The sequence below is a fragment of the Micromonospora sp. NPDC023966 genome, from assembly GCF_040639095.1.
In the GTDB taxonomy this organism is placed as follows: domain Bacteria; phylum Actinomycetota; class Actinomycetes; order Mycobacteriales; family Micromonosporaceae; genus Micromonospora.
Window position 1 is genome coordinate 1 of record NZ_JBEZZJ010000007.1, and the last position, 219,169, is coordinate 219,169.

A 219,169-nucleotide genomic window follows, 5' to 3' on the forward strand; every position below is an offset into this window, starting at 1 on the left:
CAGGTCGAACGCTGGTTCGGCTACCTCACCCAACAGAAGATCCGCCGCGGCGCCCACAAGAGCGTCCAAAGTCTCGAGGCCGACATCCGGGCGTGGATCGCCGACTGGAACAGCAACCCACGCCCGTTCGTCTGGACCAAGACCGCCGACGAGATCCTCGACTCACTCGCCCGATTTTGTAGGCGAATTTCCGGCGCAGAACACTAGCGACCGCGGCGGGCCGCCACCGTCCCCAAGGGTGGGTCGCGGGGCCGGCTTCCGCGCACCGGCCGGGCCCGGCAGGATTGGCACCGGAGATCGGAGACCGACACCGGCGTACCGGAATCGAGTGGCGATGTCGAGACGGACCATCCACGCCGCCGTACGGCGGGTCATGGCGGTGACCGCCGAATACGAACGCACCGGTGACGCGTCTGTCCTCACCGGACCGGAGCTGCCCTACGACGCGGACCTCCTCGCCGCCGCGGCCGGTGACCGGGGCGTCGGCCGGAGCGCCGCGCAGGCGCTGGCCCGGCTCCACTGGTACCGCTACCTCGACCTGCCCGGGCTGGACGGCCTGCGGGAGCGCCGGGCGGCCGTCGCGTTGTTCCGGCAGGGGTGCCGCAGCGACCCGGACGGGGTGCCGGAGCTGATCCGGGACGAATACCGGGAGACCGGCCGGTCCGGAGAGCCACGCCTGTCCGAGGTCCTGCTCAGCCAGCAGCAGACCGATCGGGTCGCGGGACTCCGGCAGCGGCACCGGGCCGGTTCCGGGAAGGCCCTGCGGATGCTCGTCACGCTCTATCAGGAGTGGCTGCCGTACCTGTCCCGTGAGCGCGACGAGGCGGCCGACATGCTCCGTGCCGCGCTCCTCACCGACCTCGCCGAGGTGTTGACGACACTGGCCGAGGAGACCGGGGACGGCCGGACCTACGACGAGGCGCTGGACGCCCTGTCCCAGGCCGTGGGGGCCACCTCGACCCGGGACCCGCACCGGCTGCACCGGCTGCTCCGCCGGGCCCGCCTGTTCGAACGCTACTTCGACCGGGGCGCCGGCCCGCGGGCGCTCGAACTCGCCGTCGGTGACTACCGCCGAGCGGCGCAGCTCGCCTGGGGGCGCCACCCCACCGACCCGGGGGTGGTGGCGCGGCTCGGCGCGGCGCTGTGCCGGCTGCACGAGGTGCCGGGGCAGGGGTCGGTGGAGCTCCTGCTCGAGGCGACCGCCGCCTGGCGCGACGTGGTGCTGGCCACGCGGCTGGACCGGCCGGCGGCCGCGCCGGCCCTCGAGCGGCTCAACACCGTGGCCAACCTGCTCGCCGACGAGATCGGTCCCGAGCTGGCCAGCGCGATCGTCACCGCGGCCGACCAGCCGGCGGTGCTCGACCGGCTGCTGCGGCGGGCCGAGGAGCTTGCCGACCGGATCGTGGTGGACGCCGCGGCCCCGGCGTTGGCCGAGCAGCACCGGTCGGCCGTCCTGCTGGTCGCCGCGGTGCCCGGCGGCCATCCGGAGCGGCCCCGGGCCCTGCTCCTGCTCGGCGGGGCGGAGCGGCACCGTTGGGAACACGGCGGCGAGCTGGACGGCGCGGTGCGGGCGGCGACCTGGGCCCAGCTCGCCCTGGACGCCGCCGGGCCGGAGCATCCGCTGCGGCGGCCGGCGCTCAATCTGCTGGCCGGCGCAGCCGCCACGGCGGGGATGCACGGGCAGGCCGAAGGGCTGGTCGAGGTGGCCGTCTCCGCCGCGCGTGCGGCGCTGGAGCTGGCCGACGAGCAGCCGGACACCCGTCCCCGGCAGCTCGATGTCCTCGCCGGCGCCCTGACCGCCGCCGGGTGGCTGGCCGAGGATCCGGAGCTGCTGGATGAGGCGGTGCGACACCAGCGGGAGGCCCTGGAGCACACGCCGGCGCGGCACGAGGCGTACCCGCTGCGGCTGATGGGGCTCGCCGACGCGCTGGTCCGCCGGGCGGTGCTGGCGCCCGACGACGTGCTGCTCGCCGAGGCCGTGGAGACCAGCCGTCGCGCCGCCGAGGCGCTGCCCGCCGGCGACTCCCGCCGGGTCGGCTTCCGCTACAACGAGGCGAGCAGCCAGGCCCTCCTTGCGGTGCGCCAGGCCGACGAGGCCGGCCTGCTGGCGGCCGAACACACGTTCCGCGAGGCCCTCGCCCTGCTGGCGCCGGACCACCCGGACCAGCCCCGGATCGGCAGCACGATCGCCGACACCCGCTACCGGCGCTACCTCCTCAGCGGTGACCTCGACGTGCTGGCCGACGCCGTGCGGCTGGCCCGGCAGGCGGTGGCGCAGACCCCGGCCGGGCACCACTGGTGGCCGCTGCGGGCCACGTTGTTCGCCCGGGCCGCGGCCGAGCTGGCCCGGTCCGGCGGCCCGGGCGCCGACCGGGCGAGGACCGAGGCCATCTCCATGTACGCCGCCGTCGCCGCGTCGTCCGGGGTGGACCCGGCGACCCGGATCGACGCGGAACGCCGGCAGGCCGAGCTGGCCCGCGAGGCCGGCGACCCGGCGGCCCGGCTGGCCGCGCTGGAGCGGGCGGTGCGGGAGCTGCCCGCCTCCGTCGACCGGTCGTCGTCCGGGCGGCGCCGGCTCCACGCGGTCGCCACGCTGGGCGGGGTGGCGACCGAGGCCGCCGCCGCCGCGCTCGCAGCGGACGACGCCGAGCGCGCCGTCGAACTCCTGGAACGCGGCCGGGGCCTGCTGTTCCACGAGGCCCTGGGGATCCGTGGCGGCCGGGTGGAGCTGCGCGCGATCGACGCCCGGCTCGCCGCGGAACTCGACCGGATCGACCGGGAGCTGGCGCAGGCGGACGCCTACACACAGGTCCGGAAGTTCAGCATCCAGGTGGAACGCCGGAAGGCGTCCGGCGAGGTGCTGGCCAGCTCCAGCAGGGACTGGGATCCCCGGCCGGTCTGGCTGGCCCGGACCCGGCAGCTCGCCGCCGAGCGGGACCGGGTGGTCGAACGGATCCGCCGGCTGCCCGGGTTCGCCGATTTCCTCCGGCCGCCGTCGATGCCGCTGCTGCGCCGGCGGCTGGCCGGGATGCCGGTGGTCGTCGTCACGATGCACGGCGACCGGGGCGACGCCCTGGTCGTCCCGGCCGACCCGTACCGGCCCGTGCGGCCGGTGCGCCTGCCCGACCTGCGCGCGACCGTGGTCCGGCGGCACGTGGTCCGCTGGTACGCCGCGGTGGCCGAGACGACCGACCCGGCGGTGCCGTTCGACCGGCGCGCCGCCGCCCAGGAGGACCTGCACGGCATCCTGGGCTGGCTGTGGGACGCCGTCGCCGGGCCGGTGCTCGACCTGCTGGCCCCCGGGGACGAGCCGCCGCCGCGGATCTGGTGGTGCCCGGTCGGCCCGCTGGCCCGGCTCCCGCTGCACGCCGCCGGTCACCACCGCGAGCCCGGCCGCCGGCGTACCGTCCTCGACCGTGCGGTGTCGTCCTGGACGCCGACCCTCACCGCCCTGGCCCACGCGGGGGCGGACCGGCCGCGACGGCCGACGGCAGCCACGGCCGCCGTCGTCGGCGTGCCGACCGCGCGGGACCTGCCGGCGCTGTCCCAGGTACGCGCCGAGGTCGAGCAGGTCGCCCGGCTGATCCCCGGCTCCACGATGCTCGCCGGCACCGAGGTGGCGCCCGACGCGGTCGAGGACGCGCTGCGGGACCACCCGATCGCCCACTTCGCCTGTCACGGCGAGGCGGACGCCGGCGGGCCGGCGATGCTGACCGGCGGGCTGCGCCTGGGCGCCGGCGGCACGCTCAGCCCGCACCTGGTGGGCTCCTACCACCTGGAGCGGGCCGAACTGGCCTTCCTGTCCGCGTGCGGCTCCGCGCAGACGCATCCCACGTTCACCGACGAACCGCTGCACCTGGCCGCGGCGTTCCAGCTCGCGGGCTTCCGGGGCGTGATCGGCACGACGTGGCGTACCCCGGACAGCGCGCGGGTCGCCGCGGCGTTCTACGCCGGCCTGACCGACGGCGGCACCCGCCCCCCGGACACCACCGCGGCGGCCCGGGTGCTCACCGAGACGGTACGCGCGGTCCGCGACGAGTTCCCGGCGACGCCGACCCGCTGGGCCGGCCACCTCCACGTCGGACTGAACCGGCCGCTGTGACCGCCTCGACCGCCTCCGTGGTCAGTCCGCGGGCGGCGCCACCGCGCGGCGCAGCTCCCGCTTGAGCACCTTGTGGCTCGGCCCGATCGGCAGCGCGTCGACGTACCGGACCTGGCGCGGGTACTTGTGCCGGCCCAGGTGCTCGCGGGACCAGTCAATCAGCTCCTGCTCACCCGGCAGGCCGGGACCCGCCGGGTCGGGCACCACCACAGCGCAGACCTCCTCGCCGTGCCGCGGGTCGGGCACCCCGATCACCGCCACCTGACCGACCGCTGGGTGCCGGGCCAGGACCTCCTCGACCTCGCGCGGGTAGACGTTGAAGCCGCCCCGGATGATGAGGTCCTTCTTGCGATCCACGATGGTGACGAACCCCTCGGCGTCCTTGTGCCCCAGGTCGCCGCTGCGGAACCAGCCGTCGACCACCGCCTCCGCGGTCGCCTCGGGCCGCCCGAGGTAGCCGGCGAAGACGTTGTGCCCGCGGATGACGATCTCGCCGAGTTCGCCGGTCGGCAGCAGCTCGATCCGATCGTCCAGGTCGGCGCGGGCGATCTCCACCTCGACGCCCCACACCGGGTGCCCGACGGTGCCGGCGCGGGTGCCGAAGTGCGGCTGGTTGGTCGTCGCCGTGGGCGAGGTTTCGGAGAGCCCGTAGCCCTCGAAGATCGTCGTCTGGAAGGCGGCGTTGAACCGTTCCAGCACGGCGACCGGCAGCGACGCCCCGCCGGAGATGCACAGCCGCAGCCGGGGCAGGGTGGTCCGCTCGCGGGCGGCGTCGAGCAGCGCCACGTACATGGTGGGCACGCCGTGGAACACGTCGACCCCCTCGCGCAGCATGAGGTCGATGGCGGCCGGCCCGGTGAACCGGCTCAGCAGCACCAGCGTCGCGCCGAGCCGGAAGGTGCCGTTCATCGCCACGGTCTGACCGAAGCTGTGGAACAGCGGCAGGCAGCCGAGAACCACGTCCGTGTGGCGCGCGTCGTTGGCGTCGAAGACGTTGACGCTGGCGTTCATGACCAGGTTGAGGTGGGTGAGCAGGGCGCCCTTGGGCACGCCGGTGGTGCCGCTGGTGTAGAGCACCACCGCGGTGTCCTCCGCCTGCCGGGTGACGTACGACGGCAGCGACGGCAGCCGCTCGCTCACCTCCTCCAGCCGGGACCCGCCGGCGCCGGCCGGACCGACGGTGACCAGCGGTACGCCCGCCGCCGCGGCGGCCGCGGCGCCCAGGGCGAGCTGCGAGCTGTGGCAGACCAGCAGCTTCGCGCCGCTGTCGCGGAGCACGTGCACCGCCTCGTCCACGGTCAGCAGCAGGTGCACCGGCACCAGCACCGCGCCGGCGGCGAGGGCGCCGTAGTAGACCCGGGGGAAGTCGACCACGTTCGGGGCCAGCAGGGCCACCGCGTCGCCCGGGTCGACGCCCAGTTCCCGCAGCCCGGCGGCGTAGCCGCGCGCCTGCCGCCACAGCTCGGCGTAGCTCACCCGGGTGTCGCCGTCGACCACGGCCACCGTGTCCGGGTGCCGCCGGGCGGCCTCGGCCAGCACCATGGCCAGCGACAGCGCGGTCATCGGACCACGCTCCGGAAGGGACGGCCGGCGGTGTCGCCGGTCGCCGCGGTCGTCTCCTCGATGCAGGCCAAGCTCCTCATGCCGGTTGCCCTCCCGGGTCGGTGTGGTGGTCGGATCAGAAGGCGTTGACGCCGGTGAGCGCGCGCCCGATGAGCAGCTGCTGGATCTGGCTGGTGCCCTCGTAGAGGGTCGTGACGCGGGCGTCCCGCAGGTACTTGCCGGCCGGGAACTCGTCGATGTAGCCGTACCCGCCGAAGACCTGGACGGCGTTGTTGGCCGCGCGGACGGCGGCCTCGCTGGCGAAGAGCTTGGCCATCGAGGCCTCGGTGGCGAACGGCTCGCCGCGGTCGACGAGGTCGGCCACCCGCCACACCAGCAGCCGGGCGGCGGCGGTGTCCACGGCGATGCCGGCGATCAGCTGCTGCACCAGCTGGTGCCCGGCGATGGGCTTGCCGAACTGGGTGCGCTGCCCGGCGTAGCCGACCGCCGCGTCGAGGCAGCCCTGCGCGATGCCGACGCAGCCGGCGGCCACCGACATCCGGCCCTTGGCGAGGGTGGCCAGGGCCAGCCGGAAACCGCCGCCCTCCGGGCCGAGACGCGCCGAGTCGGGCACCCGGACGGCGTCGAACCGGAGTTCCCCGGTGGCCTGCCCGCGCAGGCCGAGCTTGCCGTGGATCTCCCGCCGGGTGAGCCCGGCGGCCCCGGTGGGCACCAGGAACGCGGTGATGCCCCGGTGCCCCGGGCCGCCGGTGCGGGCAAAGACCAGCGCCACGTCGGCGGTGGTGCCGTTGGTGATGAAGGTCTTCGTGCCGGTGATCAGCCAGTCGCCGCCGTCGCGGACCGCCCGGGTGCGCAGCGCGGCCGCGTCCGAGCCACTGTCCGGTTCGGTGAGGGCGAAGCAGCCCAGCGCAGCGCCGGAGCAGAGCCGGGGCAGCCACTCCGCCCGCTGCGGCGCCGACCCGTGCGCGGCGATGGACTTGGCGACCAGCCCGAGCGACACCGAGACGATGCCCCGCACGGCGGAGTCGCCGCGGCCGAGTTCCTCGAGCACCAGGCAGTAGGTGAGGTGGTCGCCGCCGGACCCGCCGTCCTCCCCGGGGACGGTGAGCCCGAGGAAGCCGAGCCGGCCGAGCTTCCCGACGATATCCGGGTCGACCTCCTCCCGCCGGTCCCAGGCCGCCGCGTGCGGCACCACCTCCCGGTCGACGAACTCGGCGGCGAGCCGACGAGCCGCCACCTGCTCGGCGGAGAGCTGAAGGTCCATGCGGCTTAAACTAGCGATGCAAGTTTAAGTCCGTCCAGACCCCGCTTCCGCCGACGGCGGGACGAAGGGCTCACGCGGGCTCGGGCGCGGGCACCTCCCGGAGCCGGCCGTCGTCCAGGCGGAGCCACCGCTGCACGCCGATCTCGGCGAGGAACCGCTCGTCGTGGCTCACCACCACGAACGCGCCCCGGTAGGCGCCCAGCGCGTTCTCCAACTGGCCCGCGCTGACCAGGTCGAGGTTGTTCGTCGGCTCGTCCAGCAGCAGGAGGTGGGGCGCCGGCTGCGCGTACAGGACACAGGCCAGGGTGGCCCGGAGCCGTTCGCCGCCGGAGAGCACGCCGACCGGCAGGTGGGCGCGCGCGCCGCGGAAGAGGAACCGGGCCAGCAGGTTCATCCGCTCGGCCGGCGGCCGGTCCGGGGCGTACGCGGCGAAGTTCTCCGCCACCGTGCGGTCCGGGTCGAGCAGGTCCAGCCGCTGCGAAAGGTACGCGACCCGGCCCTCGCCCCAGCGCACGTCGCCGCCCTCCGGATCGAGGTCGCCGCGGAGCAGCCGGAGCAGGGTGGACTTGCCGGCGCCGTTCGGGCCGGTCAGCGCGATCCGCTCGGGCCCCCGGATGGTCACGTCCACCCCCGCCCCGGCGAAGACTGCCCGGCCGTCGTGGTGGACCTGCATCCGCTCCCCCGCCACGACCGTCCGGCCGGCCGGGACGGTGGTGTCCGGCAGGTCCAGGGTCAGCGTCTGGTCCTCGCGCAGCGCCCGGCTCGCCTCGTCGAGCCGGGACCGGGCCTCGGTGAGCCGGTTGGCGTGCATCTGCCGGGACCGGCCGGCCGACTCCTGGGCGCTGCGCTTGAGCCCACCGGCGACGATCCGGGCCAGGCCGGCGCTGTCGAGGTTGCGGGCGGCGTTGCCGGCCCGCCGCTCGGCCCGCTCGCGGGCCTGCTGCATCTCGCGCTTCTCCCGCTTCACCTCCTGCTCGGCGCCGCGCACGGTGCGCTCGGCCGCCTCCCGGGCCGCCCGGGCGGCCTCCTCGTACGCGGTGAAGTTGCCGCCGAACAGGCGCACCTCCCCGCGGTCGAGTTCGGCGATGCGGTCCATCCGGTCCAGCAGGGCCCGGTCGTGGCTGACCAGCAGCAGGCAGCCGGACCACTCCTCGAGCACCGCGTACAGGCGGTGTCGCGCGTCGAGGTCGAGGTTGTTCGTCGGCTCGTCGAGCAGCAGCACGTCGGGGCGGCGGAGCAGTTGCGCGGCGAGGCCGAGGGAGACCACCTGCCCGCCGCTGAGGGTGTCCAGCCGCCGGTCGAGCGGGACGTCGCCCAGACCGAGCCGGTCGAGTTCGGCCCGGCTGCGCTCCTCCACGTCCCAGTCGTCGCCGACGGTGGTGAAGTGCTCCTCGCGGGCGTCACCGGCCTCGATCGCGTGCAGCGCCCGGAGCACCGGGTCGACACCCAGCACCTGGGCCACGGTCAGCTCGCCGGCCAGCGGCAGGTTCTGCGGGAGGTAGCCGAGCACGCCGTCCACCGTCACGGCGCCGCCGGTGGGGGTGAGATCGCCGGCCATCAGCCGGAGCAGGGTGGTCTTGCCGGCGCCGTTCGGCGCGACCAGGCCGGTGCGGCCGGGCGGCACGGTGAAGGACAGGTCCTGGAAGACCGGGGTGTCGTCCGGCCAGGAAAAGGAGAGGTTGCTGCATACGACACAGGCGTCGGACATCGAAGAGACCTTCAGGGTTGCGCCGGGCAGGGCACGGCCGCCCGGATGACGAGACAGGGATGCGACGAGGTGGGCCGGGATCACCCGGAGATGTCGTCGTCGCCCGTCATGTCTGTCTCCTTCGAGTCGCAGCGCGGTCTCTCGGCGCGCTCCCGCAAGCCTAGCAACTCCGGCGCGGGAACTTGACCGCGATTCACCACCGGCTTAGCTTCATCGATCAGAAAGGTCTCTTAACTAATCTCGCTCCGTCCCTCGTGGGAGTGCCGATGCGACCGTTCCGCCACCGCCGCCTCACCGCCCTGGCCGCCCTGTCGGCCGTGCTGATCACCGCCGCCCCGCCGAGCGCCGCGAGCGCGGCGGACGGCTCGCCCGGCCGGGCCGGATACCACCGGGTCGGCTACTTCACCCAGTGGGGCATCTACGGCCGGGCCTTCCCGGTCAGGAAGCTCGACACCTCCGGGGCGGCGAGCCGCCTCACCCACGTCAACTACGCCTTCGGCAACGTCAGCGAGGACGGACGCTGCTACGTGGACGGCGGGCCGGGCGAGGGGGACGCCTGGGCCGACTACCAGCGCCCCGTCCCGGCGGAGGAGAGCGTCGACGGCATCGCCGACACCTGGGGCGAGCCGCTCAACGGCAACTTCGGCCAGCTGGCCAAGCTGAAGACCCGGCACCCCGACCTCAAGGTGATGATCTCGCTGGGTGGCTGGAGCTGGTCGACGTACTTCTCCAACGCCGCCCGCACCGACGCGTCCCGCCGGGCGTTCGTCGCCTCCTGCATCGACCTCTACCTCAAGGGCAACCTCCCGGTGCTGGACGGCGGCAGCGGCGGCCCGGGCGCGGCCGCCGGCGTCTTCGACGGCATCGACCTGGACTGGGAGTGGCCGAACTGGCCGGGCGAGCCGGGCAACGTGGTCCGCGCCGAGGACCGGGAGAACTTCACGAAGCTGCTGGCCGAATTCCGCCGGCAGCTCGACGCGTACGGCCGGCAGGCCCGGAAGCACTACGTCCTGACCGCGTTCCTGCCGGCCAACCCGGCCACCATGGACGCCGGGTACGAGGGCCGGAAGATCTTCCGGTACCTGGACTTCGCCACGGTGCAGGGGTACGACTTCCACGGTTCCTGGGACCCGGTGACCAACCAGCAGTCGGCGCTGCGCGTGCCGGCGGGCGCGCCGGACAACCCCGACTTCTCCGCCGAGGTGGCGATCGACGGCTGGCTCGCCCGCGGCGCGCCGCGCGGCAAGCTGGTCCTGGGCATCCCCTACTACGGTCGCGGCTGGACCGGCGTGACCGGCGGCGGGAACGGGCTGTTCCAGCCCGCGACCGGGCCCGCACCGGCCACCTTCGAGGCCGGCTACGAGGACTACAAGCAGCTCAAGACCCTGCCGGGCAAGGGCTACGCCGTCCACCGCGACCTGCGCGCGGGGCACGCCTGGCTGTTCGACGGCACGACCTTCTGGACATACGACGATCCGGCGGTCGTGTTCCAGAAGACGCTCTACATCCGGCGGGCCGGCCTGGCCGGGGCGATGGTCTGGTCGCTGGACGGCGACGACGACAACGCCACCCTGACCAGGACGATCAGCGTGGGTCTCGCGACCCGGTAGCCGCACGTCCCCGGCTCCGCCGCCGGCCGTCCCTCGGCCGGCGGCGGTCCGTCGTGCTCGCCCCCGGCGGCTCGGCACGGGGGAGACGGGCCGGCTGCGGCGCGACGGCTGACGAACCGTCGATCGGTTCCGGAACCGGCGGATTCTATTGACACCACCCGATGGCCGGGCCGACCCTGTCTGCCAGAGAGCGCTTTCTCATGCCGGTCGTCGCCGACCGGTGTCCGCCGTCCGGCCCGGCCGCCCACCACCACCCGGCGGCCGGGCACACCTGGCCCACGCCCGGCCCGTGTCACGGCCGCCGCTCCCTCCTGGAGACGTCATGAACGCCCGTCCCGTCCCGGCCGATCTCCCACCTCCCCCGCCCACCCGGCGGCTCCGGCCCGCCGCCGTCCTCGCCCTGGTGACGGCCCTGGTCGCGACCTTCGTCGCCGCCGTGACCGGCACCGCCAGCGCCGCCGATCCGCTGCTCTCCCAGGGCCGGCCGGCCACCGCGTCGTCGGTCCAGAGCGCAGCCTTCCCCGCGTCCGCCGCCGTCGACGGCGACACCGGCACCCGCTGGTCCAGCGCCGCGGCCGACCCCCAGTGGATCCGGGTCGACCTGGGCGCCACCGCCACCGTCAGCCAGGTCGTGCTCCACTGGGAGGCCGCGTACGCCACGGCCTACCAGGTGCAGGTCTCCGCCGACGGCGCGACCTGGTCGACCGTCTACGGCACCACCAGCGGCGACGGCGGCGTCGACACGCTCACCGTCGCCGGCTCCGGGCGCTACGTGCGGGTGTACACCACCGCCCGGGGCACCCCGTACGGCGTGTCGCTGTGGGAGTTCCGGGTGTACGGCACGACCGCCGCCACCGGCTGCGACACCACCGGCAACGCCGCCCTCAACCGCCCGGCCACCGCCTCGTCCACCGAGAACGCCGGCTTCCCCGCCTCCGCCGCCGTCGACGGCAACGCGGGCACCCGCTGGTCCAGCGCCGCCGCCGACCCGCAGTGGATCCGGGTCGACCTCGGCGCCTCCCGCACGATCTGCCGCGTCGACCTCAGCTGGGAGGCGGCGTACGCGACGGCGTACCAGGTCCAGGTCTCCGACGACGGCGCCGCCTGGACCACGATCTACGGCACCACCACCGCGACCGGCGGCAGCCTGCAGCTCACGGTCTCCGGCTCCGGCCGGTACGTCCGGATCCTCGGCACCGCGCGGGCCACCGCCTGGGGCTACTCGCTGTGGGAGTTCGCGGTGCGCACCTCCGGCGGCCCGCCGCCGTCCAGCCCACCGCCGGGCGGGGACGTGCTGCTGTCGTACGGCAAGCCGGGCGTGGCGTCCTCCTACCAGGACGACGGCGCCTGCTGGCAGTGCCTCCCGGCCCGGGCGTTCGACCTGGACCCGGCGTCCCGCTGGGCCACCAGCGCCACCACCGGCTGGGTGGACCCCGGGTGGATCTACGTCGACCTCGGCGCCACCGCGACCATCCACCGGGTGGTCCTCCAGTGGGACCCGGCGCACGCCACCGCCTACCAGATCCAGACCTCGAACGACGCCACCACCTGGACCACCATCTACAGCACCACCACGAGCGCCGGGTTCAAGGAGACCCTGGACGTCACCGGCACAGGCCGCTACGTGCGGATGTACGGCACGGCGCGCAGCAGCGGCTACGGCTACTCGCTGTGGGAGTTCCAGGTGTACGGGACGGGCGGCGCGCCGACCGCTCCCCCGCCCGCACCGCCGGACCCGACCTTCCCGGCCACCCGCCTCGTCTTCGCCGACGAGTTCAACGGCCCGGCGGGCAGCCGTCCCGACCCCGGGAAGTGGACCGTCGACCCGGGCACGGGGCAGAACAACGAGTTGCAGTACTACACCGACAACGCCAACGCCGCCATGAACGGCACCGGGCAGCTCGTCATGGAGGCCCGCCGGGAGTCCGCCGGCGGACGCGCGTACACGTCGCACCGGATGAACACCGCGAACCGGTTCCACGTCCAGTACGGCCGGATCGAGGCCCGGGTCAAGGTGCCCAAGGGCAACGGGTTCTGGCCGGCGTTCTGGATGATGGGCGCCGACTTCCTGACCGGGCGGCCGTGGCCGTACAACGGTGAGATCGACATCATGGAGATCCTCGGCCGGGACACCACCCGCAGCTACACCACGCTGCACGCGCCGGCCTACAACGGCGCGGCCGGCTACGGCCAGGAGCGGGTGTGGGGCGTGGACCTGTCCGCCGACTTCCACGTCTACGCGGTGGAGTGGGACAGCCGGGGCATGCGCTTCTTCGTCGACAGCACCGAGGTCTTCTACGCCAGCAAGGCCACGGTCGAGGCCACCCGCGGCCCGTGGGTGTACGACCACCCGTTCTACCTGATCCTCAATCTGGCCGTCGGCGGCGACTGGCCCGGTCCGCCCGACGCGTCGACACCGTTCCCGGCCCGGATGCTGGTCGACCACGTCCGCGTCTACCAGTGACCGGCGGTGTGCCGGGCGGGCGGTGTCCCGTCCGGCACGCCACCCGCGGTCAGCGCCGAGCCAGCTCCGACTCCAACCGCTGGACGAGCGTCCTGCGGTCCTTGCCGCCGCGCTCACGCCGCAACGCGGCCCGGAGCTGGCGCGTGTCGAGGCCGCGGACGAGCTTGACCGCCTCGGCGACCGGCAGGTCCGACAGCTGTCCGGCCGAGGTGGCCTCCCGGCGGGCGCGCTTGGCCGGTCCCGTGTTGGCCACGAACTGCCGCCCGGACCGGGACGCCTGCCGCTTCTTCGTGTCGGTGTCCCGCCGCTGCTCGTCCGAAAGCTTCTGCCAGGCCCGTTTCGGCAGGTAACGAGCGGTCTCGCCGTTCCGGCGCGCCCGGGTGGAGCCGGACCGGGTCTGCCATTCCTCGGCGCCCCACCGCTGCAGGGACCGCTGCCGCTGATCCCGGGGGCCCTCGAAGCCGCCACCGCGCTTCTTGTACTCGTTGGTGAGCAGCTGCGACTTGCGCGCCGACCACTGCCCCGGCCGGCCGCCCTTGTCGGACGCCTGGATCTCCTCCTTGAGCTGCGCTCTGAGCTCGGGCTCGGTGTACCTGGCCATGGCGCACCGGTTACCCGGGCCGAGGAGCGCCATGCGTCCGAGTCGAGGTGTCCCGCCGAGTGCGACTCCGGACGGACCGTCGCCCGAGCCGGTGGATCCGGCCCACCTCTGCCGTATCGTGCCGGCATGGCGAAACCGGTCTGGGCCGACGGTGAGGCGTACGAGGCGTACGTGGGCCGGTGGAGCCGTCTCGTCGCGCACGACTTCCTGCGGCGGCTGGCGCTCCCGCCGGGCCTGCGCTGGCTCGACGTGGGCTGCGGCACCGGCGCGCTGACCGCGACCGTGCTGGCCGAGGCGGATCCGGCGCACGTCACCGGCGTCGACCCGGCGGCGGGATTCCTGGCCCACGCCCGCGACCGGGTCGACGACCCGCGAGCCGCCTTCGAGATCGGTGACGCCCGCGCGCTGCCGGTGACCGACGGGAGTGTGGACGTCGTGGTCAGCGGGTTGGCGCTCAACTTCGTGCCCGACCCGGCGCGGGCCGTGGCCGAGTTCGCCCGCGTCCTCCGGCCCGGCGGCGTCGCGGCCGCCTACGTCTGGGACTACGCCGAGGGCATGGCCATGATGCGCCACTTCTGGGCGGCGGCCGAGGCGCTCGATCCGGCGACCGCGGAGTGGTCCGAGGGGCGCCGGTTCCCGCTGTGCCGCCCCGAGGCGCTGCGCGCCCTGTGGACGGATGCCGGCTTCGCCGCGGTGGCCGTCGAGCCGGTGGTCGTGCCCACCGTGTTCGCCGACGTCGAGGCGTACTGGACGCCGTTCCTCGGTGGCCAGGGCGCGGCACCGGCGTACGTGGCGTCGCTGACCGAGCCGCGCCGCGCGGCGCTGCGCGACCTGCTCCGCACTCGGCTGCCGGTCGAGGCGGACGGATCCGTCCGGCTCACCGCGCGGGCCTGGGCGGTCCGCGGCACCGCACCGTCGTGATAGCGCCCGCCGTGCGCGGGGACCTGGCCGAGCCGTTCGAGAGGCTGTCCGGTCAGCGGTCCCGGCCGGGATCCGGCGTCCGGGACCGGCGGCCGCGGCGGACGGCGTAGGCCCGGCGCATCTTGACGTAGTTGCCGCACCCGGCCATGGAGCACCACCGCCGCGCCCGGTTGCGGGAGGCGTCGTAGTAGGCCCATCGGCAGGTGTCCCGGTCGCACACCTTGAGCCGGGTCCAGACCTGGTCCTCCGCGCACTGCCGGATCGCCTCGACCAGGGCGGCCAACGCCACGCCCAGAGGGCCGGGCCGGACGGGAACGAGGCGCGGTCCGCGGTCCGCGAGCGTCAGCCGCACGGGCGCCGCGGCCAGCGCCTCGTCGAGGCGGCGCAGCGCGCCGGCGTCGGCGGGGTGACCGGCGTGGCCGAGCAGCACCGCGCGCAGGCCCTCGCGGACCGTGCGGGCCGTGGCGAGGTCCGCCGCGCCCAGCCGGGCACCGGCGGGCACCAGCCCTCGCTCGGCGAGCCAGTCCCGCAGCTCGTCCGGGGTGGTCAGCGACTCCTCGTCGACCTGCGGCTCGAAGGTGTTGACGAAGTCGCGCACCAGCCGCGCGGCGGACGGCACCGGCGCCTCGTCGCTCACCGTCGCCCTCCCTCCGGACCACACCAGCGTAACGCCTTGACCGGTGTAGCTGTCTCTGGGATCGTCCGGTGTGTACACCAGCGAAAGCCGTTGGCCGGTGTCGGGAGGAACCCGCGTGGTTCCGTCGCCGGCTTCCCGGGAGGCGAGAGGACGGATCGTGGCCACCACGCTCAAGGACGTGGCACGGCACGCGCGGGTGTCGGTGAAGACCGTCTCGAACGTCGTCAACGACCACCCGCACGTCAGCGACGACCTGCGCCGCCGCGTGCGAGCGGCCGTCCAGGAGCTCGGCTACCGGCCCAACCTCGCGGCCCGCACCCTGCGCACCGGCCGCACCGGCCTGCTCGCGCTGATCGTTGCCGACGTCGAGACGCCCGGCCTGTGCGGGCTGGCACGGGAGGTCGTCCGCGCGGCGGCGGGCCAGGGCTTCCGGGTCGTCGTCGACCACCTCGGACCCGACACCGAGCGTCCCGCGCCACCGACGCGAGCCGGCGCCCCACCGGGCGTCGACGCCGTCCTGCTCGGCGCGGACGTCGTGCCCCCGGGACTCGTCGACGCCCGGCTCGGCGCCGGCACTCCCCTCGTCCTGCTCGGCGAGAGCCGGGACCCGCGCTGCGACCAGGTCGCCCTCGACGGCGCCGGTGCCGCGGCGGACGCCACCGACCACCTGCTGCGCACGGGCCGACGGCGGATCGCCGCCGTCGGCGCCCGGCCGGCTGAGGCCGACGGACCGCCGGCGCCCCGCACCGCCGGCTACCGGCGGGCATTGCGCCGGGCCGGACTCGACCTACCGGCCGGCTACCTGCGGACCACGGCCCAGCATCGATACGAGGACGGCTACCGGGCCGCCCGATGGCTCTTCGCCCACGAGCAGCGCCCGGACGCCATCCTCTGCTACTCCGACCGGCTCGCCATCGGGGCCCTGCGGGCCGCCGCCGACGCCGGGCTGCGCGTGCCCGCGGACGTCGCGGTGATGGGGATCGGTGACAGCGAGGAAGGGCGCTACTCCCGGCCGATGCTGACCTCCGTCTCCGCCGACCCCGCGTTCCTCGCCCGGGAGGCGGTCGCGCTGGTCACCGCCCGGCTGGACCGCCCGGACGCCGCACCCGCCCGGATCACCGTGCCGCACGCGGTGCTGCCCCGCGAGAGCACTCGCCCGGCCGGTTGATCACCCGCCGCTGGTCCAGGCAGCTGCCCAGCAACGGGACCAGGGACACCCGGGCCCGACCGCCGGGCACGGCGACGATGATCTCGTCGCGCTCCGCCGCGACGCGGGCTCCCGGCAGGCGAGCCGGCAGAGCGTCCTCGACCAGCGCGCGGACGTTGCCCATCAGGTCTACGTTCTGCGACGACGCCACGGTGCATTCATGCCATCGGCCCGCGAACGACCGCGAACCCCGACGCGGGCCGCCGGCTCGAATCGCACCGGCGGCCCCGGCACCGGCCCGCGACGGTCAGAACCCCGTCCGGCCGGCCCCGTACGGGTAGAGCGGGTTGCCGTACGTCGTGGCCGGTGGCTGCCCGGCGTCGATGCTGGCCCGGATCTCGGCCCGCTCGCCAGCGCCGGCCCCCAGGTCGTACGGCAGGTCCCAGGCCTCGACGGCGTCGGCCGGCACGTCGGTGCCGCCGGGCCGCAACACGTCCGCCAGGCTGCGCGGGAGCTGCCACGGCAGCCTGCCGCTCGGCGTGTAGTCGCCGAAGAGCAGCCCGGCCAGCGCCGGACCCATCTCCTCGCCGCCCCGGTAGGTGACGACGATGGCGCTCGCCAGGTCGTGCCACTCGGTGATCACGTACGGCCGGGGCAGGACCAGGGCGACCACCACGGGGATGCCCCGGGCGCGGAAGTCCTGGATCACCTTGAGCTGGTCGGGCGGCAGGTACGGCTGTTCCTTCGGCCAGTTGGTCGCGTGGGTGTAGGAGGTCTCCCCCACCGCCACGATCGCCAGTTTCGGGTTCGGCCCGTCGCCGGAGTAGACGTTCACACCGGCCCGGGCGGCCCGGGTGCGGATCGCGTCGAGCATGGTCTGCGAGCCGTACTCGGCGTGGAAGAAGCTCGTCCAGACGCAGCAGGCGGTGGTGTCGGCCGCGCGGGGGCCGGCCACCACGATGTTGTCCCCGGCGGTCAACCGGATCGGCAGCACCGCGCCGTCGTTCTTCAGCAGCGTCATCGCCTCGCGGGACGCCTGGTTGGCCAGCGCGGCGTACGCCGGCTGGTGGAACCGGTACGGGCCGTTGACCGGGTCGCCGTACGGACTCTCGAAGATCCCCAACTGGAACTTGAGCCGCAGCACCCGCCGGACCGCGTCGTCGATCCGGGCGGCCGGCACGTTGGCGAGGAACGTGGCCATCGAGAAGCCGGCCGCCCCGGGGTCTGCGCCGCCCATGACGTCCGACCCGGCCTTCGCCGCACCGACCCAGGAGCCGGACGGCAGCCAGTCGGTGGTGATCAGGCCCTGGTAGCCGAGGTTCTGCCGCAGGTACGCGAGGATGGGCGCGCTGTCACCCGCGCCCGGGCCGCCGGGATCGAGGTACGAGCTGCCGGCGTACCCCGGCATGATGTTGACGGCGCCCGCCTCCATGGCGGCGCGGAACGGGATCATGTGGTATTTGATCGTCACGCCGTCGTAGACGATCAGCGCCTCGCCGCCGGCGCCCTCACCGGGCCAGTGCTTGACGGTCGCGAGCACGGAGGCGGGATTCAGCTCCGGACCACCCTGGAGACCGGCCACCAGCGCCCGCACCTGGGCCGCGGCGACCTGCGCGTTCTCCCCGTTGCCCTCCTGGATGCGCGGGTAGATCACCTTCGTGCCGACCTCGGCCAACGGCCCCAGGACGCCCCGGGTGCCGACCTCCAACTGCTCCCGCCGCTGCATGTCACCGAGCTTGTAGTCGAGCGCGTAGTCGCGGGCGGCGGCCAGGGCGCTCTGCATGGGATAGGTGGTCTGGTAGCCGTGGATGGTGTCGCCCGCCGAGACGAACGGGATGCCCAGCCGGGTGCCGGACGACGCGAGAAGCTGGTCGTGCAGGTCCTGCGCCTGCGCCGGGCCGAAGTGCCAGCCCGAACGGGGGTAGGCCTGGGCGTTGTAGAACATCTGGTACGCCTTCTCCTCGGCCGTCATCCGGCCGAGCAGGTCGTCGACCCGGGTGTCGACCGGGAGCCGCCAGTTCTCGTAGGGCTCGACGGCGCCGTTCCGGTTGAGGTCCCGGCTGCCGGCGACGATGCCGACGCCGTCGGCGACGGTCTCCAGGGTGGGCAGGTAGACGCTGAAGCGCCTGATGTTGGAGGTGGTCGTGGTGGCGCCGGTCGCGGTGACGTACCACTTGTAGGTCCAGCGGTCGGGCAGGTCCCAGGTCGGTGTGTAGGAGGTGCCGGTCGGTTCGGCGACCTTGGTGTAGAGGTCGAGGAGGTTGCCCGGGGCGGTGAAGTCGTAGTCGGTGCGGCTGATGTTGATCCAGACCTGGTAGCGGGTGGCGCCGGCGACGGCGGCCCAGGTGAGTACGGGCCGGCGGGTGGTGGTGACCATGGCGCCGTCGGCCGGGGCGGTGAGCGCGAACTGGTTGAGCGTGCCGGGCGGCCGGCTGGGACCGGACAGCATCGGCGCCGTGGTGGCCGCCTCGTCGACCGTGCCGTACACCTGGAACTCCCACAGCGAGTACCCGTAGCCGGTGGCCCGGGCGGTGCCGTGGAAGCGCAGGTAGCGGCCACTGCCGGTCACCGCGAGCTGCTCGACGCCGCCGCGGCCGGTGGTGGTGGAGTAGATCGTGGTCCAGGTGGTCCCGTCGGCGGAGGTCTCCAGCCGGTAGCCGGTGGCGTAGGCGGTCTCCCAGTTGAGGACGACCCGGCTGATCGTGGCGACGCCGCCGAAGTCGACGCTCAGCCACTGCGGGTCGCTGAACTGGCTGGACCAGCGGGTGGTCGTCCGGCCGTCGAGCGCGGCGGCGGGCGCGTTGCCGCCCTCCCAGGACGACGCGGCGACCTTCCTGAACTCGGAGATCGGCCGGCCGCCGGGCTGCCCGGGGCCGGTGGTGCCGTAGACCTGGAACTCCCAGAGGGAGTAGCCGTAGCCGGTGGCCCGGCTCGTGCCGTACATGCGTATGTAGCGGCCGGTGCCGGCGACGGCGAGGGTCTGGGTGCCGCCGGTCCCGGTGGTGGTGCTGTACACGGTGGTCCATGGGCCGGCCGGGTCGGTGGCGACCTGGATCTGGAAGGCCCGGGCGTAGGCGGCCTCCCAGGCCAGCTGCACCTGGTCGATCGTCGCGGTGGCGCCGAGGTCGACCTGGAGCCACTGCGGGTCGGCGAAGGCGCTGGACCAGCGCGTACCGGGATCTCCGTCGGTGGCGGCGGAGGCCGGCGTGCCACCCTGCTCCACCGAGGACGCCGTGGTCGGCCGGCCCTGCGAGAGCAGCGGCCCGACGGCGGTCGCCGGTCGCGCGGGGACGGTCAGGTAGGCGGCGAGCAGGACGAGCAGCGCCGCGATCGTGGTGGCCAGCCGGCGCGGCCGGCGGGACGGGGGTGGTGGGGTGCGCATGGCGGCTCCCGTGAACGGGCTGATGGCCGAGAGGGTGAGAGCGCTCGCGAACAGATTCCATCGAGTTGCTTCTATCAGTCAATGAAATGCGGAAAGTCCGGAATCGATCTTCCCGACCCTCGGGACCGGTGTCTTGACAGAAGCGCGGACGGAGACGACTCTCGGCACAGAGAGCGCTCTCCGCCGGACCACACCCCGTAGGAGATGCCATGCACGCCGCCCCACCCCACCACCGGCGCCGGCCGGGCCCCACCGGCCGCCGCCTCCTCACCGCCGTCGCCGCCGTCCTGGCGCTGGTCGCCGGCGGCGCCGTCGCGGCCGCGCCGTTCGCCGCGAGCGCCGCGTCCGCCCTGATCTCCCAGGGTCGGCCCACGACCGCGTCGTCCACCGAGAACGCCAACACGCCGGCGTCCGCCGCCACCGACGGCGACCCGAACACCCGCTGGTCCAGCGCCTTCGCCGATCCCCAGTGGCTCCAGGTCGACCTCGGCGCCACCGCGACGATCGACCAGGTGCAGCTGGCCTGGGAGGCCGCCTACGCCCGGGCCTTCCAGATCCAGGTCGCCACCGACCCGGCCGGCCCATGGACCACCGTGTACAGCACCACCACCGGGACCGGCGGCACCCAGACCCTCGCCGTCGCCGGCACCGGCCGCTACATACGCATGTACGGCACGAGCCGGGCCACCGCCTACGGCTACTCCCTCTGGGAGTTCCAGGTCCACGGCACCACCTCGTCCGCCGGCTGCGCCGGCAATGCCGCGCTCAACCGTCCGGCGGTCGCCTCCTCGGCCGAGAGCGCCACCACGACGGCGTCCGCCGCCGTCGACGGCAACTCCGGCACCCGCTGGTCCAGCGCCTTCGCCGATCCCCAGTGGCTCCGGGTGGACCTCGGCGCAACACAGACCCTCTGCCAGGTCGTCCTCCAGTGGGAGGCGGCCTACGCCCGGGCCTTCCAGGTCCAGGTCTCCGCCGGCCCGGACGGTCCGTGGACCACCGTCTACGCCACCACCACCGGCAGCGGCGGCACCCAGACGCTCGACGTCACCGGCACCGGGCGCTACGTGCGGGTGTACGGCACGGCGCGGGCCACCGCGTACGGCTACTCGCTGTGGGAGTTCGCCGTCCGCACCACGTCCGGCTCCACCCCGCCCCCGACCACCCCGCCGCCCACGGGCGGCTTCTGGGGTGACACGGCCTCGATCCCGCCGGCCCGGAACGTGCTCATGGTGAAGGTCCTCAACCGGACCAACGGCCGCTACCCCGACAGCCAGGTCTACTGGAGCTACAACGGGCAGAGCCACTCGATCGCGGAGCAGCCCTACTTCGACATGCCGGTGAACACCGCGGGCCGGATGTACTTCCACCTGGGATCGCCGACCAGCCAGTACAGCGACTTCATCGAGTTCACCGTCGGGGCGGACCAGTTCAACGGCAACACCACCCGGGTCGACGCGTTCGGCCTGAAGCTGGCGATGCGGTTGCGCGCCCACGACGGGCGGGACGTGGCCGTCGGCGAGACCGAGGCGACGTTCGCCGAGGACCGGTCGGTGACCTTCCAGCGGTTCGGGGACGCCATGCCGGCCGAGTTCAAGCACCTGTCGACCATCGAGGCGCCCTACCGGATCCCGTCGCCGGGCAACACGCCGCAGTTCCGCCCCGGCGGTCAGTACGCCAACTACCTCAGCGGCTACGCGTCCTCGGTGGGGCTGCCGGCCAGCACCTCGGACATCTTCGGCTGCGCCGGGCCGCTCGCCGGCAACCCGGCCGGCTGCGCCGCGCTCAACCGCCACGTCGCGCACCTGCCGTCGGCCCAGTGGTCGGACCCGAGCCTGTTCTACCAGCAGGCGCCGGCCAACTGGTACGCGAAGTTCTGGCACGACCGCGCCATCGGCGGCCGGTCCTACGGCTTCCCGTACGACGACGTCGCCGACCAGTCCTCGTTCGTCTCGGCGGCCGACCCGGAGTGGCTGCTGGTCGCCGTGGGCTGGTGACACCCGCAGCCAGTGCCGTTCCAGGGGCCGGCCGGTCAGCGGCCGGCCGGCCCCCGGGCGGCCGGGTGTGGCCCGCGCGCACCCGGGTAACCGGCGGGCCGAGGGAGGGGGCGTCGTGACGGATGAGGCACCGGACTACTTCCAGCCCGAGCACGGGCTGGTCGTCACCCACCTGCTGATCGTGCGGGACGTGGACCGCTCGCGGGAGTTCTACCGCGCCGTCCTGGGTGCCACCGTGGTGCGGGACCGGCGGCCGGCCGTGCTCCGCCTGCACAACAGCTACCTCGTGCTCAACGACGAGGGCGGCCCGACCGACGACAAGCCGACCGTCACGGCGCGGGCGCCGACCGACCCGGACACGCTCAGCGGGGCGCTCAACATCCGGGTCACCGACGTGTGGGCCGTCTACCAGCTGTGGCGCTCCCGGGGCGGTGAGTTCCTGACGGAACCGAAGGACCACGGGGTGGAGATCCGCTGCTACCTGCGGGATCCCGACGGATACCTGATCGAGCTGGGCCAGGGCACCGGGATCCTGGCGGAGATGGGCCGGCCCATGCCGGCCTGAGCCCCCGGCCGGCGGTCCCGGCAGTGCCGGGTCGTTTGGCCGGCGGCGATCCCGGAAAGAGTGGCGGCATGAGCTGGGCCCGTAGAGCCGTACCCGCCGCCGTCGCCGCTATCGCGGCCCTCGCCGCGCGCGACCTGATCCAGCGCGACCACGCGCTGTTGCGCAACTTCCCCGTCCTCGGCCGCGCCCGGTACCTGCTCGAGTCGATCGGGCCCGAGCTGCGGCAGTACATCGTGGCCGGCAACAACGAGGAGCGGCCGTTCACCCGCGACCAGCGGCGCTGGGTGTACGCCTCGGCGAAGCAGGAGAACAACTACTTCGGGTTCGGCACCGACAACGACATCGAGTACACCCCCGGCTACCCGATCATCAAGCACCGCACCTTCGGGCGGGCCGTGCCGCCGTCCTCCCCCGGCGCCGGGCACGACGTCACCCTTCCCTGCGCGAAGGTGCTCGGCGCCGCCCGGCGGCGGGCGCGCTCGTTCCGCCCGCAGTCGGTGGTGAACATCTCCGGCATGAGCTTCGGCTCGCTCTCCGGCCACGCCGTCGAGGCGCTCAACCGGGGCGCGGCCCTGGCCGGCTGCCTGCAGAACACCGGCGAGGGCGGGCTGTCGCCGTACCACCGCAACGGCGGTGACCTGGTGTTCCAGATCGGCACCGCGTACTTCGGCTGCCGGGACGAGCGCGGCCGGTTCAGCCTCGACCGGCTCAAGGACCTGGTGGCGGGCGCACCGGTGAAGGCGCTGGAGATCAAGCTCAGCCAGGGCGCGAAGCCGAGCCTCGGTGGCCTGCTGCCGGCCGCGAAGGTCTCCGCCGAGATCGCCGCCACCCGCGGCATCCCTCCTGGACGCGACTGCGTCAGCCCGTCGCGGCACGCCGAGTTCTCCGACTGCGACAGCCTGCTGGACTGGGTGGAGCTGCTCGCCGCCGAGACGGGCCTGCCGGTCGGCATCAAGTCCGCCGTCGGCGACCTGGGCTTCTGGGAGGAGCTCACCACCCTGATGTGCGACACCGGCCGCGGCGTGGACTTCGTGACCGTCGACGGCGGCGAGGGCGGCACGGGGGCCGCCCCGCTGATCTTCACCGACTCGGTGTCGCTGCCGTTCCAGCAGGGCTTCTCCCGGGTCTACCGGGTCTTCGCCGAACGGAACCTGCACGAGCAGGTGGTCTTCGTCGGCGCCGGCAAGCTCGGGCTGCCGGACAACGCCGTGGTGGCGTTCGCGCTCGGCGCCGACATGGTGAACGTCGGCCGGGAGGCGATGTTGGCGATCGGCTGCGTCCAGGCGCAGAAGTGCCACACCGACACCTGCCCCACCGGCGTCGCGACCCAGAACCCGTGGCTGGCCAGGGGCCTCGACCCGGCCCGCAAGTCGGTGCGGGCCGCCAACTACATCCGGACGCTGCGGCGCGACCTGGTCAAGGTCGCCGAGGCGTGCGGCGTCGAGCATCCCGGCCTGATCGACACCGGCGCGGTCGAGGTACTCGACGGCCGTACCGCCTCCACCCCGCTGGACCAGGTGTACGGGTACCGCCCCGGATGGGGGTTGCCGTCCGCCGCCGACCGGTCCGAGATCATCCGCCTGATGACCGCCGAGGCGCCGCAGGGCGGCAGCGCGCCGCCCTCCCCGACCGCCGTGGGCTGAGCGCTATCCGTGGCTCACCGTGTCAGTTCCGCGCCGGTCTGCTCGCTCACCAGGTACGCCGCATACCAGTCGGGCCAGTTCGCGTCCGTCTCGCCGATGCGCTTCTCGTGCTCGCCGTGTGCGGCGGCGGCGCGGCGGAGCGCGGCGGCCAGATCGTTGCCGGAGGCGAACGAGGGCGCGGCGGACTCGACGCGCCCGGGTAGCCGGGTGGTGATCTCCTGGAGCAGCCAGGTGTTGCCGTCGGGATCGCTGAACTCGGCGCGCGAGAGATAGCTGCGGCGCTCCGGGTCCATGCCGCTGACCGGGCCGCCCGGGCCGGGGTGGAAGATCTCGCTCACCTCGACGCCGGCGGCGATCACCGCGTTCCGGGCCGCCTCGATGTCGGCGACGATCAGGTACGCCTTGGCCGACCCGGGGGCGGCGGCGGTCAGGGTGGGACCGAACTGGACGGAGCACCCGGAGCCCTGCGGGGTGAACTGGACGATCCCGGGCGGCGTCTTGTCGAGCCGCCAGCCGAGGCGTCCGTAGAACTCCTTCGCGCGGTCGACGTCCGCCACCGGGATGACGACCACCTCGAGCTTCAGGTCGACCTTCCCGCTCGCCGCCACGCTCGCGTCGTCGCGCCGGACATCTGTCGCGCTCATCGCGGCCTCCCTGGGGCTCGGCGGGCGCCACGCGCCTCCCGGCGGGTCTCTCGTCCGCCACGTTACCGCCCCGGCACCGGGGCGCTGCCTCGTTTCCCCGCATCCCCGATCGGGGGTGGGATCGCCGGCGGCGCGCCGCGGCCCGCGGGTGCGAAGGCCGGAAGACTGCCTTGATCCGGCGCGGAACGGGTAGACCGCATGCCCGGGTAGGGGCGTATCGGCGCCCCTCACCGGTCACTGCCGCGGGAGATCGATGTCGGACACGCCGGTGAGATCGGACGAACGGCCGGGTGAGGTCGTCGAGTTGCGGGTGCACGGCCTCTCCGGCGCCAACGCCGAGCAGGTGCTGGACCGGCCGAACGTACGGCAGGTGGCCGGTGACCGCAGCGGCGGCTTCTACCGGCCGCGGGCCGGCTATCCGGACACCAGGGGCGCGGGAGGGGTGCTCCTGGAGGCGTACCGGTGGCGGGATCTTCCCTCGGGCACCGCGGTCCGCACGCTCTCCCTGGTGTTCCTGCTGCCATTCATGCTCTGCAACATGGCGATCTGGATGCACCCGCCGGCGCGCGGACTGGCCGGCACGACCGTCAAGGCGCTCTGCCGGCTGCTCGCGCTGACCCTCACCGCCGTGTACGTGATCGCGGTCGCCGGTGTGACGCTGGACCTGGTCGCGTGGAAGTGCATGGGCTCGCCGCGGTGCCTGAACGACCGGAGCTGGCTGTCCTGGCTCGGCGAACGGCCGGCCGGCCTGCGGCTGGCGGTGCTGGCCCTGGTCCCGGTCGCGGCGGTGGGCCTGGTCTGGCGGTCGAGCAGCCGGCCGGGCTGGACCCGTCCGACGTTCGACGGCCCGGTCACGGCGTCCGGCGAGCACGAACTGACGGCGGTCGGTCAGTGGGACGCCGCTCCGCTGGTCTCCCGGCTGCGGTCGATCCACGTCGCCGCGGCCTTCGCCACGCTGGACGCCGTCCTGCTCGCCGCGCGCTCCGCCGGCGGCCGGGCGTCCGCCGCGACGGCCGTGCTGCTCGTGCTGACCACGGCGGTGCTGACCGCCTGCGTGGTGCTGGTCTGCGCCCATCCGCTGCTCGACCGCACCACGCCGGCCCCGCGCGTCGACCGGAACCTGCGCCGCCTCCGGAACTCGGCCTGCCTGCTGACCGTCGCGGTGGTGGTCGTCGTGGCGGCCGAGCCGGGGCGCTGGGCCGCCGAGACGGGCCTGCCGGGGTACGAGGAGGCCGTCACCCTCCTCTTCGCGACGCAGACCGTCCTCCTGGTCGTCCTCGGGGCCGCGGTGCTGTGGGCGCGTCCCCGGCTGCCGGGCGGGCCGCCCCTGCGTGCCCTCGGCGCCCCGGTGATCGACGCCGTCGCCGTCGGAATGGCGGTGGCGCTCTCCGCCGAACTGGTCTACCGGGTGGCGGACCTGCTGGACCGCGGCGCGCCCACCGGGGCGCAGCCGGGCAGCAGCCCGCCGCTGGCGTACAAGTGGGCGATCTTCGGCTTCTTCCTGGCGGTGACGGTCGCCTCGGTGGCCGGCGCGGTCGTGGCGCTGGCGTCCCGGCCCGCCCGCCGGCGCGCGGCGGCGGACATCCTGGCCCGCGACCACCCCGACGCGCCCCCCGAGGCCGCCGACCGGCTGCGTCAGGTCGGGAAGGTGATCGCGCGGGCCCGCTTCACCGAGTGGCTGACCCCGCTGGCCCTCACCTACGCCGGGCTCGCCGGGCTGGGAATGGCCACCAGCACCCTGGGACTGCTGCGGTGGAACCCCGGGATCGTGATCGAGGGCTGGACGCCGATCCCGGCCGACCTGGTGCACTTCGGCATCGTCCTGGGCAGCTACGTGATCGCCGGGGTGATCCTGGCGCTGATCCTGGGCGGCCTGTTCGCCTACCGGACCGCCGAGTTCCGCCGCTACGTCGGCGTGCTCTGGGACCTGGGCACCTTCTGGCCGCGGGCGGCGCACCCGTTCGCGCCACCCTGTTACGCCGAGCGGGCGGTGCCCGAACTCAGCCGCCGGATCAGCTACCTGACCGGGCAGGGGCAGTCGGTGCTGCTCGCCGGGCACAGCCACGGCTCGGTCCTGCTCGCCGCGACCGTGCTGCAACTGCCGCCGCCGGTCTGCGCGCGGGTGGCGCTGCTGACGTACGGGTCCCCGCTGAACCGGCTGTACGCCCGCTGGTTCCCCGCCTACATCCACGGCGACGTGCTGCACGAGGTCGGTCAGCGGGTCGGCTGGCGCTGGATCAACCTGTGGCGGGACACCGACTCCATCGGCGGGTGGATCTTCTCGCCGCACCGGCCGGGAGAGCCGCCGACGGCCGGCGGGCCGGCGGGGTCGGTGGACCGGCGGCTGCGGGACCCCGGGAACGTGGTCGCGCCGCCCAGCGACACCGTCCCGGCCCCGATCGCCGGGCACCTGCCGGGCGAGTCGGACCCGGGGTTCGGCGACGCCGTCCGCGAACTGGCCGATCGGCTGCGGGGCGCCGGCCCCGCCCCGCCCATCCGCCGGGCACCCTGAACGGCGGCTGCCCAAACCCGACGCATCGGCCCGGCCACCCTCCTAGGCTGGGAGGAGGGCGCGGGACGTCCGCCGTCCTGCCCATCGGGGAGGAGGGCGGGGGTGACCTCGATCCGACGGCGTGCGACGCCGGCCGATCCACTGCCGGGCCGCGAACCGTCCACGCCCGTGCCCAGCGGCGTGTGCCGTGACCTTCCGCCCGAGCTGGGGCCCGACGCGATCGGCGTACTCGAGGGTCGCACCTTCATGTTCTCCGACCCGGCGGGCAACGTGCCGAGGGGATCCATCGGCGGCCTGGTGCACGACGACACGCGCTTCCTCGACCAGTGGGAGCTCACCCTCGGCGACACCGCGCCGCTGGTGCTCTCCTCCGGCACCGTGGACGCGTACTCGGCGGCGTTCTTCCTCGCCAACGCGGGCCTGCCCGACCTGCCGGCCAACCGCGTCGGGATCCGGCGGCAGCGGGTGGTCGGCAACGGCCTGTACGAGCGGATCGAGCTGCGGTACTTCGGGATCGAGCCGGTGTCCCTGCGGCTGCGGCTGACGGTGGGCACCGACTTCGCGGACCTCTTCGAGATCAAGGAGTCCGGCCGGGACCGGGGCCCGGACATCGTCCGGACGCACGCGCGGGACGGGTCGGCCCTGGCGTTCAGCTATCGCAACGGTCACTACAGGGCATCGGTGCGGGTCGAGGCGGACCCGCCGGCCGATCTCGTCGAGGAGGACAGCCTGGTGTGGGAGGTGCGCCTGCGGCGCGGCCAGCGCTGGCGGTGCGAACTGCAGGTGCACCTGCGGTGCGGCGAGGAGGACTACCAGCCGGTCCGGCGCGGATTCGGCGAGACCTTCGACCACGGACCGGAGGATCCCTCGACCCGCTGGGCGGCCGGGAAGCCGCACCTGCACGCCGACATGGAGATGATCGGCAACGTCTACCGCAAGTCGGCGCTCGATCTGGTTTCGATGCGGATCGAGAAGAACATCCGCGGTGAACCCGTGGTGCTCACCGCTGCCGGCCTGCCCTGGTTCCTCACCGTGTTCGGCCGCGACACCCTGCTCACGGCCTACCAGACGATGGTGTGCGGCCCGGACGTCGCTCGGGGCGCGCTCATCGTGCTGGCCGCGCACCAGGCGACGAGCTTCGACGACTTCACCGACCAGGAACCCGGCAAGATCCTCCACGAGTACCGGACCGGGGAACTGACCCAGCTCGGGCTCAAGCCGTACCGGCCCTACTACGGCGGCGCCGACACCACCGCGCTGTGGCTGATCCTGCTGTCCGAGTACTGGCGGTGGAGCCGCGACGACGACCTCGTGTGCCGGCTCCGCCCGAACGCCGACGCCGCCCTCGGGTGGATCGACCACCACGGCGACCTCGACGGCGACGGCTACGTCGAGTACGCCACCCGCTCCCCGCAGGGACTCGGCAACCAGTGCTGGCGGGACTCCCCCGACGGGGTGCAGCACGCCGACGGCACCCTGCCGGTGCTACCGATCGCCACCTGCGAGACGCAGGGCTACACCTACGACGCGAAGCTGCGGATGGCCGAGCTCGCCGAGGGCCCGTGGCGGGACCCGGACCTGGCCCGCCGGCTGCGCACCGAGGCCGCCCGGCTGCGCGAGCAGTTCAACCGGGACTACTGGATCCCCGACCGGGGCGGCTACTACGCCGTGGGCCTCGACGGCGACAAGCGCCGGATCGACTCGATGACCTCGAACATGGGCCACCTGCTGTGGAGCGGGATCGTCCCGGAGGACCGGGCCGGACGCGTCGCCGCCCACCTCATGTCCGAGGAGATGTTCTCCGGCTGGGGCGTACGCACGCTCTCCACGGCCGAAACCGGCTACAACCCCATCGGCTACCACACCGGCACCGTCTGGCCGCACGACAACTCGATCATCGCCGCGGGGCTGGCCCGCTACGGCCATCGGCAGGAGGCGAACCGGATCGCCAAGGCGATGCTGCAGGCGGCGGCCCACTCCGACTACCGCCTGCCCGAGGCGTTGTCCGGCTACGACCGGTCCTTCGGCCCGCGGCCGGTCCCCTACCCGACCGCCTGCAACCCGCAGGCCTGGGCCAGCGGGGCGCCGCTGCTGCTCCTGCGCACGATGCTGGGCCTGCACCCGCAGGGCGAGCGGCTGGTCGCCGAGCCGCACCTCCCCGAGGAGGTCGGACGGATCCAACTGCGCCGCGTCCTGGCCGGTGGCCGACGGTGGGACGTGGAGGCCTTCGGGTCGCACGCCACCGTCACCCCGACCGATGACTCATGACCTCTGGCTCATGACCCCTCCGGGTCGGGCGCCGGGATCGTCGCGCCGGCCGCCAGCAGTCGCTCCGCCAGCGCGCGACAGCGCGTCCGCAGCTCCGGCGGGTCGAGCACCTCGAAGTCGTGCCCCAGCAGGAGCACCTGCATGAGCACGAAGTCGAGGCTGCCGGCGCCGCTGAGCACCTCGCAGCGCCCGCCGTCCCGCGGTCGTACCACGGCCGCCGACGCCGGAATCTGCGCGCGCACCGTGTCGGCGGACGCGTGCACGAGGAAGCGCGCCTGGTGTGGGTAGACCCGGCTCGACACCCCCTCCTGCACGTACGGGGCCGCGTCGGGGGCCGGGCGCGGGCGGAAGCGCCAGGTCCGTGCGGACACCTCGGTCATCCGGTCGACGCGGAAGCTGCGCCAGTCGTCGCGGTCGAGGTCGTAGGCGAGGAGGTACCAGCGCCGGTCGGAGGCGACCAGGCGGTAGGGCTCGACCCGCCGCCGTCGTACCTCGTTCCCGGACGGGTAGTCGAAGCCGGCCTCGACCTCGTCGCGGCAGGCCCGGGCCAGGGTCATGAGCACCTCGGGGTCGACCGCCGGGCGGCCCCCGCCGAAGGACTCCACCGAACCGGAGAGCGCGCGCACGTCGTGCCGCAGCCGGGTGGGCAGCACCCGGTCGAGCTTGGTCAGCGCCCGCAGTGCGGCGTCGCCGGCCCCGGCGACCGCGCCACCCGCGCCGGCGAGCAGCGACACCGCGGTGGCGATCGCCTCCTCGTCGTCGAGCAGCAGCGGGGGCAGCCGCTGCCCCGGACCGAGCTGGTAACCGCCGCCGACGCCCTGGCCGGCGTGCACCGGATAGCCGAGCGCGCGGAGCCGCTCGACGTCGCGCCGGATCGTGCGCGCCGTCACCTCGAGCCGGTCGGCGAGCTCGGGGCCGGTCCAGACCGGGCGCTGCTGGAGCAGCCCGAGCAGGGTGAGCACCCGCTCCGTCGTACCCCGCTCGTCGCCGCCCGCCGCACCCATGCCGCCCAGCCTGCCAGAGATAGCGGACCGATCCTGTCCGCCAGGGGTGCCAGAGTGGGCACATGGACGCGGACGAACTCCGCCTGCTGCGCGACCGCTACCCGCACACGAACACCGCGACGAACGGAGCAACCCGATGAGCCGCCACCTCCAGGTCACCTTCGACGCCCACGACCCGCGGGCGCTGTCGTCCTTCTGGCGCGACGTGCTGGGCTACGTCCACCCCGGCCCGCCCGGAGTCGACCTGCCCGAGGGCGCCGACCCGCTGGCCGCGTGGGACGACTTCCTCGCGCGGGTCGGCGTGCCGGAGGGGCAGCGCAACACGAGGTCGGCGATCGAGGACCCGGACGGGCACGGCCCACGGCTGTTCTTCCAGCAGGTACCGGAGGACAAGGTCGCCAAGAACCGGGTCCACCTCGACGTCCGGGCGGCTCCCGGACTGCGGGGAGACGAGCGCATGGCGGCGCTGGAGGCCGAGTGCGACCGGCTCGTCGCGCTGGGCGCGACGCGGGTACGTCGCCACGAGCCCGAGCCCCCGCTGAGCGCCGGCCACATCGTGCTGACCGACCCCGAAGGCAACGAGTTCTGCCTGGACTGACGCGGCTCAGCCGGCCCGGCCGGCGGCCGGGTCGGCGAGGTTGCCGTAAGTCGGGGCACCGGCCGTCTCGTACGTCAACTGCAGCGTGCCGCTGCCGTGGGTGACCGACTCGGTGAGCCGGAAGGCCGCGGGCACGGTGCCCTGCGCGAACAGCCGCTTGCCGCTGCCGAGCGTCAGCGGGTAGAGCCACAGGTTCAGCCGGTCCACGACGCCGAGCCGCAACAGCGACTGCACCAGGTCGAGGCTGCCGATCACGTGGATCGCGTCGTGGCGGTCCTTGAGCCCGGCCACGCCCTCGGCGAGGTCGCCGCCGAGGAGCGTCGAACCCTCCCATCCCAGCGGCTCGTGCAGCGTGCGGCTCGCCACGTACCGGGGCACCCGGTTGAGCAGGCCGGTGAAGGGGATGTCCGCGGGCGCCGTCGGCCAGTAGCCGGCGAAGATCTCGTAGGTCCGGCGGCCGAGCAGCAGCGCGTCCATGCTCCTGGCCTGCTCGAACATGGCGTCGCCGGACTCGTGGTCCAGCAACGGCGCCTGCCACCCGCCGTGGGTGAAGCCGCCGGCGCGGTCCTCGTCGGGCTGCCCCGGCGCCTGTGCCACACCGTCCAGCGTCACGAACTCGGTCACGACGAGCATGCCCACGGGACTCTTTCCTCTCACTTCGCCATCCGTCCCTGGGCAGACTGCGCCACCGGCCGGAACTCATCGGCCGGTACGACGACGAAATGACCGCTAGGCGGCGGACTGCGGAGTGGCCATCGTTGTGCCGGCCCGCAGGTGTGCCAGGGCGCCGCTCCACGCGGCCACCTGGTCGAGCATCGTGCTCACCGCGCCGACCTGGTGATCGCCGGGCTTGAAGACGCTGAAGTTCTCGAAGTCGGTGAAGAGCGAGAGCGCGACCTGGGCCCGCACGTCCGCCATCTGCAGCTCGGCGACAACCAGGCGGAGGTGCTCCACCGCCCGGGTGCCGCCGACGCTGCCGTAGCTGACGAACCCGGCTGCCTTGTTGTTCCACTCCGAGTAGAGGAAGTCGATGGCGTTCTTCAGCGCCCCGGAGGTGGAGTGGTTGTACTCCGGGGTGACGAAGACGTAGCCGTCGAAGGAGGCGATCTTCTCGGCCCACCGCAGGGTGTGCGGCTGGGTGTACTGCCCGAGCGACGGGGGTGTCATCTCGTCGAGGTGCGGCAGGTCGAAGTCCTTGATGTCGACGAGTTCGTACTCGGCGTCGTCGCGCTTGGCGGCGATCTCGTGGACCCAGCGGGCCACCGTCTCCCCGTTACGCCCCGGACGCGTGCTCCCGATGATGATGCCGATCCTGGTCATTGCCGTCCCTTCCGTCCGTTGGCCCGGCGACAGCGGGCGCGGCCGGCGGGTACCCGGTTGGCACGGTTTCGAACGGACCATCCCCTCGATCAGTGCCAGTCGCTGATCTGCACGTCCCGCGGCGACGGCGCCCCCTCGCCCGTCTCCACCAGCGACTTCAAACTCATCAGGTACGAACCCCACTTGGTGCTGCAGTGGTGCATGAACTCGACCGGCTCCCGCCAGCCCTGGTGCTTTAACAGCACGATCGTGTAGTCGCCGGCCTGGCGCAGGTCCCAGTCGATCGTGGTCCCGATCCACTCCTCCGGGCCGTCCACCACCCGCCACGACACCCGCTCGGACGGCCGCAGCTCCACGACCTCCATGTCGAAGCCACCGGGCAGGAACCGGAACTCGAGGACGCCGCCGACCTCGCCGCTGCCCTTCGTGTCGTCGGTCCACCAGCCGGCGAGGCCCTCGACGGTCGTCAGCGCGTCGTACACCTTCTCCGGCGTCGGGGTCTTGACCCCGACGCGGTGCAGAATGTCCACCATCTCGACTCTCCTCTGTCTCGTTGTCAGTCCTGTCGGGTGCGCTGGATCGCCTCGGCGATCCGCTTGATCCGCCGGAGCCGGGCGTCCCACGCCGCCCCGACCGACGAGAGCTGGGCCACCGCGCGGGCGAGCTGGACGTCGTCCACCCGGTAGCGCTTCTCGCGGCCGGCCGGCAACGCCCGGACCAGGCCGGCCCGGTCCAGGACGCCGAGGTGCTTGGCCACCGCCTGCCGGGTGACCGGCATGTGCTGGCTCAGGCTGGTCGCGGTGCCGTCGCCCTCGACGAGCAGCAGGTCGAGCATCCGGCGGCGGGTCGGGTCCCCGATCGCGGACCAGAGGTCGTCGTCGACCTGGTCGGCCACCGGAGTGCTCATGCCCGCACCTGCAGCGTCGCGGCGTACGGCACCAGCCGCGGCAGGTAGAAGTCCCAGCCGCTGACGTGGTCCCGGTACTGCTGCTCCAGGACGGCGACCTCCCAGCCCATCTCGCGGAAGCCGGTCTCGGTCATCCTGAGCAGCGTCCCGGGGCCCGACGGGGTCAGGTCGAAGGTGACCAGCAGCGAGTTGCCCGCCACCGCGACCTCGCCGGCCGGCTGCGTCCAGCGGAACGAGAACGTGCGCGGCGGTCGCGCGTCGACCACGGTGAACGGCACCACCGTTCCGCCGGCCTCGCGGTCGCCGAAGACGATCTCGCCCGTCGACCCGGGCGTCGGGTCGTAGCGCGCGTCGTCCGGCCACCACTCCTTCAGGTGGTCCGGGCTGCTCACCACCTCGAAGACGATCTCGGGCGACGCCTCGACGTAGATCTCCCGCTCGATGGTCCCGAACTCCATGACATCCTCCTGCAACCTTTGGTTGCAGATGACGGTACCCGGGGAGCCGGTCTCGCGCAACCATCAGTTGCGCTTCGCTGGCCGCACTCCGGGCGCCCGGGGCGGGCTCGTCCCGGATCGGGCCTAGCGGCTGGCCCGCGGGGCCATCGGGGTGAGGCCGAGGTCGGCGAGCGCGGCCGCGCCGCGAGCGGCGTGGTCGCCGCCGGCGAGCATCAGGGTCCGTGCCGCCTGGTAGCGACAGCCGCTGGCCTCGAAGGCGCCGACGGTGGCGAGCAGCCGCTCCCGGTCGTCGTCGAGCAGCGCTCCGGCCCGCTTCACGATGGCGGCGGCGACCGGGTTGCCGGAAACGATGCGCCGGGCCTCGGCCAGGCGCGGGCCGGCGTCGGGGCTTCCGGCGAGCACGGTGGCCTCGGCACGCAGCGCCACGTACCAGTGAAGCCAGATCCAGGTGACCCACTTCCACACGTCGCCGGGCTCGGGCGCCAGCCGCGCCAACGCGTCGCCGGCCTGTCCGTGATGGAGCATGAGCATCGCGTCGAAGACCGCGCCGTAGCCGTAGACGTGCTCGGGCGGGGTGCCGAGCTGTTTCAGCACCCCGTTCCATTCGCGCTGGGCGTCGAGGTCGTCGCGGAGGCCGTGGATCATCGCCACCCCGGCCACCGCCGGACCGAGGACCGACCTGGCGGGGCTGCCGGCCCGTTGCCACGCTTCGAGGAACCGGACGCCGCCGGTGAGCACCTCGTCGACGTTGCCCGCCAGCGCGTCGGCCACCAGCAGCCAGCTCGTGGCCCGATGGCCGACCTCGGCCAGCAACGGATGATCCGCGAGTTGCCGGGCCCACCGGCGGGCGCCCGGCAGGTCGCCCGCGCCGAGGCCGGCCTCGGTCGCCATCCCGAGCGCGTCGAGCAGTTCGTGCGTGCTGGCCGGAGTGTCCGGCGTGGACGCGAGCAGCGCGATCCGGCGGCGCGCAGTGGCCGCGGCGGCGAACGCGTCGCCCGCCCAACTGCGGGCGCCGGTGAGCGAGTCGAGCGCGGCGGACTCGGCGAGCGGGTCGCCGGTGCGGTGAGCGAGCTCCACCGCCCGTTCGGCACGGGCGATCGTCTCCGGAACGGCGTTGTCGGCCGGCCCCTGGGCGGCGCCGAACGCGTCGGTGAGCACGCCCGCCTCGGCCAGCGCCAGCGCGGCCCGGGCGGCCGGGTCGTCGCCGGCCAGCTCGCGCGCCTCGTCGACGAGCGCGACCGCCTCCTCCTCCGACGGGAGGCGCGCGAACTTGCTCCAGAACCGGTACGCGTTGGTGGCGGCGGTCGCCAGGTCGACGGCGGCGCCGGCGGTGTCCCCCGCCCGGCGGGCGGCGGCCGCGGCCGCGCGGTGGAAGCGGTACATGTCGTCGCCCCGCATCCGGCAGCCGGCCACGGCCGCGGCCTGCCGAAGCATCGACGCGGTGGCGGCCGAGTCTTCCGCCAGCGCCGCGGCCTGCTCGTAGCGCAGCTGGGACTCGCCGATCAGGTTCCGGGTGAAGGACAGCTCCGCCAGGTGCCGGGCGAGGCGGTACGCGTCCGCGCGCTGCTCCGGTCGGTCGGCCGCCCACCCCAGAGCGGCGCGGAGGTCGCCCGCCACCCGGTCGAAGCGGGCCCGCCAGTCCGCCCGTACCACCGCCAGGGCGGCGGCCTCGGCCAGGCACCAGCGCAGGTGCCGGGACCGGGCGTCGACCAGCTCGCCGGCCTCGGCGAGCTGCTCCGTCCCGTACTGGCGGATGGTCTCCAGCGCCCGGTACTCGGTGCCGGCGAGGGACGCCGTCACCACGAGCAGGCTCTGCTCGGCGAGCCGGGCCAGCCCGTCGGCGACAACGCCGGCCTCGGACCCGGCAACCTCCGCCGCCGCCTCGACGGTGAACGGCGCCACGAACACCGACAGCCGGCGCAGCAGCGCCCGGTCGGCCGGCTCCAGCAGCGCGTGGCTCCAGTCCAGTGCCGCCCGGACCGAGCGGTGCCGGTCATCGGCGCGGGAACCGCCGGCGAGCATCCGGAGCTGGTCGGACAGGCCGGCGGTGAGGCCGTCCAGCCCGAGCGTGGGCCACCGGGCGGCGGCCAGCTCGATCGCCAGCGCCACCCCGTCCAGTCGCGCGCAGACCGAGGCGATGTGGCCGTGCAGCGCGGGGTCCGGCAGCCGCCCCACCGCCGCCGCGCGATCCAAAAACAGCGCGACGGCGTCCGATTCGCCGTCACCGGCCAACGACAGCGGCGGGACCGGATACACCCGCTCGAACGGCACCATCAGCCGGGCCCGGCTGGTCGCCAGCACCGCCACCCGCGGACACGCCGCGAGCAGTCGCTCGACGAACGGCGCCACCGCGTCCCGCACCTGCTCGCAGTTGTCCAGCACCAGCAGGGCGTGCCGGTCGGCCAGCGCGGCGACCACCGACTCGTCCAGGCCGGAGCCGGGCTGCTCGCCGAGGCCGAGCGCGGCGGCGACCGCGGCCGCGACCACCGAGGTGCCCGGGTCGGTGACCGGGACCAGGTCGACGAACCAGACCCCGTCGGCGTACTCGCCGGCTGCGTCCGCGGCCACTGTCAACGCCAGCCGGGTCTTGCCCACCCCGCCGGGGCCGACGGCGGTCACCTGCCGGTGCGTTTTGATCATCTCGGTCAGCTCGGCCCGCTCCCGCGCCCGGCCGATGAACGAGGTCAGTGGCGTCGGCAGGGCCGGCGCCGGCCGGGACCGGTCGGCGCGAGCCAGCTCGGACGCGCGCCGGGCGAGGGCCCGCCGATCCGGCATCGCCAGCTTGCGCAGCAGCGAGGAGACGTGGCTCTCCACGGTACGCACGGAGATGAACAGCCGCGCCCCGATCTCGGCGTTGCTGAGATGCTCCCCCACCAGGGCCAGCACGTCGGCTTCCCGGGCCGAGATCTCCACCGTCGCCGTCATGGCCACATTCTCGCCCACCCCCGTGCTCCGGATCCGAGGTGGATTCCGTGGTCGGCACCGATGCCGGCCCGGGCATCGCCAGGCGACGCTCAGACACAGGCAGATCGGTCACGGGAAACGGAGCGGAAGAGATGAACCTGGGGTCTGGTGCGCGGTCATGGGTCGGATCGGTCGGCCGGCTGCTGAGACAGCCGGTGCTGCGCCGGCTCCTCCCCGGCATGTTGGTCTCCGCCCTCGGCGACGGCATGAGCATGGTCGCGGTGGCCTGGCTCGCGGTCCAGATCGCCCCGTCGGGCCAGGCCGGCGTCTGGACCGGGCTGGCGGTGGCGGCGTACGCGCTGCCGGCCCCCATCGGCGCGGCGGTGCTCGCCCGGCTGATGCGGCGGCTGCGCGCGTCGCAGCTGGTGGCGGCGGACGCCTCGGTGCGAGCGGTGGCGCTGGGCGCGGTCGCGGTCCTGGCGGTGGCGGGCCTGCTGCACCCGGTGGTGTACGTGGCGTTGCTGGCGGCCTCGTCGCTGCTGCACGCCTGGGGAAGCGCCGGGGCCTACACGCTCGTCGCGGAGTTGCTGCCGGAGGAGGATCGGCTCACCGGCAACGCGCTGCTGTCCACGTTCGCGCAGGCGGCGTTCGTGGTCGGCCCCGCCCTGGCCGGCGGGCTGACCGCGCTGGTCGGCCCGGGCTGGGTGATCGGGGTGGACGCGGCGAGCTTCGCGGTCCTGGCGGCGGCCGGCTGGACGGTCTCCACCCGGTCGGCGGCGGCCGTCGAGGCGGCGCCGGCCGCGCCGGAGACCGGCGGCTGGCGCACCATTCTGGACCGGCCGCGCCTGTTCGGGCTGATCGTGGTCACCTGCGCGTTCTTCTTCCTCTACGGCCCGGTCGAGGTGGCCCTACCGGTCCACGTCGCCCAGGGGCTGCACGGCTCACCCGGTCTGCTGGGGCTGTACTGGACGGTGTTCGGCATCGGGGCCACCGTCGGCGCGCTCGGGGCCGCGGTGCTGCGGCATCGCCCGCCGTGGCCCGTGGTGGTGAGCATCATCGTGGGCTGGGGCGCCGCCCTGCTCCCCCTCGGGCTCACCGATGCCGTCGCGCCCGGGTTGGTCGGCCTCGCCCTCGGCGGTCTGATCTACGGCCCGTTCACCGCCATCTCCACCGCGTTGTTCCAGCACAGCACCCCACCGCAGGCGCTGAGCCGGGTGCTCGCCGCCCGCACCGCGCTGACCACTCCCGCCACCGCGCTGGGCACCCTGCTGGGCGGTCCGGTCGTGGCCGCGGTCGGTGGCCGGCAGACCCTGTTGATCTCCGCCCTGCTCACGATCGCGCTGGGCGCCGCCGTCGCGGCCGCCCTCCGGCTCACCGGGCGTGGCCGGCACCCGGCCCGGACGAACCCGGACCCGGCGCTCGCGGCGGCTCCGGTCGCGGGCGGGAACGCCTGACGCCCGGCCTCACGACGCCTGCCGTCCGTGATCCGTGCCGTGGTCCGTGGGCGGTTCCGTGGTCGCCACGGATGCCCGCCGACGGCGCTGGACGGCATGCTGTGAGCACAGCCGACGGAGCAGTACCCACCGGGTCGCTGCGACCCACGACCACAGGAGTGACCATGACCGACTCTTCCACCCAGGGCATCAAGACCGTGCTGCACCCCGTCTCCGACCTGGCCGCGGCCAAGGCGGTGTACGCCGCGCTGCTCGGCATGGCGCCGCAGACCGACTCGCCCTTCTACGTCGGCTTCGAGGCCGCGGGCCAGCAGATCGGGCTGGTGCCGGCCGGTGGGCCGCAGGGTATGACCGCGCCGGTGGCCTACTGGCACGTGTCGGACATCGAGGCGAAGCTGGCCGAGGTGACCGCCGCGGGCGCCACCGTGAAGGAGGCCGCGCACGACGTCGGCGGCGGCCGCCTGGTGGCCACCTTCACCGACCCGGACGGCAACGTCCTGGGCCTGCTCCAGGACCGATGACTGGGAGCCGCTGTCCCTCGGTCCGGCGGTGCCCGCGAGAACCGCGCGGGCACCGCCGGAAAGTTCTCCCGCCGGCTCGACGGACAGCGGCGGAAGCGCCCCTACGATGCGAGCGTGACTCGCGTCATCCCGGCCCGGAGGCCGTACCCGCTGCTCGCCGCCGCGATCGTCCTTCTGTTGCTCGGCGCGGGTCTGGCCTGGGTCGTCGACGATTCGCTGGGGCTGAGTCACACCCCCGCCGCCGTGCCACGCGAGGACGTCGCCGCCGCGCCGCGGCGGGTCGCCGTACCGGCGCCGCCGCTGGCCTCGGTGGTCGTGCCGGACGAGCCGCGCACCCGCAAGGCCGGGGCCGCCGTCGCCGACGCGCTCGCCGCGCGCGGCCTGCCCCGCCCGGCCGTCACCCCGGCCCCGCGGGGCCCAGCCGCCGGGACCAGGGCCCCGGCGGGCTCGCCCGCACCGGACCTCTCGACGGTGACCACGCTGCGGGCGGGCGTGCTCGCCACCCTGGCCGGGTCGCCGGAGTCGTACCGGCTCAGCGTCCGGGGGACCGAGCTGGCCGTCGAGGGGGGCGACGTCGCGGGCATCGCGGCCGGGCTGTACCGGCTCGCCGACCGGATCCGCTCCGGCACCGAAGCGCTGCCCGCCGCCGAGGCCGGCCGGCTGGTCACCCCGCGGCTCGGCCTGCGGCTGACCGACGCCGGCTCCGTCGGCCGCGAACCCGACCCCGCCGCGTTCGCCGCCGGCGACGACTACAACCTGAACACCGACGTGGTCGGGCCGGCGCTGCTGCCGCGCGCGCCGTGGGTGGACGCCGACGCGGTGGCCCGCATCGGCGCGCAGTTCCGGCAGTTCGTCGACCACTCGGTGGCGCAGGGCTACAACGCCGTCGTGGTCCCCGGCTTCCTGGAGTACGTCACCTTCGCGAAGGTCGGCGACGGGCACGCGGTCTACCCGGCCGGCGACCCGCACGTCGACCGCGCGAAGGCCATGGTCGCGGCGTTCGGCCCGGTCTTCGGCTACGCCGAGGAGATGGGCGTGAAGGTCTTCCTGCTCACCGACATGCTCGCGGTGTCGCCGCCGCTGGAGGCGTACCTGACCAGGACCGTCGGCGGGCTCGACGTGGCCGACCCCCGCCTGTGGGCGGTCTACCGGGCCGGGCTGGCCGAGCTGTTCGAGAGCATGCCCTTCCTGGACGGTTTGATGGTCCGCATCGGCGAGGGCGGCGAGGTGTACGCCGGGGACGGCTGGGACTACTCGTCGAAGCTCGCGGTCACCACGGAGGCGTCCGTACGCGCGATGCTGCGGGCGCTGCTGGACACCGCGGGGCTGGCCGGCAAGGAGGTCATCTTCCGCACCTGGACCGTCGGCGTCGGTGCCGTCGGCGACCTGCACACCAATCCGGAGTCGTACGCGCGGGTGCTGCGCGGGTTCGACGACCCGCACCTCATCGTGTCCACCAAGTACACCCTCGGCGACTTCTACAGCCACCTGCCGCTGAACGCCACCCTGCTGGCCGGTGAGCACCGGCGCATCGTGGAGTTCCAGGCCCGGCGCGAGTTCGAGGCGTTCGGCTCGCTGCCCAACGACCTCGGCCCGCTGCACCGGCAGGCGCTGCGCGCGTTCCTCGCCGCCAATCCGAAGATCGAGGGCGTCTGGAACTGGACCCAGGACGGCGGCCCGCTGCGCGCCGGGCCGATGTCGCTCTACCTGCGGGCCGGGTTCTGGCAGCTGTACGACCTCAACACCTACGCCGTCGCGCGGCTGGCGTGGGACCCGGACGCCGACCCGGCGCAGGTCACGGCGGACTGGGCGTACCGCACGTTCTCCGCCGACCCGGCCACCGTCGCGGCGATCGGGCAGGCCATGGCGCTGTCCCGGCCGGCGGTCACCAAGGGCCTCTACATCGGGCCGTACGCCGACAACTCGGTACGGGCGCTCGGGCTGGAGCCGCCGCCCATGATGTGGATCTTCGAGTGGGACATCCCCACAGGCGACTCCGCCGCGCTGGACAGCATCTACGCGGTGACCGGTGGTCGCGTCGACGCGGCGATCGACGCGGCGATCGACGAGGGCCGGCAGGCCGTCACGCTGGCCCGGCGCATGCGCGACCTGGTCGCCGCCACCGACCCGGCGACCTGGTGCGACGCCGGGCTGCGCGAGCGCTTCACCGACACGCTCGACTACCAGGTGAACCTGTTCGAGACGCTGGCCGCCTACCGGACCATGGTGCTGCGGCACGCGCAGTGGCTGGACACCGGCGCCCGGGCCGCCTACGACGACTGGCGGGCGGCCGAGGCGGCGTACCGGAGTGCGCGGGACGGGCACCGGCAGCGCTACGGCGGCGACCTCGACCTGCCCGCGTACAACTTCACCGCTGCCGACCTCGGGGCGCAGCGCGCCGGCCGGGACCCGGCCATGGCCTGGGCGGCCCGGGCGCTGCTCGCGCTGATCCTTGTAGTGGTGCTGCTCGGCCTGCGCGGGCGGGGGTTCGGTGGCGCCGCCGCGCGGGGTCTGCTGCTCGGCGCGGTCCGGCCGTGGCGGGTCGCCGCGCTCCCGGCGCCTGGGTCCCGGGTGGACCGGATCGTGGTGTGGCTGGTCCCGGCGGTGGTCCTGCTGGCGAGCCGGCTCGTGTTCACCTGGTTCGCGGCTCCCGCGCACCTGCTGGTCACCCTCAGCGGGTGGGCGCTGTTCGCCCTCGTCGTACGCCTCGTCGTCGGCCGGCGGGACCCGTTCCACCTGTGGGCCGTGGTCGGCGGCGTCGCGCTGCTGCGCAGCGTGCTGCTCCTGGTGGCGCTGGCCGGGCGCGGGCCGGGGCGGTACTGGTTCGCCTTCTGGACCGCGCCGACCCTGCGCGCCGCCTACCTCACCGCCGCGTTCGCCGCGTTCTGCTGGCTCTTCGTGGCCACCGCCGTCGTCCTCCGCGACCGGTACCGCCTGCGGCGGCGCAGCGCCGTCGGGCTGACCCTGACCGCTGCGGGTGTCCCGCTCGGACTGCTGGCCGGCCTGGTCGGGGTGATCGGCCTGGAGCGCGCGCTGACGGTGTGGAACGACCAGTTGGCCCTGCTGCCCTGGGGGCTGTCCCGGATCCTCGGCATCACCGTCTACCTGGGCATTCCGGCCGACCTGCCGGTGTACGCCGCGGTCGCCGGAGCCGCCCTGGCGGCCGCCGGGCTGCTGCTGTCGATCGGCCGCGGCCGCCGAGGAACGGAAGCCCTGGACAACTACAGTTAACAACCCTAATAGTTGTGCATCCGTCGATACGTTCGGCCGCCCACCCCTCCGGAGGACCGGATGCACCGCAGCGCCCGTACCCCGTTCCTGGCCGCCCTCGCGGCCCTCGCCACGGCCGCCACCGCCGCGGCGACCGTGGCCCTCGCCAGCCCGGCGCTGGCCGCCGGCCCCACCGCCACCTTCACCAAGACCTCCGACTGGGGCAGCGGCTGGGAGGGCAGATACACCATCACCAACGGCGGCGGCAGCACCATCACCGGCTGGCAGGTGGCCTTCACCCTGCCGGCGGGCACCACCCTCGGCTCGTACTGGGACGCCACGGTCAGCAGCGTGGGCCAGCGGCACACCTTCACGAACCGGTCCTGGAACGGCACGATCGCCCCCGGCGCCTCGGTGTCGTTCGGCTTCCTCGCCACCGGATCCGGCTCGCCGACCGACTGCACCCTCAACGGCGCCCCGTGCGGCGGCGGCACCCCGACCACGCCACCGACGACCACCCCACCGCCCACGACCAGCCCGCCGCCGACGACCGCCCCGCCGACCATGCCACCACCGACGACCCCGTCGCCGACGACCCCGCCGCCGGCGAGCGGGCTGCCGAAGCACGCCCTGATCGGCTACCTGCACGCCAGCTTCGCCAACGGCTCCGGCTATCTGCGGATGGCCGACGTGCCCGCCGACTGGGACGTCATCAACCTCGCCTTCGGTGAGCCCACCTCGGTCACCTCCGGCGACATCCGCTTCCAGCTCTGCCCCGTCACCGAGTGCCCCACCGTCGAGAGCGAGGCGGAGTTCACCGCCGCCGTCCGGGCCAAGCAGCAGCAGGGCAAGAAGGTGCTGCTCTCCATCGGCGGCCAGAACGGGCAGGTGCAGCTGACCACGGCCGCAGCCCGGGACACCTTCGTCCGGTCGGTGTCCGCGATCATCGACCGGTACGGCCTCGACGGCCTGGACATCGACTTCGAGGGTCACTCCCTCTACCTGAACCCGGGCGACACCGACTTCCGCAACCCCACCACCCCGGTGGTCGTCAACCTGATCGCGGCGATCCGAGCCCTCAAGCAGCGCTACGGCGCCGGATTCGTCCTCACGATGGCCCCGGAGACGTTCTTCGTGCAGCTCGGCTACCAGTTCTACGGGCCCGGCCCGTGGGGCGGCCAGGATCCCCGCGCCGGGTCCTACCTGCCCGTGATCCACGCCCTGCGCGACATCCTCACCGTGCTGCACGTACAGGACTACAACTCCGGCCCGATCGTCGGGCTGGACGACCAGTACCACACCATGGGCGGCGCGGACTTCCACATCGCGATGACCGACATGCTGCTCGCCGGGTTCCCGGTCGCCGGAAACACCAGCGCGGTCTTCCCGGCGCTACGCGAGGACCAGGTCGCCTTCGGCACGCCGTCGTCGACCAGCGCGGGCAACGGCTACGTCGCCCCGGCGGGCGTACAACAGGCGGTCACCTGCCTCGTCCGGGGCCAGAACTGCGGCGCGTACACGCCGCTCAGCGGCACCAACCCCGGCTTCCGCGGCCTGATGACGTGGTCGATCAACTGGGACCGGTACTACGGCTGGGAGTTCCGGCTCAACCACGGCCCGTTCCTCAAGGCGCTGCCCTGACCTCGCGCCGACGCCTCCGGGGCCGCACCGGCCGGGCCCCGGGGGCGGGCGCTCCTGTCGGTCAGCGCCGGCCGGATGGCCGGCCGGTCATCCGCTCCGCGAACTGGCGGAGCTTCTGCTGGGTGCCCGGTTTCGCCGCTTCCCGTCGTCCGCGGTCGATCATCTTGCGCCCCTGCGGGCTGTTGAGGAATCCCTTGAGCCGTTGGCCGACCGATGTCATGACCTGTCCCTTCCCGCTCGTCGTGCGGCACTCCGCGGTGCCTCAGCCGGGTGCGGGTGTCACTTCGGCTGGGGCGCAGCCGCTCGCTGCGGGCTTCCACCGCGGTGCCGCCTTCGTGCCGTCCTCTGGTCAGGCCTGGATACCCGGACGCGCCCCGCTTATCTGTGATCGGGGATCGTCAGCCCTTCGGCTCGGGTCGAGCCGCCGGCGGAGCAGCCGCTATTTGACCTTGGGGGTCGATCGGACCACGATGCCGTCGTACTCGGGATGCTTCTCCAGCCAGCCACTCAGGAAGGGGCAGATCGGCACCACGGTCCGCCCCTTCGCGCGCGCGTCATCCATCACCGCGCGGGCCAGGGTCGAACCGACGCCCCGTCCCTCGAACTCCGGGGCCACCTCGGTGTGGGTGTAGGCGATGATGCTTCCGCTCAGCTGATAGGTGACCACACCGGCCGTCGCGCCCGTCTCGTCGCGCGCCTCGAACCGCTCCCGCTCGGGCACGTCCGTCACCGTGAAAACCATCCCGCAATCCAACCACGGTGCGATGAGATCCACCGCTGGAAGTGACCGCGGCGACAGGCCGGTTGCCGAAGTGATCCAGGTCACTCCGAATGAACTTTCACCGGCCGCTCACGTCCGGGACACCCGGATACCTCTCGCGTTCATCAAGGGAGAATGATGCGGTCAGTTCGCAAGATATCGGCGCTGGCACTGCTGGTGCTGGGCGTCTCGGCGGCGGCTCCTGGTGGCCCGCCCGCCGTGGCGCAGCCCCGAGCCGCGAAGCCGGCGACCCCACCCGCGGTCGCGGCCAAGCCCCGGACCGTCACGCTGCTCACCGGCGACACCGTGCACGTCAGCACGGTGAACGGCCGGACGGCGGTCGACGTCGTGCCGGGCAAGGGACGGGAACGGATCCCGTTCCTCACGCACAGCGCCGGCGAGGACGTGCGGGTCATCCCCGGCGACGCCGTCGGCCTGCTCAACCGGGGCAAGCTCGACGAGCGACTCTTCGACATCTCGATGCTGGTCGGTTTCGGCTACGACGACACCCGGGCCACCCTGCCGCTCATCGTCCAGCACGGCAGCGCCGCCACCGCCCGCCTCGCCGGCGGCCGGGTCACCCGGGAGCTCTCCGGGGCGAGCGCGGTCGCGGAGAGCCGCGCGGACGCGGTGTCCTTCTGGAACAACCTCACCTCCAACGGGAACGGCACGGAGCGGCAACTGCGGGCCGGGTTCGACAAGATCTGGCTCGACGGGCTGCGTCAGCCCACCCTCGACGTCAGCGTCCCGCTGACGGGCGCGCCGCAGGCCTGGCAGGCCGGCTGGACGGGCACCGGGGTGAAGGTCGGCGTGATCGACACCGGCGTCGACCAGACCCACCCCGACCTGGCCGGCCGCGTCGCCGCGGCGGAGAACTTCACCGGCGACCCGGACACCCTCGACCGGGTCGGCCACGGCACCCACGTCGCCTCCACCATCGCCGGTAGCGCCGCCGCCTCGCAGGGCCGTTTCAAGGGCATGGCGCCCGGCGCGACCCTCTACAGCGCCAAGGTCTGCACGGAGATCGGCTGCCCGGAGTCGGCGATCGTGGCCGGTATGACCTGGGCGGCGCAGCAGGGCGTCAAGGTCGCCAACATGAGCCTCGGCGGCGCGGACAGCCCGGAGACCGACCCGATCGAGGCGGCCCTGGCCGACCTCACCCACCGCTACGGCGTGCTCTTCGTCGTCGCCGCCGGCAACAGCGGCGAGGCCGGCGAGTCCACGGTGAACTCCCCCGGCAGCGTGACCGAGGCGCTGACCGTGGGTGCCGTGACCAAGACGGGCGAGCTGGCCGGCTTCTCAAGCCGGGGCCCGCGCACGGGCGACGCCGGCATCAAGCCGGACATCACCGCGCCCGGCGTCGGCATCGTCGCCGCCCGCAGCTCGACCTCCGACCTGCAGCCGAACGACGAGAATCCGCAGTACACCGCCCTCAACGGCACCTCGATGGCGACTCCGCACGTGGCCGGCGCAGCGGCGATCCTGACCCAGCAGCACCCGGACTGGGCGCCCGAGCGGATCAAGTCCACGCTGATGGCGGCCGCGAAGCCGAGCGCCACCATCGGTGTCTACGAGCAGGGCGCGGGCTTCCTCGACGTCGCCCGGGCCACCCGGCAGACCGTCACGGCGAGCCCGGTCAGCGTCGCCTTCGAGCGGACCACCACCGCGCAGCAGAGCACGGTCACGTACGCCAACAGCGGCTCCTCCGCCCTCACCCTGGCGGTCTCCCTCGACGCCAAGGACGCCGAGGGCGCCCCGGCGCCGGCCGGCCTGTTCAGCCTCAGCGCCTCCTCGGTGTCGGTCCCGGCCGGCGGCACGGCCACCGTGACCGTCACCGTCCAGGCCGGCGCCGACCTGCCCGACCACTACTTCGGCGGTGAGGTGACCGCCACCGGCGACGGCGTGCAGGTGCAGACCCCGGTCGCGCTCGACATCGCCCGCCACCGGCTGGACCTCAAGCTCGTCGGGCCGGACGGCGGAGCACCCACGTCCGAGCAGGGCTGGGTGACCCTCCTGACCGACCTCGACCGGCAGACCGTCACGGTGTTCGAGAACCCGGCGATCACTTCGTACCGGGTCCGCGCGGGTCGCTACCTGGTCCAGACCTACCTGTTGACCGGCGACCCGTACCTCCCGCACGTCACCTCGCTGATGCGCCCGAGCCTCGACCTGACCACGGACCAGGCGCTCACCATGGACGCCCGCCTGGCGAAGCCGATCGTGGTGACCGTGCCGAACCCGAAGGCCACCGCGGTCCACCAGGAGTTCGGCTGGACGATCCGGACCGAGCAGCCGCAGATCTGGGGCAGCAACGACCCGTTCGGCGTGGTGATGGGCATCCCCCTCGATCAGGTGCGGACCGCCCAGATCGGGGCCGGCAAGACGCCCGGCTTCGTCTCCTACGTCAACGGGATGTGGGGCCAGGTGGCCGAGGACGGCAGCCTGCACAACAGCCCGTACGCCTACCGGGTCTACTTCTACGAGCCGGAGAGGATGATGACCGGGCTGACCCGCAGGCTGCGCGCGGGCGACTTCGCCACGGTCCGCTCGCGGGTCAGCGCCGACGTGGCCGGCGTGCCGGTTTCGCGGACCGCGGTCGCGCACGCGCCCGGCAACTCGCCGGTCTACCGGGACGAGCGCACCATCCCGCCGAGCTTCAGCTACGACGCGCCGGGCACCATCACCGAGTACTACAACCAGGACAAGCAGGCGGTGTGGCAGTCGACCTCGTCGCAGCTGAGGTACACGTACTACGAGTCGGCGTGGACCAGCTTCCGGCCCGGCCGCACGTACGACGTGAAGTGGGCCAACGGCGTGGCCGGGCCGGTCTTCCCGGAGCCGAACTTCGGCCAGCAGTTCGCCACCCGCTACTGGGGTGACCTCATGGGCGGGCCGGGGCCGCTGCACGGCGACGGCACCGGGCACATGGGCTTCCGGCACGTTCGCGGCGGCAGCGTGCAGGTGAACCTCTACCGCGACGGGGTCAAGGTCGGCGACGCGACCCAGGCGCCCTGGGTGTGGGAGGTGCCCGCGGAGAAGGGTGACTACCGGCTGGCCGCGACCTTCCGCAGCGACCCGGAGTTCACCCTGTCGACCGTGGTCGACGCCGAGTGGACCTTCACGTCCGGGCACGTGAGCGACGGCGAGCTGGTGAAGCTGCCCATGACGGCGATCCGCTACAGCCCGGAGCTCGACATCGACAACCGGGCGCCGGCGGGCCGGCTGTTCGCGATCCCGGTCTCGCTCGACCGTCAGGTCGGGGCGGCGCCGGGCCGGACCAGGACCTTGACCGTCGAGGCGTCCTTCGACGACGGCAAGACCTGGCAGCGGCTGACCGTGCAGCGGTCCGGCGAGAAGGCGGTCGCCTGGGTGCACAACCCGGCGGGCGGCGGCTTCGTATCGCTGCGGGCCGCCGCGTCGGACACCAGCGGTAACACGGTCAAGCAGACCATCATCCGCGCCTACCGGTACTGACGGTGGGCCCCGGACGCGGCGCCCGCGGGCGCCGCGTCCGGGTCACCGGTGCCAGAGCAGCCGGTCGCGGATCCGCCGGGCCATGGGCGAGTCCGTCCCGTCCAGCTCGGCCAGGGCCTCGCTCCACGCCTGCCCGGCCAGGGCCGGGTCGCCGTTGGCGGAGTGGAAGTCGCCGATCGAGACCAGCACCTCGGCGGTGTGGTGCGGGGCCCCGGCGGCGCGGAAGGTGTCGATCGCCTGCTGCCAGGTCGCCGTCGCGTGCGGCAGGTCGTCGACCATCGAGTACGTGTGCGCCAGCCAGGCCTGGGTGGTGCCCACCCCGTGCAGGTCGCCGAGGGCGTCGAACTGCCGCCGCGCCTCGACGAACATGCCCAGCGCCTCGTCGTGCCGGCCGAGCCAGCCCTGTGCCCGCGCGATGGTCAGCAGCGCGTTGGTGGCGCCCCGCACGTTGCCCTCGGCGCGAAGGAGCGCCCGCGCGGCCTCGGCGTGCCGGATCGCCTCGAGGTAGCGCCGCTGGGCCAGCCGGATCTCGGCGATGTTGTTCTCCACGTGGCCCTGCTCGGTCCGCCGGCCCAGACGATGGAAGAGCGCCCGGGCGTGCTGCAGGTGCAACAGCCCGCGGTCCAGATCGGCCAGGAAATAGCAGGCGCCGCCCAGGCTGCGGTGCAGCAGGGCCTGGACTGCGGGGTCGTTCCCGGTCGCGGCGAGGCCGGTGCTCACCGTTGCCGCCCACTGCTTGAACTGCGCGGTGTCCTGGAAGTAGTTCTGCAGGGCCAACGCGATCCGCCAGGCCGTGTCCGGACGGCCGCGCTCCTCGGCCCGCGCGACGATGTCGGTCAGCACCCGTTGCTCGGCGGCGAACCAGGCCAGCGCGTCGGCCCGGCCGGTGAAGCCCCGTCCGGTGACCCCGCGCTCGGACGGCTCCGGCTCCGGCAGCGGCACCTGCGGCTGCAGCGGCAGATGCGCCGCGTACGCGCTGAGCTGGTAATAGTCGTAGACCCGCTCAATGGCGGCGGTCCGCTCGGTGTCGTCGTCGAGCTCCTCCCCGAGTTCCGTGGCATAGGCGCGCAGCAGGTCGTGCATCCGCCACCGGCCGCCGCCGGGCTGGACCAGCAGCTGCGCCCCGAGCTCGGCGAGCAGGCCGCGGGCGGCGCGCAGGGACAGGCCGCCCAAAGCGGCCGCCGCTTCCGTGCTCAGCTCCCCGGCCGGGTGCAGGGGCAGCAGCCGGAAGAGCCGGGCCGCCTCGGGAGTCAGGGCCCGGTAGGACCAGGAGAAGATCGCTTCCAGGTCGGCGTGCGCGTCCCCGAAGCCGGCCAGCCGGCCGTCCGCCCCGGCCAGCTCGCCGGCGACGGCGGGCAGGCTGAGCCCGGGCCGGCCGACGCTGCGGGTGGCGACCAGCGCCAGGGCCAGCGGCAGCCGGCCGCACCGCGCGATGATCTCGTCGACGGCGGCCGGGTCGGCGGCCGCCGCCTCGCCGAGCCAGCGGGTGAGCAGCTCGCGGGCCTCGGCGCCGGTCAGCAGGTCGAGGTGCAGCGGGTGGGCGCCGGCCGGGCCGGCCACGCCGGTGATCCGGCGGCGGCTGGTGGCGATGACGAGGCTGTCGCCGGTGCCGGGCAGCAGGTGCCGGATCTGCTCCCAGTCACGGCAGTTGTCGAGAAGGATCAGCATCCGGCGCTCGGCCAGGATGCTGCGGTAGAGACCGGCCTGGGCGTGCAGCTCGGCCGGGATGGCGGCCGGCGCGACTCCGAGGGACCACAGGAAGCCGCGCAGCGCCTCGGCCGGTGTCATCACCGAGTCGCCGGAGCCGAAACCGCGCAGGTCGGCATGCAACTGCCCGTCGGGATAGCGGGCGGCCAGCCGGTGGGCCAGGTGCACCGCGAAGGTGGTCTTCCCGACCCCGGGCATTCCGTCGATGACCAGCGCGGTGGTCCGCGGGTCTGCGGCCAGCAGCTCCTCCGCGGCCGCCACGACGTCGCGGCGGCCGGCGAAGTAGGGGTGGTCGGCCGGCAACTGCGCCGGTGGCTCGCCCCCGGTCGACGGCGACGACCTCGGCTCGGCCGGCGGCCGTGATTCGGCCTCGGCGCCGCCGGGCGGCGCTCCGGACCGGAGGAAGGACGGTGCGACGCCGCGCCGCGACCTGGAGCCGTCGGCCGGGACGTCGTGGTCGAGCAGGCTGTCCCGGGCCGCGCGCAGGTCGCCGCCCGGCTGGATGCCGAGCTCGTCGGCGAGCCGGTGCTCGATCTCGGCATAGGCCGCGAGGGCCTCGGCTCGCCGGCCGTCCGCGGCGAGCGCGAGCAGCAGCCGCGCCTGCAGGGCCTCGTCCAGCGGCTCGGATTCGGCGGCCAGCCGGATCGCGGGCAGCACCGCGTGGACGCACCCGGCCCGCAGGGCGGCGTCGGTGGCCGCCCGGACGGCCGCGAACCGCTCGCCGTCGACCGCGACGAACTCCGGATGGGCCCGGCCGCCGGCCTGCAGCCCCGAGGCGCACCGGTCGCGCCACAGCGCCAGCGCCTCCCGGTAGAGCTCGACGGCCGGCTCGCCGGAGCCGGCACCGGCCTGGGCGACCAGGCGCCGGAACCGCAGCAGGTCGAGCGACTCTCCGTCGAGCCGCAGCCGGTACTCGGCGCCGTCGCGGATCAGCACCGAGCCCACCGCCCGGGTCGGCAGCCCCGGCTCGAAGCGCCGCCGGAGCATTCCGACGTGCCGGTGCACCACGTTGACGGCGCTGGGCGGGGGGTCGGACTCCCAGAGCAGGTCGACGAGCTCGGCGACGCTGACCCCGCCGCCGGCCCGGACGAGCAGCAACGCCAGGATCAGCCGCTGCTGCCGGGTGCCCAGGTCGATCTCGGACCGGCCACGCCAGGCCCGCACCGGGCCGAGAACGGCGAAGGTGAGCGCGCTGGTCATCCTGGTGCGATCCACACGGTGCTGGTTGCCACGATCGCCACAGCATGTCAGGGCCCGCGGCGCGGCGGGCACGCGGTGCGGCTGTGAGCTTCGGCTCAGCGGGCGGCCAGGTCGTCCCTGCTCAGGCCGCCTCGAGGCCGGTGCGCAGGGCGCGCAGCGCATAGTGGGTCCGGGACTTCACCGTGCCGATCGGCACTCCCAGCCGGCCCGCGACCTCTTCCGGTGACCGCCCGACCAGATAGACCTCGGAGAGCAGGCTGCGCTGCGCGGGGCTCAGCCGGCCGAACGCGTGCCGGATGGCGTGCGACGCCAGCGCCGCGCCGGTGGTGTCGTCACCGGCGGGAATCCAGGTCATGTCGACGAGATGGACCTCGGCCGGGCGGCCCCGCCGCCGCCGGACGCCGTCGATGACGAGCCTCCGGGCGACGGTGGAGAGCCACCGGCGGGCGGCATCGGGATCGACCGGCACCGAGTCGAGGTGACGCCAGGCCCGCAGCATCGTCTCCTGGAGCAGATCCTCGGCGGTCTGCCGCTGGCCGCGGGTCAGCACGAGCAGGAGACGCAGCACGGCACGGGCATGGTCCGCGTGCAGCGCGGTCATGCGTTCGGCCGGGCCGGCCGGTGATCCGTCGAGTGCCCGCAGCACGACATCTCCCCCATACGCAGGAGCAACGGTGAATGCGGCACGAGCCTAGGGACGAGCGATGCGAATGGACTGACGCGAAAGTGCGAATCGAGTGCCGTCGCCGACCGCGACCGGTCACGGACGTGACGTGACCGCCGCGAGCAGGCCGGCCAGCCGCCGACCGGTCGGGGTCTGCGCGTACGGGATCAGGGCCTGCGCCTCCTGCCATACCCGCACCGCGGCGTCCTGGTCGCCGGCGGCGGCGAGGGCGTCGCCGAGCAGCGCCAGCACCTCCGCGGCCGGCGCCGACGCCGAGGCCTCCTGGTAGGTGACGGCCGCCTCGCGCCAGCAGTCGACCGCCTTGCCGAGCTCCCGTCGGGCGGAATGCACCCGGCCGAGCACCTCCCACGCCTCGGCGATGCCCAGCCCGTACCGCGCTCCGCGCGACAGCGCCATGGCCTGCTCGGCGCAGCGCACGGCCTCGTCCTCCCGGCCCAGTTCGATGTAGCTCGCGGCCATGATCACCAGGACGTCCGCGAGCAGTTTGTCGTCTCCGGCGGCCCATGGCCCCAGCGCCGCGGAGAGCGCCCGGACGACCTCCTCGTGTCGCCCCTGGGCGCTCAGAATCATCGCCCGGTTGATCCCGGCCCGGGTCATCTCGTCGTACAGGCCGAGCCGGGCGAGCAGCTCGACCGCCTGGTCGAGGTGCCCCACCGCGGTCTCGTGCTCGTGCCGGAAGTAGGCCGCGCCGGCCAGGCTGCGGTGCATCCGGGCCTGTCCGACCAGGTCGCCGCCCGACCGGGCGGCCTCGAGGGCCACCTCGCCGGTCGTCGTCCAGTCGGCCCACCGGCCGCTGAAGTCGAAGAAGTGCTGCATGCCCAGGGCGAGCTGCCAGGCCTCGGTGTGCCGGCCCTGCCGGGCGGCCCGGCCGACCAGCGCGATCAGAACCTGGCGCTCGGCGGTGAACCAGCGCATGGCGTCGCCGTGACCGGCGAAGCGCAGCGGGGTCTCGGCCGGCCCCGGTTCGATCATCGGCTGGTACTCGGAGGTCAGCAGCCGTCGGTGCGCCTGATAGGCGGTTGCCCGGTAGAACTGCAGGCAGCGCAGCTCCGCGGCGGCGCGCTCGGCTGGGCCGTCGTTCTCCTCGCCGAGTTCCGTGGCGTAGGCCAGCAGCAGGTCGTGGGTGCGGTAGCGGCCCGGCAGGTCCTCGCTGACCAGGTGCGCCCGGCTCAGCTCGCCGAGCAGTGCCCGCGAGCTGCGCAGCGAGACGCCGGCCAGGCCCGCCGCCCCGGCGATCGAGATGTCGGGGCCGGGATGGACCGGCAACAGCCGGAAGAGCCGGGCGGCCGGCGCGGAAAGTGCCTGGTAGGACCAGGAGAAGACGGCACGCAGGCCGGTCTGCGGGTCGTCGCCGTCGAAGCCGTCCAGGCTCCCGGGCGCCTGGGCCAGCTCGGCGGCGATCTGCGCCGGTGGTGTCTGCGGCAGGCTCGCCGCGCGGGCGGCCACCACGGCCAGCGCGAGCGGCAGCCGTCCGCAGCTGGCGATGATGGCGTCGATCGCGGCCGGGTCCGTCGCGACGCGGCCGGCGCCGAGCGGCCCCAGGAGCGCCGCGCGCGCCTCGTCGACGCTCGGCAGGCCGACCGGCAACGGGTGGGCGCCGGCCATCGTCAGCAGGGTGCTGAGCCGGCTGCGGCTGGTGACGATCACCAGGCAGCCGGGGCTGCCCGGCAGCAGGTGCCGGATCTGCTCGGCGTCCCGGCAGTTGTCGAGCATGATCAGCAGGCGTCGGCCGGCAAGGCTGCTGCGATACATGCCGGCCTGGGCGTGCAGCTCGGCGGGAATGCTCTCCTGGGGCACCCCGAGCGAGCCGAGGAAGCCGCGCAGCGCCTCGGACGGGCTCATGGCCGGCTCCCGCCCGTCGTATCCGCGCAGGTCGACATAGAGCTGCCCGTCCGGGTAGCCGGCGGCGAACCGGTGGGCGAGGTGGACGGCGAGGGCGGTCTTGCCGACCCCGGGCATGCCGTCGATCGCGAGCACCGCCGGCCCGCCCGGGCGCGCGACCGCCGCGCGGGCCTCGGCGATGAGGTCGTCGCGGCCGCTGAAGAAGGGCAGGTCCGGCGGGAGCTGCGCGGGCCGCGGGAGTGGCGACGGCGACCCGGCACGCGCCGGCCGGGTGCGCTGGTGCAGCAGCCGGTCGTACGCCTCCCGCAGCTCCTCGCCCGGATCGATGCCCAGGTCGTCGGCGAGCCGGCGGCGCACCACCCGGTACATCTCGACGGCTTCCGCCTGGCGGCCGTCGGCGGCGAGCGCCAGCAGCAACCGGCTCTGCAGCGACTCGTCGAGCGGGTGCTGCTCGGCGGCCTGCCGCAACGGCGCCAGCACCGCGCTCAGCCGGCCGCAACGCTCGGCGGCGTCGGCGGCCTCGCGCACGGCCTGGGCGCGTTCGGCCTCCACGGCGAGGAACGCGGGATGCAGGCGGGAGGCCGGTTCCAGGCCCGCGGCACAGCGGCCGCGCCACAGCCGCAGCCCGTCGAGGGAATGTCGCAACGCCGACTCCGGGTCGCCGTCCTGCAGGCTGCGGCTCGCCAGCCGGCTCAGCGACCGGAACTTGAGCAGGTCGAGGGACTCCGCGTCAGCGCACAGCCGATAGCCGGAGAGCTCCCGGAGGATGTGCCGGCCCGTCGACCGGGTGGGCAGGCCGGGCTCGAGCAGCCGCCGGAGCGCCCCGACGTGCCGGTGCACGACGTTCGCGGCGCTGGCCGGGGCCTCCTCGTCCCAGAGCAGGTCGACCAGCTCGGCCAGGGAGACCGGTGAACCGGCCCGGGCCAGCAGCAACGCGAGCACCAGGCGCTGCTGGCGGGCGCCCAGACGCAGCTCGGCGCCGGCGCGGACGACCCTGATCGAGCCGAGCACCGAGAAGCCGATCCTCTCCCCCGCCTCCGCCAGCACAGCGGAAACGGTAACCGGCCGCTCCGCCATCCGGAGCTTCCGGCCGCCGGTCCCGGGGCGGAAGGCCTGGGCGTACGACCTCGTCGAGGACGAAGCGGGGCGGCGTATCCGTCATGCCGCACTCGCCTGAACCACGGCCGCCCGTCGGATTTGTGCGGGTGTTCGGGGCGTCCGATCAGAACGGGGCGCGGGCCGTCCGGTTCGCGAAGGCGGGGTGGCAGGTGCCGGGCCGGCCGCGTCCCGTAACGACCTAACGACCTTGGACGCCTGTCCTTAAGGGGGCCCGCTTCGCCGCCCCCCTGGCGGACGGGACCCTTGACCCGGTCCCGTCCGTACCGGTCTGCGGCAACACGGACAGGAGTACTCGTGGCTGAGGTGCACCAGATTCCGCCCCCACCGGCGCCGGCACCGCGCTCGGCTCGGCAGCGACACGGCGCGCAGCACGAGGGACCCCGCGAGGTGTCGTCACCCGCGCCCGGCACGGGACGAGCGGCGACCTGCCGGCACTGCCAGCAACGGCTGTTCGAGGACCCGCTGTGGGGGTGGATGCACGAAGGCCGTCGATACCTGTGTCAGGACCCGGCAACCGGAGAGTTCCTGTGCCTGCCGGCGACGCCCGCCCAGCCGCCCTCGGATCCGGCGGAAAGCTGAGCCCCTGGTCAGCCGGGCCACAGCTCGCTGCCGCCGCGCGGGCGAGGGTGGCGGTCAGCAGCAGCGCGGGGCCTTCTCCCGCCCGTTGCCGGACACTAGGCTTCGCCGCATGGTGAGGTGGCGGTGGCACCGCGACACGGCGAACATCGCCCTGGTGCTCGCGGTCGGCCTGGTGGCTCTGCTCGGCCTGGTGGTGCAGTCCCGTGGCATCGACACCGCCGCCGAATGGGCGGCACTGCCGGCCGTGCTGGCATCCGCCGGCGCGCTGCACCTGCGCCGCCGCCATCCGGTGGCGGTGGGCGTGGTGGCGCTGGCCGCCGTGGGCGCGTACGGCGCGCTGCTGCACCGGCCCGGGCCGATCATGCTGGTGTTCGTCGTGGCGCTCTACACCGTCGTCGACGAGGGGCACCTCCCGGTCGCCATCGGGCTCGGCCTCGCCTCGGTGGTCGCCTTCGCCGTCGCGGACGGCTATGGCCGGACGGCCGACGGTGGGAACGGGGCGACGCTGCTGCACGCCGGTTGGCTCGTCGCGGTCATCGTCGGTGTGACCCGCAACCGCCGGGCCTACCACGCCGAGGCGCAGGCCCGGGTGCTCGCCGCGGAGCAGGGCAAGGAGGAGGAGGCCCGGCGCCGGGCCACCGAGGAGCGGCTGCGCATCGCCCGCGAGCTGCACGATGTGCTCGGCCACCACCTCTCGCTGATCAACGTGCAGGCCAGCGCCGCGCTGCACCGCCCGGACCCCACCCGGTCCACCCAGGCGCTCACCGCGATCAAACAGACGAGCAAGGAGACGCTGCGTGAGCTGCGTACGACGCTCGGAGTGCTGAGGCGGGAGGGCGAGGCGCCGACCGCGCCGGCGCCGGGCCTGAACCGCCTCTACGAGTTGGTCACGACGGCCGGGCGGTCCGGGCTGGAGATCCGCACCGAGCTGGCCGAGACCCGGCCGCTGCCGCCGGAGGTCGACCTGGCGGCGTACCGGATCGTCCAGGAGGCCCTCACCAACGTGACCCGGCACGCCGGTGCGACCGCCGCGGTGATCCGGGTCCGGCCCGACCGCGACGACGTGCTGGTGGAGGTGGAGGACGACGGCACCGGCGCACCGGGCACGCCCGGCATCGGGATCCTCGGCATGGGCGAGCGGGCCCGGGCGTTGGGCGGTTCGCTGACCACGGGCCCGGGCGCGGACGGCGGCTTCCGGGTGTGCGCCCGCCTCCCGCTGCCGCCCGGCCCGGTGCCGGCGGGAGCGCCGGCGCTGCGATCGGGGCCGGGGGACGCGGCATGATCCGGGTGCTGCTCGCCGACGACCAGACCCTGGTACGCGCCGGGTTCCGGTCCATCCTCGACGGAGAGGACGGCATCGAGGTGGTCGGCGAGGCCGCCGACGGCGCCGAGGCGGCGCGGCTCGCCCGGCGGCTGCGGCCGGACGTCGTCCTCATGGACATCCGGATGCCCGGGCTGGACGGCCTGGCCGCCACCCGGGAGATCGCCGCGAGCTCCGATGTCCGCGTGATCATCCTGACCACCTTCGACCTGGACGACTACGTCTACGGCGCGTTGCGAGCCGGCGCGAGCGGCTTCCTGGTCAAGGACACCGAGCCGGCGGAGCTGATCCACGGGGTGCGGGTGGTGGCGCGCGGTGACGCGTTGATCGCGCCGTCGATCACCCGCCGGCTGATCTCGGAGTTCACCGCCCGGGTCAGGCATCCGGACCCGGGGCCGCGGCTGAGCGCGCTCACCGAACGGGAGCGCGAGGTGATGGCGCTGGTCGCCGCCGGCCTGTCCAACGACGAGATCGCCGCGCGGCTGGTGCTGAGTCCGGCCACCGCGAAGACGCACGTCAGCCGGATCATGACCAAGACCCAGGTCCGTGACCGGGCCCAGTTGGTGATCCTCGCGTACGAGTCCGGACTGACCGTCCCCGGCTGGCTCGCCCGCTCCTGACGAACCACCTCCGGGACTCACCACACGCACTGACCCGGCGCCATGGCCGGGTCAGCGGGGTCGGCCGGGTCAGCCGGTGCGGCGGCAGCGGGCCAAGGTCAGCCCACCGACGTTCGTGCCGATCAGGCCCAGCACCAGGCCCACGATGGCCCCGGCTCGCCCTTGGCCGGTGCCGAAACCCTCGGTCGTCTCGGCCAGATGCAGCACGCTGAGGACCATGCTGGTCAGCCCCAGCACCACGGCCACCATGGCCCCGGCTCGCCCCGAGCCGGAGCCGACACGACCGGCGGAGCGGGCTCGAGCCAGCCCACCGATGACCACGCTGATCAGCCCCAGCAGGGCGAACGCGGTGGCCCCGACTCGCCCGGAGCCGCCGACGCCACCGGCGGCGACCGAGGCGTGCGCGGCCGCCGGTTTGGCGAGTCCGGACCCGATGAGCAGGGCGGGAGCGGCGGCGGCAACCACGTGACGGATGGACATTGAGGATCCCTTCGGTCGCATGACGGGTGCTGGCGGCAGCGTATGCAGCGGTGTGCTCGCGCGTCGTCATGCCGGAGTTGCCGTTGGGCCTACCACCCGGGTTGTCCGCGCTCCGGGCGTCGTACGACCGAGGTTGTCTCCCCGGGTCCGTCGAGCGCCGGCCGGCGGCGTTGCTCGGGCGTCGGCGTACCCACCCTTGTCGGCCTCCCGGACGGCGTGCGATCAGGCCGCGGCGGGCGCGGCCAGAAGCGCGCGCAGCTCCCGTACCGCTGCCCGCCCGGCGCGGTTCGCGCCGACCGTGCTCGCGGACGGCCCGTAGCCGACCAGGTGGATCCGGGGGTCGGCGACCACCCGGGTGCCATCCATGACGATGCCGCCGCGGGGCCCCCGCAGCCGCAGCGGGGCCAGGTGGTCGAGCGCCGGCCGGAAGCCGGTGCACCAGAAGATGATGTCCACGTCCTGCGCCGCGCCGTCGCCCCACCGGACGCCCTCGGGGACGATCCGGTCGAACATCGGGCGGCGTTGGAAAAGACCCCGTTCCCGGGCTTCGAGCAGCTGCGGTGTCCATGCCAGCTCGGTCGCGCTGGCGATGCTTCCCGGGGGCAGGCCGGCGCGTACCCGCGCGTCCACCTTCGCGACCACCTCGCGTCCGTGGTCCGGCGTGAACGGCCCGTCCCGGAACACCGGCGGCCGGCGGGTGACCCAGGTCGTCGTCGCCGCGACGTCGGCGATCTCGACCAGCAGTTGCACGGCCGAGGCTCCGCCCCCGACGACGACCACCCGCTTGCCGGCGAACTCCGCCGGCCCCCGGTAGTGGGCGGTGTGCAGCTGCCGCCCGCGGAACGTCTCCTGTCCGGGGTAGTACGGCACGAACGGCCTGGTCCACGTTCCCGTGGCGTTGATCAGTGCGCTGGTGGTCCAGGTGCCCTTGTCGGATTCGACCAGGAGTCGTCCGTCGGGGGCGTTCCGGACGGCCGTGACGGCGACCGGCCGCTGCACGTCGATGCCGAATTCCCGCTCGAAGGCGGCGAAATAGGCCGGCACCGCGTCCGCGGCGGGTTCGTCCGGCGGCGGCGGCGTGAAATGCAGGCCGGGCAGGTCGAAGATCCCGTGCACGGTCGCCATGCGCAGCGTCGGCCACCGGTGCTGCCAGGCCCCGCCCGGCGCCGGGTCGGCATCCAGGACGACGAAGTCGAGACCCGAGGAGCGCAGGTGGTACGCGCTGGACAGCCCCGCCTGCCCAGCTCCGACAACCACCACATCCGTCTCCGGCACGTGTCGCACAACGTCGGAGGCTCACCCAGGCCTTCCCTCCGGCGATGGATCTCACACCGCCGGGCTGACCGGCTTCAAACGCGACGGGCCCCGGTCGATCCGCTGGTGGATCGACCGGGGCCCGTCGTTGGCAGCCGGGTCAGGCGACGTCGTACCGGTCGAGCTCCATGACCTTCGTCCAGGCCGCGACGAAGTCGGCCACGAACTTCTCGCGCGCGTCCTCGCTGGCGTAGACCTCCGCGAGGGCCCGCAGCTGCGAGTTGGAGCCGAAGATGAGGTCGACCGCGGTGGCGGTCCACTTCACCTCGTCGGTGGCCAGGTCGCGGATCTCGTACACGTGCTCCTCGGACTCCGACGCCTTCCACCGGGTGCCCGGGGAGAGCAGGTTGGCGAAGAAGTCGTTGGTGAGCACGCCGGGCCGATCGGTGAGGACACCGTGCTTCGCGCCCCCGACGTTGGCCCCGAGGGAGCGCAGGCCGCCGATGAGGACGGTCATCTCGGGCGCGGTCAGGCTGAGCATGTAGGCACGGTCGACGAGCAGCACCTCCGGCTGGGTCTTCTCGCCGGGACGCAGGTAGTTGCGGAACCCGTCGGCGCGCGGCTCGAGGACGCGGAACGACTCGACGTCGGTCTGCTCCTGAGTCGCGTCGGTGCGGCCCGGACGGAACGGCACGGTCACCTCGACGCCGGCGTCGCGCGCGGCCTTCTCGACGGCGGCCGAGCCGGCCAGCACGATCAGGTCCGCCAGCGAGATCTGCGCGCCCCCGGCGGAGTTGAACTCCCGCTGGACGCCCTCGAGGGTCGACAGGACCGTCGCGAGCTGCTCGGGCTGGTTGACCTCCCAGCTGCGCTGCGGCTCGAGACGGATCCGCGCGCCGTTGGCGCCGCCGCGCTTGTCGGTGGAGCGGAAGCTGGCGGCGGAGGCCCAGGCGGTCGAGACCAGCTGGGCGGTCGTGAGGCCGGACTCCAGGATCTTCGCCTTGAGGGCGGCGACGTCGGCGTCACCCACGAGCTCGTGCTCGACGGGCGGCACCGGGTCCTGCCACAGCTGCGGCTCGGCGACCCACGGCCCGAGGAAGCGGCTGACCGGACCCATGTCGCGGTGCAGCAGCTTGTACCAGGCCTTCGCGAAGGCCAGCGCGAACTCGTCGGGGTTCTCCAGGAATCGGCGCGAGATCTTCTCGTACGCCGGGTCGACGCGCAGCGACAGGTCGGTCGTCAGCATCGTCGGCTTGTACTTCTTCGACGGGTCGTACGGGTCCGGGATGATCGCCTCGGCGTCCTTGGCGACCCACTGCTTGGCGCCGCCGGGGCTCGTGGTCAGCTCCCACTCGTAGCCGAAGAGGATCTCGAAGAAGCGGTTGCTCCACTGCGTCGGCCGGTCGGTCCAGGTCACCTCGAGACCGCTGGTGATGGTGTCCGGGCCCTTGCCGGTGCCGTGGGTGCTCAGCCAGCCCAGGCCCTGCGCCTCCAGCGGGGCGCCCTCGGGCTCGGGGCCGACGTGGTTGTCGGCGACGGCGGCGCCGTGGGCCTTGCCGAAGGTGTGGCCACCGGCGATGAGGGCGACGGTCTCCTCGTCGTTCATCGCCATCCGGGCGAAGGTCTCGCGGATGAAGTGCGCCGCCGCGAGCGGGTCCGCGTTGCCGCGGGGGCCCTCCGGGTTGACGTAGATGAGGCCCATCTCGGTCGCACCGACGCCGGTCACCATCTCCTTCTCGGAGGCGTAGCGCTCGTCACCGAGCCAGGTGTCCTCCGGACCCCAGAAGATCTCCTCGGGCTCCCAGACGTCCTCGCGGCCGAAGCCGAAGCCGAAGGTCTTGAAGCCCATCGACTCCAGGGCGACGTTGCCGGCGAGCACGAGCAGGTCGGCCCACGAGATCTTCTGGCCGTACTTCTGCTTGACCGGCCAGAGCAGGCGGCGGGCCTTGTCCAGGTTGGCGTTGTCCGGCCAGCTGTTGAGCGGGGCGAACCGCTGACCGCCGTCGCCGGCGCCGCCGCGACCGTCCTCGATCCGGTAGGTGCCGGCGGAGTGCCAGCTCATCCGGATCATCAGGCCGCCGTAGTGCCCGAAGTCGGCCGGCCACCAGTCCTGCGAGGTGGTGAGGGCGGTGACGATGTCCTGCTTGAGGGCCTCGACGTCGAGCTTGGCGAACTCCCTGGCGTAGCTGAAATCCGCACCCAGCGGGTTGCCCTTCGGCGAGTGCGCGTGCAGCACCGACAGGTCGAGCTGGTTGGGCCACCAGTCCCGGTTGGTGCGCGGGCGACCGCCGGTCTTCGGGGTCGGGGAGTCGATCGCCGGGTTCTCGCTCTCGCTGCCGTGCGCGGTCACGGAGTCGTGCGCGACCGGGCAGCCGGCCGCCGCCTTCTTGTCCACGCCCTGCGCGCTGGAGGGCGCGTTGTCCTGGGTGTCGCTCATTTGCTTCCTTCCGAACTGGCGGATCACTGGGAGGTGCGTTCGGTCGCACAGTCGGGGCAGGTGCCCCAGTAGACGACCTCCGCCTCGTCGACCACGAAGCCGTGGTCGTCGGAGGCGGTGAGACAGGGTGCATGGCCGACAGCACAGTCGACGTCGACGATCGCGCCGCAGGAGCGGCACACGACATGGTGGTGGTTGTCCCCCACCCGTGACTCGTACCGGGCGGTCGCCCGGGCCGGCTGGATGCGCCGCACCAGACCGGCGTCGGTGAGCGCACGCAGCACGTCGTACACCGCCTGGTGGGAGACCGTGGGATGATCCGCCCGTACCAGGGCGATCACGGTGTCGGTGTCGGCGTGCGGATGGTCCCGCAGCGCGGCGAGCACCGCCAACCGGGGCCGGGTCACGCGCAACGAGACCGACCGCAGCTGCGCCGCGAAGTCGGACGTCACGGGACCAACATAGTCCACTCTTTTGGAATGAATCAAGTTTTGCCGCGATCTCGATCCGCGGATCTTCGAGGCGGACTGCCGTTGGTCAGCTCCTCGCCGGCGCGGGCCTTCGCCGCCGGGGAAGACCCTCGCTGGTCACACCGTGATAGATGATCATGACGATGATTCCCAGCAGGCCGAACAGCGGGTTCACGATCAGGGCGAGCAGCCCGGTCAGACCGTAGAGAACGAGACCGGTGATCGGGCGGGCCTCCTGCGCGCGAACGTGGTCCGGGTCGATGTGGCCCGCGCGCAGCGCCGGGTGACGGCGTAGATAGCCGAAGAACACCAACCAGGGCGCCGACATCAGCGCCGCAGCGAGCGCGTACATGACGACAGCCACCCTCAGGTCGTCGGTGTCGCCGCCGACGAGCGCCGACGCCAGGACCGCGGTCGGAAACGGGATGATCACCACACCGAAGAGGATCGCGATGTTGATCCAGTTGAGCGCCAGGGTGGTGCCGCGGACGAGCCGTAGCAGGGCGTGGTGATTGAGCCAGAGGACGCCGATGTAGATGAAGGACACCACGAACGCCAGGTAGGACGGGGCTTCCCTGCCAAGCGACGTCAGCAGCTCGCCCTCGTGGTATTCCGGCACCCGCAGGTCCAGCACCAGCAGCGTGATGACGATGGCGAAGACACCGTCGCTGAACGCGGCCAGCCGACCGGTGTCGGGCAGTTGGCGCGCCGGGCCTGTCGGCTGGGCCTCTTCGGGTCCTGCGGGCACGGCCGAACGCTAACAGTGACGGCACGGTGGACGGGTGCGATCAGCGGGGAAAGCCCATCGCCGGAGTGCCGGTGATCTCGATCTCGAAGCGGCGCGGCGAGACCTTCGTCCGTGTCCGCACCGGGGAAGCATGCCCGGAGCGGCCGCACACGCGGGTCGGACCGGCGGCGTAGGCGAGGGTCCCACGCCGGCCGGCCGACCTCGGGGGCTGCCGGTACTCGGCGGCCTCAGCTGCTCCGGGTGAACAGGGCGGCGTACCGGGTGAGGTACAGCGGCCATCCCTCGTCGTGGCCGACGCCGTCGCGGACGGACTGCCAGCCCGGGCCGTGTCGGTCGAGGTGGCGGTGTTCCAGCTCAACCCGGGTGCGTTGCGGGGTTTCGGCGACGAAGCGGACCTCGACCTCGCTGGTGTTGTCCGGGTCGGTCTCCACCTGCCACCGGGGGCTGATGTCCCAGCTGAACACGACCCGGTTCGGCGGTTCGTAGGCGAGCACGCGCGCCCAGCGGCATTCGCTGCCGTCGACACCTCGGTCGTAGATGTGGCCGCCGACCTTGGGTTCGAACACCGTTTCCGCGATCGCCGCACCGAGCAGGTTGTGCTCCGGCGGCTTGAAGTCACCGAACCGCTCGGTGAACACGGTGAACGCCCGTTCCAGCGGCGCCTCGACGACGATCTCCCGGCGGACGGCCGGGGCTGTTGTCTCGGTCATGGGGTCTCCTCATTCGGTTGTTCGACGACGGCCTTGTAGCTGTCCAGCGCGCGGTGCCAGAAGGTGTCCAGCTGGTCCCGGAGCGCGGCCACGGCCACCGGATTGAGCCGGTAGACCCGGCGGGTTCCGGCCGCCTGGTCGGTGACCAGCCCGGCGTCCTTGAGGACCTTGAGGTGCTGGGACACCGCCGGTCGGCTGATCGGCAGTTCGTCGGCGAGTTCGCCGACGGCGCGGGGTCGCTCGGCCAGGCACTCGACGATGGCGCGTCGGGTGGGATCACCCAACGCGTCCCAGCCATCGCCCGTTCGGTAAGTAGCCACGAACGGTAAGCTACCGCTTACGGCTTCCGCGAGTCAAGGCCGCCCGGGCGTCAGCCGCCGGCCCCGTCCAGCGCGGTACGCAGCCGGGCCAGGAACCGGCCGAGCTCCGCCGGGCCGGCCCCGTCCAGCACCCGGCGCATCACCGCCGACCCCACCGCCACGCCGTCGGAGTAGCCGGCGGCCTCCCCCGCCTGCTCCGGGCCGGAGATGCCGAACCCGAGCACCACCGGCAGGTCGGTGGCCTGCCGCAGCGACGCCACCAGGTGGCGGCCGGACTCGCGCAGCTCGGACTGCTCGCCGGTGGTCCCCATGACGCTGACCGCGTACACGAAGCCGCGGCTGCGCTCGGCGATCTCGATCCGGCGTCGCGCCGGGGTGGACGGGGAGGCGAGCAGCACGAGATCGACCTGCGCGTCCTCCGCCGCCGTGGCGACCGGGTCCGCCTCGTCGATCGGCAGGTCTGGCACGATCAGGCCGCGCACCCCGGCATCGGCGAGGGCGCCGCAGAACGCGTCCACACCGTTGCGCAGCACCAGGTTGGCGTAGGTGAACGCGATCAGCGGCACCGGCAGCCCGAGCCGGGACACCTCGTCCAGGATGCGTCCCGCCGTCGCGCCCCGGTTCAGCGCCTGGTACGAGGACTGTTGGACGACCGGGCCGTCCAGGGTCGGATCGGAGAACGGGAGGCCGACCTCGATGGCGTCGGCGCCGGCGTCCACCGCGGCCCGGAGCAGGTCGGTCCAGTCCTCGGTGATCCCGCCGGTCACGTACGGCACGAGCAACTTCCGGCCGGCCGCCCTGGCCGCGCGGCTCCGGGTCTCCAGTGCGTTCACGACAGCTCCATGAGGGTCGACATGTCCTTGTCACCCCGGCCGGAGAGGGTGAGCATCACCGTGGCGGCCGGGGGGATCGTGCCGTCGCCGGCGGCGCGGATCACCCAGGCCACCGCGTGGGCGGACTCCAGCGCGCAGAGGATGCCCTCGGTGCGGGCCAGCCGGTGCGTCGCCGCCAGGACCTCGGCGTCGTCCACGGTCACGTAACTGGCCCGGCCCAGATCCGCCAGGTACGCGTGCTCCGGGCCGACGCCCGGGTAGTCCAGGCCCGGCGCGATCGAGTGGGCCTCGGTGATCTGCCCGTGCGCGTCCTGCAGGACCTTCGACCGGAAACCGTGCAGCACACCGGTGGAGCCGGCGCTGATCGCGGCGCCGCCGGCGGCCTCCACGCCGACCAACCGGGCCGGTGTGTCGACGAAACCCGCGAACGTGCCGGCCGCGTTGGAGCCCCCGCCGACGCAGGCCACGACGAAGTCGGGGGTGCCGGTGCGGAGGGTGGCCGCGCACTGCGTGCGGGCCTCGTCGCCGATCACCCGCTGGAACTCCCGGACCATCCAGGGGTACGGGTGCGGACCCATCGCCGAGCCGAGGCAGTAGTAGGAGTCCTCGACGGCGGTGACCCAGTGGCGCATCGCCTCGCTGCACGCGTCCTTGAGGGTGCGGCTGCCCGAGGTCACCGGGACCACCTCAGCGCCGAGCATCTTCATCCGGAAGACGTTGAGCTGCTGCCGCTCGATGTCCCGCTCGCCCATGAAGACCGTGGTCGCCATGCCGAGCAGGGCGCCCGCCGTGGCGGTCGCCACGCCGTGCTGACCCGCGCCGGTCTCGGCGATCAGCCGGCGCCGGCCCATCCGCCGCGCCAGCAGCGCCTGGCCCAGGACATTGTTGATCTTGTGCGAGCCGGTGTGGGTGAGGTCCTCCCGCTTCAGCAGCAGATTGATCCCCAGCTCCGCGGAAAGCCGCGCCACCGGGGTCAGCGGCGTCGGCCGGCCCACGTAGATCGAGAGCACCTGGTGCAGCTCGGCCCGGAACAACGGGTCGGCCCAGGCCTCGGCGAACGCCCGCTCGACCTCCTCGCAGGCGGGCACGAGCGACTCCGGGACGAAGCGGCCGCCGTACTCGCCGAACCTGCCGAGTCCGACCGGCGGGCGGCTGTCGGCCGCGACGACGGGACGACCGGCGTGCAGGAGCTGGTCCATGGCACTCCTCCTCAGGGTTCTAGAACTGTGCCTGTTATACCAGCCCCTTGGCATGAGTTCTAGAACAGCGTGGAAGTTCTGGCCGACTGTTGAGCCCGCTACACGGTGCGGGGGCCTACGCGGGGGCGTCGTCCCCCATCGCGTAGCTCAGCTGGTGACCGCTGACCTCCCGGGTGTTCACGATCACCACGCTGCTCCCGGCGAGGACGGCGAGGTCGACGACCAGGGTGCGCCGGTTGCCGTCGAGGGTGATCCGCTCACTGCGCATAGCCGGTTGACCCGGGGGCAGGCCGAGCAGCTCGGCGATGTGCGCGGACATCAGGACCGGCGCGACCGTCTCCTCGGCCCGCACCGCCACCGCGTCGGCCCGCTCGGCCAGAACGCCGTAGAGCTCCTGCTTCTCGAAGTCGACGCCCCGGAGCGGCTCGGCGAACGGCTGCGGGATGTAGGACAGCTGGTGGATCAGCGGGGCGCCCCGGATGACGCGGATCCGCTCCAGCCTGAGGACCGAAGTGTCCGCCGGGATCCCGAACCGCACGGCCAGGTCCTCGGGCACGGGGATGATCTCCTGGTCCAGCACCCGGGTCAGCACCTCGATGCCATGCGCGCGCAGGTCGTCGGCCAGGCTGCGCAGGTTTCCCATCGAGTACGGCACGGGCACCGCGCGGACGTACGTGCCCTTGCCGGGAAGCTGCTCCACCACGCCCTGGTCGCACAGCTCGTCCAGCGCCTGGCGCAGCGTCATGAGGCTGACCCCGTACTCGTCACTCAGGTGCCGCTGGCCGGGCAGTGCGTCGCCCGGGGCGAACTCGCCGTTCCTGATCCGCCTGATCAGGTCGTCGCGGATCACCACGTACTTGGGTGTCCTGCCCAGAATGTCGCCCATACGTCGCCCAGCCCTGAGAGTCGGAACGGAGCGGATCGCGCCGCCCACCGGGTGCTTCTTTCGGGTGCCAGCGTATGGCCGCCGGGTGGCCGACCAGAACGGGCCACCGGCCGGGCTAGCGGTGCACGCGCGCCAGAAAGTCGCGCATCGGCGCCACCACGTCGCCGAGGTGGGTCTCCAGCAGCCAGTGACCCCCGTCGAGCAGGTGCAACTCCGCGTCGGGTAGCTCGCCCAGGAACTCGTCGCGGAATCCCCGCTCCGAGACGTTCGGGGCCACCGCCGCCAGGGCCTGCGCGTACGGCTCGGCCCACATCTCCTGGAGCGGCGCGTATTTCGGCCCGTGCTGGTCCGGATAGATGTCGCCGTTCTGGATGACCAGCGCCGCGACCCGCTCCGGCGCGCTCAGCGCCAGGCGCAGCCCGGACTGCGAGCCGTAGTCCTGAAGGTAGATGACGTACCGCTGCAGGCCCGTTCGTCGAGCACATCGCGGTGACGGTCAACGACGACCTCGGTGAACCGGCGACCGGCACGGCTGCCATGGCGCGGCCTACCCGCGCGTCCCGGGGCGAATCCGCGGTCGCGGGCCGGAGGCTCCCCCCTCCGGCCCGCGATCCGAGCCGGTCAGCCGGTCGCGCAGCTCGCGCTGGGGGTGGTGTTGTTGCCGTTCTTGTAGAGCGTGATGCCGAAGTTGTTGCCGTTGCCGTTGGGGCGGGCCGTGAGGGTGCCGCTGGTGCCGCTGATCGAGGCGTTCCAGCTGTTCTGCAGGGTCTGACCGCCGTTCGTGCGGATGGTGACGACCCAGTTGCTGCTACCGCTGACCGAGAAGTTCACGTTGAACCGGTCGCTCCACTCGTCGGCACGGCTGACGCTGACCGTGCAGCCGCCACCGGGCGGCGGGGTGGTGGGCCCGGGCGAGGTGCCACCGCCCACCGTGATGTTGGAGCTTCCGCTGCTCTGGTAACCCTCCGTGGCCAGGATCTGGTAGTCGTGGGTGCCGAGGTTCATTCCATAGCGGGCCCACGCGTCGAAGTGGTTGCCTGCGGTGATGGTGCCGCCCACGCGCTTCGACTGCCGCACGCTCCAGTACTGGTAGAAGGTCCTGGTGCCCTCGATGGAGGGCGCGTTGACCCGCTGGGTGCGGTAGATGTCGTACGTGCCGCCGTCGGTGGTCACGGTGCCCATGAACCCCTGCCCGCCCGGCGGCCGGTAGGTGCCCCAGCTGTCGACGATGTAGTACTCGACGAGCGGGTTCCTCGTCCACCCGTAGAGGGTCAGGTACGCGTTGCCGGACGGGCTGAAGGTGCCGGAGTAGGTGACGGTCCGGCGCGCGCCGGGATTCCAGCCCTTACCGGCGACGAAGTTGTTGACGTTGCTCCACTGGGTGCTGTACTGGCCGCCGCTACCCATGGTCATGGAGACGTTGCCGCTGTCCTTCCAGAAGGAATAGAAGTAGCCGTTGTTGGTCCCGGTCGAATTCGACGTGACGGTCTCGGCGTGGGCAGGGCTGGACAGGACGGCCGTGGCGCCGGCGGTGACCAGGGCGACGGCGCAGGCACGACCGATGAGTGTCCTGAGGCGTCCGCGGCTGCGGGTCCTCGAACGGACAGGGATGTCGTTCATGACTTGCTTCCTCCTCGTGAGCGGTCCGCATCGACGTGAATAGATGGGTCTGGAGGGCGCCAGTATTGAGGTCGGTCGTTCGCGGTGTCAACAACTTCCGGAAACGTTGTGGAAACCTGCCGGCCACAAAGAATCCCGGCAAGGAAGCATTCTGGCTGCTCAAACGGCATGCTTGATGGATTGGAATCCGGGGCGGCAACTCAGTCGTCCGGCACGAGGAGGGTGGTTCGACCCGGTCTCGTCCGACGTTCCGGAGGGATTCCGAAAGTCGCCGCCGAGGCGACGCTCAGCGCAGCGACGACCGGGCCACCGGGAAGTTGAAGTACGTGTCCGGGTACGGCTCGTCGACGTACCGGTAGTGCCACCACTCGCGCGGGTAGTTCTCGAAGCCCTGCGCGGTCATCAGCCGTTTCAGCAACTCCCGGTTGGCGCGGGCCGCGCCCGTGACCCGAGCGTCGGCGGTGTGCGCGCGGGGGTCGAAGCAGTCGAACCCGGTGCCCATGTCGACGGAGCTGTCCGGGAAGCGCCCGCCGGCGGGCGCGGTGCAGGCCATCAGCGGCTGGCCCGGCACGTACGCGGGCTGGTCGGGGGTGGGCACCGGGACCAGGGTCAGGTCGAGGGTGCTCCCCCGGCTGTGCGCGGTCGGAGCGCCGATGTAGCCGTCGGCGAAGAGCCGGCTCTTCGGCTCGTCCGGATAGAACTCCCCCTTCATCCGCTGCTCGCCGGGGAGCTTCGCCCAGGTGACGAAGTCGTCCGCCGCCCGCTGCGGGCGGTAGCAGTCGTACACCTTGAGGCTGCGGCCCTGCGCCAGGGCGGCGGCCTGCACCCGGTGCAGCGCCTCCGCCGCCCGGCGGGTGAGCAGGCAGAGCGGTTCGGGGTAGCCGGCGATCGGGCGGCCCACGAAGTTGTGCGCGGTGGCGTACCGGATGTCGGTGCGGACGGTCGGGTCGACGGTGGCCAGGTCGACGATGTCGGCCGGGGCGTGCGGCTCGCTGGGGCCGGCCGACGGCGCGGGCGCCGAGGTCGGCACCGAGGTCGGCACCGAGGTCGGCGCCGGTGTCGGCGGTGGGCTCGGGGCGGGCTGCTGGCAGGCCGCGGCGAGCGTCGTGGCCAGGGCAGCCACGACGGCGGCCGCGCGCCGACCCGTCCCCACCCTGCTGTGTCTACCAGGCTCGCCGGCCTGCCGGGCCGGCAACCGGTCAGCCGTCGAGCGCGGTACGGAGGAAGTCGAGCGCCGCCGCGTCGTCGTCGATGCCGCCCGCCTCGTGGCCGTTGTACCGCCACACCGTCAGCTCGGCCGGTCCCCGGTAGGCGTTGACCGCGGCGAAGACCGTGGACGGGGGCACGATCTCGTCCATCAGCGCCACCGAGAAGCGGGCCGGCACGGTGGCCCGACGGGCGAACGCGACCCCGTCGACGTAGCCGAGGGTGCGCAGCACCCGCTCCTCCCGGTCCCGGTGCACCGCCAGGTAGTCCCGGATCTCCCGGTACGGGAAGGCGTCGGTGACCGTGACCGCGCGCGGGATGTCGCACAGGAACGGCACGTACGCCACCGCCGCCCGCAGGTCCGGCACCAGGGCCGCGGCGGCCAGCGCGGCCCCGCCGCCCTGACTGTGGCCGAGCACCGCCACCCGGCCCGGGTCGACGGCGGGCAGCCGGCGGGCCGCGTCGACGGCCCGGACCGCGTCGGTGAGGAAGCGGCGGTAGTAGTACCGGCGCGGGTCCTCGACGCCCCGGGTGGTCATCCCGGGGGCCTGCGGGCCGGCCCCGGCGATGTCCGGGGTGTCGCCCCGGCTCCAGCCGGACCCCTGCCCGCGGGTGTCCATCTGCAGGTGGGCGAAGCCCGCGGCGGCCCAGAGCAGGTTCTCCAGCGGGTGGCCGCGACCGCCGCCGTAGCCGACGTACTGCACGATCGTCGGCAGCCGGCCGGCGGCGCCGCGCGGCACGCGCAGCCATGCCTTCACCGGCTGGCCGGCGAAGCCGGGAAACGTCACGTCGAACACGTCCAGGCCGGTCAACGGGGTGTCCAGCGGCGTCACGGCGAGGTCGCCGTCGCACTCGCGGGCCTCGGCGAGGGTGTCGGCCCAGAAGGCGTCGAAGTCGTCCGGTTCGCGCATGGCGCTGCGGTAGGTGCGCAACGCCGCCTCGGGCAGGTCGGTGTACACGGCCGCCTCTCGACTCGTGGGGTGCTCGGGGCCAGTCGGCCGGAAACGGCCTACAGATTTTCCGGAACGGCGCCGCGATCTCTCGGCACGCTAGGACCGCCCGGCGCTGTCGTCAACCCTCGGCCGGTGCGGCAAGATGACCGAGGACGGCCGGGTGAAGGAGACGCGGGTGAACGCGGACGACGAGCGCAGGGTGACCATCACGGTGATCGCGCGGGAGGCCGGTGTCTCGGTGCCGACCGTGTCCCGGGTGCTCAACGGGCGCTCCGATGTCGCCCCGGGCACCCGGGAGCGGGTCGAGGAACTGCTGCGCCACCACGGCTACCGGCGGCGCCGCAGCCGTGCCGCGCACCGCGCGGCCCTGCTCGACCTGGTCTTCCCCGATCTGGACAGCCCGTGGGCGTTGGAGATCGTCCGTGGGGTGGAGGACGTCGGCCACACCGTCGGGGTGGGCACCGTCGTCTCGGCGATCCACCGCGAGTCCACCTCGACCCGGCAGTGGCTGCAGAACCTGCGCGCCCGCGCCTCGGCCGGGGTCATCGTGGTGACCTCCCACCTGACCCCGCCCGTGCACGCCCAGCTGCGCCGGCTCAATGTGCCGGTGGTGGTGGTCGACCCGGCCGGCGCACCCGCGACCGGCGTGCCCACCATCGGCGCCACCAACTGGTCCGGCGGTCTCGCCGCCACCGAGCACCTGCTCGGCCTCGGGCACCGCCGGATCGGTTTCGTGGCCGGCCCCACGCACCTGCTGTGCAGCCGGGCCCGGCTGGACGGCTACCGGGCCGCGCTGGAGGCGGCCGGCGTGCCGCTGGACGACCGGCTGGTGCAGCCCGGCGACTTCTACCACGCCTCCGGCTTCGCCGCGGGCGCCGCCCTGCTGCAGCTCGACGACCCGCCCACCGCGATCTTCGCGGCCAGCGACCAGATGGCCTTCGGCGTCTACGAGGCGGTCCGCCGCCGACGGCTGCGGGTCCCGGACGACGTCAGCGTGGTCGGCTTCGACGACCTGCCCGAAGCCCGGTGGGCGTCCCCGCCGCTGACCACGGTGCGCCAGCCGCTGGTGGAGATGGGGCGGCTCGCCGCCCGTACGGTGCTGCGCCTGGCCCAGGGCGAGGAGATCGAGTCGCCGCGGGTGGAGCTGGCCACCGAACTCGTGGTCCGGGACAGCTCGGCACGCCCCGACTAGCGTCCGCCGCCGCGCTCCAGGCCGGCGGGGGCGGGCTCAGCGCCGGCACGGCCCGTCCACTGAACGGGTGTTGGTCCGCCGGGCGTCCACGGGGACGCCCGGCGGACCGGCCTCACCTGATCTCGGACGTCGTCCAGCGCGGCGAATCGTTGGTGACCGGCACGGTGTCACCGACCAGGGTGGTCAGCGCCTCCGTGTCCCGCCGCGCGCTCGTGCCGATCCAGAGTTCGACGTCGCCGGGCTCCACCACCCGGGTGAGCGTGCGGTCGGAGAAGGCCAGGCGAGTGGTGGGGACCGTCAGCTCGACGGTGACCGACTGGCCCGGCTCCAGGTGGACCCGCCGGTAGCCGAGCAGCTGCGCCACCGGCCGGGTCACCGAGGCCACCGGGTCGCGGCCGTAGAGCTGGACCACGTCGTCGCCGGCGAGCGCGCCGGTGTTCGTCACGCGCACCGTCACGTGCAGCGCCCCGTCGGTCGGTGCCGTGGCCGGCGCGGTGAGGCCGGTGTGCTCGAACGTCGTGTAGGACAGGCCGTGGCCGAACGCCGCCGCCGGCGTCGCCGGCAGGTTGGTCACCTCACTGCCCTCGCCCAGCGTCGGGTGCAGGTACGAGTACGGCTGCGCCCCCGCCGAGCCCGGCAGGCTGACCGGCAGCCGGCCCGACGGGTTGACCCGCCCGGAGAGCACACCCGCGATCGCTCCGGCCCCCTCCTCACCGGGAAAGAACGCCTGCACCACCGCCGCGCAGCGCGACAGTGCCCAGCCGACCGCGTACGGACGGCCCGTGACCAGCACGAGGACGACCGGCGTGCCGGTGGCCAGCACGGCCTCGACGAGCTCGCGCTGGACACCGGGCAGCTCCAGGTCCTCCCGGTCGCAGCCTTCGCCGACCGTGCCGCGCCCGAAGAGGCCGGCGTGGTCACCGACGACCAGCACGGCCACCTCCGCGGCGGATGCCGTGGCGACGGCCTCCGCGAAACCGGAGCGGTCGTCGGTGTCCACCTCGCAGCCACTCGCCCAGGTGACGAGGTCGGCGCCGAACTCGGCGCGGACCGCGTCGAGGACGGTCGACACCTCGATGCCGGTTTCCACGCCCGGATGCTGGACGAGCACGTGGTTGAGGAAGGAGTAGCACCCGAAGAGCGCGGCCTGCCGGTCCGCGTTCGGGCCGATGACCGCCACGCGCCGGCCCGCGGGCAGGGGAAGGACGTCCCGGTTGGCGACCAGGACGACCGACTCCTCGGCGAGGCGGCGGGCGATGGACCGGTGCTCCGGTGGGTCGAGGTCGACCGCCCGGGGCGGCTCGTCGGTGAACGTGGCGTCGAGCAGCCCGAGTTCCAGCTTCTGGCGCAGGACCCGCAGCACCGCCCGGTCGATGAGCGCTTCGTCGAGCTTGCCGGCCTGCGCCCTCTCCCGCAGGGTCAGATAGGCGTCGCCCGTGGGGAGCTCGATGTCGACACCCGCGTCAAGCGCCTGCACGGCCGCCTCCGCGTGGTCGGCCGCGACATGGTGCAGCAGATTCAGGAAGGCGACGCCGTAGTAGTCGGACACCAGCGTGCCGTCGAAGCCCCACCTGTCCCGCAGCACGCCGGTCAGCATCGCCGGATCGGCGGCCACGGGCACGCCGTCGATCTCGGTGTAGGAGTGCATGATGCTGCGGGCGTTCCCGTCGAGAATCGCCATCTCGAACGGAAGGAACAGCACGTCGGCGAGCTCCCGAGGGCCGGCATGCACCGGGGCGAAGTTGCGCCCGGCGCGCGACGCGGAATAGCCGGCGAAGTGCTTCAGCGTGGCGTGCACGCCCTGCGACTGGAGGCCGCGCACGTACGACGTGCCGATGGTGCCGACCAGGTAAGGGTCCTCGGCGATGCACTCGTCGACCCGGCCCCAGCGCGGGTCCCGGATCACGTCGAGTACCGGGGAGAGGCCCTGGTGGATGCCCAGCGCCCGCATCGAGGCACCGATCGCCGCGGCCATCTCGGTGACGAGCTCGGGATCGAACGCGGCGCCCCAGCCCAGCGGGGTGGGGAAGGTGGCCGCCTTCCACGCCGAGAGCCCGGTGAGGCACTCCTCGTGGACGATCGCCGGGATCCCCAGCCTGGTGCCCGTCACCAGGTCCCGCTGGAACTTCCACAGCCAGGCCGCGCGGGCCGCGGCGTCGACCGGGCGGGTGCCGTAGGCCCGGGTGAGATGGCCGAGTCCGTGCCGGGCGAAGTCCTCGAGCTTGACGGCGTCGCCGAACTCGCCCTGCAGGGGTGCGACCGCCTCGCCGTCCTCCTTCTCCCAGAAGCCGACGAGCTGGGCGATCTTCTCCTCGATCGTCATCCGCCCGAGCAGCTCACGTACGCGCGCCTCGCCGGCATGTCCGTCCGGCCGGTCGTGGGCGGGAGCTGCCTGGGCCGGTACCGGCCCGTCCACCACCGCGTGGACCTCAGTCATGCTGTGCCTTTCCTCTGGTTGTGCTTGTACCGCTGCCGCTCAGCCCTTGACCGCGCCCTGCAGGCCACCGACGATCTGCTTCTCGGCGAGCGTGAAGAAGAACAGTGCCGGCAGCATCGCCAGCGACGTGAAGGCGAGGACGCCCGCGGTGTCGGTGGAGAACTGGCTCGAGAAGTTCTGCACCCCGAGCGGAAGGGTGTGCAGGTCGACGTCGCCGAGGACGAGCAGCGGCAGCAGGAACGCGTTCCAACTGGCCACGAACGCGAGGACGCCGACGGTGACGAGCGCGGGCCGCGACAGCGGCAGCGCGATGCGCCAGAGGAAGCCGAGCCGACCTGCGCCGTCGATGGCGGCGGCGTCCTCCAGCTCTCTCGGGATGGCGGACAGGAAGGGCCGCAGGATCACGATCGTCAGCGGCAACTGGAAGGCGACCTGCGGGAGGATCACCGCGTAGTAGGAGTTGACCAGGCCCAGATCCCGCAACATCAGGTAGAGCGGCAGGATCGCCGCCCCGGCCGGGAAGAGCAGGCCGAGGGTGAAGAAGGTGTAGAGCCCCTCACGCCCCCGGAAGCTGTACCGGGCCAGCACGAACGCGGCGGCCATGCCGAGCACCACGACGCCGAGCGTGGTGCCGAGGGCGATCACCCCGCTGTTGAACGCCTGCTGCCAGAACTTGCTCTGCGTCAGCACCCGGGTGTAGTTGTCGAAGACCCACGGGTCGGGCAGGCCGCCCGGGTCCGCGACGATCTGCGGAGTGGTGCGGAAACCGCCGACGATCACGTAGAGAATCGGCGCGATCGACACGGCCGCGACCGCGAGCGCCAGCGCGTATGTCAGCGGGGTGCCCCACGACACCGGCCGGCGCCCGGCGGACGGAGAATGGACGGGGTTCACGGCCATGATCAGTTCGCCCTTCTCGTGATGGCGCCCTCGATGTCCCGACGGAGGATGAAGCGCTGGAACAGCAGCGCCGCGACGAACGAGATGACGAAGAGGATCACGGCCACCGCGTTGCCGTAGCCCCACAGCCGGGCGAAGAACCCGTTGTCCACCATGTACGTCGCCATGGTCCCCGAGGCTCCGAGCGACCGGATCGCGGGCACCGAGGTCACCCAGATCACGTCGAAGACCTGCAGCGAACCGATCATCGACAGGAACATCCAGATCCGGATCGTCGGCCCCAGCAGCGGGAGGGTGACGTGGCGCTGGGTCTGCCACCAGCTCGCGCCGTCGATCGCGGCGGCCTCGGTCAGCTCGTGAGGCACGTTCGACAGGCCGGCGAGCAGGAGGATGATGGCGAAGCCGACGTACTTCCAGGTGAGGACGAACAGCAGCGTCCAGATGACGACGTCGAGGTCGGCGAGCCACGCCTGCACCAGGCTGCCCAGCCCCAGGGACCGCAGCAGCGCGTCGACCGTGCCGCCCTCGGCCAGGATCAGCTTCCACATGATGCCGACGGTGACCTCGGCGAGCACGTAGGGCACGAACGCCAGCAGGCGGAACACGGCGCGCCCGCGGAAGCGGCGGTTGAGCAGCAGGGCGATGCCCAGGGCGACGGGGCCCTGGATCAGCAGCGACCCGAACACGATGATGGCGTTGTTACGCAACGCGTCGAGGAAGATCGGGTCCTGGAAGGCGAGCGTGTAGTTCTTGAAGCCGATGTACTCGGTGGGGGGCCCGACCCCACGCCATCGGTACAGGCTGTAGTAGACCGCGAAGCCCATCGGCACCAGCACGAACATTACGTAGACCACGAGCGCCGGCGTCGTGAGCCCGATGATCTCGTACCACTTACGGCGGGTCTCGGCCCGGCGGGAGGACGAGCGCCCGGCGGGCCGGTGACCCGCCGGCGGCGCGGAGACGCCGCCGGCGGGGAACCGGGTTTGGTCGGTGGAGGTCACTTGCTCGCGGCTGCCTTCATCCCCGCGACGACCTTCTCCGGCGTCCCCTTGCCCGAGAAGATGCCGACGATCCCGTCGTTCATCGCGGTGCCGACGGTGCTGCCGTAGGCGGTGTCCAGCCAGAGCTGCACGTAGCTCGCCTCGGACGTGGCCTGCAGAATGGACTTCAGGGCGGGGTCCTGGATTCCGGCCTCCGCGCCCTTGGTCACGGGCAGGCCGGTTCCGGTCTCGGCGTAGCCCTTCTGCACCTCGGGGCTGACGATGTACTTGAGGAACTCGACGCACTCGGCCGGGGCGTTCTTGGCGCAGGCGAACCCGTCGCCGCCGCCGAGGGCGGCCTTGGGGTCACCGGCGGAACCGGAGATCGCCGGCACGGGGAACCAACCGAGGAACTTGGCGAGCTTCGCCTTGTCCGTGGCGACGTTGTCCAGCGTGCCCCGGTTCCAGTCGCCCATCAGCTCCATCGCGGCCTTGCCGTTGGCGAGCAGACCGTTCGCGCTGGTCGGGTCGTTCTGGCCCGGCGTGGCGATGAAGTTGTTCTGGAACGGCTTGGTGTCGATGAAGGCCTTCAGGTCCTGGCCGGCCTTCACGAAGCACGGGTCGTCGAAGACCTTCTCCTTGGCCGCCTTCTTCAGGGTGTCGACCGAGCAAGCGCGCAGCGCGAAGTTGTACCACCAGTGCGCGGCGGGCCACTTGTCACCGGCGCCCACGGCGATCGGGGTGACGTTGATGGCCTTGAGCTTGGTGACCGCGGCGTTGAGCTCTTCGAAAGTCGTCGGCGGAGCGCTGATGCCCGCCTGAGCGAACATGTCCTTGTTGTACCATATGCCCTCAATGCCCATTCGGAACGGCAGACCGTACTGCTTGCCGTTCACCTGCCAGATCTCGGCCGCGCTGCCGATGTTGGCAACCTCGGTCTTGACCTGGTCGGTGAGGTCCTTGAGGTAGTCGGCCTCGACCTGCTCGACCAGCTCGCCGCCACCCCACGTCATGAAGACGTCCGGCGGGTCGTTGCTCAGCAGCGCGGCGGGGATCCGGGTGCGCTGCAGCTGATTGGTCTCGATCGCCTCGATCTCGATCTTGACGGTCGGGTGGAGCGCGGAGAAGTCCTTGGCGACCTTCTCCCAGTAGGTCTTGCCGGGCCCGTCCTGGGGCGCGTTGTGCCACCAGGTCAGGGTCACCGGGTTCTTGTACAGCTCGCTCTCGCTGGACGCCTCGTCGTCGCCGCCGCTGTTGCAACCAGCGACGACGAGAGCGCTTGTCATAAGCAGTGCCAGGGCGGCACCCGCACGGCGCTTCGTCGCCATCGATGTCTCCTCCGTCAGGCAGTCGCGGTACTCGGCCTGCCGGGGAGTTTTACAGCCGTGAAACATGGTGTCAATCGGTATCGATAACGTTTTCGAGTCGCTCGTGACGGGGTCCACCCGGCGGCTCTATCATCGTCGGGTGGTGTTCCCGGAGCGCGTCAAGATGTCGGATGTGGCACGTACCGCCGGCGTCTCGGTGGCAACCGTATCGAAGGTTGTCAATGGGCGGTATGGCGTGGCCCAGGCGACCGTGGAGCGCGTCCAGCAGGTCATCCACGAGCTGGGCTACGAGGCCAGCCTGGGGGCGCAGAGCCTGCGCAGCCACCGCACGAACGTGCTGGGCATCCTGGTCGCCGAGTTCGAGCCGTTCTCGACCGAACTGCTCAAGGGGGCGTCCCGGGAGGTCGCCGGCAGCGGATACCAGCTGCTGGCCTACTCCAGCGGCGACGGCGAGGGCGCCGCCATAGGCTGGGAACGGCGCTCGCTGGCCCGCCTGTCCGGGACCCTCATCGACGGCGCCGTGATCGTCACGCCGACCGTGATCGAGACCAAGCACGGCTTCCATGTCGTGGCCGTCGACCCCCATACCGGCCCCTCCGGCCTGCCCACCGTCGACTCGGACAACTTCGCCGGCGCCGTGCTCGCCACCAATTACCTGCTGTCGCTCGGCCACCGCCGCATCGGGCACATCAGCGGACGCCCCGACCTCGAGTCGGCGCGCCTGCGCGAGGCGGGCTTCCGCAAGGCCATGGCCGACGCCGACGTGCCGGTGGACGAGAGGATCGTGCGCGTCGGCGGGTTCCGGACCGAGAGCGCCGCCGGTACGGCGGCGGAGCTGCTCGCGCTCCCCGACCGGCCGACGGCGATCTTCGCGGGAAACGACCTCTCGGCGATCTCCACGATGGACGTCGCCCGGAGCATGGGCCTCGCGGTGCCCGACGACCTGTCCGTGATCGGCTTCGACAACGTCCCGGAGTCGGCGCTGGTGAACCCCCCGCTGACGACGATCATGCAACCGCTGCAGCGCATGGGCGCGGAGGCGTTGCGCCTGCTCATCGACCTGATCGCCGGCGTCGAGCGCGACACACACATCCGGCTGCCCACCGAACTGGTCGTCCGGGCCTCGTGCCGCCCCTACCCGTGATGCCGTGGCCGGTCCACCCGTCTTCACTCGCACCGGGTCGGGACGCCGGTGTGAGTCAGGCGACCAGCGGGGCCGCGCTGTCGCGGACGACGAGCTCGGTGGCCAGTTCCACCCGCGGGCTCTCGATCCGCTCGCCTTGGGCCAGGCGCAGGACCGTGCGGGCGGCGAGCAGGCCCATCTTGGCGAGGGGCTGCCGAACGGTGGTCAGCGGCGGGGAGCACCACTGGACATCCGGCAGGTCGTCGAAGCCGACGACGCTGATGTCGTCGGGCACCCGCAGGCCGCGTCGCCGGACGGCTTCGTAGACGCCGAGGGCCATCTGGTCACTGGCGGCGAAGATCGCGGTGGGCGGGTCGGACAGGCGCAGCAGTTGGCTACCGGCGGCGAACCCGGCCTCGTGGTAGAAGTTGCCCCGGTGGATCAGCTCGTCGTCGACGCCGAGGCCGGCGGTCTCCAGCGCCGTCCGGTAGCCGTCGAGGCGCGCCCGGCTGCACATCAGCTGCGGCGGCCCGGCGATGAACCCGATTCGCCGGTGGCCGAGTGCTAGCAGGTACTCGGTCGCGCGCAGACTGCCCACCCAGTTGGTCGCGCCGATGGTGGGCGCCTCCTGCGGGGGCACCCCGGCGGGGTCGACGATGACGACGGGGATGTTGAGACGGCGCAGCTCGGCCTGCAGCGGCGGCTCCAGGGTGGACGTCACGAAGATGACCCCCTCGGTGGAGCGGGTGCGCAGGTTGTCCAGCCACTGCCGGGCCGACGAGCTGCGCCGGTGGATCGCGGAGACCACGGTGCCGATGCCGGCCGCGTGCGCGACGTCCTCGACCCCACGGATGATCTCGACCGCCCAGGGGCTGTCCAGGTCGTTGAAGACCAGGTCGATCAGACCGGAGCTGGCCCGCATGCTCGGCCTGCGCCGGCGGTAACCGTGCCGGGTCAGCAGCTCCTCGACCCGCTGCCGGGTCTGCGGCGCGACGTCGGACCGGCCGTTGACGACCCGCGACACCGTGGGCACCGAGACGCCGGCCAGCCGCGCGATCGCCGCGATGGTGACTTTCCGGGAATCGTCCGAGGTCACCGGTCGCCCTTTCGTCATCGCTCGAGCCCTGGGGGCTTTCGGTCGGATGCCGGTACTTTCGATCGCTTGGGGGCACGTTATGACCCACCGCGTTCCGGGTCAAGGCCCTGCTGTGCCTGGCCGACAGGGCCTTGACCCCGTCCACGGGCGGGCCGACGCCCGGTCTCCGGTGGTTGACGAGGGGGATCGATAATCGTATTGTTCCGGCTCAGTTACCGGAACTTACTCGTAAGTATCGGCACGGCCGCGCTCGAACCATTGTTCCCCGCACCGTCCCTCTGATCGGCGTCCGGCGCGCCACCTGCCGCGCCCCTCGCGCCCTCTCGGTCGACGTCCCGGTCGACCCGTTCGCACCCGGAGGAAAACTCATGAAACTGCGACGATGGATAGCCGTCGGCGCTGTCGCCGTGGCCACCGCCGCCACCCTGAGCGCGCCGGCCACGGCCGGCCGCTCGTACGACCCGGCCGACCAGAGCCTGCGCAACCTGGCGCTGCGCCACGGCCTGGCGATCGGCACGGCCGTCGACATGGCGGCCCTCGACGACCCCGCCGATCCCCAGTACCGCAAGCTGGTCGCCGCGGAGTTCTCCACGGTCACCGCCGAGAACGTGATGAAGTGGGAGAGCCTGGAGCCGACCCGGGGCACCTACAACTGGGCTCCGGCCGACGAGCTCGTCGCCTTCGCCGAGCAGCACGACCAGCGCGTCCGCGGACACGTCCTGGTCTGGCAGAACCAGCTGCCCGGCTGGCTGACCGGCGGCGTGGCCGACGGCTCCATCAGCACCGAGGAACTGCGCGACATCCTGCGCGACCACATCACCAACGTGGTCACCCACTTCAAGGGCAAGATCTGGCAGTGGGACGTGGTCAACGAGGCGGTCAGCGACCCGTGGGACAACCCGTCGACCCTGCACTACAAGGGGTTCTGGGCGCAGCACCTCGGCCCGGGCTACATCGCCGACGCCTTCCGCTGGGCGCGGGCCGCCGACCCGCACGCCCTGTTGTTCTACAACGACTACAACATCGAGGCCTTCGGCTCCGGGAACCCGGCGGACGACAAGACCCAGTTCGTGTACGACATGGCCAAGGACCTGCGGGCCCAGGGCGTACCGATCGACGGCATCGGCAGCCAGGGCCACCTCGGCACCCAGTACGGCAACTACGGCACCCTCCAGGTCGCCGAAGCGCTGCGGAAGTTCGCCGGGCTGGGGCTGGCGACCGCGCTCACCGAGGTCGACGTGCGCAGCCAGTTGACCGAGGGAGTGCGAGCGGGCGACTCCGCCGAGATCAACCCGCGGTTGCAGGCCTCGGCGGCGAACTACAGCGTGCTGCTGCAGGCCTGCCTGGCGGAGCGGCACTGCCTGTCGTTCACCGTCTGGGGCTTCACCGACAAGCACTCCTGGGTGCCCGGCACGTTCAGCAACGAGGGCCTCGCCAACCTCTACGACGAGAACTACCAGCCCAAGCGGGCGTACCAGCTGGTAAAGGGTGACCTGATCTTCACCGGCCCGCCCTACGTGCTGCCGCGCATCCCGCAGCGGCCCCGCCGCTAGGGCACGTCGTGGTGAACGGGGGCCGGTCAGTCGACCGGCCCCCTTTGCGCGTGGCATTGATACATCGGAATGGCTCCGGTACTTTTTCGCAAAGACGCGCTTCGGCGACTCACGGTGGCACGGGAGACGATCCCGGTGCGCGCGGCTTCCGGGCAGCCGCGCAGCGAGCCGACCACCGTGGCGGGCAGTGGTCGAAGCAGCCCTCCTCATCGGTACAGCTATCGAAAGGCTTCCTGATGGACAACGTGCTCGCCCGCGGCAGCGGGAGTTCGACGAGCCGACGGCGGCGGCGTGCCGCGCTGGTGTCGGTGGCGGCCGGGGCGGCGATGATCGCCGCGTCGGTTGCGGTGGCCTCCAGTGCCAGCGCCGGGACCACGCTCGGGTCGGCGGCGGCGGAGCAGGGCCGCTACTTCGGCACGGCGGTGGCCGCGAACAAGCTCTCGGACGCCACGTACGTCGGCATCCTGAACCGCGAGTTCAACATGGTCACCCCCGAGAACGAGATGAAGTGGGACGCCACCGAGCCGTCCCAGGGACAGTTCAACTTCACCAACGCCGACAAGATCGTCAGCCACGCCCAGGCCAACGGCATGCGGGTGCGCGGCCACGCGCTGGCCTGGCACTCCCAGCAGCCGGGCTGGGCGCAGAACCTGTCCGGCACGGCACTGCGGCAGGCGATGGTCAACCACATCACCCAGGTCGCCACCCACTACAAGGGCAAGATCTACGCCTGGGACGTGGTGAACGAGGCGTTCGCCGACAGCGGTGGCGGCCGCCGCGACTCCAACCTCCAGCGCACCGGGAACGACTGGATCGAGGTGGCCTTCCGGACCGCCCGCGCCGCCGACCCGGCCGCCAAGCTCTGCTACAACGACTACAACACCGACAACTGGACCTGGGAAAAGACGCAGGCCGTGTACAACATGGTCAAGGACTTCAAGGCACGTGGCGTGCCGATCGACTGCGTCGGCCTGCAGTCGCACTTCAACAGCGGCTCGCCGTACCCGAGCAACTACCGCACCACCCTGCAGAACTTCGCCGCCCTCGGCGTCGACGTGCAGATCACCGAGCTCGACATCGAGGGCTCCGGCACCACCCAGGCCACCACCTACGGCAACGTCGTCAAGGACTGCCTGGCCGTGTCCCGCTGCACCGGCATCACCGTCTGGGGCATCCGGGACAGCGACTCGTGGCGGTCGAGCGGCACCCCGCTGCTGTTCGACGGCAACGGCAACAAGAAGCCGGCGTACACGGCCGTCCTCGACGCCCTGAACGCCGGCGGCACCACGCCGCCGCCCACGACCGCTCCCCCGACCACGCCGCCGCCCACCACCGCTCCCCCGACGACCCCGCCGCCGACCACGCCGCCGCCGTCGGGCAGCGGCTGCACCGCCTCCCTGACGCTGCAGCAGTGGCAGGGCGGCTTCGTCACCACCGTGCGGGTCACCGCCGGCGGGCGCGCGCTCACCGGGTGGGCCGTGGCACTCACCCTGCCCTCCGGTGCGTCGATCACCAACACCTGGAGCGCTCAGCCCAGCGGCACCAGCGGCGCCGTGAGCTTCCGTAACGTCAGCTACAACGGCCAGCTCGGCGCCGGCGCCACCACCGAGTTCGGCTTCCAGGGTGTCGGCACCGGACCGTCCGGCACCGCCACCTGCACCGCCGGCTGACCGACCGCACCCGGTTCTCCGGCAGCTCGCAGTCCCCTCCGCGAGCTGCCGGAACACATCGGCCCCGTCCCGCCACCGGCGAGGCGGGGCCGATCCAGGGGTACGGCCGCGCCGCACCGGGCCGGACCACCTCGGCGTCCTCCGCCGGTCCCGCCACAGTGGCGGAACGCGCCGAGCGGGCGACCGGGGATCCCGGCCGCCCGCGGAGCAGCACCCAGGTCAGGGGCTGGTGCAGGTGGGCGATGCCGTCGGCTTCGCCGGCTTCGCGCCGTAGACGTATCGCTCCGCCAGCTTCTTGATCTCCGCTCGCCGGCACCGCCACTCCGATTTGGCGGAGATGCGCGTGCCGTCGAACTTCCGGAACGGGTCGGGAAGCTTGGCGTTGGCAGTCGACGAGCCCGGTTCGGGGACCGGGCAGTCCGCACCCTCGTCCTCCACGGGCACGGGGGCCACGAGACTGTCGATGGCGGCCACGGCGATCGGCGTTCTCCCGACCACCGTCACCGCTCCGGTCACCGCGAGCGCCGCCACCGCCAGCGTGGCGACCGTCGAGTGGATCCTTGTCCGGCCCGAGCTGATGATCACCACAGTTCTCCTCCCGACGGCCATGGAGCGACCGGCACCTGATCGATGATCACGGATGTCGTGACACGCCCGGAGTTGAACAGCACACCGACAGACGTCAATATTTTCGGAAACTATCGGAGTCGGGCGGACCTCTCCTTGCCGGAACGGCGGATGTGCCCATCGGGCACGGCCGGACCTTCTCGGCTTGATCTTCGTGCCTCGACAGGTAACTGGCGGGCGGCCAGGACGAACCTCACCCGGAAACCTTTACCTTATGGCATCGAACAGGCCGTTGATTTCCCTTCGTAACCGTTCCCGACAGAAACAGCAGAGCACTGGTCGCCCATCCCGCCCCGCCCCGACTGCGCCCGGCGTTTCCGTTTGCGGCTACGGCCGACCGTGCGGGCACCGACAGCCGGATGAGGCCCGGTTGGAGCACTCCGGGCTGGTTGGGCGCGCCCGCGCCGATCGTGTATGTCCACCGTTGGGAAAGAGCTTCGCGGACGGCACAAGGCGATCGAACCGGCGCGGTCGAGCCGAAGAACGGAATTCTGGCCGGGTCAGGACTACTTTCGGCAACCCGGCCTGTGCGCGCCTCGCGAGCAATTACGGTCCTTTAGCGTGACCGCTATTCGTTTTGCTGCCATTGCGCTCAGCGCCATTCTGGCCACGCCCGGTGTGGCGGCCGGGTCATCGAGGTCGGCGGCGTCCGCGCCGTACGTGCCGTGCCCGGCCGTCAAGCCGCCAGTGCCCCCGCCCGCCGCACCGTCGCCACCACCGGTCGATCCCGCCGACCTGGCCGTCGGCGGCGAGACGCTGGCGACGGCGGGGCTCGCCATTCCCGCGGGTGCGTCAATGGCGCCGGCGGTGACCGCCACCTCGTGGGTCGTGGCCGACCTCGACAGTGGCGCGGTGCTGGGTGGATGCGGTCCGCACGAGCACCGCACACCGGCCAGCGTGCAGAAGATGCTGCTGGCCGCGGCCCTGATGCCCCACCTCGACCCGGCCCAGGTGGTCGAGGTGGCCCGGGCGGATCTGCAGGATCTCGATCCGGCCAGTTCACGAATGGGGGTGGTCGAGGGTGGCCGCTACTCCATCGAGAGTCTGTGGCTGGGGCTTCTCCTCAGATCGGGAAACGACGCGGCCAACGTGCTGGCCCGCGCCGGCGGTGGCACCGCGGGGCGGGAGGGCGGTGTGCGGGCGATGAACGACGAGGCGCGCCGACTGGGCGCGAACCAGACCCACGCCGCGACGCCGTCCGGCCTGGACGGCCCCGGTCAGTACACCAGCGCGTACGACCTGGCGCTGATCGCGCGCGCCACCTACGCCCGCGCCGACTTCCGGCGATACATCGGCACCCGAGTGGCGGAGATACCGGCAGAGCCGGGGACGCCAGGCTTCTCCATCACCCACGACAACACCCTGCTGGACCACTACCCGGGGACGCTCGGCGGGAAGACGGGCTTCACCGACCTGGCCCGACAGACGTACGTGGGGGTGGCCGAACGCAACGGCCGACGGCTCGCCGTGACCCTGCTCGGCGCGGAGACCGCGCCACTGGGAAGCCTGGGCGAGGCGGCGGCCCTGCTGGACTGGGGCTTCGCCCTCCCGCCCGGCGCCTCGGTCGGCCGCCTGGTCACCCCCGACGAGAAGAAGCAGGACCGTCCCATTGCCGAGGTCAGAGGCGAGCGCCACGGTCACGCCGGGGCGGGTTCACCGTTCTCGTTGGCGGCCGTCCTCGGCCTCGGCGCCGTCGTACTGGCCGCCCCGCTCCTGGCGGTGCCCTGGCGACGAAGGGCCGCGCGCCGGGCTGCCAACCCGTAGCCGATGGTGGTTGGCCGGCTCGAGCCGGCTGCTGCCGTCCGACGCGTCACGGTCACGGCTTCCGCGCGCCACCGGTGCGGCTGCCGCTCATCCGACGCCGATCGTCTGCCGCTCGGGCTCGATGACCGCGACGACCCGCTCTTCGCCCCGCGCGTACGGCTGACCGGTGTACTTGATCGCCAGCTGGTCGACGATCGCCCAGGCCACGTCGCCTTCGAGCCATTCGACGACGCGGCCGCGGACGACGACCGGCTGGAACGGGTTGTCGGCTGGGGTCAGCGACAGCGCGACCCGCGGGTCGCGGCGCAGGTTGCGGGCCTTGCGGGAGCGCGGACCGGTGAGGATCACGACGTGGTCGCCGTGCGTGCCGATCCAGACCGGCACGGAGTGGGGTGCGCCGTCGGGCAGGACGCTGGCGAGGTGGGCGATCGAGGTGCCGTCGAGCACGCGGCGCACATCGGGGTCGAGCACGGTGGTCATCTCCTGGCGTGGGTTCCGGATGGGCTTCTGGCGGTGGTTGTCGGCGGGCGACGGGACTCCGCCGGCGACCGGGGTCAGCGCTCGACCTCGTAGTGGAGGTGGGTGACGCCCGGCGCCGGGACGGCGTCGACGAGGCGGAGGCGCACGTGCTCGGGAAGCGACTGGAAGAAGGGCCGGCCGCCGCCGAGCAGGACCGGCACCTGGTGGAGGACCACCTCGTCGACGAGGCCCGCCTTCAACGCCTCGGTCACGACGCCGCCGCCCATGAGGCCGACGTCCTTGTCGCCGGCGGCCTCGCGGGCCGCGGCGACCGCGTCCTCGATGCCGGTGGTGACGAGGGTCTGCCGCTCGGTCATCTCCGGTGTCGGCCGGTGGCTGAGGACGAACAAGCGGGCCGCCGGATGAGGGCTGCCGCCTCCGAAGTGGTCGGAGTCCTCGTAGGTGTTGCGGCCCGCCACGACCGCGCCCAGGCGCCCGGCGAGGGCGTCGAAGACTCGGGCGCTGGGCGCACTCAGCCTGAACCCGTCGAACACCTGGCTGGGCGTGTCCCCGTCGAAGTACCAGTCGAAGAGCATCGTCCCGTCGCCCAGCCCACGCCCGGCGCCGGGCTCGCGGCCGGTGATGTACCCGTCGACCGACACCGCGTGGGCGCTGATGACCTTGCTCATCTCGGCAATCCTTTCTGGGGTTCCTTGAAGAGACGCTGTGACCATAGCAACGTCAGTTCCCTGAGGGAACCCCAATCGCTAGACTGGTTCCATGCAGCGCACGGACTTCAGCAGAATGGCGTGCTCGATCGCGCGCACGCTCGACGTCATCGGGGAGCCGTGGTCCCCACTGGTCCTGCGTGACGTGTGGGTCGGGCTCACCCGCTTCGAGCAGCTCCAGGCCGACCTCGGTATCTCGCGCAAGGTCCTGACCGAGCGGCTGAACCACCTCGTCGACCAGGGCGTGCTCGAGCGCCGCCCCTACGACCGGCGGCCGCGCTACGAGTACGTCCTGACGGAAAAGGGCGCCGAACTGGTCGACCTGCTCATGGTCATGGCCGGCTGGGGGGACAAGTGGCTCGCGGGCGAGGCCGGCCCGCCGGTGCTCTACCGCCACCACGCGTGCGGCGAGATCAGCGGTGTGGACCTACGCTGCACCCGTTGCGGCGAGCCGATGCACGCGAACGACGTCGACCCGCTGCCCGGCCCCGGCGCGACCGTGTGACCGAGACCAGCCCGGTCGTCGTGGAATACCCACGATCGGGCCGCTTCGCAGGCGGTCCGCGTGTCGCGACGGGTCGCCGCGCAGCCCATGTTCACGACGGGGTGCACGCCCGAACTGGGAGGTCGACGGGTCGCCTGACGTCTGGCGGGGCTGTCTCGTCGTACCGGTGTCACCCGCGCAGGAAGGAAACCGATCGTGGAACCCGTGAACGTCGCGATCATCTACTACAGCTCCACCGGCACCATCCATACCCTGGCGCAAGCCGCCGCCGAGGGCGCCGAGAAGGCGGGCGCCAACGTGCGACTCCGCAAGGTGGCCGAAACGGCCCCGCCGGAGGCGGTCGGCGCACGGCCGGAGTGGGATCGACACGTGAAGGAGACCGCCGACGTCGCCGAGGCCGGCCACGACGACCTGGAGTGGGCCGACGCGGTGCTGTTCGGCACGCCCACCCGCTTCGGCAACCCGGCCAGCCAGCTCAGGGCATTCATCGACACCACCGGTCCCCTGTGGTTCCAGGGCAAGCTCGCGGACAAGGTGTACTCGGCGTTCACCGCCTCCAACACCACCCACGGGGGGCAGGAATCCACCCTCCTGGCGCTGGCCAACACGTTCTACCACTGGGGCGGCATCATCGTGCCCCCCGGCTACACCGACGCCGTCCAGTTCCAGTCAGGCAACCCCTACGGCACCTCCCACGTGGTCGGCGACGGCCCGCCCGGTGAGGTGGTCCTGCAGGCGGCCCGCTACCAGGCCCGCCGGGTCGTCGACACCACTGCCTGCCTCAAGGCCGGCCGCGCCGCCTGATCCAGCAGAACAGCGACGGCACCGGTCGCGGCGCCGACGTCCCGAACCCACAGTCCGGACCGGGGCTCGACAACGCGGCGATGATCGATGACCATCTTTATCCATGACCATCCGAGCCACCGACGGCCCGTCGACCGCCGGGAGCGCCGACCCCGGCCAGGTTCCCGCCGCCCCGGACCGCCGCCAATGGACCCGGTGGCGCTGGTTACGCCACGAGTGGACGGGCGCGGTGGTCGGTGGCCTGCTGTTGGCGGTGGTGTTGACCTGGCCCACCATGCGGCATCCGGCGAGCACGGTCCCCGGCGACCTGGGCGATCCGACGTTGCAGGCATGGCAGCTGGCCTGGGCGGGGCACGCTCTGCTGAACCACCCCTTGGGCCTCTGGGACTCGAACACGTTCTACCCCGAGACGTACACGTTCGCCTACAGCGACACCCTCCTCGGGTACGCCCCGATGGGGGCGCTCGGCTCGGGCTTCGAGGCCGCCCTGGTCCGCTACAACGTCATGTACGTGCTGGTGCACGCGTTGGCGTTCGTCGGAGCGTACGCGTTGGTCCGGCAGCTCGGGGCGGGCCGGTGGGGCGGCGCGGTCGCCGGGGTCGCGTGGGCGTACGCCCCGTGGCGTCTGGCGCACGCGGGTCACCTGAACATCCTGTCCAGCGGTGGGATCGCGTTGTCCCTGGCGATGCTGGCCCGCGGTCACGGCTGGTCGTTGCGGCACGGGTACCGGCCGGAGCGACGCCGACCGGGGTGGGCGCTGGCCGGGTGGATCGTCGCCGCCTGGCAGGTCACCCTGGGCTTCGGCATCGGGCTGCCACTGGTGTACTTCCTGCTCGCCGCGGTGCTGGTGGCCGCCGCCGGCTACGGGTGGTCGTGGTGGCGGCGGACGGAGAGAGTCCCGTTCGGCCGTCGGTTGCTGCTGGCGGATCTGGCCGGTGGGCTCGTCTTCGGCGCGGTGACGCTGCTGCTGGGGCTGGTCTACCTGCGGGTCGTCGACCTCAATCCGCAGGCCGTGCGGACCCTGGACTGGACGCAGAGTTTCTCCCCGCCGCTGATCGGCTTCGTCACCGCACCGGCGGACTCCTGGTTGTGGGGTGAGCCGCACGCGGCGGCCCGGGAACAGCTGTCCTGGCCCCCCGAGATGGCGTTGCTGCCCGGGATGGCCCTGATCGGGATGGCCATGGCGGGGCTGTTCGTCTCGGTGTACCCGGTCCGGCGCCGGGTCGCGTTGGGGCTCGGCGTCCTCGGGACGGTGCTGCTGGGCCTCGGCTCCACGCTCGGCGGCGACGGTGACCCCGGCTACCTCACGCTCTCCCGGCACCTGCCCGGATGGGACGCGCTGCGGACGCCGGGCCGGATGATGCACTGGACCAGCCTGCTGCTGGCGGTGCTGGCGGCCGGGCTGGTGACGGCGTTCGCCGAGTCGGCGCGGCCATCGCCCACGCGGAGGTGGACCCGGGTCCTGGTGCCGGCGGCCCTCCTGGTGCCGCTGGCGCTGGTCGCGGTGGAGGGGGTCAACCGGACGCCGCACCCGGTGGCGCCCCGGCCACCGGCGGCCATGCGGGTGGCGGAGGAGCCGATCCTGCTGCTGCCGATCGGCGGCACGAACGACCTGCACTACATGCTGTGGACGACCGACGGGTTCCCCCGGGTGGCGAACGGACTGGCCGGTTTCGAGCCCGTCACCCTGGCGCGGACCCGGGCGGCGGCGGCCTCCTTCCCCGATCCCGGCAGCGTGGCCTACCTGCGCGGCATCGGGGTGCGGTCGGTGGTGGCCCTGCCCGACCGGGCCGCCGGTACGCCGTGGGACGGCATCGCGGCCCGGCCGGTCGACGGACTGGGCATCACCCGGGAGGAACTCGATGGTGTGCTGGTCTACCACCTGTGACCAGGTGGGCGCCGATCCGCCCAGCGCCGGTGGCGGATCCCCGGATACGGGCCGGACGGGGTGACGACGTGCGACTGTCGGTGGTGGTGCCCTGCTTCAACGAGGAAGCCTCGGTGGAGGGGCTGCACCGGGCGGTGACCGCCGCGCTGGCGGACTTGACCGATGTCGACGTCGAGGTGGTGTACGTCGACGACGGGAGCGCGGACGGCACCCTCGTGGCGCTGCGCCGGCTGGCCGCAGGCGACCCGTCGGTGCGCTACACGTCGCTGAGCCGGAACTTCGGCAAGGAGGCGGCGATGCTGGCCGGCCTGGAGCGTGCAACCGGGGACGCCGTGGTCATCATGGACGCCGACCTGCAGCACCCGCCGCGGTTGCTGCCCGACATGGTGGCGCTGTACCGCCAGGGGTTCGACCAGGTGATCGCCCGCCGGGACCGGCACGGTGACCGGTTCCTGCGGATGCTGGCCTCGCGCTCCTTCTACCGGGTGGTCAACTGGTGGATCGACGTACGGCTGCTGGACGGGGCGGGCGACTTCCGGCTGCTGTCCCGGCTCGCGGTGGACGCCGTGCTGGCCATGCCGGAATACAACCGGTTCTCCAAGGGACTGTTCTCCTGGATCGGCTTCCGGACGGTCGTGGTCGCGCACCGCAACGAGACCCGCCAGGCCGGCCGGAGCAGGTGGACGTTCGGCAAGCTCTTCAACTACGCGTTCGACGGTCTCCTGTCGTTCAACAACCGGCCGCTGCGCCTGGCCATCTACGGCGGCCTGTTCCTCACCCTGATCGCGCTCGGATACATGGCCTGGGTGGTCGCCGACGCCGTGGAGAAGGGCATCGACGTTCCCGGCTACACGACCATCATCGTCAGCGTGATCGGTCTCGGCGGGATCCAGATGATGATCCTCGGCGTGATCGGGGAGTACATCGGCCGGATCTACTACGAGACCAAGCGCCGGCCGCACTACCTGGTCCAGGAGACCGAGGATCTGGTCACGGAGAGCGGGCAGGTGCCGCGCGTGCCGGCTCAGCCGGCGGTCCGGCCGGCGGACCGGGTCCGGCAGGGAATGCCGGCCCGGGAGGACTCCTCCCGGCACGACCACCTTCGTCGCGCCGCCGACCGGTCCGTGCGGGGCGACGCGCCGTAGCCGCATCCGACGAGGACGTGGTGGCGCGGCGGTCGTGCCGGGTGGGCGGCCCTCCCCGGCCGCCGACCCGCGCGGGCCGACCTACCGGGCGACCAGCTCCTCGACCTGCGGCACCAGCGGCCGGTGGGCCGGCGCCGGCGTGGTGCGCCGGCCGGACCAGAGCACCCGAGCGACGATCCCCGGCGCGAAGAGCCCCGGCGGCGGCGTCATCAGGTTGGCGACGCTGAGGAAACGCCGCCCGACGACGGGGTGCCGCGCACCGGCGGCGTGCAGCCGGGTGACGTACCCGTTGAGGAAGCGCGTCCGGCGGCTGCGCGGCCCGACCACGGTCGGGTGGCGCAGGTCGGCGCCGACGGCCATGTCCCAGGGCACGTCCACCACCTTCGCGGCCGCGGCGAAGAAGCGGCGCGGCAGGTCCCGCCGGCCCCGGCGGAGGCAGTCACGCAGCACGACCGCCTCCGCCGCGGCCACCGTCATGCCCTGCCCGTACGCGGGATTGAAGCTGCACACCGCATCGGCGACCGCGATGAACCCCTCCGGGAGACGGGCGAGGCGCTCGTAGCGGCGGCGCAGGCTGGTGGGCAGTCGCATCCGTTTCGGCGGGCCGAGCGGCTCGGCCCGGCTCAGCAGCGCGTGCAGCTCCGGCGCGGGCAGCTGCCGGGCGAAGGCGAGGTAGCCCTCGGGGCCGACCGGCGGGGCGTGGTCCGGGCCGACGCCGAGGAGCGTCACCATCCACCGGTCGCCTTCCGCGGAGATGGCCACCCCGCCGTACGGGGCGGCCGGGGACGGGCTGCTGATGACGGCGGCGAAGTTGGCGTCGCCCGGGACACGGCGGTAGTCGCGGGAGACGTACACCGTCCGGGGGTCCACCCGCTCCTCCGCGGGCGGCTGGTAGCCGAGCTCGGCGAGCCAGGTGGGGCCGCGGTTGCCGCGGCCGGTCGCGTCCACGACGAGGTCGGCGTCGTGGCGCTCCTCCCGGCCGCCGCGGGGAAGGACCCGCGCGCCGGTCACCGCGTTGCCGTCGGCGAGCAGCCCCACCGCCTCGCACCGGTCCCGGATCTCCACGTTGGGCAGCGCGCGGACCCGGTCCCGGACGTATGCCTCCAGGGCGCGTCGGCTGACACAGAGCCCCGCCAAACCGGAGGCGACCCGGGGGATCCGGTGGCCGTCGTTGACCCAGAGGCAGTCCCGTTGGATGTCGACGGGGACGGCACCGTGGGCGGTCAGGTCGGCGGTCAGGCCGGGGAACAACTCCTCGAGGATCTGGCGACCGCGGGCGAGCAGGCCGTGCGAGTGCTCGCTCTGCGGCACACCCTTGCGGTCGGCGGCTTCCGCCGGCAGCTCGTCCCGGTCGAAGACGGTCACCGTCGCGTACGACTCGCTGAGCACCCGGGCGACGAGCAGGCCGCCCATGCTGCCGCCGAGGACGATCGCCCGCCCGGTCTGGTTGGTGGTGGACACGGCTGACTCCGTTTCGTTTTCAATGGGTGTCTCCAGTCAGCGGCACGCCGTGTCCGGGAGGGAAGCGAATTGGCGGACGACTAGCTGACAGTGAAGTTCCGGTCAGGAGCGCCGCTCGTTCCGACCCGTCCGCCGATCTCCCGACGGTGGGTGAAACTCCTGGTCAGACCCTGTCTTCGGGCTCGGCCGGTGACGCGGTGACCGACATCTCAGTCGACTAGCGGTCAGTCGTCCCGGGCCGCCGGCTCCGGGCGGACCACGGTGGTCAGGGGCGGGAAAGGATCGCCACGCCTTTCGGTTTCGCCCGGCGCCGGGCAGGATGTGCGGGCCAAGCGTCGTCGAGGTCGAGCGGAGAGAACGTGGGCGCGTCGGGATGGTCGTACAGCGTCGCCTACCAGCCGGACGTGGCCGCCGCGCTGGAACAGTTGCGTCAGGACGCGTACACCCGGGGCGCGTACTACCGGGAGGAGCCCGACCCGCTGTACGCCCTGACCGAGGACGAGTTCCGTGCGCAGCTCGACCCCGCCGATGACGACAGCGGGATCAACGAGTGCCTCCTCGACGACTGGCGCGCCGCCCAGCGGCAACCCAAGCCGATCGACCCGGACACGCTGTTCGCAGCGCAACGCCACTCAGGCACGCACTCCATCATCGACATGGCGAAGGGCGTGTCGGCCGAGCCGGCTCTCTTCACCGTGTCGCCACTGACCGACGAGCAGACGCTCGAGTTCTTCGGAACCCGAATGCCGGCCCCGGATCAGGTCGTTGAGTGGATGAAGACGTTCGACCCGTTCTCAATCCGCGAACGATGGCAGGGCGTATACGTCGTCAGCTACGTCGACGGCCGCCCCGAGCAGATTCACTTCACCGGGTTCTCCGGCGACCGAACGGCGCCGGGATCCGGTGGACTCAGCGGTGCGTGCCGGCGCGTAGCATCTCGATGGTCTTGCTGACGCGCTGCGCCCGGGTGGCCTCCCGCTTGGCCTCGGTGACCCAGCGGACGAACTCCTTCCGATGCGAGGGGGCCAGCGCCTCGAACGCCACCTGCGCTTCGGCGTCGTCGGCCAGAGCGGCGGCCAGGTCCTCAGGCACCTCGACAGCACGCGTCGCCACGTCGGGGGCGATGCCGACCTCGTACGCCGATCCGATGCTGACCCCGGCCTGCTCCCGCGCCGCGCGGGACAACCCGATCAGGTTCTCCCCACCCATCCGAGCCACCCGCAGCGGCAACGTCACCCCGTTGACAGTGACCCGCACCGGGAACGCCCTGCGTCCCTCCCCCACGACGGCTACCTGCTCGTCGGACAGCACGAACGCCCCCGCCGGGCCCCGCTGCTCCAACGTCAACGTCAATGTGAGGGTCTCAACCATGACGCCATCGTAGTCGTCAGGTGTCCGGCGGAATCCTCGCTGATCACCTACGGTCGTGGGAATTTGGTGCGGCGCGGTGGTCCTGGCGCAGCGGGGTGATTTGGAGGGCGGCATCTGAGCCGGCCTGGCGCGGAGCCGGCAACGCCCTTTACGGCGGTGGCCGCGACGCCGATTCCGGCGCCGCGGCCCACCGTCTCCCTGTCGACGGTCTGCTCTGCCTAGCCGGGCAGGCCGCGCAGGACGGTCAGGGTCACGCTGTTGTTCCGGTACGACACCCGGAACAGGTGACCGCCCGCGTTCAGGACGCGGTTCTCGGGCAGGGCGTGGAAGCTGCCGCTGATCGAGCTGCCGCTCATGATGGTCAGCACGGTGCCCGGGGTCAGCCGCCCGCGGACGTCCAGGTCCAGCTCGCCGGCCAGCGCCAGCGCACCAGCGGCCCGGACGCTGGTGTAGTCACCGTCGCCCGAGATGGTCACGGCGAGGCGGCCCGCCCGGCCGATGGTCGCGTCGCCGCCCACGGCCAGGGTGTTGCCGGCGGTGACGGGCACGTCGGTGATCCGCGCCGCCTCGTCCGACGAGAGGCCGGGCTGCAGCACGCCGCCGGTGACGTCGATGCCGCCCGCCACGCTGCCGCTGCCGCCGAGCACGCCGCCGACCACGTCGATCGGGCTGGCGTGCGAGCCGACGATCGACAGCTTGCCGGCTTCGACGGTGCTCGTCCCGTGCCAGGTGTTGGCGCCGGTGAGGAACAGGGTGCCGTCGCCCCGCTTGGTGAGGCTTCCCTCGTAGACGCGGGCGTTGCGGGCCTGCTCGCGGCGGACGCCGATGGCGTAGTCCGACTTGTCGGCGTCGCTCGCGTCGGCGGGCAGCCCGTTCGTCCAGCCCTTGGCGGCCTTGGTGGCCTCCCAGGCGGCCGCCTCCGCGGCGTCCTCCTGCTGCCGCGCCCGGATTGCGACATCGGAGATGTCGTTCGACCAGACGTCGTCCTGCCCCTGCAGGTCGGCCACGAACGGCCCGAGGAACTGGCCCGGGCCCTTCATGGCCTCACGCAGGCTGACCGTGTGCCAGCCGTTGCGGCTGTCGGGAACCTGCACGATCTGGCCCCGGGTGGGGTTCGGCACGGCGCTGCCCGCCGCGTCGTTGATCGTGTTGTTCTGCCGACCGGTGGTGAACATCGTGTAGAGCGCCTGCTCGTTCGTCATGTACGGGAAGCGCTGCATGATCAGTGCGAGCGCCGCCGCCGAGTGCGGTCCGGCCATCGACGTGCCGGACGAGCTGCCGTAGCGGGCCTCCGGCACACCGTTGACCACCGACACGGTCGTGCTGTTGATGCCGTTGCTCGGCGCCGTCACACAGGACCACTTCGCCACACCGCACTGGTTGAACGCCTGCTGGCCGGGGACCAGGATGGAACCGTCCGGGTTGAGCGTCCGCCCGATGGTCGGGTTGATCCCCGACGTCGTGTACCAGCGGCCCTCCAGCTCCGGCATGAAGTACGGCGCGGCGCCTCGCGGCGACGGGTTCACGTAGCCACTGTTGCCGGCGGTGAACTGGATGATAGTGCCGGTGCGCCCGGCCTCGATGGCGCCGTTCAGCCAGCGGACGGTGCTGCCGTTGGCGTCGACGACGCCGTCCGGGGTGGACCAGAGGCGCCAGGCCGTGTTCAAGCCGAAGCCGGCCGGGCTGCCGGGGGGCGTGTCGTACGTGTTGTAGTTCTCGGTGTTGGGCTGGCTGCCCCAGCTGCTGGTGATGATCCTGATGGGCTGGCCGTTCTTCGTCTGGGCCGAGTTCACAGCCCGGTAGACGTTGCCGATGTAGGCGTTGTCCGGCCGCTGCGCGGGGGTCGCGGTCGCCGGCAGGAGACCGTAGAGCACGCCGTCCGTCTTGTGGGTGTTGCCGACGTACACGTTGCTGTTGAACGCGACCCCGTGCATGTTCGCGGCAGGTCCCCCGGGCTGGGTCTGGCCGACGCCGTCGCGGCTTGCGCCGACGGTCCCGCTGACGTGCGTGCCGTGGCTGTCGTTGAACGCGGGGTCGTAGAACCCGGGTGTGGGGCCGGTGTCGCCACCTGCGGCCTCGACCGAGAAGTAGCGGTCCCCGGTCGCGTAGTCCGTGGCGAGGCTGCCGTGCTCCCGGACGTGCCCGGCGAAGACGCCCGAGTCGACGACACCGATGTTCATCCCGGTGCCGGAATATCCGGCGGCGTAGGCGAACTCCGCTCCCATCGACAGCAGGCCGGTGTCCCGGTTGAACTCGGGGGTGCGCCAGCTCGCGGGATCGCCGATTCGGCCGGGATCCCCCTCATAGGATGTGATCGGCGGTGGTGCGGCGACCTCCGCCCGGGCCGGCTGCGCGACGACGCCGAGCACCACTATCGGTGTGAGCGCCGCGGTCAGCCCCGTTTTCATTCGTTTCCCGGTCGACACATTCAGCCCCTTTGCAAGATCGACTTTCGCGGATACTATCCCTCACCCCACATCGGAGCAAGGCGCCGTCGGGCACAATTCCATCTACCTCCCAGGTAATCGCCGGGCAGCCATCCGCTCCTGACGCGTCAGCTCTGCGCGACGCCTCGGGTGGTGCCCCCGAGACCGGATCGAGCCGACGCCGAGCAGGCGGAACCCGCGCAGGACGGCCACCGGCCGGGCGGTCGTCGGCGATAAGGCGGTCAACCGGGGCAATATTGCCTGCCGCGAAATGCCGCGGTGCGCGGCAGAACAATTCTCGCCCGATTTCATTCGGTGCCGATGCCGGGCAGATTCAGTGACACCGTGCCCCCCACCTGCGCAGCGCGTAGAGGCCGGCGCCGCCCAGGAACAGGGCGGCCGTGGCGAGGAACGATCAAACAGATTTGATGTATCCTCCGATTCATGAGTGCTTCCGGGCAAGCCGCCCCCGCGTTCCTGCGGCTGGCCGCTCATCCGTTGCGCTGGCGGCTGCTGACCGAGCTCGCCGGCACCGACCTGCGGGTCCGCGAGCTCGCCACGCTCAGCGGCGAGCCGCAGAACCTCGTCTCCTACCACCTGCGGCTGCTGCGAGACGGCGGTCTGGTCACCGCCACCCGGAGCAGCTTCGACGGCCGCGACAGCTACTACCACCTCGATCTGGACCGCTGCGCCGAAGGGCTCGCCGGCGCCGGCGCCGCCCTGCACCCGGCCCTACGTCCGGGCAGCGGCACGCCGCCGCCGGTCCGCCCGCGGCGGTCGCGCCGCCTCGCCGCGCTGTTCGTCTGCACGGGCAACAGCGGCCGCTCACCGATCGCCGAAGCCCTGCTCCGCCAGCACACGGCGGGACACGTCGAGGCGAGCAGCGCCGGGACCCGGCCGGCGCCACGACTGCATCCCGACGGCGTGCGGGTCCTGCGCGAGCGGTACGCCATCGACCTCGCCGATCAGCGGCCGCGCCACCTGGACACCCTGGCCGGCAGCCGGTTCGACTATGTGATCACCCTGTGCGACCGGGCCCGCGAGGCCTGCCCCGAGTTCCCGCAGCACCCGCGCCGCATCCACTGGAGCATCCCCGACCCCGCGGCGGCCGGCGACAGCGAGCAGGCCGGCTATCGGGCCTTCACCCGCACCGCGGCCGACATCGACACCCGCATCCGCCACCTGCTACCCGTCCTCGAGCAAGGAGGTTCGCGCCATGACCGGAAGCCACGAGTACGCCAGCGTCCGCTACCTGGTTGACGACGTCGGGGCAGCCGCCGACTTCTACACCACCCACCTCGGCTTCCAACTGGGCGCCGACGCCGCACCCGCCTTCGCCGAGGTGTTCCGCGGCCCGCTGCGGCTGCTGCTGTCCGGGCCGGCCAGCTCGGGTGCCCGAGCCACGCCCGAGGAGGCCGCCGCTCCCGGCCGCAACCGCATCCACCTCACCGTCGACGATCTAGCTGCCGAAATCGAGCGACACCGGGCAGCTGGGCTGCCGTTCCGCAGCGAGGTCGTCGCCGGCCCGGGCGGGCAGCAGATCCTGCTGGCCGACCCCGCCGGCAATCTGATCGAACTGTTCCAACCGGCCGGTCAGGCGCCCACTGCGACAGCCGTGCCGTGACCACCGGGTCGCCGGCGCTGCTGATCGTCATCCTCGCCACCTCCGGCGCGGTGTCCGACCTCGCCCGGGCGCCACGTGATCCGTGGCGCCCGGGCGGTCGGACCTGCGATCAGGGCACCATCCAGCTCAGGACCGGGGAGCCCTGGAGCGCGACCAGCACGCACATGAACAGCAGCAGCACGAGGCTCCAGCCGAACACCTTCCGGAAGATCTCCCCCTCTCGGCCGGCCATGCCGACCGCCGCGGCGGCGATCGCCAGGTTCTGCGGGCTGATCATCTTGCCCAGCACTCCGCCGGACGAGTTGGCCGCGGCCAGCAGCAGCGGGTCCAGCCCGGCCCGGGTCGCCGTCTGCACCTGCAACGCGCCGAACAGCGCGTTGGCGGAGGTGTCCGAGCCGGTCACCGCGACGCCGATCCAGCCGAGGATCGCCGACAGGAAGACGAACGCCCCGCCGGCCGCGGCGAGGAACGCGCCGAGGGTGTTGGTCTGGCCGGACTGGTTCATCACGTACGCCAGGGCGAGCACCGCCATCACCGTGACGATCGCGTAGCGCAGCTCGAAATAGGTGCGGCCGTACGCGCGCAGCGCCCGGCCCGCCGGGACCCGCAGCACGAGCGCGGTCAGGATGGCGGCGAGGATCATCAGGGTGCCCGCCGCGGGCAGCCAGTTGAAGGTGAACGTCATCGAGGACAGCGGCTTGCCGTTGCCGCCCAGGATGTCCAGCCCCGGCCAGTTGAACTTCACCGTCCACGGCTCCTTCGCCAGGGCCGTCTTCACCGCGCCGAGGTTGGCGATGGAGAAGATCGCGATGATGATCAGGTAGGGCGCGTACGCCCGGGCGACCTCGACCGGGGTGTCCGCGATCCGCCGACCGCCCGCCGTGACGGCGCGCACCTGGTCGGTGGGCCGCTGCTCCAGGTCGTCGTCGCGGTGCCGGCCGACGAGAGCGGTCTCGTCGATGCGCGGATCACCCGGCGGGGTCTCCCCACCGGAACCGCCCAGTCCGGGGGCGGCGGTGCTGGTCGTATCGGAGCGGGTGCCCGCGGCGGCGCGGACCGCGCCGGGACCGGCCAGCTCCGCGTCGACTGCCCCGCGGGCGGCCGGCACGGCGGCGGCCTCCGGCTCGCGGCCGAGGTCGGCGGGGGTGACCGGGCGCCAGACGCGGACCAGCAGCACCACGGCGGCGGCCGAGACCAGCGCGGCGACGATGTCGGTCAGCGGCACCGAGATGTAGTTCGCCGCGACGAACTGCGCCAGGCCGAAGCTCACCCCGGCGACCAGCGCGGCCGGCCAGGTCTGGCGGATGCCGCGCCGCCCGTCGACCAGGGCCACCAGCATCAGCGGTACGACCACCGCGAGGATCGGGGTCTGCCGGCCGACCATCGCGCCGAGGGTGTCGACGGTGAGCCGGGGATCGGGGTTGGCGCCACTGCTGACGCTGGCCAGCGTGACGATCGGGGTGGCGAGCGCGCCGAAGGCCACCGGCGCGGTGTTGGCCAGCAGCGACACCGAGGCGGCGTGGATCGGGCGGAACCCGAGCGCCATCAGCATCACCACGGTGATCGCCACCGGCGTGCCGAAGCCGGCCAGCGCCTCCAGCAGCGCACCGAAGCAGAACGCGATGATGATCGCCTGGATACGCATGTCCGGGCTGACCCGTTCGAAGGAGCGGCGCAGCACGTCGAAATGCCCGCTCTCGACGGTGAGGTTGTAGACCCAGATCGCGTTGATGACGATCCAGAGGATCGGGAAGAAACCGAAGGCGGCGCCCTCGGTGGCCGAGAGCACGGCCTGCCCGACCGGCATGGCGTAGACGGCGATGGCCACGATCAGGGCGACCGCGAGGGACATCACGCCGGCCAACCAGGCCTTGACCTTCATGACGCCGAGCAGGACGAAGAGGGTGAGCAGGGGTAGGACCGCGAAGATGGCCGAGAGCGCGACGGAGTCACCGACGGGATCGGTGACGACTTTGAACTGGTCGAACATGGGTCACCTCGACGCTATGGGGGACGGGGGTCAGCGGTGACGGTGGATCCCGCCGTCAGGACGGGGTTCGCTGGTGCAGCAACTCCTCGACCCCTCGTCCGCGGATCGAGACGTCGAGGACCTGGGCGGTGTGTGCCAGCGCGATGTCGCCGCCGGCGCGGGTCACCGAGGCGGCGACCTGCATCAGGCAGCCGGGGTTGGCGGTGACGAGCAGCCCCGCCCCGGTGGCCAGTACGGTGCGGGCCTTGCGGTCGCCGAGTTCGGCGGCCGGCCCGGGGTGGAGGATGTTCCAGATGCCCGCCGAGCCGCAGCAGATCTCCGGATCGGCGATCTCCCGCAGCTCCAGCCCGGGGATGTCGCGCAGCAGCCGGCGGGGCTGCGCGCGGACGCCCTGGGCGTGGGCCAGGTGGCAGGCGTCGTGGTAGGCGACCGTCACCGGTAGCGGGTGCCGGGTGGCGACCGGGCCGAGCTCGACCAGCACCTCGGAGAGGTCGCGGACCTTGCCGGCGAAGTCGGCGGCGAGCGCCGCGTACCGGGGGTCGTCGCGCAGCAGGTCCCCGTACTCCTTGAGGGTGGAGCCGCAGCCGGCCGCGTTGACCACGAAATAGTCGATGCCGGCGGCCGCGAATGTGTCCAACATCCGGCGGGCGAAGCGGCGCGCCTCCTCCTCCCGTCCGTTGTGCACGCTCAGCGCCCCGCAGCAGCCCTGCCGGTCGGGCAGGATCACCACCTCGCAGCCCTCGGCGGCGAGCACCCGGGCGGTGGCGGCGTTCACCTCGGGAAAGAAGGCGCCCTGCACGCAGCCGGTGAGCATGCCGACCACGGCCCGCCGGGTGCCGACGGCGGCCACCCGCTGCGGCGGGCGAGCGGCCCGGCCCAGCCGGGGGGCCAGCGACTCCACCGTCGCCAGGGTGGGTGCCAGCCGGCGCAGCAGCCCGCTCCGGCGGACCAGCCGGGGCAGGCCGGTGGCCTGGTAGGCCCGCAGTGGCCCGCGCAGCAGCCGCAGCCGCCTCCGGTACGGGAAGAGCGCGAAGATCGCCGCCCGCAGCGCCCGGTCCCGAGGGCCGCGGCGGTGCCGGCGTTCGACCTGCTGGCGGGTGGCCTCGATGAGCCGGTCGTACTGGACGCCGGAGGGGCAGGCGGTCACGCAGGACATGCAGCCGAGGCAGCGGTCGAAGTGGGTGACCATGGAGTCGGCGAGCGGCTCGCCCTCCAACCCCTGCTTCATCAGGTAGATCCGCCCGCGCGGCGAGTCCATCTCCTCGCCCCAGAGCACGTAGGTCGGGCAGGTGGGCAGGCAGAAGCCGCAGTGCACGCAGTCCGCGACCAGCTCGGCGGACGGCGGGTGGTGCTCGTCGAAGGCGCCGACGCCGGGCGGCTGGGCGGCCGCGCCGAGCACGTCGCGGGGACCGCTGGCCGGCTGGCTCCCGCCGGGTGAGGTGACCGGGGTCGGGCCGGGCTGCTGGGGGATGCTCATCAGATCCCTCCCACGAATCGGCCGGGCGTCAGCCGGGCGTCCGGATCGAAGCGCTGCTTGACCCGGCGCATCAGCTCCAGGCCGTGGACCGGTCCCCACAGGTCGACCCGGTCCCGCACGGGCGCGGGTGCGGTGAGCACCACCGTGTGCCCGCCGACGGCGCCGGTCGTCGCCCGGAGCGCGTCCACCAGGCCCGCGACCCGCTCCGGGTCGGATGCGCCGGGCAGGCCGGCGTAGAGGACACCGACGCCGGCCGAACCGCGCAGCGCCAGCGGCAGGTCGTGCCGGTCGGCCGCCGCGCGGGCATCGCTCAGCAGCCGGGGTACGCCGGAGAGCGCGGCGGTCAGCTTCAGGCCGACGTCCCCGTCCCGCCACGGATGGCGTGCCCAGCCTCCGGGCGGCTGGTCGGCGTCGGTGGCGTCGGCGCCGAGCAGCCGGCGGGCCGCGGCGGCCCGGGCGGCCACCCCGGCCGGCGTGCCCTCCAGCAGCACGGTGACCCTCGCTCGCTCGCCGGCCGGCGCGTCCACCTCCAGCGCGGTGGGTACGAGCTGGGCCGCCCGTACCGTGCCGGCCAGGCGGCCGGCCTCGGCCAGGTCGTCCACGGCGCGGGAGACGTATGCGACGGTGGCGGGCAGCGGGTGCAGCCGGAACGCGCACTCGGTGATCAGCCCCAGCGTGCCGTACGCGCCGGTGACCAGCTTGCCCAGGTCGTAGCCCGCGACGTTCTTGACCACCTTGCCGCCGGCGTGCGCCACCACCCCGTCCGCGCGCACCAGGGTGACCCCGATGAGCAGGTCGCGGACCGTTCCGTAGAGCATCCGGCGCGGGCCGCTGGTGTTGGTGGCGACGGCGCCGCCGACGGTGCCGCCGGGCAGCGGTACGTCGAGGGCGAGCTGCTGCCCGGCGCCGGCCAGGGTGGCCGGCAGCTCGTCGAGGCGGGTGCCGGCCCGGACCACGGTGATCAGGTCGCCGGCGGCGTGCTCGACCACCCCGGTCAGGGCGGTGGTGTCGAGGATCAGGTCGAGTCGACGGGGTGCACTCCCCCAGTCCTGCTTGGTGCCGCCGCCGCGGAACGTGACGGCCAGGTCGAGCGCGGCTGCCGCGCGCAGCAGGGCGGCGGCCTGGCCGGTGTCCCGGGGCGCGGCGACGTAGCGGGCCGCCACCCCGGCGATCGTGTCGTGCTCGCCGGCGGTGCGGACGACCGCGCCGTCGTCGTGCCCAGGGTCGCCGGTCGCGGCCCCGCCCGGCGCGGCGGGGCGCGGCGCCGGGACGTCGCGGGGGCGCACCTCGGCGGCGGCGCGGAGCTGGTCGAGGGTCCGGTCGGCGGGCATCAGAACACCTCCGCCAGGCCGGCCTCCTGCGCCGGGTGGACCCCCTTGTGTCGGCCCGGCACCTCGCCGCAGAGGCGGGGCGTCGGGAAGACCTTGCCGGGGTTGGCCAGCCCGTCCGGGTCGAACGCGCAGCGCAGCAGCTGCATCGTGTCCAGGTCGTCGTCGGTGAACATGCGGGGCATGTACTTCGCCTTGTCCATGCCCACGCCGTGCTCCCCGGTGATCGAGCCACCGTGGGTGATGCAGAGGTCGAGGATCGCGCCGGAGACCTCCTCGGCGCGGACGGTCTCGCCGTCGACGGCGGCGTCGAAGAGGACCAGCGGATGCAGGTTGCCGTCGCCGGCGTGGAAGACGTTCGCCACCCGGATGCCGCGCTCGGCGGAGAGCTCACCGATGCGGCGCAGCACCTCCGACAGGGCGGTCCGCGGAATCACCCCGTCCTGGACGATGTAGTCCGGGCTGATCCGCCCCACGGCGGCGAACGCGGACTTGCGCCCCTTCCAGAACAGCGCCCGCTCGGCATCGTCGGCAGCGATCCGGATCTCGAACGCCCGGTTCTCCCGGCAGAGGCTCTCCACCTGCGCGAACTGGGCGGCGACCTCCGGTTCCGGCCCGTCCAGCTCGACGATCAGCACGGCCCCGGCGCCGGGCGGGTAGCCACAGTGCACCGCCGCCTCGGCCGCCTCGATGGCCAGGGCGTCCATCATCTCCACCGCCGCCGGCACCACCCCGGCCGCGATGATCGCCGAGGTCGCCGCACCGGCCTGGTCGGTCGTCTCGAACGCGGCGAGCAGGGTGCGCACCGACTCGGGCAGCCGGGTCAGCCGGACGGTCACCTCGGTGGCGATGCCGAGGGTGCCCTCGGAGCCGACGAACGCGCCGAGCAGGTCGTAGCCGGGGGCGTCGGGGGCGCGGCCGCCGAGGCGTACCCGGTCGCCGTCCGGGGTGACCAGCTCGACGCCGAGGACGTGGTTGGTGGTGAAGCCGTACTTCAGGCAGTGGGCGCCGCCCGAATTCTCCGCCACGTTGCCCCCGATGGAGCAGATCTGCTGGCTAGACGGGTCCGGCGCGTAGTAGTAGCCGTAGGGGGTGGCGGCCCGGGTGACCGCCAGGTTGATCACGCCGGGCTGCACCACCGCCCGCTCGTCGTCCGGCGCGATCTCCAGGATGTCCCGCATCTGCGAGGCGACCACGAGGACGCCGTCGGCGCGGGGCAGGGCGCCGCCGGAGAGCCCGGTGCCGGAGCCGCGGGCCACGAACGGCGTACCCGCGGCGACGCAGGCCCGCACGACGGCGGCGCACTGTTCCGCGTCGGCCGGGAGCGCCACCAGCGCGGGGATCACCTTGTACTGGGCCAGCCCGTCGCACTCGTAGGTGCGCAGCTGCTGCCGGTCGCTGATCACCCGGTCGGCGCCGATGGCGGCCCGCAGGGCGGCGGCGAGAGCCTCGAGGTCCGTCGTGGTCCTGCTCATCGCCACCTCCACGTCGCGTCGGTCGTCGGTCAGGGCATCCGTTCGTACGCGGGCACGGTCAGGAAGTCGGCGAACTCGTCGGCGACGGCGACCTCCATGAACAGCGCCCGGGCGTCGGCGTAGTCACCGGGAGCACCGGGCAGTTTCCCGATCTCCTCGTCGGCGATCCGTTCGACCAGCTCCCGGGTGACCCGCTCACCGGTGTCGTCGAGGGTGACGTCGTTGTGCAGCCACTGCCACACCTGGCTGCGGGAGATCTCCGCGGTGGCCGCGTCCTCCATGAGGTTGTAGATGGCCACCGCGCCGGAGCCACGCAGCCAGGTGGCCAGGTAATGCACGCCGACGCTGACCGCGTTGCGCAGCCCGCCCTCGGTGTGCTGCCCCGGGGTGGACCGAACGTCGAGCAGCTCGGCGGCGGTCACCCGGACCTCGTCGCGGGTGCGGTCGAGCTGGTTCGGCCGGTCACCGAGGACCTGGTCGAAGACCTCCCGGCAGATCGGCACCAGGTCGGGGTGGGCGACCCAGGAGCCGTCGAACCCGTCGCCCGCCTCCCGCGTCTTGTCGTCGCGGACCTTCGCCAGCGCCATCTCGTTGACCTGCGGGTCGCGGCGGCTGGGGATGAACGCGGCCATCCCGCCGATGGCGTGCGCCCCCCGCCGGTGGCAGGTCCGCACCAGCAGTTCGGTGTACGCGCGCATGAACGGCACCGTCATGGTCACCGAGTTCCGGTCGGGCAGCAGGAAGTCGGCGCCCCGGTTGCGGAACTTCTTGATCACGCTGAACATGTAGTCCCAGCGGCCGGCGTTCAGCCCGGCGGAGTGCTCGCGCAACTCGTAGAGGATCTCGTCCATCTCGAACGCGGCCGGGAACGTCTCGATCAGCACGGTGGCCCGGATGGTGCCGCGCGGGATGCCGAGGCGCTCCTGGGCGAGCAGGAAGACGTCGTTCCACAGTCGCGCCTCGAGGTGGCTCTCCATCTTGGGCAGGTAGAAGTAGGGTCCGGCGCCGCGGTCGAGCTGCCGGCGGGCGCAGTGGAAGAAGTAGAGGCCGGAGTCGACCAGGCTGCCGGAGGTGCGCTCGCCGTCGACAAGGATGTGCTTCTCGGTGAGGTGCCAGCCGCGCGGCCGGACCACGATGGTGGCCAGCTCACCGTCGTGCAGGGCGTACTGCTTGCCGTCCGGCGAGGTGAAGTCGAGCTTACGGTCGATCGCGTCGCGCAGGTTGAGCTGGCCGGAGATGACGTTCTCCCAGAGCGGGGTGTTGGCGTCCTCGTGGTCGGCCAGCCACACCTTCGCCCCGGAGTTGAGCGCGTTGATGGTCATCTTGGCGTCCGTCGGGCCGGTGATCTCCACCCGGCGGTCGACCAGGCCCGGCGCGGGGTCGGCGACCCGCCAGTCGGACTCGCGGATCTCCCGGGTCTCGGGGAGGAAGTCGAACAGCGCGCCTCCGGCGAGATCGGCCTCGCGCTGCTTGCGCCGGTTGAGCAGTTCGCGACGGCGGGCGTCGAAGGCGCGGTGCAGGTCGGCGAGGAAGCTCAACGCCTCGGGGGTGAGGATGTCGTCGTACCGGGGGTGCATCGGCCCGGTGACCTCGATGCCGGCAGGGTTGGCCATCGACTCGCTCCTCACCGTGATATGTGTCGCGATCTATCCGGTGGTGCTCCAGCCGACTGTAGTTCTCGCTGGTCATGGCCGCGAGTTGAGCGACGGCACAGTGGCCGGGAACGGTCGATCCACTGCGGCGAGCGGTGTCTGACCTGCGGCGAACGGCGAACGGTCGGGTCGGGGGCCGCCGACCGGGCACGTGGTCGTGGTCCTGGGCCAACGACTCCCTGTCGCCGGCGGTGCTCGGTGACATCACCGGCGTGGCCCGCTACGGCGAAGAGCGGGTCTTTCCGCTGTTGATCTGGCCGAGCTTCCGCGCCGAGCAAAAGCCGGTGGCGCAGGCCAGGATCGTCGCTGCAGATGTGTTGTACGCCGACGGCCTGTGGCTCGAGCCCGGCGATGAGATGGACCTCCACTTCGCCATTCACAATCTGCGCCGGGTCTGAAGGGCAACCGCAGCAGTGCGGTGGCGGGCGGACGGGAGTCTGAGACCCCTCGGAGCCTGGACCTGTGGAGGACGTCGCGGCAGCTGCGCGCGCGATGCGTCAACGGCTCGATCGGTCTTGGAGGGCGGCGCACCTCTGCGGGAGCTCTGCGTCGGGCTGGCTCATGCCATCCACGATCTCGAGGCACTCGCCCAGTCTGCGAAGCTGGCGATGATCGCACAATCGGAAGGAGGGCCGGCAATGACAACCGACCGACAGGACATCACCCATTTGCAGCGATGCGTAGCGCTGGCCGCAGAAGCTTTGGCGGCGGGCGACGACCCGTTCGGGTCGGTCTTGGTCGGCCCGAGCGGAGTCGTGCTGGCGGAGGCCCGAAACCGGGAGACGTCCTCGGCGGACCCGACGGCGCATCCTGAGCTCGCCCTAGCGCAATGGGCGGCCGGACATCTGCCGCCAGCGGTGCGGGCGACCGCGACCGTCTACACCTCAGGCGAGCACTGCCCGATGTGCGCGGCCGCCCACGCGTGGGTCGGACTTGGCCGCATTGTCTACGCCGCATCGAGCTCGCAGCTCGCCACCTGGCGAGCGGAGTGGGGCTTGCCAGCCGGGCCGGTGGCCGTGCTTCCCGTCACCGCCGTCGCGCCGGCTCTCACGGTTGTCGGCCCGGTCGCTCCACTCGACGAGGAGATGCGGCTCTTGCACGAACGCGCTGCGAATCGGCGAGCCGCACAATAGCCACGCGTCCGGGCTCGCAGCGCCGCCTCGCCACGGTCGAATCCCCGAGGCCGACGCAGGACTGCCGTCAAGAGCGGTCCAACTGCACGTCGACTGCGGCGGCCCAGGGTTGCGCCCGGTGAGCGGTTCCTCCAGAGCACGCTGCTGACCTACCCCGGCGGGCGGCACTCCGCACGGAAGACGAACGCGCCCGGGGGCGCCGGGCGTCCGACCGGACATGGTGGGACAACACCTTCAACTGGGCACGCGTTCAAGCCCACGTGGCTGAAAGCTGGAATGGAGGGTCGACGCGGTCGGCCTGACGCGCGAGTTGGGCCACGACTTACAGGGCCTGACGCACTGCCGACGGGAGAGGGGCCTAGCCCGGCCACCACCTGGTCCGTAGCCTCGGCTGGGCTGTCCGGCTCGGTCCAGAAGGGTCTGCAACCACTGGGATCAGCGCTCTATTCGTCTGCTGCTGCGTCTGGCCGTCCAGGGCCGTTGCTGTCACTCGTTGCTCTGTCACCCTGCTCGACGGCACCCAACTCGGCAACCAGCTCGGTATGGCTTGTCAGGCGAATGCACACCTGCTCAGTCGGTCCGTCGTCACCGGCGAGCGTCGGTGCTAGGCGTCTCCTACCGCCCATCTGTGGCGCCGCAACTCGTCCAACACCTTGCGGGCGCCCATAGCCCAAAAGATCACTGCTTCGTCGTGGCCGTGTGCCACAAACTTGAAGCCATCAGCCAGCACGGGGACGATACGGACGCGGGAGATCGAAACCAGGTTCGTCCGCGTAACTTGGAACTCTCCGAAGATTGAGGAGATCATGATGTCCTGCGCTCCGACGCGGAGCCGGGCGAATGGCCATGTCGCCCTCCGATGGAACTGTGGGCGTCCCCACGTCCCAACTTGTGGGTCGACGTAGACAACGCCGCCGCGAGTTTTGAAGTCCTTCTCAGCCACGCAGCGATCATCGCTGACGAAGACAAGCACCGGCCTCCCGTCCGGCTCACGGCTGAGTCCAGGAACTCGCAGCTTGGGAAGCGGACAGCGAGGGCGACGGATCGTTGCGCAAAACGATTCCGCCCCCGGCCGGAGCCGGGGGCGGGAACGGGTGCCGGTGTGCAGGTCGCCTCTCGGCGAGTGACGCGACGCGGCTCCAGCCGAACGGTATTCCGCGAAGGCAATTTAGGTGAGGCCCGGGGACACTGGACACACCGACACCCTTCTCAACCTACCCCGACCGCCGGTTGTTCCACGCTGTCGGTGACTGCCGCCACTCCCCACTTTCATACCCGGTCGCGCTGCCCGGATGTACGCCGCTGGCCGGCACCCTCGGTGGGGTGCCGGCCAGCGGCGTATTGCACTATCGGCCCGCTGTTCCAGTGCTCGACGAACGCATGCCTGGTCACGGCTTGGCCTGGAAGTGAGCGCCGTCCAGCGCGGCCTGGAGCGACTTCGTGTAGCCGTCGCTGGTCAGCGTCGCCCCGGACACCGCGTCGACCTGCGCGCTCTGCGCGGCGAGCGCCTCCGTGCGCAGCTGCGGCACCGCGTGCTTGTTGATCTCGCGGGAGCGGTTGTTCGTGCTCGGCACCGTCATCGGCGTGATGTCGGTGATCCGGCCGCCGCTGATGTGGGCCTGCACCTGGACGTTCCCCCGCTTGGTCGGCACGACTGGGCCGGCGGCGACGGTGGTGGAACCGGACCGTGCGACGGTGCCCCGTGACGTCGCCGCCGCGCCGGGGCCGGCCTCCACGCCCGGCGCGCTTGCGCCGCCAACGGTCTCGGCCGAGCTGTCGGGTCCGGTCGACGTCCGGTAGCTGAAGAGAAGTACCACCACGGCGATCGTGGCGAAGAACCACATAGTGATCATGCGCATACCCAGAACGCTCTTACGCAGCATCGTGTTCATGACAAAGCTCCATTCGGAGTTGGCGTCACCGCGATGGGGCCAGCGGCAGACGCAAGCACCGTCAGGCGCTCAAAAGATCAAAGGAAAAAGTCTCTGCCCGGTGTCGGCCGCGGGGCGAGGGCCTCTTCGCGGCGCCGGGACCATGTGTAACGACCGGCGGCCCGCCATCATTCCGACCCGGGCCCGGTGCACCAGCCCTGGATGGGGCCAGGTACTCGGTCGTACGGGAGATGTAACGACCCGGGCCCGGCCACGATTCCGCCCCCAGGATGCCGCCGGTCACACCTCGAAACCGGACACCCCCACCCACCCGGGCAGCCACCGGACGACCCGAACCGGACACCCGCACCAGATCCCGCACCTGGCGGTATCCGCGCGCACCGGACACCGCCACATCCGGGACATCGAGTCGATCACGCTCAGCCAGCACCAAGCCGGCCGCACGGGCGGACCCGGACCACCACACCCCCCACCGCAATCGCCGATTCTGCCTGTCTACCGGTTTGGCGGCCTGGTCGCGGCGGTCTCTCGTGGCCTCGGCTGGCCCCTCCTGTCCTCGCCCAATGGCACGCTAATGGCACGGTTGGCGAGACAAATCATCATCTACGCATGCGTGTTGCAGCGGGAGCCGAAGCCCAGCCGTTCGAACTGGCGCTCTTCGCGCTTTTGGTCATCGTCCTTGGCCTCATCTCCGTTCGCCAGGGCTACGTGTACCGGCGGCCTCGGTCCCGAGGCAAGGGGCCCCTCCTCCCTGCCTGGGCTCCGGGGGCTGGTCGCCTCGCCATCCAACGGCAACTCTGCGCGCCGGCTGGGCAACGGCTGCCGTCGGCATCGCTCTGCTACTTCTCGCGGTGTACCGGCAGTTGTCGGCGTAGCTGGAGCTTGGACCCCGGAGCGCCAGTTTGGAAGAGCGCGCTCAACCGACCGCGATGCCCGAAACGCCTGCAGCCGGTCGCCGTCCCGATTGCGTCTCGTGCCCCCCTCGTGACCGCTACGCGCCACGGTTACTGGCCCATGGATGGCCCGTGGTGCTCTTGTAGTCCTCGAACTCCCATAGCCCGATGCGAGCGAGCTTCTCGACAAACCCAGCCTGGCTGGTCGCCTCGACGTTCCCGATCAGCTTGCGTAGCACCGCCTCGACGGCTGTGGTTGAGAACTGTTCCACGAACAGCCAATGGCGCCCTACCAGGAAGGGCTGCCGCCGCAGCAGCTCTGCCAGGGCGGCCGGCGTGCAGGCAGCCACCAAGTACTGCTCTTCGCCTGCCTCCCCGACGGCCCCGACGTACACCTCCACTAGTTGGAAGGCGTTCGAAGGATCGAAGGGTTCCCCTGATTCCACGTCTGGGAAGAGCACCCGCCGGACTTCTGCACGCATTGTGGCAAGTTACCGCCAGCGTTCTAGCGACTCACGCGGTGGGGACTACACCGGCCGTGCTCCCCCACCGGATCGGTCACTGGATCAGCCATGCCGACCGACCGGAGTGATGAGTTGTCGCGCCCGCACCCGTCACACCTAAGACGGGACACGACGAGGCGGAAGGATGACGTGATGAGTGCGGACACGCGGCTGGAGGAGCTGGGCGTGAGCGGTTTGGGCGGGAGCGGCCTGGGCGAGGTCGACGAGCGGGCGTTCTCGGGGCTGGCGGAGCGGTATCGGCGGGAGCTGCACGTGCACTGCTACCGGATGCTCGGGTCGTTCGAGGACGCCGAGGACACCGTGCAGGAGACGTTCCTCCGTGCCTGGCGGCGACGGGAGACCTTCGAGGGGCGGTCGACGTTCCGGGCCTGGCTGTACCGGATCGCCACCAACGCCTGCCTGGACCTGCTCGCCAAGTGTCGCCCGGAGCCTGCTACCGGCGGCGAGGTGCTGTGGCTGCAGCCCTACCCGGACCGGCTGCTCGACGAGCTGCCGGCGGGCGACGCGGACGAGCCGGAGACCGTCGCCGTCGCGCGGGAGACGATCGAGCTGGCGTACATGGTCGCAGTCCAGCACCTCGCGCCGCGCCCGCGGGCCGTGCTGATCCTGCGGGACGTGCTCGGTTGGCCGGCGAAGGACGCCGCGGAGCTCCTCGGCGACTCCGTGAACTCCGTGAACAGCGCGCTGCAGCGGGCCCGCGCCGGCATGCGGGAGCACCTGCCCGCCGAGCGGCAGGACTGGACCGGCGGGCAGGAGGACGCCGGGACGCGCGAGCTGGTGCGCCGCTTCACCGACGCCAGCCTCGCCACCGACATCGACCGGGTCGCCGCACTACTGCGGGACGACGTCCGCTGCTCGATGCCGCCCACGCCGGGCTTGTACGTCGGCCGCGACGCGGTGGTGAACGACTGGGCCGAGAGCGGCTTCGAGGACTTGGAGGGCCTGCGCGCCGTCCCCACCTTCGTGAACCGGCAGCCCGCCGTGGCCTTCTACCTGTGGCGGGAGGGGGAGCGCGCATACCTGCCGCTGACGATCGACGTCCTGCGCGTCACCGGCGGGGCGATCACCGAGATCGTCATCTTCCACGACGACCAGTTCCCGCGGCTCGGGCTGCCGGAGCGCCTGCCGGCGGACGGCACGGAGTAGTCCCGGTGCGGACGCTCGCGCTGGGCGCTGGCGAGCGTTCGGCGGTGGTCGCGGCGGAATGGCGTGACGCATTCGACGTGGTCACCCGCGGGCGGGTGCAGCTGGAGCTGCGCGACGGCCAGTCCGGGTCGGTCCTCGGACGCGCCGCCGGGTTCTGGCTCCGTGGCATCGGCGTCGCGGCCCGCGCAACCCCGGCCGTCGCACGGCGACGATGCGCATCGTCACCCGCAGAGGGCCAGGACCGTCACATGCCGGTCAGCACACCCCGTACGCCACTTGCCGAATGATGGAGGCACGACATGAACAGCGTGAATGACAGCGGGGCCGTCGCGGGCCCGGCATCGGGCCAGTCCAGCCACACCCACCGACTCCGCGGGCTCGCCGTCACCGGCTTCATTGCCACGCTCGCAGCGATGGTGGCCACCACCTTCGCCGCTGCGCTTGCCCAGGTCGTTGGCGTCGACTTCGAGGTCCCCGATGGTGGCGAGACGATCCCGTTGTCCGGGTTCGCCGTGGTGACCGGCTTCTTCTCGGTCGTGGGCATCGTCATTGCCGTCGCTCTTCTCCGTTGGAGCGCTCGCCCCGCCCAGCGATTCGTGTGGACGGCAGTGTCGCTCACCGCGATCTCGTTGGTCCCGCCCCTTCTCTCCGGGGCAAACACCGCCACCATCACCGCCCTCCTCGGGCTACACCTCGTCCCTGCGACGGTGATGATCCCCACCCTGACGCGGAGCCTCCGCACCCGGACCGATTGACGATCCCGCAACGGGAGTTGAGGAGTTCTTCGACGTGGGCCACAGCCGAGCGTTGCCGTGGCAGCGTCGCCGGGAAGCCAGCCGGCTTGGGCAGCCTACGACTGCGTGGACGAAGGCCTCTTCCCCAGCGCGCGAACTGCGGTCGACGACACCGTAGCCAGTTCGGGCTGGGCAGGCAGAAATACCGTGGGGACACCCAGCGACTGGTTCATCGCGGCGAGCTGGTACTCGGTCCGAAGGTCGGTGGTGTTACGCACACCGCGGACGATCACTCCTACTTCATGGCGACGGCAGTAGGTGGAGGTCAACCCGCTCCACGCCGTAACGGTGACGGAGGTCCATTCGACCGGCAGAACGGCCCGAACGGCGGCCGCTCGCTCCTCTTCGTCGGTGCCCGGATGCTTGCTGCTGTTGACCGCGACGAGCACGACCACTTCGTCGAAGAGGTCGCGTGCCCGCTTCACCACATTCAAATGCCCTGGGGTGAAGGGATCAAAGCTGCCGGGGTAGACGGCTCGCACCTGTACGCGACCGGGGGTGCGTGCTATCGAACGTGGCCCTGCCGATGGTTCGAGTGTCACGGCTGCAAGACCCGCTGCGGATCGCGGATGACCTGCTCAGAGGCCAGTGGGGCCCAAGAGGCGAACAGTTCCCGGAGGTAGGTACCGTGCCGGTCCGCCACCGCAGGATCGTGCTCGATGACGGCGTGGGTAAGGCCTGCGGCTTGCACTTCACTGCTGCAGCCGAGCACTAGTCGTTCGCTGACTCGACATAGGTGGGCGTACAGGTTGCCCCCGGGATGCGCGATCTGCTCAGCTCCATGCCGGCGGAGCCAGACCCGCACGCCTTTGTCGGTGCTCATGGCCCGACTGTAGGTATCGGCTGGCGGATTCGCTGGCCCCTGGGTGTGGGCAATATGTCACAGCGCCGTGGATACGACTGGCACTCGCCTGGCTGAGGGTCGGCAAACCCAGCACCTCAACGCCACCTGGTTTCGGTGTTGCGCGTGGCACGAGCATGAGGACGGCCACCGCGTTGATCATCGATGACTTGTGAGGACAACCGAAGATCGTGCGGTGGCGTGGGCCAGGGCGTAGGCCCCGCCGGGTGGCGGGTCATCCCGAACGAGGCCGTGACGCGTGTCGCGCGCCGAATCGTGCGGGCGGAGCCGCGCCGGACCGCCGTGGATCGCCTGGCGAAGCGACAGTCCCAACCAGCCCTCGTTTGCCTCCGCCCAGACAGGGAAGGCCTGCGGCGCGGCCGCAGGCGAGGAGACGTGATGATCGAGGTCTGCCGAACCATCCGCACCCCGCCCGAGCGGATCTTCGCTGTGCTTGCGGATGGGTGGAGCTACGCAAGCTGGGTCGTCGGCGCCGCCCACATACGTGCAGTCGACGACGGCTGGCCCGCAGTGGGTACCCGAGTCCGTCACCGGGTGCGCCCATGGCCGCTGCAGATCGAAGACCAGACAGTGGTACGCGAGATGGAGCCGGACCGACTACTGGAACTCGACGCGCACGCCGGGCCGCTCGGGATCGCTCGTGTCCGCTTGACATTGGAGCCGGTCTCGGCCACCGTCACCCGCGTGCGGATGGGCTGGAGGGCGGCCGCAGGGGTCGCCCGCTTCGTCCCGGAGGCCGTGCTGTCGCTGATGCTGCGCCCGCGTAACTCGGAGACACTGCACCGTGTGGAGGACATCGCCATACACCGACAGCTCCCTGCACCGTAGGTGAGGCCGCTGCACCCAATCACCGCCCTGGCTGGCTTTGACTGCGCGCGGCCGTCGAAGAGCTCCCCGGCGAGGCGAGCCCTCAGGGCATAGCGGACGCCGCCCGATCAGCCGGTGAAGGATTCGGGGCCGGTTGGGGGTCGCCGAGAAGAGTGCCGAGTCGCGCTTATAGCCGAGCCGGTCAGCTGCCGGCTCGGGAGCGATGTCCGGTGCCGATGTTCTCGGCAGGTGAGAACATCGCCGGCTGGCCAGCGCATTGTTGACTCCTTCGGAACCGCCGAACGAGTCCACCGAGCAGGAAGGCTCGACCAAGCGTGGCCCGTGAGATCGGAGCCCGTCAGCCCGAGGCGGCCGGTCGAAGCCCGTACCTTTCGGCCGTCCGCGCCTTGGCCTTGGCGGCCTCCACCTCGCGGTCGCGGGGAGGTGCTTTCGTCACGAGGCTGTCTACGAGGGTCCGGGTGGCCGCCGTGATAGCGCGGACTGCCTCGCCGAACGCCTCCTCGTTGGCCGCTGACGGCCGTGTCGCGCCGCTGATCTTGCGCACGTACTGGAGGGCGGCGGCTTCGATCTCATCGTCGGTCGCAGGCGGTTCGAAGTTGTGGAGCACGCGTATGTTCCTGCACATGCCTCTACCATGCCAGGCCGGGCCGACACGGTAGGTGGGCTACCAGCAACGCCCGCATTGATCCGCGGGCCGCTGGGGCGCTCAGCCGGGCTTTTCGTCGTGTTCGCCCCAGTAAGTTCTGCTTTGCCCCACGGAGCGCATGCCGATCGCGGCCAGAAGGCATGCGGTGGTGACGGCGGCGAGCAGTAGGTGGTAGCCGCCGTGCGGTAGGAGCGTGGCTGCAAGCAGGGGCGCGGCGGCCTTGGCGGTGGTCACGGGGGCGGTGAGTCGTCCGGCGATGGTGGCGTAGGCGGTGGTGCCGTAGCGGTCGGCGAGGAGAGCTGGGGCGGCGAGGCTGGCGATGCCGAAGCCGAGTCCGAATCCGGTGACGGTGATGACGGCGCCCACCCGGCTGCCCGCGGTGAAGGGCATGGCGAGGACAGCGACCGCCTGGATGGCGAAGACCGTGGCGACGATGGTGGTGACCGTCAGCTGGCGTCGGGCGCCGGTGAGGACGAGTCGTCCGGTGACGGACAGGACCCCGAGCAGGCCGGCGACGGTGGCGGCGAAGGTGGCCGGGTGGCCTCGGTTGGTGAGGTAGCCGACGAGGTGGACGCCGATGGTGCTGGTGGCGGCGCCGTGCGCGATGAGGGCGGCGGCGAGGATCCAGGACCCGGGATCGCGCATCGCGGCGCCGGCCGCGGTTCGCCGCAGGGTGTGGTCAGATCGCGCCGCAGGGGTGGGTGATGTGACGTGCGGCGGTGTGCGGATGGTGAGGGCGTGCAGGGGGATGGTCACCGTGCCGTGGATGGCGGCAAGGGTGAGTAGCGCGTCGCGCCAGCCGAGGTGCGCGACCAGCATGCCGGTGAGGGGCATGAAGATGGTGCTGGCGAACCCGGCGACCACGGTGACCGCGAGCAGCGCGGCGGGGCGTCGGGCGGGGGTGAACCAGGAGATGATGACCGCGAATGCGGGTTCGTAGAGGACCATCGCGCCGGTGATGCCGATGCCGATCATGACGGCGTAGAGCTGCCCGATGGTCTGGACCTGGGACCAGGCGATCAGGAGTGCCGTGGCGGTGATCGAGCCGGCGGTCATGAGGGCTCGTCCGCCGCGCCGGTCGAGCCACCTGCCGACCGGGATGGCCATCAGCGCGCCGGCGAGGACGCTGGCGGTCAGCGCTCCGGTGACCGTTGTGGTGGACGCGTCGAGGCTGGCGGCCATCGGGCCGAGCAGGACCGCGTAGGCGTAGTAGAGGGTGCCGTAGCCGATGGTGGAGGTGATGGCGAGGGCGGCGACGATGCGCCACCCGTGGCGCCCGCCGACCTTCGGATCGGCGGGCACCATGGTGGTGGTCATCAGCCGGCGCAGCAGCCGCCGGTCTGGCCGCTGGTCGGGGTGTCGAGGCTGATGAGGTTCAGCGGGGCGGACAGCAGGCCGCCGGAGAGCCGGTGGCCAGACCCTTGCCGGCCGGCTGGGCTGCCGGGGCGGGGCCGCAGCAGCTGTCGGTGCCGGTGGAGTCGGCGGGGTTGCTGTTGCAGACCCCGGTTTCGGGCAGGTCGAGCTGGACGTCGCGGGCGGCGTCCCAGTCGCCCGCGAGTGCGGCGACGACGGAGCGGACCTGCTCGTAGCCGGTGGCCATGAGGAACGTCGGCGCGCGGCCGTAGCTCTTCATGCCGACGGCGTAGTAGCCGGCCTCGGGGTGACCGAGTTCGGCGGCGCCGTGCGGGGGCACCGTGCCGCAGGAGTGCTCGTTCGGGTCGATCAGCGGGGCGAGCGCCCGGGTGGCGCCCATGACCGGGTCGAGGTCCAGGCGCAGCTCGGCGGCGATGGAGTGGTCCGGGCGGAAGCCGGTGGCGGCGACGATCCGGTCGACCACAATCTGCTCGTCGCTGCCGTCGGCGTGCCGGACGACCACGGCGACCCGGCCGTCGGTCGGGGTGAGCGCGTGGACGGAGAAGCCGGTGAGCAGCCGGATGCGGCCGGCGTCGACGTGCTCGTGCAGCCGGGAGCCCAGCGCGCCGCGGGCGGGCAGTGCGTCGGCGTCTCCGCCGCCGTAGGTGCGGGCCGGGCTGGCCGAGCGGATCGCCCAGGTCACCTCGGTGCCCGGCTCGGTGGCGGCCAGCTCGGCCAGGGAGAGCAGGGTGTTGGCGGCGGAGTGGCCGGCGCCGACGACGAGGATGTGCCGGCCGGCGAAGCGGTCCCGGTCGGCGCCGAGCACGTCTGGCAGTGCGTGCTCGAGGAACGCGGCCACGTTCTTCTCGCCGCGGGCGGGCAGGCCGGATGCGCCGAGGACGTTGGGGGTGCCCCAGGTGCCGGATGCGTCGATGACCGCCCGGGCGAGCAGCTCGTCACCGTCGGCGAGGCGGACCAGGAAGGGTGCCCGCTCGCGCCCGGCGCTGCGAAGCCGGTCCAGGCCGAGGCGGCTGATCGCCTCCACTCGTGCGCCGTACCGAAGGTGCGGCTTGAGCTGCGGCAGCTCCGCGAGGGGCTGGAGATAGTCGGCGACCAGCTCCGCGCCGGTGGGCAGGGCGTCGTCGGCCGGGGCGACCCAGCCGGCGTCGTCGAGCAGCCGGCGGGCGGCCGGGTCGACGTTGTAGCGCCACGGGGAGAAGACCCGCACGTGCCCCCACTGCCGCACCGCCGCGCCGGCGGTGTCACCGGCCTCCAGGACAAGGAAGGGCAGGCCACGGTCGTGCAGGTGGGCGGCGGCTGCCAGACCCACCGGGCCCGCGCCGATCACCACGACGGGCAGCTCGTCCAGGACGCTCATCGGAAAACTCCTCTGTGTCGAAAAATGTCGAATCAAGAAAGTGCAGTTGTGTCGGGGCAGGCGGAGCCGAAGAGGCTCAGATGACGGGGCTGCGGCGCTCGAGCAGGACGACGTCGCGCCACCGGCCGTGGTGCCGGCCGACCCGCTCGCGGGTGCCGATGACGCGGAAGCCAACCCTCTGATGCAAGGCGAGACTGGCGGTGTTCTCCGGGAAGACGCCGGACTGGATGGTCCAGATGCCGGCGGCCTCGGTGGAGGCGATGAGGGCGTCCAGCAGCAGTCGGGCCACTCCTCGGCCCTGGGCGGCGGGGTCGACGTAGACCGAGTGCTCGACCACGCCGGCGTAGACGGCCCGGCTCGACGTCGGCGACACCGCCACCCATCCGATCACGATGTCGTCCGCGTCGACGGCCACGAGGCGGTGGTCAGGCAGCTTGACCTCGTCGAATGCCGTCCAGGTCGGCGCGGTGGTCTCGAAGCTGGCGTCGCCGCCGTCGAGGCCGGCCTGGTAGATGGCGAGGACACGATCGGCGTCGTCCGAGGTCATCGGGCGGACGGTGACGTCGACCATCAGCAGGCTCCGATCGGGTTGGGGGCCGGGCGGCCCATGACGACGTCGGCGGCCGACGGGAAGCAGCCCACGCAGGCGTCGTTGATGCGGTAGTGGCGGGCGGTGCCGACCGGCTCGACGAGTACGAACCGCACCTCGGTGAGGATCTTCAGGTGTTGGGAGACGGTGGACTGGGCGAGGCCGACGGCGGTGACGATCTCCCCCACGCTCATCGGCCGGGCGTGCCGGGCCAGGTATTCCACGATCTGCACGCGGGTCGGGTCCGCGAGGGCCCGGAACCACGAGGCGTAGGTCTGCGCGGTGTCCCGGTCGAGGAGGTCGCCCACCACCACTCCTTCTATCGTCTATCGCCGATTGACGATGAAAGCCTAGCAGGTGTCGTCCCGGCGAGGTGGGCGGTGGCGACGACGAGGCGGGCGATCGCGGCCAGGGTCGCAGGGTCGACCTTGTCGGGGGTGTCGGCGGGACTGTGGTAGCCGCCCATCCCGGCGCCGATGCCGACCGCGGCGAGGCCCGCTCCGCCGTAACGGCGGTTGTCCGACGCCACCGGGCCCGCCGCGAGGTGGACGGCGGTGTGCCGGCCGGCCTGGTCGAGAAGCGCCAAAAGGCGGTGCGCGGGGCCGCCGGCCTCGACCGTTGCCGCCCCGTCCAGGCGGCCGGCGCCGTCAACGTTGATGACCAGCGGTGCGGCGCCTTCGGCGCGGAGTTGGGTGGCGTGGTGAGCGGAGCCGAGCGCGCCGACCTCCTCGCCGTCGAGCAGTGCAACGGACAACCCCACACCTGCGGGGAGTCCGGCGGCGAGGATGCGGGCGGTTTCGAGGACCACGGCGACGCCGGTGGCGTTGTCCGAGGCTGCGGGCAGGCGCAGCCCCGGGTGGTCGCCGACGCCGTCGTAGTGGGCCGTCAACAGCAGGTCGCGGCCCCGGGGGCGGGCTGTCGAAGTCGGGCGTGGATGTTCGTGCCGGTGACGTCGTCGCGGCGAAGCGGCGTGGCCCCGTCCAGCCAGCCGTCGCCCGCGGCCGCGGCGACGAGGACGACGTGGTGGGTGTCCGGGTCGAGGGTCAGCACCGGCAGCGGCCCGGGATCCGGCCCGGCGAGCATGGTGAACTGCCAGCCCTCGGCGTCAACCGGACGACGGATCAACAGTCCGGCCGCGCCGTGGGTGTCGCGGTAGGCGTCGAACAGGCTCATCTCGGCCGGCACGACGAGCCACCGCCCGGCCGGGTCGTCCGTGCCGGCGAGGCCGAGCGGGCCGCGGGTGGTGTCGGCGGTGTCGGCGGAGGCGGGGTGGATCGCGACCTGCCGGCCGAACACCAGCTGCTGCGAGCCGTTCCGGTCGCCCCAGGTGACCGCCGGCGCCTCGTACACCTGCGGCACCCCGCGGACCGGAAAATCCTCGGTGCGCACCTCAGCGTCAAGGGCGGTGAGCTGGTCGGCGAGCCAGGCGCGGGCCGCCGCGCCGCCGGGCGAGCCGACGCGTCGACCTGCCAGGGGGTCGGAGGCGAGGGTGGCGATGGTGGCGGTCATCCGGTCGGTGCTGACCTGATCGAGCAGGCCTGCGAGGTCGGTGCGGGTGGTCATGAGCAGCATCCCTGTCCGGTGGCGATCGCCTCGGTCTTGGCCTGGGTCCCGCAGCACGAGTCGGCCTGCTGTGCGGCCTGCCGAGTGCCGCAGCAGGGGTCGCTGCTCGCGGTTTCACCGGCCGGCGGGAGGATCGCGCCGACGCCCTGGGCGGGACTGCCGCAGCAGGCGCCGGAGCCGGTGACCTGCAGGGCGGCGGCGGGGTCGCCGGCGAAACCGCCGACGGTGGGGCTGTTCTCCGACATGTCGAGTCCTCTCCTCAGCGGGGGCTGATCAGCGGGTAGACGGTGGTGCGGGTGCGGTCGTAGCGGCGCTCGGCCCGCTGGGCGGCGGTGGACACCTGGGCGCAGGACTCGCAGAACCGGACACCGGACAGCGGCTTTGGCCCGCGGCGCGGAAAGCCGAACATGGGGAGCCTCATTTCCACGGGACGCCCTGTCTTGACGTCCGTCTAAACAGAGACTTGCACGCTAATTAGAGAGATGTCGACCTAGAGGCATGTCAAAGCAGCAGGCGCCACTCCCCCTCGTCGACCTCAACGCCGACACGCCGTGCTGCCCCCACTGGCGCAGCGCCGGGTCCCGGCCGAGACGGCCGCTGCGCTCGCGCCCGCGTTCAAGGCCCTCGGCGACCCGGTACGGCTGCAGCTGATGTCGATGATCGCTTCCGCCGAGGACGGCGAGGCGTGCGTGTGCGACCTGACGCCGGCGTTCGACCTGACCGGACCGACGATCTCCCACCATCTCAAGACGCTGCGCGAGGCAGGCCTGGTGGACGCCGAGCGGCGAGGCACCTGGGTCTACTACCGAGCCCGGCCGCAGATCCTGCGCCAGCTCGCCGGCCTGCTGTCGATCGAGCCGACGGCCGCGGCGCAGCGGTAGACCACCGCCGCACCGTGCGGCGCCTTGTGCTGTCGCGCAGCCACCCTGTCAATGCCGACTCACACTCGCATCGCTGACCCTACGCCTGCTGGTGTCCTCGCCGGTGCCTCGTGATCCGGTGCCGTTGCTGTCTGTCACTTCATCTGGCGGAACTGCGGATCCCGAACCAGGCCATCGGTCGCAAGGACCACGAAATCAGAGCTCACTTCGCCATCCTCCATCCGAGCGATAGCTGCCGACCTTAAATAAGGTCAACGGTAAGCCGTTCGCTGGACCTGGAATGGGTGCGCAATCGCCAGCCCGTCGAGCACGACACCGACCGAAATCGAAGCCGTCGCCCTCGTCTTGCAAGGCACATTAGGCCAGCACCGTGTCGCCGGCCCAGTCCAGCCGACTGCCAGTGGCACGGCGTTCGGCGTGGCGGCGTCGAACCTGGCCGCGGCGAACATGCCGAGGCAGTGGTCGACCCTGCGCGTCATCTTCGACCCATGGACTGGATGTGATGCAAAGATCGGACCGAGTCAGGTATGCCGCAGGATGGCATGGCGCAGCCCTATCGCCATCGCGACCGCGGCCATCCCACCGCTTTGGGATCGGGCAACTCGCTGTCGCCGAAGGTCTCGTCGATCGCGAGCCCGAACAACTCGTCCTTGTTCTTGACGTACCAGTAGATCGAGGTCGTGGCGGGGTCCCCGAACGGCGGCCCATTTGGGCGGCCCCCTGTCCGGCGACACCTGGCCGCAGCCGTTGCTACGGGTCTTGCTTCCTTTCCGCTTGCTCGGCTGCCGATCGCGCGGCCGTCCGGGCGGTCAGTAGCGGTCGAGGTTCTGGCTGGGTGCCATCACGATGCGCGGAGAGGCGGCCGGATCCAGCCACTCCAGCACCCGGAGCAGGTTGGACTGTGCCAACGAGACGCAGCCGGCGGTACCGCCGCTCCCCGAGACGTGGAGGAAGATGCCGCTGCCGCGGGCCGGGGTGGCTGCCCTCACCGGGATGTTGTAGTTGATGACCGCGAAGTAGTTGTACTGCGGCACGGTCTGCCACAGCGCCTCGCTGTACCCGCCCGGGTCCGTGCCATGCACGAAGCTGTTGTACGTGGGCGAGCTGGGATTCTCGTCCCAGTAGTCGTTGGCCACGAGATGGTGGTAGCTGTACTTAACGCCAGGGCTGGCAAGCACGCCATACATGGTGGAGCCGATGCTGTAGACACCCGTGGGCGTCGTGGGGACGCCCTCCACATGGCTGTCGCTGAATCCCTTGGTGCCGATCCGCGCGCTCATCACCCCGAACTCCGGCCGCCACACGCCGTTCACCTTTTCGAACGTCTCGAGGGACGCGACGCTCGTACCGTAGCCGCTGCTGTAGACGACGATGAGCTGGCGGGTGCTGGCCGGAATAGTGTGTAGCCGCGAGGCGATGTTGCTCGATGCGGCCGGCGTCGCGGCCGTGCTGGTCGAGACGTGCGACGGCGACCGGCTGAGAGACGGCTTCGTGGGCAGGCTCACCGAAGTCGACGGGGACCGGCTCGCCGAAGGCGACGGGGACTGGCTTGCCGAAGGCGATGCGGAGGGACTTGCGGACTCAGTCGGTCCGGGAGCGCCGGTCACCGAGGTATCGACCGGAGCCGACCCGGCGTCCACCGCGCCGTTCCGGCCCGGATCTGCGCAGGACGTCAGTCCGAGCCCGCTAAGCAGCGCCACCGCGACGACACCGAACACAGCCCGCCTGAACGGCGTTCGCATTCCTACTCCTCCAAGATTCTTGATCTCCGCCACCGCCGCAGGGAGCATAGTGCTTCCGATACCCGTGTTGCAGGCCCAGGTCGTCTCGGTTGCTGCCGTGCGGTCCGCACGCCGAGTCCATAGCGCGCAGCGCGACCCTGTTTCGTCCCGAACGCGGCTGCGGTGCACCGCTCGATGCCATCGGCTGTCGTCTCGTGTCTCTCGGCTCGGCTATGCCCCCGCTTGCTGTCGTAACGCCGATCGAGATGGCAGGTTCGTTGCCTCTTTGCTGATTCCGCGAGTGCCGGCGCCTGCAACGCATCGACTCGCGCCTCGCCGACGCCCTGGCCAGTGGCGCGCGCCGGCGATCCCTCCCACAGCGGTTGCGCCGCTCCAACATATTGATGTTGGTTTACTTTACTGCGACTATTAACTTCCTTAACAGTTGACTCCGCCGTCCCGGCCGAGCGCCCGCCACCGACCGGCCAGCCCGCTACGGCCAGACCCGGTGACCAGCCTGCTGCCTCGGCGGATCGTCTCGAATTGAACCCGCTTCCTGCGGAAAGGACCAGGACATGGCGCAACGATTGGCCGGGGTTGCATCCGGCCGGCCCCGCATCCGGTTGGCCGCCGCGTTCGCCGCGGCCACGCTCGCCGTACCCGCGAGCCTGATGGTCGGCATTCCCGCGGCATCCGCGGCCGTCGTGGGGGCCATCATCGGATACGGCGGCAAGTGTGTCGACGTTGCCGCGGCGAACCCGGCCAACGGCACCCAGGTGCAGCTCTACACCTGCAACGGCACTGCGGCACAGCAGTGGACGGTCGCCGACGACGGCACCGTCCGGGCGCTCGGCAAGTGCCTCGACGTCCCCGCTGGCGGCACCGCCAATGGCGACAAGGTGCAGATTTACGACTGCAACGGCACCGGCGCGCAGCAGTGGACGTGGACGTACGCGAGCGGACAACTGACGAATCCGGCCTCCGGCAAGTGCCTCGACGCGACCGGCCCGAGCTCGGCCGACGGCACCCCGCTGCAGATCTGGACCTGCACCGGCGCCGCCAACCAGAGCTGGACTCTGCCCACCGGCGGCGGCACCCCACCCCCATCGGGTGGGTTCACTCACCCCGGCGTACTGGTCAGCCGCGGCCAGCTCGACTTCGTCCGGGCCCGGGTGCAGGCCGGCGCGCAGCCTTGGGCCTCGGCCTACAACCAGATGATGAGCAGCTGGTATGCCAACCTGTCGCGGAACCCGGCGCCCCGCTCGGTCGTCGAGTGCGGCTCCTACTCCAATCCCAACTACGGCTGCACAGACGAGCGCGAGGACGCCATCGCCGCGTACACCGCCGCGCTCGCCTGGTACGTCACCGGTGACGGCCGGTACGCCCAGAAATCGATCCAGATCATGGACGCCTGGTCGGCGACGATCACGTCACACAGCGGCAGCAACGCCCCGTTGCAGACCGGCTGGGCGGGTTCGGTCTGGCCCCGGGCCGCGGAGATCATCCGGTACACGTACGGCAGTTGGCCTAACGTGACCCGGTTCGCCACGATGCTGCGCAACGTCTACCTGCCGATGGTCCGCAACGGCTCCAACAGCAACGGCAACTGGGAGCTGAGCATGATGGAGGCCGCGGTCGGCATCTCGGTCTTCCTGAACGACCAGGCCAGTTACGACGCGGCGGTAACCCGCTACCTTAACCGCACCCACGCCTTCATCTACCTACCCAGTGACGGCGCCCTGCCGTACACGGTGCCGGGCAGTGGGCTGGACACCAGCAGTGAGATCATCAACTACTGGCACGGCCAGTCGACCTTCGTGGCCGGTCTCGCCCAGGAGACCTGCCGCGACTTCACCCACACCGGGTACGGGATCTCCGCCATCTCGCACGTCGCGGAGACCTCCCGTATCCAGGGACGGGACCTGTATCCGCAGGTCGGTGAGCGGTTGCGGCAAGCCCTCGGCTTCCACTCCAAGTACCAGCTCGGCGAGCCGGCACCCTCCTGGCTCTGCGGCGGCAGCCTCAACCGGGGCCTCGGGCCGATCACCGAGGTCGGCTACAACGCGATGGCGAACCGCCTCGGTTTCGCGATGACCAACACTCAGACCCTGACCCTGCAGCAGCGCCCCGCCGGCAGTAACAACCTCTTCGTCGCCTGGGAGACCCTGACCCACGGCGACAACCCGTCCTGACCGTGCCGCCAGGTCCGGCCGCCGTCGAAACCGTCGGCGGCGGCCCGACCCTGCCCTTGCCGAAAACCTCATCCGCCCGGGAGCCGCTGTAAGCGGATCTTGACGGGGTCCCATGATCATCGGTATACGATCCGCCGGCGCGGTGCGGGTCCGCCCGACCGGGTTGAGCTGCGTCCCCACGCGGAACCGGTAGTAGTACTCGCGATCGGGGCGCAGGCCGGTGACCTCGGCGTGCACCGAGTGGGCGAGCTCCGGCGTGGCCGGCTCCGCGCCGGCGCGGACCACCTGCCGGAAATGCTCGTCTTCGGCCACCTGCCATGCCACTGGGACGACCCGCGGCGGCATGCCGCCCGACCCGTCTACAGCGAGCGGGTCCGGTGCCAGCCGGGTCCACAGCACCACACCGTCGGGGAACGGTCGCCGGAGGCGACGCCCAGCGTGAACGGGTTGTCAGCGAAACTGAGGCTAGGTGCGGTCCAGGCCGAGATCGCCTCGGCTTTCGGGCGGCGCCCACTCACGCGATTCGGCCCCGCCTATTCCTGATCTTGAGGGTGACGACGGCGGCGGCTTCGTGGTGCAGCCGTTTGACGAGGCTCTGGTAAGCGTCGCGGGTGATGCGGTTGGCGTCAGCTGAGTGTTGGGAGGAGTTGCGTACCACGAGGCCATGGGTCACGGAAGCGGCCCGGGACCGCGAACGCTCCGACGGCAACCCGTTCAGCTGCGAGGAGCGCCTGCGGTTCCTGGCCATCGGCAGCCTCAGCAGCAGTGCGGCCCGCGCCGGGATGACACGACCGAGCCCGGGGATATCGGGTGGGTACGTCACCAGCCCGGTCGGTAGTTTTGGCGGGTGCCCCCGCAGATTCCGCATCCCGAGCCCGGTGTGCCGGATACGAGGGGGCCGATGCGGTACGTCTGGTGGCTGGTTCGCTGTCAGCCCTGGCGGGTGCTGCGCGGCACCGTGGTCGGCACGGCGTGGATGATCGGGCTGTCGGTCCGGCCGTACCTGGTCTCCCGCGCCGTTGACGACGGGCTGCGCGTGCACGACACCCGAGCCCTGCTGCTATGGGTCGTGGCAATCGTCGTGGCGGGGGTGGGGCTGTCGTACCTGGGCATCATGCGGCACCGCACGATGACCTTCGTCCGGGAGGACGCTACAGCCCGCTCCGCGGCGGTCCTGCTGCGCCAGTTGTCCCGGATCGGCGCGGTGCTGCCGCGCCGGCTCGCCGCGGGGGAGGTCGCCACGGTCGGCGGCTCCGACATCGGCTACACGTCGCAGGTGCTGACGATGACCGGCCCGGGCGTCGGCGCCGTCATCGCGTATGCGGTCATCGCCGTCGTGCTGTGGTCGGTTTCCCCGTTGCTGGCGTTGTACGTGCTGCTGGGCGTGCCGGCGATCGCGCTGATCATCGGACCGTTGCTGCGCCGCCTCGAACGGGCGGAGTCCGTCTACCGGCACCAGCAGGGCGTCCTCACCACCCGGGCCGGTGACATCGTGGCCGGGCTGCGGGTGCTGGCCGGGGTCGGCGGCCGCGGCTTGTTCGCCCGCCGGTACGCTGCCCGCTCGCAGGACCTGCTCGCCGAGGGCTATCGGGTCGGTGCCGTCTACAGCTGGATCGACGCGTTGACGGTCGCCATACCGGGGCTGTTCCTCGCGGCCGTGGTGTGGCTCGCGGCCCGGATGGCGGTCGCTGGCGACATCACGGTCGGGCAGATGGTCGCCGTCTACGGATACGTGGCGACGCTCATCGTGCCGGTCTGGTTCCTGCTCGAGGGAAGCTACGGGGTGATCCGGGGCCGCGTCGCCGCCCGCCGCATCATCGCTCTGCTCAACCTGACCCCGGACCACGTCGGCGGCCCGACCCCGCAGGACGTGGGCGGGCAGGGAAACGTACCCGGTGCCCGCCGGCCGCTGGCCAGGTCCGCGCCGGTACGGCCCGCAGACCTGTACGACCCCGCTTGCGGACTGACCGTGCGCGACGGTCGGCTGATCGGCGTGGCCGCCGACGACCCGGCCGAGGCCATCGCCTTGGCCGACCGGCTCGGACGCTACGTCGTCAGCGACGTGACCTGGGGCGGCGTGCCGCTGACCGGGATCGCACTTGACCAGGTACGCGCCCGGATCCTGGTCGCCGACCACGACTCCTACCTCTTCGCCGGGACCCTACGGAACATCCTGCGTGGCCGGGAGTCGAGCGCCGATGGCCCGGCGGCGGACGGCGACGGCCGCACCCGGGCAGGGATCGGCGACACGCTCGCCCAGAAGGGAGGCGCTGACCACCGGATCACGGCGGCGCTGCGTGTCGCGTCGGCAGAGGACGTCGCCGACGCGCTGCCAGACGGGCTCGGCACCCCGATCGACACCCGGGCCCGCACGCTCTCCGGCGGCCAGCGCCAACGGGTACGGCTGGCCCGGGCGCTGCTCGCCGAACCTGAGGTGCTGATCCTCATCGACCCGACGTCGGCGGTGGACGCGCACACGGAGGCGCGGATCGCCGAGCGGCTGCGCGTCGCGCGGGCCGGGCGGACCACGATCGTGCTCGCTACGTCACCGTTGCTGCTCGGGCACGCCGACACGGTCGCGCATCTGAGCGAGGGTCGGATCGTCGCCACCGGCACGCACGCCGAGCTGCTCGAACAGGACCGGGGCTACCGGCAGTTGGTGGCCCGGGACAGCGACGACCTCGACTTTGAAGACTTCACCGGGCCCAAGGAGGCGTTGCGGTGAGCCGGCTGCCAGTAGCGGACCGTGCCGCCGTCCGTCGGGAGATGCTGGACCTCGTCGGCCGGGACCGGCGCGCGGTGCTGGTCGTGCTGGTGTTGCATGGTGCCGCCGCGATCGCCGGACTCGCCGCGCCGTGGCTGCTCGGCAGGATCGTCGACCAGGTTGCCGCCGGCGCGGGCGTCGCCACCGTGGACCGCTTGGCGGCGGCGATCGGCGGATGCGTTCTGGTGCAGGCGCTGCTCTCCCGGTACGCCCAGTACGCCGGTCACCGGTTCGGGGAGCGGGCGGTTGCCCGGCTGCGCGAGGAGTTCATCCGCAAGACGCTCGGCCTGCCCGTCTCCGTCGTGGAGCGGGCCGGCTCCGGGGACCTCGCCACCCGCAGTTCCGTCGACGTGTCAACCGTCGGGACGACCGTCCGCGACGTCGTGCCCACCATCGTCATCGCGTCGGCGCAGCTGACGCTGCTGTTCGGGGCGATCTTCCTGCTGCACCCGATGCTCGGCCTGGTCGCGCTGGCCGGGCTGCCGCCGATCTGGGCGGCGAGCCGCTGGTACCTGCGGCGGGCCAGCTCCGCCTACCTCGCCGAGGGCGCCGCCACCGCGGAGCTGACCGAGACGCTGACGACCACCGCCGAGGGCGCGCGCACCGTGGAGGCGCTGCGCCTCACCGACGACCGGATCGTCCATGGCGCCGAGCGCATCGCCCGGGTGTGGGCCACCCGACGGGCGACGCTCGCGCTGCGGACAGTGTTCTACACGGTGGTGGAGGCCAGCTATCCGTTGCCGATCGCCGCAGTGCTGCTGGTCGGCGGATTCTTCCTGTCCAAGGGGATGGTCTCTCTCGGTGAAGTGGTCGCCGCCGCGCTCTATCTTCAGCAGGCGATCGAGCCGTTGGACCGAATCCTGCAGTGGACCGAACAGGCGCAGCGCGGCTTCGCGTCATTCGCCCGCGTGCTCGGCGTCGGCCAGGTGCCACCGGAGCCGCCCGGCAAGGCCTCCGCGCCACCCGGGGAGCGGCTCGTCGTGCGCGGCGCCCGATTCTCGTACACCGACGGCCACGAGGTCCTGCACGGCATTGACCTGGAGGTACGGCCTGGCGAGCGGCTGGCCGTCGTCGGCCCGTCGGGCGCCGGGAAGTCCACCCTGGCCCGGCTGCTGGCCGGGATCGACGCACCGCGACACGGCGTGGTCAGCATCGGCGGCTGCCCGGTCACCGACCTGGATCCCGCCGAGCGTCGCCGCCGGATCGCCCTGGTCACCCAGGAACACCACGTCTTCATCGGCTCTGTGCGCGACAACCTCGCCTTCGCCGCGCCGGACGCGTCCGACGAACAGATGCGAGCCGCGCTGGTCGCGGTCGGCGCCGACTGGTACGCCGAGCTGCCCGACGGCCTCGACACGGAACTCGGCGACGGGGCCAGGCAACTCGGGGCGGCCGAGGCGCAGCAGCTCGCGCTGGCCCGGCTGGTGCTCGCCGACCCGCACACGCTGATCCTCGACGAGGCGACAGCGGCGCTCGATCCGACCACCGCCCGGCGCACCGAGCGCGCGCTGGCGGCCGTGCTCACCGGCCGGACCGTCATCGCGATCGCGCACCGGCTCAACACCGCCCACGACGCCGACCGGGTCGCCGTGATGGAGCACGGCCGGATCACCGAACTCGGCAGCCACGACGAACTCGTCCGCGCCGACGGGGCCTACGCCTCCCTCTGGCGCTCCTGGCACAGCTGAAAGGTCCGTGCAGCAACGCCCGGGCCGGCTCGCCGTCGCGCCCTGCTCGCCCGATCTCCTGCAAGCTCCCTCTTCATATCCATTCCTATAGGTAGACACGTCCGAGCCCGCGAACTCATCGGCCGGTGGCTACACCCCCGCTCGGTTTTGATCGTCTCCAGCCGGGACCCTGACCGACCCGGTCAGCCGCGCCTACCGGGACCGCAAGCGCGCCGAAGACAAACGCCGCACGCCGCGCTGATCTGCCTGGACCGCCGCCGCTTACCGCGTGCGAAACAGGACCACCGCCGCAGCGAGAAGACAGCCCAGGTGACAAGTCACGGCGCCGAGGAGAAAGGGGAAGTACCACCACCCGTAGAGGTCGTGGGTGTACTGCCGGTGCGCGAGACCCATCGGCCCGACGAGCGGCGTGCAGAGGACTATCACGATGATCAGCGCGGCAGCGGGAAGCACCATTGCGATGTGCTCGTTGTGGTAGGCCCGCCCCCTGAGTAGGTAGCCCAGCGCCGCAGTGATGAGGGAGAGGACGGTCAGGGCGCACCCGAGCAGGAACGGCAGCACGGACTGGTCACCGGCCTCGCCGGTGAAGGGGAACGCGCGGACCTGCGACACCGCCGAGGCGAAGATCTCGTCCATCCGGGCGACCAGCACTCCGGTCACCACCACCGCTGTCCCGGCCAGGGCGGTTGCCAGCCAGACCAGTCCCAGGCCGACGCGGCGGGCACGATGGGTGGGTTGAGGGGACGCCGGTACGGTGACGGGCACCGATCGACGCTAACAGGCGGTGTGGGGTGCGCGATCACATGCGCTCCGGGTGGACCGCACTTCCCCCGGGCGTTGGTTCGGGCCGATTCCGCTCGGTTACGTGCGGCTGGCGACGAGGTCACCGGCATATGCGTCGATCACCGTCTGCCAGGCGCTCGTGGTGTCGGTGACGGCGGTGACGGCCTGCCGAACCGCGGTGTGGAAGCGCCACAGGTCCACGTCCAGGTGGTCTCGGTTGAGGCGGTAGCGGTCTTCGGTGTGCTCGATGATCGTCAGCCCGCAGGCGGCCCGACGAGCAAGGCGTGCGCCCACGGGCGCATTGACCGCGGTGCGAGATCGTCATCTGACCGAAGATCTGCAACGCTTCCAGCGTGGCTGTCGTGTCGTTGAAGCACTGCCGGCCCCCTGCCGGTGGTCGTGCACCGCCTGCTCGGTTTCCTGCCGGCGGGTGCACCTGGCCGGGGGCGATCGTGGGCCGGTCGGCTTACAGTGTGGGAATGTGGGAGTCTGTCGCGGCGTCGGTGGCTGGCATGATGGGCGCCGTGGCCGCGGCTGCTCCGGTGCCGCCACCGGCCCCTGCGGTGGACGCCACGCCGGTGCTGACGTCGACACCGTTCGGCGCGCTGCCCGAGCAGGGGGTGACCCACACCGTCACGATCTCCGGTAGGGGCACCCTCACGGCGACGCGGGTTACGTTCACCACCACGGCTGATCTCGACGGTGTCATCGCCCAAGCCGAGCCGGGTCGGTGTGCAGCATCCCCTCGTACCGTTGTCTGCGACCTTGGTGACCTGCTTCTGGGTGCCGCCGCGGCGGTGCCGCGGATCACGATCACCGGGCGGATCCGCCCGGGTGTGCCGCCGGGCACGCTGGTCCGCAACCGGGTCAGTGTCACTTCGGTGGAGTCCACCGCGACGGATCCCCAAATCGCCAGCAACGCCTATCTGCTTCCGGGCTCGACGGCCACGGCCACCGCCGCGGCCACAGATCCAGCGTTGGAGTCGCCGGCCGTGGCGAGTGAGGTCCGGCCGCCCGAAGGGTCGCTGCGGGTGTCGGCCGTTGCGGCGGTGATGGTCGGCGCGGTCGCGGCGGGCATTCTGCTGACGCGTCGACGGCTGCGGCGGCGTCACGGCCTGCCGCCCCCCGGCGGGCTGTAACGACCAGGCACCGGGATCCGATGTAGCAGAGGGACGGGAACGGGGCCGACGGCGGGAGTACGTCATGGGCGAACGGTGGTGGAGGCAGGCCACGCTGGCGACCGTCGCCGGGGCGACGCTGATGGTGACATCCTTCTGCCTGGACGCCGGGGCGGCGACCGCCGGGGCACAAAGCTCATCAGCGCAGGGACCCCTGCCGACCCTGCCGCCCCTGCCGAGCCCGTCGCTGACCGTGTCGCTGCCACCGGTTAAACCGCCGAAGGCGACGCTGCCGCCCATCAAGCCGCCGACGGTGAAGCCGCCGCCCGTCCCGTCGGCCACTGCGTCGACCCGACCGCCTGCGCCACCCGCGACTATTCCGCCGACGGCCGGCAAGCTACCGCGGGTGGGCGTCTCGGCTCCGCCCAGCAACGACGGGCCGATCGTAAGCCCCGGATCGGCCCCTGCGCTCATCGCTGGCGACCCCGGCGCCGACTTGTATCCGCAGCCGCCGGTGGACGCCGCCGTCACCCCACAGGCCCGCCAGGTCGCCGCGCTCAGCGACGTCCAGCACCGGATCCAGTACCTGGAAAACATTCTCGCCCGGACCCGCGGTGACCTCACCAGAGTGCAGCGCGAGCCGGACCCAGTGCTGCAACTGCTGACGTCCCTGACCGCCGGCGGGGATGCGGATGCCTCGCCCTTCGCCGTGGCGGACTCTCCGGATGTGGTGGACACCCCCACCGGTCGCGCTGTCGCCCTGTCCGGCGCGATCACCTCCGGCCAGGCCGAACTCATCCGCCGCCGGACGGAGGAGGCGCGGCTTCGGCAAGAGATCAACCGTCGCGTCCGCGCGGTGCCCGCCGTGGCGGCACCGGCCCGCACCGTCGCCACGGTCGGTGAGGGCCGGCTCGGGCGTCCACTATCGGGCCGGCTCACCAGCAAGTACGGCACCCGGCTCGACCCGTACTACCACGTGTGGCAGTTACACCCGGGCGTGGATCTCGCCGCCCCGATTGGTACCCCGATCCTCGCGGCCGCGGACGGCCGTGTGTCGCGCGCCGGCTGGTACGGCGGCTATGGCAACTACACCTGCATCGATCACGGCAGGGCTGACGGGCAGCGCCTGTCCACGTGCTACGGCCATCAGTCCAAACTGATGGTGTCGCCCGGTCAGCGCATCCGCGCCGGCCAGGTCATCGGACTGGTCGGATCGACCGGCGCCTCCACAGGTCCCCACCTGCACTTCGAGGTACGTCTCGGCGGCCGCCCAGTCGACCCTCTACCTTGGATCTGAGCCGCACCATCCCCTGGACGGGACGCGAGGTCGTCGGCCGGGGGCCAGGGCCACCGAAGGAACCCTTGAGGATCTGGCGCGGCGCCTGCCGAGCCAGTGTGCAGTCCTGACGCGCTCGGCCGTTCCGACGAGCGCGAAGGCCACCGCGTCTTCGGAAACACCGACTTGCCGGTGCCGGAGGACCCATCAGCACGGAGACCTCACCAGCCGGCAGGGCAAGGTTGTCGTCCGACCAAATCGGTTGGCCACCGAAGGACTTAGTCAGCCCCTGCACGGCGATTTCGACGACCGCCGACCCCTCTCTCACCTGATTGCTGCCTGACCTCGCGGCGACACGCCCTCACGCAACAACCTTTTTTGGGTCTCCCGTTCCGCGACGCAATGTGGGCTAGGCAAAGAGGCATACGTCTCGATAGCGTGCGGTTAACCTGCCGGTAACAAAGGTGTCGCGCATCCCATGACCACAGCGATCGAGCCAGAGCTCGTCCGCCGGGCCGCCGCGGGCGACCGGGCTGCGGCGGCGGCCCTGCTCGCCGACCTGCGGCCACGGCTCGTCCGCTACTGCCGGGCCCGGCTGGGCCGCATCGGCGGGGTGCACACCACGGCCGACGACGTCGCGCAGGAGGTGTGCCTGGCGGTGCTGAAGGCCCTTCCCCGCTATCGGGAGCAGGGAAGGCCGTTCTCGGCGTTCGTCTTCGCTGTCGCCGCGCACAAGGTTGCCGACGCCCAACGGGCGGCAGTGCGGGGCTCCGCCGTCGCTATCACCGACACCTCACTGGAGCGACCGGACGCCGCGCCGGGGCCGGAGGAACAGGCTGTCGCGACGGATCTGGCCCGTCGGCTCTTTGTGCTGCTGCACCGCCTCCCCGACGTGCAACGGGAGATCATCACGCTGCGGGTGGCGGTCGGTCTCACCGCTGAGGAGGTCGGCGCGATCCTCGGCATGTCGGCACCGGCCGTACGGGTGGCCCAGTCCCGAGCCCTCGCCCGACTCCGTGCCCTTGCCGGCGACGGACACGACGAGGTGGCGGCATGAGTGAGCACTGGCCCGACGGTGGCGAGGAGCCGGACCTCACCACCGTCGCCCACGACGACCTGCTCCTCGACGTGCTCGGAGGAGGCGGCGAATGGCAGGCCGACGCCGATGGCCTGACCGCGATGCTGGCCACCTGGCGCGCCGACCTCACCGCCGACGAGGAACACGCCGACGTGACGGGCACCCATGGCCTCTACGGCCGGACGGACGTCCACCATCCGGTCGACCGGGTTCGGGCCGATACCACCTCCGGGCACCTCCTCGCCTCGGCCCCGTCGCGACCGTTCATGCGGCGGGCCCTGCGGCTGGCCGTCGCTGTGGCCGCAGCCCTCGTGCTGGTGACTGCGCTGGGGGTCGGCAGTCGCAACGCCGGGCCGAACAGTCCGCTCTGGCCGCTGACCAAGGTCCTGCATCCCGAGCGAGCGGAGGTACGCGATACCGAGCGGACCATTGCCCGCGCCCGCGCCGCCGTCGCAGCGCGACGGTTCGAGGCGGCACGGCAATTGATCGATCAGGCCCTGCAGGATCTGACCCGGATCACCGACACGGCCGAGGCCGCCCGCCTGCGCGCGGACATCGACGCCGTCCTGGACAACCTGACCGCTCAGGCCGGTTGCCCCACCTTGCCCCGGTGCGCGATCATCCCGACGCCGTCGCCGGTCGCCTCGACGGCCAGTGGTCCCCACGCAGCCCGCAGCTGGGCGCCGGGAACGATTACCTCGGCGCCGCGTCCGGCCGCACCTGCCCCCTCATCCAGCTTCCGCTCCAGACCCTTGTCGCCGGTGCCCGAGCTTCCCCTGCCGCCGGCGCCGGCCCCATCGGTACTGCTGCCGCTGCCCACCGGAGATCTGCTCGGCTGACCGGCTCCCTGGCATCCCCGATGGGCGCCTCCGACACCACCGGTTGGACTGTCGGTCGTGGCCCGTTTTCCTCTCGCGAGCGGGTCGCAGGCGGGGACCTGGCAGCGGATGCAGCCATGGGTGTCAAGCAGGGGCGGCCCGGGTGTCAGCGGCGGAGGCTGTCGATGTGCCCGTTGGCTTGGAATGTGCCGTTCGTGGCCGGTTGCGACCAGTAAGGGCGGACGGTGCGCTCGGGTTTGCCGATCCGCGCGGCGATGTCCGCTGGGTGTAGATCGGACTGGACTACCCGGGTTGACGCGGCGGGGCGGAACGGACGGCGGTCAGCAACCGCTGGAGATCTGCGTGCCGAAACTGATAGAAGGGCCCGATCGGCGTAGGACGCGGGTGGTGTGACCTGCGCGTTACGAGATCAAGCTGCCCGCCTCGGTCTATCTGCCCTAACCCCGCCTGGCCTGCGGAAATCCGTCTTGGCACTTCTCAGTGTCGGTGGTCGCGGTCCGCCCTCCTAGAACTAAATGAGGACTGATGCAGTGCCGCTGCCGCCATCTGGTCCGTAGATTCCCAAGACCGCTCCGCAGTCGTTCGGCAACGTCCGCGTCGCCCTGGTCGCCGCGCTCTCGGCAACTGGACCGGTCCCGGCTCGTCCGGAGCGGGTCGCCCCGGTGGCTCCCAGGCGTGGCTCCCCGTTAGTAGGCGCTCGTGACGGAGGTCACCGGCCGTCCAGCGACCAGCCCTGTTCCCAAGCCAACCGGCACTGCAGCGGCTTGAATAGCGGTGTGCATGTCAGCAAGGACGGGCGGAGTTGGCGCATCGGCGCCGCTGACGATGTGGACTGGATCGCCGGTCACACCACTGCCGGTATCTCGATCACCACCGCCATCCCGGCCATCTTCGACGCCTACGCCACCACGTACCAGGCCGACGACGTCACCGCCGCCGCCTACGAGCACGCCTTGGTCGATGACCTCAGCACGCACACCGCCGACCAGCCGTGGTGGCTGGCTTACCTCGACACCGGCGCCCACGACGTCGTCTTCCCCCGTGCCCCCAGGGTGTCGCTTTACTGGAACTGGCCGTACGTGCTGGTCGAGGCCGGCCCCGAGCAAGCCCTCACCTGGCGGACCGGTCACATGCGCCACGGCCGCGGGTCGCTACCCGACCTGTTCTTCCCCGCCGACCGATCATGGCTGGTCTCCGCACTCTGGGACGACACCTGGACCTGCGTCGGCGGCCCGGAACCGCTGATCCGCACCCTTCAAGGCGACCCTGTGGCTAACGCCCGCCGGATCCGACCCGACGAAGACGCGCTGCCGCCGGGGCTGACCCGCGAGTGACGTCCAACGCTCAAGCCCATCGCGCCACCACCTCTGCCGGTCAAGCTGTGGACCAGCAGTCTCCTGCCAAGCCTCGCGTGATGCAGGCAAGCCACCGACGCAGGGACACTTCGATATTCAGCTCAGCCGGCGTTCCCCTGTCAGCCTCCAGAGGAAGTAGCCCTTGAGGCAGGCTCTGAATGACCTCGGCGACCGCTGGTGCCCCGCGCCTCGCCGCCATGCGTGGCTGGCTGGGTAGGGTGGGTGGCTGTTGCTGTCCGGCGGGAGGCACACGATGAGCGAGCAACCGTCGAGGCCCACGTTCGGCCTGGACGACTTCGGGCTGGACGACCGGATGCGACTGTTCGGTTACGTCACGGCGGAGAACCGGTTGGCTTACCTGTGGCTGCTGCGGGCCTTCGACTCGGCGCGGTCCAGCTACCACGTCGTGCTGCACACCTCTGACGTGGCCGCGGCGCTGGCAGCGCTGCACGAGGCGAACGCGGACTGCCCGGATTTGGCGCAGGTGGACCTGCCGCGGCTGCTCGACGCCCTGGTGGACTGGGGGGTGCTCGACCGGGGGCAGGACGGTTCCCGGGCCACGACGCTGGCGGAGTACCGCAACCGGCACTCGGTGTACCAGTTCACCGAGGCGGGGTATCGGGCCCACCGGGCGGTGGAGGCGGTGTTGTCGGCGAGCATGGACGACTCGACGCTGTCCCGGCTGGTCTTCGCCGATCTCCTGGCCGACCTGAACGCGCTCGCGGTGGCCAACGAGGCCGGTGACGCCGAGGAGGTGTACCGCAAGTTCGACCGGCTGGACCGGGCGCTGGCCGACATCGCCGAGCGGGCCGCCCGCTTCTACCACATGCTCGGCGACCTGGGACGGACCAACGACGTGCGGCCGGAGGCGTTCCTCGCACACAAGGACGCGCTGCTGGCTCACCTGCGAGACTTCCACGACGAGTTGCAGCGGTACACCCCCCGGCTTCGCGCGGCGGTGCACACGGTGGAGGCGACCGGGCTGGACCGGCTGATCGAGGCGGCCGCCGAGGCAGACGAGCGGCTGTTCCACACCCCGGTGCAGCGGCTGGAGGACTGGCGGCGGCGCTGGGCGGGGCTGCGGTCCTGGCTGGCGCCGCCGGGTCCGGAGCAGCTCAGTGAGGCGGATCGGCTGTCGGACGCCACCATCGCCGCGATCGGTGACGTCCTCGCCCTGTTGCGCCGGGTCACCGAGGCTCGCCGTGGTGGGGTGAGCCGGGAGTCGCAGCTGCGGCACCTGGCCGCGTGGTTCACCCACACCGGCACCCAGGAGGCCGCGCACGCCCTGTTCGACGTCGTGTTCGGCCTCGGCGCTCCTCGCCACATCGGGGTGGCCCACCCGGATCCGGAGGCGATCGCGAGCCGGCTGTCGTGGTGGGAGGCGCCGGCGGTGGAGCTGTCCCGCACCCTGGTGGCCACCGGCCGGGCACCGGGGCAGGGTCGGGGACGGCCGGCCCGGCTGGACCGGGTCGACGACCGTCGGCAGCGGCTGCGCGGCGACCAGCTCGCCCGCGAGCGCCGGTTGGCCGACGCGGCGACGGCGCTGGCCGCCGAGGGGGGCACCGACGGCCGGTTGGACACCTCGCAGACCCAGGTCCTGCTGCGCCTGCTCGACATCGCGCTGGCCGCCCGGATCGGTGGCGCCGCCACGGTGCCGCTGGCAGCCGCCGCGCACGGCGTCCGACTGACCCTCACCCCGACGCCGGGACGGTTCAGCACGGTGCGCACCGCCGAGGGCCGGCTGCATCTGGACGGGTACGCGCTGACGGTGACCACCGCGCAGCACACCGTGGTCCGCCGTCCCGAGCTGGTGCCGGCGTGACCGCGGAACCGGGTGCGCTGCGGCCGGCGGTCCACCGCTTCGCCGTCGACGTCCCGGAGTTGGAGTTGGCGGACTACCAGCGGGCTGTCCGGCTGATCCTGCGTCACCCGCTGATCACGGCGACCTGGCCCGACGAGCGGGCGCTGCCCCGGGTGCGGCGGTTCGCCGCCGCCCTGCGCCGGGATCTCGCCGAGGCGTTCGGGTACCGGCTGGAGCTGCACGGTTCCACGGCCCGGCTGGTACGGGCGAAGGACCAGCTCGACGGCACCCAGCCGGCGGTTTCCCGCACCGGGCGCCCGTTCGACCGGCAGCGCTACGCATACCTGGCGTTGTGCCTGGCGGTGCTGGGCCGGGCCGGGATCCAGATCACCCTCAGCGAGCTGGCCGACTCGGTGGCCGGTGACGCGAACCGGATCACCGGCCTGGGGCTAGATCCGGACCACGGCCCGGATCGGCGTGCGTTCGTGGACGCGGTCGGCTGGTTGGAGGAGCGTGGCATGCTCCGGCTGGCCGACGGCTCCAGCGCCGCCTGGGCCAGCGACCCCGGGGCCGGTGAGGCGCTGTACGACGTCGCGCGGGACGTGGTGTTCGCGCTGTTCCGGCCAACCCGGGTGGTGCAGCACGTCGACTCGGTTTCGGCGCTGCTCGACCGGGCGATGACCAGCAGCGGTAACGCCGAGCGCCGGCAGGCGGCTCAGGCGGCCCGGCGGGCGGTGGTGGAGTCGCCGGTCGTTTACCACTCCGACGTCGATCCGGTGGTCGCCAACCATCTGCGCGGCTCGGCGCTCGCCGCCGACCTGGCCCGGTTGACCGGTCTGCGGGTGGAGCGGCGGGCCGAGGGGGTGCTGGTGGTGGACACCGCCGGGTTCACCGGGGAGCGGTTTCCGGGCACCGGGTCGGTGGCGCAGGCCGCGGTGCTGCTCGCGGTGGAGATGGCCGACCGCGTGACGGACCCCGACGGCCGTCGGGTCAAGCGGCTCGCCCCGCCGGACGTGAACGGTCGGCAGGAGGCGCTGGTGGGTCAGATTGACGCCGGCCTGCCCACAGCCACCCTGGTGCGCCTCGACGACATCGGCCTGAGCGAGGCGTGGACCGCCGGCGACGAGGGCGGCATTGACGAGACCGACGGCGCCGGCCGGTTGCCGTTCGTCACCGACGGTTTCCTGCGTACCGCCGTCGGCGAGATCCTGCAGCGGTACGGGTCGGCGTTCGGGGCCCAGTGGCACGCCGACCCGGACCGGCTGCGCGCCGAGGCGGTGGCGCTGCTGGAACGGTTCGGCGCGGTCACCGCCGTGCCGGGCGGGGTGCTCGTCCGACCGCTGGTCGGCCGTTACCGCCACACCGTCGCCGCAGTCAAGCCCCGCGCCACGACCGAAACCCTCTTCTGACCTCAGGAAAGTGATCGTGATCGAGCATCGTGCCGTCCGCCGGTTCGCCCCGACCCGGGCCGGGATCATCAACCTGTGGGATTACCGCGACGAGGAGTTCTGCTTCGTCGACGGGTGGCTGGTGTTGCGCGGGCTGAACGGCTCCGGCAAGACCAAGGCGCTGGAGGTGCTGTTCCCGTTCGTCCTCGACGGTCGGATCGAACCGCGCCGGCTGAACCCGTTCGCCAGCGAGGACCGGACGATGAAGTCGAACCTGCTCTACCGGGGGCAGGAGGTCACCCACGCGTACGTGTGGATGGAGTTCGGCGACGGCGAGCAGTACGTGACGGTCGGCATCGGGTTGCGGGCGCACCGGCACGTTGACCGGGTGACCCGCTGGCACTTCGTGGTCGACGGCCGGGTGGGGGTGGACTTCTCCCTGCTGGACGCCGACGACCGGCCGCTGAACCGCCGCGACCTGATCGACCGGTTGGGCGCCGACGCGGTGCGGGACTCGGCGGAGGACTACCGGCACCTCGTCGATGCCCGGCTGTTCGGCCTCGGTTCGGCCCGCTACGAGCAGCTGCTGGATCTGGTGCTGACCCTGCGCAAGCCGCAGCTGGCCAAGGACCTCAACCCGGTCGAGTTGTCCCGCACCCTGCAACGGGGGCTGCGTCCGGTCGAGGACCACCTGCTGGTGGAGGCCGCCCGTTCGTTCGACGACATGGAGGCGGTCGCCCGTACCCTCGAAGGGCTGGTGGCGGCGGACGGTGCCACGGCCGGATTCCTGGCGGTCTACTCGACCTACCTGCGCACCCACGCCCGGGCGGCCGCCGACGCCCTGACCACCCGACGCGACGCGGTCGCCACCCGGTCGGCCGCACTGGCCGAGGCGCGCCGCGCGGCCGACGAGGCGGCCGAGGCGGAGTCCGCGGCCGGGACGCGGCTGCGGGCCGTCGAGGGCGAGCCCGGACGGCTCCGCGCCCACCTGGACAGCCTGAAGGCCTCGGCGGCATACCAGTCCCACGAGCAGCTCGCCGACCTGGAACGGCACGTGCACGACCTGGCCGAGGCCGCCGAACGGGCCGGCGAGGCCGTCGCCGCCGAGGAGACGGCGGCGGCCCGGCGGCGTACCGAATGGGAACGGGCGATGGTGGCGACCCGGGACGCCCGGGCGGTGGCCGACCGGCTCGCGGCCGAACTCCTGCTCGACGCCGAGACGGCCGGGATCACCTTGAGCGCCGACGACGCCGCCCCGGACGACCTGGCGGCCCGGATCATCGCACGGGCCGCCGCGCGCCGCGACGACGTGCGTGCCGTCCGCGAACAGGTGGCAGGGCACGACCAGGCCGAACGCGACCACTCCCGGGCCGCCGCCGACGCGGCCGGCGCCACGGCCGCCGCATCCGACGCCGAGCAGGCCGAGCGGAACGCCGAGGACACCGTCAGGCAGGCCCGCGAGCGGCTGCGGGCCCAGCTCGGACAGTGGGCGCAGGGCAACGCCGGGCTGCTGGCCGACGTCGCGGTTCCGGAGCTGACCGCTGCGCTGGCCGCCGCCGTGGACACCACCGGCGAGCCGGGCGCGCAGACCTTGCGGGAGGTGTACGCGCAGGCCACCGCCCCAGCGGTGACCAGGTGGCGAGATCGGCTCGCGGCGCTGGCGGCGCACCGCCCGGCGCTGGCCGACCGGCGCGCCGAGGTGGCCGCCGAACGGGACCGGATCGCCGCCGAGCACGACGACGCCCCGCCCGTCCCGGTGACCCGGCCGGCGACGCGTACCGGCCGACCCGGCGCGCCGCTGTGGCGACTGGTCCGATTCGCCGACCGGGTGAGCGGGGCCGACGCGGCGGCCATCGAGGCGGCCCTGCACGCCGCCGGGCTGCTGGACGCCTGGCTGCACCCGGACCCCGACACCGCGGCGGCCGCACTGGACGGCGACGACCTGGACGGCTACCTGGTGCCGCTCCCGCCGCACCGCCGACCGACCGGAACCACCCTCGCCGACGTGCTGATCCCCGAGGAACAGGACGACGTCCCCACCGGTCGGATCACCGAGGTCCTCGCCTCGGTGGCACTGGCCGACCCGACATCCACGGAGGTGGGCGCCGCGCCGGTGACGGTCGGGGTCGACGGCCGATACGCCCAGGGCGTCACCCTCGGCCGGTTCGCCAAGACCTCCTGCGAGTACATGGGCGCGACCGCCCGGGCATCCCGCCGCACCGCCCGGGTCGCCGAGTGCGATCGGCAGCTGGCGACCGTCGACGCCGACCTCGGCGCGGTGGACCGCGACCGCACCTCTGTCGAGGAGCTGCTGACGGCCGTGGACGCGGCCGCCGCGCAGTTGCCGGCACCCGCACCGGTCCACACCGCGCTGCGGGAGCTGGATCGGGCGGCCGCGACGCTGCGTGCCCGGCAGGAGGCCAGCGCCGCCGCCGCCGCGCGGCTCGACCAGACCCTGGCCGAGCGGGCCGCCGCGGCGGCCGCCCTGCGGCGGACGACGGCGGAGCGGTCGCTGCCGGTGGACCGGCTCGACGACACCGCCGGGGCGGTGGACCGCTTCGAGAAACGGGGCGTACGCCTGGAGAGCGCGCGTCCAGCCGCCGCGCGCGCCGCCGAGCAGGAGGACCAGGCACGGCAGCGGCACGACGAGGCCGTCGACCGGCTCACCGCCGCACAGGACACCGCGCACACAGCCCGCTGCCGGCACCGGGACAAGGCGGAGGCGTACCGGACGCTGCGCGACAGCGTGGGCGCCGACGCGGAACGGGTGCTGACCGACGTGGCTCGGACCGCCGACGCGATCACCGAGGCGGAGGAGACCGTCGAGCAGGCCCGCACCCAGCTCGGTGCTGCCCGGGAACGGCGGGCCGCCGCCCTGACCCGGGTGGAGCTGGGCGAGCAGGCCGTGACCGCCGCTGTCGCCGAGGCGCGGCACGACGCCCAGCGGCTGCGCCCGTACGCCCAGCCGGACCTGCTGGGCCTGCTGCGCTGTCCCACCGACCTGCGCTGGCCGGCGCAGACCCCGGGCGACGAGCTGGATCCGCAGGTGGCGGCGCTGCACGAGGCGATCCTCGCCGCCACCCGGGAGTTGAGCCCCACCGAGACGTCACTCAAGCAGAGCGCCACCCGGCTCACCACGGCGCTGACCGAGCTGCAGGCACAACTGCCCGCAGCCGGCCTGGACCACCGGCCCGAGTGGGACACCGACGACGGGGTGATCGTGGTCCGGGTCGCCGACGAGCAGGGCCTGACCCCGGTCGCCCACTTCGCGGACCGGATCGCCCGGGAGCGCCGCGACCAGGAGCAACTGCTGACCGACTCCGAGCAGCGGGTGTTGGAGGACGCCCTGCTCGGGCAGCTAGCCCGGCAGATCCACCACCGGACCATCGAGGCCCGCGACCTGGTGGCGGCAATGGACAGCCAGATGCGGGCCCGTCGGATGTCCTCCGGGCTCACCGTCGGTGTCGGCTGGCGGCTCGCCGACGACCTCGACGCCGAGCAACGCGACGTCTGCAAGCTGCTCGAACGCGACCCGGCCCGGCTCGGGCCGGCCCAGCTCACCACGATGCGCCGGCATTTCGCCGCCCGGATCAAGACGGCGCGGGCCGCAGCGCCCGAGCGGCCGTACCGGGAGCTGCTCGGTGACGTCCTCGACTACCGGCAGTGGCGAACGTTCGCGTTCACTCTGCACCGGCCCGGTGGCGGCACGGAGGCGCTGACCCGGGCCCGGCACAGCCAGCTCTCCGGCGGCGAGCAGTCGGTCTCCCTGCACCTGCCGCTCTTCGCCGCCGCCAACGCGCTGTTCGGCTCGGCACGGCCGGACGCACCCCGGCTGCTCGGCCTCGACGAGGCGTTCGCCGGCGTGGACGACACCGGCCGAGGGGAACTGATGGCCCTGGCGAAACAGTTCGACCTGGACCTGTTCATGACCGGTTACGACCTCTGGGCCACCCACCCGGCGGTCAGCGGCGCCGCCCACTACGACCTGTCCCACTCCGCCGTGGAACACGCCGTATCCACTGTGCTGCTGGTCTGGGACGGCTCGACCAACATCGCCGACTTCGACGGAACGCTGGCTCGCGCGCTCGGCTCCCCGGAGACCCGCCGCGCCCCGGACGGTCGCAGAGAACCCGACCGGGCCGGCGCCCTGCTCGACGTCGCCGACGAATGACCAGCGGGCGTGACGATCCGCCGCCAGGCCTGGTCGGTCGGGGACGGTTGGCTGGACACGACGCTTCGGCGGAACTGGTCGAGCAACCTGGCTGGCGGCGGTTGCTGGCGGCCGCCCGGCGCAGCCTGGAACGCACCGGCGGCCGCCTCGACGCCATCGTGACGTTGGCCGCCCCCACCGACGACGAACGTATCGTGATCATCGGCATCACCGGCACCCACCGCTCCGCCGCGGCGGCGCGACTCAGCGTCCGACTCACCGAGGTCGACGAGCACCTGCGGGCGGCGCACGGAGTGGGCCTGGCCGACCTGCTCACCGTGACGGCGCCGCTGCGCAACCGGCCGGCCGACCTGAAACGCGAGGCGGTGGCCCGCGACGCCGTCCTCGCCCTGGCCAACGACGGCCGGCACGCCGGCACCGCCTGGTACGCCGAATGGCTCGACAGCTTGCGCCGGGACGGCACCCTGACCCGCGTTGTGCGAACCGGGCTGCCGTTCCAGGACGTCGTCCGCGTCCTGGACGCGCTGCCCGCGGCCGAGGAACCGATGCCGGTCTTCGCCGACCGGGTGCTGGACGACACGAAGGCCCTCACCGAAGGGCCGCTGCGTGGGCTCGTCCTCCGTGCCGTCGCCGCGTGGCAACAGACGGCGCTACCGGCCGACGGCGAGCAGGATCGGGCGTTGTGGGAATCGGTCGGGCTGGTCCCGGACGACCTCGCCAGCCAGGTGCTGGTGCTCAACGTGCCGGCCACCGGCGGCCTGGTCGGGCGGTGGCTGACCGAGGCAGCCCAGGCGGGCGTGCCGATGCGGGTCACCCTGCACCAGCTACGCCTTGCACCGCTGACCATGACCGGCGACGAGGTCCACGTCTGCGAGAACCCCGCCGTGCTACGCGCGGCCACCGCCGCGCTCGGGGCCCAGGCTCCGCCGCTGATCTGCACCGAAGGGGTGCCGTCGGTCGCCGTCCACACGCTGCTACGCGCCGCGTCCAGGGCGGTGATCCGGTGGCGAAACGACTTCGACTGGACCGGCGTACGACTGATGGCAGCGGCTCTCCAGCGGTATCCGAATGCGGTTCCGTGGCGGATGACAGCCGCCGACTACCTGCCGGCGGCGGGCACCGGCACGGCCCTGATCGGAACGCCCACCCGGACCCCGTGGGACGAGTCGCTGGGCGAGTCGATGCGGCGGGCCGGCCGAGCGGTGATGGAGGAACGCCTGCTCGACCAGCTTCTCACCGACCTGCGTGCTGCCGGAGCCAGGTGACGGTCCGGCGGTGGCGACAGCGTTCCGTCGGTTCGCTCGACAGCCGCAGATCGAACACCAAGGATCCGCAAAACGAACATGGAGCTGCCGCAGATCGAAAACGCGCTGGTTGTCATGATGGATGCCCGCACCGCGCCTGATCCCCCGCCGCGCCACCGCGCAGGTCGATGCCGCGCTGGCCGACACCCGCGTCGTGCTGATCAACGGAGCACGACGCCGCCTTCGCGCTCGGCCCCGACCTGCGACACGAGTCGGACGTCTCAGAGCAGAGTGACCGCGTCGCGGCGGCGATGTAGCGGCGGCCGTGCGGCGCACGATCAGAATGGTGCGGGTCCGCGGCCTGCCAACGACACCAACACCTGCGTGGCGAGTAGCTTGCGTATACCGGTGACGGCGACTGTCCCCACCCGATCGTAGGGCAGCTCCAATTGCAGCCCTTGGACTGCGTTGCGAAGGTCTGTCGTGATCTCGTCCGGACGGAACGTGCCGCCCCAGCCGTTGAGTCCTCCGCGCTGGTTGGTACTGAGGGAAGCCATGCCGGAGATGCAGGTGCCGTCGACCAGGATCAGCCTCGCAGGACCCGAGTAGGTCGTCGTCATAGTCATCAACCCTTCAGGATGTAACGCCGTGCACCCCGGGTCCCGGCTGTCTGACAGTCATCAGGAGGTAAGGCGCCGAGTCCGACCATGGTGCTAGAACACGGGGGCAATGCCGAGTTGGCTCCACACCGGGGTGGCCGGCCTTCTGCCGATCAGACGATTTTCGCGATGCCGTGGTACGCGCGTGGAACGCCGAACGGCGGCCCGCTGAACCAGTCGGGCCGCCGCTCACAGAATGTGGATCAAAGCGGGCGGATGTTCTCCGCCTGCGGGCCCTTCTGGCCCTGGGTGATGTCGAACTCCACCTTCTGATTCTCGTCGAGGCTGCGGAAGCCGCTCGCCGAGATCGCGGAGAAGTGGGCGAAGACGTCGGCGCCGCCGCCGTCCGGGCTGATGAAGCCGAAGCCCTTGTCGGCGTTGAACCACTTCACGGTACCTGTAGTCATGTCTGCTCCTTCGCAGGCTGTCAGAGACCGCACTGTGCGGACCCTTACGCCGCCGCGTTGATCACCCGCGTCGAAACGACACGAAAAACGAAAGGCGCCTGGATGGGTTTCAGATGCCCCATCAGGCGCCGGAAAACGTCTACGGAAATCAAAACTGCAACTCGGCTACCGTAGCACATGATCCGTCGTCGATCCCATGGCGGTAAGTGGACCTGGCCGCTCGTCTGCTTGCCACGCCGCGTGACCTGGGCATGCGCACCAATCTGGTCGCCCACCGCCTCGTCCGGCGACCAGCAACGCCATCGTCTGTCTCGTGCCGGGAACCGGCGCATCAACCGGGCCCTGCACATCATGGCCATCGTCCAGCTGCGCTGGGACACCGAAGGCCGCCGCTACTACCGGCGCAGACTGGCTGCGGGCAAGACCCCAATGGAGGCCCTACGGGCACTCAGGCGGCGTCTGTCCGACATCGTCTACCGGCAGATGGTCGCCGACACCAAGCAGCTCGGGACGGGTCCGGGAGGACACGTGGGGGCGACTCTGCAATCCAGCGCGGCCGACCTGAACCCCGAGATCGACACTTCGGAAAAGTCACTTCCCGGGCCCGCCACACCCCAGCCTAGAACACCCCTCTTGATCATCACTTGATGGCATGAAGGAGCGGGGCCTCGCTCCTCGTGGGTCCCGGGCGGGATGCTCGGGGTGCTCACGTCTCACGACGAAGGAGGCCCCTCATGCAGGCAGAGTACGACGGCCGGCAGATCGTGGGTATTGACCTGCATCGCCGCCGGTCGGTGATCGTGCGGATGAGCGAGGCGGGCGAGAAGCTCGAGACGGTGCGGATCGACAACGACCCGGTCGCGCTGGCGCTGGAGATCGCCAAGGCCGGCCCGGACCCGGAGGTGGTCCTGGAAGCGACCTATGGCTGGTACTGGGCGGTGGATGTGCTGACCGCGGCCGGCGCCCAGGTGCATTTGGCGCATCCGTTGGGGTGAAGGGGTTCGCTTACCGTCGGGTGAAGAACGACGCATGCGACGCCGCCGATCTGGCGGATCTGCTGCGGATGGGCAGGTTGCCGGAGGCGTATGTCGCCCCGCCTGCGGTGCGGGAGCTGCGGAAGCTGGTGCGGTATCGGGCCAAGCTGGTGGCCTGGCGCAGCGGGTTGAAGGCGTCGGTGCACGCGGTGTTGGCCAAGCAGGGCGTGCACATCGCGGTGTCGTCTGTTCGGCGTTGGCGGGCGGGAACTGCTTGCCCGGGCGCCGTTGGATGGGACGTATCGGGGTCGGGTGTCCTCGCTGTCCAGGCTGATCGACGCGGTCGATTTCGAGATCGATGCGGTTGCCGGGCCGATCCGGGCCAGGCTCTGCGGGCACCGCGGTTACACGGCGATCCAGGCCATCCCCGGTGTCGGACCGGTCCTGGCGGCGGTGTTCGTCGCCGAGATCGGCGAGGTCGACCGGCTTCCCGGCCCGGCGCAGCTAGCTTCGTGGGCCGGGCTCACTCCTCGGCATCGCGAGTCCGACCTGGTCGTGCACCGAGGACGGATCACCAAGCAGGGCTCGACGTTGGTGCGGTGGGCCGCGGTCGAGGCCGCTCACGGCGTTCCCCACACCGCCGGTTGGCTGACCGGCACCCGCGCCCGCATCGGCGAACGACGCGGACGCAACATCGCCACCGTCGCGGTGGCCCGCAAGCTGCTCACCCTCGTCTACTACGGCCTACGCGACGGGCACATCCGTGCCCTCGCACCGGCCCGAGCGGCGGCGTGAGCAGGTTCGGACGTGACCGGACGCGAGGTCGTTCTGTGTCTGACCCCCGTCGGCCGACGGCGAGGCCGCCCGCTTGATTGACCCCGTCCGGTCACGGTCGCACACCACCATGCCCCCAAACCCGGGCGGGGCGAATGGATGACCGGCAGCCGAACCCCGGCCTGCCCTCCCGACATCCGTCGGAACCTGGCGACGCGACCACACCCCCACAACACCGTCTTCCGGCATCATCACGATGGCCTCCACGGCGCAGGCGCCAAGGCCAAGCCCTACGGGTGGGCCTGCGGCCCAGCCTTGACCCCGACGCCGCACACACGCCTGCCCGAGAACCATTCCGGAAGACGCGCAACACAACGTCAACGGTTCAAACCCCACCCTTGACCGGCCCCGCTCCTTCATGGATGACACAGAGAGGCGCCAGATCCGGATGCAGGTATGCGGCACTAGCTATGGCTCAAGCGACGCAGAACTCGTTGCCTTCCGGGTCCCGCATGACGACGTGCCCGAGGGCGGCGCCATACCACTCCTCGCGGACCACCGTCGCGCCGGCGGTAACCAGCTCGGGCACCTTCTGCCGGATCAGTACGGCACGCTCGGCCATGTCCCACGGTCCTGGACCGGCCACCCGGATGTCGATATGCACACGGTTCTTGGCGGACTTGCCCTCGGGAACCTTCAGGAAACCGATGGCAGGGCCCTGGCCATCCGGGTCGACGATGGACGCGTTGTCGGGCTCGTCGAAACCGGACTCCTTGACGTAACCGAGGGCCAGCGCCCAGAAAGCTGCGATCCGCTGGGGATCGTCGGCATCGCATCCCAAGGTCCACGAGATCGCCACGGCACCAACATACGTGGACTACGACTTGCTGTCATCGGCAGATCCGTGCGTCGGCCGCACCACGTGGTGTAACGCGCTGTGCAGCGAGCGCCGCGAGGCAGAAGAGCGCTCTCCCACTCGCCGCGCCGCTGCACACTTGAGCACCACCGTCCCGGCTTGGCGCACCCCGATCGCCGCGGAGATGATATGGCGCCGCGCTGACATAGCACGCGTCCCGTCAGGACGAGCTGCCCTGAGCCCGCCACCGGAGCCCGTCAAGCAGCTGCCGTAGAGCCGTAGTTGTCGGGGGCGAGGAGTTCGGCGAGGTGGACGCCCTGGCGGCCGGCGAGCTGGTCGGCCTGGGTGCGGCAGGAGAAGCCGTCCGCGAGGTACACGGTGCCCGGCCCGGCATTGCGCAGGGCGGGCAGCAGGGCGTTCTCGGCGACGGCGACGGAGGTGTCGTAATGGCCGGCCTCCATGCCGAAGTTGCCGGCCAGGCCGCAGCACCCGGCCAGCCGGGTCACGGATGCGCCCGCCCGGGCCAGCAGGGCGGCGTCGGCTTCCCAGCCCATGACCGAGTGGTGGTGGCAGTGCGGCTGCGCGACGACCTCGACGCCTGCCAGCGACGGCGGTGTCCAGCTGGGCCCAGGGCCTAGCGGTGCGGGGGCGGTGAGCAGCTCGGCGAGGGTATGGGTGCTGGCTGCGACTATCGGGGCGCGAGGGTCATCCGGGAGGAGGTCGACCATGTCTGAGCGCAGGACGGCGGTGCACGAGGGTTCGACGCCCACGATGGGGATCCCGTCGGCGGCGTAGGGCGCCAGGACGGAGAGCAGGTGGGCCAGTCGCTTCTTCGCCCCGTCGAGCTGGCCGGTGGAGATCCAGGTCAGCCCGCAGCAGGCGTACTCCTCGGGCACGATCACGGTGTACCCCGCCTCCTGCAGCACGCTGGCGGTGGCCCGTGCCCCAGCGGGGTCCAGCGTGTCGGAGAACGTGTCCGCCCACAGCACCACCGGCCGCGGCGGAGAGGACGATGCGGACCCGGCGGCGGGCACCGCGCTATCGTGCATGGCCGCGCGGCCGTGCTTTCTGAACCAGGCGGAGAAGCGTTCCTCGGCGAAGGTGACCATCTGCCGACGGGGGTCCATCCCGCCTGCGGTGAGCACCGACCTCGCGATCGGGCGGATCCTGAGCACTGTGTTGGCCAGCCTGGCCAGGGCCGGGACCTTGGTGACCAGGGAGGACCAGCGGGGCAGCTGGCCGAGGGTGTAGTGGTTGCGCGGGCGTATTTTGCCCGTGTAGGCGCGGTGGAGGACCTCGGACTTGTAGCGAGCCATGTCGGTGCCGGTGGGGCAGTCCGTCGAGCACGCTTTGCATGACAGGCACAGGTCGAGGGATTCGAGCACCGCTGGGGAGTCCCAGGCGGTGACCAGCGAGCCATTGGTCAGTTCCTGCAGCACCCGCGCGCGCCCGCGGGTGACGTCCTTCTCGTCGCGGGTGGCCTGGTAGCTGGGGCACATGAACCCGCCCGCGCCGGAGTTGTCGGCCCGGCACTTGCCCACCCCGGTGCAGCGGTGGACCGCGGTGGTGAAGTCGCCGCCGTCCTCGGCGAATGCGAACCCCCGTAGGGCCGAGGTCGGGCGCGCGGAAGGCCGGCGCAGGTCCGCGTCCAGCGGCCGCGGGTCCACCACGATCCCCGGGTTCAGCGCGTTCTCCGGGTCGAACAGGGCTTTTACCTGGCCGAACAGGCCGATCACCTCAGGGGTGTACATGCGCGTCAGCAGCTCCGAACGAGCCCGCCCGTCTCCGTGCTCGCCGGAGAGTGACCCGCCGTAGGACGCGACGAGGTCCGCGGACGCTTCGAGGAACGCTCGGGAGGGCCCGATCCCGGCCGGCGTCTCCAGCGGTAGGTCCAGGCGCACGTGCACGCACCCGTCCCCGAAGTGCCCGTACAAGAGCCCGTCTACGCCGCGGTCTGCCATCAGGGCGGTGAAGTCGCGTAGGTAGTCCCCCAGCCGATCGGGTGGGACGGCAGCGTCCTCCCAGCCCGGCCACGCCGGTGCCCCGCTCGGGGTCTGCCCGCCCAGGCCCGCGCCGTCGGCCCGGATGCGCCACAGCGCCGTCGCCTCGGCCCCTGCGGGGACGACCCGCACCGCGTCGGTGCCGGCGTCGGCTGCCAGCGCGCGCGCCCGGGCCAGCACGTCGTTGACGCTCTCACCGGCCTCGGCGCCGACTTCCACGAGCAGCCACCCCCCACCGGCGGGCAACTGTGGCACCGCACCCGCTCCGCGATGGCGGCGCACGACGTCGACCAGGCGGGCGTCCATGCCCTCGATCGCCAGGGGCCGGTGGGCCAGAAGCGCGGGTACGACATCGGCGGCCGCCGGCATGTCCGGGTAGCCCAGCGCGACGACGACCGGGGCGGCCGGCGCGGGCACGAGGTTCACCGTGGCCTGCAGGACCGTGACCAGGGTGCCCTCGGTGCCCACGAGCATCTTGGCCAGGTCGCGGCCGTTCTCGGGCAGCAGGTGCTCGAGGGAGTAGCCGGAGACCTGCCGGCCGAAGCGGCCCAGCGTGGTGCGGATCGTCGCCAGGTTCGCGCGCACCAGGACGTCCAGCCCCGCGACCGGGTCCAGCGTGCCTGCGCCGGCGTTGAATCGCCGCCCGACGCCGTCGACGACATCGAGTGAGACGACGTTGTCGGCCGTGCGCCCGTAGGCGAGAGCATGCGGGCCGCACGCGTTGTTCCCGATCATCCCGCCCAGCGTCGCCCGGTTCTGGGTCGATGGGTCCGGGCCGAAGCGAAGCCCGTGGGCAGCGGCCGCGGCCTGCAGGGAGGACATGACAACACCCGGTTGGACCACGGCGGTGCGGGCATCGGGGTCGAGCGCGATGATCCGGTCCATGTACCGGGAGAAGTCCAGCACCATCCCGGTGCCGACCGCGTTGCCCGCCACCGACGTCCCCGCGCCGCGGGCCGTGACCGGCACTCTGAGGCGGCGGGCCACGTCCAGGGCCGCCAGCGTGTCGTCGCTGTCGCGCGGGGCCACCACCACCCGTGGGGACACCCGGTAATTCGAAGCGTCCGTGGAGTACTCGGCCCGGCGGCGTTCGGAGTCGTCGACATCCCCGTCGACTACCTCGCGAAGGGCGGCAACGACGTCACCGCTGAGCCCCGGCGCACGCACCAGCTTCATTCGCGCCCTTCATTCGTCAACATACGGGCCGTGCATCGGGCCGCAGGCAGCGACGACCATCGTCCAGTGCACGGCAAACCCCCGGGAGGCCAGTCATTGCTCATACGCATGATCAATTCGTACATCCGCGCCGCGCCGCGCTAACTCGGAAGCATGCTTGGTTCTGGCTGCTCGTGTCGACCGGACCCGTCGTAACGGGTCCGGTCGACACGAAGGCGTCTGCTGTTTTCTCAGCCCTTGAGCGCGGAGGTGATCCACTCCGACGGGACGATGTCGGCGAAGCCGGGCGTGTTAGGCACCAGGCCGGTCTGCCGGTGGAAGTCCGCCGAGGCGTTGTAGTTGGCCTCAGTGGGTGTCGGGGCGTCCGGGATCTCCTCCTGCAGGACCGGCACGAGTGCCTGTACTGTCTGGGCGTTCATCGTCTTTTGGTATTGCTGGAGCAGTTCGCTGGCCTTCGCCGGGTCGCCGTTGATGGTCTGCTCGGCCTTGGCGATGGCGCGCAGGAATGCGGCGACTGCCTTGCCCTTGCGGTCGATGACGTCCTGGGTGGTGAAGAGGGCACCGTGGATGACGTCCTTGAGGGCAGGGACGTCACCGCGAGCGGGCGAGATGTAGATGCGGCCGACTCCGGTGGCCGCGGCCTCCTGCCCGATCGGCTGGAAGAACGACAGGGCGTCGACTCGGCCGGCCTTCAGCGCACCGATCGCGGCGGACGCGTCGGCGCCGAGGTTGACCAGGGTCGCGTCGGTCTTGGGGTCCAGGTTCGCCTGCTTGAACAGGTAGTTCACCAGCGCCTCGGTGCCACTGCCCGGCCCGGTCATGCCGATCTTCTTGCCGCGTAGGGCCTGGATCCGCTCGGTCAGCGGCGCGGAGTCGCCGGTGCTCGGGATCCCCGGGCCGGCGATGATGTCGACGTAGTAGGCGTCGACGAGGGAGCCGATCACCCGCGCCTCGTTGTTGGTCTTGTACAGGTTGAACGCATCGGTCATCACGCCGCCGGCGATGTCGATGCTGCCGGAGTGGACCGCTGCGGCGAGCTTGGCGCCGGTGCCGAGCCGGGGGCGCTCTCCCAGGGTGAGCCCTTCTGCCTTGAAGTAGCCCTCCTGTTCGGCGACGAACAGCGGGAAGAACGCGACGGAGTCGCTGATCTGCCCGACGTTTAGGCGCATGGCGTCGGCGCCGGTGGCCGGCTCGCTGCTGCCGCCCTTGTTGGCGCAGCCGGCGGCGAGCAGCGCCGCCGAGACGGCGACGATGGCTCCGAGGCGGCGTAGTACAGATGTTCTGTTACGGGACATGGCGGACTCTTTCGACCAGGTGGATGGGTGACGGAACTGCTGCTCGTCTGGGCCGGGCACCGGCTGTCAGACCTCGGTGTCCAGGGGCTTCCAGCGGTTGGCCCGCTTGCCTACGAGGTTGACGACGGCGTTCAGGATGGCGGCGATAACGCTGAGCACGACGAGGGTGGCGAACACCCCGTCGGTGTCGAACTTCGCGGACGAGTCGCTGATCAGGTACCCGAGGCCGCGGTTGGACGCGACGAGCTCACCGATGACCGCGCCGATCAGCGCGTACGGGATGGAGACCCGCAGCCCGGTCAGCAGACCGGTCATCGAGGCGGGCAGGACGACCTTGAAGGCGATGTCCCGGCGGGTGCCGTTCATCAGCCGTACGGCGTCGATCAGCGCTCGGTCCACTTCGTGTACGCCGGCCGCCGTGTTCAGGAAGACCAGGAAGAACACGGTGACGGCGGCGAGCAGCACCTTCATGTCGGTGCCGATGCCAAACCAGACGATGAACAGCGGCGCCAGGGCGACCTTCGGGATGGCGTAGAGCGCCATCAGGAACGGATCCAGGATGTCCCAGACCACCCGGACGGAGGCGATCAGGTAGGCCAGGGCGGCGCCGGACACCGCGCCGACCAGGAAGCCGAGCACGATTTCCTGCACGGTGATCCAGGTGTTCGACCACAGCGTGCCGTCGGCGACCCAGTCGCCGAGCCGGGTGGCGATGCCCTTCGGGCTGCTGACGAACTGCGGGTCGAGGACGGGACCCGACAGTGCCTGCCAGACCACCAGCAGGACGACGAGCAGACCGATGCGCCATCCCCAGATCAGCGTCTTACGGCCGTGCCGCTGGCGCCAGGTGCGCCGGGACGCTTCCCGGAGGGGGCCCGCAGGCCTCGCGGTCGAGCCCACTTCCGGGGTCGTGGTAGCGCTCATCGCGCGCCCTCCTTCAGCGCCGCGGACAGCCGCCGGTGCAGTTCGACGAAGTGTGGATCGACCCGGATGTCGTCCGGGTCGCGCGGCCGGGGCAGGTCCACCGGCTGGTCGAGCAGGATCGTTCCGATCGGCCCGAGTACCACGACGCGGTCGGCGAGGATCAGCGCCTCCTCGATGTCGTGGGTGACGAAGACGACCGTGCGCCCACTGCCGGACCACAGCCGCAGCAGTTCGCCCTGCAGCTCGGTGCGCAGTTGCGCGTCGAGCGCTCCGAACGGCTCGTCGAGCAGCAGCGTCTCCGGGTCGGCGCAGAGCATGCGGGCCAGGCTGGCGCGCCGGCGCATGCCACCGGACAGCTCGCGTGGGTAGTGCCGCTCGAAGCCGGAAAGGCCGACGAGCTTGATCAGTTCGGCGGTGACCGCAGCCCGTTCCTTCTTGCTGTCTCCGCGCAGCTCGCGGGGCATCTCCACGTTGCGGGTGACGTCACGCCACGGCATCAGCGTGTCGTGCTGGGTCAGGTAGCCCACCTGCGTGTTGGGTCCGCGCATGGGCTTGCCGTGGTAGGTGATCTGCCCGCTGGTCGGCGGGGTCAGCCCGGCGAGGAGGTTGAGCAGGGTCGACTTGCCGCAACCGCTGCGCCCCAGCAGCACCACGAATGAGCCCTGCTCGACGGTCAGGTCGACGTCGCGGAGCGCGATCAGTTCCTCGTCGTCCTTGCGGAAGTGCTTGGACAGTCCCTGCACCTCCATGACGGGGGCGGCGCTCATGCCGTCACCGCCGGCGGTGCCGCCGCGACGCGGCGGGTGTTCGTCACTGCCATCACGTGTACCTCGTCCTCGGTGAACCCGGCCTCGATCAGGCGGTCGGCCAGCAGCGCGAGGCCGTCCTCCACGGGGGGGTTGAACGGCTGGCCGAGGTCGGAGGAGAGCAGCGAGTGCTCGGGACCGACCTGGCGGATGTGGTCGAACAGCGTGTCCCAGCTGACCTTTCCGGTGTACGGGGTGGTGAAGCAGCGCTCCATCAGCGCTCCCCGCTCGGCCAGGTGCCGCTGCACCTGCACCGACAGCCGCTGGGAGGTGAACTCCGGGTGGGTGACGATGATGCGCCGCACCCCGAGGTCGGCGGCCGCGTCCACGACGGTGGTGATCTCGTCACCGGACAGGTGCCCGGTCGCCAGCACCATGTCGTGCTTGGCGATCACGCTCAGCACCTCGCGCAGCGCCGGCACGATCGCGCCGTCGGCGTCGACGACGTCGATCGCCGGGGCCATGATGCCCTGCTCGGCCAGGTCGGCCTGCAGTTGCGCCCACATCGGCGGGGTGGCGCCCTCCGGCTCGCAGGCCTGGCACTCCCGCTGATTGGCGCAGTCCACGGTAGGCAGCCAAACAATCCGCGCGCCCTGCCTGCCGGCGATCTCCACCGCCACCGGATTGAGCCCGCCGACCGAGCCGTTCAGGGTCAGTGCGCCGAGCACGTCCACGCCGGGTACGGCGTTACGCACCACTTCCGCCCGCTCGGCAGTCGGCACGTAATGGGATTTCAGTACGAAGCCCGCCAGGCCGACCTCGGCGAACCGGTGCGCCAACGAGACGTCGTCGATGCGCCGGCGCATCACGTCCGGCGCGACGTGGATGTGCGTGTCGTACGCCCCGGTGACGAGTTCACGGGCTCGGGCCGAGGGGGTGGGATGGTCAGTCACGGAGCCTCCAAGGGCATCAGGACATCGCTCCGCGACGTCCGCGTTGCGGTGGCTTATCGAGCTGTGGTGATGTGGAATCGCGATTCAGAAGTGGACGAAGTCGGGTGAGAGCGCGCGGTGTTGGGCCCGGGCGGACGTCATCTCGCGCAGGGTGTCGGCGACGTGGGACAGGTGGTAGCGCATCGCGGCCTCGGCCGCGTCCGCGTTCGCCATCTCGATGGCATCGACGATCCGGGTGTGCTCGGCGAAGGACCGGGCGGACCGTCCGGGAACCAGCACCGTGCGGTACTGAAAGCGCACCATCTGCGCCTTCAGCCCGGCGATGAGCCGAGCAGCCGTCTGATGCCGGGACGCCTCGATGATCTTCGCGTGCAACCGGGCGTTGCCGTCCGAGTACGCCAACAGGTCGCCCGCCTTCAGGCTGACCGACATCTGCGTGAGCGTCTCGCGCATGAACGCGAGCTCTGCCGGCGTGCCATGCAGAGCGGCCTCGCGGGCAGCGAGTGCCTCGAGCGCGCCGCGCGCCTGGGTGATCTCCAGGGCCTCGGCCTCGGTCACCATCCGCACGCGGGCCCCGCGGTTCGGCTCGTGGACCACGAGCCCCTCCTGCTCCAGCCGGGCGAGCATGGTGCGGACGGCGGTGCGGCCCACCCCGAGCGCGACGGCCAGATCGACCTCGACCAGCCGCTCGTTGGGCATCAGCCGCCCCTTGACGATGTCGTCGCGCAGTCGCGCGTACGCCTCATCGGCGGCCATTCGTCCCCGGCCGTCTCGGCCGACGGTGGCCCGCACCGGCTGCGGCGGTGGCACGACGTCCACGGCTGCTCCTTCCATCAGCTCAGCGGCTCCTGGCCTTCAGCGCCGCATCCAGTCGTGGGTAGACCCGGCGGGCGTTGCGCTCGTAGACCTTTTCGCGGTCGCCCGGCGCCAGCTCCAGGGCGTCCACGTACCGGCGGGTGTCATCGAAGTAGTGGCCGGTCTGCGGATCGATCCCCCGGACCGCGCCGACCATCTCCGAGCCGAACAGGATGTTGTCGACGTCGATGACGCTGAAGAGCAGGTCGATGCCGGGCTGGTGGTACACGCAGGTGTCGAAGAAGACGTTGTTCATGACCGACTCGTCCAGTGCGGGCCGGTCGAGCATGTCCGCGAGTCCTCGGAAGCGGCCCCAGTGGTAGGGCACTGCTCCCCCACCGTGCGGGATGACGAACCGCAGGTCTGGGAAGTCTTTGAACAGGTCCGACTGCAGGAACTGCATGAAGGCGGTGGTGTCGGCGTTGAGGTAGTGCGAACCGGTGGCGTGGAAGTTCCTGTTGGTCACCGCCGACACGTGCACCATCGCCGGCACCTGCAGCTCCACCATCGCCTCGTAGAACGGGTACCAGCTGCGGTCGGTCAGCGGCGGGGAGGTCCAGTGGCCGCCACTGGGGTCGGGGTTGAGGTTGCATCCCACGAACCCGAACTCCAGCACGCAGCGCCGCAGCTCCGCTACCGATTGTGAGATGGGGGCTCCGGGCGACTGGGGCAGCTGGCAGACCCCGATGAAGTTGTCCGGGTACAACTCGACCACCCGTGCGATGAGGTCGTTGGAGACCTGCGCCCAGCGGCTGCTGGTGGCCTCGTCACCGATGTGATGGCCCATCGCCGAGGCCCGCGGCGAGAAGATGGTCAGGTCGATCCCGCGCTCGGCCATCAGCCGCAGCTGGCTCCCCTCGACCGTCTCGCGGATCTCGTCATCGGAGATGCCCGGGTAGGCCGGCGGCTCCTCGCCGGCATCGAAGGCCGCCCGCTGCACCTCTCGCCACGACGTGTGCGCCTGTGGCGCGGTCGTGTAGTGGCCATGGCAGTCGATGATCACGTGTTTCCAGGCTCCTCGGGTCGGGCCGGTCGGCAGGACCGGCACCGTTCACGGGCAGGACGACGTGATGCGCCTCGGGGGCCCGTATCACGTCTCGCGCTGGCCGCGCGGTAGCTGTGAGCGTAAACACCACGCAACATTGTCGCAATACCTGTCGAGAGGATTGTCGACAATTTTTTGAGCAGTCTCCACATAGGCCCTATACTCAACCGCGACTGAGGAGGTCCGGATTGGCCAAGACTCCGCGTGAGGGCGCCGTCGCCACGAGGCTGGCGGCCGACGCACTGCGCGCCGCGCTCATGAACGGCGATCTCGCGCCCGGACAGCGGCTGGTGGAGGCAGAACTCGCCGAGTCGTTCAACGTCAGCCGGGCCAGTCTCCGCGCGGCCCTGTTCGACCTGACCGCCGAGGGACTGGTCGAGCGCATCCCGAACCGGGGCGCCCGCGTGCGGGTCGTCTCCGTGGCCGAGGCGGTGGCGATCACCGAGTGCCGCATGGTCCTCGAGGGCCTGTGTGCCGCCAAGGCGGCGGAGCGGGTCACCGACGAGCAGATCGCCGTACTGACCGATCTCGGCGACCGGATGCAGCGTGCGGTGGCGGACGGCGATCCGATGAAGTACTCGGCGCTCAACCGGGAACTCCACCGCCTCGTACGCGAGTACGCGGCGCAGCCGGCGGCCTCGGGGCTGCTCGACCGGCTCAACGGTCAGCTGGTTCGACACCAGTTCCGGCTCGCGCTGCGCGCCGGTCGCCCGCAGGTCTCCCTCCGGGAGCACCTCGCGATCATCGACGCGATCGCACGCCGCGAACCCGCCGACGCGGAGGTCGCCGCGCGGACGCACCTGGCCAGCGTCATCGCGGCGCTGCAGCAGGCCGACGCCGAGTAGAGCCGGGCGGGCCACCATTCGCCTGGCCGTCGTCGGCGGGCTATCGCCCGCCGTTGTCGCGCAGGTCGATGAGCAGGTCACGTGCTGCCGCACTAATCCGCGAGGGAACCCCCAGCTCCTCGAGCTGCTCGGTGGCAGCGGTCATCTCGTCCGCGCGCCGGCGGGCGTGCTGGTGGGTCCCGTCGACCAGCCTGTCGATGGTGCGCTGGTCGAAGCCGGCCAGCTCGGTGCTGATGTTGTCGCGCAGCCAGTCCGCGCAGCCTGCTGCCTCCGCGGCGGCCAGCGCTTCCACCACCGCCGCGGCCAGCCCCTTGTAGAAGACGCTGCGGAGCAGCTTGCGGGAGATGGCCGCGCCCGCAGCCCCCGGCTGGATCGCCACCTGCGCGCCGAAGCCGGACAGGATGGCCGCGTACCGGTCGGCGGCGCCGCCGGACACCAGCATGGGAGTACGCAGCCCCTTGCCGGGTACCGGCGCCATCAGCGCGACGTCGACGACCGGGATGGGCGCCCCGGCCGCCTCCGCCAGCGCCGCCTTGAGACCCGGCGAAGCGGTGTTGAGGTCTGCCCAGATCGTCCCCGGCCGCACCGAAGGCAACGCGTTGAGCAGCGCCTCCATCGCGTCGTGAGAGCTGTTGACACTGAGCACAAGATCGGCGTCGCGCACCGCGTCGGCCTCGTTGACCCGGGGGTCGACGCCGTCGGCCGGCGTCACCTTTGGATCGTAGCCCCGGACGTCGGCGCCGGCGGCCACCAGATCGCGGGCGATCTCCGAGCCGGCCTCCCCCAGCCCGAGGATGGCGATGCGGACGGCCGTGCCGGCCTCGGGGTGAGCAGCTTCGTGCAGCGGGGGCATGCTGTCTCCATATGGTCGATGAACACAGGGATCACGGGTGGGGAGACTCAGGCGCGGGGGAAGGCGGTGCCGTCGAAGAGCTTGCGGGCGGTGCGTACGACGCCTGAGCGGACGACCCGCGGTGGGGAGGCCGCGGCGTCGACTGTCACGTCCACCAGCAGGTGGCCGGTCGGGTGCTCCACGTCGACCTGCGAGCGGTCGGCCGGCCAGTCCGCGGTGAGCTCGTGGCCGACCGCGCCCGGCAACAGCATGCCGGTGACCACGCTGACCGCGGCCAGTACGCCGATCGAGGTGTGCGGCTGTACGGGGATGAACGACCGGGTGCAGACCTGGCCGCCGTCGCGTGCGGCGGCGACCAGCGCCGTCTTCGGTACGGAGGATCGGCTCACGTTCCCGAGCCCCATGAGGGCACCGGCTTTGATACGGAGGGCGTCGATGCGCTCGAGCAGCGCGGCGTCGGCAGCCAACTGCTCGTGCGTCTCATGGCCGGTCAGGCCGAACGACTCGGCCAGCGCCACGACTACCGGCATGCCGTTGTCGACGCAGGTCACGTCGACGCCGTCGATCGAGTCCCGGACGTTGCCGGTCGGCAGCAGGCTGCCCGTCGCTGACCCTGCCGTGTCGGTGAAGGCGAGAACGATCGGCGCCGCGGTGGCCGGAACACCGGCGATCGCAACGTCGCCACGGTACTCGGGGCGCCCACCCGGGGTCGGGAAGGTGGCCACCGCGATGCTGTCGGAGTTGACCATCCGGATCCGCACGCTGGTCTCGTGCGGTCCGGCCGGAACCAGGCCGCGCTCGACGGCGAAGGGCCCTACGCCGGCCAGAATGTTGCCGCAGTTCTGCCGGTCGCTGACCGTCGCGGTGTCGACGCCGAGTTGGAGGAACAGGTAGTCGACGTCCGCGTCCGGGTGCGCCGACCTGCTCACGACGGCGACCTTGCTCGTGAGCGAGGTGCTGCCGCCGAGGCCGTCGATCTGGCGCGGATCGGGGGTGCCCATCAGCCGTAGCAGCAGGTCGTCGCGCGCGGCCGGGTCGGCCGGCAGGTCAGCGGCCTCGAAGTACAGACCACGGGATGTGCCGCCGCGCAGCATGGTGCAGCGCACTCCGGTGTCGTCGTAGTTCACCGCTCGCCCTGGACGTACTCGTCGTAGGAGACGTACTCGATGCCGAAGTCCTTGAGCTTGTCGCGTAGCCCGTAGCGGTCCAGGCCCAGCTGGCCCTGCTCGAAGGCGGCGCGGCTGGCGGCCTCCTTGTCCACGCGGGCCTGGGCGGCGGCCAGCGCCCGGGGCACGTCGGTCCTGGGTACGACCATGACGCCGTCGTCGTCGGCGACGATCACGTCGCCGGGGTGCACGGTCTGTCCTCCGAGGACGATCGGTACGTTCACCGAGCCGGCCGTCGCCTTGACCGAGCCCTGCGCGCTGACCGCCCGCGACCACGCCGGGAAGCCCATCTCCCGCAGCTCCGCGACGTCGCGCACACCGCTGGCGAGCACCACTCCACGGACGCCGCGCTTGGCAAGCGCGGTGGCGAACAACTCACCGAACAGTCCGTCCGTCGAAAGCGAGTTGGTCGCGACCACCAGAACGTCACCGGGACGGCACTGCTCCACCGCGACGTGGATCATCAGGTTGTCGCCGGGCCAGCACAGGGCGGTGACGGCGGTGCCACCGATGCGCGCGCCCGGCCACGCGGGCCGGAACTCGGGGCCCAGGTAACCGACGCGGCCGAGCGCCTCGTGCACGGTGGCGACACCGTACCCGCCGAGATGCTCCGCGTCGCCGACGTCGGCGCGTGGTGGATCGGTGACGACAACAGTCCTCATGCGAGGGTCTCCTTCTCCAGTAGCAACATCAGGCGCTCGTCTCGCTCAGGGCGGCGATCACGCTGCTCAGGTGGGTCCAGGCCGCCGCCTCCGCAGCCTCCGGATCGCGCGCCGTGATCGCCTCCACGACGGCCGTGAGGCCGGCCAGTGAGACCTGCGGCCGCCCGGGCCGCAGCGACAGCCGGAACTGGTGGCGGACGATCTGCGCCTGGAGGCGCTCGATGAGTGCGGCCGCCGTGCGCTGGCGCGCGGCCTGACGAATCAGCTGGTGCAACTCCTGGATGAGCGCTGAATACCGCATCAGTTCACCCGCCTGCACGGCCTCCCGCATCCGCCCGACACTGGCGCACAGTTCGGCTACCTCGGCGTCCGTGGCGTACTGAGCGGCCTTCGCCGCGATCAGGCCCTCAAGCGCCATACGGCACTCGGTGATCGCCACCGCCTCTGCGGTCGAGACCGCCCGCACGCGGGCGCCGCGATTGGGGATCCGCTCGACCAGCCCTTCGGCCACCAGGGCGTCCAGGGCGAGCCGGACGGCGTTGCGGGAGGCACCGAGCAGGCTCACCAGGTCAGCCTCGATCAGCCGCTGGCCCGGGACGAACTCGCCGCTTGCGATCGCTTCGCGCAACCACGCCTGGGCGGCCTGCTGGCCGGCGGCCTCGCCGCTGATGGTCCTCTCCACGGCCCTCCCCCAGCAGATCTTGCGCCGACGCTAAGCGATCGGCAACAGGATTGTCAACATTCCTGTTGGAAAACTGCAACCCGCTGTGCTAGCACCAACGTCGCCCAGCGCGGCCTGGACCGGGCGTCAAAGGTGTGCGATCGGGAGGCATGGTCTTCGCCGAATTCCCCAGCCAGTAGCGCAGCACGTTGCCGCCCTCAATGTGGCAGCGTCAGCCGGTCAGCCGGTCAGCCGGCCAGCATCCCAAACGGGTCGTCGCCCTCGCCGAGGAGGAGCGGCACCTTCGCCGATGCCCTGGGTGAACGCCTGGGTGCCAGCGGCCACGGCGAGGGCGTAGGCGCGGACCAGCCAAGCGCGGTGCGCGGCGAGGTCGCGGCGGCGGATGGCAGTGAACCCGAGCACGATGCTGGCTGCCATCGCCGAACCCACGACGAGCCGGACGGTCCAGAGGAGGTAACCACCGGGTGCGTCGGGGCAGAACAAGGTCATCCACAGCCCGGAACCGGCGACCACCAGACCGGCTCCGATGAGCACGCGGCCGGCACGGCGGTGCCAGGCAGGATGCCCTCCGCGCAGCCGGGCGGGGAACTGGAACGCGCCGCCAACGACGTACACCGCGGCGGCGACCACGTGCAGTACGAGAGGCGTGGGTGAGGCGTCGATCCGTGGGTTCGTGGGCAACAGTTCCGGGCCGCCGGCGACCGCGAGCACCCACAGCGACCCGGCAATCAGCGGGATGGTGGTGAAAGCGACCAGTCCGAGCGGAATCCGCCAGGTCGATCCGTCCCGGGCAGTGTCCTGGGTCATTCCGCACCCGCCGTCGTGACCCGCGGGCTGTGGACCGCGGCGGGCTGCGTGGTGATGTTCCTGCGGGCCGTGCTCACAGCGAGTAGCCGAGGCCGATCATGGCGATGCCGTTGGGGAAGGCCAGCAGCCGGAAGGCGTCGGGCATCACCGAGAGCACGACGGTGACGACTCCACCGATTGCGAGAAGTGCGCTCGCCCAGCGGGCGAGGACCCGTGCCCGGTACAGGGCGGTGCCGAAGATGAGGCCGCCGGTCAGGTAGGTGAGGCCCTGGACCTGGATCGCGGTGCCCAGCGCCCCGATGTCGCCGGTGGGGTGCCGCCGGTGGCCGCGGCGATGACGTCCTTGACGCAGGAGGGATCCGTCCCAGCGATGGCTCGCAGGACGAACGCGGCGACGAAGGAGGTGCTCATGATGAGGAGGTAGCCGGTGGCGAGCAGCAGGTAGCCGATGAGTCCGAGGAGCCCGCTCCGGCGGGTCTGGCTCAGGTACATGCCGTGCCGAGGAGCGCGCAGACCCGGCTACCGCACCGACACGATCGGACGGTATGCCGACGGCCAGTTTTACGCGGCGGTGCACGGCGTCCGCCGCGATGACGATCACGAGCCTGACATGGGCCGGGAACGCAACCGGTGGTATGCCTACCTACATCTCTTCGACGCTAACGGGCGTCACCGCAGATCCGAGATTTCGCTGATCGGCATCGCCCGCCGACACCGCCGCGCTCACGCTGTGAAAGCGGTGTGGGGTGGGCGGACGCCGCAGACCGCACATGGGCGCACGACCACCACGGCCGGCACGATCCTGATCGGCGGGTCCACCGGTCCTCCGGCCGGCAGACGGATGAGGTCGACCACCCCTGCCAGGCGGATTTCGGGCAGGGATTGCCGCCACGCGTTGTGCGCACGATGCCGATACTGCGGCAGGGCACCTACTTCACGTACTGATGGCTGCGGCATCGGCGGCGGGCGAAGAGGTTAGCCGGTCAGCGGCGATTCGCCTCGAGTGCCAGCAGGCCTTGCGCCTGCACGACGGAGACCGACAGGGTCTTGTAGCCGACATCGTCGAAGAGCACGGTCATCCGGTCTTTCTCGTATCCGAGGACCATGCCTGATCCCCATTTAGCGTGCCGCACGGTGCTGTGCAGTGGGTACGGCCCGTTGTCGGGGAGCGTCTCGGAGCTGCCGCCGTGGCAGTTGTCGCAGTGCCCGCAAGGGTGGCTCACCTGCTCACCGAAGTAGCCCAGCAGCGACTGCATCCGGCAGCCCCGGCTCTCGGCGAAGCGCCGCATCATATCGGTGCGGGAACGCTGCCCGGCCTGATAGCGGGCGTACTCCGCCAGCGCCTCCCGAGCCGCCTGATCCGGTAGAGGCGCATACGGATCGGCCCTGAGCTCGCCCCTGGAGCCCGTCGCCACCGCACCGGCCTGCTCGAGCAGGCTGATGTGGCTGGCGATCTTGCGCGGGCTCAGGCCGGTGGCCTTCGCCAGCGCCGTGCGCGTCACCGGGCCGGTGTGCAGGGCGGCGGCGACCGCGCGCAGCTCTTGCAGGTCGGGCGCACCGCCGGTGAAGAAGCGTTGCAGGGCGACGTCCTCGGCGCGGTAGAGCAGCAACGCCCGGGCCGGCTCACCGTCGCGCCCTGCCCGCCCGATCTCCTGCAGGTAGCTGTCCGGTGAGCCAGGCAGCGCCACATGTGCCACCCAGCGGATGTTCTGCTTGTCGATGCCCATGCCGAACGCCGACGTGGCGACCATGATCGGTACCCGGTCGGCGAGGAAGTCCTCGTGGCGGCGCTGACGCACCCCGGCGGCCATGCCCCCGTGGTAGGCCTGCGCGGGATAACCCGCATCGGACAGCCGTTGCGCGAGTTCCTCGGCGCCACGGCGGGTCGGCACATACACGATGCCGGGTGGGTCGGCCTGCTTGAGCAGGGTGAGCAGTTTGCGCCAGCGGTAGTCCTCGCTGGGGCAGTGCATCGCCGCCACAAAAAGATTCGGGCGGTCCAGTCCGGAGAGCACCAGCCGCGGCTTGCGCATGCCGAGCCGCGCGATGATGGCGTCCTGCACCGGCGGCGATGCCGTGGCGGTCAGCGCCACGATAGGCGGGCGGCCGAGGTCACGGATGAGGTGGCCGATCGTCAGGTAGTCGGGGCGGAAATCGTGCCCCCACGACGAGATGCAGTGTGCCTCGTCTACCGCCACCAACGCCGGGCGCAGCGCGCGGACCTCGGCCAGCCGCTGCGGCGAACTGAGCTGCTCCGGCGTGATGAACAGGAACTTCGCGGCACCCGAGCGCAGCTCGGCCAGCGCCGCCTCCTGCTTGCTCGGGCTCTCCGCGGAGCTGATCCGCACCGCCCGCAGCGCCGGATCGCCCCGCTCGTTGAGGTTGGCGATTTGGTCCTGCTGCAATGCCAGCAGCGGTGAGATCACCACCGTCGGGCCGGGCAGCAGCGTGGCGGGAACCTGATACACAGCAGACTTCCCGCCCCCGGTGGGCAGCACGACCAGCGCGTCGCGGCCGGCCAGTAGCGTGCGCATCGCGCGCATCTGGGTGGGGCGCAGCTTCTGCCAGCCGAAGCGCCTACGGGCGGCGCGGCGTAGCCGCACGGAGCGAAGAAGAAAGATCATCACCGGGCATGCTAACCAACCACACACACGGACCTGGGTCATCCCAGGGTCCGTTGTACGTCTCGTCCTCGGCGAGCGTGCCACCTCGCCTGCGTTTGGCGAGGGCATGCGGGCCGCCAGCGGCGAACCGGGTGGCAGCTGCCCATCGCGAGGCGGCACGATAGTCGCTGTGACCGCCTCTGCCCGTCCGCCGCTGGCTGTGCTGGAGGCGGTGCTGGAGCGGTTGACCTATGTCAACGAGGAGACCGGCTACACCGTCGCCCGTGTGGCTACCGACCGGAGCACGATCTGCTGACGGTGGTGGGTGCGCTGTTGGGCGCGCAGCCCGGGGAGAGCTTGCGCCTGTCCGGGCGGTGGTCGTCACATCCGAAGTACGGCCGCCAGTTCGAGGTCGACTCCTACACCACGGTGTTGCCGGCGACGATCCAGGGCATCCAGCGTTATCTCGGCTCGGGTCTGGTCAAGGGCATCGGCCCGGTCTTCGCCGAACGCATTGTGGCTCACTTCGGCTTGGACACGTTGCGGGTGATCGAGGATGAGCCTGCTCGGCTGGTGGAGGTGCCCGGGCTGGGGCCGAAGCGCACGGCGAAGATCACCGCGGCGTGGGAGGAGCAGAAGGCCATCAAGGAGGTGATGGTCTTCCTGCAAGGCGTCGGGGTGTCGACGTCGCTTGCGGTGCGGATCTTCAAGCAGTACGGCGACGCGTCCATCGACGTGGTCATGAAGGAGCCGTATCGGCTGGCCGCGGACGTGTGGGGCGTCGGGTTCAAGACCGCCGACAACCATCGCTCAGGCCGTCGGTATCCCCCACGACAGTGCCCAGCGGGTCATGGCCGGCCTGCAGTACACCCTGTCCGAGGCCACGGACAACGGCCACTGCTATCTGCCGGCTGAGCAGCTCGTCGTCGACGCCGCGAAGGTCCTCGACGTGCCCGGCGACCTCGTGGCCCGTTGCCTCGACGACCTCGCCGCCGACGAGGGCGTCGTCCGCGAGGTCCTACCGGGCTCCGACGGGGAGCCGGTGCAGGCGGTGTACCTGGTGCCGTTCCACCGCGCCGAGCAGTCCCTCGCCGGCTCTCTGTTGCGCCTGCTCAACGACAAGCCCGACCGCCTGCCCCACTTCACGAACGTCGACTGGGGCAAGGCCCTGGCCTGGTTGAAGGCGCGCACCGGCGCCGACCTGGCCCCGGAGCAGGAACCGGCCGTCCGCCTGGCGCTGACGTCGAAGGTGGCGGTGCTGACGGGCGGGCCGGGCTGCGGCAAGAGCTTCACGGTCCGCTCGATCGTTGAGCTCGCCGCCGCCAAGAAGGCCAAGGTCACCCTCGTCGCCCCGACCGGCCGCGCCGCCAAACGCCTGTCCGAGCTCACCGGCCACCCCGCCGCCACCGTGCACCGCCTGCTGCAACTACGTCCCGGCGGGGACGCCTCCTACGACCGGGACAACCCTCTGGACGTGGACCTGCTCGTCGTCGACGAGGCCTCCATGCTCGACCTGATCCTGGCCAACAAGCTCGTCAAAGCCGTCCCACCCGGCGCGCACCTGCTCCTGGTCGGCGACGTCGATCAACTCCCCTCCGTCGGTGCCGGGGAGGTCCTGCGCGACCTGCTCGCCGCCGCAGCTGTGCCGCGGGTGCGGCTGACGCAGATCTTCCGCCAGGCCGCCCAGTCCGGCGTCGTCACCAACGCCCACCGCATCAACGCCGGCCGCCCGCCCCTGCTTCAAGGCCTGTCGGACTTCTACCTGTTCGCCTGCGACGACACCGACGCCACCGCCGCCCTCACCGTCGACGTCGCCTGCGCCCGCATCCCGGCGCGCTTCGGCCTCGATCCGCGCCGGGACGTGCAGGTCCTCACCCCCATGCACCGCGGCCCCGCCGGAGCCGGAGCCCTCAACACGCTGCTGCAGCAGCATCTGACCCCGCACCGCGAAGGGCAGCCGGAGCGGCGGATGGGCGGGCGGGTGTTCCGCATCGGCGACAAGGTCAGCCAGATCCGCAACAACTACGACAAGGGCCAAGCCGGCGTCTTCAACGGCACCCTCGGCATCGTCACCGCCCTCTCCACCGAGGAGCAGACCCTCACGGTGCGCACCGACGAGGACGAGAGGATCGACTACGACTTCGACGAACTCGACGAACTCGCCCACGCCTACGCCATGACCATCCACCGCTCCCAAGGCTCCGAATACCCCGCCGTCGTCATCCCCCTCACCACCAGCGCCTGGATGATGCTGCAACGCAACCTGCTCTACACCGCCGTCACCCGCGCCAAACAACTCGTCGTCCTCGTCGGCTCCCGCCGAGCCCTCGCCGCCGCCGTCCGCACCGTCAGCGCCGGCCGCCGCCACACCGCCCTCGACCACCGACTTACCTGACACCAGCCAGTCGAACGCTTGTACTATGCAGTGGTGGAGGAAGTGGCGGGGCGCTGGTGGAACGCCGTCTGGGGGCGCCTGGGCCGCCGTGACGTGTGGCTGACCCGCGACGTCCGGTGGAAGGTAGTCGCCCGCTCCGGCGGCAGCGAGACGGGCCGGGTGCTGCGGTGGGAGTTCGACACCGAACCCGAGGCCGTCGCCATGGTCCAACGTCTCCTCGCCGCCGACGCCGGCGGCCACTGGCGCAAGCAAGGCGGCGACACCGCATCTCCCCCGCCCCACTGACGGCACAAGGCCCCACCGGCGCCGACACTGTCCGGGACCTCGGTCCTCGTCAACGAGCAACAGCGAGGCTGCCCGTTGAACGGCTGTAGGTCCGGCGGGCGGTCAAAGCCCGCGGCCACTTCCCGAATGAGCAGGCGGCGCTAAAGTGCCTGTATCTCGTGACCCGGTCCCTGGACCCGACCGGAACCGGCAGGACCCGATGGACGATGCGCTGGAAACCCGCGTTGAACGCCTTCGCCATCACCTTCAGCGACCGCTTCCCGGCCGCTGAGACCTACTAGAAGACCGCCGGAAACACCGTTAGCGAGATAGTCCCGGTCGCTGGTCTCAGCCTGGGGCTCGGCGTCGAGGTCGGCGAGGGCTTTGCTCAGGGCGCGTAGCAGGGTGCGGATGCCGTCGGCGTCGCCGAGGGCGTGGCGGGCGTGCATGGCGCGGGTGTAGAGGGCTTCGTTGTAGTTGTCCAGGCCGATGGCTTTGTCGAGCAGGTCGGATGCGGCCTGCGGGTCGCTGTGGATGAGGTCGTCGGCGAGCAGGAGGTGGGCTTCGGTTCCCCAGCGGCGTACGGCTTCGCGGTGCGGTTGAAGCCATTCGTAGTCTTGGCGGTCTGCCAGTGGCGCGGTGTAGAGGTCGCAGGCGGCGGTGAGCAGGTCGCGGGGGCGCCGGCCGGTGGCGATGGTTGCGGTCCGCAGGAGGTCGCGAAGTGTCCAGACGTCGACGTCGACGTCGACGGTGGCCGGGTCGAGTCGGTAGCGTCCAGCAGACTTGATGACGTAGGCCTTCTTTGTGTCTGCGGTGCCGGCGCGGCCGAGGACGTGCCGCAGGTCGCTCACCTACCAGCCGGGAACGCAAACGGTGCGCGCTTCAGTGGATCTCAGCGGGCGCGGTGGGGTTGTGGTTCGTGTCCGAGGGGCGACGGCATCAGGACATCCATGGTCGTCATCAAGGTGATCTGCAACTGGCGCCCCGGTAGCGAGAGCCAACCGACTGGCGATGTCGTTGGATTTCGGTTCGTGTGCCAGGATCGACACAGTCCGTTTCCCAACACGGGCTACGCCTTGCTATGGGCCGCGGAACGTGCCTGTCCGCCCACCACCCTCGTGAGCTTGATGTAGTCGATGACGATCGACCCTGATTTCACGGCCTCAAAGCGGACCGGATGCTGCCCGGCGTCCGCGAAGGTGAGCCGCCCCAGGTTCACCGGGACGTACTGGTTGGCCGTCGAGCTGTTCTGGTCGACCGCCGCCCCTCTCGCGGCGCCGTCCACGTATGCCTGGACCGTCGCCCTCCCGGACGTGTTCGTCTTGTACTGGTACAAGACGTCGTAGGTGCCCGCGACGGGAACATCGACCAGGAACTGGATCCACTCCCCGGCGGGCACCGAGCTGGTCTGCAGGTACGTCCTCCCGTTCGTCGAGGAGGTTGACAGGGTGATGCTGGGGACGCTCCTCACGACGAAGCCGAGCTGCGACTCTCCCTCGATCACCAAGTCAGGTGTGACGACGATCCGGTACTCCACTCGCGTCGTGCCGTCTTCCGCCGTGACGACCAGGGTGTCCCCGGTGTCGAGCGACGCGTCCGCGCTTTTCGGCCTGCCGTCGGGATCGGCGACCGTATACGTCTGGGCGGTGCCGTCCGTCGACTCGATCTGCGTGGTCAGGTCGGCCACCGTGGATCCCAGTACCGTCGTGACGACCCTCGACTGGGTGTCCAAGCCCGTCACGTTCTCGTGCCCGCTCCGCTTGAGCTGGATGGCGATGTTGTGCGGGTCCTTCACGATCGGCGGATAGGCTTGGGCGTCCGGCACCGTCACGTTGGTGAGGTCTTGGAGGGGGGTCAGTTCTTCCCCCCAGGTGCCGTCGTAGAAGGCGGAGTCACGCAGGGTGATGTTGCTGGCGTTTTTCAGTTGGATGACGCTGGGGTTGTTCGTTCCCCTCACGATCGTCAGACCGTCGAGCTCCGCGTTCTTGACGTCGTCGAGCACGAACGCGTAGCGGTCGTCGTTGCTCTCGAAGTTCGTCGTCACGTTCTTGAAGCTCAACCCCTGCACGTGCCTCGCCCAGAACCCGTAGGAGGGCTGCACCCCGAAGTCAGCGACGTTGTACTTGCCCACGCCCAGCTCCGGAGGGCTGATCTGCGAGTCCTCGTAGCTGTTGCCGCCTTTGACCAGCAGGTTCACATTCTCGAACGTGACGTTCTCGACGTAGCCGATGGTGCGACCGTCCGGGAGGGTCGGTCCGCCCTCGCCGACCTTATAGCCGGCGATGATCGGCGTCGCCTTGTTCTGGTTGGTGTAGGGGACCCACCGCTTCGAGGGGTCGCTGTATTGGCTGCCCCCGTAGACCTCTTCGATGTTGACGTCCTTGATGTGAACGTTGCGGACATGGCCGATGTTGACGTTGGTGCTGAGCAACTCGTCCCGCTGCACACCGTTTTCCATGAACTTCGTTCGCTGCGCCTGCCCGCCGATCACCCGGCCACGGTTGGAGATCGAGATGAAGAACGGTGCCCGTGTGCGTCGCATCTGCGCCTGGTGGTGGACCGGCCCGGTCTTACCCGAGTTCAGGTAGATGTTCTCGACGGTCGCGCCGTCGTTCGTGGAGATGGAGAAACCGGCCTTGTTGCCGGCCAGCACATAAATGTTGTCGACGTAGGCGTTTCTGATGTCGTCGGCTGTCTCGCTTCCGATCTGGAAGAGGTTGCAGTTCGTGTCGCCGATGACGTTCCGGACGTAGAAGTCGGTCGCCGGCCTGGTGAACCCTAAGGAGGAGTCGCTACCGGGCTTGACGATGTCGTCGGACGTCCCCTTGGCGTAGATGTTCTTGACGGTGACGTAGCTGCTCTGCATGAAGTCGAAGACGTCCCGGGCCTGGCCGCCCTTGCCCTTGTCGTAGTAGAAGTCGTGCGTGTTGATCTGGTCCGTGCCGGTGGCCAGAAGTGCGAAGTGTCCGGCGTTGTCGACCTTCAGCATGTTGCTGATGTCTGTCTGCTTCGACTCGGTTATGCCGTCCTTGGCCAGGCTCTTGATGTAGTACGGCTGGTCGGTCGTGGGTGAGTCGGTCTCCTCGTACCAGAGGTCCAAGCCGTTGTTGAGCCCGCCGAACTCGACGTTGGTGCTGAGCTTCAGCGTCACCATCTTGTCGGCCCTGAGATCCGGGGCATTGTCCATGACCTTGTCGGTGGTCACGATGTTGCCGTTGCCCGTAATCCGGCCGTTCCCGATGATCTTGACGTTGTCCACCCTCTCACCGAAGAACATGCTGTTCCGGAAGTAGGTGTGGCCGACATCCTGCTTGGTCGTGTAGTTCTCGGGATCCTCGTAGGGCCCCGGGTCGGTCGGCGACGTACCCGAGCGATAGGCCTTGTCGGAGAAGTACAGGGCCTCAGGCGCGTCGGCGCCCTTGATCGCGGAGATGGTCGCGTCCTTGCCGACGTACAGGTAGACGTTGCTGAGCAGATGCACGGTCCGGACGTTGAACGTGCCGTTTTCGAACAGCAACGTCCCGCCGCCGATTTCGTGGAGGTAGCGGATCGCCCGATTGATCGCTTCCGTGTCGTCGGCGAGCCCGTCGCCCTTGGCCCCCATCAGCTTGGCGTTCAGCTTGCCGGTGTAGAACGATGCGACGTTCGACTCGCCGTTGGTCCGACCGCCTCTGACGTCCAGCTTGAAGTTGTACTCGGTGTCCGGTGTCAGGTCCTCGACCTCGACCTCGCCGGTGCGGGAGTCGACCGTGGCCTTGCTCTGCGTCCAGGTTGCGCCCCGGTCCGTCGACTGCAGCAACCTGACGGACGCCGCGTGCTGGGGCGTCGTCCACCGGAATCGCGCCTTCGTGTATGTGTCCGGGGTTTCCCGGTAGGTCAGGCTCTTGTCCAGCACCCTGTGAAGGTCGCTGACGGTCTTGACGACCTGGAGGATGGCCGCGGCTGCCGGGCTCGTCAGTTCCTCGGGCTCCGAGGTGGTGTAGGAGGCTTCGAACGAGTAGCTGCCTTGCTTGACCGAGACGTGCGTGAACCGGATCTGCAGATCGACACCGTTCGACGGCCTGAGGTCGAGCCCGTGGAACGTGATGATCTGACCGCCGTCTTGAAGGCCCTCGATCGTGGCCGTCCCAACCCTCTGGAACCGGTAGCCCGCTCCGACCCTGCCGACCGACTGCGTCGCGAGCCCGGACAGTTTGACCTCTCCCCGACCGATGACGTTGACGGTCGTGTTGTCCATCGTGGCGCGGATTCCCCGTGGCACCTTCACGCGCACGTCGCTGGCGGGACTTCTCATACCGGCTGTGAAGTTCACGACCACGTCGGAAGTGGCATTCGCCGTGATCTCTTTTTGTTGCAGCTCGAGCCGGCCGCGTACGGCGCCCTTGACGATGTCGATTGTGTAGTGGTGTGTCTTGTGTCCTGCGGTCACGGTGAGGACGTCGCCCGGCACGACGCGGTCCGTGGGCCGCTTCTGAGCACCCTGCGAGTCCTCGACCGTGTAGGTCTGGGTGGACCCGTCCTTGGCGGTGATCTCCTTGAGCAGCTGGTCCACCGACTTGACCTCGAGCGTGGTGCGTCCCTGCCCCTCGGGGGTGTCCACCGTGTAAATAAACGTGCCACCGGAAGCCAGGGTGATCGTGTTGCTCGAGATGTCAAGGATGTGGATGCCCTCTGCCGAGGGGACGATGGACACGGAATCTGGGGCAGTGGCGCGGCTGACCGGTGCGGGCACCGCGTCAGGCACCTGCCCGTCTGCGGCAAAGGCGGGTGGGGCGATGGACAGCACCAGCGCTGTCAGAGCGCTTCCCAGGAATGTCGTGCGGCTGGCGTTCGTCACGTTTCGACCTCCACCTTCGATCTGCCCGGCAGCGTCGGCTCGCCGACCGCGAGAAGGAGTCGCACGTGACCGTAGTTCCGCTGCGGGCCCGCAGACCATCAGTTGCCGTGAGTTGCCCTGGCGCTTGCTAAGAGGCCAGAGATGGTGACGCTGCCGTACCTTGCGGCCGGATGGGCGTCGAACGCCCGGATCCGCCGGGAGCAGCCGGTCGGGATGGAGGTCAGGGTCGCGCCCGGAGGTGAGGTCTGCTGGAGATCAGCACTCGACCTCCGCACATCGTGGGCAGTGTTGCGGCAGTCGGCGGCCGCTCACACTCAGTTGCTACCGTGCCGGCGGCGTCCGCTGCGGGTCCGGCCTGGCCTATCCGGTGGTGATTCCGGCCGACGGTCTTGCTGCGGGCCAGGGAGTTCCGCCTAGTCAGCGGGGGGTGCGATCCGGGCCGGGCGCCGTTGACCCGTGGAGGCGCGGACCACCAGGTGGGTCGGAATCGTGACCGGTTTGTCGACCGGCGGCTGGGCGCCGGAGATGAGAGCGAGCAGGCCCTGTACGGCGGTGCGGCCAAGGAGGTGCAGCGGCGCGGCGAGGGTGGTCAAGCCGGGCGTGACCAGGTCGGTACCGAAGATGTTGTCGAACCCCACGACGCTGACGTCCTGCGGCACCCGGAGGCCGACGGTCGAGAGGCCGCGCAGCAGTCCCAGGGCCATCAGGTCGTTGTAGGCGATGACCGCGCTGGTCGGTCGTCGCCAGAAGTCGTCAGCGGCGGCGACGCCGCCGAGCACGGTGGGCGGATACGGGCCGAGACGGTGCAGTCGCAGGCCCAGTTCGACCGTCGCCTCACGTAACGCCCGCCAGCGGATCCCGTCCGACCACGCCGCCTCCGGCCCGGCCAGATAGGTGATGTGGCTGTGACCAAGGCCGGCCAGGTGATCCACGGCCTGCCGCATGCCGCGCCGGTGATCGGTCACCACCGACGGCACACCCGCGACGGCCCGGTTGAGCACGATCAGCGGCCGGAGCTTGGCCGTCATCCGGATCGCGGTGTCGGACATCCGGGTGCTGGCCAGCACGATGCCCTCCACCGTCTGGACGGCCCGGTCCAACGCCTCCCGCTCGAGCTGGTCGGACTCCTGCGCGTCGACGAGCAGGATCGTGTAGCCGGCCCCCATCGCCGCCGCCTGAGCACCACGGATGATCTCGAAGTAGTACGGGTTGGTGATGTCGGAGATGGCCAGCGCGATCATCGAAGAACGCTCGCTGAGCAGCGCGCGGGCGACGGGATTGGTGCGGTAGCCCATCTCCAGCGCGATCCTGCGGATCCGCCCGGCGGTGTCGGCGTTGACCCGGCCCGGGCGGGCGAATGCCCGGGACACCGTCGACGCGGCAACGCCCGCCGCTCGCGCCACATCGTAGATGGTTGGCGCCGCCCGCCCGTCACTGCCGGTCGAAGCTGCCACCGGGCCTCCTCGAGGTTACGGGTCGTTTCCCAACCTAGATCCTGCGAATGCCGACGACTGGGGTTGACCCGCTGTGACGGACAGGGTCGGTGTGTGGTGTCAGGCCACCATACTGCCCGTGATGGGGGCTTCGGCTTGGTTGGCGGCGGGGCTGAGGTAGCCGAGGGTGCAGTGCCGTCGGCGGTAGTAGCAATTCCAGGCAGCTCACCCGCTACAGCACTCGATCATGTACATGGAGTAGGACTCCGGGGCGACGTTGACCAGAGATTTATGGTCGTTACTCGCGAGGACCTCGTGTTGGCGCCACGGTAGCCGAGCAAGCGGTGCGCTCGGCACCGCCGGCCCGATCGTCACGCACGCTGGCCCGGTTCACGCCGTGATGATTACGTGCAGGTTGCGGGGCCCGTGGACGCCCTCGACCCGGTTGAGTTCGATGTCACTGGTGGCGGACGGTCCGCTGATCCACGTCAGGGGCCGGTGCGGGGTGACCCGGGCGAGGGCGTCCGGCACGGTGGCGACGACCTGGCCGATCCGCACCACGCACACGTGCACGTCCGGCAGCAGCGTGATGATCCGGCGGCCCTGGTCCGGGGCCCCGTCGAGCAGGATCGTGCCGGTCTCGGCCACGGCCACCGCCGCCGCGGTCACCACCCCGTCCACAGCGGCGACGCGCCCCGGTGGGAGGTTGTCGTCCGGCACCGCGCTGACGCTGCCCGGTAGCCAGTGCCGGGGCAGGCCGGGTGGCACCACGACCTGCCGGCCGCCGAGCGCCTCGTCGACGACCCGGGCGACGTCGGTGTCGGCGCACCGGTGCACGGTGGCCCGGTAGTCGGTGAGGCGGCCCACGAGCACGTCGACGTCGGCGTCGGCGTCGCCGGCGGGACGGTAATCCCTAGGCACCTCGGTCGGCGCCGGCCGAGGGTCGCCGAGGGCGGCACGCACCCGACCGAGGATGAGGTCCCGTGCGGTCACCGCTGCGCCCACCACTGACGGAAACTCTGCGGCGGCGGCTCCGGCAGGTCGCGGCTGGCCGTCCAGCCGGACAGCGGCGGCGGCAGGCCGCGCCCGCGCGGGCCGGCGAGCCGGCTCAGCCGCGCGGCGCGCTGCCCGGCCGCGTACAGCGCCGGGTGGTCCATGGTGTACGCGGCCGCGGCCATCGCCGCCGCCTCGGAACGGGGGTGGGGCGCCTGGCCGCGCAGGTGCACCAGGATCGACGGAATGTCGATCATGACAGGGCAGGCGTCGTAGCAGGCCCCGCAGAGCGACGAGGCGTACGGCAGGGAGGCGTTGTCGGCGATGCCGGTCAGTTGCGGGGAGAGCACGGCGCCGATCGGCCCCGGATACACCGACCCGTACGCGTGCCCGCCGGTGCGCTCGTACACCGGGCAGACGTTCAGGCAGGCCGAGCAGCGGATGCAATGCAGCGCCTGCCGGCCCACCTCGTCGGCGAGCACCGCGCTGCGCCCGTTGTCCATTAGCACCAGGTGGAACGCCTGCGGGCCGTCGCCGGGGGTGACGCCGGTCCACATCGAGGTGTAGGGGTTCATCCGCTCCCCGGTCGAGGCCCGGGGCAGCAGCTGGAGGAAGACTTCCAGGTCCCGCCAGGTGGGGATGACCTTCTCGATGCCCAGCACGGTGATCAGGGTCTCCGGCAGGGTGAGGCACATCCGCCCGTTGCCTTCGGACTCGACGACCGCGAGCGTGCCGGTCTCGGCCACGGCGAAGTTGGCCCCGGACACGGCCACCCGCGTACTCAGGAACGTCTCCCGCAGGTGCCGGCGGGCGGCGGCGGCCAGGGCCGCCGGCTCGTCCGCGAGCGCCGGGTCGACCCCCGGCATCGCCCGCAGGAAGATCTCCCTGATCTCCGCCCGGTTGCGGTGGATCGCGGGCACCAGAATGTGAGTCGGTCGGTCGTCTCCGAGCTGCACGATCAGCTCGGCCAGGTCGGTCTCGACCGGCTCGATCCCGGCGGCCTCCAGGGCCTCGTTGAGGCCGATCTCCTGCGTGGCCATCGACTTGACCTTCATCACCCGGTCGGCGCCGGCCGCCCGAACCAGGTCGGTGACGACCCGGTTCGCCTCGACCGCGTCGGCCGCCCAGTGCACCGTGCCGCCGGCCCTCGTGACCACAGCTTCCAGCTGCTCCAGCAGCTCGGGCAGGCGGGCCATGGTGTCGGTCTTGATCGCCCGGCCTGCGGCCCGCAACTCCTGCCAGTCCGGCACCTCACCTATCGCGGTCCCCGACTTGCCGCGGATCGTCGTGGTGGCGTGCCGCAGGTTCCGGCGGAGCTGGGCGTCACCCAACGCCCGCCGGGCCGCCGCTGGGAAGGGCTCGTCGCCGCGCAGGTGGCCCACCCCGGGCGGGGCGGTCGCCGGCATGCCCAGGAAGGTGGTCTCACGTCCGGTGGCCTCGGCCGGCCCGCCCGAGGCCGTCACCGGGCCACCCCCGCGACATCCCGGCCGGCACCGCGGGCATCCGCCTCGGTGCTGGCCAGGATTTCCGCCAGATGCACCGTCCGCACCCCCGCCCGCAGCCGGGACAGCCCGCCACCGATGTGCATCAGGCAGGAGGCGTCCCCGGCGGTGCACACGTCCGCCCTCGTGGCCAGCACGTTGCGCATCTTGTCCGCCAACATCGCCGTCGAGGTGTCCGCGTTCTTCAGCGCGAACGTACCCCCGAAGCCGCAGCACTGCTCCGCCTGCGGCAGCTCCACCAACTCCAGACCACGCACCTCGCGCAGCAGCCGCAAGGGCCGGTCCCCGACCCGGATCATGCGCAGTGCGTGACAGGTCGGGTGATACGTCACCCGGTGCGGAAAGTACCCCCCGACATCGATCACCCCCAGCACGTCGACCAGCAGTTCCGACAGCTCATACGTCCGCGCGGCCACCTCCTCCGCCCGGCTCGCCAGCCGCTCACCGCCCGCCCGGCGCGCCACCATCGCGTGCTGATGCCGCACCGACCCGACGCACGAGCCGGACGGCGCCACCACCACGTCGTACGGGGCGAACACCCGCACGTGCCGGCGGACCAGCCGCAAAGCCTCGTCCGGATAGCCGGTGTTGACGTGCATCTGCCCGCAGCACGTCTGATCCTCCGGGAAGACCACCTCGTGGCCCAGGCGCTCCAGCAACCGCACCGTCGCCTTGACCGCCTCCGGAAAGAGAGTGTCGGCGAGGCAGGTCACGAACAGGGCAATCCGCATCCTCAACCAGCCATCCGATCTTCCGCGGCTCGCCAGACCGACTGGTGGCGCTCGCGCAGATGAGCGCGTTCGTGGTTCAGCACCTGGACATCCGCCGGCAGGTCACGGGTGCGGCTGGCCATCAGTTGCGCCGGTGCGCCAGAGCGGGGGGCCGCCCTCTCGCCACGGGGATGCCGGTAGGGGTACGTCCGACGATCGGCACGTTCAGACAATGCGGCCCAGCCATTCCTCGACGCCGGCGATGTGGACCGTCGCCCAGGATCGGGCCAGCTCGGGTTGCCGGGAGGTGATGGCCTCCAGAATCGCGGCGTGCTGTTCGCGGGTCTTATGGACGGCGCCTTCCTGCGTCAGTCCCCGCCAGATGCGGGCGCGGGTGGTCGGGCCGGAGAGGCTGTCGAGCAGCGAGCTGAGCAGTTTGTTGCCCGCGCAGGCCGCAATCTGCCGATGGAACTCCAGGTCGTTGGCGACGAGTTCGTCGATGCTCGGATCCTCGCCGAGCGCGTCGAGGACGTTCCGGAGCTTGCCGAGTTCCTCCTCACTGATCCGCTGCGCGGCGAGCGCGGTGGCGGCCGGCTCGAGAATGCGGCGTACCTCCAGGAACTGCAGGACGGTGTCGTCGCGGTGGAAGTCGACGACGAAGCTCAACGCGTCGAGAAGCATCGCCGGGTCGAGGCTCGTCACGTACGTGCCGTCGCCCTGGCGTACGTCGAGCACCCGGATCAGCGACAGCGCTTTGACCGCCTCGCGCAGGGAGTTGCGGGACAGGCCGAGCCGCTCGGCGAGGTCGGGTTCGCGCGGCAGCCGATCACCGGGGCTCAGTTCGCCCGCGACGATCATCTGCTTGATCTTGCCGATCGCCTCGTCGGTGACCGCCATGCGTTCCTTCACCGTCCCTATCTACCACGAAAACGGGTACGTGCTCAGGGTCCGAGTCGGTAGGTTCGCGCCGCGGTGTCGCCGAACACCGCCGCCCGCTCCTGCGTTGACAGCGCAGGCAACGCCTCGGCCACCGCCGACATCACCGCGCCGTAGTCGGCGGCCAGCCGGCAGACCGGCCAGTCCGAGCCGAACATCAGCCGTTCGGGGCCGAACAGCTCCACGGCCGCGCCGACGAACGGGCGCAGGTCCGCGACCCGCCACCGGTTCCAGTCCGCCTCGGTGACCAGTCCGGAAAGCTTGGCGGTGACGTTCGGCAGCGCCGCGAGTTCCGCGACCGGACCCGCCCATTCGGCCAGGCCGGCCGCGCCGTCGCGGATGCGGGGTTTGCCCAGGTGGTCGAGGACGAAGCTGAGTTCCGGGACGTCCCGGGCGGCCCGGGCCACCGCCGCGAGCTGGTCGACCCGGCCCACGACGTCGATCGCCAGGCCGGCCTCGGCGACGGTACGAAGCCCGCGCCGGACCTGCGGGCGGTCGAGGTATTCCGGGTCCGCCTCGCCCTGCAGTTGCGGCCGGACGCCCACCAGCAGCTCGCCCCCGGGCAGCTGCCGGTAGCGGGCGACGGTGTCGGCGAGCGCGGGGTCTGCCGGGTCGGCCCACGCGACCACGCCGCCGATCGCTGAGGTGCTGCTCCCGTACCGGAGCAGGATGGCCGCCTCCGCGGTGTCGCAGCGTCCGCCCTCCACCAGGATTGTCCGGTCGACGCCGGCGGCGGACAGCTCCGGCTGGAGGTCGGCGGGCGTGAAGGACCGGCGAATCGGGGCCAGCTCCGGCTCGTCGAGCCACCGGTAGCCGTCGTCGATCCGCCACAGGTGGTGGTGCGCGTCGACGATCATGGCGTACCCACCGGACTGGTGGGAACCGGGGCGTCCGGGCGCAGCAGCCCCTCGGCGACCAGCTCCGACCAGAAGTCGGCCGGCGGTGGTGCGGCTGCCTGCAGCGCGGCGTTCCGCCGGACCTGCCCGGGGTCGTGCGCCCCGACCACCACCGCCGCCACTGCGGGGTGTGCGCCGGCGAAGGCGAGCGCCGCCGCTGGCAGCGAGGTCCCGTGCCGGGCGCAGACGGCGGCGATCGCCCGCACCCGGTCGACCATCGGGGGCGGCGCGTCGTGGTAGTCGTAGGGCAGCCCGGTGTGTGGCCGGTCGACGGCGAGCAGGCCGCTGTTGAAGACGCCCGCGTTGAGTACGGAGACGCCGCGCTGCGCGCACCTCGGCAGCAGCGTGTCCAGGGCGGGCTGCTCCAACAGCGTGTACCGGCCGGCGACCATGACGGCGTCGAGTTCGGTCTCTGCGACGAACCGGTGTAGCACCTGCCACTGCATCGACCCGACCCCGATCGCGCCCACAACATCCTGTGCCCGCAGGTCGTGCAGGGCCGGATATGCCTGCTCGAGTGCCTGAACCTGGTGGTCCTCCGGATCGTGGATGAGCACCACGTCGATGCGGTCCAGGCCGAGCCGGTCCAAGCTCGCCTCCAGCGAACGGTGCACCCCGTCGGCGCTGAAGTCCCACACCCGGCGGTGGTCGGCCGGCACGTGGAAGCCCGCCGGGTCACGTCGCGTCGCTCCGGCGGGGTCCGGCACGAGCAGGCGACCCACCTTGGTGCTGACCGTGTACGAGGGCCGCGGCAGGCTGCGCAGCGCGTCGCCGAGCCGGCGCTCGGAGAGCCCGAGCCCGTAGTGGGGTGCGGTGTCGAAGTACCGGATGCCCGATTCCCACGCCGCCGCCACGGTGTCCCCGGCTTCGGCGTCTTTCAGCGCCGTGTAGAGATTGCCGAGTTGGGCGCAGCCGAGACCTTGCGGACTCACGGTCACCTCTGACCGCCCCAGCCTGACCTCCGTCACGGCAGTTCCCAGACGAGGCGCAGCCCCGAGTCGGTGCCGGAGTAGTCGTCCTCGATCTCCAACAACTCCGCCATCCGGGCCTGCCAGGGCACGTTCGCCGGATGATCCCGCAACTCGTGTCGCATCCGCTGGTAGTCCTCGACCTCGACCAGATGGAACAGGTCGCGCCCGTCCCGCCAGATCCGCCACGAGCGCACCCCGGCGGCGCGCAGCGCGCTGTCCAGCTCGGCCGGGATGACCCGGTGCACCGTGTCGTACTCGCCTTCCTTGCCCGGCTTGAGCCGGGTGTGCAGGGCGATCCGTTGCATGGGGCAGCTCCTTTGCTCAGTCAGGACGATCCGCAGCGGGGCGCGGCCGCAGCCCCTGCATGCCGCCGTCGACGGCGAGGACACTGCCGGTGGTCGACCCGGCGAGGGGGCTGGCGAGGTAGGCGATCGCGGCCGCCACCTCGTTCGCGCTGACCAACCGGCCGAGGGGCTGGCGGGCCTGCAACGCGGCCAGCTCTGCCGTCGGGTCCTCGGCCGCCTCCAGCAGCCGGCGCACCCACGGCGTGTCCGCCGTGCCGGGGTTGACGCAGTTGACCCGGATCCCCTCCCGCAGGTGGTCGGCCGCCATCGCCAACGTCAGTGACTGCACCGCTCCCTTGCTGGCGCTGTAGAGCGCCCGATCCGGCAGTCCGGCGGTCGCCGCGATGGAGCAGGTGTTGACGATCGCCGCGTGGGACGACGCGCGCAGGTGCGGCAGTGCGGCGCGGGTCACCCGGACGATCCCGACCACGTTCACGTCGAGCACCCGGTGCCACTCGTCGTCCGGGTTGCTCTCCACCGTGCCGCGGGCTCCGATACCGGCGTTGTTGACCAGTACGTCGACGCCGCCGAGCGCCTCGGCGGCGGCGGCCACGGCCTCGCGCACCGAGGGGTCGTCGGCGACGTCCGCCGCGAAACCGAGCAGCGGCTCGGGCACCGCCTCGGGGCGCAGGTCCAGACAGGCCACGCGGGCGCCGCGCTTCGCCAGCAGAGTCGCCGTCGCCAGCCCGATGCCCGACGCCCCGCCGGTCACCAGGGCCCTCAACCCGGTGAACTCGCCTCGATCACCCATCACCGTTCCACCTCACCATCGGTCCGGTCGTCCTCGTCGCGGGGCCGCCCGCCGCCGCTCCCACTCACCGTCGGACCGGGCGCGCCTGCGGCGGACCACACCGGGCCGTGCGGGAAGACGTACTCGGCCAGCGTCTCCGGCCGCATGGTGGCGCTGAATCCCGGCGCGGTCGGCGCGACGTAGCGGCCGCGCGAAACCACCACTGGATCGACGAAATGTTCGTGCAGGTGGTCGACGTATTCGATGACCCGGTCCTGCATCGAGCCGGACACGGCGACGAAGTCGAACATCGACAGGTGCTGGACCAACTCGCAGAGGCCGACCCCGCCCGCGTGCGGGCACACGGGCACACGGAACTTCGCCGCCAGCAGCAGGATCGCGAGAACCTCGTTGACCCCGGCGACCCGAGCCGCGTCGATCTGCACGTAGGAGATCGCCTCGAGCTGGAGCAGTTGCTTGAAGACGACCCGGTTAGCGATGTGTTCGCCCGTCGCGACGCCGATCGGTGCCACCCCGCGGGCGATCGCGGCGTGCCCGACGACGTCGTCCGGGCTGGTCGGCTCCTCGATCCAGTACGGGTCGAACCGGGCCAGCTCGCGCACCCAGCTGATCGCCTCCGGCACATCCCAGCGCTGGTTGGCGTCTACCGCGATGCGGACATCCGGCCCGCAGGTCTGCCGGGCTATGTCCATCCGCCGGATGTCGTCGGCCAGATCCGCGCCGACCTTCAGCTTGATCTGGGTGAAGCCCTCCGCCACCGCTTCTTTGCACAGGCGGCGCAGCTTGTCGTCGTCGTAGCCCAGCCAGCCGGGCGACGTGGTGTAGGCCGGGAACCCCTCACGCTGCAGCAACTCCTCCCGCTCGGCGCGTCCGGGTTGTGCGGTACGCAGGATCCGCAGCGCCTCGTCGCGGGTCAGGGCGTCGGTGAGATAGCGGAAGTCGATCAGCTCGACGAGTTCCTCCGGGCTCAGCCGGCTCAGCAGCTGCCACAGCGGCAGCCCTTCTCGCTTGGCCCGCAGGTCCCACAGGGCGTTGATCACGGCGGAGATCGCCATGTGCATGACGCCCTTCTCCGGGCCGAGCCAGCGCAGCTGCGAGTCGTGAACGAGCTCGCGCCAGAAGCCGCCGAGGTCGGCCAGGACCGCGTCCACCGACCTGTCGAGCAGGTACGGCCGCAGCGAGGCGATTGCGGCCGCCTGCACCTCGTTGCCGCGGCCGATGGTGAAGGCGAAGCCGTGCCCCTCGTGCCCGTCCACGTCGTCGGTGCGCACCACGAGGTAGGCGGCCGAGTAGTCTGGGTCGGGGTTCATCGCGTCGGAGCCGTCCAACTCGCGCGAGGTCGGGAAGCGGACGTCGAGGACCTCCAGCTCGGTGAAGTTCATGCCTGCCCCACCTGCTGGCGCTGGCGCCCCAGCCCGTCGATCTCCAGCTCGACGACGTCGCCCGCGACCAGGTACGGCTTCGGTTCGGGTTGCCCGAGTGCCACTCCGGCCGGAGTGCCGGTGTTGATCACGTCGCCCGGGTGGAGCACCATGAACTGGCTGAGGTAGCGGATGATCTCCCCCACCGGAAAGACCATGTTGGCGGTTGCGCCGTCCTGCCGCAGGTCACCGTTCACCCACAGCCGCAGCCTCAGGGCCTGCGGGTCGGGCACCTCGTCGGCGGTGACCAGCCATGGTCCGAGTGGGTTGAAGGTCTCGCAGGACTTGCCCTTGTCCCACTGGCCGCCACGCTCGAGCTGGAACTCCCGCTCGGACACGTCGTGGGCTACGGCGTAGCCGGCGACGCAGTCCATCGCCTCCTCGATGCTGGACAGGTAGCGGGCGGTGCGTCCGATGACGACCGCGAGCTCGACCTCCCAATCGGTCTTCGTGCTGCCACGCGGAACAAGAACCGTGTCGTCGGGTCCCACCACGGTGTCCGGGGCCTTTAGGAAGACGACCGGCTCGGTCGGGAGCGGGGCACCGGTCTCGGCGGCGTGGTCCCGGTAGTTCAAGCCGATGCAGACGATCTTGTTGGGTCGCAGCGGTGGTCCGATCCGCAGTCCGTCGGTGGCGAGCACCGGCAACTCGGCCGTCGGGAGTTCCGCCAGCCGCCGGATGCCGTGGGTGGCGAAAAACGATGCGTCCAGGTCGTCGATCAACCCGTTGAGGTCGCGCAGTCGCCCGTCCGCGTCCAGCAGTGCCGGGCGCTCGTGTCCTGGTGCGCCCACCCGCAAGAGCCTCATGCGTCGCCCCCAGAATTCATGTCGCACATCCAATACGTCAGTTCTCGGTCAGCTCACGTCAATGCGCTACGGCGCCCCGGCTACCCCTTGGTGGCGCCTCCGGTCAGGCCCTTGACGAACTGTCGTTGCAGAGCCAGGTAGAAGATGAGCACGGGCAGCGTGGCCAGGAACATCAGCGCGAAGAGGCTGCCGAAATCCGCCTGGTACTGCCCGATGGAGCGGTAGATGCCGGTGGTGATCGTGGTCCCCTGGCTCGGGCCGAGAATGATCAGCGGATTGATGAAGTCGTTCCAGATCCACACGCTGAGGAAGATGACGACGCTCGCGGTCGCGGGGCGCAGCAACGGGAAGACGACCCGCCAGAAGACCTGCATACGACTCGCACCGTCGATGCGCGCCGCCTCTTCGAGTTCGACCGGTACGGCGCGGATGAAGCCCATGAAGACGAAGATGCCGAACGGTACGTAGTAGCCGACGTTGAACAGCACCAGACCCTGCAGTGTCGCCATCAGGTGGGTGAACCGCAGCACGTCGGTGATCGGTATCAGGATCACCTGCGGCGGGATCATGAGCCCGCAGAGCAGGAGCAGGGTCAGTGCCCGGGTCCACCGATTGCGGGTGCGGGCGAGGTAGTGGCCGAGCATCGCGGAGAGCACGATGAGCACCAGCACCGACAGGAGCGTGACGACGATGCTGTTGGTGAGGCTGACCCAGAACAGGCGGTCCGGCCGGGTGAGCACCGCCGTGATGTTGGCCAGGGTGGGCGGCAGCGGAAGCTGGGCGGGTTGCTTGGCGATCAGGTCGCCGTGTTTGAAGACGTTCGCCAGGACGAAGTACAGCGGCACGAAGAAGACCGCGGCGAGCGTGATCGCCACGCCGGGGCGCAGCCACGACGGTTTGCCATGTTTCACAGGTCCACCTCCCGGCGCTGCAGGAACCTCAGCGCGATCGCGGTCACGACCGCGACGATGAGCAACATCAGGATCGCCATGGCGGAGGCGTATCCACCGTGGTTGGCGTCGAAGCCGGTCTGGAGCACGTTGAAGGCGACGGTGGCGGTGGTGCCGGATCCCGGCCCGCCGTTGGTGATCACTTTGATGTAGTCGTATGCCTTGAACGCCGAGATCAGCAGGACGACGGTGTTGACGGTCAGGGCGGGCGCCAGCATCGGCCAGGTGACGGCGCGGAAGCGGCGGACCGGGCCGGCGCCGTCGATCGCCGCTGCCTCCTGCAGCTCGACGGGCACACCCTGGAGGCCGGCGAGGTAGACCACGACGCAGAAGCCGAGCATCTGCCAGCTGATGATCGACGCCACCGAGTACAGGGCGACGGCCGGATCGGAGAGCCAGCCGGGGGGCTGGTCGACCCCGAGGGCCCTCAGCGTCTCGTTGAGCGGTCCTTCGCTGTCCAGCAGGCGCGACCAGATGACGCTCACGACCACGGAGCTCAGGATGACCGGGGTGAAGAAGACGCTGCGCAGGGCGTTGTAGAGCCACCCGTGCCGGTCGAGCAGCAGCGCGACCGCCAGCCCGAGCACGTTCGGCACGATCACCACGATCACGGTGAGGATGGTGGTCACCCGCAGCGCCGTGAGGAACTGGTCGTCGCGCAGCAGCAGCTGGTAGTTCTCCAGTCCCACATACTTCGTCGGCGGGTTGAACGGGTTGTAGTTGGTCAGGCTGTAGCCGAGGCTGACCAGAATCGGTGCCAGGACGAAGCAGGCGTAGATCAGCACCCCCGGCGCGGCGAACGATGCGAAGTGCCCGAGGGCCGGCCCCAACGGGCGTCGTCGCCGGGTTCTTGTCGTCTCCTCCGATGCGGGCCGTGTGGCAGGCCTAGCGACCTGGGCAACCATTGCGCCTACTCCTTCCATTCTTACCGGTCGACCGTCGCCAGCTTCGGTGCGACCGAGGGGGTGTGGAGAGCGAGCGCTCTCCACACCCGGTCGTACGCGTCGCCGGATCAGCCAGCCTTCGACCATTCCGTGTCGAGGAAGGCGGCGGCCTGGGCGGGCGTCTTGCGTCCCGTGATCAGGTCCTGTGCGGCCGCGTCGACCTTGTCGGCCATTCCGGGCAGCAGCCCGTCGTCGGCCGTCTCCCAGCGGAATGCGTGCACGACGGCCTGCTGGGCCTGCGCCTGCTGGTAGAGCTCGTATCCCGCCTTGAACACCGGACCCACGTCCGAGGGCAGCGTGTAGCCCTTGATGGCGGGGAAGAGTCCGTCAGCCTTGACGGACGCGTCGAGTTGCTCCTTGTCTAGCTGGAACGCCAGCGCGAACTTCTTGGCCGCGTCGAGGTTCTTCGCCTTCGCGCTGACGATCATGCCGCCGCCGGTGTAGGCGGGCGCCACGACCTTGCCGTCCTCGGTCGGGAAGTTGAACACGCCGATCTCGAAGCCGGGCTTCTTGGTGTCGGCGTTCGCCGCGAACCAGTTCCCCATCGGATACATCGCACCCTTGCCGTCCAGGAACGCCTGTTCCGTGGCGGCGTAGTCCCGGGAGACGGCCGACTTGTCGAGGTAGCCCTTGGCGGACAGGTCGGCGAACTTGCCGAGCGCCTTCTCGAAGTCGGGGTCGGCGAACTTCGCCTGGTTCGAGCGTCGCTTGGTCAGCCAGTCCGGCGTCTTCGCATACAGGTCCACACTCACGAGGCCGGACAGGATCATCGACGAGGCGAAGCCATCCTTGCCACCGCCGATGACGAACGGCGTTGTTCCCTTCGCCTTGAGCTTCGCCGACGCGTCGAGCAGCTCGGCCCAGGTCTTCGGGGGCGCGGTGACGCCGGCGTCGGCGAACATCTTCTTGTTGTAGTAGATCGGCGGGATGGTCTGGGCGTTGGCCGGCAGCTGGTAGTACTTCCCGTTGATCGGGTTCGCCGTCGGGTAGAGGAAGTCCTTCAGCTCGTCCGGCTGCCATGCGTAGAGGTTTCCCGCCTCGGCGAACCCGGCTGGGGAAACCGCGATCATGACGTCCGGGAACTGGCCCGACTGCAGCAGCTGCTTGGCGTACGCCGTCCGACCGTCCGCGGTCGGGGCCACCAGCTTCTTGACGGTGATGTCCGGATTCTTGTCGGTCACCCGCTTGATCGCGGCATCCCAGTACCCGGGGGTGAGGTTCGGCGTCTCGAAGGTCAGGAAGGTGACCTCCTGCTTGCCGTCCACGATGGACGAGTTGCCACCGACCGTGCAGGCGCTGAGGGCGACGACGGCCGCGAGTGCGGCCGCCACCCGGAATGCTCGGGGCTTGTTCCGCATTGAGCCACCTCTCGTGAGGTCGGACAGTGGTGGGAGTGGCGAAGGTCAACGCCGGAGCGCAGTACATCCGATCTTTGGGCGGAGTGTCAACGCCCGAACCCGGAAAAGGCGGCATCCTCGGCCCGATCGATCGGATGACTACCCGATTCGCGGCATTCCTGGGATTCGAGCGACTTCGCCCGTTTGGACCGAGCCGAATGCCCATCCCGCGGCACCGAGCCATCGACCGCCGGGTCGTACGCTTCCCGGATGCCTGGAGTTGAGTTCGACGCCGCGACCCGGACCTGGCTGCTCTCCACCCCCGATACCGGGTATGCGCTGCGCCTCGGTGATGACGGTATGTTGCGCCACCTCTACTGGGGACCGCGGCTGACGCTGGCCCAGGCGAGCACCGTGCCGGCGCCGCGTCCCGCCACGATGACCCAATTCGAGGGCCAGGTGTACGACATCGAGGAGTTCCCGGTCGAGGGCGGGGCCCGGTTCGGTGTGCCCGCGCTCCAGGTACGGTTCGCCGACGGCACGCGGGGCCTGGAGCTGGCCTTCGCCGGCCAGCAACGCAACGCCGACACGCTGTCGATCCGGCTGGTCGACCGGCACTACCCGTTCGAGGTCGGCCTGCACTACCGCGTGTATCCGGACAGCGACGTCATCGAGCGGTGGACGTCGCTGGCGAATACCGGCGACGTGCCGGTCGAGGTGCTGCGGGCCGACTCGGCGACCTGGCCCGTCCCGGCCCGCGCGGACTACGTCGTACGCCATGTGACCGGCCACTGGGGCGGGGAGAGCCAGGTGGAGCGGGTCGACCTCGCCCGCGGCGAGACGGTGCTGACAAGCCGGCGCGGCACCACCGGCCACCACGCCAACCCCTGGTTCACCATCGACGCCGGCGACGCGAGCGAGGAGCACGGTGAGGTGTTCAGCGGCGCCCTGGCGTGGAGCGGCACGTGGCGGATCACCCTGAGCCGTACCCCGACCGACGTCGTGTCCGTGACCGGTGGGGCCGGCCATGAGGGTGTCTCGTGGCGGTTGGCGCCGAGCGAGCGGCGGGGGACGGCAGTGTTCGCCGGTCTCTACAGCACCGGCGGTTACGGGGCGACCAGCCGGGTCTGGCATCGCTACGTGCGTGGGCACGTTCTGCCGCACCCACGGGAGTTGCGTCCGGTGACCTACAACTCCTGGGAGGCGACCGGGTTCACGGTCGACGAGCCCGGTCAGCGGCGGCTCGCCGCACAGGCGGCCGAGCTGGGAGCGGAGTTGTTCGTGATGGACGACGGCTGGTTCGGCGCCCGGGTCGACGACCGCGCCGGTCTGGGCGACTGGACGGTGAACCGGAACCGATTTCCGAACGGGCTGGCCCCGCTGGCGGCCGAGGTGCACCGGCTGGGAATGAGGTTCGGGATCTGGGTCGAGCCGGAGATGGTGAACCCGGACAGCGATCTGTACCGGGCGCGCCCGGACTGGGTCCTGCACATGCGCAACCGGCGCCGCACCGAGCTGCGCCACCAGTTGGTGCTCAACTTCGCCAGGCCAGATGTGGCGGAGTGGGCGCATGGCTGGCTGGACGAACTCGTCGGCGGCAACGACGTCGACTTCCTGAAGTGGGACATGAACCGACCGTTCACCGAGGCCGGCTGGCCGGACGGCGGTGAGGATCCGGACCGGCTCTGGGTGCGCTACGTCGAGAACCTGTACGCGGTCCTGGACCGCCTTCGCGCCGATCACCCGCACCTGCGGATCCAGACATGTTCGGGCGGCGGCGGCCGGGTTGACCTGGGCATCCTTCGCCGTACGGACGAGGTCTGGCCGTCGGACAACACCGACGCCCGGGACCGGTTGTCGATCCAGCACGGCTATGGCCAGATCTATCCCACGGTCACCATGGCCGCCTGGGTGACTGACGTACCAAACTTTTTGACCGGGCGGGCCGTGCCCCTGCGGTTCCGCTTCCACGTGGCCATGGCCGGCGTGCTGGCCATCGGCGGCAACCTGCCGGAGTGGACCGACGAGGAGCGGGCCGAGGCCCGGCGCCTGGTGGCGCAGTACAAGCGGATCCGACCGGTGGTGCAGCACGGGGACGTCCACCGGCTGCTGCCGCCGTCCGACGGACTGTCCGCGACCCAGTACGTCGCGGTCGACGGCGCCGAATCCGTCGTCTTCTTCTGGCTTCCCGCGCCACGCTTCGGCCGCGAGGCGGCGCCCGGGCGGCTGCGGGGGCTGGACGCGGCCGCCCGATACCGTGACGAGGCGACAGGCGAGGTGCAACACGGCGCCGTGCTGCTGGGCCACGGACTGCGCCCGCAGTTGCCATCCGGGGACTACGCCAGCGCGGTCGTCCACCTCGTCCGCGTCGTCTAGGCAGCCGGCTTCCGCCAGCGGGGACCCGCGCTGGTCATCCGATGAATGACGGTTAGGCCGGCAGTGATCGGATGACTGTTCGTCGCGCCAGCCCGACGGCGGAACAGCCTGGCCACCTCCTATCTTCTGGCGTTATTTGCCTGCGCCGATTGTCGTCGCGCCCTACGGCGGACCAACGGAGGTCTTGACCATCGCCGATGGCAGTTGCAATCATCGGATGTCTTCGTTCGAAACCTCGATGTAACCACTGACCAGACAGACCATCGAGAGGCGATGTCCCCATGAGACTTCGACCGCACGGCGGTATCCGAGCACGATCCGAGCGGGCGTGGAGCAGGTGGCGCCTGTTGGGCGCCGCGCTCGTCCTCGTCCTGACCGCGGGGCTCATCGGCGCCCCCGCCGCCCACGCGGAGGTCCAGCATCCGCGACAACAGTGGATGCGTGAATCCACGGCCGGCCTGTTCCTGCACTGGGGAATGTTCACCGCCCCGGCCCACCGCAACTGCGCGGAGTGGGAGGACGATGTCACCGAGGGCGGCTGGACCCCGGACTACTGGGTGGACGAGGCCCGCAAGCTCGGCGCCTCCTACATCGTCCTGGCCACCTTCCACAGCCGGCTCGGGTACGCCCGCCCCTGGCCGTCGAAGATCCCCGGAAGCTGCGCCACCGAGCGCGACATCCTCGGCGAGCTCATCGAGGCCGGCAAGGCCAAGGGGGTCCGGGTCATCCTCTACATGACCGACGACCCCCAGTGGCACAACGAGCTCGGCGTCGAGACGCTGGACTCGGCGGCCTACTCGGCGTACAAGGGCCAGCAGGTCGACCTGACCACCCGCGACGGGTTCGGCATGTTCAGCTACGACCTGTTCTTCGAGGTGATGGAGAAGTACACCGACCTGGGCGGGTTCTGGATCGACAACGACAACGCCTACTGGGAGCGGAACCACCTCTACGAGCAGATCCGGGAGAAGCGCCCGTCCTGGTTGTTGAGCAACAACAACGAAGACACGCCGATCATGGACACGGTCAGCAATGAGCAGAAGACCGGCATGACCCCGGCCTACGACTACCCGCAGGCCGCCTTCACCCCCATGCCCCGCCTCACCGAGGCTGACTACAAGCTGCCGACGACCGGCTCCTGGTGGTACGACGGCGGCGACCACGCCGTTGACGTCCGGCTCAGCACCGGTCGTTACATCACCAACGCCGGCTCGTCCATGAAGTCCCTGATGGCGGAGACACCGATGGTGAACGGCAAGTTCCCCGCACAGCAGGAGTCGTTCAACAACTTCATGGCCGAGTGGGTGCCGCCGATCCGGTCCTCGCTGGTCGGCACCGAGGGCGGCGGCTACCTGTACGGCGGCATGCAGCCAGGCTTCTGGAACGACGGGGCTCACGGTGTCATCACGGTGGAACCCGGTGCGAAGACCCAGTACGTGCACGTGCTGACCCGGCCGCGGACGGATCAGGTGCGGTTGCGCGACAACGGCTACCGGGTGACCGGAGTGAGTGACCTGAGGACCGGCGAGCGGATGCCGTTCAGCCAGTCCGGCGGGTACCTGACGATCCTCGGCATCGACACCTGGGACACCTACGACACGGTGTTCCAGGTGAGCACGGCCGGCCAGCAGTCCTTCTATCCCCAGTCGATGATCAAGGCTTCCGCGTCCTCCTCCGGCGAGGGTCACCCGGCCGGCGATGTGGTGGACGGAAGCTTCGAGAACTACTGGGACAGCAACGGGCAGCTGCCGGTCTCGCTGACGCTGGACCTCGGCGATACCCGCAAGGCGAGGTACCTCGCGGTGAACCAGCGGGAGTGGTCGCCGACCTACGCCCGGGAGTCGTTCGGCCGGCCGGAGGACTCGGCGCGGATCAAGGACTACCGCGTCTACGTCAGCAAGGACGGTGTGCGCTGGGGGCAGCCGGTACGCAGCGGCGCGATGCCCAGCGCCCGTGGGGTGCAGTTCATCGACATCGGCGACCAGCGCGCCCGATTCGTCAAGCTGGAGGTCCTGAACACCTGGGGCGGCCCCCAGGCGCCGACGTTCTACCGGCAGCTGCGGATCGACGAGGTCAAGGTGGCCTACGACTACCCGGGGGCCGCCGGCGTCCAACTGCCGCTGGAGGCGGAGTCGAACGGCAACCCGCTCAACGGCAAGGCGAAGCGAACGAAGTGCGTCGCCTGCTCCGGTTCGCACCAGGTCGTCGGGCTCGGAGGCGGCACCCGCAACTCGGTTACCTACCGGGGCGTCACCGCACCGGAGGCGGGTACCTACCGACTGCAGATCGACCACACGGGCGCCGGCGCCGGCGCCTCGCTCGCGGTGAGCGTCAACGGCGGGACCGCGGTGGACGTGCCGGTCGCCGCGGACAACCCGGACGTGCCTGTCGCCTCGGCGGTCGCCGTACCGCTGCGGGCCGGCGCCAACACCATCACGGTGTTCAGTTCGGCTGCCAGGGGGCCGGGAATCGATCGGATCTCCGTCGGGCCCCTGCCACCGGCGTCCTCCATGCCGCGGACCACGATGACGGTGGAGCCCGCCGGTGTGCAGTGGGTCGGCCCGGGGCCGCAGTCGCTCACCGTCACGGCGCGGCTGCGGCTCGACGTCGACGACGCACTCGACCAGGTCAGCATGGCTCCAGTGGTTCCCGCCGGCTGGTCGATCACCGGCGGCGCCGCGACGTCGAGGGAGATGCGCCTCGGACAGGTTCTGGAGGGCAGCTGGACCGTCACCTCGCCGGCCGGCCAGGACGTCAGCTCGGCGAAGATCCCCGTGGTGGCGTCGTTCGAGACGCTCGGCAGGCCGAACCAGGTCAGCCGCGACCTGCGGGTGCAACTGCGCCCGGCGGACCGGGTGTTCATGCGGGAGGCGGAGGACTCGGGCAACCAGCTCGGCAGCTCCGGCATCACCAGCTGCTCACCCTGCTCCGGCGGACAGAAGGTGCGCAACATCGGCGGCAGCTCGGATGCCTACGTGCTGTTCGAGAACGTCACCGTCGACACGGCACGCGAGTACACCCTGTTCATCGACTTCACGGTGAACGGTGACCGTTCGTTCTTCGTGACCGTCAACGGCGGTACGCCCATCGAGGTCAAGGTGAGCGGCGTCGGCAACAACACGCCCTACACGACCTCGGTGCCCGTCACCCTTCGCACGGGCGCCAACACCATCAAGATTCACAACGACGAGGACTCCGCACCGGACCTCGACCGGCTGTCGCTGGGCTGACCCTCCCCGCGGCACCCACCCGCCGTCGATGCCCTGCTCGCCAGGTCGTGCGCGAGCAGGGCGTCGACTGAGGCGCTCACCCGCGCCGACCACCGGTCTCCCCACCACATTCGAGGAGGAGTCACCTGTGAAGCACACATCAGATCTATCGGCACCGCGGGCTATCGCCGCCCGCCCGACCCCCCGGATCGCGGCCCTCGCGGTCGCCCTGATCGCCACGCTGCTCGCCGGAACTCTCACGGCGACACCCGCTCGGGCGGACACCGCCCGATGGACCGTCGCGGCGGCCTTCGCACCGGGCGCCCCGAGGGCGGAGGTCATTCACGACAAGGCGGCGGGCAGCATCTCGTTGGCCGTGTCCCGCGGCGGCCGGACCGTACTGGCGCCCAGCACGCTGGGCATCCGCACCGAGGGCGCCGACCTGACCGGCGGACTACGCTTCCTCAGCCGCAGCGACCGCACTGACGTCGAGCAGTACACGACGACCGTCGGCAAGCAGGTGCGGCGGCTGGCGATCTTCCGGGAGGCGCGGTTCCGGTTCGCCGGCGCGGGTGGCGCCCGGGTCGACTTGGTCGTCCGGGCCGCCCGCGACGGGATCGCCTACCGGTACGAACTGCCCGGCGACCACGGATCGGTGCTCGGCGAGGCGTCCGCGTTCACGGTTCCCCCCGACAGCACGGCCTGGCTGGCGAACCACCGCCGGGACTACGAGAACCCCTACGTCCAGACGACCGCCGCCGCCGCGGACGACCGGGAGTATCTCGCCCCGGCGCTGTTCGACGTCGACGGCACCTACCTGATGATCGCCGAGTCCAACCTTGACGGACGGTACTCCGGCGGCAGCCTGGTGCACGACGGCACCGGCACCTACCGGGTGAAGCTGTGGGACCAGAACGTCCTGGTCGACGGGCCGCTGGCGACACCGTGGCGGGTGATGGTCGTCGGCGATCTCGGCACGATCGCCACCTCGACGCTCGTCGACGACCTGGCGCCGCCGTCGCGAATCAGCGACACCTCGTGGATCCGCCCCGGCCAGGTGCTCTGGACCTGGCTCGCCGGCGGGCGGGCGGCTGGGCAGAGCCTCACCAAGCAGATGGGCTACGTCGACTATGCCGCCCAGCGTGGCTGGCCGTACGTCGCCGTCGACGCGGGTTGGTACTTCGACCCGCAGCAGTGGGATGTCACCGACCCGAACTGGCGCACCACCAGCTGGATGCCGGAACTCGTCCGCTACGCGCGGGAGCGCAACGTCGGCATCGTGGTCTGGATCCACTACCGGGACCTCGACACCCCGCAGGAGCGGTCCGAGTGGCTGCCGACGCTGCACGAATGGGGCGTCAAGGGTGTCAAGATCGACTTCATGGACTCCGAGTCGCAGGAGCGGCTGCGGTGGTACGACGAGATCCTGCCCGCGACAGCCGCGAACCAGCTGCTGGTTAATTTCCACGGCTCGAACGTCCCGAAGGGCATCCACCGGGTGTGGCCCCACGTCATGACCATGGAGGGCGTCCACGGCGCCGAGAAGAGCAGCCTCACCACGAGCCACATCACCGCGCTTCCCTTCACCCGTAACGTGGTCGGTTCGATGGACTACACACCGATGGGGTTCCACCGGAACCGGCCGACCTCCGACGCCCACGAGTTGGGGCTGTCGGTCGTCTTCGAGTCCGGCCTGCAGGACCTCGCCGGCACTCCTGAGTCGTACGAGGCGCGGCCGGAGGCGGTGCGCTTCCTCGAACAGGTGCCGACCGTCTGGGACGAGACCAGGCTGCTCGCCGGCCGTCCCGCCGACAGCGCCGTCTTCGCACGCCGCAGCGGAGAGCGCTGGTTCCTGGGCGGGAGTTCCGCCGGCGCCGCCCGGACCCTGGACATACCGCTGAACCTGCCCGCCGGACCGTGGTTGGTGGAGCTGATCACCGACGGGGAGGGCGGGCTCGTGCGCAGCCAGCGGGTCATGCGAGCCGGTGACACGCTGCCCGTCGACGTCGTCGCCGACGGCGGCTTCGCCGGCCTGGCCTGCCGGTGGCAACCGAAGATCACCACCTGCGACCGGCCGTAGCCGTCCGCGTCAGCGTGCGATGCCGGGCCCGCGCGGCCCGGCATCGCACGCGCCTCGTTCGACCGTCCGAGCCAGTCCCTTTTGTCGAGGAGGATGCGATGCGCACACCACCACCAGGCAGTCGGCCGTCGCGGCGGAGCACCATCGGCGCGACCGTCGCCGTGGTCGCGGCACTGCTGCTCGCGCCGCTCGCCGCCCCGGCCCGCGCCGCGGGTCCGGAGACCACGGCCGGGCACGACCAGGGACCCATCACGGTCGCGAGCTCGTCGCCGCAGCTCGCCGACGCCGTCAACTGGGCCATGTCACGCGCACGGCAGCACGTGCAGACCGGCAAGCGCGGCCCGGTGAACGGAAACGGCAGCAACCCCGGCACCGGCGAGGCCGACTACATCCCGTCGTATTGGGCGGGCTACGCCCACCGCACCGCCTTCTACTCACGGGACTTCGTCCACCAGGCCGCGGGCGGCCACCTTCTCGGCCTCGAGGAGGAGAACAAGTCGATGCTCACCGCCTTCGCGGCGAGCGCGAACGAGGCGCGCAAGTGGTATCCGCTCTGGGCTTTGAACTTCGACGGCAGCCCCTACAACGTGGACTACCGCAGCGACACGAACTTTGTGCGCGAGGTGCCCGCGGTCTTCGAACTCGTGCAGGAGGCCGAGGATCAGTACCGCTGGACCGGCGACGCCGACTACCTCGACGACCCCGTGCTCTGGCGGTACTACACCAAGGCCGTCACCGACTTCGTCGCGCTCCACGACACGCAGCTGCCCAACGGCATCGCCGAGGGCACCGGCCGGGGCATCTTCCAGGGCGCCGCGAGCTACAACGAACGTAGCGACCAGGCCGTGATAGAAGCCGGCGACGGGCTCGCCTCCCAGTACCGGGCGTACCTCGCCTACGCGTACCTCGCCCGGGAGAAGGGCGATCTCGCAACGGCGGCGACCTTTGCGCAGAAGGCCGCGGCGCTCGTGCGGTACTTCGAGGATGAGTGGGGCGTCGTCCGGGACGCCTGGGAGTACGTGCGGGGTCGCGGCCCGGCGAACGAGCCGTACGCCGGCTTCGGCCGCGAGAACTCCGTCTTCTACGCGGTCAAGGAGTTCCTCGACGCCAACGACAAACGCACGTGGGACTACCTCGAGTACCTCGACCACATGTACGTCGAGGACCGGCCCCCGAACATCGAGGCGACGACGTACGTGCCCGACGCGCTGTTCAACTACGGCTTCGACGAGCAGGCGTGGACCTGGATGAAGGACATCATCGCCAAGATCCACCTTCCGCACGAGGTGCCCACGCAGGGCACGAACGGCGACTACCCTGAGACGAGCTTCACGCTCGTGTCGCAGACCGTCGAGGGACTCGCCGGGGTCCGGCCCAACGCGCCCGAGCACGCGGTGTTGGTCCGCTCGCACCTGCCCGCGGAGATCGGATGGCTCGACCTCGACCACATCCGTGTGGGCGAGCACGACTTCGGCGTCCGCCACGACGGCACGACGAAGACGGTCGTCAACCACAACGCCGGACCGCAACCGCTCGAGGTCACCGTGCAGTTCCCCGGCGGCTGGCCAAAGCTGAAGGTCGACGGCAAGCCCGTGAAGCCCGAGTACGTGCACGTGAACGGCCGGGCGCTCACCCAGGTCACGCTGACGGTTCCCGTCGGCGCCTCGGTCACCGTCACCACGAGCGGTGACGTGAACCAGAACCGGCACGGCGACCTCATCCTCACCCATCCGCAGGACTACGCGCTGCTCTCGCCGGCCGACGGTGCGACGGGCGTGCCCGCCAAGGGTGTGACCTTCGCGTGGGAGCCCGCGGTCAACGCGCGGGAGTACCGCCTGCGGGTCGCTCGCGACGCCGCGATGACCGACGTCGTCGCCGAGGCCACGGTCACGAAGCCGACCGCGAGGATCGCCTCCCTCGATGCCGGGCGGACCTTCTACTGGGAGGTCACGGCGGTCAACCCGAAGACCGGACAGCAACTCGTGGTCCCCGGCGGGGAGTGGGGGTTCCGCACCATGCCGGCTGCCGTGCCCGAAGCTCCGTCCCCGGTGGCCGCGTACCGCGTCGCTGACGCCGTCGGCGTCGTCTGGACGGCGGCCGAGGGCGCGCTGACGTCGACGGTCTACCGCGCCCCGGCGGGTGGCGACGACTTCACGGCCATCGCGACCGGGCAGACCGGCAGATCCTTCCTGGATCGCGAGGCGGCCGGCGGACCGTACCGGTATCGGGTGACCTCGACGAATGAAATCGGCGAGGGGCCGGGCACGGTCGTCGAGGAGCAGGCGGCGCCCGCCGACGGCCCCGCCGAACACCTCAGCGACCGTGATTGGGTCTCGGCGACGGCCGGGTGGCGGTCGGTGCTGAAGGACCGCGCCGTGTCGGGGAGCCCGATCCGCCTCGCCGGCACCGAGTACGCCAAGGGCATCGGCACCCACGCGAACTCGGAGGTCGTCTACGACCTCGAACCGACGGACACGAGGTTCGTCGCGATCGTCGGCATCGACGACGTGCAGCGCACCTCGCCCAACGCGTCGGTCGTCTTCCAGGTGCTCGCCGACGGCAAGGTCGTGTACGACAGCGGCCTCATGCGCGCGCAGCCGTACTCGCCACCGCAGCGCGTCGAACTCGACATCCTCGGTGTCGAGCGGCTCGTGCTGCGGGTCACGGACGCCGGCAACACGAACAACAGCGACCACGCGGACTGGGCCGACGCCAAGGTTCTCCGCCTCCCGGGGAGCTGATGCGCGTCGCGGGCAGGACGCCGAACCCGCCGGCGGACGTGCCGGCTCGCTGCCCGCCCGCCATTGCAGGGTGGGGTCACTCCGCCAGGTGAGCGACAGCCCCGGAGGTTCTCCGGGGCTGTCGTGTGTTGCTGGCTCGGCGTCGGTGACCTGAGCATTGCTGGCCAGGTCACGCACATTCGCCGCGGCCGGCCGGTCAGAGAGTGACGACGGCGTCCTCGGCGAGGGTGAACAGACCGGCGTCGAAGGGGATCGTCTTGAGTTTCGTGCCCTTCGGCACGTCGAAGTAGACGTTCGCCTTCACCGAGTTGCCCGGGTTGATCTCGTCAAGGAAACCCTTCGCGTCATCGTTGCCATAGATGGCGGCCTCCCCGTCGACGCTGTACTCCCGACCGGACGCGTCCTGCGCGGTGATGGTGCCGTCGGCGTGGAACAGGTGAGAGCTCTTGGTGACGTTCTTGGCCGTCACGCTGACCCGGCAGAAGGCGCCCTGCGCCTTGTGGTTGAAGTAGCTACTGCCGACCTGGGAGATCCCGCACTTCACGCTGTTGACGACGAATGCGAAGTCGCCGCCGCGCACCTTGTCTCCGACGCCGAAGGTCTTCGGCCTGGGCGGGGCCGGCGCCTTGGTCGTCGGCGCCTGGGCCGGCTTGGCGGGCGCCGGGGCCGAGGAGGTCGGCGCAGCCGACGCCGGGGCGGAGGTGCTGGTGGTGACGGCCGGGATGTCGCTGCTGGCGGACACGTCGTTCTTCTTGCCGCTGTCGCTGGTCAGCCCGATCACCATCGACCCGCCGCAGCACAGCACCACGAACGCGGCGACGCCGATGAGGGTCGGGACCAGCCAGGCGGGGCGCTTACGGGCGGCCGGCGCCGGCATGCCAGGCTGCTGCCAGCCGCCGGGCGGCGGCGGGTAGTGGCCGGGCTGCTGCGGGAACTGACCGGCCGGCGGCGGCGGGATCTGGCCCGCGGGAACCTGCGGGAACTGAGCGGTCGGCGGCATCGGCTGCTGGCCGGCGGGCGGCTGATTCTGGGCAGGTTCGTAGGGGTGGTCATTGGTGTGAAGGTCTCCCAAGTCCGGTGTCGCGCTGCCCCGTACTGAGCGCAATACCGCCGACCCCGCCATGTTGTTTGCTGGAGCAACAATCCTCCGGCTGTCCGGCCCTACACGCCGGTTAGCTGCACGAACACCAAATCTAATGATCCGGCCGTCGGCCGTTGAGCCACCCGCCTGCCCACGCTCCGGCCGCGGCGTCCCAGAATGGGTCGGCGTCCTCACCGGAGCGGATTACACGGCCAGACCTACGTCGACGACGGTGGCGTCGGCGGAAGTCCAATCTTTGGTATCCGCGACCGTACCAGCGGGTTCAAGTTGCCGACGGACAACGGTTACTTCACGGCGACCTACAACAAGACGGGCGCCACTGGCGGCGGCTCGACCAACCTCGGAGTCCAGTTCCCGCAGGTGATCCGCGATTTGTCACCATCCGGTAATGCCCGTCGCCGAGACGCCTGCCACCTGTGTCGTGCGGCTCAGGTGCTGGTGCTCAGCTGTTCTGTGGGAAGCCGAGGTTCACTCCACCGTGGGAGGGGTCGAGCCACCGGCTGGTGACCACCTTGGATCTGACGAAAAAGTTGACGCCTTCCGGCCCGTACGCGTGCGCGTCACCGAACAGGGAGTCCTTCCACCCGCCGAAGGAGTAGTAGGAAACCGGGACCGGGATCGGGACGTTCACTCCGACCATGCCGATTTCGATCTCGTTCTGGTAGCGCCGGGCTGCGCCGCCGTCGTTGGTGAAGATGGCGGTGCCGTTGCCGTAGCGGTTGGTGTTGACCACCTCGACGGCGTCGTCGTAGCTGGGCACGCGTAGCACCGAGAGCACCGGTCCGAAGATTTCGTCGGTGTAGATGAACATGTCGGTGTCGACGTGATCGAAGAGGGTCGGCCCGAGCCAGAAGCCGCCTCGCTCACCGTCGATCGGGTGGCTTCGTCCGTCGACCACCAGCTCTGCACCCGCGGCCCGTCCAGCGTCCAGGTACCACAGCACCCGGTCGCGGTGGGCGCCGGTGACCAGCGGTCCCATCTCGCTGTCCGGCCGACGGCCGTCGCCGACTTGAAGCGCGGCGATCCGCTCGCTGATCTTGGCGACCAGGGCGTCGCCGACCGGGTCGACGGCCACGACGACGGAGATGGCCATGCAGCGTTCGCCGGCCGAGCCGAAGCCGGCCGAGACGGCGGCGTCGGCGGCGAGGTCGAGGTCGGCGTCGGGCAGTACGACCATGTGGTTCTTCGCGCCGCCGAGCGCCTGCACCCGCTTGCCGTTGCGGGTGCCGGTCTCGTAGACGTAGCGGGCGATCGGGGTGGAGCCGACGAAGGAGATCGCCTTCACCGCAGGGTGTTCGAGAATACGGTCGACTGCCTCTTTGTCGCCGTGCACGACGTTGAACACGCCGTCCGGTAGCCCGGCCTCGGCGAACAGTTCGGCGAGGAAGTTCGCTGCGGACGGGTCCTTCTCGCTCGGCTTGAGGACCACGCTGTTGCCGCACGCGATCGCGTTCGGCGCGAACCACAGCGGCACCATGGCGGGGAAGTTGAACGGGGTGATCACGCCGACCACGCCGAGCGGCTGCCGGATGGAGTACACGTCGACCTGGGTGGAGGCGTTTTCGCTGAACCCGCCCTTGAGCATCTGGGGGATGCCGCAGGCGAATTCCACGTTCTCCAGCCCGCGTTGGATCTCCCCCGTGGCGTCGGACAGCACCTTGCCGTGCTCGGCGGTGATGATCCTGGCCAGTTCGGGCCGGCGGGCGTTCAGCAGTTCCCGGAAGGCGAACATCACGTTTGACCGCTGGGCGAGAGAAGCCGTACGCCAGCGGGTGAAGGCCTCGCCGGCGGCGGCGACGGCCTGGTCGACGACCGCGGCGGTCGCGAAGTCGACGTGCCCTGCGATCTGTCCGGTGGCGGGGTCGTAGATGTCGCCGGCGCGTTCGGCGACGCCGATCCACGGCTTGCCGCCGATCCAATGGGTGGTCCTCATCGCTGCTGCACCTCCTTGGCCACGGCCTCGATCGACTGGGTGAGGATCTCAAGCGCCTCGTCCGCCTCGGCCCAGGTCAGCGTCATCGGTGGTGCCAGGCGGATGACGTTGCCGTACAGGCCACCCTTGCCGACGAGCAGTCCACGTTCCCGGGATTCCTCGAGCAGTGCGGCGGCGGCCGCCGGGTGGGGCGCGCCGTCGGGTCCGACGAGCTCCATCGCGATCATCAGGCCCTTGCCGCGGACGTCGCCGACCACGGGATGCGCCTGCGCGACCGCACGGAGGCCGTCGAGCAGCCGGGCACCCAGGTCTGCGGCGTTGGCCTGGAGGTCGTGTTCCAGGAGATAGTTGAGCGAGGCCAGAGCGCCGGTGGTGGCGAGCGGATTGCCGCCGAAGGTGGAGATCGAGTTGGCGCCGAGGCAGTCCATGAGGTCCGCCCGGGCGATGACGCCGCCGATCGCCAGGCCGTTGCCCAGGCCTTTGGCGAAGGTGATCGCGTCGGGTACGACGCCGTGCGCCTGGATGCCCCAGAAGTGCTCGCCGGTGCGGCCCCAGCCGGTCTGCACCTCGTCGGAGACGAGGAGGATCCCGTACTCGTCGAGCACGTTCTTGAACTCGCCGAACAGCCCGTCCGGTGGGGTGGCGAAGCCGCCGACGCCCTGGATCGGTTCGACGATCATGCACGCGACGTCACCCGCGGTCGTCGTCTCGATGATCTCGCGCAGGTCGGCGACGCAGGCGCGGATGTAGTCCGCGTCGGACAGGTCCCGGAAGGGGCTGCGGTAGCGGTAGCCGCCGTGCACCCAGCTCACCTTGACGGGGCTGAGCGCGCTGGCCGACCAGCCGCGGATGCCGGTGATGCCGACGGTGGCGAACGCGCGGCCGTGGTAGGAGTTGCGCAGGGCGAGCACCTGCTCGCTGCGCCGGCGCTGGGTGGCGAGCATCAGCGCGGTCTCGTTCGCCTCGGTGCCCGAGTTGGTGAAGAACACCTTGGCGTCCGGAATCCCGGAGAGCTCCGCGATCTTCTCCGCGAGCTCGACCTGCGACTGGATCAGGTAGAGCGTGGAGGAGTGCAGCACGCCGGTGTCGATCTGCGACCGGACCGCGTCGCTGATCTCGGCCACGTCGTAGCCGATCGCGTTGGTGAGGATGCCGGCGAAGAAGTCGAGGTAGGTGCGTCCCTCCCGGTCGGTCACCCGGCGACCGGACGCGCTGGCGAACTCGATCGGCTGTTCGTAGTACAGCGCCAGCCACTTCGGCATCACGGACCGGTGTCTGGTCAGCAGCTCGCGGTGCGCCATCGCGTCCTCCGTGTCTCCGCCGGTAGGCCGAGTGTGGCGGCATTCGTTGTCCAACCGCTATGTGCAACCTGTACCGCTTCGCGGCCGTGGCCATTACGTTGTGTGCAATCCCGGTAGTAGGGAGGCCGCGATGTATCCCTCCGTCGCAGACGCCGTCGCGCTGCCGGTGATCCGGCGCGCGAGGCCGCAGGTGGTGGCCGGGTCGGCCGGGATGCAGGGCCGGGTCCGCTGGGTCCACGTGGCGGAGGTCGCCGACATCGCGCACTTGCTCCGCGGTGGGGAACTGGTACTGACCACCGGTATCGCGCTGCCGGAGGAGCCGGCGGCGCTCACGGGCTACGTGGACGACCTGGCCGCGGTCCACGCGGCGGGACTGGTCATCGAGTTGGTCCGCCGGTGGAACGATCACGTACCCGAGGCGCTCGTGACAGCCGCCGACCGGCACCGACTCCCCCTGATCACGCTCGCGGAAGAGACGCGGTTCGTGTCCGTCACCGAGGCGGTGGTGGCGCTGATCGTCGACGCCCAGCTCGCCGAGCTGCGGGCCGCCGAGCAGGTGCACGAGACGTTCACCTCGCTCACCGTGGCCGGGGCCGAGCCGGCCGAGGTGCTGCGCGAGGTGGCCAGGATCTCCGCGCTGCCCGTCGTGCTGGAGACGCTGGGGCACGAGGTGCTCGCGTACGACGCGGCTGGGCAGGATCCCACCGAGCTGCTCGCGGACTGGCGTCAGCGGTCCCGGTCCGTGGCCGTGCCCGAGCGAACGGCCTACGACGAGGAGGCCGGCTGGTTGGTCACGGTGGTCGGCGCGCAGGGCGCCGACTGGGGACGCCTGGTGCTGCTCTCGCCGGACCCTCCGCCGCACCGGCACATGGTGGTCGCGGAGCGGGCCGCGTCGGCGCTGGCGGTGCATCGCCTCGTGGCACGTGATCGGGAGAGTCTGGAACGGCAGACGCATCGGATGTTGCTCGCGCAACTGCTCGGTCAGGCGGTACCGCCGCCGGATCTGGCCGCCCGGGCGGCCGCGCTGGGCGTCGGCCTCGAACGGCGGCAGCTCGTCGGGGTGGCGATCCGGCCCGGGCACATGACGCCACGCGCGCCTGCGCTGGCCACTCAGGAGGTGCTGCGCGATCTCGCCGAGGTGATCGCGTCGGCCGCGCGGCGGGTGTCAGTGCCCGCCCTGGTGGGCGTCGTGGACGACACGAGCGTACGGGCGCTGTTGTCGCTGCCCGCCCACGCCAGGGTCGACGCGGTCCTCCGTCGGCTGGCCGAGGAGGTACACCGCTCGACAACCGGCCCGGTGCTGGTGGCGGTCGGCACCACCGTGTCACACGCCGCCGAGGTGCGCCGCAGCCTCGGCGAGGCCGCCCACGTCGCGGGGGCGGCCCTCCGCACCCCCGGTGCGCAGCTCTACCACAAGCTGGACAACGTGCGCCTGCGCGGCCTGTTGCACCTGTTGCGTGAGGACGAGCGGGTCCAGGCGTTCGCAGACCGGGAGTTAGGCCCGCTGCTGGCGCGGGACGCCCACCAGCGCAGCCGGCTGGTGGAACTGCTGCGCTGCTACTGCGAGCAGGGCGGGAACAAGTCGGCGGCGGCCGCTGCGGCGCACCTGTCGCGTACGGCCTACTACCAGCAGCTGTCGCGCATTGCGCAGGTGCTCGGGGTGTCGCTGGAGGACCCGGAGTCGGTGCTGTCGCTGTACGTCGCGCTCCTGGTGCACGAACTCGACGCGTAGGACCGCTCGCAGCGCTAATCCACCCACCGTGCTGATTGACAGGTCGGTGCGGGCATGCCGTGGACAGAGTGTGCCCCGATCATGGCAAGCGTGGACACTTTGGCGCTGCCCGTGGCGGGCTCGCGACACCCACCATTCCCAGATAAAGATCGCGCTGAACCGCCCACCAGGAGCGCGTGAGCCGGGTTGGTCGGCCAGTGTTGCGGCACCGTAACAGGAGGTGACCGATGACCGTCGAACCCCTGCCCCCGGCCGAAACCACCGCGGTCGAACCCGGCACGCAGATCACCCATCCGGACGGCCGAGTCGAGTTGCGCGACTTCTCCACGATCGCCGACAGCCGCTACTTCAACGAGGAACTCGCCCCGGTACCGATCGAGAAGCGCACCTGGACCACGTACAACTTCGCGGCGCTGTGGATCGGCATGGCGCACAACATCCCCACCTACCTGCTCGCCGCCGGGCTCATCCAGCTCGGTATGAACTGGGTGCAGGCGTTCCTCACGATCACGCTGGGCAACCTGCTCGTCCTGATCCCGATGCTGTTGAACAGCCACGCGGGCACCAAGTACGGCATTCCGTTCCCGGTCTTCGCCCGCGCGTTCTACGGAGTTCGCGGCGCCAACCTCGCGGCTCTGCTGCGCGCGTTCATCGCGTGCGGCTGGTTCGGCATCCAGACCTGGATCGGCGGTGAGGCGATCTACGCGATCGCCGGGAAACTGCTGGGCTCCTGGTGGGTCGACGCGGCGCGGATCATGGACTACCCGTGGACGCTGTGGGCCTCCTTCTTCCTGTTCTGGGCGATCGAGATGGCGATCATCTGGCGGGGCATGGACACCCTGCGACGCTTCGAAAACTGGGCAGCGCCCTTCGTCATCGTGGTGGCCGTGGCCCTGCTGATCTGGGTCATGGTCGAGGCCGGCGGGCTCGGCCCGATCCTGTCCGAGCCGTCGAAGCTGGGCTGGGGCGCCGACTTCTGGAAGCTGTTCGCACCATCCCTGATGGCGATGATCGCGTTCTGGGCGACCCTGTCGCTGAACATCCCCGACTTCACCCGGTTCGGCGGCAGCCAGCGGCAGCAGGCGTATGGCCAGGTCCTCGGCCTACCCACCACGATGTCGTTCTTCGCCCTCCTGTCGATCATGATCACCTCAGGCACGGCCGTGATCTACGGCGAGGCGATCTGGGACCCCATCCAGCTCGCCGCCAAGTTCGAGAACCCGCTGGTCGTCGCGCTGGGCCTGTTCACGGTCGTGGTCGCGACACTGTCGGTGAACGTCGCTGCGAACACGGTCAGCCCGGCGTACGACTTCTCCAACGCCGCACCCCGACTGGTCAACTTCCGGACCGGAGGGCTGATCACCGGCGTGCTCGGCATCCTGATCCAGCCGTGGCGGCTGGTGCAGGACCCCAACATCTACATCTTCGTGTGGCTCGGGTTCTACGGCGGCCTGCTCGGCGCCGTCGCCGGAGTGCTCATCGCCGGATACTGGGTTCGCAGCCGCACGCGCCTCCAGTTGCCCGCCCTCTACCGTCCCGAGGGCAGGTACTGGTTCTCCGGCGGCTGGAACTGGGCGGCCATCGTCGCCACCGTCGTCGGCGCGGTCCTCGCGGTGGGTGGCGCCTACTCCGCACCAGGCAAGGGGCCGTTCCCCGAGGACGGGTTCATCCCGTGGCTCAAGCCGCTCTACGACTACAGCTGGGTCGCCGGTCTGGTCGGCGCGTTCGTCGCCTACCTGGCGCTGTCGCTGCCGCGCACCGCTCACGCCAAGGAGGAAGACCGATGAGCACCATCATCCGAGCCGGGCTGGTGCAACAGAAGTGGACCGGCGACAAGGAGTCGATGATCGCGAATGCGGTGGAGGCGATCCGCAGCGCCGCGTCGCAGGGCGCACAGGTCGTCTGCCTGCAGGAGTTGTTCTACGGCCCGTACTTCTGCCAGGTCCAGGACGCCGACTACTACTCGTACACCGAGGCGATCCCCGACGGGCCGACGACCGCGCTGATGCGTGAGATCGCCGAGCAGCACGGTGTGGTGCTGATCGTGCCGATGTACGAGCAGGAACAGCCAGGCGTCTACTACAACACGGCGGCGGTGATCGACGCCGACGGCACCTACCTCGGCAAGCACCGCAAGAACCACATCCCGCAGGTGAAAGGGTTCTGGGAGAAGTTCTACTTCCGGCCGGGAAACCTCGGCTATCCGGTGTTCGACACCGCGGTGGGCCGCATCGGCGTCTACATCTGCTACGAACGGCATTTCCCCGAAGGCTGGCGGGCGCTGGGGCTGGCCGGCGCGAAGATTGTCTTCAACCCCTCCGCCACGAGCCGGGGCCTGTCGGAGTACCTCTGGCGCCTCGAGCAGCCGGCCGCCGCGGTCGCCAACGAGTACTACGTCGGCACGATCAACCGGGTCGGCGTGGAACCGTTGGGCGACAACGACTTCTACGGCCAGTCCTACTTCGTGGACCCGCGGGGGCAACTGGTCGGCGACGCCGCGTCGGACACCGAGGAAGAGGTCGTCATCCGCGATCTCGACATGGACCGGCTGGCCGAGGTGCGCGACCTGTGGGCGTTCTACCGCGACCGCCGGCCGGAGACCTACGAATCGCTGGTGACGCCGTGAGCGTCGTCATCCGCAACGGAACAGTCGTCAACGCCACCGGGGAGTACCCGGCGGACGTGCTGGTGGAGGGCGAGCGGATCGCCGCGCTCGCCGCGCCGGACTCGGGTCTGGCCCAGCAGTGGGCGTCCGGCGCCGAGCGGGTGATCGACGCCGCCGGGAAGTACGTGGTGCCGGGCGGCATCGACGGGCACACCCACATGGAGATGCCGTTCGGGGGCACCTTCTCGGCCGACACCTTCGAGAGCGGCACGACCGCGGCGGCCTGGGGCGGCACCACCACGATCATCGACTTCGCCGTGCAGGGCAAGGGAACGTCGCTGCTGTCCGCGCTGGACAAGTGGCACAGCAAGGCCGACGGCAACTGCGCGATCGACTACGGGTTCCACATGATCGTCTCGGACGTCAACGACACGTCGCTCAAAGAGATGGAGGCCTGCATCGACGCGGGCGTGAACACCTTCAAGATGTTCATGGCCTACCCGGGTGTCTTCTACGCCACGGACGGAGAGATCCTGCGGGCGATGCAGAAGGCGCGGGACACCGGATCAATGATCATGATGCACGCCGAGAACGGCATCGCGATCGACCAGCTCGTCGCGCAGGCACTGGCGAGTGGGCGGACCGACCCGGTACAGCACGGGCTGACCCGGCCGCCCGAGCTGGAAGGCGAGGCAACCTCCCGGGCGATCACCCTGGCGAAGGTCACCGGCGCACCGCTGTACATCGTGCACCTGACCGCCGCGCACGCCCTCGACGCGGTCACCCGGGCCCGCGACACCGGGCAGAACGTGTTCGCCGAGACCTGCCCGCAGTACCTGTTCCTGTCGCTGGACGACCTGGCCAGGCCTGACTTCGAGGGCGCGAAGTACGTCGCTTCTCCCCCGCTGCGGCCCAAGGAGCACCAAGCGGAACTGTGGCGTGGCCTGCGCACCAACGACCTGTCGCTGGTGTCCACCGACCACTGCCCCTTCTGCTTCAAGGACCAGAAGCAGCTGGGCCGGGCAGACTTCTCGAAGATCCCCAACGGGATACCGGGCGTCGAGCACCGGATGGACCTGCTCTACCAGGGCGTCGTGAAGGGCGAGATCACCCTGCCGCGCTGGGTCGAGATCAGCTCGACCACACCCGCCCGGATGTTCGGTCTCTACCCACGCAAGGGCGTCATCGCCCCGGGCGCGGACGCGGACATCACGGTGTACGACCCGACGGCCGAGCAGACCATCTCCGCCGGCAGCCACCACATGAACGTGGACTATTCCGCGTACGAGGGCATGCGGCTGACCGGGAAGGTCTCCACCGTGTTGTCTCGCGGCCGGATCGTCGTCGACGACAACGCCTTCCACGGCGCCGCCGGGCACGGCAGGTTCCTGAAGCGCGACCTCAGCCAGTACCTGGTCTGACGAGGAGTTGACCGTGGACTTCGGTGTCGTACTGCAGACCGACCCGCCCGCTCGCGACGTCGTGGCGGGCCTCGCCGCCGCTGAGGACAACGGGTTCCGCTACGGGTGGACGTTCGACTCCTGCGTGCTGTGGCAGGAACCGTTCGTCATTTACTCGCAGGTCCTCGCCGCGACCAAGCACCTGATCGTCGGACCGATGGTGACCAACCCGAGCACCCGCGACTGGTCGGTCACCGCGTCACTCTTCGCCACCCTCAATGACATGTTCGGCAACCGAACCGTCTGCGGAATCGGCCGGGGTGACTCGGCCCGCCGAGTCATCGGCCAACCGCCGGCGAGCCTGGCCACCCTCAGAAGCGCCATGCGTGTGATCAAGGAACTGGCCGAGGGGCGCGCCGTCGAACACCACGGCACGCCGGTGCGCATCCCGTGGGTGCGTGACGGCAAGCTGGAGATCTGGATGGCCGCCTACGGCCCGAAGGCGCTGCGGCTGGTCGGCGAGCAGGCCGACGGCTTCATCCTGCAGACCGCCGACCCGGACATCGCCCGCTGGACGATCGGCACGGTACGCGACGCGGCCAGCGCCGCCGGCCGGGATCCGGACTCGATCACGGTGTGCGTGGCCGCCCCCGCCTACGTGGGTACGAACCTCGTACACCAACGGGATCAGCTGCGCTGGTTCGGCGGCATGGTCGGCAACCACGTGGCCGACCTGGTCGCCCGCTACGGCGACTCCGGCGTGGTGCCGAAGGCGCTGACCGACTACATCACCGGCCGCGAGGGCTACGACTACTCACACCACGGCCGCGCCGGCAATCCGTCCACCGACTTCGTCCCCGACGCCATCGTCGACCGATTCTGCCTGCTCGGCCCCGAGTCGGCCCATGTCGACCGGTTGCAGGAGCTCAAGGAGATCGGGGTGAACAACTTCGCCCTCTACCTCATGCATGACGACAAGGAGAAGACCCTCACCGCGTACGGCAAGAACGTGATCACCCACGTCTAGTGCAGCGCTGGCGATCACCGCCGGAGCGGATGCACGTTCATCGCCGCCGGCGAATGAGATCGGAACGCCGCAGACCGGTCACCGTCGACCGATCGTCGGGTCCGTTCAGGCACACCGGGACCGGTGCGGGCTACGCGGAGGTGGTCATGTACCCAGCGGCGAAGGTTCGCACCGTGCTGGCGGCCGGGACGCTCGGCCTTGCCATGGTCGCCTGCCAGTCCTCGCACGCCCCCGCGCCCGGGCCGTCCGCCCCTGATGGGGCACGCTCAATCCAGTCCGCGCCCGGTGGGTCGGGTAGCGGACGGGCGGCACCGCCGTCCACATCGACCGCGCCGGTACCGTCCGTGCCGGCGCCGACCAGGTCGGCGGGCCTGACCAGGTGGCAACTGGCCGGGCAGCGGATCATCTACTCCTATCCCGGGTTGACACCACCGGCGAGCCTGTTGAGGATCATCCGCGCCGGTGAGGCCGCCGGAGTGATCTTCTTCGGGGAGAACATCGCCGGAACCGCCCAAATCAGCTCGGTGATCGCCCAGTTGCGACGAGCCCAGGCGCAAAGCCCGGTCCACGTGCCGCTGCTGCTCATGGTCGACCAGGAGGGTGGCCTGATCCGGCGGTTGTCGGGGGCGCACGCGCTGTCGGAGAAGCTGATCGGCCAGTCCGCCGATCCAATGGCCGCGGCGGCCGCGGCGGGCACCGGAGCCGGCCGCACCCTCGCCGCGGTGGGCATGAACGTCAACCTCGCCCCGGTTCTCGACGTCTACTCCACTGCGGGCAACTTCATCGACCAGTACCAGCGCTCCTACAGCGCGAACCCCGGCACCGTCGCGCCCCTGGGGCGGGCGTTCATCACCGCCCAGCAGCGCACCGGCGTGGCCGCCACCGCCAAGCACTTCCCCGGACTGGGACAGGCGGCAACGGACCAGAACACCGACAGCCAGCCGATCACCCTGTCCCAGTCGCTGGCCACGTTGCGCGGCACCGACGAGTTCCCGTACTCAGCCGCCGTCGCCAGCGGCGTCGACCTCGTCATGGTGTCCTGGGCCATCTACCCGGCGCTGGACCCGAACCGCCCAGCCGGCCTGTCGCCGACCGTGGTCCGGCAGGAACTCCGCGACCGCATCGGGTTCACCGGGGTGACCGTCACCGACGCCCTGGAAGCCGGTGCGCTGGCTCACTACGGCAGCACCGGCCAGCGCGCGGTCGCCGCCGCGGCCGCCGGCATGGACCTCATCCTGTGCTCCGCCCGTGAGGTCAGCCAGGGCGAAGCAGCCACCGCCGCCCTGGTCAACGCCCAGACCGGAGGCCAGCTCGACTCCGCCGGCTTCATCACCGCGGCGGATCGGGTCGCCGATTTGCGGGCCCGTCTCCAATGACCGTCCAGTGAGGTTTCCCCGGGATGTGGACATCCCGGTCGTGCCGAGCACATCTGACCGGTACGGGCGAACGGGTCCATCCGGGCCGCGGTGTTCCACCACCGCAGCCGGCCGTTGACGTTTGGCTGTTGAAAATTGCCAAGCGTTGCGGTGGAATGGTTGAAATGTTTCACCACCGATCCTCGCGGATGAAGGTGGCATCATGTCAGTCCGCCCACTCCGTCTTCTCGACCCGGCGACGGCCGATGCTCGGCCACGTGCACTTCAGCGCCGTGCGGGCGCGGGCGAATCGGCTGCACTCGGAGACGAGTCTCGCCGCCGAGGACCACAGCCGCCCGGCGTGGATCTGAACGACCGGACGTCCGGCCCACATTCAGCCTTCACTGACATAGATCGATATCATCCGCCGACCCACAACAGTTGTCGTTGTTGTTCCACACCCCTCATGGAGGCAGCGCATGTCAACTCATCGGCACGAGGTCGGTCGGCGCACCTTGTTCAAGGCGGGTCTGGGTACCGGGATCGCGGCGGTCGTCGGCACTGAACTGTTCGCCGCGGCACCAGCGGGTGCCGCGCCCAGCGCCATGTTCCCCTGGATCATCGATTGCGACACATGGGGTGCGCGCCCGCCACGGGGAGCGATTCAGATCACCGGCAACGTCACCAACAAGATCATCCTGCACCACATGGCGTTCCCGAACGTCACGGACTACTCGCGCGACCAGGCGATACGACTGGCGCGGGACTGTCAGAACCTGCACATGGACGTCAACGGCTGGGCGGACACCGGACAGCACTTCACGGTCAGCCGTGGCGGCTACGTGCTGGAGGGTCGCCACCGCAGCCTGCAGACGCTCGACACCGGCGCGCACCAGGTCATCTCCGCACACTGCCCCGGCGAGAACGGGAACGCGATCGGGATCGAGAACGAGGGCACGTACATCACCGAGACGCCGCCTGACGCACTGCTCGACTCGCTGGTGACGTTGTGCGCCGCGGTGTGCCAGCAGTTCCGGCTGCAGCCCTGGGACATCTTCGGCCACGGGGACTTCTACACCACCGAGTGCCCGGGCACCGCCTTCTACCGGCTGTTCCCGATGGTGCGCTCGCGTGTCGCGGCAGCACTCGCTACACAACAGCCGGACATCCCCGCACGCCGGTGGCCCGACATCTGGCGCTTCGTCGACGGCCCGGTTGTGGCAGTCGCGCAGTACCTGCTCGCGGATCTCGGGTACCCGCTGACCCCGAACGGCGAATTCGGCTACGACATGAATGCCGTCGTGGCCGACTTCCAAGCCAACCACGGGATCCGGGTCGACCCGGACGCGACCTTCGACGCGGCCACCTGGGAAGCGCTTGTGCCGGCCCTCGACAAAGACGCCAACGGTCTTCCCGTCAACGCGCTGCAGTACCTGCTCGGCCGCAAGGGGTACGACGACGTCACGATGAGCGGCGAATTCGACCACAGCACCATGAAGGCGGTCCAGGACATGCAGCGCCTCCACGGCCTGGTATCCAATGGGAAGGTCGACGTGGACACGTGGTGCGCGATTGTCGGCGGCTCAGTTCGTTCAGCCTTCCAGTACTGAACACGCTGGCACCTGCACCACCGGGACGACGGAGTGCCGCTGTCGGCGGTGCTCCACGCCCTGATCGGTGTCGGCACCGCACGGCACCTGACCGGCCGGGGAATGGACCGGCTGGGCCGGTGCGCCCTGGACGACCGTCACGCGACCGAGGCGGCCCGACCCGGCCGATCCCGCCCTCGGTGGGCGGGTCGGTGCGGGTGTCGGTGCCGTGTCGGGGCCGTGTCAGGCGGCCGGCGCACGCTGTGAGGCATGACAGATGACCTGGTGATCGAGGCCGAGGGCCTCGTCAAGACCTTCGGGAAGACGAGGGCGCTGCAGGGCGTGGACCTCGCGGTGCCCCGGGGGACGGTGCTCGGGGTGCTCGGCCCCAACGGCGCCGGCAAGACCACCGCCGTACGCATCCTCTCCACGCTCCTGACCCCGGACGGCGGCACCGCCCGGATCAGCGGCTTCGACGTCGTCCGCGATGCCGAGCGGGTCCGGCAGAGCATCGGACTCACCGGCCAGTACGCCTCGGTCGACGAGGACCTGACCGGGCGGCAGAACCTGGAGCTGTTCGGCACCCTGCTGGAGCTGGGGCGCACCGGCTCGCGGCGGCGGGCCGCCGAACTGCTCGACTGGTTCGACCTGACCGCCGCCGCCGACCGGCAGGCCAAGACCTACTCCGGCGGCATGCGGCGACGGCTGGATCTGGCCGCCAGCCTTGTCGGCTCGCCCGACGTGATCTTCCTAGACGAGCCGACGACCGGGCTCGACCCGGCCAAACGTGAGGACATGTGGGAGGTGGTGCGGTCGCTGGTCACCAACGGCTCGACCGTGCTGCTCACCACGCAGTACCTCGAGGAGGCCGACGCGCTCGCGGACGCGATCACGGTGATCGACCACGGGCGGGTCATCGCGTACGACACACCCGAAGGGCTCAAGCGGGTGGTCGGCGGCCAGACCCTCGAGGTCCGGCCGTCCGATCCCGCGCAGCTGTCCCGGATCGCGGCGATCCTGACCGAGGTCGGCTCCGGTGCGCAGGCCGACGAGATCCGCAAGGGCGTACTCGCGGTGCCGGTCGCCGACGACGCGGCCCTGACCGAGAGCGTCGCGCGGTTCGCCGCCGCCGGCATCGCGGTCACCGAACTTTCCCTGCACCTGCCGAGCCTCGACGAGGTGTTCTTCACCCTCACCGGGCGTACGGCATCCGACGACGAGACCACCCACCGCATGGAGGTCGCGGCATGAGCACCCTGGCCGATGCACCACCCAAGACGAACTCCCCGCTGTCGGCGATCGCGGCGAAACCACGACCCTTCCGGCTCGCCCGGCACTCGTTGGCGCTCGCCAAGCGCAGCCTCATCAAGACCTGGCGTACGCCCGAGGCACTCATCGACGTCACCCTGCAGCCGGTGCTGTTCCTCATCATCTTCGTCTACATCTTCGGCGGCGCGGTCGCCGGATCCACGCACGACTACCTGCAGTTCCTGTTGCCCGGAATTCTGGCGCAGACCATCGCCACGGGCGCCATCGCGATCGGCGTCAACCTCAACACCGACATTGCCAAGGGCATCTTCGACCGGTTCCGGTCGCTGCCGGTCCCCCGCTCCGCGCCGCTGGTCGGCGCGGTGCTGGGCGACGTCGTACGGTACGTGGTCGTCACGATCTCGACCCTCGCGATCGGCTACGTGCTCGGTTTCCGGATCGACACCGACCCGCTCCGGGCGCTCGCCGGCTGCCTGCTCGCGGTGCTGTTCGCCCTCTGCCTGAGTTGGCTGCCGGTCCTCGTGGCGATGAAGGTGCGTACCGCGGGCGCCGTGCAGGGCCTGATGTTCGCGTTGATCATGCCGATGAGCTTCGCGTCCAACGTGTTCGTCAGCGCCGACACGCTGCCGGGCTGGATGCAGGCCTTCGTGGACGTCAACCCGATGACCCACCTGGTGGCAGCGGTGCGCGGGCTGTTCCTCGGCACCCCGGTTGGCTCGCACGTGTGGTGGACGCTCGCCTGGTGTGCCGGCTTCGTGGCGGTGTTCATGCCGCTGGCGTTGCGCGCGTACCGCAGGAAGATCTGAATTCAGCCGAGCAGGTCGTCCATCAGCTCGCGGATCCGGGCTGTGGTCGCGGCGACGGGCCGCTCACGCCACGCGGCCAGCAACGGCTCACGCTGCTCCTCGTCACCGAGGGCGGCGTCGAGCCGTTCGCCGTCTCCGGGTGGGAAGAAGGTCATGTCGTGGGCGCCGATCCGGATCCCGAGCGCGGACAGTTCGCGGGCGGCTCCGACGTCACCCCGGTACGCCGCGAGTTCGGCACCGCCCACCGCCAACGCCCCGATCACCGGCAGGTCCCTCGAGGACAGCGCCTCGTCCCGGGCGAGCCTCAGCAACGCGGCCGCGTGGGCGTCGGCATCGTCTCCCGACGCATGCCGCACCTCGGCCACCCGCAGGTGGAGGACCGCCACCGCGACCCGGAGGATGACGCGCGGCTGCGGCGGCGGCCCGGCCCACCCGGCCAGGGTCCGGGTCACCCCGTCGGCGTGAGCGAGTACGTCGTCGTATCGCTCGCGCTGCCAGGCCAGGTGGGCCAGCCCGAGGCGCGCCTGCGCGATTTCCACTTCCTCGGCCTGGTCCGCGGTCGCCGTCTCGCCCAGCCGCCGCTCCGCTTCCGGGTCGCCGGCCAGGGCACGTTGCACGTCCAACCGCACACGGATCGAGCGGGCGTCCTGCGTCGCGCCGATCAGATCCATGTGGTGGACGCTGCGCGCCAGCCAGTCGGCCGAGCGAGTGTCCCCGCCCGGGATGAAGAACTGACCGACGGCGCCCGCCGCCATCGCCATGCCCCAGTGGTCGCCGGCGACCTCGAACTGGCGATACGCCTGCTCGGCGTCGACGATCGACGCCTCGGGCATGCCGCCGTTCTCCCGTATGGCGGCGCGGGCGAACAGGCCGAGTCCCTGCACGTACGGGTCCGGATGCGCGATCATCTCGGCGGCGCCCTTCATGCTCCCGTCCAGGTCCGAGGCGTCGAACGCGGGCACCGCCGACGCGAGCACGGTCTGCCGGGGCGACACCTCGGCGGGCCGCTCGGCGAGGAGCGTCCGTAGCGCCCGTCGGGCGAGCACGGCGAGCCGGGCCTCGCCGCTGATGCCGGCGTTGACGCCGATCAACAGGCAGGTCCAGGCGAGCCGGTCGGCGTCGGGCAGTGGCCGGCGGGCGGCCCGGCCGCGCAGGATCGCCGATGCTCGCCGTCGGTCCGGGTCCTCGACGTGCAGCAGACTTCGCGCCCAACCGGTGACCTCGAGGTGCAGGCCGCGCACCGACCAGAGGTGGAACAACGCGGTGGCGAGGTCGACCGTGGCCGGCTCGTCGTCCAGCCCGAACGCCCAGCGCAGGCCAGCGAGCAGGTTGTCCTGCTCGGCGGCACAGCGGGCGAACGCCTCGATCTGGCCGGGCCCGATGAACCGGTCGGCGAGGGCGACTGCCTGCTCCCGGGCCCAACCGACCAGGCCTGCCATGGCCGGATCTCGGTCGCCGGCCGCGCCCAGGCGGGCTTCGCCGTACTCGCGGACGGTCTCGAGCATCCGGTAGCGGGGCCGGCCGTCTCCCTCGACCAGGGTCAGCAGGGACTGTTCGACGAGCGTCGCCAGACCGCGTCGTACGTCCGGCGTCTGCGCGACCGCGGCGGCGAGGTCCGCGGTGAACGGCGCGGGGATGACCGCGACCCGCTGGAGCAACTCGCGGTCCTCGGGCGCGAGCAGTTCCCGGCTCCAGTCGACCATCGCCCACAGGCTCGCGTGCCGATCCGGCAGGCCCCGCAGCGCATCGTCGAGGAGCGCGAACCGGTCGGTCAGCCCGGCCAGTACGTCGTCGATCGGCATGTGCCGCAGTCGAGCGGCGGCCAGTTCGAGCGCCAGCGGGAGGTTGTCGAGCCGGTGACACAGCGCGAGCGCTCGTGCGGTGTCCCAGGTCGGCACCGCGCCGCCGGCCCGCGCCCGGGATTCGAGCAGCCCGAGCGCGTCGGCGTCCGGCAACGCGGTCAGCCGGTGGACCCGCTCACCGGCCAGGCCCAACGGGGCCCGGCTCGTCGCGAGCACCGTGACCTCCGGCGAGGTCACCGCGACCAGGTCCGCGACGACGGTGGCCACCGTGTCGAGGACGTGCTCGCAGTTGTCCAGCACAACGAGCCCGTCGAGGTCCGGCGCTACGGCGCGTAACCGTTCCTCGGGGCTGAGGACCCGCCGTTCGAGGCCCAGGTTGCCTCCGGTCGTCGAGGTGTCCCCTCCGCCGAGCGCCGCGAGCACCGTGGGCAGCACCTCGTCGGGTGAGCGCAGACCGGCGAGTTCGATCACGCGGACCGTCTGCCCGGCCGTCGCCGCGCGGCGCGCCACCTCGGCGGCCAGCCGGGTCTTGCCGGCGCCGCCGGTGGCCACGATCGTCACCAGAGCCGCCTCGGTGAGCGCCTCGCCCACGGTCTCGACGTCCCGCTCCCGACCGACGAGGGCGGTCACCGGTCGGCGCCATGCGGCGGGCAGGGCGATCCGCGTCGGCTGCCGTGGCGGCGTCGCGACAGCCGGGGTGGTGAGTTCGCCGCGCAGCAGCGCCAGGTGGACCTGTGTGATCACGGACGACGGGTCGGTGCCGTACCGGTCGGCCAGTTCGGCACGAAGCCCGTCGATCACCTCCAGCGCCTCGGCGTCGCGGCCCTGGGCGGCGAGCACGCGAACGAGCAGGGCGGCCGACGGCTCGTCCGGGGGCGTACGTGCGACGAGCCGGCGCAGGTCAGCCTCGTCGAAGGGCCCCGCACCGGTGAGTGCTGCCTCTGCCCGGAGCGCGGTGACGTCCGCGAACAGGCGCGTCTCCTCGGCGGTGACGAGCTCGGGGACCTCGGGGAACAGGGCCCGGGCCTGGTCGGCCGAGCTGCGGGCGGCAGGGACGTCACCGGTCCGGAGCGCGGCACGTCCCCGCTCGGCGAGCGCCCGCGCTTCGACAGCGTCAACGGTGATCTCCTCGGCGGGCAGGCGATATCCCCCCGGACCCGCGATCACCGGCAGCCCGAGCCGGCGTACCCGGGACACGAGCGCTTGGACGGCGCCGATCGCGTCGTCGGGCGGCGTGCCGCCCCACACGGCGTCCACCAGCAGCGTGGTGGAGACCGCCCGCCCACGCGCGTCGACGAGCACGCGGATCACCGTCGCGAGCCGGTCGCCCCGAACCGGCCGGCCGTTGACGGCGAGCGGGCCGAGGATCGTGATGTGCACCGACCCAGCATCCTCCACCGCTACACCGGGCCGCCGATCACCCGCTCGGTCATCGGGAGCCGGGCGGCAGGAAGCCCGCGTAGGGCGGCGGGGTCGCGAGCGGTCGGATCACCAGCGGGTACGGATGTGCCAGCGGGTCCGGTACACCGGTTGCCCCCAGTGTGGGATGAAGGCGATCGCCATCATTCCCACGGTCATGACGGTCGCGACCGCGAGCGGTGGCAGCCCTCGCATCATCGGCGCCGCCAGCGACAGGACGGCCACGCCGATGGGCAGCCGCCACAGCATCGCCCGGAACACCACCAGCGCATACACGCTGCGGCCGGCGAGGAACACCAGCGGACCGGCGGTCACGATGGCCAGCTCGGTGGGGTTGATCTCGCCGACGGGGTCCCTGGCGACCAGGTCACCACCGGCGGCGACCAACACCACACCGGCGACCATGACCAGATGCGCGTACGCCGCGACCAGCGCGATCCGGCCGGGATTGTTGGCCTTGTCGATCCCGGCAGCCAGATAGTCGGCGACGTAGACGGTATAGATCCGCCACATGGTCACGGTCAGGACGAAGAGCAGGATCACCCCCGCCGTCCGCAGGGACACGAACGGGGGGTCACCATATTGCCTTACCCCGACCAGGATGATCTCGCCCAGGGTCACGATGAACATCTGCCGGTAGCGTTCCGCGAGGTGCTCGCCGCCCACCCGGAGTTCCTCGGCGTTCGAACGGCCGAGCCGGGGCAGCGGATAACCGAGGAGGCCGACCGCGAAGTCCGTCGTGATCGCCACCGCCCAGAACATCAGCCGGATCGGGCTGGGCAGGAACGCACCGACCAGCCAGAGCACGCCGGTCAGGCAGAACCAGATCAGCACCCGCGTCGACCGCCTCTGCAGGACGTGACCGCGCAGGGCGGTGGTGAGGATGAGCCCGCGACAGAGGTGCAGGCCCACGTACGCCCCGGCGAAGGCGATCCCGTTGACCCCCTCGAATGCGCTGCCGATGGCCAGCGACATCAGCAGTCCGCCGAACAGCACGGCGAGGACGATCACCTGGACTATCGGCAGTCTGGGGTCGTACCAGTCGGTGGTGTACGCGGTGACCGTCCAGACCCACCAGATCGCGGCGAGCAGGACCAGGGTTTCCAGCGCGTGATTCCAGCCGAGGTTGCCGGTCAGGCGGTCGGTCAGCCGCATGAGTGCGACGATGAGGCCCAGGTCGAAGAGGAGCTCCAGGTAGGAGATCTGGCGGGGAGTCTCCTGGCCACGCAGAACCCACCCCGACCGCGCCCGCGCCACCGCCCCCGCTTCTCCGGACAATCCTGTCCAAGATTCGTACCACGTCCGGAGCAGCAGGTGGGGCGTTGCCGCACAATCCGGGCCGCGACCCGTGCGGTGGACGCAGAAGCCCAATCCGGAACATGATCGATGTTCCGGGCCGAGCCCGCGGACAGGGCCGGACCTACCGCGAGCTCGACGGTGATCGTGCTGCCCTCGCCGAGGCCGGTCCCTCAACGGCCCGAGTGTCGGACTCACCACATCCTCGAACAACTCGACCCGTGGCTCGCCCGAGCCCGGCGTGTCAGTCCACCGGGCGGCCGCGTGACGGATACGGGTGCACGGTGGGATTCACACGTGCAGGGCGGGCCGGTAGATGAGCTCCTGGGTGCGACCGTCGAGTGTCCGGCTCTCCATCAGCTCCAGGTCGAAGTCGGCCGCCCCCGAGAAAACGGGTTCCGTCCCGGTCTGACCGCTGATCACCGGGAAGAGCGTCACCTGGACGCGGTCGACCAGACCGGCGGCCATCAGCGCCCGGTTCAACGACAGGCTGCCGTGCGAGCGCAAGGGCACCTCGGACTCCTCCTTGAGCCGGGCGACGACGTCGACGGCGTCACCGCCCACGAGGGTCGCGTCCGGCCAGTCAAGGGGTCCTTGCAGCGTGCTCGACACCACCGTCGCCGGGAGGCTCCTCATCCGCGTGACCCAGGCGTCACGGACCTCGGACTCCTCGGTGCTCGCGGCCAGCATCCGCGCGAACACCCGGTACGTGCCGGCCCCGAAGACCATGCGCTGCTCCTCGCTGTACAAGGCGAGGCGGTGCTCGAGCAACTCGGGGCCCTGCTTACCCCAGTAGCCGCCCCAGTTGCCGCTGTTGGTGCCGAAGCCATCTAGGCTGGAAAAGACGTCGAAGGTGTAGGTAGCGGTCATGATGCTCCCCTTGCGGGTGTGAGTTCCGTACGACGGGTCTGCAGGTAGGAACGCTCGGTCTCGTTGGTGGCCAGCGCCATGGCCTGGTCGTATGCGGCTCGGGCCTCGGCGTCGCGTCCGAGCCGGGCCAGCAGTTCGGCCCGGGTGGCGGGCAGCCGGTGGTAGCCCGGGAGATCGACGTCCTCCAACGCGGCGAGGGCCACCGCCGGTCCGTGCACCTCGGCGACGGCGACCGCACGGTTGAGCGCGACGATCGCGGTCGGCGCGAGCGCGAGGAGCTGGTCGTAAAGTGCCAGGACCTGCGGCCAGTCGGTGGCGGCGCCGTCGGTGTGCACCGCGCTGATCGCGGCCTGGATCTGGTACGGACCTGGCCGGTTACGCCGCAGGCAACGGCGGACCAGGTCATGGCCCTCCGCGATGAGTGTCCGGTTCCACAATGACCGCTCCTGGTCGGTCAGTAGGACCAGTTCGCCGGTCGGGTCGAGCCGGGCCGGGCGGCGCGCCTCGGTCAGCAGCAGCAGGGCGAGCAGGCCGAGGACCTCCGGCTCGTCGGGCATCAACGCGGCGAGCTCGCGGGCGAGCCGGATCGCCTCGGTGCACAGGTCCGTTCTGATCAGCGGTCCGGCGGTGGACGTGTAGCCCTCGTTGAACATCAGGTAGAGCACGGTGAGCACGGGTGGCAGCCGGTCCGGCAGCTCATGTTCGGCGGGAACCCGGTAAGGGATGCCGGCGTCGCGGATCTTCTTCTTGGCGCGCACGATCCGTTGGGCGACGGTCGCCTCCTGAATCAGGTAGGCCCGTGCGATCTCCGGTACTTCGAGGCCGCCGAGCAGGCGGAGCGTGAGGGCCGTACGCGCGTCAGGAGCGAGGGCCGGGTGGCAGCAGGTGAAGATGAGTCGCAGCTGGTCGTCTTTCACCGGTCCCACCTCCTGGGGCTCGTCCTGTTGGTGCAGCAGGGCCTGGGCGTGCCGGGCCTCGCGGGTCGACTCCCGGCGGAGCCGGTCGACGGCCCGGTTGCGTGCGGTGGTCACGACGGTGGGATGGTGACAGGTCAGGCGGCCAAGCGGCGCGCGACAGCGGGGATCACGATCGCGGCCGCGACCAGGTGGGTGAGCATCAGCAGCACCTTGGTGGCCACCCCGGCGTCGGCGATCACGTCCGGCACCAGCGACAGGACCGTCAGCACCACCGTCGTGCGGACGAACGTCCGCCGCGGACGCCGGGCGAAACGGGACAGTAGCGCGGCGATGACCACGCCGATCAGCGAAAACGAAGCGGTCAGCACGCCGAACCCGGCCACCGGAATCGGGGCGCCGCCCATATCGAGGCTGACCCCTGCCGCGTGGCCGGCGGCGGCGACGGCCATGGTGGCGGCGCTCGCGGCTACCGCGGCGATGACACCGGTCCGGATCATCGCACCGAAGGTCGAGGTGGTGGCGTGGGTCGTGTTCACGGTGGTGGTCATCGTGCCCTCCAGTGGGTGTATGGACCGGCTCGGTACCGGGCTCTCACCAGGACGACGAAAAGGACCAACCCCAATCGACAAGCAAGCCGAATTTTTCGAAGACACTCGCCTCCGGTGTACGCCGAGGCAGTCCCCGCGCACAGCGGACGAGACCGACGATAAGCCGGTGACCCTCTCGGCATCGATCAGCCGCGCGGAGCGCTCGAATCAGCATGCGGGCGCAGCCCGGTAGGAGTCTCATCGACACCGCCGGCAACCGGCCGCTGCGGCTGCTACGGCGCGCGCTCACGCCCCGCGGAACGCTGGTCCTGGTCGGGGGCGAAAACGGCGGCGGTCCCGCTGTTCGGCGGCTTCGACCGAGCGATGCTGCGCGCACCAATGCTGTCGATGGTCCCGCCGGCGGCTGCGCAACCTGATCGCCGAGGTACGCGCCGCCCACACATCGAGTCCGGCGCCGTCACACGGTCCCGGTCCGCGCCGACCTTGCCCGGCAGACATGGCCCATGTTTCCGAGATGTTCCCGGCGCGGTGCGCCTCGGACACGACGAAGGTGCGTCGCTGGATTCTTCCGGCTCAACGGCCTGTTGCGTTGGTACTCAAGATCGTGTCCGAGGGGCGACGACGACAGCATATCCATGGTCGTCATTCGAAAAGAGCTGGCGCTAACACCCTAGACGCCGACATCGCGACGAATGTGGGACGCTCCCGCTTCAACCGCCTCAAGCAGTGCCGCAGCGTCGCCACCCGCTACGACAATACCGCCACGTGGTACGAGGCCACCATCACGATCGCCGCGCTACTGCAGTGGTTGTAACCCTTTGAAGACACCGCTAGGGCGACTCTTCCTCACCGGTCCGCGGTTGCCTCCCGGCCGGCTCGCACGACCCCCTTTCTCCCGGCACCATCCGATCATGGCGCCGTCGTGGGCATGGCACCCTCGGCGAGCTTGAGTCGCGTCCAGATGTTCATGTTGATCACAATGGCCACGATCTCCAGGATCTCGTCCTCCGTGAAGTGCGTGGCCATCCTGTCGTGTGCCTCCTGGACCCGGTTGTTGACGGTGGTGTCGGCGGCTCGGGTCAACGCCTCGGCGTAGGCCAGCGCGGCTCGCTCCTCCTCGGTAAACAGGTGCGTCTCCCACCACGCGGTGAGGGTCTCGACCTTGGACGGCGGGATGTCGGCGGTGCGGGCAGCGGCGTGGTGCACCAGAAGGCAGTAGCTGCAATTGTTGATCTGTGCAACGCGTAACCGCAGAAGCTGGGCCAGGGCCTGTTCCACCTGGAGTGTGGCGGTATGGCCGAAAGCTGCGGCCCCGGCGTTTGCCAGAGCCATGAGTTGTTCGTTTGACGTGGCGTCCAGCCGGACGTTCTGGATCCTGGTATCCAAGAGATGACCTCCTGTAGGTCACAACGACAACACCAGTGGTGGGGACGTCCACGGCGGTGGAGGGCCGTATCGGGATTCCCAGCAGCCTAGATAGGCGGGCGTAGGTCGTGTACCGCGTCTTTCAGGCACGCAAGCGTGACGATCGCGACGGTGTCGAAGCCGGCTCCGGTGTAAGCTTGATCTTTAACCCTCGTGTTGTTTACGTGCTGCGATGGTCAGGTCACGCTTGATGGTTTTGCCGACGTCGTGGTGGGGTGCGGCCCGGC

The 219,169-nt window shown here is 71.4% G+C and carries 174 protein-coding genes and 7 pseudogenes; 72 read left to right on the plus strand and 109 right to left on the minus strand.

The genetic code is table 11. The annotated features are described in order from the left end of the window. Positions 1-207 (plus strand): annotated as a pseudogene (locus AB0F68_RS12675) (IS630 family transposase); the annotation flags it as partial. Positions 208-334: 127 nt separating this feature from the next. Continuing rightward, positions 335-4,102 carry a CHAT domain-containing protein gene (locus tag AB0F68_RS12680; RefSeq protein ID WP_357335989.1) on the plus strand — a complete coding sequence of 1,256 codons (3,768 nt, stop codon included), beginning with the start codon at positions 335-337 and terminating at the stop codon, positions 4,100-4,102. Between the two features lie 21 nt (positions 4,103-4,123). Here the strand turns inward: AB0F68_RS12680 and AB0F68_RS12685 are convergent, their stop codons facing one another. The 3 genes from AB0F68_RS12685 to AB0F68_RS12695 all read right to left on the minus strand — a co-directional run bounded on the left by AB0F68_RS12685 (position 4,124) and on the right by AB0F68_RS12695 (position 8,637). Next, the gene (locus tag AB0F68_RS12685; protein ID WP_357335991.1) at positions 4,124-5,665 is read right to left on the minus strand and encodes a long-chain fatty acid--CoA ligase; all 1,542 of its coding nucleotides are present in this window, start codon (positions 5,663-5,665) and stop codon (positions 4,124-4,126) included. A gap of 115 nt (positions 5,666-5,780) precedes the next feature. Beyond that, entirely contained in the window at positions 5,781-6,929 is a 1,149-nt protein-coding gene (locus tag AB0F68_RS12690; protein WP_357335996.1) for an acyl-CoA dehydrogenase family protein, read from the minus strand. A gap of 70 nt (positions 6,930-6,999) precedes the next feature. Further along, positions 7,000-8,637, minus strand: a complete 1,638-nt coding sequence (locus AB0F68_RS12695) for an ABC-F family ATP-binding cassette domain-containing protein (RefSeq protein WP_357335999.1) — start codon at positions 8,635-8,637, stop codon at positions 7,000-7,002. Between the two features lie 266 nt (positions 8,638-8,903). Between AB0F68_RS12695 and AB0F68_RS12700 the strand changes: the two genes are divergently transcribed. Both AB0F68_RS12700 and AB0F68_RS12705 read left to right on the plus strand, forming a co-directional pair. Further along, a complete protein-coding gene (locus tag AB0F68_RS12700; protein WP_357336001.1) occupies positions 8,904-10,247 on the plus strand; it encodes a glycoside hydrolase family 18 protein in 1,344 nt (447 codons plus the stop codon). A gap of 322 nt (positions 10,248-10,569) precedes the next feature. Then, entirely contained in the window at positions 10,570-12,711 is a 2,142-nt protein-coding gene (locus AB0F68_RS12705; protein WP_357336004.1) for a discoidin domain-containing protein, read from the plus strand. Positions 12,712-12,760: 49 nt separating this feature from the next. Here the strand turns inward: AB0F68_RS12705 and AB0F68_RS12710 are convergent, their stop codons facing one another. After that, entirely contained in the window at positions 12,761-13,312 is a 552-nt protein-coding gene (locus tag AB0F68_RS12710; protein WP_357336006.1) for a DUF5872 domain-containing protein, read from the minus strand. Between the two features lie 126 nt (positions 13,313-13,438). On the opposite strand from AB0F68_RS12710, the gene AB0F68_RS12715 reads away from it, so the two are divergent. Beyond that, positions 13,439-14,233, plus strand: coding sequence for a class I SAM-dependent methyltransferase (locus AB0F68_RS12715; protein ID WP_357336008.1), 795 nt, complete (start codon positions 13,439-13,441; stop codon positions 14,231-14,233). A gap of 52 nt (positions 14,234-14,285) precedes the next feature. Here the strand turns inward: AB0F68_RS12715 and AB0F68_RS12720 are convergent, their stop codons facing one another. After that, a complete protein-coding gene (locus AB0F68_RS12720) occupies positions 14,286-14,870 on the minus strand; it encodes an ABATE domain-containing protein (RefSeq protein WP_357336010.1) in 585 nt (194 codons plus the stop codon). 157 nt (positions 14,871-15,027) lie between these two features. Here AB0F68_RS12720 and AB0F68_RS12725 point away from each other — a divergent pair, with 157 nt between their 5' ends. After that, on the plus strand, positions 15,028-16,038 hold the full coding sequence (locus AB0F68_RS12725; RefSeq protein WP_357336013.1) for a LacI family DNA-binding transcriptional regulator: 1,011 nt from the start codon (positions 15,028-15,030) through the stop codon (positions 16,036-16,038). On the opposite strand, the gene AB0F68_RS12730 is transcribed toward AB0F68_RS12725, so the two are convergent. Both AB0F68_RS12730 and AB0F68_RS12735 read right to left on the minus strand, forming a co-directional pair. Beyond that, positions 15,986-16,201: a hypothetical protein gene (locus tag AB0F68_RS12730; RefSeq protein WP_357336016.1), complete on the minus strand. Its 216-nt coding sequence runs from the start codon at positions 16,199-16,201 to the stop codon at positions 15,986-15,988. The two genes, AB0F68_RS12725 and AB0F68_RS12730, sit on opposite strands and share 53 nt — an antisense overlap. 123 nt (positions 16,202-16,324) lie before the next feature. Next, positions 16,325-19,399, minus strand: coding sequence for a discoidin domain-containing protein (locus AB0F68_RS12735; protein WP_357336024.1), 3,075 nt, complete (start codon positions 19,397-19,399; stop codon positions 16,325-16,327). A 209-nt stretch (positions 19,400-19,608) separates the two neighbouring features. On the opposite strand from AB0F68_RS12735, the gene AB0F68_RS12740 reads away from it, so the two are divergent. The 3 genes from AB0F68_RS12740 (at position 19,609) to AB0F68_RS12750 (ending at position 23,601) form a co-directional block, all read left to right on the plus strand. Next, positions 19,609-21,393: a discoidin domain-containing protein gene (locus AB0F68_RS12740; protein ID WP_357336027.1), complete on the plus strand. Its 1,785-nt coding sequence runs from the start codon at positions 19,609-19,611 to the stop codon at positions 21,391-21,393. A gap of 115 nt (positions 21,394-21,508) precedes the next feature. Beyond that, the gene (locus AB0F68_RS12745; protein ID WP_357336029.1) at positions 21,509-21,958 is read left to right on the plus strand and encodes a VOC family protein; all 450 of its coding nucleotides are present in this window, start codon (positions 21,509-21,511) and stop codon (positions 21,956-21,958) included. 68 nt (positions 21,959-22,026) lie between these two features. Further along, positions 22,027-23,601: an FMN-binding glutamate synthase family protein gene (locus AB0F68_RS12750; RefSeq protein WP_357336032.1), complete on the plus strand. Its 1,575-nt coding sequence runs from the start codon at positions 22,027-22,029 to the stop codon at positions 23,599-23,601. Between the two features lie 14 nt (positions 23,602-23,615). On the opposite strand, the gene AB0F68_RS12755 is transcribed toward AB0F68_RS12750, so the two are convergent. Continuing rightward, entirely contained in the window at positions 23,616-24,245 is a 630-nt protein-coding gene (locus AB0F68_RS12755; protein ID WP_357336033.1) for a VOC family protein, read from the minus strand. A 268-nt stretch (positions 24,246-24,513) separates the two neighbouring features. Here AB0F68_RS12755 and AB0F68_RS12760 point away from each other — a divergent pair, with 268 nt between their 5' ends. Both AB0F68_RS12760 and AB0F68_RS12765 read left to right on the plus strand, forming a co-directional pair. Next, positions 24,514-26,757 (plus strand): hypothetical protein, encoded by a 2,244-nt coding sequence (locus AB0F68_RS12760; protein ID WP_357336041.1) that lies wholly within the window; start codon positions 24,514-24,516, stop codon positions 26,755-26,757. Between the two features lie 102 nt (positions 26,758-26,859). Beyond that, positions 26,860-29,025 carry a glycogen debranching N-terminal domain-containing protein gene (locus tag AB0F68_RS12765; RefSeq protein WP_357336043.1) on the plus strand — a complete coding sequence of 722 codons (2,166 nt, stop codon included), beginning with the start codon at positions 26,860-26,862 and terminating at the stop codon, positions 29,023-29,025. Positions 29,026-29,033: 8 nt separating this feature from the next. Here AB0F68_RS12765 and AB0F68_RS12770 read toward each other — a convergent pair whose 3' ends face one another. Then, positions 29,034-30,029, minus strand: coding sequence for a YafY family protein (locus AB0F68_RS12770; protein WP_357336045.1), 996 nt, complete (start codon positions 30,027-30,029; stop codon positions 29,034-29,036). A gap of 136 nt (positions 30,030-30,165) precedes the next feature. Here AB0F68_RS12770 and AB0F68_RS12775 point away from each other — a divergent pair, with 136 nt between their 5' ends. Next, positions 30,166-30,627, plus strand: coding sequence for a VOC family protein (locus AB0F68_RS12775; RefSeq protein WP_357336047.1), 462 nt, complete (start codon positions 30,166-30,168; stop codon positions 30,625-30,627). A 6-nt stretch (positions 30,628-30,633) separates the two neighbouring features. On the opposite strand, the gene AB0F68_RS12780 is transcribed toward AB0F68_RS12775, so the two are convergent. The 6 genes from AB0F68_RS12780 to AB0F68_RS12805 form a co-directional block, all read right to left on the minus strand. Continuing rightward, positions 30,634-31,260 (minus strand): dihydrofolate reductase family protein, encoded by a 627-nt coding sequence (locus AB0F68_RS12780; protein ID WP_357336476.1) that lies wholly within the window; start codon positions 31,258-31,260, stop codon positions 30,634-30,636. A 96-nt stretch (positions 31,261-31,356) separates the two neighbouring features. Then, positions 31,357-31,947, minus strand: coding sequence for an NAD(P)H-dependent oxidoreductase (locus AB0F68_RS12785; RefSeq protein WP_357336050.1), 591 nt, complete (start codon positions 31,945-31,947; stop codon positions 31,357-31,359). 89 nt (positions 31,948-32,036) lie between these two features. Further along, positions 32,037-32,480, minus strand: coding sequence for an SRPBCC domain-containing protein (locus AB0F68_RS12790; RefSeq protein WP_357336052.1), 444 nt, complete (start codon positions 32,478-32,480; stop codon positions 32,037-32,039). Positions 32,481-32,503: 23 nt separating this feature from the next. Then, positions 32,504-32,854, minus strand: a complete 351-nt coding sequence (locus AB0F68_RS12795) for a metalloregulator ArsR/SmtB family transcription factor (RefSeq protein ID WP_357336054.1) — start codon at positions 32,852-32,854, stop codon at positions 32,504-32,506. Beyond that, positions 32,851-33,312, minus strand: a complete 462-nt coding sequence (locus AB0F68_RS12800) for an SRPBCC family protein (protein ID WP_357336056.1) — start codon at positions 33,310-33,312, stop codon at positions 32,851-32,853. Before AB0F68_RS12800 ends, AB0F68_RS12795 begins: the two co-directional genes overlap by 4 nt. Positions 33,313-33,435: 123 nt before the next feature. Next, the gene (locus AB0F68_RS12805; protein WP_357336058.1) at positions 33,436-36,237 is read right to left on the minus strand and encodes a LuxR C-terminal-related transcriptional regulator; all 2,802 of its coding nucleotides are present in this window, start codon (positions 36,235-36,237) and stop codon (positions 33,436-33,438) included. Positions 36,238-36,368: 131 nt separating this feature from the next. On the opposite strand from AB0F68_RS12805, the gene AB0F68_RS12810 reads away from it, so the two are divergent. The 4 genes from AB0F68_RS12810 (at position 36,369) to AB0F68_RS12825 (ending at position 43,042) form a co-directional block, all read left to right on the plus strand. Continuing rightward, positions 36,369-37,670, plus strand: coding sequence for an MFS transporter (locus tag AB0F68_RS12810; protein WP_357336060.1), 1,302 nt, complete (start codon positions 36,369-36,371; stop codon positions 37,668-37,670). Between the two features lie 164 nt (positions 37,671-37,834). Continuing rightward, complete coding sequence (locus AB0F68_RS12815) at positions 37,835-38,191, plus strand: VOC family protein (RefSeq protein ID WP_357336062.1); 357 nt, start codon at positions 37,835-37,837, stop codon at positions 38,189-38,191. Between the two features lie 114 nt (positions 38,192-38,305). Beyond that, positions 38,306-41,422 (plus strand): hypothetical protein, encoded by a 3,117-nt coding sequence (locus AB0F68_RS12820; RefSeq protein WP_357336064.1) that lies wholly within the window; start codon positions 38,306-38,308, stop codon positions 41,420-41,422. 60 nt (positions 41,423-41,482) lie between these two features. Then, positions 41,483-43,042, plus strand: coding sequence for a cellulose binding domain-containing protein (locus AB0F68_RS12825; protein WP_357336068.1), 1,560 nt, complete (start codon positions 41,483-41,485; stop codon positions 43,040-43,042). A gap of 61 nt (positions 43,043-43,103) precedes the next feature. On the opposite strand, the gene AB0F68_RS12830 is transcribed toward AB0F68_RS12825, so the two are convergent. Together AB0F68_RS12830 and AB0F68_RS12835 are read right to left on the minus strand one after the other, a co-directional pair. After that, entirely contained in the window at positions 43,104-43,262 is a 159-nt protein-coding gene (locus AB0F68_RS12830) for a hypothetical protein (RefSeq protein ID WP_357336070.1), read from the minus strand. A 219-nt stretch (positions 43,263-43,481) separates the two neighbouring features. After that, the gene (locus AB0F68_RS12835) at positions 43,482-43,817 is read right to left on the minus strand and encodes a GNAT family N-acetyltransferase (protein WP_357336072.1); all 336 of its coding nucleotides are present in this window, start codon (positions 43,815-43,817) and stop codon (positions 43,482-43,484) included. Positions 43,818-43,940: 123 nt separating this feature from the next. On the opposite strand from AB0F68_RS12835, the gene AB0F68_RS12840 reads away from it, so the two are divergent. Then, positions 43,941-47,276: a S8 family serine peptidase gene (locus AB0F68_RS12840; protein ID WP_357336074.1), complete on the plus strand. Its 3,336-nt coding sequence runs from the start codon at positions 43,941-43,943 to the stop codon at positions 47,274-47,276. Between the two features lie 42 nt (positions 47,277-47,318). Here the strand turns inward: AB0F68_RS12840 and AB0F68_RS12845 are convergent, their stop codons facing one another. The 3 genes from AB0F68_RS12845 to AB0F68_RS12855 all read right to left on the minus strand — a co-directional run bounded on the left by AB0F68_RS12845 (position 47,319) and on the right by AB0F68_RS12855 (position 53,757). Next, positions 47,319-50,183: a BTAD domain-containing putative transcriptional regulator gene (locus tag AB0F68_RS12845; protein ID WP_357336076.1), complete on the minus strand. Its 2,865-nt coding sequence runs from the start codon at positions 50,181-50,183 to the stop codon at positions 47,319-47,321. A gap of 121 nt (positions 50,184-50,304) precedes the next feature. Then, on the minus strand, positions 50,305-50,829 hold the full coding sequence (locus AB0F68_RS12850) for a sigma-70 family RNA polymerase sigma factor (protein WP_357336079.1): 525 nt from the start codon (positions 50,827-50,829) through the stop codon (positions 50,305-50,307). A gap of 114 nt (positions 50,830-50,943) precedes the next feature. Then, on the minus strand, positions 50,944-53,757 hold the full coding sequence (locus AB0F68_RS12855; protein ID WP_357336081.1) for a BTAD domain-containing putative transcriptional regulator: 2,814 nt from the start codon (positions 53,755-53,757) through the stop codon (positions 50,944-50,946). A gap of 760 nt (positions 53,758-54,517) precedes the next feature. Between AB0F68_RS12855 and AB0F68_RS12860 the strand changes: the two genes are divergently transcribed. Both AB0F68_RS12860 and AB0F68_RS12865 read left to right on the plus strand, forming a co-directional pair. Continuing rightward, on the plus strand, positions 54,518-55,690 hold the full coding sequence (locus AB0F68_RS12860; RefSeq protein ID WP_357336083.1) for a sensor histidine kinase: 1,173 nt from the start codon (positions 54,518-54,520) through the stop codon (positions 55,688-55,690). Further along, entirely contained in the window at positions 55,687-56,349 is a 663-nt protein-coding gene (locus AB0F68_RS12865) for a response regulator transcription factor (RefSeq protein WP_357336085.1), read from the plus strand. Before AB0F68_RS12860 ends, AB0F68_RS12865 begins: the two co-directional genes overlap by 4 nt. 69 nt (positions 56,350-56,418) lie before the next feature. On the opposite strand, the gene AB0F68_RS12870 is transcribed toward AB0F68_RS12865, so the two are convergent. The 14 genes from AB0F68_RS12870 to AB0F68_RS12935 form a co-directional block, all read right to left on the minus strand. Then, positions 56,419-56,829: a DUF6223 family protein gene (locus AB0F68_RS12870; protein ID WP_357336091.1), complete on the minus strand. Its 411-nt coding sequence runs from the start codon at positions 56,827-56,829 to the stop codon at positions 56,419-56,421. Positions 56,830-57,051: 222 nt separating this feature from the next. Beyond that, the gene (locus AB0F68_RS12875; RefSeq protein ID WP_357336093.1) at positions 57,052-58,113 is read right to left on the minus strand and encodes an FAD-dependent oxidoreductase; all 1,062 of its coding nucleotides are present in this window, start codon (positions 58,111-58,113) and stop codon (positions 57,052-57,054) included. 130 nt (positions 58,114-58,243) lie between these two features. Beyond that, on the minus strand, positions 58,244-60,520 hold the full coding sequence (gene katG / locus AB0F68_RS12880) for a catalase/peroxidase HPI (RefSeq protein ID WP_357336096.1): 2,277 nt from the start codon (positions 60,518-60,520) through the stop codon (positions 58,244-58,246). A 23-nt stretch (positions 60,521-60,543) separates the two neighbouring features. Then, positions 60,544-60,972 (minus strand): Fur family transcriptional regulator, encoded by a 429-nt coding sequence (locus tag AB0F68_RS12885; protein WP_357336098.1) that lies wholly within the window; start codon positions 60,970-60,972, stop codon positions 60,544-60,546. Positions 60,973-61,057: 85 nt separating this feature from the next. Continuing rightward, complete coding sequence (locus AB0F68_RS12890) at positions 61,058-61,738, minus strand: TMEM175 family protein (RefSeq protein ID WP_357336103.1); 681 nt, start codon at positions 61,736-61,738, stop codon at positions 61,058-61,060. A 227-nt stretch (positions 61,739-61,965) separates the two neighbouring features. After that, entirely contained in the window at positions 61,966-62,448 is a 483-nt protein-coding gene (locus tag AB0F68_RS12895) for an SRPBCC family protein (RefSeq protein ID WP_357336107.1), read from the minus strand. Then, a complete protein-coding gene (locus AB0F68_RS12900; protein ID WP_357336113.1) occupies positions 62,445-62,768 on the minus strand; it encodes a metalloregulator ArsR/SmtB family transcription factor in 324 nt (107 codons plus the stop codon). The genes AB0F68_RS12895 and AB0F68_RS12900 overlap by 4 nt, the downstream gene beginning before the upstream one ends. 50 nt (positions 62,769-62,818) lie before the next feature. Then, positions 62,819-63,601, minus strand: coding sequence for a tryptophan synthase subunit alpha (gene trpA / locus AB0F68_RS12905; RefSeq protein ID WP_357336115.1), 783 nt, complete (start codon positions 63,599-63,601; stop codon positions 62,819-62,821). Beyond that, positions 63,598-64,800: a tryptophan synthase subunit beta gene (gene trpB, locus AB0F68_RS12910; RefSeq protein WP_357336118.1), complete on the minus strand. Its 1,203-nt coding sequence runs from the start codon at positions 64,798-64,800 to the stop codon at positions 63,598-63,600. Before trpB ends, trpA begins: the two co-directional genes overlap by 4 nt. Positions 64,801-64,915: 115 nt before the next feature. After that, positions 64,916-65,686 (minus strand): GntR family transcriptional regulator, encoded by a 771-nt coding sequence (locus AB0F68_RS12915; RefSeq protein WP_357336120.1) that lies wholly within the window; start codon positions 65,684-65,686, stop codon positions 64,916-64,918. Between the two features lie 115 nt (positions 65,687-65,801). Further along, complete coding sequence (locus AB0F68_RS12920) at positions 65,802-65,999, minus strand: hypothetical protein (protein ID WP_357336122.1); 198 nt, start codon at positions 65,997-65,999, stop codon at positions 65,802-65,804. A gap of 308 nt (positions 66,000-66,307) precedes the next feature. Then, complete coding sequence (locus AB0F68_RS12925) at positions 66,308-67,306, minus strand: glycoside hydrolase family 11 protein (RefSeq protein ID WP_357336125.1); 999 nt, start codon at positions 67,304-67,306, stop codon at positions 66,308-66,310. A gap of 286 nt (positions 67,307-67,592) precedes the next feature. Then, on the minus strand, positions 67,593-68,459 hold the full coding sequence (locus AB0F68_RS12930; protein WP_357336127.1) for a M15 family metallopeptidase: 867 nt from the start codon (positions 68,457-68,459) through the stop codon (positions 67,593-67,595). A 46-nt stretch (positions 68,460-68,505) separates the two neighbouring features. Then, positions 68,506-69,471, minus strand: a complete 966-nt coding sequence (locus AB0F68_RS12935; protein WP_357336129.1) for an acetylxylan esterase — start codon at positions 69,469-69,471, stop codon at positions 68,506-68,508. 169 nt (positions 69,472-69,640) lie between these two features. On the opposite strand from AB0F68_RS12935, the gene AB0F68_RS12940 reads away from it, so the two are divergent. After that, positions 69,641-70,657: a LacI family DNA-binding transcriptional regulator gene (locus tag AB0F68_RS12940; RefSeq protein WP_357336478.1), complete on the plus strand. Its 1,017-nt coding sequence runs from the start codon at positions 69,641-69,643 to the stop codon at positions 70,655-70,657. Between the two features lie 112 nt (positions 70,658-70,769). Here AB0F68_RS12940 and AB0F68_RS12945 read toward each other — a convergent pair whose 3' ends face one another. Genes AB0F68_RS12945 through AB0F68_RS12960 form a run of 4 tightly spaced genes read right to left on the minus strand, consistent with a single transcriptional unit; the run spans position 70,770 to position 76,302 of the window. After that, complete coding sequence (locus AB0F68_RS12945; protein ID WP_357336132.1) at positions 70,770-73,094, minus strand: glycoside hydrolase family 3 N-terminal domain-containing protein; 2,325 nt, start codon at positions 73,092-73,094, stop codon at positions 70,770-70,772. 39 nt (positions 73,095-73,133) lie between these two features. Continuing rightward, a complete protein-coding gene (locus AB0F68_RS12950) occupies positions 73,134-74,000 on the minus strand; it encodes a carbohydrate ABC transporter permease (protein ID WP_357336481.1) in 867 nt (288 codons plus the stop codon). After that, positions 73,997-74,995, minus strand: a complete 999-nt coding sequence (locus AB0F68_RS12955; protein ID WP_357336134.1) for a sugar ABC transporter permease — start codon at positions 74,993-74,995, stop codon at positions 73,997-73,999. Before AB0F68_RS12955 ends, AB0F68_RS12950 begins: the two co-directional genes overlap by 4 nt. After that, positions 74,992-76,302: an extracellular solute-binding protein gene (locus AB0F68_RS12960; RefSeq protein ID WP_357336136.1), complete on the minus strand. Its 1,311-nt coding sequence runs from the start codon at positions 76,300-76,302 to the stop codon at positions 74,992-74,994. The genes AB0F68_RS12955 and AB0F68_RS12960 overlap by 4 nt, the downstream gene beginning before the upstream one ends. A 67-nt stretch (positions 76,303-76,369) precedes the next feature. On the opposite strand from AB0F68_RS12960, the gene AB0F68_RS12965 reads away from it, so the two are divergent. Beyond that, on the plus strand, positions 76,370-77,446 hold the full coding sequence (locus AB0F68_RS12965; protein WP_357336139.1) for a LacI family DNA-binding transcriptional regulator: 1,077 nt from the start codon (positions 76,370-76,372) through the stop codon (positions 77,444-77,446). A gap of 55 nt (positions 77,447-77,501) precedes the next feature. Here the strand turns inward: AB0F68_RS12965 and AB0F68_RS12970 are convergent, their stop codons facing one another. Further along, complete coding sequence (locus AB0F68_RS12970) at positions 77,502-78,521, minus strand: LacI family DNA-binding transcriptional regulator (protein WP_357336142.1); 1,020 nt, start codon at positions 78,519-78,521, stop codon at positions 77,502-77,504. Between the two features lie 368 nt (positions 78,522-78,889). On the opposite strand from AB0F68_RS12970, the gene AB0F68_RS12975 reads away from it, so the two are divergent. Both AB0F68_RS12975 and AB0F68_RS12980 read left to right on the plus strand, forming a co-directional pair. After that, positions 78,890-80,074, plus strand: a complete 1,185-nt coding sequence (locus AB0F68_RS12975) for an endo-1,4-beta-xylanase (RefSeq protein WP_357336144.1) — start codon at positions 78,890-78,892, stop codon at positions 80,072-80,074. A gap of 236 nt (positions 80,075-80,310) precedes the next feature. Continuing rightward, positions 80,311-81,744, plus strand: coding sequence for an endo-1,4-beta-xylanase (locus AB0F68_RS12980; RefSeq protein WP_357336146.1), 1,434 nt, complete (start codon positions 80,311-80,313; stop codon positions 81,742-81,744). Between the two features lie 219 nt (positions 81,745-81,963). On the opposite strand, the gene AB0F68_RS12985 is transcribed toward AB0F68_RS12980, so the two are convergent. Then, entirely contained in the window at positions 81,964-82,329 is a 366-nt protein-coding gene (locus AB0F68_RS12985; protein ID WP_357336148.1) for a hypothetical protein, read from the minus strand. Positions 82,330-82,785: 456 nt separating this feature from the next. On the opposite strand from AB0F68_RS12985, the gene AB0F68_RS12990 reads away from it, so the two are divergent. After that, positions 82,786-84,135, plus strand: a complete 1,350-nt coding sequence (locus AB0F68_RS12990; protein WP_357336150.1) for a D-alanyl-D-alanine carboxypeptidase — start codon at positions 82,786-82,788, stop codon at positions 84,133-84,135. Positions 84,136-84,222: 87 nt separating this feature from the next. Here AB0F68_RS12990 and AB0F68_RS12995 read toward each other — a convergent pair whose 3' ends face one another. After that, complete coding sequence (locus AB0F68_RS12995) at positions 84,223-84,615, minus strand: TIGR03618 family F420-dependent PPOX class oxidoreductase (RefSeq protein ID WP_357336152.1); 393 nt, start codon at positions 84,613-84,615, stop codon at positions 84,223-84,225. A gap of 74 nt (positions 84,616-84,689) precedes the next feature. After that, the gene (locus AB0F68_RS13000; protein WP_357336155.1) at positions 84,690-85,283 is read right to left on the minus strand and encodes a dihydrofolate reductase family protein; all 594 of its coding nucleotides are present in this window, start codon (positions 85,281-85,283) and stop codon (positions 84,690-84,692) included. A 91-nt stretch (positions 85,284-85,374) separates the two neighbouring features. Between AB0F68_RS13000 and AB0F68_RS13005 the strand changes: the two genes are divergently transcribed. The 4 genes from AB0F68_RS13005 to AB0F68_RS13020 all read left to right on the plus strand — a co-directional run bounded on the left by AB0F68_RS13005 (position 85,375) and on the right by AB0F68_RS13020 (position 89,664). Then, positions 85,375-85,827, plus strand: coding sequence for a helix-turn-helix domain-containing protein (locus AB0F68_RS13005; RefSeq protein WP_357336160.1), 453 nt, complete (start codon positions 85,375-85,377; stop codon positions 85,825-85,827). Between the two features lie 192 nt (positions 85,828-86,019). Further along, positions 86,020-86,631 (plus strand): NAD(P)H:quinone oxidoreductase, encoded by a 612-nt coding sequence (wrbA, locus tag AB0F68_RS13010; protein WP_357336483.1) that lies wholly within the window; start codon positions 86,020-86,022, stop codon positions 86,629-86,631. 103 nt (positions 86,632-86,734) lie between these two features. Beyond that, positions 86,735-88,519, plus strand: coding sequence for a hypothetical protein (locus tag AB0F68_RS13015; RefSeq protein ID WP_357336163.1), 1,785 nt, complete (start codon positions 86,735-86,737; stop codon positions 88,517-88,519). A 68-nt stretch (positions 88,520-88,587) separates the two neighbouring features. Continuing rightward, complete coding sequence (locus AB0F68_RS13020) at positions 88,588-89,664, plus strand: glycosyltransferase family 2 protein (RefSeq protein ID WP_357336165.1); 1,077 nt, start codon at positions 88,588-88,590, stop codon at positions 89,662-89,664. 81 nt (positions 89,665-89,745) lie between these two features. Here the strand turns inward: AB0F68_RS13020 and AB0F68_RS13025 are convergent, their stop codons facing one another. Beyond that, positions 89,746-91,125, minus strand: coding sequence for an FAD-binding protein (locus AB0F68_RS13025; RefSeq protein WP_357336167.1), 1,380 nt, complete (start codon positions 91,123-91,125; stop codon positions 89,746-89,748). Positions 91,126-91,484: 359 nt separating this feature from the next. On the opposite strand from AB0F68_RS13025, the gene AB0F68_RS13030 reads away from it, so the two are divergent. Then, positions 91,485-92,078, plus strand: a complete 594-nt coding sequence (locus AB0F68_RS13030) for a hypothetical protein (RefSeq protein WP_357336170.1) — start codon at positions 91,485-91,487, stop codon at positions 92,076-92,078. Here AB0F68_RS13030 and AB0F68_RS13035 read toward each other — a convergent pair. Then, the gene (locus tag AB0F68_RS13035) at positions 92,035-92,496 is read right to left on the minus strand and encodes a YdeI/OmpD-associated family protein (RefSeq protein ID WP_357336172.1); all 462 of its coding nucleotides are present in this window, start codon (positions 92,494-92,496) and stop codon (positions 92,035-92,037) included. The genes AB0F68_RS13030 and AB0F68_RS13035 overlap by 44 nt on opposite strands. Before the next feature lie 218 nt (positions 92,497-92,714). After that, on the minus strand, positions 92,715-94,904 hold the full coding sequence (locus AB0F68_RS13040) for a S8 family serine peptidase (RefSeq protein WP_357336174.1): 2,190 nt from the start codon (positions 94,902-94,904) through the stop codon (positions 92,715-92,717). Positions 94,905-95,366: 462 nt separating this feature from the next. Between AB0F68_RS13040 and AB0F68_RS13045 the strand changes: the two genes are divergently transcribed. Continuing rightward, on the plus strand, positions 95,367-96,182 hold the full coding sequence (locus tag AB0F68_RS13045; RefSeq protein WP_357336180.1) for an ArsR family transcriptional regulator: 816 nt from the start codon (positions 95,367-95,369) through the stop codon (positions 96,180-96,182). Beyond that, on the plus strand, positions 96,139-96,546 hold the full coding sequence (locus tag AB0F68_RS13050) for a VOC family protein (RefSeq protein ID WP_357336185.1): 408 nt from the start codon (positions 96,139-96,141) through the stop codon (positions 96,544-96,546). The genes AB0F68_RS13045 and AB0F68_RS13050 overlap by 44 nt, the downstream gene beginning before the upstream one ends. 109 nt (positions 96,547-96,655) lie before the next feature. Here the strand turns inward: AB0F68_RS13050 and AB0F68_RS13055 are convergent, their stop codons facing one another. From AB0F68_RS13055 to aceB, 5 genes are read right to left on the minus strand one after another with little or no spacing between them, the layout of a single operon-like run. Next, positions 96,656-98,536 (minus strand): L-lactate permease, encoded by a 1,881-nt coding sequence (locus AB0F68_RS13055; RefSeq protein ID WP_357336188.1) that lies wholly within the window; start codon positions 98,534-98,536, stop codon positions 96,656-96,658. A gap of 55 nt (positions 98,537-98,591) precedes the next feature. Continuing rightward, positions 98,592-100,013, minus strand: coding sequence for a heterodisulfide reductase-related iron-sulfur binding cluster (locus AB0F68_RS13060; protein ID WP_357336191.1), 1,422 nt, complete (start codon positions 100,011-100,013; stop codon positions 98,592-98,594). Next, a complete protein-coding gene (locus AB0F68_RS13065) occupies positions 100,013-101,344 on the minus strand; it encodes an FAD-binding oxidoreductase (RefSeq protein ID WP_357336193.1) in 1,332 nt (443 codons plus the stop codon). Before AB0F68_RS13065 ends, AB0F68_RS13060 begins: the two co-directional genes overlap by 1 nt. After that, positions 101,344-102,816, minus strand: coding sequence for an FAD-linked oxidase C-terminal domain-containing protein (locus AB0F68_RS13070; RefSeq protein WP_357336204.1), 1,473 nt, complete (start codon positions 102,814-102,816; stop codon positions 101,344-101,346). Before AB0F68_RS13070 ends, AB0F68_RS13065 begins: the two co-directional genes overlap by 1 nt. A 29-nt stretch (positions 102,817-102,845) precedes the next feature. Next, positions 102,846-104,429: a malate synthase A gene (gene aceB / locus AB0F68_RS13075; protein WP_357336207.1), complete on the minus strand. Its 1,584-nt coding sequence runs from the start codon at positions 104,427-104,429 to the stop codon at positions 102,846-102,848. A 134-nt stretch (positions 104,430-104,563) separates the two neighbouring features. Here aceB and AB0F68_RS13080 point away from each other — a divergent pair, with 134 nt between their 5' ends. Then, positions 104,564-104,866: a DUF6882 domain-containing protein gene (locus AB0F68_RS13080; RefSeq protein WP_357336209.1), complete on the plus strand. Its 303-nt coding sequence runs from the start codon at positions 104,564-104,566 to the stop codon at positions 104,864-104,866. Between the two features lie 240 nt (positions 104,867-105,106). After that, positions 105,107-105,601, plus strand: a complete 495-nt coding sequence (locus tag AB0F68_RS13085) for a nucleoside deaminase (protein ID WP_357336211.1) — start codon at positions 105,107-105,109, stop codon at positions 105,599-105,601. A 1,388-nt stretch (positions 105,602-106,989) separates the two neighbouring features. Here AB0F68_RS13085 and AB0F68_RS13090 read toward each other — a convergent pair. After that, a complete protein-coding gene (locus AB0F68_RS13090) occupies positions 106,990-107,493 on the minus strand; it encodes an FMN-binding protein (protein ID WP_357336214.1) in 504 nt (167 codons plus the stop codon). Between the two features lie 991 nt (positions 107,494-108,484). Next, positions 108,485-108,868 carry an Imm8 family immunity protein gene (locus AB0F68_RS13095; protein WP_357336219.1) on the minus strand — a complete coding sequence of 128 codons (384 nt, stop codon included), beginning with the start codon at positions 108,866-108,868 and terminating at the stop codon, positions 108,485-108,487. A 174-nt stretch (positions 108,869-109,042) separates the two neighbouring features. On the opposite strand from AB0F68_RS13095, the gene AB0F68_RS13100 reads away from it, so the two are divergent. Genes AB0F68_RS13100 through AB0F68_RS13110 form a run of 3 tightly spaced genes read left to right on the plus strand, consistent with a single transcriptional unit; the run spans position 109,043 to position 110,811 of the window. After that, the gene (locus tag AB0F68_RS13100; protein ID WP_357336225.1) at positions 109,043-110,056 is read left to right on the plus strand and encodes an RNA polymerase subunit sigma-70; all 1,014 of its coding nucleotides are present in this window, start codon (positions 109,043-109,045) and stop codon (positions 110,054-110,056) included. Positions 110,057-110,061: 5 nt separating this feature from the next. Further along, the gene (locus tag AB0F68_RS13105; RefSeq protein WP_357336227.1) at positions 110,062-110,343 is read left to right on the plus strand and encodes a hypothetical protein; all 282 of its coding nucleotides are present in this window, start codon (positions 110,062-110,064) and stop codon (positions 110,341-110,343) included. Positions 110,344-110,355: 12 nt separating this feature from the next. Beyond that, the gene (locus AB0F68_RS13110; RefSeq protein ID WP_357336229.1) at positions 110,356-110,811 is read left to right on the plus strand and encodes a DUF6069 family protein; all 456 of its coding nucleotides are present in this window, start codon (positions 110,356-110,358) and stop codon (positions 110,809-110,811) included. 95 nt (positions 110,812-110,906) lie between these two features. Here the strand turns inward: AB0F68_RS13110 and coaD are convergent, their stop codons facing one another. Together coaD and AB0F68_RS13120 are read right to left on the minus strand one after the other, a co-directional pair. Continuing rightward, positions 110,907-111,332, minus strand: coding sequence for a pantetheine-phosphate adenylyltransferase (gene coaD, locus AB0F68_RS13115; protein ID WP_357336231.1), 426 nt, complete (start codon positions 111,330-111,332; stop codon positions 110,907-110,909). A gap of 56 nt (positions 111,333-111,388) precedes the next feature. Continuing rightward, positions 111,389-111,673 (minus strand): DUF6817 domain-containing protein, encoded by a 285-nt coding sequence (locus AB0F68_RS13120; protein ID WP_357336233.1) that lies wholly within the window; start codon positions 111,671-111,673, stop codon positions 111,389-111,391. A 417-nt stretch (positions 111,674-112,090) separates the two neighbouring features. Here AB0F68_RS13120 and AB0F68_RS13125 point away from each other — a divergent pair, with 417 nt between their 5' ends. Next, on the plus strand, positions 112,091-112,540 hold the full coding sequence (locus AB0F68_RS13125) for an SRPBCC family protein (RefSeq protein ID WP_357336235.1): 450 nt from the start codon (positions 112,091-112,093) through the stop codon (positions 112,538-112,540). 337 nt (positions 112,541-112,877) lie between these two features. Here the strand turns inward: AB0F68_RS13125 and AB0F68_RS13130 are convergent, their stop codons facing one another. From AB0F68_RS13130 to AB0F68_RS13170, 9 genes are all read right to left on the minus strand, one after another. After that, on the minus strand, positions 112,878-113,165 hold the full coding sequence (locus AB0F68_RS13130) for a DUF2277 domain-containing protein (RefSeq protein WP_357336237.1): 288 nt from the start codon (positions 113,163-113,165) through the stop codon (positions 112,878-112,880). 81 nt (positions 113,166-113,246) lie between these two features. Then, on the minus strand, positions 113,247-114,503 hold the full coding sequence (locus AB0F68_RS13135; RefSeq protein WP_357336239.1) for an MFS transporter: 1,257 nt from the start codon (positions 114,501-114,503) through the stop codon (positions 113,247-113,249). A 58-nt stretch (positions 114,504-114,561) separates the two neighbouring features. Then, positions 114,562-115,917 (minus strand): FAD-dependent oxidoreductase, encoded by a 1,356-nt coding sequence (locus AB0F68_RS13140; RefSeq protein ID WP_357336242.1) that lies wholly within the window; start codon positions 115,915-115,917, stop codon positions 114,562-114,564. A 76-nt stretch (positions 115,918-115,993) separates the two neighbouring features. Beyond that, positions 115,994-116,488, minus strand: a complete 495-nt coding sequence (locus AB0F68_RS13145) for an N-acetyltransferase family protein (RefSeq protein ID WP_357336245.1) — start codon at positions 116,486-116,488, stop codon at positions 115,994-115,996. Further along, positions 116,488-116,817 (minus strand): metalloregulator ArsR/SmtB family transcription factor, encoded by a 330-nt coding sequence (locus AB0F68_RS13150; RefSeq protein ID WP_357336247.1) that lies wholly within the window; start codon positions 116,815-116,817, stop codon positions 116,488-116,490. Before AB0F68_RS13150 ends, AB0F68_RS13145 begins: the two co-directional genes overlap by 1 nt. 8 nt (positions 116,818-116,825) lie before the next feature. After that, positions 116,826-117,395 (minus strand): M28 family peptidase, encoded by a 570-nt coding sequence (locus AB0F68_RS13155; RefSeq protein ID WP_357336249.1) that lies wholly within the window; start codon positions 117,393-117,395, stop codon positions 116,826-116,828. Beyond that, positions 117,392-118,069: a hypothetical protein gene (locus AB0F68_RS13160; RefSeq protein ID WP_357336253.1), complete on the minus strand. Its 678-nt coding sequence runs from the start codon at positions 118,067-118,069 to the stop codon at positions 117,392-117,394. The genes AB0F68_RS13155 and AB0F68_RS13160 overlap by 4 nt, the downstream gene beginning before the upstream one ends. Beyond that, the gene (locus AB0F68_RS13165; RefSeq protein ID WP_357336255.1) at positions 118,066-118,314 is read right to left on the minus strand and encodes a hypothetical protein; all 249 of its coding nucleotides are present in this window, start codon (positions 118,312-118,314) and stop codon (positions 118,066-118,068) included. Before AB0F68_RS13165 ends, AB0F68_RS13160 begins: the two co-directional genes overlap by 4 nt. A gap of 14 nt (positions 118,315-118,328) precedes the next feature. Beyond that, positions 118,329-118,478, minus strand: coding sequence for a hypothetical protein (locus AB0F68_RS13170; RefSeq protein WP_357336258.1), 150 nt, complete (start codon positions 118,476-118,478; stop codon positions 118,329-118,331). An 89-nt stretch (positions 118,479-118,567) separates the two neighbouring features. On the opposite strand from AB0F68_RS13170, the pseudogene AB0F68_RS13175 reads away from it, so the two are divergent. Then, a pseudogene (locus AB0F68_RS13175) lies at positions 118,568-118,950 on the plus strand (metalloregulator ArsR/SmtB family transcription factor). Between the two features lie 809 nt (positions 118,951-119,759). Here the strand turns inward: AB0F68_RS13175 and AB0F68_RS13180 are convergent. Continuing rightward, on the minus strand, positions 119,760-120,455 hold the full coding sequence (locus AB0F68_RS13180) for a L,D-transpeptidase family protein (protein WP_357336262.1): 696 nt from the start codon (positions 120,453-120,455) through the stop codon (positions 119,760-119,762). 791 nt (positions 120,456-121,246) lie between these two features. Between AB0F68_RS13180 and AB0F68_RS13185 the strand changes: the two genes are divergently transcribed. Next, entirely contained in the window at positions 121,247-122,863 is a 1,617-nt protein-coding gene (locus AB0F68_RS13185) for a ricin-type beta-trefoil lectin domain protein (protein WP_357336271.1), read from the plus strand. Positions 122,864-123,064: 201 nt separating this feature from the next. Here AB0F68_RS13185 and AB0F68_RS13190 read toward each other — a convergent pair. Next, positions 123,065-123,265 (minus strand): annotated as a pseudogene (locus AB0F68_RS13190) (PhoD-like phosphatase N-terminal domain-containing protein); the annotation flags it as partial. 499 nt (positions 123,266-123,764) lie between these two features. Here AB0F68_RS13190 and AB0F68_RS13195 point away from each other — a divergent pair. Beyond that, entirely contained in the window at positions 123,765-125,588 is a 1,824-nt protein-coding gene (locus AB0F68_RS13195) for an ABC transporter ATP-binding protein (RefSeq protein WP_357336273.1), read from the plus strand. A 41-nt stretch (positions 125,589-125,629) separates the two neighbouring features. Then, positions 125,630-127,315: an ABC transporter ATP-binding protein gene (locus tag AB0F68_RS13200; protein WP_357336485.1), complete on the plus strand. Its 1,686-nt coding sequence runs from the start codon at positions 125,630-125,632 to the stop codon at positions 127,313-127,315. A 261-nt stretch (positions 127,316-127,576) separates the two neighbouring features. Here the strand turns inward: AB0F68_RS13200 and AB0F68_RS13205 are convergent, their stop codons facing one another. Both AB0F68_RS13205 and AB0F68_RS13210 read right to left on the minus strand, forming a co-directional pair. Next, complete coding sequence (locus tag AB0F68_RS13205) at positions 127,577-128,080, minus strand: hypothetical protein (protein ID WP_357336275.1); 504 nt, start codon at positions 128,078-128,080, stop codon at positions 127,577-127,579. Between the two features lie 96 nt (positions 128,081-128,176). Continuing rightward, entirely contained in the window at positions 128,177-128,392 is a 216-nt protein-coding gene (locus AB0F68_RS13210; protein ID WP_357336277.1) for a hypothetical protein, read from the minus strand. 185 nt (positions 128,393-128,577) lie between these two features. Between AB0F68_RS13210 and AB0F68_RS13215 the strand changes: the two genes are divergently transcribed. From AB0F68_RS13215 to AB0F68_RS13255, 9 genes are all read left to right on the plus strand, one after another. Further along, positions 128,578-129,237 carry a hypothetical protein gene (locus tag AB0F68_RS13215; protein WP_357336279.1) on the plus strand — a complete coding sequence of 220 codons (660 nt, stop codon included), beginning with the start codon at positions 128,578-128,580 and terminating at the stop codon, positions 129,235-129,237. 64 nt (positions 129,238-129,301) lie between these two features. After that, entirely contained in the window at positions 129,302-130,513 is a 1,212-nt protein-coding gene (locus AB0F68_RS13220) for a M23 family metallopeptidase (RefSeq protein WP_357336282.1), read from the plus strand. 457 nt (positions 130,514-130,970) lie between these two features. Further along, positions 130,971-131,549, plus strand: a complete 579-nt coding sequence (gene shbA, locus AB0F68_RS13225; protein WP_357336285.1) for an RNA polymerase sigma factor ShbA — start codon at positions 130,971-130,973, stop codon at positions 131,547-131,549. Continuing rightward, positions 131,546-132,409 carry a hypothetical protein gene (locus AB0F68_RS13230; RefSeq protein WP_357336295.1) on the plus strand — a complete coding sequence of 288 codons (864 nt, stop codon included), beginning with the start codon at positions 131,546-131,548 and terminating at the stop codon, positions 132,407-132,409. The genes shbA and AB0F68_RS13230 overlap by 4 nt, the downstream gene beginning before the upstream one ends. A gap of 776 nt (positions 132,410-133,185) precedes the next feature. Further along, positions 133,186-133,743: a hypothetical protein gene (locus AB0F68_RS13235; protein WP_357336298.1), complete on the plus strand. Its 558-nt coding sequence runs from the start codon at positions 133,186-133,188 to the stop codon at positions 133,741-133,743. A gap of 274 nt (positions 133,744-134,017) precedes the next feature. Continuing rightward, positions 134,018-135,586, plus strand: coding sequence for a TIGR02677 family protein (locus tag AB0F68_RS13240; RefSeq protein ID WP_357336301.1), 1,569 nt, complete (start codon positions 134,018-134,020; stop codon positions 135,584-135,586). Next, on the plus strand, positions 135,583-136,974 hold the full coding sequence (locus AB0F68_RS13245) for a TIGR02678 family protein (protein ID WP_357336306.1): 1,392 nt from the start codon (positions 135,583-135,585) through the stop codon (positions 136,972-136,974). The genes AB0F68_RS13240 and AB0F68_RS13245 overlap by 4 nt, the downstream gene beginning before the upstream one ends. A gap of 16 nt (positions 136,975-136,990) precedes the next feature. Then, positions 136,991-141,124: a TIGR02680 family protein gene (locus AB0F68_RS13250; protein WP_357336309.1), complete on the plus strand. Its 4,134-nt coding sequence runs from the start codon at positions 136,991-136,993 to the stop codon at positions 141,122-141,124. 47 nt (positions 141,125-141,171) lie between these two features. Then, on the plus strand, positions 141,172-142,389 hold the full coding sequence (locus tag AB0F68_RS13255) for a TIGR02679 domain-containing protein (RefSeq protein WP_357336313.1): 1,218 nt from the start codon (positions 141,172-141,174) through the stop codon (positions 142,387-142,389). A gap of 317 nt (positions 142,390-142,706) precedes the next feature. On the opposite strand, the gene AB0F68_RS13260 is transcribed toward AB0F68_RS13255, so the two are convergent. Next, complete coding sequence (locus tag AB0F68_RS13260) at positions 142,707-142,988, minus strand: hypothetical protein (protein WP_357336316.1); 282 nt, start codon at positions 142,986-142,988, stop codon at positions 142,707-142,709. A gap of 242 nt (positions 142,989-143,230) precedes the next feature. Then, positions 143,231-143,434, minus strand: coding sequence for a cold-shock protein (locus AB0F68_RS13265; protein ID WP_007074326.1), 204 nt, complete (start codon positions 143,432-143,434; stop codon positions 143,231-143,233). 177 nt (positions 143,435-143,611) lie between these two features. On the opposite strand from AB0F68_RS13265, the gene AB0F68_RS13270 reads away from it, so the two are divergent. The 4 genes and pseudogenes from AB0F68_RS13270 to AB0F68_RS13285 all read left to right on the plus strand — a co-directional run bounded on the left by AB0F68_RS13270 (position 143,612) and on the right by AB0F68_RS13285 (position 145,203). Continuing rightward, positions 143,612-144,082 carry a transposase gene (locus AB0F68_RS13270; RefSeq protein ID WP_357336320.1) on the plus strand — a complete coding sequence of 157 codons (471 nt, stop codon included), beginning with the start codon at positions 143,612-143,614 and terminating at the stop codon, positions 144,080-144,082. A gap of 86 nt (positions 144,083-144,168) precedes the next feature. Next, positions 144,169-144,429, plus strand: coding sequence for a hypothetical protein (locus tag AB0F68_RS13275; protein WP_357336323.1), 261 nt, complete (start codon positions 144,169-144,171; stop codon positions 144,427-144,429). 20 nt (positions 144,430-144,449) lie between these two features. After that, positions 144,450-144,614, plus strand: a pseudogene (locus AB0F68_RS13280) (transposase); the annotation flags it as partial. Positions 144,615-144,720: 106 nt separating this feature from the next. After that, positions 144,721-145,203, plus strand: coding sequence for a transposase (locus AB0F68_RS13285; RefSeq protein WP_357336329.1), 483 nt, complete (start codon positions 144,721-144,723; stop codon positions 145,201-145,203). Positions 145,204-145,657: 454 nt separating this feature from the next. On the opposite strand, the gene AB0F68_RS13290 is transcribed toward AB0F68_RS13285, so the two are convergent. From AB0F68_RS13290 to AB0F68_RS13325, 8 genes are all read right to left on the minus strand, one after another. After that, on the minus strand, positions 145,658-146,041 hold the full coding sequence (locus AB0F68_RS13290) for a VOC family protein (protein WP_357336332.1): 384 nt from the start codon (positions 146,039-146,041) through the stop codon (positions 145,658-145,660). A gap of 254 nt (positions 146,042-146,295) precedes the next feature. Then, positions 146,296-149,085 (minus strand): FAD-linked oxidase C-terminal domain-containing protein, encoded by a 2,790-nt coding sequence (locus AB0F68_RS13295; RefSeq protein WP_357336334.1) that lies wholly within the window; start codon positions 149,083-149,085, stop codon positions 146,296-146,298. A 359-nt stretch (positions 149,086-149,444) separates the two neighbouring features. Beyond that, positions 149,445-150,509 carry an ABC transporter substrate-binding protein gene (locus AB0F68_RS13300; protein WP_357336337.1) on the minus strand — a complete coding sequence of 355 codons (1,065 nt, stop codon included), beginning with the start codon at positions 150,507-150,509 and terminating at the stop codon, positions 149,445-149,447. A 66-nt stretch (positions 150,510-150,575) separates the two neighbouring features. Further along, positions 150,576-151,433, minus strand: coding sequence for an ABC transporter permease (locus AB0F68_RS13305; protein ID WP_357336339.1), 858 nt, complete (start codon positions 151,431-151,433; stop codon positions 150,576-150,578). Next, positions 151,430-152,200 carry an ABC transporter ATP-binding protein gene (locus tag AB0F68_RS13310; RefSeq protein WP_357336343.1) on the minus strand — a complete coding sequence of 257 codons (771 nt, stop codon included), beginning with the start codon at positions 152,198-152,200 and terminating at the stop codon, positions 151,430-151,432. The genes AB0F68_RS13305 and AB0F68_RS13310 overlap by 4 nt, the downstream gene beginning before the upstream one ends. Continuing rightward, a complete protein-coding gene (locus AB0F68_RS13315; protein WP_357336345.1) occupies positions 152,197-153,132 on the minus strand; it encodes a DUF6282 family protein in 936 nt (311 codons plus the stop codon). The genes AB0F68_RS13310 and AB0F68_RS13315 overlap by 4 nt, the downstream gene beginning before the upstream one ends. A gap of 84 nt (positions 153,133-153,216) precedes the next feature. Next, positions 153,217-153,888, minus strand: coding sequence for a GntR family transcriptional regulator (locus tag AB0F68_RS13320; protein WP_357336347.1), 672 nt, complete (start codon positions 153,886-153,888; stop codon positions 153,217-153,219). Between the two features lie 82 nt (positions 153,889-153,970). Next, positions 153,971-154,990 carry an amidohydrolase family protein gene (locus tag AB0F68_RS13325; RefSeq protein ID WP_357336349.1) on the minus strand — a complete coding sequence of 340 codons (1,020 nt, stop codon included), beginning with the start codon at positions 154,988-154,990 and terminating at the stop codon, positions 153,971-153,973. A gap of 230 nt (positions 154,991-155,220) precedes the next feature. Here AB0F68_RS13325 and AB0F68_RS13330 point away from each other — a divergent pair, with 230 nt between their 5' ends. Next, positions 155,221-155,877 carry a GntR family transcriptional regulator gene (locus AB0F68_RS13330; RefSeq protein WP_357336352.1) on the plus strand — a complete coding sequence of 219 codons (657 nt, stop codon included), beginning with the start codon at positions 155,221-155,223 and terminating at the stop codon, positions 155,875-155,877. Positions 155,878-155,917: 40 nt separating this feature from the next. Here AB0F68_RS13330 and AB0F68_RS13335 read toward each other — a convergent pair whose 3' ends face one another. The 7 genes from AB0F68_RS13335 to AB0F68_RS13365 all read right to left on the minus strand — a co-directional run bounded on the left by AB0F68_RS13335 (position 155,918) and on the right by AB0F68_RS13365 (position 162,671). Next, a complete protein-coding gene (locus AB0F68_RS13335; protein WP_357336354.1) occupies positions 155,918-156,730 on the minus strand; it encodes a DUF1932 domain-containing protein in 813 nt (270 codons plus the stop codon). Positions 156,731-156,777: 47 nt separating this feature from the next. Then, positions 156,778-157,857 (minus strand): 4-oxalomesaconate tautomerase, encoded by a 1,080-nt coding sequence (locus AB0F68_RS13340; RefSeq protein WP_357336356.1) that lies wholly within the window; start codon positions 157,855-157,857, stop codon positions 156,778-156,780. Continuing rightward, entirely contained in the window at positions 157,854-158,558 is a 705-nt protein-coding gene (locus tag AB0F68_RS13345) for a 4-carboxy-4-hydroxy-2-oxoadipate aldolase/oxaloacetate decarboxylase (RefSeq protein ID WP_357336358.1), read from the minus strand. The genes AB0F68_RS13340 and AB0F68_RS13345 overlap by 4 nt, the downstream gene beginning before the upstream one ends. A gap of 28 nt (positions 158,559-158,586) precedes the next feature. Further along, a complete protein-coding gene (locus tag AB0F68_RS13350; RefSeq protein ID WP_357336360.1) occupies positions 158,587-159,240 on the minus strand; it encodes a GntR family transcriptional regulator in 654 nt (217 codons plus the stop codon). Positions 159,241-159,459: 219 nt separating this feature from the next. Beyond that, complete coding sequence (locus AB0F68_RS13355; RefSeq protein WP_357336362.1) at positions 159,460-160,047, minus strand: DUF2306 domain-containing protein; 588 nt, start codon at positions 160,045-160,047, stop codon at positions 159,460-159,462. Positions 160,048-160,120: 73 nt separating this feature from the next. Then, positions 160,121-160,648 (minus strand): hypothetical protein, encoded by a 528-nt coding sequence (locus AB0F68_RS13360; protein ID WP_357336364.1) that lies wholly within the window; start codon positions 160,646-160,648, stop codon positions 160,121-160,123. Positions 160,649-161,030: 382 nt separating this feature from the next. Next, a complete protein-coding gene (locus AB0F68_RS13365) occupies positions 161,031-162,671 on the minus strand; it encodes a RecQ family ATP-dependent DNA helicase (protein ID WP_357336371.1) in 1,641 nt (546 codons plus the stop codon). Positions 162,672-162,831: 160 nt separating this feature from the next. On the opposite strand from AB0F68_RS13365, the pseudogene AB0F68_RS13370 reads away from it, so the two are divergent. From AB0F68_RS13370 to AB0F68_RS13380, 3 genes and pseudogenes are all read left to right on the plus strand, one after another. Then, positions 162,832-165,045, plus strand: a pseudogene (locus AB0F68_RS13370) (ATP-dependent RecD-like DNA helicase). Positions 165,046-165,078: 33 nt separating this feature from the next. Beyond that, entirely contained in the window at positions 165,079-165,330 is a 252-nt protein-coding gene (locus tag AB0F68_RS13375; RefSeq protein ID WP_357336373.1) for a hypothetical protein, read from the plus strand. A gap of 92 nt (positions 165,331-165,422) precedes the next feature. Further along, positions 165,423-165,611: pseudogene (locus tag AB0F68_RS13380) on the plus strand (IS256 family transposase); the annotation flags it as partial. A gap of 51 nt (positions 165,612-165,662) precedes the next feature. Here AB0F68_RS13380 and AB0F68_RS13385 read toward each other — a convergent pair. From AB0F68_RS13385 to AB0F68_RS13460, 16 genes and pseudogenes are all read right to left on the minus strand, one after another. Beyond that, positions 165,663-166,160: pseudogene (locus AB0F68_RS13385) on the minus strand (bacterial transcriptional activator domain-containing protein); the annotation flags it as partial. Positions 166,161-166,378: 218 nt separating this feature from the next. Next, entirely contained in the window at positions 166,379-170,146 is a 3,768-nt protein-coding gene (locus AB0F68_RS13390) for a carbohydrate-binding domain-containing protein (protein ID WP_357336375.1), read from the minus strand. Between the two features lie 413 nt (positions 170,147-170,559). Further along, positions 170,560-171,600: a LacI family DNA-binding transcriptional regulator gene (locus AB0F68_RS13395; protein WP_357336377.1), complete on the minus strand. Its 1,041-nt coding sequence runs from the start codon at positions 171,598-171,600 to the stop codon at positions 170,560-170,562. A 369-nt stretch (positions 171,601-171,969) separates the two neighbouring features. Next, positions 171,970-172,572, minus strand: coding sequence for an LUD domain-containing protein (locus AB0F68_RS13400; RefSeq protein WP_357336381.1), 603 nt, complete (start codon positions 172,570-172,572; stop codon positions 171,970-171,972). Beyond that, the gene (locus AB0F68_RS13405; RefSeq protein WP_357336488.1) at positions 172,569-173,978 is read right to left on the minus strand and encodes a lactate utilization protein B; all 1,410 of its coding nucleotides are present in this window, start codon (positions 173,976-173,978) and stop codon (positions 172,569-172,571) included. The genes AB0F68_RS13400 and AB0F68_RS13405 overlap by 4 nt, the downstream gene beginning before the upstream one ends. 53 nt (positions 173,979-174,031) lie before the next feature. Then, the gene (locus AB0F68_RS13410; protein WP_357336490.1) at positions 174,032-174,805 is read right to left on the minus strand and encodes a (Fe-S)-binding protein; all 774 of its coding nucleotides are present in this window, start codon (positions 174,803-174,805) and stop codon (positions 174,032-174,034) included. Between the two features lie 204 nt (positions 174,806-175,009). After that, positions 175,010-175,681 (minus strand): FadR/GntR family transcriptional regulator, encoded by a 672-nt coding sequence (locus AB0F68_RS13415; protein ID WP_357336383.1) that lies wholly within the window; start codon positions 175,679-175,681, stop codon positions 175,010-175,012. A gap of 44 nt (positions 175,682-175,725) precedes the next feature. After that, positions 175,726-176,577, minus strand: a complete 852-nt coding sequence (locus tag AB0F68_RS13420) for an amidohydrolase family protein (protein ID WP_357336385.1) — start codon at positions 176,575-176,577, stop codon at positions 175,726-175,728. Continuing rightward, positions 176,574-177,548: an aldo/keto reductase gene (locus tag AB0F68_RS13425; protein ID WP_357336387.1), complete on the minus strand. Its 975-nt coding sequence runs from the start codon at positions 177,546-177,548 to the stop codon at positions 176,574-176,576. Before AB0F68_RS13425 ends, AB0F68_RS13420 begins: the two co-directional genes overlap by 4 nt. A gap of 32 nt (positions 177,549-177,580) precedes the next feature. After that, positions 177,581-177,892 (minus strand): L-rhamnose mutarotase, encoded by a 312-nt coding sequence (locus tag AB0F68_RS13430; protein WP_357336389.1) that lies wholly within the window; start codon positions 177,890-177,892, stop codon positions 177,581-177,583. Between the two features lie 16 nt (positions 177,893-177,908). After that, a complete protein-coding gene (locus AB0F68_RS13435) occupies positions 177,909-178,682 on the minus strand; it encodes an SDR family oxidoreductase (protein WP_357336393.1) in 774 nt (257 codons plus the stop codon). Then, a complete protein-coding gene (locus tag AB0F68_RS13440) occupies positions 178,682-180,064 on the minus strand; it encodes an L-fuconate dehydratase (protein ID WP_357336395.1) in 1,383 nt (460 codons plus the stop codon). The genes AB0F68_RS13435 and AB0F68_RS13440 overlap by 1 nt, the downstream gene beginning before the upstream one ends. Next, complete coding sequence (locus tag AB0F68_RS13445; protein WP_357336398.1) at positions 180,061-180,909, minus strand: fumarylacetoacetate hydrolase family protein; 849 nt, start codon at positions 180,907-180,909, stop codon at positions 180,061-180,063. The genes AB0F68_RS13440 and AB0F68_RS13445 overlap by 4 nt, the downstream gene beginning before the upstream one ends. A gap of 80 nt (positions 180,910-180,989) precedes the next feature. After that, entirely contained in the window at positions 180,990-181,820 is an 831-nt protein-coding gene (locus AB0F68_RS13450) for a carbohydrate ABC transporter permease (RefSeq protein WP_357336400.1), read from the minus strand. After that, on the minus strand, positions 181,817-182,689 hold the full coding sequence (locus AB0F68_RS13455; protein ID WP_357336403.1) for a sugar ABC transporter permease: 873 nt from the start codon (positions 182,687-182,689) through the stop codon (positions 181,817-181,819). Before AB0F68_RS13455 ends, AB0F68_RS13450 begins: the two co-directional genes overlap by 4 nt. 182 nt (positions 182,690-182,871) lie before the next feature. After that, complete coding sequence (locus AB0F68_RS13460) at positions 182,872-184,161, minus strand: extracellular solute-binding protein (RefSeq protein WP_357336405.1); 1,290 nt, start codon at positions 184,159-184,161, stop codon at positions 182,872-182,874. 249 nt (positions 184,162-184,410) lie between these two features. Between AB0F68_RS13460 and AB0F68_RS13465 the strand changes: the two genes are divergently transcribed. The 4 genes from AB0F68_RS13465 (at position 184,411) to AB0F68_RS13480 (ending at position 194,546) form a co-directional block, all read left to right on the plus strand. Then, positions 184,411-186,516: an alpha-galactosidase gene (locus AB0F68_RS13465; RefSeq protein WP_357336408.1), complete on the plus strand. Its 2,106-nt coding sequence runs from the start codon at positions 184,411-184,413 to the stop codon at positions 186,514-186,516. 437 nt (positions 186,517-186,953) lie between these two features. After that, a complete protein-coding gene (locus AB0F68_RS13470; protein WP_357336410.1) occupies positions 186,954-189,746 on the plus strand; it encodes an alpha-L-fucosidase in 2,793 nt (930 codons plus the stop codon). 127 nt (positions 189,747-189,873) lie between these two features. Beyond that, positions 189,874-191,805 carry a glycoside hydrolase family 97 catalytic domain-containing protein gene (locus tag AB0F68_RS13475; protein ID WP_357336412.1) on the plus strand — a complete coding sequence of 644 codons (1,932 nt, stop codon included), beginning with the start codon at positions 189,874-189,876 and terminating at the stop codon, positions 191,803-191,805. Between the two features lie 98 nt (positions 191,806-191,903). After that, entirely contained in the window at positions 191,904-194,546 is a 2,643-nt protein-coding gene (locus tag AB0F68_RS13480; RefSeq protein WP_357336415.1) for an NPCBM/NEW2 domain-containing protein, read from the plus strand. Positions 194,547-194,742: 196 nt separating this feature from the next. Here the strand turns inward: AB0F68_RS13480 and AB0F68_RS13485 are convergent, their stop codons facing one another. The 3 genes from AB0F68_RS13485 to AB0F68_RS13495 all read right to left on the minus strand — a co-directional run bounded on the left by AB0F68_RS13485 (position 194,743) and on the right by AB0F68_RS13495 (position 198,882). Further along, positions 194,743-195,546 (minus strand): DUF4352 domain-containing protein, encoded by an 804-nt coding sequence (locus tag AB0F68_RS13485; RefSeq protein WP_357336417.1) that lies wholly within the window; start codon positions 195,544-195,546, stop codon positions 194,743-194,745. A 544-nt stretch (positions 195,547-196,090) separates the two neighbouring features. After that, positions 196,091-197,581, minus strand: coding sequence for a CoA-acylating methylmalonate-semialdehyde dehydrogenase (locus AB0F68_RS13490; protein ID WP_357336421.1), 1,491 nt, complete (start codon positions 197,579-197,581; stop codon positions 196,091-196,093). Next, positions 197,578-198,882 (minus strand): aspartate aminotransferase family protein, encoded by a 1,305-nt coding sequence (locus AB0F68_RS13495; RefSeq protein ID WP_357336424.1) that lies wholly within the window; start codon positions 198,880-198,882, stop codon positions 197,578-197,580. Before AB0F68_RS13495 ends, AB0F68_RS13490 begins: the two co-directional genes overlap by 4 nt. 130 nt (positions 198,883-199,012) lie before the next feature. Between AB0F68_RS13495 and AB0F68_RS13500 the strand changes: the two genes are divergently transcribed. From AB0F68_RS13500 to AB0F68_RS13540, 9 genes are all read left to right on the plus strand, one after another. Then, a complete protein-coding gene (locus AB0F68_RS13500) occupies positions 199,013-200,614 on the plus strand; it encodes a PucR family transcriptional regulator ligand-binding domain-containing protein (RefSeq protein ID WP_357336426.1) in 1,602 nt (533 codons plus the stop codon). 227 nt (positions 200,615-200,841) lie between these two features. Further along, the gene (locus AB0F68_RS13505) at positions 200,842-202,401 is read left to right on the plus strand and encodes an NCS1 family nucleobase:cation symporter-1 (RefSeq protein WP_357336429.1); all 1,560 of its coding nucleotides are present in this window, start codon (positions 200,842-200,844) and stop codon (positions 202,399-202,401) included. Beyond that, positions 202,398-203,240 carry a nitrilase-related carbon-nitrogen hydrolase gene (locus tag AB0F68_RS13510; protein WP_357336431.1) on the plus strand — a complete coding sequence of 281 codons (843 nt, stop codon included), beginning with the start codon at positions 202,398-202,400 and terminating at the stop codon, positions 203,238-203,240. The genes AB0F68_RS13505 and AB0F68_RS13510 overlap by 4 nt, the downstream gene beginning before the upstream one ends. Next, positions 203,237-204,640 (plus strand): dihydropyrimidinase, encoded by a 1,404-nt coding sequence (gene hydA / locus AB0F68_RS13515; RefSeq protein ID WP_357336434.1) that lies wholly within the window; start codon positions 203,237-203,239, stop codon positions 204,638-204,640. Before AB0F68_RS13510 ends, hydA begins: the two co-directional genes overlap by 4 nt. A 13-nt stretch (positions 204,641-204,653) precedes the next feature. Further along, positions 204,654-205,646 carry a TIGR03842 family LLM class F420-dependent oxidoreductase gene (locus AB0F68_RS13520; RefSeq protein ID WP_357336436.1) on the plus strand — a complete coding sequence of 331 codons (993 nt, stop codon included), beginning with the start codon at positions 204,654-204,656 and terminating at the stop codon, positions 205,644-205,646. Between the two features lie 344 nt (positions 205,647-205,990). Further along, positions 205,991-207,022 (plus strand): glycoside hydrolase family 3 N-terminal domain-containing protein, encoded by a 1,032-nt coding sequence (locus tag AB0F68_RS13525; protein WP_357336439.1) that lies wholly within the window; start codon positions 205,991-205,993, stop codon positions 207,020-207,022. A gap of 458 nt (positions 207,023-207,480) precedes the next feature. Next, complete coding sequence (locus tag AB0F68_RS13530; protein WP_357336442.1) at positions 207,481-208,611, plus strand: N-acetylmuramoyl-L-alanine amidase; 1,131 nt, start codon at positions 207,481-207,483, stop codon at positions 208,609-208,611. Positions 208,612-208,860: 249 nt separating this feature from the next. Beyond that, the gene (locus tag AB0F68_RS13535) at positions 208,861-209,841 is read left to right on the plus strand and encodes an ATP-binding cassette domain-containing protein (protein ID WP_357336444.1); all 981 of its coding nucleotides are present in this window, start codon (positions 208,861-208,863) and stop codon (positions 209,839-209,841) included. Further along, on the plus strand, positions 209,838-210,665 hold the full coding sequence (locus AB0F68_RS13540) for an ABC transporter permease (RefSeq protein WP_357336453.1): 828 nt from the start codon (positions 209,838-209,840) through the stop codon (positions 210,663-210,665). The genes AB0F68_RS13535 and AB0F68_RS13540 overlap by 4 nt, the downstream gene beginning before the upstream one ends. Before the next feature lie 2 nt (positions 210,666-210,667). Here AB0F68_RS13540 and AB0F68_RS13545 read toward each other — a convergent pair whose 3' ends face one another. From AB0F68_RS13545 to AB0F68_RS13565, 5 genes are all read right to left on the minus strand, one after another. After that, positions 210,668-213,847 (minus strand): BTAD domain-containing putative transcriptional regulator, encoded by a 3,180-nt coding sequence (locus AB0F68_RS13545; protein ID WP_357336456.1) that lies wholly within the window; start codon positions 213,845-213,847, stop codon positions 210,668-210,670. Positions 213,848-213,955: 108 nt separating this feature from the next. Beyond that, positions 213,956-215,143, minus strand: coding sequence for a low temperature requirement protein A (locus tag AB0F68_RS13550; protein ID WP_357336458.1), 1,188 nt, complete (start codon positions 215,141-215,143; stop codon positions 213,956-213,958). A gap of 330 nt (positions 215,144-215,473) precedes the next feature. Further along, positions 215,474-216,052: a dihydrofolate reductase family protein gene (locus AB0F68_RS13555; protein ID WP_357336461.1), complete on the minus strand. Its 579-nt coding sequence runs from the start codon at positions 216,050-216,052 to the stop codon at positions 215,474-215,476. Then, positions 216,049-217,083 (minus strand): DUF6596 domain-containing protein, encoded by a 1,035-nt coding sequence (locus tag AB0F68_RS13560; protein WP_357336463.1) that lies wholly within the window; start codon positions 217,081-217,083, stop codon positions 216,049-216,051. The genes AB0F68_RS13555 and AB0F68_RS13560 overlap by 4 nt, the downstream gene beginning before the upstream one ends. A 20-nt stretch (positions 217,084-217,103) precedes the next feature. Then, positions 217,104-217,517, minus strand: a complete 414-nt coding sequence (locus AB0F68_RS13565; RefSeq protein ID WP_357336466.1) for a DUF6069 family protein — start codon at positions 217,515-217,517, stop codon at positions 217,104-217,106. Between the two features lie 496 nt (positions 217,518-218,013). Between AB0F68_RS13565 and AB0F68_RS13570 the strand changes: the two genes are divergently transcribed. After that, entirely contained in the window at positions 218,014-218,331 is a 318-nt protein-coding gene (locus tag AB0F68_RS13570) for a hypothetical protein (RefSeq protein ID WP_357336468.1), read from the plus strand. A gap of 95 nt (positions 218,332-218,426) precedes the next feature. Here the strand turns inward: AB0F68_RS13570 and AB0F68_RS13575 are convergent, their stop codons facing one another. Beyond that, positions 218,427-218,903: a carboxymuconolactone decarboxylase family protein gene (locus tag AB0F68_RS13575; RefSeq protein WP_357336470.1), complete on the minus strand. Its 477-nt coding sequence runs from the start codon at positions 218,901-218,903 to the stop codon at positions 218,427-218,429. Positions 218,904-219,169: the final 266 nt, after the last annotated feature.

Excerpts from the sequence above, each read along its gene's own strand:
- AB0F68_RS13005 (WP_357336160.1), top strand. The coding sequence starts at position 85,375 with ATGCAGCGCACGGACTTCAGCAGAATGGCGTGCTCGATCGCGCGCACG.
- AB0F68_RS12685 (WP_357335991.1), bottom strand. The coding sequence starts at position 5,665 with ATGACCGCGCTGTCGCTGGCCATGGTGCTGGCCGAGGCCGCCCGGCGG.
- AB0F68_RS13355 (WP_357336362.1), bottom strand. The coding sequence starts at position 160,047 with ATGACCCAGGACACTGCCCGGGACGGATCGACCTGGCGGATTCCGCTC.
- AB0F68_RS13320 (WP_357336347.1), bottom strand. The coding sequence starts at position 153,888 with ATGGCCGCCGATGAGGCGTACGCGCGACTGCGCGACGACATCGTCAAG.
- AB0F68_RS12780 (WP_357336476.1), bottom strand. The coding sequence starts at position 31,260 with ATGCTCGTCGTGACCGAGTTCGTGACGCTGGACGGTGTGGCACAGGCG.
- AB0F68_RS13240 (WP_357336301.1), top strand. The coding sequence starts at position 134,018 with ATGAGCGAGCAACCGTCGAGGCCCACGTTCGGCCTGGACGACTTCGGG.
- AB0F68_RS13185 (WP_357336271.1), top strand. The coding sequence starts at position 121,247 with ATGGCGCAACGATTGGCCGGGGTTGCATCCGGCCGGCCCCGCATCCGG.
- AB0F68_RS12830 (WP_357336070.1), bottom strand. The coding sequence starts at position 43,262 with ATGACATCGGTCGGCCAACGGCTCAAGGGATTCCTCAACAGCCCGCAG.
- AB0F68_RS13405 (WP_357336488.1), bottom strand. The coding sequence starts at position 173,978 with ATGCCGGCGACCGCCCCGCCCGGGGTGGGCCACCTGCGCGGCGACGAG.
- AB0F68_RS13460 (WP_357336405.1), bottom strand. The coding sequence starts at position 184,161 with ATGCGGAACAAGCCCCGAGCATTCCGGGTGGCGGCCGCACTCGCGGCC.
- AB0F68_RS12895 (WP_357336107.1), bottom strand. The coding sequence starts at position 62,448 with ATGACCGAGACAACAGCCCCGGCCGTCCGCCGGGAGATCGTCGTCGAG.
- AB0F68_RS12810 (WP_357336060.1), top strand. The coding sequence starts at position 36,369 with ATGAACCTGGGGTCTGGTGCGCGGTCATGGGTCGGATCGGTCGGCCGG.
- AB0F68_RS13540 (WP_357336453.1), top strand. The coding sequence starts at position 209,838 with ATGAGCACCCTGGCCGATGCACCACCCAAGACGAACTCCCCGCTGTCG.
- AB0F68_RS13435 (WP_357336393.1), bottom strand. The coding sequence starts at position 178,682 with ATGGGTGATCGAGGCGAGTTCACCGGGTTGAGGGCCCTGGTGACCGGC.
- AB0F68_RS12795 (WP_357336054.1), bottom strand. The coding sequence starts at position 32,854 with ATGAGCACTCCGGTGGCCGACCAGGTCGACGACGACCTCTGGTCCGCG.
- AB0F68_RS12800 (WP_357336056.1), bottom strand. The coding sequence starts at position 33,312 with ATGGAGTTCGGGACCATCGAGCGGGAGATCTACGTCGAGGCGTCGCCC.
- AB0F68_RS13465 (WP_357336408.1), top strand. The coding sequence starts at position 184,411 with ATGCCTGGAGTTGAGTTCGACGCCGCGACCCGGACCTGGCTGCTCTCC.
- AB0F68_RS12805 (WP_357336058.1), bottom strand. The coding sequence starts at position 36,237 with ATGACGGCGACGGTGGAGATCTCGGCCCGGGAAGCCGACGTGCTGGCC.
- AB0F68_RS12740 (WP_357336027.1), top strand. The coding sequence starts at position 19,609 with ATGCACGCCGCCCCACCCCACCACCGGCGCCGGCCGGGCCCCACCGGC.
- AB0F68_RS12680 (WP_357335989.1), top strand. The coding sequence starts at position 335 with ATGTCGAGACGGACCATCCACGCCGCCGTACGGCGGGTCATGGCGGTG.
- AB0F68_RS13095 (WP_357336219.1), bottom strand. The coding sequence starts at position 108,868 with ATGCGTGCAGAAGTCCGGCGGGTGCTCTTCCCAGACGTGGAATCAGGG.
- AB0F68_RS13000 (WP_357336155.1), bottom strand. The coding sequence starts at position 85,283 with ATGAGCAAGGTCATCAGCGCCCACGCGGTGTCGGTCGACGGGTACATC.
- AB0F68_RS13165 (WP_357336255.1), bottom strand. The coding sequence starts at position 118,314 with ATGTCGGAGAACAGCCCCACCGTCGGCGGTTTCGCCGGCGACCCCGCC.
- AB0F68_RS13270 (WP_357336320.1), top strand. The coding sequence starts at position 143,612 with ATGATCCGTCGTCGATCCCATGGCGGTAAGTGGACCTGGCCGCTCGTC.
- AB0F68_RS13125 (WP_357336235.1), top strand. The coding sequence starts at position 112,091 with ATGATCGAGGTCTGCCGAACCATCCGCACCCCGCCCGAGCGGATCTTC.
- AB0F68_RS13145 (WP_357336245.1), bottom strand. The coding sequence starts at position 116,488 with ATGGTCGACGTCACCGTCCGCCCGATGACCTCGGACGACGCCGATCGT.
- AB0F68_RS13300 (WP_357336337.1), bottom strand. The coding sequence starts at position 150,509 with ATGTCCCGTAACAGAACATCTGTACTACGCCGCCTCGGAGCCATCGTC.
- AB0F68_RS12865 (WP_357336085.1), top strand. The coding sequence starts at position 55,687 with ATGATCCGGGTGCTGCTCGCCGACGACCAGACCCTGGTACGCGCCGGG.
- AB0F68_RS13035 (WP_357336172.1), bottom strand. The coding sequence starts at position 92,496 with ATGGTTGAGACCCTCACATTGACGTTGACGTTGGAGCAGCGGGGCCCG.
- AB0F68_RS12995 (WP_357336152.1), bottom strand. The coding sequence starts at position 84,615 with ATGACCACCGTGCTCGACCCCGATGTGCGCCGCGTGCTCGACGGCACC.
- shbA (WP_357336285.1), top strand. The coding sequence starts at position 130,971 with ATGACCACAGCGATCGAGCCAGAGCTCGTCCGCCGGGCCGCCGCGGGC.
- AB0F68_RS12980 (WP_357336146.1), top strand. The coding sequence starts at position 80,311 with ATGGACAACGTGCTCGCCCGCGGCAGCGGGAGTTCGACGAGCCGACGG.
- AB0F68_RS13440 (WP_357336395.1), bottom strand. The coding sequence starts at position 180,064 with ATGAACTTCACCGAGCTGGAGGTCCTCGACGTCCGCTTCCCGACCTCG.
- AB0F68_RS12815 (WP_357336062.1), top strand. The coding sequence starts at position 37,835 with ATGACCGACTCTTCCACCCAGGGCATCAAGACCGTGCTGCACCCCGTC.
- AB0F68_RS13120 (WP_357336233.1), bottom strand. The coding sequence starts at position 111,673 with ATGAGCACCGACAAAGGCGTGCGGGTCTGGCTCCGCCGGCATGGAGCT.
- AB0F68_RS12870 (WP_357336091.1), bottom strand. The coding sequence starts at position 56,829 with ATGTCCATCCGTCACGTGGTTGCCGCCGCCGCTCCCGCCCTGCTCATC.
- AB0F68_RS12945 (WP_357336132.1), bottom strand. The coding sequence starts at position 73,094 with ATGACTGAGGTCCACGCGGTGGTGGACGGGCCGGTACCGGCCCAGGCA.
- AB0F68_RS13305 (WP_357336339.1), bottom strand. The coding sequence starts at position 151,433 with ATGAGCGCTACCACGACCCCGGAAGTGGGCTCGACCGCGAGGCCTGCG.
- AB0F68_RS13065 (WP_357336193.1), bottom strand. The coding sequence starts at position 101,344 with ATGCCCGCCGACCGGACCCTCGACCAGCTCCGCGCCGCCGCCGAGGTG.
- AB0F68_RS13430 (WP_357336389.1), bottom strand. The coding sequence starts at position 177,892 with ATGCAACGGATCGCCCTGCACACCCGGCTCAAGCCGGGCAAGGAAGGC.
- AB0F68_RS12975 (WP_357336144.1), top strand. The coding sequence starts at position 78,890 with ATGAAACTGCGACGATGGATAGCCGTCGGCGCTGTCGCCGTGGCCACC.
- AB0F68_RS12790 (WP_357336052.1), bottom strand. The coding sequence starts at position 32,480 with ATGGTGGACATTCTGCACCGCGTCGGGGTCAAGACCCCGACGCCGGAG.
- AB0F68_RS13470 (WP_357336410.1), top strand. The coding sequence starts at position 186,954 with ATGCGTGAATCCACGGCCGGCCTGTTCCTGCACTGGGGAATGTTCACC.
- AB0F68_RS13220 (WP_357336282.1), top strand. The coding sequence starts at position 129,302 with ATGGGCGAACGGTGGTGGAGGCAGGCCACGCTGGCGACCGTCGCCGGG.
- AB0F68_RS13365 (WP_357336371.1), bottom strand. The coding sequence starts at position 162,671 with ATGATCTTTCTTCTTCGCTCCGTGCGGCTACGCCGCGCCGCCCGTAGG.
- AB0F68_RS12770 (WP_357336045.1), bottom strand. The coding sequence starts at position 30,029 with ATGGGTGCGGCGGGCGGCGACGAGCGGGGTACGACGGAGCGGGTGCTC.
- AB0F68_RS13495 (WP_357336424.1), bottom strand. The coding sequence starts at position 198,882 with ATGGCGCACCGCGAGCTGCTGACCAGACACCGGTCCGTGATGCCGAAG.
- AB0F68_RS13265 (WP_007074326.1), bottom strand. The coding sequence starts at position 143,434 with ATGACTACAGGTACCGTGAAGTGGTTCAACGCCGACAAGGGCTTCGGC.
- AB0F68_RS13200 (WP_357336485.1), top strand. The coding sequence starts at position 125,630 with ATGCTGGACCTCGTCGGCCGGGACCGGCGCGCGGTGCTGGTCGTGCTG.
- AB0F68_RS13100 (WP_357336225.1), top strand. The coding sequence starts at position 109,043 with ATGAGTGCGGACACGCGGCTGGAGGAGCTGGGCGTGAGCGGTTTGGGC.
- AB0F68_RS13565 (WP_357336466.1), bottom strand. The coding sequence starts at position 217,517 with ATGACCACCACCGTGAACACGACCCACGCCACCACCTCGACCTTCGGT.
- AB0F68_RS13335 (WP_357336354.1), bottom strand. The coding sequence starts at position 156,730 with ATGCCCCCGCTGCACGAAGCTGCTCACCCCGAGGCCGGCACGGCCGTC.
- AB0F68_RS12845 (WP_357336076.1), bottom strand. The coding sequence starts at position 50,183 with ATGACCAGCGCGCTCACCTTCGCCGTTCTCGGCCCGGTGCGGGCCTGG.
- AB0F68_RS13170 (WP_357336258.1), bottom strand. The coding sequence starts at position 118,478 with ATGTTCGGCTTTCCGCGCCGCGGGCCAAAGCCGCTGTCCGGTGTCCGG.
- AB0F68_RS12825 (WP_357336068.1), top strand. The coding sequence starts at position 41,483 with ATGCACCGCAGCGCCCGTACCCCGTTCCTGGCCGCCCTCGCGGCCCTC.
- AB0F68_RS13055 (WP_357336188.1), bottom strand. The coding sequence starts at position 98,536 with ATGTTCGACCAGTTCAAAGTCGTCACCGATCCCGTCGGTGACTCCGTC.
- AB0F68_RS13480 (WP_357336415.1), top strand. The coding sequence starts at position 191,904 with ATGCGCACACCACCACCAGGCAGTCGGCCGTCGCGGCGGAGCACCATC.
- AB0F68_RS12690 (WP_357335996.1), bottom strand. The coding sequence starts at position 6,929 with ATGGACCTTCAGCTCTCCGCCGAGCAGGTGGCGGCTCGTCGGCTCGCC.
- AB0F68_RS12840 (WP_357336074.1), top strand. The coding sequence starts at position 43,941 with ATGCGGTCAGTTCGCAAGATATCGGCGCTGGCACTGCTGGTGCTGGGC.
- AB0F68_RS13110 (WP_357336229.1), top strand. The coding sequence starts at position 110,356 with ATGAACAGCGTGAATGACAGCGGGGCCGTCGCGGGCCCGGCATCGGGC.
- AB0F68_RS13490 (WP_357336421.1), bottom strand. The coding sequence starts at position 197,581 with ATGAGGACCACCCATTGGATCGGCGGCAAGCCGTGGATCGGCGTCGCC.
- AB0F68_RS13160 (WP_357336253.1), bottom strand. The coding sequence starts at position 118,069 with ATGACCACCCGCACCGACCTCGCAGGCCTGCTCGATCAGGTCAGCACC.
- AB0F68_RS12860 (WP_357336083.1), top strand. The coding sequence starts at position 54,518 with ATGGTGAGGTGGCGGTGGCACCGCGACACGGCGAACATCGCCCTGGTG.
- AB0F68_RS13445 (WP_357336398.1), bottom strand. The coding sequence starts at position 180,909 with ATGAGGCTCTTGCGGGTGGGCGCACCAGGACACGAGCGCCCGGCACTG.
- AB0F68_RS13015 (WP_357336163.1), top strand. The coding sequence starts at position 86,735 with ATGACCATCCGAGCCACCGACGGCCCGTCGACCGCCGGGAGCGCCGAC.
- trpB (WP_357336118.1), bottom strand. The coding sequence starts at position 64,800 with ATGGACCAGCTCCTGCACGCCGGTCGTCCCGTCGTCGCGGCCGACAGC.
- AB0F68_RS13135 (WP_357336239.1), bottom strand. The coding sequence starts at position 114,503 with ATGACCACCACCATGGTGCCCGCCGATCCGAAGGTCGGCGGGCGCCAC.
- AB0F68_RS13345 (WP_357336358.1), bottom strand. The coding sequence starts at position 158,558 with ATGAGGACTGTTGTCGTCACCGATCCACCACGCGCCGACGTCGGCGAC.
- AB0F68_RS13060 (WP_357336191.1), bottom strand. The coding sequence starts at position 100,013 with ATGAGCATCCCCCAGCAGCCCGGCCCGACCCCGGTCACCTCACCCGGC.
- AB0F68_RS12750 (WP_357336032.1), top strand. The coding sequence starts at position 22,027 with ATGAGCTGGGCCCGTAGAGCCGTACCCGCCGCCGTCGCCGCTATCGCG.
- AB0F68_RS12990 (WP_357336150.1), top strand. The coding sequence starts at position 82,786 with ATGTCCACCGTTGGGAAAGAGCTTCGCGGACGGCACAAGGCGATCGAA.
- AB0F68_RS13230 (WP_357336295.1), top strand. The coding sequence starts at position 131,546 with ATGAGTGAGCACTGGCCCGACGGTGGCGAGGAGCCGGACCTCACCACC.
- AB0F68_RS13045 (WP_357336180.1), top strand. The coding sequence starts at position 95,367 with ATGAGTGCTTCCGGGCAAGCCGCCCCCGCGTTCCTGCGGCTGGCCGCT.
- katG (WP_357336096.1), bottom strand. The coding sequence starts at position 60,520 with ATGAGCGACACCCAGGACAACGCGCCCTCCAGCGCGCAGGGCGTGGAC.
- AB0F68_RS13555 (WP_357336461.1), bottom strand. The coding sequence starts at position 216,052 with ATGACCGCTACCTACACCTTCGACGTCTTTTCCAGCCTAGATGGCTTC.
- AB0F68_RS13530 (WP_357336442.1), top strand. The coding sequence starts at position 207,481 with ATGTCAACTCATCGGCACGAGGTCGGTCGGCGCACCTTGTTCAAGGCG.
- AB0F68_RS12700 (WP_357336001.1), top strand. The coding sequence starts at position 8,904 with ATGCGACCGTTCCGCCACCGCCGCCTCACCGCCCTGGCCGCCCTGTCG.
- AB0F68_RS13415 (WP_357336383.1), bottom strand. The coding sequence starts at position 175,681 with ATGGCGGTCACCGACGAGGCGATCGGCAAGATCAAGCAGATGATCGTC.
- AB0F68_RS13275 (WP_357336323.1), top strand. The coding sequence starts at position 144,169 with ATGCAGGCAGAGTACGACGGCCGGCAGATCGTGGGTATTGACCTGCAT.
- AB0F68_RS13410 (WP_357336490.1), bottom strand. The coding sequence starts at position 174,805 with ATGCGGATTGCCCTGTTCGTGACCTGCCTCGCCGACACTCTCTTTCCG.
- AB0F68_RS12960 (WP_357336136.1), bottom strand. The coding sequence starts at position 76,302 with ATGGCGACGAAGCGCCGTGCGGGTGCCGCCCTGGCACTGCTTATGACA.
- aceB (WP_357336207.1), bottom strand. The coding sequence starts at position 104,429 with ATGGCCAACCCTGCCGGCATCGAGGTCACCGGGCCGATGCACCCCCGG.
- AB0F68_RS13570 (WP_357336468.1), top strand. The coding sequence starts at position 218,014 with ATGGCCCATGTTTCCGAGATGTTCCCGGCGCGGTGCGCCTCGGACACG.
- AB0F68_RS13140 (WP_357336242.1), bottom strand. The coding sequence starts at position 115,917 with ATGAGCGTCCTGGACGAGCTGCCCGTCGTGGTGATCGGCGCGGGCCCG.
- AB0F68_RS13510 (WP_357336431.1), top strand. The coding sequence starts at position 202,398 with ATGAGCACCATCATCCGAGCCGGGCTGGTGCAACAGAAGTGGACCGGC.
- AB0F68_RS12705 (WP_357336004.1), top strand. The coding sequence starts at position 10,570 with ATGAACGCCCGTCCCGTCCCGGCCGATCTCCCACCTCCCCCGCCCACC.
- AB0F68_RS12920 (WP_357336122.1), bottom strand. The coding sequence starts at position 65,999 with ATGTGGGCCGAGCCGTACGCGCAGGCCCTGGCGGCGGTGGCCCCGAAC.
- AB0F68_RS13500 (WP_357336426.1), top strand. The coding sequence starts at position 199,013 with ATGTATCCCTCCGTCGCAGACGCCGTCGCGCTGCCGGTGATCCGGCGC.
- AB0F68_RS12730 (WP_357336016.1), bottom strand. The coding sequence starts at position 16,201 with ATGGGCAACGTCCGCGCGCTGGTCGAGGACGCTCTGCCGGCTCGCCTG.
- AB0F68_RS12775 (WP_357336047.1), top strand. The coding sequence starts at position 30,166 with ATGAGCCGCCACCTCCAGGTCACCTTCGACGCCCACGACCCGCGGGCG.
- AB0F68_RS13090 (WP_357336214.1), bottom strand. The coding sequence starts at position 107,493 with ATGAACACGATGCTGCGTAAGAGCGTTCTGGGTATGCGCATGATCACT.
- AB0F68_RS13420 (WP_357336385.1), bottom strand. The coding sequence starts at position 176,577 with ATGATCGTCGACGCGCACCACCACCTGTGGCGGATCGACGACGGCTAC.
- AB0F68_RS13505 (WP_357336429.1), top strand. The coding sequence starts at position 200,842 with ATGACCGTCGAACCCCTGCCCCCGGCCGAAACCACCGCGGTCGAACCC.
- AB0F68_RS13310 (WP_357336343.1), bottom strand. The coding sequence starts at position 152,200 with ATGAGCGCCGCCCCCGTCATGGAGGTGCAGGGACTGTCCAAGCACTTC.
- AB0F68_RS13260 (WP_357336316.1), bottom strand. The coding sequence starts at position 142,988 with ATGACGACGACCTACTCGGGTCCTGCGAGGCTGATCCTGGTCGACGGC.
- AB0F68_RS13535 (WP_357336444.1), top strand. The coding sequence starts at position 208,861 with ATGACAGATGACCTGGTGATCGAGGCCGAGGGCCTCGTCAAGACCTTC.
- AB0F68_RS12925 (WP_357336125.1), bottom strand. The coding sequence starts at position 67,306 with ATGAACGACATCCCTGTCCGTTCGAGGACCCGCAGCCGCGGACGCCTC.
- AB0F68_RS12710 (WP_357336006.1), bottom strand. The coding sequence starts at position 13,312 with ATGGCCAGGTACACCGAGCCCGAGCTCAGAGCGCAGCTCAAGGAGGAG.
- AB0F68_RS12755 (WP_357336033.1), bottom strand. The coding sequence starts at position 24,245 with ATGAGCGCGACAGATGTCCGGCGCGACGACGCGAGCGTGGCGGCGAGC.
- AB0F68_RS13070 (WP_357336204.1), bottom strand. The coding sequence starts at position 102,816 with ATGAGCAGGACCACGACGGACCTCGAGGCTCTCGCCGCCGCCCTGCGG.
- AB0F68_RS13195 (WP_357336273.1), top strand. The coding sequence starts at position 123,765 with ATGCGGTACGTCTGGTGGCTGGTTCGCTGTCAGCCCTGGCGGGTGCTG.
- AB0F68_RS13050 (WP_357336185.1), top strand. The coding sequence starts at position 96,139 with ATGACCGGAAGCCACGAGTACGCCAGCGTCCGCTACCTGGTTGACGAC.
- AB0F68_RS12735 (WP_357336024.1), bottom strand. The coding sequence starts at position 19,399 with ATGCGCACCCCACCACCCCCGTCCCGCCGGCCGCGCCGGCTGGCCACC.
- AB0F68_RS12915 (WP_357336120.1), bottom strand. The coding sequence starts at position 65,686 with ATGGGCGACATTCTGGGCAGGACACCCAAGTACGTGGTGATCCGCGAC.
- AB0F68_RS12695 (WP_357335999.1), bottom strand. The coding sequence starts at position 8,637 with ATGTCCGACGCCTGTGTCGTATGCAGCAACCTCTCCTTTTCCTGGCCG.
- AB0F68_RS13040 (WP_357336174.1), bottom strand. The coding sequence starts at position 94,904 with ATGAAAACGGGGCTGACCGCGGCGCTCACACCGATAGTGGTGCTCGGC.
- AB0F68_RS13085 (WP_357336211.1), top strand. The coding sequence starts at position 105,107 with ATGACAACCGACCGACAGGACATCACCCATTTGCAGCGATGCGTAGCG.
- AB0F68_RS12785 (WP_357336050.1), bottom strand. The coding sequence starts at position 31,947 with ATGACCAGGATCGGCATCATCATCGGGAGCACGCGTCCGGGGCGTAAC.
- AB0F68_RS13130 (WP_357336237.1), bottom strand. The coding sequence starts at position 113,165 with ATGTGCAGGAACATACGCGTGCTCCACAACTTCGAACCGCCTGCGACC.
- AB0F68_RS13485 (WP_357336417.1), bottom strand. The coding sequence starts at position 195,546 with ATGCCGCCGACCGCTCAGTTCCCGCAGGTTCCCGCGGGCCAGATCCCG.
- AB0F68_RS13215 (WP_357336279.1), top strand. The coding sequence starts at position 128,578 with ATGTGGGAGTCTGTCGCGGCGTCGGTGGCTGGCATGATGGGCGCCGTG.
- AB0F68_RS12715 (WP_357336008.1), top strand. The coding sequence starts at position 13,439 with ATGGCGAAACCGGTCTGGGCCGACGGTGAGGCGTACGAGGCGTACGTG.